Origin of the sequence: Klebsiella sp. GB_Kp047 (assembly GCF_040065235.1) — a bacterium.
Taxonomy (GTDB): Bacteria; Pseudomonadota; Gammaproteobacteria; order Enterobacterales; family Enterobacteriaceae; genus Klebsiella; species Klebsiella quasipneumoniae.
This window is the reverse complement of the sequence record NZ_JBEAJG010000040.1, coordinates 115,089-331,796: the sequence shown is the minus strand read 5'-3', so window position 1 is coordinate 331,796 and position 216,708 is coordinate 115,089. Positions and strand designations below refer to the sequence as shown.

176 protein-coding genes, 1 tRNA gene, 1 pseudogene, 1 riboswitch and 1 other annotated feature (1 of these 180 cut by a window edge) are annotated in these 216,708 nt (G+C 56.5%); of the genes and pseudogenes, 76 read left to right on the top strand and 102 right to left on the bottom strand.

Annotated features, from left to right (window positions below):
• Window positions 1-406: 406 nt before the first annotated feature.
• From plaP to ABLV76_RS20495, 3 genes are all read right to left on the bottom strand, one after another.
• On the bottom strand, window positions 407-1,765 hold the full coding sequence (plaP, locus tag ABLV76_RS20505) for a putrescine/proton symporter PlaP (RefSeq protein WP_004148994.1): 1,359 nt from the start codon (window positions 1,763-1,765) through the stop codon (window positions 407-409).
• 289 nt (window positions 1,766-2,054) lie between these two features.
• Window positions 2,055-2,945, bottom strand: a complete 891-nt coding sequence (locus ABLV76_RS20500) for a LysR substrate-binding domain-containing protein (protein WP_017899703.1) — start codon at window positions 2,943-2,945, stop codon at window positions 2,055-2,057.
• 38 nt (window positions 2,946-2,983) lie between these two features.
• On the bottom strand, window positions 2,984-3,808 hold the full coding sequence (locus ABLV76_RS20495) for an SDR family oxidoreductase (RefSeq protein ID WP_004203585.1): 825 nt from the start codon (window positions 3,806-3,808) through the stop codon (window positions 2,984-2,986).
• A gap of 175 nt (window positions 3,809-3,983) precedes the next feature.
• On the opposite strand from ABLV76_RS20495, the gene hisL reads away from it, so the two are divergent.
• The 9 genes from hisL to hisIE all read left to right on the top strand — a co-directional run bounded on the left by hisL (window position 3,984) and on the right by hisIE (window position 11,220).
• A complete protein-coding gene (hisL, locus tag ABLV76_RS20490; protein WP_004899375.1) occupies window positions 3,984-4,034 on the top strand; it encodes a his operon leader peptide in 51 nt (16 codons plus the stop codon).
• Window positions 4,010-4,132 (top strand) — a sequence feature (His leader region). Its footprint overlaps the gene before it by 25 nt.
• Window positions 4,133-4,179: 47 nt before the next feature.
• A complete protein-coding gene (hisG, locus tag ABLV76_RS20485; RefSeq protein ID WP_002912152.1) occupies window positions 4,180-5,079 on the top strand; it encodes an ATP phosphoribosyltransferase in 900 nt (299 codons plus the stop codon).
• A gap of 39 nt (window positions 5,080-5,118) precedes the next feature.
• Window positions 5,119-6,423 carry a histidinol dehydrogenase gene (gene hisD, locus ABLV76_RS20480; RefSeq protein ID WP_049004244.1) on the top strand — a complete coding sequence of 435 codons (1,305 nt, stop codon included), beginning with the start codon at window positions 5,119-5,121 and terminating at the stop codon, window positions 6,421-6,423.
• A complete protein-coding gene (hisC, locus tag ABLV76_RS20475) occupies window positions 6,420-7,481 on the top strand; it encodes a histidinol-phosphate transaminase (protein ID WP_348878445.1) in 1,062 nt (353 codons plus the stop codon). Before hisD ends, hisC begins: the two co-directional genes overlap by 4 nt.
• Window positions 7,478-8,545: a bifunctional histidinol-phosphatase/imidazoleglycerol-phosphate dehydratase HisB gene (gene hisB, locus ABLV76_RS20470; RefSeq protein ID WP_017899706.1), complete on the top strand. Its 1,068-nt coding sequence runs from the start codon at window positions 7,478-7,480 to the stop codon at window positions 8,543-8,545. The genes hisC and hisB overlap by 4 nt, the downstream gene beginning before the upstream one ends.
• Window positions 8,545-9,135 carry an imidazole glycerol phosphate synthase subunit HisH gene (gene hisH, locus ABLV76_RS20465; RefSeq protein ID WP_277448760.1) on the top strand — a complete coding sequence of 197 codons (591 nt, stop codon included), beginning with the start codon at window positions 8,545-8,547 and terminating at the stop codon, window positions 9,133-9,135. Before hisB ends, hisH begins: the two co-directional genes overlap by 1 nt.
• Complete coding sequence (gene hisA, locus ABLV76_RS20460) at window positions 9,135-9,872, top strand: 1-(5-phosphoribosyl)-5-[(5-phosphoribosylamino)methylideneamino]imidazole-4-carboxamide isomerase (protein WP_004200373.1); 738 nt, start codon at window positions 9,135-9,137, stop codon at window positions 9,870-9,872. Before hisH ends, hisA begins: the two co-directional genes overlap by 1 nt.
• The gene (gene hisF / locus ABLV76_RS20455; protein ID WP_017899707.1) at window positions 9,854-10,630 is read left to right on the top strand and encodes an imidazole glycerol phosphate synthase subunit HisF; all 777 of its coding nucleotides are present in this window, start codon (window positions 9,854-9,856) and stop codon (window positions 10,628-10,630) included. The genes hisA and hisF overlap by 19 nt, the downstream gene beginning before the upstream one ends.
• Window positions 10,624-11,220: a bifunctional phosphoribosyl-AMP cyclohydrolase/phosphoribosyl-ATP diphosphatase HisIE gene (gene hisIE, locus ABLV76_RS20450; protein WP_004203593.1), complete on the top strand. Its 597-nt coding sequence runs from the start codon at window positions 10,624-10,626 to the stop codon at window positions 11,218-11,220. The genes hisF and hisIE overlap by 7 nt, the downstream gene beginning before the upstream one ends.
• Before the next feature lie 38 nt (window positions 11,221-11,258).
• Here hisIE and wbdC read toward each other — a convergent pair whose 3' ends face one another.
• From wbdC to ABLV76_RS20410, 8 genes are all read right to left on the bottom strand, one after another.
• Window positions 11,259-12,374: an N-acetyl-alpha-D-glucosaminyl-diphospho-ditrans,octacis-undecaprenol 3-alpha-mannosyltransferase WbdC gene (gene wbdC / locus ABLV76_RS20445; protein ID WP_004203594.1), complete on the bottom strand. Its 1,116-nt coding sequence runs from the start codon at window positions 12,372-12,374 to the stop codon at window positions 11,259-11,261.
• Window positions 12,375-12,383: 9 nt separating this feature from the next.
• Entirely contained in the window at window positions 12,384-13,529 is a 1,146-nt protein-coding gene (locus tag ABLV76_RS20440) for a glycosyltransferase family 1 protein (protein ID WP_004203596.1), read from the bottom strand.
• A 67-nt stretch (window positions 13,530-13,596) separates the two neighbouring features.
• Complete coding sequence (locus ABLV76_RS20435) at window positions 13,597-17,238, bottom strand: glycosyltransferase (protein WP_348878444.1); 3,642 nt, start codon at window positions 17,236-17,238, stop codon at window positions 13,597-13,599.
• 2 nt (window positions 17,239-17,240) lie between these two features.
• The gene (locus tag ABLV76_RS20430; RefSeq protein ID WP_180234737.1) at window positions 17,241-18,518 is read right to left on the bottom strand and encodes a class I SAM-dependent methyltransferase; all 1,278 of its coding nucleotides are present in this window, start codon (window positions 18,516-18,518) and stop codon (window positions 17,241-17,243) included.
• On the bottom strand, window positions 18,518-19,732 hold the full coding sequence (gene wzt / locus ABLV76_RS20425) for an O8 family O-antigen export ABC transporter ATP-binding subunit (protein ID WP_023322961.1): 1,215 nt from the start codon (window positions 19,730-19,732) through the stop codon (window positions 18,518-18,520). The genes ABLV76_RS20430 and wzt overlap by 1 nt, the downstream gene beginning before the upstream one ends.
• The gene (gene wzm / locus ABLV76_RS20420) at window positions 19,732-20,526 is read right to left on the bottom strand and encodes an O8 family O-antigen export ABC transporter permease subunit (protein WP_008804106.1); all 795 of its coding nucleotides are present in this window, start codon (window positions 20,524-20,526) and stop codon (window positions 19,732-19,734) included. Before wzm ends, wzt begins: the two co-directional genes overlap by 1 nt.
• Before the next feature lies 1 nt (window position 20,527).
• Entirely contained in the window at window positions 20,528-21,904 is a 1,377-nt protein-coding gene (rfbK, locus tag ABLV76_RS20415; RefSeq protein WP_348878443.1) for an O9 family phosphomannomutase RfbK, read from the bottom strand.
• Between the two features lie 22 nt (window positions 21,905-21,926).
• Window positions 21,927-23,342, bottom strand: a complete 1,416-nt coding sequence (locus ABLV76_RS20410) for a mannose-1-phosphate guanylyltransferase/mannose-6-phosphate isomerase (RefSeq protein WP_348878442.1) — start codon at window positions 23,340-23,342, stop codon at window positions 21,927-21,929.
• Window positions 23,343-24,419: 1,077 nt separating this feature from the next.
• Here ABLV76_RS20410 and ABLV76_RS20405 point away from each other — a divergent pair.
• Complete coding sequence (locus ABLV76_RS20405) at window positions 24,420-25,424, top strand: NAD-dependent epimerase (protein WP_348878441.1); 1,005 nt, start codon at window positions 24,420-24,422, stop codon at window positions 25,422-25,424.
• Between the two features lie 399 nt (window positions 25,425-25,823).
• A complete protein-coding gene (locus ABLV76_RS20400; RefSeq protein ID WP_004144151.1) occupies window positions 25,824-25,946 on the top strand; it encodes a small membrane protein in 123 nt (40 codons plus the stop codon).
• 509 nt (window positions 25,947-26,455) lie between these two features.
• Here the strand turns inward: ABLV76_RS20400 and ABLV76_RS20395 are convergent.
• From ABLV76_RS20395 to gndA, 5 genes are all read right to left on the bottom strand, one after another.
• A complete protein-coding gene (locus ABLV76_RS20395; RefSeq protein ID WP_074384510.1) occupies window positions 26,456-27,463 on the bottom strand; it encodes a glycosyltransferase in 1,008 nt (335 codons plus the stop codon).
• Window positions 27,463-28,695 carry an oligosaccharide flippase family protein gene (locus ABLV76_RS20390; protein WP_069136152.1) on the bottom strand — a complete coding sequence of 411 codons (1,233 nt, stop codon included), beginning with the start codon at window positions 28,693-28,695 and terminating at the stop codon, window positions 27,463-27,465. The genes ABLV76_RS20395 and ABLV76_RS20390 overlap by 1 nt, the downstream gene beginning before the upstream one ends.
• 193 nt (window positions 28,696-28,888) lie before the next feature.
• On the bottom strand, window positions 28,889-29,893 hold the full coding sequence (locus ABLV76_RS20385; protein WP_069136150.1) for an NAD-dependent epimerase: 1,005 nt from the start codon (window positions 29,891-29,893) through the stop codon (window positions 28,889-28,891).
• Between the two features lie 192 nt (window positions 29,894-30,085).
• On the bottom strand, window positions 30,086-31,252 hold the full coding sequence (ugd, locus tag ABLV76_RS20380; RefSeq protein ID WP_069136148.1) for a UDP-glucose 6-dehydrogenase: 1,167 nt from the start codon (window positions 31,250-31,252) through the stop codon (window positions 30,086-30,088).
• Window positions 31,253-31,463: 211 nt separating this feature from the next.
• Window positions 31,464-32,870 (bottom strand): NADP-dependent phosphogluconate dehydrogenase, encoded by a 1,407-nt coding sequence (gndA, locus tag ABLV76_RS20375; RefSeq protein ID WP_348878440.1) that lies wholly within the window; start codon window positions 32,868-32,870, stop codon window positions 31,464-31,466.
• Between the two features lie 234 nt (window positions 32,871-33,104).
• Between gndA and ABLV76_RS20370 the strand changes: the two genes are divergently transcribed.
• Complete coding sequence (locus ABLV76_RS20370; protein WP_139622301.1) at window positions 33,105-34,655, top strand: hypothetical protein; 1,551 nt, start codon at window positions 33,105-33,107, stop codon at window positions 34,653-34,655.
• 85 nt (window positions 34,656-34,740) lie between these two features.
• Here ABLV76_RS20370 and ABLV76_RS20365 read toward each other — a convergent pair whose 3' ends face one another.
• From ABLV76_RS20365 to galF, 15 genes are all read right to left on the bottom strand, one after another.
• Window positions 34,741-35,592 carry a glycosyltransferase gene (locus ABLV76_RS20365; RefSeq protein ID WP_074384511.1) on the bottom strand — a complete coding sequence of 284 codons (852 nt, stop codon included), beginning with the start codon at window positions 35,590-35,592 and terminating at the stop codon, window positions 34,741-34,743.
• Between the two features lie 19 nt (window positions 35,593-35,611).
• A complete protein-coding gene (locus tag ABLV76_RS20360; protein ID WP_258923024.1) occupies window positions 35,612-36,376 on the bottom strand; it encodes a DUF616 domain-containing protein in 765 nt (254 codons plus the stop codon).
• Between the two features lie 28 nt (window positions 36,377-36,404).
• Window positions 36,405-37,427: an EpsG family protein gene (locus ABLV76_RS20355; RefSeq protein ID WP_110235857.1), complete on the bottom strand. Its 1,023-nt coding sequence runs from the start codon at window positions 37,425-37,427 to the stop codon at window positions 36,405-36,407.
• A 61-nt stretch (window positions 37,428-37,488) separates the two neighbouring features.
• Window positions 37,489-38,346, bottom strand: coding sequence for a dTDP-4-dehydrorhamnose reductase (gene rfbD, locus ABLV76_RS20350; RefSeq protein ID WP_069135524.1), 858 nt, complete (start codon window positions 38,344-38,346; stop codon window positions 37,489-37,491).
• Entirely contained in the window at window positions 38,343-38,879 is a 537-nt protein-coding gene (gene rfbC / locus ABLV76_RS20345; RefSeq protein WP_069135523.1) for a dTDP-4-dehydrorhamnose 3,5-epimerase, read from the bottom strand. Before rfbC ends, rfbD begins: the two co-directional genes overlap by 4 nt.
• Before the next feature lie 2 nt (window positions 38,880-38,881).
• Window positions 38,882-39,751 (bottom strand): glucose-1-phosphate thymidylyltransferase RfbA, encoded by an 870-nt coding sequence (rfbA, locus tag ABLV76_RS20340; protein WP_074384513.1) that lies wholly within the window; start codon window positions 39,749-39,751, stop codon window positions 38,882-38,884.
• 19 nt (window positions 39,752-39,770) lie between these two features.
• Window positions 39,771-40,835 (bottom strand): dTDP-glucose 4,6-dehydratase, encoded by a 1,065-nt coding sequence (rfbB, locus tag ABLV76_RS20335; protein WP_074384514.1) that lies wholly within the window; start codon window positions 40,833-40,835, stop codon window positions 39,771-39,773.
• 50 nt (window positions 40,836-40,885) lie between these two features.
• The gene (gene wcaJ / locus ABLV76_RS20330; RefSeq protein WP_069135520.1) at window positions 40,886-42,283 is read right to left on the bottom strand and encodes an undecaprenyl-phosphate glucose phosphotransferase; all 1,398 of its coding nucleotides are present in this window, start codon (window positions 42,281-42,283) and stop codon (window positions 40,886-40,888) included.
• Between the two features lie 76 nt (window positions 42,284-42,359).
• The gene (locus ABLV76_RS20325) at window positions 42,360-43,268 is read right to left on the bottom strand and encodes a glycosyltransferase (protein ID WP_074384515.1); all 909 of its coding nucleotides are present in this window, start codon (window positions 43,266-43,268) and stop codon (window positions 42,360-42,362) included.
• Window positions 43,269-43,313: 45 nt separating this feature from the next.
• Window positions 43,314-45,470, bottom strand: a complete 2,157-nt coding sequence (locus tag ABLV76_RS20320; protein ID WP_069135519.1) for a polysaccharide biosynthesis tyrosine autokinase — start codon at window positions 45,468-45,470, stop codon at window positions 43,314-43,316.
• A 15-nt stretch (window positions 45,471-45,485) separates the two neighbouring features.
• Window positions 45,486-45,920, bottom strand: a complete 435-nt coding sequence (locus tag ABLV76_RS20315; protein WP_074384516.1) for a protein tyrosine phosphatase — start codon at window positions 45,918-45,920, stop codon at window positions 45,486-45,488.
• 2 nt (window positions 45,921-45,922) lie between these two features.
• Window positions 45,923-47,059 (bottom strand): polysaccharide export protein, encoded by a 1,137-nt coding sequence (locus tag ABLV76_RS20310; RefSeq protein WP_069135518.1) that lies wholly within the window; start codon window positions 47,057-47,059, stop codon window positions 45,923-45,925.
• Between the two features lie 144 nt (window positions 47,060-47,203).
• Complete coding sequence (locus tag ABLV76_RS20305) at window positions 47,204-48,637, bottom strand: capsule assembly Wzi family protein (protein ID WP_069135517.1); 1,434 nt, start codon at window positions 48,635-48,637, stop codon at window positions 47,204-47,206.
• A gap of 959 nt (window positions 48,638-49,596) precedes the next feature.
• Entirely contained in the window at window positions 49,597-50,226 is a 630-nt protein-coding gene (locus tag ABLV76_RS20300) for a phosphatase PAP2 family protein (protein WP_096834556.1), read from the bottom strand.
• Window positions 50,227-50,619: 393 nt separating this feature from the next.
• Window positions 50,620-51,516 (bottom strand): GalU regulator GalF, encoded by an 897-nt coding sequence (gene galF / locus ABLV76_RS20295; protein WP_022064671.1) that lies wholly within the window; start codon window positions 51,514-51,516, stop codon window positions 50,620-50,622.
• Window positions 51,517-52,286: 770 nt separating this feature from the next.
• Between galF and ABLV76_RS20290 the strand changes: the two genes are divergently transcribed.
• Window positions 52,287-53,870 (top strand): TerC family protein, encoded by a 1,584-nt coding sequence (locus tag ABLV76_RS20290; protein WP_023318705.1) that lies wholly within the window; start codon window positions 52,287-52,289, stop codon window positions 53,868-53,870.
• A gap of 417 nt (window positions 53,871-54,287) precedes the next feature.
• Here the strand turns inward: ABLV76_RS20290 and asmA are convergent, their stop codons facing one another.
• The 4 genes from asmA to alkA form a co-directional block, all read right to left on the bottom strand.
• Entirely contained in the window at window positions 54,288-56,135 is a 1,848-nt protein-coding gene (asmA, locus tag ABLV76_RS20285) for an outer membrane assembly protein AsmA (RefSeq protein WP_032456373.1), read from the bottom strand.
• Between the two features lie 30 nt (window positions 56,136-56,165).
• Entirely contained in the window at window positions 56,166-56,747 is a 582-nt protein-coding gene (gene dcd / locus ABLV76_RS20280) for a dCTP deaminase (protein WP_004151145.1), read from the bottom strand.
• A 90-nt stretch (window positions 56,748-56,837) separates the two neighbouring features.
• A complete protein-coding gene (gene udk, locus ABLV76_RS20275) occupies window positions 56,838-57,479 on the bottom strand; it encodes a uridine kinase (RefSeq protein WP_002912442.1) in 642 nt (213 codons plus the stop codon).
• 114 nt (window positions 57,480-57,593) lie between these two features.
• A complete protein-coding gene (gene alkA / locus ABLV76_RS20270; protein WP_048295154.1) occupies window positions 57,594-58,442 on the bottom strand; it encodes a DNA-3-methyladenine glycosylase 2 in 849 nt (282 codons plus the stop codon).
• Between the two features lie 137 nt (window positions 58,443-58,579).
• Between alkA and yegD the strand changes: the two genes are divergently transcribed.
• The 5 genes from yegD to ABLV76_RS20245 all read left to right on the top strand — a co-directional run bounded on the left by yegD (window position 58,580) and on the right by ABLV76_RS20245 (window position 63,905).
• On the top strand, window positions 58,580-59,932 hold the full coding sequence (gene yegD / locus ABLV76_RS20265; protein WP_064157328.1) for a molecular chaperone: 1,353 nt from the start codon (window positions 58,580-58,582) through the stop codon (window positions 59,930-59,932).
• Window positions 59,933-60,220: 288 nt separating this feature from the next.
• Complete coding sequence (locus ABLV76_RS20260; RefSeq protein ID WP_062914209.1) at window positions 60,221-62,077, top strand: sensor histidine kinase; 1,857 nt, start codon at window positions 60,221-60,223, stop codon at window positions 62,075-62,077.
• 14 nt (window positions 62,078-62,091) lie between these two features.
• Window positions 62,092-62,799, top strand: coding sequence for a response regulator transcription factor (locus ABLV76_RS20255; RefSeq protein ID WP_017899363.1), 708 nt, complete (start codon window positions 62,092-62,094; stop codon window positions 62,797-62,799).
• Window positions 62,800-63,036: 237 nt separating this feature from the next.
• Window positions 63,037-63,177, top strand: coding sequence for a small membrane protein (locus ABLV76_RS20250; protein ID WP_004146563.1), 141 nt, complete (start codon window positions 63,037-63,039; stop codon window positions 63,175-63,177).
• A gap of 116 nt (window positions 63,178-63,293) precedes the next feature.
• Window positions 63,294-63,905 carry a LuxR C-terminal-related transcriptional regulator gene (locus tag ABLV76_RS20245; RefSeq protein ID WP_004201550.1) on the top strand — a complete coding sequence of 204 codons (612 nt, stop codon included), beginning with the start codon at window positions 63,294-63,296 and terminating at the stop codon, window positions 63,903-63,905.
• A gap of 274 nt (window positions 63,906-64,179) precedes the next feature.
• Here the strand turns inward: ABLV76_RS20245 and ABLV76_RS20240 are convergent, their stop codons facing one another.
• Window positions 64,180-65,454, bottom strand: coding sequence for a dicarboxylate/amino acid:cation symporter (locus tag ABLV76_RS20240; RefSeq protein ID WP_043520386.1), 1,275 nt, complete (start codon window positions 65,452-65,454; stop codon window positions 64,180-64,182).
• A gap of 300 nt (window positions 65,455-65,754) precedes the next feature.
• On the opposite strand from ABLV76_RS20240, the gene ABLV76_RS20235 reads away from it, so the two are divergent.
• The 8 genes from ABLV76_RS20235 (at window position 65,755) to yegS (ending at window position 79,632) form a co-directional block, all read left to right on the top strand.
• Window positions 65,755-66,993 carry an MdtA/MuxA family multidrug efflux RND transporter periplasmic adaptor subunit gene (locus ABLV76_RS20235; RefSeq protein WP_062914145.1) on the top strand — a complete coding sequence of 413 codons (1,239 nt, stop codon included), beginning with the start codon at window positions 65,755-65,757 and terminating at the stop codon, window positions 66,991-66,993.
• Complete coding sequence (locus ABLV76_RS20230) at window positions 66,993-70,115, top strand: MdtB/MuxB family multidrug efflux RND transporter permease subunit (protein ID WP_017899361.1); 3,123 nt, start codon at window positions 66,993-66,995, stop codon at window positions 70,113-70,115. The genes ABLV76_RS20235 and ABLV76_RS20230 overlap by 1 nt, the downstream gene beginning before the upstream one ends.
• Window positions 70,116-73,193, top strand: coding sequence for a multidrug efflux RND transporter permease subunit MdtC (mdtC, locus tag ABLV76_RS20225; RefSeq protein ID WP_004201555.1), 3,078 nt, complete (start codon window positions 70,116-70,118; stop codon window positions 73,191-73,193).
• A 1-nt stretch (window position 73,194) separates the two neighbouring features.
• Entirely contained in the window at window positions 73,195-74,610 is a 1,416-nt protein-coding gene (locus tag ABLV76_RS20220; protein WP_348878439.1) for an MFS transporter, read from the top strand.
• On the top strand, window positions 74,607-76,094 hold the full coding sequence (baeS, locus tag ABLV76_RS20215) for a two-component system sensor histidine kinase BaeS (protein ID WP_048325118.1): 1,488 nt from the start codon (window positions 74,607-74,609) through the stop codon (window positions 76,092-76,094). Before ABLV76_RS20220 ends, baeS begins: the two co-directional genes overlap by 4 nt.
• Entirely contained in the window at window positions 76,091-76,813 is a 723-nt protein-coding gene (gene baeR, locus ABLV76_RS20210) for a two-component system response regulator BaeR (RefSeq protein ID WP_048325120.1), read from the top strand. The genes baeS and baeR overlap by 4 nt, the downstream gene beginning before the upstream one ends.
• A 318-nt stretch (window positions 76,814-77,131) precedes the next feature.
• Window positions 77,132-78,493 carry a tRNA 5-hydroxyuridine modification protein YegQ gene (gene yegQ / locus ABLV76_RS20205; protein WP_004201559.1) on the top strand — a complete coding sequence of 454 codons (1,362 nt, stop codon included), beginning with the start codon at window positions 77,132-77,134 and terminating at the stop codon, window positions 78,491-78,493.
• A gap of 242 nt (window positions 78,494-78,735) precedes the next feature.
• A complete protein-coding gene (gene yegS, locus ABLV76_RS20200; protein ID WP_074384518.1) occupies window positions 78,736-79,632 on the top strand; it encodes a lipid kinase YegS in 897 nt (298 codons plus the stop codon).
• A 240-nt stretch (window positions 79,633-79,872) separates the two neighbouring features.
• Here yegS and ABLV76_RS20195 read toward each other — a convergent pair whose 3' ends face one another.
• From ABLV76_RS20195 to dalD, 10 genes are all read right to left on the bottom strand, one after another.
• The gene (locus ABLV76_RS20195) at window positions 79,873-80,646 is read right to left on the bottom strand and encodes an ABC transporter ATP-binding protein (protein ID WP_004180550.1); all 774 of its coding nucleotides are present in this window, start codon (window positions 80,644-80,646) and stop codon (window positions 79,873-79,875) included.
• 10 nt (window positions 80,647-80,656) lie between these two features.
• A complete protein-coding gene (locus tag ABLV76_RS20190; RefSeq protein ID WP_004175147.1) occupies window positions 80,657-81,520 on the bottom strand; it encodes an ABC transporter ATP-binding protein in 864 nt (287 codons plus the stop codon).
• Complete coding sequence (locus ABLV76_RS20185) at window positions 81,492-82,397, bottom strand: ABC transporter permease (protein ID WP_265782190.1); 906 nt, start codon at window positions 82,395-82,397, stop codon at window positions 81,492-81,494. Before ABLV76_RS20185 ends, ABLV76_RS20190 begins: the two co-directional genes overlap by 29 nt.
• Entirely contained in the window at window positions 82,394-83,431 is a 1,038-nt protein-coding gene (locus tag ABLV76_RS20180) for an ABC transporter permease (protein WP_060656119.1), read from the bottom strand. The genes ABLV76_RS20185 and ABLV76_RS20180 overlap by 4 nt, the downstream gene beginning before the upstream one ends.
• Window positions 83,428-85,050, bottom strand: coding sequence for an ABC transporter substrate-binding protein (locus tag ABLV76_RS20175; RefSeq protein WP_107334210.1), 1,623 nt, complete (start codon window positions 85,048-85,050; stop codon window positions 83,428-83,430). Before ABLV76_RS20175 ends, ABLV76_RS20180 begins: the two co-directional genes overlap by 4 nt.
• Window positions 85,051-85,169: 119 nt before the next feature.
• Window positions 85,170-86,324, bottom strand: a complete 1,155-nt coding sequence (locus ABLV76_RS20170) for a mandelate racemase family protein (protein ID WP_004214749.1) — start codon at window positions 86,322-86,324, stop codon at window positions 85,170-85,172.
• A 297-nt stretch (window positions 86,325-86,621) separates the two neighbouring features.
• The gene (locus ABLV76_RS20165; RefSeq protein WP_348878438.1) at window positions 86,622-87,284 is read right to left on the bottom strand and encodes an HAD-IA family hydrolase; all 663 of its coding nucleotides are present in this window, start codon (window positions 87,282-87,284) and stop codon (window positions 86,622-86,624) included.
• 49 nt (window positions 87,285-87,333) lie between these two features.
• Window positions 87,334-88,611, bottom strand: a complete 1,278-nt coding sequence (gene dalT / locus ABLV76_RS20160) for a D-arabinitol transporter (protein WP_004201568.1) — start codon at window positions 88,609-88,611, stop codon at window positions 87,334-87,336.
• A gap of 69 nt (window positions 88,612-88,680) precedes the next feature.
• Window positions 88,681-90,144 carry a xylulokinase gene (xylB, locus tag ABLV76_RS20155; RefSeq protein WP_064187894.1) on the bottom strand — a complete coding sequence of 488 codons (1,464 nt, stop codon included), beginning with the start codon at window positions 90,142-90,144 and terminating at the stop codon, window positions 88,681-88,683.
• A 9-nt stretch (window positions 90,145-90,153) separates the two neighbouring features.
• Window positions 90,154-91,521: a D-arabinitol 4-dehydrogenase gene (gene dalD, locus ABLV76_RS20150; protein ID WP_348878437.1), complete on the bottom strand. Its 1,368-nt coding sequence runs from the start codon at window positions 91,519-91,521 to the stop codon at window positions 90,154-90,156.
• A 206-nt stretch (window positions 91,522-91,727) separates the two neighbouring features.
• Here dalD and ABLV76_RS20145 point away from each other — a divergent pair, with 206 nt between their 5' ends.
• Window positions 91,728-92,669: a sugar-binding domain-containing protein gene (locus tag ABLV76_RS20145; RefSeq protein WP_004201572.1), complete on the top strand. Its 942-nt coding sequence runs from the start codon at window positions 91,728-91,730 to the stop codon at window positions 92,667-92,669.
• A 21-nt stretch (window positions 92,670-92,690) separates the two neighbouring features.
• Here ABLV76_RS20145 and ABLV76_RS20140 read toward each other — a convergent pair whose 3' ends face one another.
• On the bottom strand, window positions 92,691-93,692 hold the full coding sequence (locus ABLV76_RS20140; protein ID WP_023318719.1) for a LacI family DNA-binding transcriptional regulator: 1,002 nt from the start codon (window positions 93,690-93,692) through the stop codon (window positions 92,691-92,693).
• Between the two features lie 255 nt (window positions 93,693-93,947).
• Here ABLV76_RS20140 and ABLV76_RS20135 point away from each other — a divergent pair, with 255 nt between their 5' ends.
• The 3 genes from ABLV76_RS20135 to ABLV76_RS20125 all read left to right on the top strand — a co-directional run bounded on the left by ABLV76_RS20135 (window position 93,948) and on the right by ABLV76_RS20125 (window position 97,696).
• Window positions 93,948-94,697: an SDR family oxidoreductase gene (locus tag ABLV76_RS20135; protein ID WP_023318720.1), complete on the top strand. Its 750-nt coding sequence runs from the start codon at window positions 93,948-93,950 to the stop codon at window positions 94,695-94,697.
• Window positions 94,698-94,724: 27 nt separating this feature from the next.
• On the top strand, window positions 94,725-96,332 hold the full coding sequence (locus tag ABLV76_RS20130; protein WP_348878436.1) for an FGGY-family carbohydrate kinase: 1,608 nt from the start codon (window positions 94,725-94,727) through the stop codon (window positions 96,330-96,332).
• Window positions 96,333-96,412: 80 nt separating this feature from the next.
• Window positions 96,413-97,696 (top strand): RbtT/DalT/CsbX family MFS transporter, encoded by a 1,284-nt coding sequence (locus tag ABLV76_RS20125; protein WP_004201577.1) that lies wholly within the window; start codon window positions 96,413-96,415, stop codon window positions 97,694-97,696.
• A gap of 60 nt (window positions 97,697-97,756) precedes the next feature.
• Here the strand turns inward: ABLV76_RS20125 and fbaB are convergent, their stop codons facing one another.
• The 3 genes from fbaB to thiM all read right to left on the bottom strand — a co-directional run bounded on the left by fbaB (window position 97,757) and on the right by thiM (window position 100,527).
• Window positions 97,757-98,809, bottom strand: coding sequence for a class I fructose-bisphosphate aldolase (fbaB, locus tag ABLV76_RS20120; RefSeq protein WP_004201578.1), 1,053 nt, complete (start codon window positions 98,807-98,809; stop codon window positions 97,757-97,759).
• A 147-nt stretch (window positions 98,810-98,956) separates the two neighbouring features.
• Window positions 98,957-99,757, bottom strand: coding sequence for a bifunctional hydroxymethylpyrimidine kinase/phosphomethylpyrimidine kinase (thiD, locus tag ABLV76_RS20115; RefSeq protein ID WP_009307429.1), 801 nt, complete (start codon window positions 99,755-99,757; stop codon window positions 98,957-98,959).
• Complete coding sequence (gene thiM, locus ABLV76_RS20110) at window positions 99,754-100,527, bottom strand: hydroxyethylthiazole kinase (protein WP_323108504.1); 774 nt, start codon at window positions 100,525-100,527, stop codon at window positions 99,754-99,756. Before thiM ends, thiD begins: the two co-directional genes overlap by 4 nt.
• Window positions 100,528-100,561: 34 nt before the next feature.
• A riboswitch (TPP riboswitch) is annotated at window positions 100,562-100,659 on the bottom strand.
• A 185-nt stretch (window positions 100,660-100,844) separates the two neighbouring features.
• Between thiM and ABLV76_RS20105 the strand changes: the two genes are divergently transcribed.
• Complete coding sequence (locus tag ABLV76_RS20105; RefSeq protein ID WP_017899346.1) at window positions 100,845-101,267, top strand: universal stress protein; 423 nt, start codon at window positions 100,845-100,847, stop codon at window positions 101,265-101,267.
• On the opposite strand, the gene ABLV76_RS20100 is transcribed toward ABLV76_RS20105, so the two are convergent.
• A complete protein-coding gene (locus ABLV76_RS20100) occupies window positions 101,264-102,178 on the bottom strand; it encodes a LysR family transcriptional regulator (protein ID WP_025999155.1) in 915 nt (304 codons plus the stop codon). The genes ABLV76_RS20105 and ABLV76_RS20100 overlap by 4 nt on opposite strands.
• 120 nt (window positions 102,179-102,298) lie before the next feature.
• On the opposite strand from ABLV76_RS20100, the gene ABLV76_RS20095 reads away from it, so the two are divergent.
• Entirely contained in the window at window positions 102,299-104,110 is a 1,812-nt protein-coding gene (locus tag ABLV76_RS20095; RefSeq protein ID WP_323108505.1) for an adenine deaminase C-terminal domain-containing protein, read from the top strand.
• Window positions 104,111-104,112: 2 nt separating this feature from the next.
• Window positions 104,113-105,456 carry an NCS2 family permease gene (locus tag ABLV76_RS20090; RefSeq protein WP_023318729.1) on the top strand — a complete coding sequence of 448 codons (1,344 nt, stop codon included), beginning with the start codon at window positions 104,113-104,115 and terminating at the stop codon, window positions 105,454-105,456.
• Here the strand turns inward: ABLV76_RS20090 and ABLV76_RS20085 are convergent.
• Complete coding sequence (locus tag ABLV76_RS20085) at window positions 105,446-106,345, bottom strand: LysR family transcriptional regulator (protein WP_004201589.1); 900 nt, start codon at window positions 106,343-106,345, stop codon at window positions 105,446-105,448. The two genes, ABLV76_RS20090 and ABLV76_RS20085, sit on opposite strands and share 11 nt — an antisense overlap.
• 183 nt (window positions 106,346-106,528) lie before the next feature.
• On the opposite strand from ABLV76_RS20085, the gene ABLV76_RS20080 reads away from it, so the two are divergent.
• Window positions 106,529-106,846 (top strand): RcnB family protein, encoded by a 318-nt coding sequence (locus tag ABLV76_RS20080; protein WP_004201590.1) that lies wholly within the window; start codon window positions 106,529-106,531, stop codon window positions 106,844-106,846.
• Window positions 106,836-107,282: a GNAT family N-acetyltransferase gene (locus ABLV76_RS20075; protein ID WP_180234416.1), complete on the top strand. Its 447-nt coding sequence runs from the start codon at window positions 106,836-106,838 to the stop codon at window positions 107,280-107,282. The genes ABLV76_RS20080 and ABLV76_RS20075 overlap by 11 nt, the downstream gene beginning before the upstream one ends.
• Here ABLV76_RS20075 and apbC read toward each other — a convergent pair.
• Window positions 107,279-108,388 (bottom strand): iron-sulfur cluster carrier protein ApbC, encoded by a 1,110-nt coding sequence (apbC, locus tag ABLV76_RS20070; protein ID WP_004201592.1) that lies wholly within the window; start codon window positions 108,386-108,388, stop codon window positions 107,279-107,281. The two genes, ABLV76_RS20075 and apbC, sit on opposite strands and share 4 nt — an antisense overlap.
• 153 nt (window positions 108,389-108,541) lie before the next feature.
• Here apbC and metG point away from each other — a divergent pair, with 153 nt between their 5' ends.
• Complete coding sequence (metG, locus tag ABLV76_RS20065; protein ID WP_064183496.1) at window positions 108,542-110,575, top strand: methionine--tRNA ligase; 2,034 nt, start codon at window positions 108,542-108,544, stop codon at window positions 110,573-110,575.
• Between the two features lie 109 nt (window positions 110,576-110,684).
• Here metG and ABLV76_RS20060 read toward each other — a convergent pair whose 3' ends face one another.
• From ABLV76_RS20060 to ABLV76_RS20050, 3 genes are read right to left on the bottom strand one after another with little or no spacing between them, the layout of a single operon-like run.
• Complete coding sequence (locus tag ABLV76_RS20060; RefSeq protein ID WP_017899341.1) at window positions 110,685-111,155, bottom strand: DUF1456 family protein; 471 nt, start codon at window positions 111,153-111,155, stop codon at window positions 110,685-110,687.
• Window positions 111,156-111,202: 47 nt separating this feature from the next.
• Window positions 111,203-111,922, bottom strand: a complete 720-nt coding sequence (gene btsR / locus ABLV76_RS20055) for a two-component system response regulator BtsR (RefSeq protein ID WP_004144215.1) — start codon at window positions 111,920-111,922, stop codon at window positions 111,203-111,205.
• Entirely contained in the window at window positions 111,916-113,604 is a 1,689-nt protein-coding gene (locus ABLV76_RS20050; protein ID WP_004201596.1) for a sensor histidine kinase, read from the bottom strand. Before ABLV76_RS20050 ends, btsR begins: the two co-directional genes overlap by 7 nt.
• A gap of 229 nt (window positions 113,605-113,833) precedes the next feature.
• Between ABLV76_RS20050 and ABLV76_RS20045 the strand changes: the two genes are divergently transcribed.
• A complete protein-coding gene (locus ABLV76_RS20045) occupies window positions 113,834-113,947 on the top strand; it encodes a protein YohO (RefSeq protein WP_002912762.1) in 114 nt (37 codons plus the stop codon).
• Here ABLV76_RS20045 and ABLV76_RS20040 read toward each other — a convergent pair.
• The 5 genes from ABLV76_RS20040 to bglX form a co-directional block, all read right to left on the bottom strand.
• A complete protein-coding gene (locus ABLV76_RS20040) occupies window positions 113,922-114,659 on the bottom strand; it encodes an ABC transporter permease (RefSeq protein WP_348878435.1) in 738 nt (245 codons plus the stop codon). The two genes, ABLV76_RS20045 and ABLV76_RS20040, sit on opposite strands and share 26 nt — an antisense overlap.
• Complete coding sequence (locus ABLV76_RS20035) at window positions 114,643-115,590, bottom strand: ABC transporter ATP-binding protein (RefSeq protein ID WP_048295203.1); 948 nt, start codon at window positions 115,588-115,590, stop codon at window positions 114,643-114,645. Before ABLV76_RS20035 ends, ABLV76_RS20040 begins: the two co-directional genes overlap by 17 nt.
• On the bottom strand, window positions 115,583-116,740 hold the full coding sequence (locus tag ABLV76_RS20030; protein WP_032456398.1) for an ABC transporter permease: 1,158 nt from the start codon (window positions 116,738-116,740) through the stop codon (window positions 115,583-115,585). The genes ABLV76_RS20035 and ABLV76_RS20030 overlap by 8 nt, the downstream gene beginning before the upstream one ends.
• Window positions 116,741-116,747: 7 nt before the next feature.
• Window positions 116,748-117,665, bottom strand: a complete 918-nt coding sequence (locus ABLV76_RS20025; protein ID WP_004201600.1) for an ABC transporter substrate-binding protein — start codon at window positions 117,663-117,665, stop codon at window positions 116,748-116,750.
• 136 nt (window positions 117,666-117,801) lie between these two features.
• A complete protein-coding gene (gene bglX / locus ABLV76_RS20020) occupies window positions 117,802-120,099 on the bottom strand; it encodes a beta-glucosidase BglX (RefSeq protein ID WP_004201601.1) in 2,298 nt (765 codons plus the stop codon).
• A gap of 194 nt (window positions 120,100-120,293) precedes the next feature.
• Between bglX and dld the strand changes: the two genes are divergently transcribed.
• Window positions 120,294-122,039 (top strand): D-lactate dehydrogenase, encoded by a 1,746-nt coding sequence (gene dld, locus ABLV76_RS20015; protein ID WP_004201602.1) that lies wholly within the window; start codon window positions 120,294-120,296, stop codon window positions 122,037-122,039.
• Between the two features lie 85 nt (window positions 122,040-122,124).
• The gene (locus ABLV76_RS20010) at window positions 122,125-122,679 is read left to right on the top strand and encodes a GNAT family N-acetyltransferase (protein WP_002912829.1); all 555 of its coding nucleotides are present in this window, start codon (window positions 122,125-122,127) and stop codon (window positions 122,677-122,679) included.
• Between the two features lie 218 nt (window positions 122,680-122,897).
• Here the strand turns inward: ABLV76_RS20010 and pbpG are convergent, their stop codons facing one another.
• On the bottom strand, window positions 122,898-123,848 hold the full coding sequence (gene pbpG / locus ABLV76_RS20005; protein ID WP_162994654.1) for a D-alanyl-D-alanine endopeptidase: 951 nt from the start codon (window positions 123,846-123,848) through the stop codon (window positions 122,898-122,900).
• 188 nt (window positions 123,849-124,036) lie between these two features.
• Window positions 124,037-124,624, bottom strand: coding sequence for a Yip1 family protein (locus ABLV76_RS20000; protein ID WP_004201605.1), 588 nt, complete (start codon window positions 124,622-124,624; stop codon window positions 124,037-124,039).
• A 153-nt stretch (window positions 124,625-124,777) separates the two neighbouring features.
• Between ABLV76_RS20000 and ABLV76_RS19995 the strand changes: the two genes are divergently transcribed.
• The gene (locus ABLV76_RS19995) at window positions 124,778-125,347 is read left to right on the top strand and encodes a DedA family protein (protein WP_023318737.1); all 570 of its coding nucleotides are present in this window, start codon (window positions 124,778-124,780) and stop codon (window positions 125,345-125,347) included.
• A 33-nt stretch (window positions 125,348-125,380) separates the two neighbouring features.
• On the opposite strand, the gene mdtQ is transcribed toward ABLV76_RS19995, so the two are convergent.
• Window positions 125,381-126,820, bottom strand: a complete 1,440-nt coding sequence (gene mdtQ, locus ABLV76_RS19990; RefSeq protein ID WP_023318738.1) for a multidrug resistance outer membrane protein MdtQ — start codon at window positions 126,818-126,820, stop codon at window positions 125,381-125,383.
• Window positions 126,821-126,948: 128 nt separating this feature from the next.
• On the opposite strand from mdtQ, the gene ABLV76_RS19985 reads away from it, so the two are divergent.
• A complete protein-coding gene (locus ABLV76_RS19985; protein ID WP_065803060.1) occupies window positions 126,949-127,683 on the top strand; it encodes a class I SAM-dependent methyltransferase in 735 nt (244 codons plus the stop codon).
• Window positions 127,684-127,716: 33 nt separating this feature from the next.
• Here ABLV76_RS19985 and ascB read toward each other — a convergent pair whose 3' ends face one another.
• From ascB to dusC, 5 genes and pseudogenes are all read right to left on the bottom strand, one after another.
• The gene (ascB, locus tag ABLV76_RS19980) at window positions 127,717-129,111 is read right to left on the bottom strand and encodes a 6-phospho-beta-glucosidase (protein ID WP_065803061.1); all 1,395 of its coding nucleotides are present in this window, start codon (window positions 129,109-129,111) and stop codon (window positions 127,717-127,719) included.
• Between the two features lie 15 nt (window positions 129,112-129,126).
• Window positions 129,127-131,101, bottom strand: a pseudogene (bglF, locus tag ABLV76_RS19975) (PTS beta-glucoside transporter subunit IIABC).
• A 28-nt stretch (window positions 131,102-131,129) separates the two neighbouring features.
• Window positions 131,130-131,963, bottom strand: coding sequence for a transcriptional antiterminator BglG (gene bglG / locus ABLV76_RS19970; RefSeq protein WP_048295206.1), 834 nt, complete (start codon window positions 131,961-131,963; stop codon window positions 131,130-131,132).
• A 155-nt stretch (window positions 131,964-132,118) separates the two neighbouring features.
• Window positions 132,119-133,483 carry a carbohydrate porin gene (locus ABLV76_RS19965; RefSeq protein ID WP_243827133.1) on the bottom strand — a complete coding sequence of 455 codons (1,365 nt, stop codon included), beginning with the start codon at window positions 133,481-133,483 and terminating at the stop codon, window positions 132,119-132,121.
• A 356-nt stretch (window positions 133,484-133,839) separates the two neighbouring features.
• Window positions 133,840-134,772: a tRNA dihydrouridine(16) synthase DusC gene (gene dusC / locus ABLV76_RS19960; RefSeq protein WP_043520328.1), complete on the bottom strand. Its 933-nt coding sequence runs from the start codon at window positions 134,770-134,772 to the stop codon at window positions 133,840-133,842.
• A 357-nt stretch (window positions 134,773-135,129) separates the two neighbouring features.
• Here dusC and ABLV76_RS19955 point away from each other — a divergent pair, with 357 nt between their 5' ends.
• The 4 genes from ABLV76_RS19955 (at window position 135,130) to sanA (ending at window position 138,294) form a co-directional block, all read left to right on the top strand.
• Window positions 135,130-135,534 (top strand): CidA/LrgA family protein, encoded by a 405-nt coding sequence (locus ABLV76_RS19955; RefSeq protein WP_004201620.1) that lies wholly within the window; start codon window positions 135,130-135,132, stop codon window positions 135,532-135,534.
• Complete coding sequence (locus ABLV76_RS19950) at window positions 135,524-136,219, top strand: CidB/LrgB family autolysis modulator (protein ID WP_004201621.1); 696 nt, start codon at window positions 135,524-135,526, stop codon at window positions 136,217-136,219. The genes ABLV76_RS19955 and ABLV76_RS19950 overlap by 11 nt, the downstream gene beginning before the upstream one ends.
• A gap of 128 nt (window positions 136,220-136,347) precedes the next feature.
• Window positions 136,348-137,232, top strand: a complete 885-nt coding sequence (cdd, locus tag ABLV76_RS19945; protein WP_180234410.1) for a cytidine deaminase — start codon at window positions 136,348-136,350, stop codon at window positions 137,230-137,232.
• Window positions 137,233-137,577: 345 nt separating this feature from the next.
• The gene (gene sanA / locus ABLV76_RS19940; protein ID WP_004201624.1) at window positions 137,578-138,294 is read left to right on the top strand and encodes an outer membrane permeability protein SanA; all 717 of its coding nucleotides are present in this window, start codon (window positions 137,578-137,580) and stop codon (window positions 138,292-138,294) included.
• Between the two features lie 70 nt (window positions 138,295-138,364).
• Here sanA and mglC read toward each other — a convergent pair whose 3' ends face one another.
• The 6 genes from mglC to folE all read right to left on the bottom strand — a co-directional run bounded on the left by mglC (window position 138,365) and on the right by folE (window position 145,343).
• Window positions 138,365-139,375, bottom strand: coding sequence for a galactose/methyl galactoside ABC transporter permease MglC (gene mglC, locus ABLV76_RS19935; RefSeq protein ID WP_002912871.1), 1,011 nt, complete (start codon window positions 139,373-139,375; stop codon window positions 138,365-138,367).
• A gap of 15 nt (window positions 139,376-139,390) precedes the next feature.
• Window positions 139,391-140,911 carry a galactose/methyl galactoside ABC transporter ATP-binding protein MglA gene (gene mglA / locus ABLV76_RS19930; RefSeq protein WP_004201625.1) on the bottom strand — a complete coding sequence of 507 codons (1,521 nt, stop codon included), beginning with the start codon at window positions 140,909-140,911 and terminating at the stop codon, window positions 139,391-139,393.
• A 118-nt stretch (window positions 140,912-141,029) separates the two neighbouring features.
• A complete protein-coding gene (mglB, locus tag ABLV76_RS19925; RefSeq protein WP_004201626.1) occupies window positions 141,030-142,028 on the bottom strand; it encodes a galactose/glucose ABC transporter substrate-binding protein MglB in 999 nt (332 codons plus the stop codon).
• Window positions 142,029-142,323: 295 nt separating this feature from the next.
• Window positions 142,324-143,346: an HTH-type transcriptional regulator GalS gene (gene galS, locus ABLV76_RS19920; RefSeq protein ID WP_017899327.1), complete on the bottom strand. Its 1,023-nt coding sequence runs from the start codon at window positions 143,344-143,346 to the stop codon at window positions 142,324-142,326.
• A gap of 155 nt (window positions 143,347-143,501) precedes the next feature.
• Window positions 143,502-144,659 carry a DUF418 domain-containing protein YeiB gene (yeiB, locus tag ABLV76_RS19915; protein WP_023318746.1) on the bottom strand — a complete coding sequence of 386 codons (1,158 nt, stop codon included), beginning with the start codon at window positions 144,657-144,659 and terminating at the stop codon, window positions 143,502-143,504.
• Window positions 144,660-144,674: 15 nt separating this feature from the next.
• Window positions 144,675-145,343 (bottom strand): GTP cyclohydrolase I FolE, encoded by a 669-nt coding sequence (folE, locus tag ABLV76_RS19910; protein ID WP_004201633.1) that lies wholly within the window; start codon window positions 145,341-145,343, stop codon window positions 144,675-144,677.
• A gap of 360 nt (window positions 145,344-145,703) precedes the next feature.
• Between folE and fghA the strand changes: the two genes are divergently transcribed.
• On the top strand, window positions 145,704-146,537 hold the full coding sequence (gene fghA, locus ABLV76_RS19905) for an S-formylglutathione hydrolase (protein ID WP_048295210.1): 834 nt from the start codon (window positions 145,704-145,706) through the stop codon (window positions 146,535-146,537).
• A gap of 70 nt (window positions 146,538-146,607) precedes the next feature.
• On the opposite strand, the gene cirA is transcribed toward fghA, so the two are convergent.
• The 3 genes from cirA to yieE form a co-directional block, all read right to left on the bottom strand.
• Window positions 146,608-148,581: a catecholate siderophore receptor CirA gene (cirA, locus tag ABLV76_RS19900; protein WP_064189968.1), complete on the bottom strand. Its 1,974-nt coding sequence runs from the start codon at window positions 148,579-148,581 to the stop codon at window positions 146,608-146,610.
• A 300-nt stretch (window positions 148,582-148,881) separates the two neighbouring features.
• Window positions 148,882-150,351, bottom strand: coding sequence for an amino acid permease (locus ABLV76_RS19895; protein ID WP_004201637.1), 1,470 nt, complete (start codon window positions 150,349-150,351; stop codon window positions 148,882-148,884).
• Between the two features lie 181 nt (window positions 150,352-150,532).
• Window positions 150,533-151,399, bottom strand: coding sequence for a DNA-binding transcriptional regulator YeiE (gene yieE / locus ABLV76_RS19890; RefSeq protein ID WP_348878434.1), 867 nt, complete (start codon window positions 151,397-151,399; stop codon window positions 150,533-150,535).
• Between the two features lie 265 nt (window positions 151,400-151,664).
• Between yieE and ABLV76_RS19885 the strand changes: the two genes are divergently transcribed.
• Together ABLV76_RS19885 and nfo are read left to right on the top strand one after the other, a co-directional pair.
• Entirely contained in the window at window positions 151,665-152,714 is a 1,050-nt protein-coding gene (locus ABLV76_RS19885) for a YeiH family protein (RefSeq protein ID WP_004201639.1), read from the top strand.
• Between the two features lie 71 nt (window positions 152,715-152,785).
• Window positions 152,786-153,640 carry a deoxyribonuclease IV gene (gene nfo, locus ABLV76_RS19880; protein ID WP_108433364.1) on the top strand — a complete coding sequence of 285 codons (855 nt, stop codon included), beginning with the start codon at window positions 152,786-152,788 and terminating at the stop codon, window positions 153,638-153,640.
• A 53-nt stretch (window positions 153,641-153,693) separates the two neighbouring features.
• Here the strand turns inward: nfo and fruA are convergent, their stop codons facing one another.
• The 3 genes from fruA to fruB are packed head-to-tail and all read right to left on the bottom strand — an operon-like array spanning window position 153,694 to window position 157,474.
• The gene (gene fruA, locus ABLV76_RS19875) at window positions 153,694-155,388 is read right to left on the bottom strand and encodes a PTS fructose transporter subunit IIBC (RefSeq protein ID WP_004201641.1); all 1,695 of its coding nucleotides are present in this window, start codon (window positions 155,386-155,388) and stop codon (window positions 153,694-153,696) included.
• A gap of 16 nt (window positions 155,389-155,404) precedes the next feature.
• On the bottom strand, window positions 155,405-156,343 hold the full coding sequence (gene fruK, locus ABLV76_RS19870) for a 1-phosphofructokinase (protein WP_002912941.1): 939 nt from the start codon (window positions 156,341-156,343) through the stop codon (window positions 155,405-155,407).
• On the bottom strand, window positions 156,344-157,474 hold the full coding sequence (gene fruB / locus ABLV76_RS19865; protein WP_004201642.1) for a fused PTS fructose transporter subunit IIA/HPr protein: 1,131 nt from the start codon (window positions 157,472-157,474) through the stop codon (window positions 156,344-156,346).
• A 336-nt stretch (window positions 157,475-157,810) separates the two neighbouring features.
• Here fruB and setB point away from each other — a divergent pair, with 336 nt between their 5' ends.
• Window positions 157,811-158,992 carry a sugar efflux transporter SetB gene (gene setB / locus ABLV76_RS19860; RefSeq protein ID WP_348878433.1) on the top strand — a complete coding sequence of 394 codons (1,182 nt, stop codon included), beginning with the start codon at window positions 157,811-157,813 and terminating at the stop codon, window positions 158,990-158,992.
• A gap of 34 nt (window positions 158,993-159,026) precedes the next feature.
• Here setB and ABLV76_RS19855 read toward each other — a convergent pair whose 3' ends face one another.
• Entirely contained in the window at window positions 159,027-160,163 is a 1,137-nt protein-coding gene (locus ABLV76_RS19855; protein ID WP_004201644.1) for an HlyD family secretion protein, read from the bottom strand.
• Window position 160,164: 1 nt separating this feature from the next.
• A complete protein-coding gene (locus ABLV76_RS19850) occupies window positions 160,165-160,509 on the bottom strand; it encodes a DUF3302 domain-containing protein (RefSeq protein WP_017899321.1) in 345 nt (114 codons plus the stop codon).
• 213 nt (window positions 160,510-160,722) lie between these two features.
• Between ABLV76_RS19850 and ABLV76_RS19845 the strand changes: the two genes are divergently transcribed.
• A complete protein-coding gene (locus tag ABLV76_RS19845) occupies window positions 160,723-161,655 on the top strand; it encodes a LysR family transcriptional regulator (RefSeq protein WP_017899320.1) in 933 nt (310 codons plus the stop codon).
• A 2-nt stretch (window positions 161,656-161,657) separates the two neighbouring features.
• On the opposite strand, the gene ABLV76_RS19840 is transcribed toward ABLV76_RS19845, so the two are convergent.
• On the bottom strand, window positions 161,658-161,912 hold the full coding sequence (locus ABLV76_RS19840; protein ID WP_004201647.1) for a YkgJ family cysteine cluster protein: 255 nt from the start codon (window positions 161,910-161,912) through the stop codon (window positions 161,658-161,660).
• 147 nt (window positions 161,913-162,059) lie between these two features.
• On the opposite strand from ABLV76_RS19840, the gene yeiP reads away from it, so the two are divergent.
• The gene (gene yeiP, locus ABLV76_RS19835) at window positions 162,060-162,632 is read left to right on the top strand and encodes an elongation factor P-like protein YeiP (RefSeq protein ID WP_002912951.1); all 573 of its coding nucleotides are present in this window, start codon (window positions 162,060-162,062) and stop codon (window positions 162,630-162,632) included.
• Between the two features lie 70 nt (window positions 162,633-162,702).
• On the opposite strand, the gene uxuA is transcribed toward yeiP, so the two are convergent.
• Complete coding sequence (uxuA, locus tag ABLV76_RS19830; protein WP_048325164.1) at window positions 162,703-163,893, bottom strand: mannonate dehydratase; 1,191 nt, start codon at window positions 163,891-163,893, stop codon at window positions 162,703-162,705.
• A gap of 207 nt (window positions 163,894-164,100) precedes the next feature.
• On the opposite strand from uxuA, the gene ABLV76_RS19825 reads away from it, so the two are divergent.
• From ABLV76_RS19825 to yejF, 9 genes are all read left to right on the top strand, one after another.
• Window positions 164,101-165,567 (top strand): fructuronate reductase, encoded by a 1,467-nt coding sequence (locus ABLV76_RS19825; protein WP_135683384.1) that lies wholly within the window; start codon window positions 164,101-164,103, stop codon window positions 165,565-165,567.
• Window positions 165,568-165,687: 120 nt separating this feature from the next.
• Complete coding sequence (locus ABLV76_RS19820) at window positions 165,688-166,665, top strand: GTP-binding protein (RefSeq protein WP_108433368.1); 978 nt, start codon at window positions 165,688-165,690, stop codon at window positions 166,663-166,665.
• Between the two features lie 37 nt (window positions 166,666-166,702).
• On the top strand, window positions 166,703-167,416 hold the full coding sequence (locus tag ABLV76_RS19815; RefSeq protein WP_004201651.1) for a phosphatase PAP2 family protein: 714 nt from the start codon (window positions 166,703-166,705) through the stop codon (window positions 167,414-167,416).
• A gap of 426 nt (window positions 167,417-167,842) precedes the next feature.
• Window positions 167,843-168,412 carry a bifunctional murein DD-endopeptidase/murein LD-carboxypeptidase gene (mepS, locus tag ABLV76_RS19810; RefSeq protein ID WP_004201653.1) on the top strand — a complete coding sequence of 190 codons (570 nt, stop codon included), beginning with the start codon at window positions 167,843-167,845 and terminating at the stop codon, window positions 168,410-168,412.
• Window positions 168,413-168,599: 187 nt separating this feature from the next.
• Window positions 168,600-170,162, top strand: a complete 1,563-nt coding sequence (locus tag ABLV76_RS19805; RefSeq protein WP_065878348.1) for a cyclic di-GMP phosphodiesterase — start codon at window positions 168,600-168,602, stop codon at window positions 170,160-170,162.
• Between the two features lie 68 nt (window positions 170,163-170,230).
• Window positions 170,231-172,036, top strand: coding sequence for an extracellular solute-binding protein (locus tag ABLV76_RS19800; protein ID WP_126494208.1), 1,806 nt, complete (start codon window positions 170,231-170,233; stop codon window positions 172,034-172,036).
• Window positions 172,037-172,045: 9 nt separating this feature from the next.
• Window positions 172,046-173,140, top strand: a complete 1,095-nt coding sequence (locus ABLV76_RS19795; RefSeq protein ID WP_004201658.1) for a microcin C ABC transporter permease YejB — start codon at window positions 172,046-172,048, stop codon at window positions 173,138-173,140.
• Window positions 173,140-174,165 carry a microcin C ABC transporter permease gene (locus ABLV76_RS19790; RefSeq protein WP_048325169.1) on the top strand — a complete coding sequence of 342 codons (1,026 nt, stop codon included), beginning with the start codon at window positions 173,140-173,142 and terminating at the stop codon, window positions 174,163-174,165. The genes ABLV76_RS19795 and ABLV76_RS19790 overlap by 1 nt, the downstream gene beginning before the upstream one ends.
• A 1-nt stretch (window position 174,166) precedes the next feature.
• Window positions 174,167-175,756: a microcin C ABC transporter ATP-binding protein YejF gene (gene yejF, locus ABLV76_RS19785; RefSeq protein ID WP_053810127.1), complete on the top strand. Its 1,590-nt coding sequence runs from the start codon at window positions 174,167-174,169 to the stop codon at window positions 175,754-175,756.
• 3 nt (window positions 175,757-175,759) lie between these two features.
• Here yejF and ABLV76_RS19780 read toward each other — a convergent pair whose 3' ends face one another.
• The 3 genes from ABLV76_RS19780 to rsuA all read right to left on the bottom strand — a co-directional run bounded on the left by ABLV76_RS19780 (window position 175,760) and on the right by rsuA (window position 178,347).
• Complete coding sequence (locus tag ABLV76_RS19780; RefSeq protein WP_002912974.1) at window positions 175,760-176,104, bottom strand: YejG family protein; 345 nt, start codon at window positions 176,102-176,104, stop codon at window positions 175,760-175,762.
• A 330-nt stretch (window positions 176,105-176,434) separates the two neighbouring features.
• Entirely contained in the window at window positions 176,435-177,631 is a 1,197-nt protein-coding gene (locus ABLV76_RS19775; protein ID WP_004201661.1) for a Bcr/CflA family multidrug efflux MFS transporter, read from the bottom strand.
• Complete coding sequence (gene rsuA, locus ABLV76_RS19770) at window positions 177,628-178,347, bottom strand: 16S rRNA pseudouridine(516) synthase RsuA (protein ID WP_023290466.1); 720 nt, start codon at window positions 178,345-178,347, stop codon at window positions 177,628-177,630. Before rsuA ends, ABLV76_RS19775 begins: the two co-directional genes overlap by 4 nt.
• A gap of 147 nt (window positions 178,348-178,494) precedes the next feature.
• On the opposite strand from rsuA, the gene ABLV76_RS19765 reads away from it, so the two are divergent.
• Both ABLV76_RS19765 and rplY read left to right on the top strand, forming a co-directional pair.
• Entirely contained in the window at window positions 178,495-180,252 is a 1,758-nt protein-coding gene (locus tag ABLV76_RS19765) for a DEAD/DEAH box helicase (RefSeq protein WP_017899311.1), read from the top strand.
• A 136-nt stretch (window positions 180,253-180,388) separates the two neighbouring features.
• The gene (gene rplY / locus ABLV76_RS19760) at window positions 180,389-180,673 is read left to right on the top strand and encodes a 50S ribosomal protein L25 (RefSeq protein ID WP_004201664.1); all 285 of its coding nucleotides are present in this window, start codon (window positions 180,389-180,391) and stop codon (window positions 180,671-180,673) included.
• Between the two features lie 58 nt (window positions 180,674-180,731).
• On the opposite strand, the gene ABLV76_RS19755 is transcribed toward rplY, so the two are convergent.
• Window positions 180,732-181,619, bottom strand: a complete 888-nt coding sequence (locus ABLV76_RS19755; RefSeq protein ID WP_348878432.1) for a LysR family transcriptional regulator — start codon at window positions 181,617-181,619, stop codon at window positions 180,732-180,734.
• A gap of 103 nt (window positions 181,620-181,722) precedes the next feature.
• Between ABLV76_RS19755 and ABLV76_RS19750 the strand changes: the two genes are divergently transcribed.
• A complete protein-coding gene (locus tag ABLV76_RS19750; RefSeq protein ID WP_064187880.1) occupies window positions 181,723-183,009 on the top strand; it encodes a serine hydrolase in 1,287 nt (428 codons plus the stop codon).
• 19 nt (window positions 183,010-183,028) lie between these two features.
• Here the strand turns inward: ABLV76_RS19750 and ABLV76_RS19745 are convergent, their stop codons facing one another.
• Window positions 183,029-183,625, bottom strand: a complete 597-nt coding sequence (locus ABLV76_RS19745; RefSeq protein ID WP_043520291.1) for an NUDIX domain-containing protein — start codon at window positions 183,623-183,625, stop codon at window positions 183,029-183,031.
• A gap of 81 nt (window positions 183,626-183,706) precedes the next feature.
• Here ABLV76_RS19745 and ABLV76_RS19740 point away from each other — a divergent pair, with 81 nt between their 5' ends.
• Entirely contained in the window at window positions 183,707-184,474 is a 768-nt protein-coding gene (locus ABLV76_RS19740) for a DeoR/GlpR family DNA-binding transcription regulator (RefSeq protein WP_004201668.1), read from the top strand.
• A gap of 14 nt (window positions 184,475-184,488) precedes the next feature.
• On the opposite strand, the gene yejK is transcribed toward ABLV76_RS19740, so the two are convergent.
• Window positions 184,489-185,496: a nucleoid-associated protein YejK gene (gene yejK / locus ABLV76_RS19735; RefSeq protein ID WP_004144267.1), complete on the bottom strand. Its 1,008-nt coding sequence runs from the start codon at window positions 185,494-185,496 to the stop codon at window positions 184,489-184,491.
• 186 nt (window positions 185,497-185,682) lie between these two features.
• Between yejK and ABLV76_RS19730 the strand changes: the two genes are divergently transcribed.
• The 5 genes from ABLV76_RS19730 to eco all read left to right on the top strand — a co-directional run bounded on the left by ABLV76_RS19730 (window position 185,683) and on the right by eco (window position 189,802).
• Window positions 185,683-185,910, top strand: coding sequence for a YejL family protein (locus ABLV76_RS19730; RefSeq protein WP_004195346.1), 228 nt, complete (start codon window positions 185,683-185,685; stop codon window positions 185,908-185,910).
• Between the two features lie 18 nt (window positions 185,911-185,928).
• Window positions 185,929-187,689 (top strand): LPS biosynthesis-modulating metalloenzyme YejM, encoded by a 1,761-nt coding sequence (gene yejM, locus ABLV76_RS19725; RefSeq protein WP_004201669.1) that lies wholly within the window; start codon window positions 185,929-185,931, stop codon window positions 187,687-187,689.
• A gap of 76 nt (window positions 187,690-187,765) precedes the next feature.
• Window positions 187,766-187,842, top strand: a tRNA-Pro gene (locus ABLV76_RS19720).
• A 185-nt stretch (window positions 187,843-188,027) separates the two neighbouring features.
• Window positions 188,028-189,137, top strand: coding sequence for an AI-2E family transporter (locus ABLV76_RS19715; RefSeq protein WP_004201670.1), 1,110 nt, complete (start codon window positions 188,028-188,030; stop codon window positions 189,135-189,137).
• Window positions 189,138-189,310: 173 nt separating this feature from the next.
• Window positions 189,311-189,802: a serine protease inhibitor ecotin gene (gene eco / locus ABLV76_RS19710; protein WP_004201671.1), complete on the top strand. Its 492-nt coding sequence runs from the start codon at window positions 189,311-189,313 to the stop codon at window positions 189,800-189,802.
• 55 nt (window positions 189,803-189,857) lie between these two features.
• On the opposite strand, the gene mqo is transcribed toward eco, so the two are convergent.
• Window positions 189,858-191,492, bottom strand: coding sequence for a malate dehydrogenase (quinone) (gene mqo / locus ABLV76_RS19705; RefSeq protein ID WP_017899305.1), 1,635 nt, complete (start codon window positions 191,490-191,492; stop codon window positions 189,858-189,860).
• A 280-nt stretch (window positions 191,493-191,772) separates the two neighbouring features.
• On the opposite strand from mqo, the gene ABLV76_RS19700 reads away from it, so the two are divergent.
• Window positions 191,773-193,011, top strand: a complete 1,239-nt coding sequence (locus tag ABLV76_RS19700) for a SulP family inorganic anion transporter (protein WP_048295226.1) — start codon at window positions 191,773-191,775, stop codon at window positions 193,009-193,011.
• On the opposite strand, the gene mgtE is transcribed toward ABLV76_RS19700, so the two are convergent.
• The 6 genes from mgtE to ompK36 form a co-directional block, all read right to left on the bottom strand.
• Window positions 192,974-194,410, bottom strand: a complete 1,437-nt coding sequence (gene mgtE / locus ABLV76_RS19695) for a magnesium transporter (protein WP_004201674.1) — start codon at window positions 194,408-194,410, stop codon at window positions 192,974-192,976. The genes ABLV76_RS19700 and mgtE overlap by 38 nt on opposite strands.
• Before the next feature lie 148 nt (window positions 194,411-194,558).
• A complete protein-coding gene (locus tag ABLV76_RS19690; protein WP_049116727.1) occupies window positions 194,559-196,202 on the bottom strand; it encodes a multidrug ABC transporter permease/ATP-binding protein in 1,644 nt (547 codons plus the stop codon).
• Window positions 196,203-196,276: 74 nt separating this feature from the next.
• Window positions 196,277-196,930, bottom strand: coding sequence for a DNA oxidative demethylase AlkB (gene alkB / locus ABLV76_RS19685; RefSeq protein ID WP_065697571.1), 654 nt, complete (start codon window positions 196,928-196,930; stop codon window positions 196,277-196,279).
• Window positions 196,930-197,994, bottom strand: coding sequence for a bifunctional DNA-binding transcriptional regulator/O6-methylguanine-DNA methyltransferase Ada (ada, locus tag ABLV76_RS19680; protein ID WP_135683387.1), 1,065 nt, complete (start codon window positions 197,992-197,994; stop codon window positions 196,930-196,932). Before ada ends, alkB begins: the two co-directional genes overlap by 1 nt.
• 73 nt (window positions 197,995-198,067) lie before the next feature.
• Window positions 198,068-199,120 (bottom strand): FAD:protein FMN transferase ApbE, encoded by a 1,053-nt coding sequence (gene apbE / locus ABLV76_RS19675; RefSeq protein ID WP_043520278.1) that lies wholly within the window; start codon window positions 199,118-199,120, stop codon window positions 198,068-198,070.
• A gap of 103 nt (window positions 199,121-199,223) precedes the next feature.
• Window positions 199,224-200,315 (bottom strand): porin OmpK36, encoded by a 1,092-nt coding sequence (gene ompK36 / locus ABLV76_RS19670; RefSeq protein ID WP_017899299.1) that lies wholly within the window; start codon window positions 200,313-200,315, stop codon window positions 199,224-199,226.
• A 772-nt stretch (window positions 200,316-201,087) separates the two neighbouring features.
• Between ompK36 and rcsD the strand changes: the two genes are divergently transcribed.
• Together rcsD and rcsB are read left to right on the top strand one after the other, a co-directional pair.
• Window positions 201,088-203,745 (top strand): phosphotransferase RcsD, encoded by a 2,658-nt coding sequence (gene rcsD / locus ABLV76_RS19665; protein ID WP_004201683.1) that lies wholly within the window; start codon window positions 201,088-201,090, stop codon window positions 203,743-203,745.
• 15 nt (window positions 203,746-203,760) lie between these two features.
• Complete coding sequence (rcsB, locus tag ABLV76_RS19660; protein WP_004201684.1) at window positions 203,761-204,411, top strand: response regulator transcription factor RcsB; 651 nt, start codon at window positions 203,761-203,763, stop codon at window positions 204,409-204,411.
• Window positions 204,412-204,456: 45 nt separating this feature from the next.
• Here the strand turns inward: rcsB and rcsC are convergent, their stop codons facing one another.
• Both rcsC and gyrA read right to left on the bottom strand, forming a co-directional pair.
• A complete protein-coding gene (gene rcsC, locus ABLV76_RS19655) occupies window positions 204,457-207,297 on the bottom strand; it encodes a two-component system sensor histidine kinase RcsC (protein WP_348878431.1) in 2,841 nt (946 codons plus the stop codon).
• A gap of 131 nt (window positions 207,298-207,428) precedes the next feature.
• The gene (gene gyrA, locus ABLV76_RS19650; protein ID WP_004201688.1) at window positions 207,429-210,062 is read right to left on the bottom strand and encodes a DNA topoisomerase (ATP-hydrolyzing) subunit A; all 2,634 of its coding nucleotides are present in this window, start codon (window positions 210,060-210,062) and stop codon (window positions 207,429-207,431) included.
• Between the two features lie 146 nt (window positions 210,063-210,208).
• Here gyrA and ubiG point away from each other — a divergent pair, with 146 nt between their 5' ends.
• The 4 genes from ubiG (at window position 210,209) to yfaE (ending at window position 215,053) form a co-directional block, all read left to right on the top strand.
• On the top strand, window positions 210,209-210,937 hold the full coding sequence (gene ubiG, locus ABLV76_RS19645) for a bifunctional 2-polyprenyl-6-hydroxyphenol methylase/3-demethylubiquinol 3-O-methyltransferase UbiG (protein WP_004201690.1): 729 nt from the start codon (window positions 210,209-210,211) through the stop codon (window positions 210,935-210,937).
• Window positions 210,938-211,281: 344 nt separating this feature from the next.
• Window positions 211,282-213,567: a class 1a ribonucleoside-diphosphate reductase subunit alpha gene (gene nrdA, locus ABLV76_RS19640; RefSeq protein WP_004201691.1), complete on the top strand. Its 2,286-nt coding sequence runs from the start codon at window positions 211,282-211,284 to the stop codon at window positions 213,565-213,567.
• A gap of 101 nt (window positions 213,568-213,668) precedes the next feature.
• Window positions 213,669-214,799, top strand: coding sequence for a class Ia ribonucleoside-diphosphate reductase subunit beta (nrdB, locus tag ABLV76_RS19635; RefSeq protein WP_004140835.1), 1,131 nt, complete (start codon window positions 213,669-213,671; stop codon window positions 214,797-214,799).
• Window positions 214,799-215,053, top strand: coding sequence for a class I ribonucleotide reductase maintenance protein YfaE (yfaE, locus tag ABLV76_RS19630; protein WP_004201692.1), 255 nt, complete (start codon window positions 214,799-214,801; stop codon window positions 215,051-215,053). The genes nrdB and yfaE overlap by 1 nt, the downstream gene beginning before the upstream one ends.
• 463 nt (window positions 215,054-215,516) lie before the next feature.
• On the opposite strand, the gene glpQ is transcribed toward yfaE, so the two are convergent.
• Together glpQ and glpT are read right to left on the bottom strand one after the other, a co-directional pair.
• Window positions 215,517-216,587, bottom strand: a complete 1,071-nt coding sequence (gene glpQ / locus ABLV76_RS19625) for a glycerophosphodiester phosphodiesterase (protein ID WP_004201693.1) — start codon at window positions 216,585-216,587, stop codon at window positions 215,517-215,519.
• A gap of 9 nt (window positions 216,588-216,596) precedes the next feature.
• On the bottom strand, window positions 216,597-216,708 hold the final stretch of the coding sequence (gene glpT / locus ABLV76_RS19620; RefSeq protein ID WP_004201695.1) for a glycerol-3-phosphate transporter. It continues 1,235 nt past the right edge of the window; 112 of the gene's 1,347 nt are visible here — the last part of the coding sequence; its start codon lies off the right edge, out of view — the gene reads right to left on this strand; the stop codon is at window positions 216,597-216,599.

Below are 216,708 nucleotides of genomic sequence, written 5' to 3'. Positions count from 1 at the left end.
GGGGTACAGGGGGCGGCGGCGACTGGCCGCCCCCTGTGCGCTCCCTGCGCCATGAGAGACATAACGCAGAAGACTTACCGGGAGCGCGATGCCCGCTGAAGCCACAGATAACATAAAAGACTTCCCAGCAGTGCTTTCCCTCACCCTAACCTCTCCCGGAGGGAGAGGGAACCGTCCGGCAGTCGTTTCCGTGGCCAACATATTGCCGGGCAAGGGCAGCGGGCGCGGAGCCGCTTTTGTGCCGGGTGGCGGCTGCGCCTGACCCGGCCTACGGAGGCCTCCCGTCAGCTTATATCCCCCAGGCCCGGCAAGCGCAGCGCCGCCGGGCAAAAGATATAGCACCGGGCCAAACGAAAAAAAGCCGGAGGTTTCCCTCCGGCTTTTCTCATTCAGATCACGCTACGCCTTACGCCACGTCTTCGTACTGCGGCACCGGGTTGCGGAAGCTTTTGGTCACGCAGGCCAGATAGACCAGACCGATACCGGCCCAGATCAGGCCCAGAATCATCGAGCTCTCTTCCAGGTTGACCCACAGCGCGCCGACGGTCAGGGCGCCGCACATCGGCAGGAACAGATACTGGAAGTGGTCTTTCAGCGTCTTGTTGCGTTTCTCACGGATCCAGAACTGCGAAATCACCGACAGGTTAACAAAGGTAAACGCCACCAGCGCACCAAAGTTAATCAGCGCCGTCGCCATCACCAGGTCGAAGTTAATCGCCAGCAGGGCGATAGCGCCGACCAGGATGATGTTCATCGCCGGGGTGCGCCAGGTCGGGTGGACGTAGCCGAAGAAGCTTTTCGGGAATACGCCGTCACGACCCATCACGTACATCAGACGCGCCACGCCAGCGTGCGCCGCCATACCGGAAGCCAGTACGGTGATGGTGGAGAAGATCAGCGCGCCCACCTGGAAGGCTTTACCTGCCACGTAGAGCATAATTTCCGGCTGTGACGCATCCGGATCTTTAAAGCGCGAGATATCCGGGAAGTACAGCTGCAGGAAGTAGGTGGCAAAGATGAAGATCAGGCCGCCGATCAGCGCGGTCAGGAAGATCGCGCGCGGAATGACGCGCTCTGCATCTTTGGTCTCTTCAGACAGGTTGCTGATGCCGTCGAAGCCGGTAAACGAGAAGCACAGGATCGTCGCCCCGGTAATCATCGGGATCACGTGCGCGTCACCGGACCAGAACGGACGGCTGCTGGCCAGCGTACCGGCGCCTTCGCCTTCAAACACGCCATAAATCACCATGCCGAGAATGACGGCAATCAGCACCACCTGCAGCACCACGATCACGGTGTTGAAGTTGGCCACGGATTTAATGCTGCGCAAGTTAAAGGCGGTCATAAAGGCGACCAGCGCGATAACAAACACCCACGACGGAATCGAAGGCACCAGCGCTTCAAAATAGATTTTCGCCAGCAGAATGTTGATCATCGGCGCGAACAGGTAGTCGAGCAGCGAGGACCAACCCACCATAAAGCCAACGGTCGGGCTGATGGATTTCTGCGCATAGGTATACGCCGAGCCGGCGGACGGGTAACGACGTACCAGCTTGCCGTAGCTCAGCGCAGTAAACAGGATAGCGATTAACGCAAAGGCGTAGGCCGTCGGCACGTGACCGTCGGTCATACCAGAGACGATACCAAACGTATCGAACAGCGTCATCGGCTGCATATAGGCCAGGCCCATCATTACAACCGGAACTAGCGTAAGTGTTTTACGTAATTCCACGCGAGAGGTATTTGGAGTAGCGTTATGCGACATAGTTATCCCCTTTTACGGTGAACGCCAGCGCGTAAGCAAAAAATTGCCCCATTTCTTTCTATTCCTCAGCGACAACGACTGTCGGTTTTTAGTAAATATCTATCCGGTACGAAGCCCGGCCTCTTGGTATTGAATGATGTGTCTTTCGACCAAAAAAATAACCGACACTTTAAAAAAAAGCGTCGGCTAGTCTCTGGTTTTCAGGCCGCATATTTTGCAACAAATTCAACGGCGTTGACAAGATGTTATGAAGTTCATTGCGTAAGCATATTTTTTAACGTGCTAATATCTATACGGTTTCCATATGATAAATTGTAAAAATAGCACTATTTGCTAATAGCGTTTCCCGCCACCATTTGCCAGCCAAACCGCAGGTAGCGTCATTCCAGCCGATCCACGCGTGCTGACGAGGCGACTGCCCGCGCACGGTCAAGCTGACCAGTTCGCCGCTCTCCAGCAGCCCCTGCACCTGGTAACGCGGCAGGCAGCCCCACCCCAGTCCCATGCGCAGCAGCGCCAGCTGCGCCGTAACGTCACATACCGTCAGGGTCTCCTGATCGCCGAGCAGCGCCCCGCCCTCGCCGGTGGCGACCGCGCGGTAACGGCGCAGAGTTCGCCAGCTCAACGGGGCGCGACGCTCCGCCAGAGGATGCTGCGGGGAGACCACCAGCTCCAGATCCAGCTCGCCAAGGGGAAGATAATCATAGCCGCTCAGCGGCGGCGGCTCGCCGAGCGCCCCCAGCAGGAGATCGGCCTGCCCTTCAGTCAGCGGCCGCCAGTCCAGCAGCGAGGGGTTCAGCGTGAAGTGCAGCCGGGTCAGCGGCTGCTGTTGATAAAATGCGGCAATCAGCGGCGAGAGTTGCGCCACGGGAAAGGTGCTGTCCACCGCCAGGCGGAGGGTATGCTCCCACCCCTGCTGCAGCTTAACCGCCCGGATCTCCAGTTCGCGGGCGATATGCAGCACTTCCCGTCCTTTCTCCAGCAGCATCTGTCCGGTGGGGGTAAAGCGCGCGCGGTGACCGCTGCGGTCGAGCAGCTGAATATTGAGATCGCTTTCCAGCCGGTGAATGGTGTAGCTCAGCGCCGAGGGCGTTTTAAAGAGCCTTGCCGACGCCGCGGCAAAGCTCCCCTCTTTTTCCAGTGCGTCGAGGATCACGAGGACATCCAGCAGTGGTTTCATCGCTACCCCCTTACGGTATGCGAATCACCGCTGGCGAATCACTCCATCGGCATCACCAGCGGATCGGGGTACTGGTACTCAAATCCCAGCTCATTGCAGATTCGATTGCCATCCACAATCTTGCCCTGGCCGCCGTCCGGGCTGTCACTGAACACCGGCGGCGGCAGCCCCAGCTCGCGGGCCATCTGCGGATAAAAGAGGCCGCGTGCCGGATGGCGGGGCGCACATAGATTATAGATGTGCCCGCCCTTCGGAGCCTGCAGCAGCAGTTCGATGGCGGCCACCACATCCTGCAAATGCACCAGATTGACCACATGCTGGCCATCCGGCGCCGACTTGCCGGCGAAAAAACGTCCCGGATGACGGGACGGCCCCACCAGCCCGGCCAGGCGCAGAATATCCACCGACGTCCCCGGCAGGTTGTGCAGCCAGTCTTCCAGCTCCTTGAGCACCTGCCCGCTGGCGGTCTCCGGCAGGCGCGGGGAGTTCTCTTTCACCGTGCCGTTGACGTTGCCATACACCGAGGTGGAGCTGGTGAAGACGATCCGCGGAATATGGTACGCCAGCGCGGTATCGACGATCTCCTGCACCGCCTGCAGATAAAACCCTTCCCCCGCGCCGGTCCGCCGGGCCGGCAGCGTGATCACCAGCGCATCGACGTTCATCAGCGCGTCGAGGTCCTCGGTATCACAGACCAGCTGCGGCTCCAGGCGCAGCGGATAGCTGTCGATCCCGCACATCCGCGCCGCCTCCACGCCATCCTGCGTGGTTTTACTGCCGGTGACCTGCCAGCCTCGCGCCGTCAACGACAGCGCCAGCGGCATCCCCAGCCATCCCAAACCGACTATCGCGACCTTTTTCATCCCAGGCTCCTGACTCTTTCGCTGTGCTGATTACAGGCTACGCCAGCCAGCGGCAACTGACAATTTCTTCGCTCAATGTGAAATGAATTAATGATAGAAAAAAGCCCTTGCTTTCTGCGGCGGAAGTGGTTTAGGTTAAAGGACATCAAATGCATAGTCATTCACAGAGAATTTTATGAACCGCGTTCAATTTAAACACCACCATCATCACCATCATCCTGACTAGTCTTTCAGGCGATGTGTGCTGGAAGACATTTGGATCTTCCAGTGGTGCATGAACGCGCAGAGAGCCCCCGGAAGATTCACTTCCGGGGGCTTTTTTTTGGACCAAATTCGGACAGATTCAGACAGGTATTCAGAGGAAAAGAACAATGTTAGACAACACCCGTTTACGCATAGCTATTCAGAAATCAGGCCGTTTAAGCGAAGATTCACGCGAATTACTCAGCCGCTGCGGCATTAAAGTCAATTTGCACACCCAGCGTCTGATTGCGCTGGCGGAAAATATGCCAATCGACATTCTGCGCGTGCGTGATGACGATATCCCGGGCCTGGTGATGGACGGTGTTGTCGACCTCGGCATTATCGGCGAAAACGTGCTGGAAGAAGAGCTGCTCAGCCGCCGCGCCCAGGGCGAAGACCCGCGCTACTTCACCCTGCGTCGTCTGGACTTCGGCGGCTGCCGCCTGTCGCTGGCGACCCCGGTGGATGAAGCCTGGAACGGCCCGGCGGCGCTGGACGGCAAACGTATCGCCACCTCTTACCCGCACCTGCTGAAGCGCTACCTCGATCAAAAAGGTATCTCCTTTAAATCCTGTCTGCTGAACGGCTCCGTGGAAGTGGCGCCGCGCGCCGGCCTCGCCGACGCCATTTGCGACCTCGTCTCCACCGGCGCCACCCTGGAAGCCAACGGCCTGCGCGAAGTGGAAGTGATCTACCGCTCCAAAGCCTGCCTGATCCAGCGCGACGGCGAAATGGCCGACGCCAAACAGCAGCTGATTGACCGCCTGCTGACCCGTATTCAGGGCGTGATCCAGGCCCGCGAGTCGAAATACATCATGATGCACGCCCCGACCGAACGCCTTGAGGAAGTGGTTGCCCTGCTGCCGGGCGCCGAGCGTCCGACCATTCTGCCGCTGGCAGGCGACAAGCAGCGCGTGGCGATGCACATGGTCAGCAGCGAAACCCTGTTCTGGGAGACCATGGAAAAACTGAAGGCGCTGGGCGCCAGCTCCATTCTGGTGCTGCCGATTGAGAAGATGATGGAGTAATCGGCCAGCCGGTCACGGGACACACAGGGGAAAACAATCATGAGCTTCAACACAATCATCGACTGGAACGGCTGTAGCGCTGACCAACAGCGACAACTCTTAACGCGCCCGGCGATTTCCGCCTCCGACAGCATCAGTAAAACGGTGGCGGAGATCCTCGATAACGTTAAAGCCAATGGCGATGCGGCGCTGCGCGAATACAGCGCGAAGTTTGATAAAACCACCGTCGCCGCGCTGCAGGTGAGCGAGGCGGAGATCGCCGCCGCCGGCGAGCGCCTCAGCGACGAGCTGAAGCAGGCGATGGCGGTGGCGGTGCAAAACATCGAGACCTTCCACAACGCGCAAAAGCTGCAGGCGGTGGATGTCGAAACGCTGCCGGGGGTGCGCTGCCAGCAGGTCACCCGCCCTATCGCCTCCGTCGGGCTGTATATTCCGGGCGGCTCGGCGCCGCTGTTCTCCACGGTGCTGATGCTGGCGACGCCGGCGCGCATCGCCGGCTGTCAGCAGGTGGTGCTCTGCTCGCCGCCGCCTATCGCCGATGAGATCCTCTACGCCGCGCAGCTGTGCGGCGTGAAAACCATCTTTAACGTCGGCGGCGCGCAGGCCATCGCCGCCCTCGCCCTCGGAACCGAGTCGGTGCCGAAGGTGGATAAAATCTTTGGCCCGGGTAACGCTTACGTCACGGAGGCCAAACGCCAGGTCAGCCAGCGTCTGGACGGCGCGGCCATCGACATGCCGGCCGGCCCGTCGGAAGTGCTGGTGATCGCCGACAGCGGCGCCAATCCGGACTTTGTCGCCTCCGACCTGCTGTCGCAGGCGGAACACGGCCCGGACTCGCAGGTGATCCTCCTGACCCCGGACGCCGGGATGGGCAACCGCGTCGCCGAGGCCGTGGAGCGCCAGCTGGCAGCCCTGCCGCGCGCCGAAACCGCCCGCGTGGCGCTCTCCGCCAGCCGGATCATCGTGGCCCGCGACCTGACGCAGTGCGTGGCCATCTCCAACCAGTACGGTCCGGAGCACCTGATCATTCAGACCCGCCAGGCCCGTGAGCTGGTGGACAGCATCACCAGCGCCGGCTCGGTTTTCCTTGGCGACTGGTCGCCGGAATCCGCGGGCGACTATGCCTCGGGCACCAACCACGTCCTGCCGACCTATGGCTATACCGCCACCTGCTCGAGCCTCGGCCTGGCCGATTTCCAGAAACGGATGACCGTGCAGGAGTTGTCGCGCGACGGCTTTGCCGCCCTCGCCTCGACGATTGAGATTCTGGCCGCCGCCGAGCGCCTTGACGCCCACAAAAACGCCGTAACGCTGCGCGTTGCCGCCCTGAAGGAGCAAGCATGAGCATTGAAGATTTAGCCCGCGCCAACGTTCGCGCGCTGACCCCGTATCAATCCGCTCGCCGCCTGGGCGGGAAAGGCGATGTCTGGCTGAACGCTAACGAATTCCCCACCGCCGTGGCCTTCCAGCTGACCGAGCAGACGCTGAACCGCTATCCGGAGCCGCAGCCGAAGGCGGTGATTGAGAGCTACGCCCGCTACGCCGAGGTTAAACCGGAGCAGGTGCTGGTCAGCCGCGGCGCCGACGAAGGCATTGAGCTGCTGATCCGCGCCTTCTGCGAGCCAGGCGAAGACGCCGTGCTCTACTGCCCGCCGACCTACGGCATGTACAGCGTCAGCGCCGAGACCATCGGCGTCGAGTGCCGCACCGTGCCGACGCTGGCCGACTGGCAGCTCGACCTGCCGGGCATCGAGGCGCAGCTGGGCGGGGTGAAGGTGGTCTTCGTCTGCAGCCCGAACAACCCGACCGGGCAGATTATCGACCCGCAGTCGATGCGCGACCTGCTGGAGATGACCCGCGGCAAAGCTATCGTGGTGGCCGACGAAGCCTATATTGAATTCTGCCCGCAGGCGACGCTCGCCGGCTGGCTCAGCGACTACCCGCACCTGGTGGTGCTGCGCACGCTGTCCAAAGCCTTCGCCCTCGCCGGCCTGCGCTGCGGCTTCACCCTCGCCAATGCCGAGGTGATTAACGTGCTGCTGAAAGTGATCGCCCCGTACCCGCTCTCCACGCCGGTGGCCGATATCGCCGCCCAGGCCCTGAGCCCGGAGGGGATCGCCGCGATGCGTCAGCGCGTGGCGCAGATCCTCGACGAGCGCCGCTACCTGGTGGAACAGCTGCGCGGCATTGCCTGCGTGGAGCAGGTCTTCGATTCCGAAACCAACTACGTCCTGGCGCGGATAACCGCCTCCAGTGCAGTGTTTAAATCTTTGTGGGATCAGGGCATTATCTTACGTGACCAGAATAAACAACCTTCATTGAGCGGCTGTTTGCGTATCACTATCGGTACCCGTGCCGAGAGCCAGCGCGTGATTGACGCCTTGACTGCGGAGAATGTATGACCCAGAAGTATCTCTTTATTGACCGTGACGGCACCCTGATTTCCGAACCGCCGGTGGATTTCCAGGTGGACCGTTTCGACAAGCTGGCGTTTGAGCCGCAGGTGATCCCGGCGCTGCTGAAGCTGCAGCAGGAAGGCTATAAGCTGGTGATGATCACCAACCAGGATGGTCTGGGCACCGACAGCCTGCCGCAGGAGGCGTTTGATGGCCCGCACAACCTGATGATGCAGATCTTCGCCTCGCAGGGCGTTAACTTTGAAGAAGTGCTGATTTGTCCGCACTTCCCGGGCGACAACTGCGCCTGCCGCAAGCCGAAAACCCAGCTGGTGCTGCCGTGGCTGGAAGAGGGCGTACTGGATAAAGCCCACAGCTATGTGATTGGCGACAGGGCCACCGACCTTGAGCTGGCGGATAACATGGGGATTATCGGTCTGCGCTATGACCGCGAGACGCTGAACTGGCCGACCATCTGCGAGCAACTGACCCGCCGTGACCGCTATGCCCACGTCGAGCGCATCACCAAAGAGACCCAGGTGGATGTGAAAGTGTGGCTGGACCGCGAAGGCGGCAGCAAGATCCACACCGGCGTCGGCTTTTTTGACCATATGCTCGACCAAATCGCCACCCATGGCGGCTTCCGCATGGAGGTCAACGTCGGCGGCGATCTGTACATCGACGATCACCACACGGTGGAAGATACCGGCCTGGCCCTCGGCGAAGCCCTGAAGCTGGCGCTTGGCGACAAGCGCGGCATCAACCGCTTCGGCTTCGTGCTGCCAATGGACGAGTGTCTCGCCCGCTGCGCGCTGGATATCTCTGGCCGTCCGCACCTGGAGTATAAGGCGGACTTCACCTATCAGCGCGTCGGCGATCTGAGCACCGAGATGGTGGAACACTTCTTCCGCTCGCTCTCTTACACCATGGCGGTGACGCTGCACCTGAAAACCAAGGGCAAGAACGATCACCACCGCGTGGAAAGCCTGTTCAAAGCCTTTGGCCGTACGCTGCGCCAGGCGATCCGCGTCCAGGGCGATGCCCTGCCGTCTTCCAAAGGGGTGCTGTAATGAATGTGGTGATCCTTGATACCGGGTGCGCCAACCTCAATTCGGTGAAATCGGCGATTGGCCGCCACGGCTATGAGCCGGTGGTCAGCCGCGACCCGGAGGTGGTATTGCGTGCCGATAAACTGTTTCTTCCCGGCGTCGGCACCGCCCAAACGGCGATGGACCAGCTGCGCGACCGCGAGCTGATCGACCTGATCAAAGCCTGTACCCAGCCGGTGCTGGGGATTTGCCTGGGTATGCAGCTGCTCGGCAAGCGCAGTGAAGAGAACAACGGCGTCGATCTGCTGGGCATTATCGAGGAAGAGGTGCCGAAGATGACCGACCACGGCCTGCCGCTGCCGCACATGGGCTGGAACCGGGTGTATGCCAAAGCAGGCGATCGTCTGTTCCGCGGCATTGAAGAAGGGGCTTACTTCTACTTCGTGCACAGCTACGCCATGCCGGTCAACCCGTACACCATCGCCCAGTGCAATTACGGCGAGGCGTTCACCGCCGCGGTGCAGAAAGATAACTTCTTTGGCGTGCAGTTCCATCCGGAGCGCTCCGGGAGCGCCGGGGCGCAGCTGCTGAAAAACTTCCTGGAGATGTGATGATTATTCCTGCTTTAGATTTAATCGACGGCACCGTCGTTCGTCTCCACCAGGGGGATTATGGCCAGCAGCGCGACTATGGCAGCGATCCGCTGCCGCGCCTGCAGTCCTATGCCGCTCAGGGAGCGGAAGTCCTGCACCTGGTCGACCTGACCGGGGCGAAGGATCCGGCGAAGCGCCAGATCCCGCTGCTGAAATCGCTGGTCGCCGGCGTTGACGTCCCGGTGCAGGTCGGCGGCGGCGTGCGGACCGAGGCGGATGTCGCGGCCCTGCTTGAAGCCGGCGTCGCCCGCGTGGTGGTCGGCTCCACTGCGGTGAAATCCCCGGAGGAAGTGAAAGGCTGGTTTAAACGCTTTGGCCCTGAGCGGCTGGTACTGGCCCTCGACGTGCGTATCGACGCCGACGGCAATAAGCAGGTGGCGGTCAGCGGCTGGCAGGAAAACTCCGGCGTGACCCTGGAGGAGCTGGTGGAGAGCTATCTGCCGGTCGGCCTGCAGCATGTGCTGTGCACCGATATCTCCCGCGACGGCACGCTGGCGGGCTCCAACGTCTCGCTGTACGAGGAAGTCTGCGCCCGCTACCCGCAGGTGGCGTTTCAGTCGTCCGGCGGCATCGGCGATCTCAATGATATTGCCGCCCTGCGCGGCACCGGGGTGCGCGGCGTGATTGTCGGTCGCGCGCTGCTGGAAGGCAAATTCAACGTAACGGAGGCCATTCAATGCTGGCAAAACGGATAATCCCCTGCCTCGACGTCCGCGACGGCCAGGTAGTGAAAGGCGTGCAGTTCCGTAATCACGAGATCATCGGCGATATCGTCCCGCTGGCCAAGCGCTATGCCGACGAAGGCGCCGACGAGCTGGTGTTTTATGATATCACCGCCTCCAGCGACGGCCGGGTGGTCGACAAGAGCTGGGTGTCGCGGGTGGCGGAAGTAATCGATATTCCTTTCTGCGTGGCGGGCGGGATCAAGTCGCTGGAAGACGCGGCGCAGATCCTCTCCTTCGGCGCCGATAAGATCTCGATTAACTCCCCTGCTCTCGCCGACCCGACGCTGATCACCCGCCTTGCAGACCGCTTTGGCGTGCAGTGCATCGTGGTGGGGATCGATACCTGGTTTGATGCACAGACCGGCAAGTATCACGTTAATCAGTACACCGGCGACGAGAGCCGCACCCGGGTGACGCAGTGGGAAACCCTCGACTGGGTGGAGGAAGTGCAGAAGCGCGGCGCGGGCGAGATCGTCCTCAATATGATGAACCAGGACGGGGTGCGCAACGGCTACGACCTGCAGCAGCTGGCGAAGGTCCGCGCGGTGTGCCATGTGCCGCTGATCGCCTCCGGCGGCGCAGGCACCATGGAACACTTCCTCGAAGCCTTCCGCGACGCCGACGTTGACGGCGCGCTGGCGGCCTCGGTATTCCACAAACAGATTATTAATATTGGCGAACTGAAAGCGTACCTGGCGGCACAGGGCGTGGAGATAAGGGTATGTTGACTGAACAGCTGGACTGGGAAAAAACGGACGGCATGATGCCGGCCATCGTGCAGCACGCCGTATCCGGCGAAGTGCTGATGCTGGGCTACATGAACAAGGACGCGCTGGAGAAAACCGAAGCCACCGGCAAGGTCACCTTTTACTCACGCACCAAACAGCGGCTGTGGACCAAGGGTGAAACCTCGGGCAATGTCCTCAACGTGGTGAGCATCACACCGGACTGCGACAACGATACGCTGCTGGTGCTGGTGAACCCGATCGGGCCGACCTGCCACAAAGGCACCACCAGCTGCTTCGGCGACGCCGGACACCAGTGGCTGTTCCTCTATCAGCTGGAGCAGCTGCTGGCTGAGCGTAAGCACGCCGACCCGGAGAGCTCCTACACGGCGAAGCTGTATGCCAGCGGCACCAAGCGCATCGCGCAGAAAGTGGGAGAAGAAGGCGTGGAGACCGCGCTGGCCGCCACGGTGAACGACCGCTTCGAGCTGAAGAATGAGGCGTCGGACCTGATGTATCACCTACTGGTGCTGCTGCAGGACCAGGGGCTGGATCTCGGGGAAGTGATTGATAATCTGAAGAGTCGTCACTAACGCGTTGACCCCCGCCGCAACGGCGGGGGTAGCTAGCCTCAGGATTTGCTTTCCAGCAGAGTAGTGTAGAGATTGACGTAAGCGTCAATCATATGGTCGGCAGTAAACATCTCTTCAAAACGACGACGCGAGTTTTCGCCATAGCGGCTGGCGGTTTCATCGTTATGCCAGAGCTCATTCATCGCCTCCACCAGCGCCCGACTGTCATTCGGCGGGATCACGCAACCATTCACTTTGTCCTGGTTAATGAACGAGGTCCCGGTGCCGATCTCACAGGAGATCAGCGGCCTGGCGAAGCGCGCGCCTTCCAGTAACGTAATGCCAAACGCCTCGGAGCGCAGATGCGAGGGGAAGACCACGCCACGGCAGAGCTGGAAGAGAATGTATTTATCTTCGTCGTTGAGCATGCCGGTAAACACCACATTGCTCAGCCCGCGCTGCTGCGCTTCACGACGCACTTCCGCCTCCAGCGGCCCTCCCCCGACGATCACCACCGGCAGCCGGCTACGCTCGGCGGCATCCAGCAGAATGTGCAGCCCTTTGTAGTAGCGGAAAGCGCCGACGAAGAGGAAGAAGTTATCGCCGACGGTTTCCCGCCAGTGCGCCACCCGCTGCGGATCGTGCTGCACGTCATGCTGCTCCAGACCAAACGGGATCACCACCGTTTTATCCTGATATTTTTTCAGGGTCTGGCTGGAGGCCACGTAGTTGGGCGACGAGGCGACGATGCAGTCGACGCTGGCGAGAAATCGCTCCTGCAGCGGCTGGTACAGCTTCATCAACCGTTTTTGTTTCACAATATCAGAATGATAGGTCACCACCGTTCTGGCGTCAGGCCGCGCCGAGAGATGCAACATATCCATGAATGGAAACGGAAAATGGTAGTTGATGATGTCGTAATCATCTTTAATCTGCTTAAAACGCGTTAACGCTTTCAGCGAAAACGGCGTGGAGGCAATTTCAAAAAGCTGCTTATTATAAATGACCCGATGGTCTTCGTAGGCGACAGGTCCTGTCTCTTTGTCCGGGCTAAAAGTAAAAACATCGGCTGCGATTCCCCGGCGGGCGCAGCCCTGACTGAGCTGATAAATGACCTGCTCAATACCGCCGTAGGTATCGGGATAGTAGGTCTTATAGACGTGTAGAACTCTCAACTGACACCCTTAGAGTAATTTATAGGCGTTAATGGTCTGGGTCGTACAGTTCTCCCACGAAAACTGTTTCGCCTGGGCAAGACCGCGCGCGGTGGCGATTTCCCGCCAGCTATCATCCTGCAGGCTCTGCAAAATATGCGCGCTAATCGCGTCTACATCATTAGGATCGGCAACGAGGCCGGCATCGCCAACCACCTCAGGCAAAGAAGTGACATTGGAACATACTACCGGCACACCGCAAGACATCGCTTCAAGAATAGGTAAACCGAATCCCTCGTAGAAGGAGGGATAAACAAAGGTTCTGGCCGCCGCGTACAGATAAGGCAGGTCTTCATCCGGGACATAGCCCAGGTAACGGATCCACCCTTCTCGCGTACCGCGCTCGACTAACTGCCACAGCACATCGTCTTCCCATCCACGATAACCGCTGAGGATCAGCGGGTAGCGCATGCGGGTCTCCATCGGCAGCAGCTGATAGGCCTGCAGCAGACCGCGGATATTTTTACGCGGCTCCATGGTGCCGATATACAACGCATAGCCCTGCCACGCCAGCTGATATTTCTGCAGGACCGGCAGGCACTCCGCCGGGCTGCGCGGAATATAGTCGCTGCTGCAGGCCAGCTTGGTGGTGACGATCCGCTCCGCCGGATAGTTGAACAGGCGGATGATTTCACTGCGCGAGAAGTCAGAGACGGTCAGGATCAGCTTTGCCGAATCCAGGCTCTCGTGCAGGGACTTCTCCATATAGCGAACCCGATCTTTTGGATGATATTCCGGGCAGGTAAATATAGAGATGTCATGAAACGTGGTTACGGCGCGTTCCAGGCGATGCGGCAGATAGAAGTTAGGGCCATGGTAAATGTAGTCTTTGTAATCGCGCAATGCCCACGCCTGGCGCCGCGGATGCAGCAGGCGATACGCCTCAATCAGCAGCGGCTGGCGGCGCAGAAACGCCGACAGACGACCATGATTGCTGGCTTTGGTATCGCTTTTATTCTCAACCTGGGGGATCTGGTCGATAAACGACGCGCCGTGAAACAGCTTCAGCTCTTCGATTTCACGAGCAACCGCCAGTCGCTTAACCAGTTCCAGGGAATACCGACCGATGCCCGTTAACGGGTATTTAATTGGCTCAGTAGCAAAAATAATTTTCATAATAAATGACACATCATCATCTAGCTCCCCTTGTATTCAAAGGCAAAAAATACAAGGGGGAATATTTTTATTTAAAATATTTAGCTTTAGCTAAGCCTTGACACATATTAACCAGGCGGCGTGAAACAGCATAATAATCATGTTGTTCACGCCATGCATCGGCACGTTGTTGAGTCCTGGTAGCCCAGGCGTCCTGTTCACGGATGGCATTCAGGATCCGGTCAATCCCCTGACTGATATCGTCGACGCTGCATCCATCAAATTTAAAGACCGCATCGTCCAGATCATCAAATATCGCCAGGGGTGTTACCGCAACAGGTTTTTGGGTTGCCATGCCATAACGTACCGCTCCGCTAGCTGACTCACCCGTATTCTGGTAAGCAAAAATCAGTAGATCAGCTTCTGAGAGCAGCCGCAAACTTTCCGCATCAGGCAGGAAATCATTATGCATCTCAATGAGATCGTTAACACCTAGCCGCTGAGCTGCCGCTTTAAGTTCTGCCACCAGATCGCGTGATTCTCCAACCGGATACTCCGCGTTAACCAGACGCAAACGAACCGGTTTCCCCGCCTGCTTTAGGCGATGGACGGATTCTACCAGCTCCATCAGGCCCTTATGCGGTAAGCAGAAGCCATAGCTCGCAATTAACGGTAAAGCCTGCTGTTGACGCGCGGCGCTCCCAGCAGCGTAGTTGATAACACCATGCGGAAATAAAGCAACATTATCGGTTAAGCCTAAATCTTTAAGGCGGTTCATATCGGCAATTGAATGCACCAACAATCGGTCACAAAGCGCCAGCGCATCCGCCATTTCGGCAAGGCGGAAATTCCAGGTCGGCTCTTTTTCCAGCGGATCCACAGTTGAATGCATCGTCATGACAACCGCTCGACCGGCGTCATGCTGACGACGAATAAAGGCCGACAGTTCGCGATGATTAAAGAATCCATAGTTAAACTGGATCACGATGACATCAAGTCGCAGAGCATCAATTTGTGGCTGGAGATTTTCAAGATAGTTATTTTCTTTACCCACAATCCAGTTGCGCAGTACAAACTCTTCGTCTGCACACACAAGATCTCCAGCGCTGACCTGGGGAGCAAAAACAACATCCGCGCCATGCGGTGCGCTCTCCAGCAAATGCTGAGAATAGGTTGCGATCCCACATTTCGTGTTCCAGGTCGTCAACCAGCCAATTCGCGCCCGATGCTGAGCAATATCAATATGCGCACGCAGCGTCTTAACTGCCTGACGAGAACGATCAGCCACCGCTTTCCAGGTAAACTGCTGCAGAATAAGCTCGCGACCAGCATCAGCCATGTCACGCAGCACTGATTTATCCGTCGAGGCTGCAGCTTTTAACGCATCCGTTAAGTTGTCAATGTCCACACTGGCCCATGTCGAGGCAAACAGACCAAAGTGTGTTTTTACCCGGGTAAACTGATAGTTAACCAGCCATGAATTTTGTGAATTAACAAAATCTAGTTGACCGCTCCAGTTAGTGACGATGGCTGGAAGCCCACTCAGCATTGCTTCAGCGATAGGTAAACCAAAGCCTTCGGCGCAACCTGGAGCAACCAGAACATCGCAGCTTTCATAAAGCCCTTTAAGCTGGCTGGCTGACATATCCTCTTTGATTATTTCAACTTTGGGGTAGTCCGCGAATTGAGCCTGGGCGTGTGCCAGCCACGCGTCAATTTCATTGTGTGGATTGTTAAAAGTCTTAATGATCAAGATAACATTGTCACGACGAGTGAACGCCCTGCCCCAAGCCTGAAGCATTGCCTGCACCCCTTTTCGTGGGAAGCAGGAAGAGACATGCAGGAAACGGAAGGTTCCCTCATCCACATCTTTTGCCGTTTCAGCTGCTGTGGTGAGCCAATGATCGCAGCCGTTGCCTACAACAAATGCAGGCACATTCAAGCCGTTGTCAATCAATACCTTACGGACATGTTCTGAAGTACAAAGCACGCCGTCAAGTTCCCGGTTAAATTCATTAATCCACGGCTGTGGAAAACCCGTTTCTTCCCAGGCATAGCAATGAAGGAGTTTTACTTTGGCATCCATATCGGCAACCCGCGGTGGATAGATATTTCTGCTAAGAATATCTATCTTTTCGTTACTCTTGCGGGTACGACATTGATTATAAAATGCCAGAAGATCGCTATTTTCCGGCTGTGCCATAAACGAGGCATCCGGCGCAAAATCGCCCGGCCCTTCAGTGGAGTGCAATAGTACTTCTACACTATCGGCTGAGAGTGCCCGGGCAAACTCCCGATTCACCAGCGCCAGACTATATGAGCTATCGAAGGGACCTTCCACACGCCAGGTCAGCGCCTTATCATCAATTTGATACAGCTCAGCCGTCTTCAGATTGTAATCGATGGCCGTTGCGCACAAACGCAGATCGCGCTCATCTGGCTGACAGTGAGAGATAGCAAGGATCCGCTGAATCAGTGCCTCAGGCAAGACCTGCACGGTGCCGGCGTCTTCTGTCGCAATCTTCTCGAAAGCTTCCAGAGCCGTCACGGCAGCGTTGTCCCAGGAGAAATTACGTGCTTGCTGCTGAGCCATTTCCTTCAGGCGCGCCAGGAATGGAGCATCATTCAGACATTGCGCGATCTTTTCCCGAATGGAAGAGACAGAATACGGGTCGAATAATGCCTCAGGATTACCGATGACTTCAGGAATACTGGTGACATTTGAGCCAATGGCCGGTGCGCCGCACGACATTGCTTCCAGAACAGGCAGCCCAAAGCCTTCATGCAGCGAAGCAAAGATGAAAAGCTTACATAGACGATAGAGTTGAATCAGCTCATTTTCCGGCACGTAGCCAGTCAGAACCAGTTCACCCTGCTGCAACCCATTACCTGACGCCAGGGATTCCAGATACTGACGATCCCCAATGGACAGCTTACTAACGATAACCAATTGATGGCTGCGACGTAGAGCATCACTGAGTCCTGCATAGGCCTCAATCAATCGCTTAAAGTTTTTCCTGGAGTCAAATCCACCTGGTGCATACAGCACAAACTCGCGCTGAATACCGTAATGGCCAAGGACGGACTCTTTCTCGCTCGCGGTCACTTCCGCCATACAAAACTGAGGATCGGCTGCAGCTGCAATATTCTGCACATGGTCGCCCTGCAAATGCAGATGCTCAATCGCTTCCTGTGCCGTATAAGCGGAGTTAGTTAGCAGAAGGTCAGCGTTTTTTAACCATTCCACTTTCTGTAAATAATAGGATTTGAATACATCATCCAGCAGATAGGTCTCAGCCTGCACCAGGGGAATAAGATCGTGATGCAGTACGGCTACTTTGTACTGACGACTAAATTTGTGTACCGAAGTGGCCGCATCGTCGACATGACCTTCAAACAAGCTTGTAATGAAAACGACATCCGGACGCAATGATTCAAGAAACGCTTCCCGAATCAGTTCTGCGCTCTCCCGACGCCATTCATTACCTTTATCCATTGCACGTACTGGTCCTGCAGCATGCCAGACGACTATGTTATCTGCTGGCAGGAGATCAGCAAATTGCGCCTTAACATCAGTAATCGACTCACCCAGCATAGCGGATAGCGCGATGAAAACCTCATGTCGATTGTTATTTCTAATAATCGCTCTGGCGATAGCAATACTATAACGACCAATGCCACGAAAGCGGCTTTCCGTCTGCGCGCCTTGTAAATCAATGACAATACGCATCGTTATTTCTCCGTATTTTTATTTTTTAATTCGTTATAAATACTCAACGCGCGACTTGTCATTTCTTCAGTACCCACATCATATCTTCTGGACTGCATCATCATCGTGTCAGATTGCACCAGCATTACGCGCTGGAACAAACGCTGTAGCAATGTGTAGCAGCCGGTTTTTCTTAGAAATTTAAACAGATAAACCTTTGACTTAGGATAACGATGGAAAAAGACCAGCGAGAACGCCATCCCTTTGCGCAATATTTTTTTCGCCGCCCGACGGGCTCGTACTTTAGCCCCTTCCTGACGCAGTAATTGGCGTTGCAAAGACAGCCAGCGTAGAGGTTGAGTGATACGCCATGAACGGCTGTTATGCAAATCTGCCACTTGCTGATGAAGCTGATTGTTCTGACCAATGACATGATTTAGTTCGTCAACCTGGCCTTGCAACGTCTGAATATTCTCTGCCATTTTGCTTAGCTGGCGCGTATATGTCTGGTTTAACGTCTCCAGCTGTGAGGCAAAGGATGAGAACTGTTGGCGTAAAATTGCATCGTAACGGTTGCTCAGGACATCCAGCGTCAGGCCATATTGTTGGGTAAACAGGGTTTCAAAGCGTTCAAGAACATCTGCAGGCGCTGCTTTCTGAGCAATGATGCTGTAATCGGGGCTAACACCTTTAAGCACATCGACCAGATTAACCGCTGCGTCCGGGGATTTGAGAGCCTCTTTTTCCTGTAGACGAACGGTAATTGCCCGGTTAAAACCATAATGAATAGGTAAAAACTCAAGCAATGGCGGCGGCAAAGGGTGATTATGCGTTGGATCCATATAAAATGAACAGGTCCCGACGCTTACATTCTCCGGGTTCGGCGTTTCGAGGATTAGCAAACCGCCAGGTTTCAGCACCCGTAAGGTATGCATGACGAGCTGCTGCAATACCTCAAAGGGCAAATGCTCAGCAATATGGAAACCAGTCAACGCTATCAGACTCTGGTCTGCTTGATTTTGCAGAAACTGCAGACAATCCATTTTCTGCACGTTCAGCCCGGCTTCCTTGGCACGTGCCAGCATGCCATCATCGAGATCGACGCCGATGTTCGCAATACCATTTTCAGTCAGGATTTCCAGCCATTCACCACGTCCACAGCCAATATCCGCAATCACGCCTTCGGGATAAAGATCCTTCAGACGAGACAAGAAAGGTAAATAAAAACTCAGGCGGTTCTTGATATCTTCAACCGAACCTCTGTGTCGTTCTTCAAATGAACGATAAAACGACGAACCCATTAAGAAATCTCCAGTTCAGGTGGCAACCAGGACACGCCGACAAACTCTTGTTGTTCCGTGTTAACGACGTTGAATACCACGGCCAGATCGCGCCATTCATAGTTTTTGCCGAGGTGCGTACTGGAAGTATGCAACGCGACAGCGACAGAATAGGAGCCAACCCCCAACCTCGCATCAAAAGAGAATAAAAACGAACGCTTTTCGCCTTTTTTCAGGCTGGTGAGTGTTTGTTTGAGATGATGCGTATTGGTCCCGAAAATCGGTTGCCCAAGTCGATCCTTGATCATATAACCGACGACGAGCTCAGGGATATCAGCCTTAACCTCAACATTAACCTGCAAGCTGATCCGATGCCCTACCGAGGCAAATTCAGTCACATTGCCCTGTTCATCGAGAAGATGAACCTCAGAGATTGTCACTTCACCAGTGCCTGAAACAGTTTGCGTTTTACCGTTGTGCTCAACTTGTTTAATGGACTGATTTTGCTTATCGGCAAGAAGCGCATTGTAATAATCCATCACCGCTTCAGGCTCGCCTTCCATCTCAATGTGGCCTTTGTTCAACAAAATAGCCCGGTCGCAAATGCTCTGGATCGCCTGTTTATCATGAGATACCAGCAGCAACGTGGTTCCTTCCAGACGGAATTTACGGATACGTTCGAAACTTTTATGCTGGAAATAGGCATCCCCAACGGATAAAGCTTCATCAATAATCAGCACATCAGGACGGATAGCGGTCGCTACGCTAAAAGCTAATCGAACCTGCATACCACTGGAATAGACGCGCACCGGCTGGTCGATATAATCCCCGATCTCCGCAAACTCTTCGATTTGCGGCATCAACTCAGTAATTTTCTCAGAGGATAACCCCAGCAGTTGCCCTGACATATAAACGTTCTGTCGGCCAGTGAAATCAGAATGAAACCCCATACCCAGTTCGAGTAAGGCAGCGACACGGCCTGAGATTTCAATCTCTCCGGTCGTTGGCCTGGACGTACCGGTAATAAGTTTAAGTAGGGTACTCTTGCCCGCACCGTTGATACCGATAATACCAACCGCCTCTCCCGGAGCAACTTCGAAATTAATGTCGCTGAGGATCCATTTAAGATTATGGCGTTTTGTATTCAGAGGGGATAACCATTCGATCAGTCTCCCAGTTTTTGAGTGATACTGGCGATATGCCTTACCGACATTTTTTACTCTGATATAACTCATTATAATTCATCCACCATATCCGCCGCATGCTTGCGGAACATCCTGAAACCGATGACGCAGAAAATAATGGCGAGAGCCAATACTGGCCATAGCGAATACCAGTTGGGCGCCTGATGGTAGGCGAAGATGGACTGATAAGATTGCATGACCCGAGTCATCGGATTATAAAGCAGCAGATTTTTCGCCCATGCTGGTAATGAATTAAGTACGTAAACAATAGGAGTGAACCAAAACCAAAATTGCAGTGCAACCCCAACCAGTTGCCCCACATCCCGGAAAAAGACGTTCATCACACCGAGGATCATACCCAGCCCACCGGCAAAAAGGATCTGCAAAAGCAGAACCGGTATCACCGAGAAAAACAGCCAGCCAGGGAAGTTACCAGTGACAATGATAAAAATCAGAAACAGGCTGAAGATAATCGCGAAATTAAGCACTGCTGATAACGTCACGATGATCGGCAGACAAATTTTCGGAAAACTTAGTTTCTTGATCAGATTAGCATTATTGATGAATACGCTCTGACCTTTATCCAGCATCTCTGTAAACAATCCCCAGGTCAGTACCCCAGAACAGAGATAAATACTGTAGGCAAACGGCCCGGTGTTGTCGGGCATTCTGGCCTTCATCACCTCGGAAAAGACCAGGGTATAGACCAAGATCATAGAGAGCGGTTGTAAAACGAGCCATAACGCGCCCAGCATACTGGTTTGATAGCGTGCCTGAAAATCACGCTTTACACTGCTCCAGATAAATCCCCGATAACGATAAATCGTCGTTAGTAAATCTCTCACCTTATTCCCCGCTTAACCGGTGTAACAGCTCGGTCGTTTTTTCATTCATAAGCGCTACATCCGCTCTGGACTCCACGTTCAGACGCACCACCGGCTCCGTGTTGGACGTGCGCAGGTTAAAGCGCCACTCAGGGTATTCAATACTGATACCGTCCGTTGTGTCGATGTGGGCGGCCGCCGGCTCATACTGCGCCCGGATGCGCGCTATCGCCTCCGCCGCATTACCCAGCTTGCGGTTGATCTCCCCCGACGCCGGGAACGCCGCCTGGCGGTCCGCCACCAGCGATTTCAGCGAGCTGTTCTTCAGGCACAGCAGCTCCGCCACCAGCAGCCACGGGATCATCCCGCTGTCGCAGTAGGCGAAGTCGCGGAAGTAATGGTGCGCGCTCATCTCCCCGCCGTAGATGGCGTCTTCCTGGCGCATCCGCTCCTTGATGAACGCATGCCCCGTCTTCGACATCACCGGCTGGCCGCCGCTGCGGGTCACGATGTCCACCGTGTTCCACGTCAGACGCGGGTCGTGAATGATTTTCGCCCCCGGCTGCTTCTGCAGGAACGCTTCCGCCAGCAGGCCGACAATGTAGTACCCCTCGATAAACGACGCCTCGTCATCGAACAGGAAGCAGCGGTCGAAGTCGCCGTCAAAGGCGATACCCATGTCCGCCTGATGCGCACGCACCGCGTCGGCGGTGTCCTGGCGGCACTCCGGCAGCAGCGGGTTCGGGATACCGTTCGGGAAATGGCCGTCCGGCTGGTGATGCACCTTGATAAAGGTCACCGGCGCCCCGGCCGCCGCGAAGCGTTTCTCCACCTCATCAATCACATGCCCCGCCGCCCCGTTGCCGGAGTTCACCACCAGCTTCAGCGGACGGGTGAAGTTCGCCAGGTCCACGTAGCCCATCAGGTGGTCGACGTACTCCTTCAGCACCGAAATCTGGCGCAGGGTCCCGCGACGCGCCGGGTCCACCGGCGGGAACTGGTTCTCCTCCGCCAGGCGCTGGATATCCCGCAGGCCGGTGTCGCCGCTGATGGGCTTCGCGTTCTCGCGCACCAGCTTCATGCCGTTGTAGTTCATCGGGTTATGGCTCGCCGTCACCTCGATGCCGCCGTCCACCCCGAGGTGGAAAGTGGCGAAGTAAATCTCTTCCGTGCCGCTCAGGCCGATGTCCAGCACGTCGGTGCCGGCGTCCATCAGCCCGCGGGCCAGCGCCAGCTTCAGCGACTCGCTGGTGAGGCGCACATCGCCCCCCACCACTATCTTCCCGGGTTTCAGAAATTCGCCGTAGGCGCGGCCGATACGGTAGGCGATGTTCTCGTTCAGCTCCTCGCCCAGTTCACCACGGATGTCATAAGCCTTAAAGCATGTTAACTGTGTCATTCTGCGTTTTGTCCCGAAAAAATTAGCAACGACCATACTGGTCTTTAATACGAATAATGTCGTCCTCGCCGAGGTACGACCCCGACTGGATCTCCAGCACTTCCAGCGGAATACGGCCCGGGTTTTCCAGGCTGTGCTCGGCTCCAATCGGAATAAAGGTGGACTGGTTCTCGGTCAGCAGGAACTGCTTGCCGTTGACCGTCACCTGGCCGGTGCCGGCGAGAATGACCCAGTGCTCGGCGCGGTGGTGGTGCATCTGCATCGAGAAGGCGCCGCCCGGTTTCACGGTGATACGGTTGACGTTGAAGCGCGGGGTCTGGACCACCACGTCGCAGCGGCCCCAGGGACGGTAAATCTCGCGGTGGCGCTTGTACTCGCTGCGCTGGTTCTGCTTGAGGAACTCGACCGCCTTCTTCACGTCCTGGGAACGCTCGCGGTTCATCACCAGCACGGCGTCCTTGGTGCTGACAATCACCAGGTTCTCCACGCCGATGGCCGCCACCAGCTTCTCGTCGCTGTTGATGTAGCAGTTTTCGCTGTTGTGCACCCAGGCGTCACCGCTGAGGACGTTACCCTGCTCGTCTTTCGGGCTGACCTCCCACAGGGCGGACCAGGAGCCGACGTCGCTCCAGTCGGCATCGAGACCGACCACCACCGCGTCGGCGGTTTTCTCCATCACCGCGTAGTCCACGGACTCGTCCGGGCACTCGCAGAAAATGTCATGCGGAATGCTGATGAAGTCGCTGCCGTTGTCGGCGGCATTGACCGCGGCCTGGCAGGCTTCGAGGATATCCGGGCGGAATTTGGCCAGCTCGGAGAGGTATTTTTTGGCGCGGAACATAAACATGCCGCTGTTCCAGTAGTACTCCCCGGAGGCGAGGTAGGCCTCAGCGCGCTCGCGGTCCGGCTTCTCCACGAAGCGGGCCACCTGGTACGGGGTGTGGGCGCTGTCGGTGAGGGCCACGCCGCGCTGGATGTAACCGTAGCCGGTTTCCGGGGCGTTCGGCACGATACCAAAGGTGACCAGATGGCCTTCATCGGCATACTGCTCGGCGACGCGGATGGCGTCGTGGAAGACCGACTGGTTATTGATGATATGGTCGGCGGCGAGGACCAGCATCAGCGGGTCGTCGCCGTGGCGGGTGGCCTGAAGAGCCGCCAGGGCGATGGCCGGGGCGGTGTTGCGCCCGACCGGCTCAAGAATAATGTTGTTGGACAGCTTGTTGAGCTGGCGCAGCTGTTCGGCCACCAGGAAGCGGTGCTCTTCGTTACAGATGACCATCGGTTCATGGATTTCAAGGCCCGAGAGTCGGGTGATGGTTTCCTGCAGCATGGAGTTCTGCCCGAACAGCCGGAGGAACTGTTTCGGGTAAAGCTCGCGAGACATCGGCCAGAGACGACTGCCGGTACCACCAGCCATAATTACAGGAAGTAACATAATGAAATCCTTAAATAAATAATTGCTTTATTTTACTATCAATCAATCGACCGTCAGGTGGCGTGGCCTTTTTGAGGCACGCTACCGCCATTGGCTGTCGCAACCAAAATGCGTACTGCTCCCGTGCTCCAGGCTAAGCGCCACCCTCTTTCGCTTCAGGCTGTCGGCAGATCGTTCAGTCAGCGGCTACAATGACAGCCTGGCGGAACGCGTGTCCTGAAAACCTAAAAGCAGAGATATACCTTCAGGCATATCTCTGCTTTTAACATGCATCTGTCCTCACCTGGCCGCGAAATGCCCCACACTTTCCGCATTTGCCGCCGGGTTAACCATCAGGACTTTCTCATTTACGCAGGGTATCACGCGTGCGCTTTCCGCCACCGACGAAAGGGAAACAGGCGGCCTGCCGGTGCCAGCAAGCGTCAGAAAGGAGCGTCCACGATGCGGGGAAAGATAAGAAGAGACATCGCTTTCGCCGCCAGGGAGACCACGCGCATTCAGGCTTGATGGCCCTGCGCACACAACAACGGCGCTATGTTCCGATAGGTGGGATAAACGACTCATGCCTCTACACTGCACATTCCACAAAGAAAATCGTGCGCAGATTATAGCGCTGGTCGGCGGGAATAAAAATAAAAAAGCCTACTGATTAATGGATTACTCAAATGACACACATCATAAACATTCATTAAACAAGCAAAAAAAGAGCAATTTGTTGATATCCATGAAGAAAAGAAAGCCATCATTGCGCACTTTTAGCCCGTTTGATAAATAAACCGGGCACAAAAAATATAACTTTAAACAAACTTATGCCGGGCTCAATGGGTATTTGTTGCCTTTGTGTTTAGCCACAAATCGCTAAACCGCTGACAAGTCACAAGGTTATTATTCGGATGCTAACAGTCAAATGAGAAACGTTGTTATTTATCACCTTTTGCCACGGTTATTTTGCCAGAAAAAACGTCCTTCACCTCACGTCTGGCGGAGATGGCGCGGCAAAGCAAGTGATCCCAACCGCAAGCCAGTGTAAAATCGGCACTTATGTAGAACGGGATATCCACACCCCGGAGGAAAAATATGAAGTTTTTGGTCACTGGTGCCGCAGGTTTTATCGGCTTTCATATCGCGCAGCGCCTGCTGAATGAAGGGCATGATGTTGTCGGGATCGACAACATGAACGACTATTATGACGTCAGCCTGAAGCAGGCCCGTCTGGATCGCCTGGCATCTCCGGCATTCCATTTCCAGCAGCTGGATCTGGCCGACCGGGAAGGTATGGCAAAGCTGTTCGCCGCAGAGCAATTTGATCGCGTGATCCACCTGGCCGCCCAGGCCGGTGTGCGTTACTCGCTGGAAAATCCGTATGCCTATGCGGACGCTAACCTGATGGGTTATCTGAACATTCTGGAAGGCTGCCGTCATACCAAAGTGAAACACCTGGTGTACGCCTCCTCCAGCTCGGTTTACGGCCTCAACCGTAAAATGCCGTTCTCCACCGAAGATTCCGTCGATCATCCGGTCTCCCTGTATGCCGCCACCAAGAAAGCCAATGAGTTGATGGCGCATACCTATTCCCATCTGTACAGCATCCCGACCACCGGGCTGCGCTTCTTTACGGTCTATGGCCCCTGGGGCCGCCCGGATATGGCGCTGTTCAAGTTCACGAAAGCGATGCTGGAAGGGAAAAGTATTGACGTCTACAACTACGGCAAAATGAAGCGCGACTTCACCTACATCGACGACATCGTCGAGGCGGTGGCGCGTGTTCAGGATGTGATCCCGCAGGCTAATGCCGACTGGACCGTTGAGAGCGGTTCCCCGGCCACCAGTTCCGCGCCATATCGGGTCTATAACATTGGCAACAGCTCGCCGGTGGAACTGATGGACTACATCACCGCCCTGGAAGAGGCGCTGGGGATGGAAGCGAAGAAGAATATGATGCCGATCCAGCCGGGCGATGTGCTGGACACCAGCGCAGACACCCAACCGCTATATGACCTGGTGGGTTTCAAGCCGCAGACGTCAGTGAAGGAAGGCGTGAAGAACTTTGTCGAGTGGTATAAGGATTACTATCAGATCTAATCCCCTGCCCAGCCGCAATCGTCAGGTTGCGGCAACCTCTTCTATGGAACCTCCGTTATCCTGACTATATGTCGACGGAATGCACATTCATTGTTTTATATATAATATTTTGTGCTATAGACAGATTTTTTGCCTTTTTTCTCGCACGCCTGAAACCAGTTTCATCCAGCCTTTTTCAAAAAAGCAAATATCCGCGCGCCAGGCACTCAAACTTTTCTGTCATCCATCCCAATTTGGTGAGTGGAAACAGCATTATATGCTGATTGAGCAAAAACATTACTCTCTGTAGGAATTTTCCTAAATCCAGGATATGTTAGAGCAAGCCATGCAACAGAACAAAACTGGGGCATTGCTTATCAAACTAATAATTCAATCAACATACGCTCTGTGGTAGATATTATGGAAAACCTATTTTTCTTAGTGGTGGCTGCCATACTACTTGCTGTTTCCGTTTATTTCTTGATTTCTTATTTAAAAGACAGAAAGAAAACGAAACTGACGTTTAATAAACGCAAGTGGTAAGGACAACTCCGTATTGCAATTAGATTAAGATAACATTAAGAGATAAAAAAAATGATATTACAGAATGAGCGTTCATTCTGCGTTTTGGCGTGGCATTAAGGCAAGAAAAAATAGTGTTAATCGCGCCCTGTTCATCATATTTCCATAGGGCATAAATAACAAAAGCCTGCGTTGCAGGCTTTGTTTTACCTCCCGGCGCTTATCTCCGGCATCTACATCACAGTGACGGTAGCTCTTCACAAGGTAAGTTTAACTTATCGGACCTGTTTTCAACCCGCAACGGCTTTTGAGCAGGAATGTTAGATTCATCACAAATTATTTGATACATCACTCATATCTAAATGATAGTAGAAAAGAAAAGCTTGGCAAAGCATAAATTTACAAATTAGATACCGATTCCTATTCGATAATAACCTATCTAACTCTTCAAATAGATTAGAAAAATACAAGAAAAGTACATACATAGTAATATGTACTCTAAAATACGAATGTATTTTATGGAATGATTATTATGAATTATTGTTTCCTTTTTCCTTATAAAAAACGATCCCATTATAAATATAAACATATAAAGGGAAGTACCGTTTAATGTTACCGGACAACAAAGCTTTTACAAAATGAATCATCATAAAAGAAAAAATATTAACCCCATATATCAATTTATTAGTGACTGTATGATTTAACTCAAAAAATATTCTATTTCGTAAAGTATATCTAACTTTATACTCACTCGCTTCAAAAAGAGGAGATGAAAAAATATTGCGGGGTTTTTCATTAGTCCATGAGTTGTCTATATCTATTATGTTATAATAAGGTAGCAACCATAGATGCACCCCACTTCTCTTTAGATCCATTGTATAATTAGTATCATCAAAGTATAAAAACATCTCTCTAAAAGGTCGTACACCTCCTTTTAGTATGCTTTTTGTAGTAAGCATTCCACCATATGGACCACATGGAACAGATATTTTTAATGAGGCATCTGGCTTTAATTTCTGTTTTTTTTCTTTTTTGAAGACTTTATTGATGATTCTTTTAATGAAACTTGAGGTTGTAAAAGTCAAAAATGAATTATCTTCACCTATTAATGTGGCCTCATTATTGGTATTAATGAAATTGATATAATGCTGTCTATCTTTACGCAGAAGAAAATATACATTGCCTGGTCCGTCCTCTTCTGAAAGCTTTAACGCATTTTGAATCGCACCATTTTCAGCCACGTTATCATCATCAAGAAATAATATATGCTCATTGTTATTACGGTCGCTACATACCTCATCCATCGCCTGAGAAAAAGCAAAAGCAGATCCCATATTTTTATCATTCTCAATTATATAAAAATCTGCATGAGCATAATGTACCTGGAGATCATGAATAATATTTTTACTATCATTAGAACTACCATTATCAACGATAAAAAAAGTATTACAACCAGCACTAATACATTCATAGACAACTCTTTTTACAAACGCCCCACGGTTTGCATACGTCACTATTACAGTTGTGAAATTAATCATTATATAATCCCTGCTTTTTTTGAATAAAATAAAACAATAGCTAGAAGGAAAAACTCGCTAGTCACTAAAGCAATTGACGTTCCAATAAACGAGTATTGGTATGAAAGCACAGAAGCAACTATTACATTAAAAAAGCCTGTAATAACAACACACTTTGAAAAATAACCTGAATAACCTGATGATGTCAGACCGAGAATAGCGTATATATAATTCATTCCACCGAAAAAAAATGCAAATGACATTATCTTCATTGAAAGAGAAACATCTGCCCTTGCGCTGTGCGCTAGTATATATGCAATATAATCAGAAAATAAATATATGACTACGGAAACAATCAAATATACACTGACAAGTATTAATTTATACTTTTTAATTTGTATCTTAAAGAAGTCCTTAGAACTCATTGTATTTTTTGAGAAGAAAGGGTATAAAACATCTCCTACGACATTTTGAACCATTTGCATACTACGAAGTATTTTTTCTGCAATTGAATAGACTCCGACTGCAGAAGGAGTCGCACAATAACCTAATATCAGAACATTGAAATTCTTATAAAGCCCTGAAGCAATTCTTGCAATAAATATTGACTTTCCTATCTTAAATTGCTTTCTAATTTCATCATGTGAAAAATAATATTTATAATTAAATCTCGAGATGAGAATGAAAATAGCCATCAACAACGCAAAAAAAGAACCTATAAAGAGAATAAATTGAACCATCCATACGTCAGTAGGTTTTTTAACAAATATTAAAATCAATATTGCCGAAATAATTCGAGGGATACTATTACATAACCCAATGTACTGCATTCTTTCAGCCCCCTGGAAATGCCATACAGGGAAAAAAGATTGAGTAACAATGAGAAGAAAAGAAAAAAATAAAACCCAAAAACACTCTCGAAAGTAAGGAACAAAAACAACCAATAAACATATAAAAACCAGGCTTATAAAACTTAACAATAGTTTAATATTATATACTGCGCTTGTGATTTTAGAGGCAGTAAGATCATTGTAACCATCTTTAGCTATTTCTCTCGTCGCTGTTAAATTAAACCCATAATCTATAAAAAGTTGGATGTACGTTGCTACAGCCATTGATGTTGCTATGATACCAACATTCGCAATTCCTATTTTCATAACCAAAAATGGAGTTAAAAGAATAGGTACAATGTAATTTATCACCTGCATTGTACCTAGAGAAGCAAAATTTCTAACAAACTTAATAGAGACCATTAAAATACTCCAGCCTAACAAGAATGTTTTAATATCACTTCATAGATAAAAGATATTATTTTTATAATTAACATAATTTTATATCTAAACCGAAATATAAAACACGCCCATAAAGCCTGCACATTATAAATAAATTTACTTTAAACCGTATAAACAAACCGATAATATATATATTTGTAAGTTACCTCTAAGTTTATTTAAAGTAGTAATTACGATACCACTCCACAAATTTTTTCACACCAACATTGACCGATGTTTCAGGTTTAAAAGAAATACTTTCATATAATGCTATTGTATCAGCACTAGTCTCCAGCACATCACCCGGCTGGATAGGCATCATATTCTTCTTCGCTTCCAACCCCAATGCCTGCTCCAATGCATTGATATAATCCATCAGTTCCACCGGTGAACTGTTACCAATGTTGTAGACCCGATATGGTGCGGAGCTGGTAGCCGGAGATCCTTCCTCGACTGTCCATTCAGGATCAGGCTGAGGGATTACATCCTGGATACGAACAATAGCTTCGACAATATCATCTATATAGGTAAAATCACGCTTCATTTTACCGTAGTTATAAACATCAATGCTTTTCCCTTCCAGCATCGCTTTCGTGAATTTGAATAACGCCATGTCCGGACGGCCCCAGGGACCATAGACCGTAAAGAAGCGCAGTCCTGTCGTTGGGATGCTGTACAGATGGGAATAAGTATGTGCCATCAGCTCATTAGCTTTTTTTGTGGCAGCATACAACGAAACGGGGTGGTCGACTGAATCATCTGTTGAGAATGGCATTTTACGGTTTAGACCGTAGACAGAACTGGATGAAGCATATAATAGATGTTGCACTTTATTGTGACGGCAACCTTCCAAAATATTCAGGTAGCCCGTCAAATTGGAGTCTGCGTAAGCATATGGATTTTCGAGAGAATAACGTACACCCGCTTGAGCCGCAAGATGGATAACACGTTCAAACTGCTCTGTTTCGAAAAGTTTAGCCATACCATCACGGTCAGCGAGATCTAACTTGTAAAAAGTAAAAGAGGGAGACTCTAATTGTTCAAGACGAGATTCTTTTAACTTTACATCATAATAATCATTAATGTTATCAATCCCAACAACTTGATGCCCATCATTCAAAAGGCGTTTGCTGACATGAAACCCAATAAAACCAGCCGCACCAGTGACTAAAAATTTCATATTTAAACTCCTGAGAAATACTCGATTGGCAGCATTGATGTTTTACAAACTTAGTTTATATCACCAGAAAAAATCACTAACCGTAAATAACTAACTGGATAACCATTTCCACAAGTTAATTAACATCAATGAAATCCAATTTCATATAAAATTTGGCTGGAGATACTCTCATCCAGCCAAAGGTTAAAAATCCTAATCATTACCAAACAGATCGCGGGTGTAAACCTTGTCCGCCACATCCGCCAGCTCTTCCGCCATACGGTTAGAGATGATCACATCCGCCTCTTGTTTGAAGGCATCCAGGTCGCGCACGACGCGTGAGTTGAAGAACTCATCTTCCTGCATCACCGGTTCATAGATAATGACCGGAATACCTTTCGCCTTGATGCGCTTCATGATGCCTTGGATAGAAGAGGCGCGGAAATTGTCCGAACCACTCTTCATGATCAGGCGATATACACCCACCACTTTCGGCTTACGAGCGAGGATGGAATCAGAAATAAAGTCCTTACGGGTACGGTTGGCATCCACAATAGCGGCAATGATATTGTTCGGGACCGATTCGTAGTTCGCCAGCAGCTGCTTGGTATCTTTCGGCAGGCAGTAGCCGCCATAGCCAAAGGACGGGTTGTTATAGTGGTTGCCGATACGCGGATCCAGGCATACCCCTTCGATAATCTGCTTGCTGTTCAGCCCCTGGCTTTCAGCATAGCTGTCGAGCTCGTTGAAATAGGCAACGCGCAGCGCCAGGTAGGTGTTCGCGAACAGTTTGATCGCTTCCGCTTCAGTGGAGTCGGTAAACAGAGTCGGGATATCCTGCTTGATCGCGCCTTCTTTCAGCAGGTCTGCGAAACGTTCGGCACGCGCAGAGCGCTCACCAATGACAATGCGCGATGGGTGCAGGTTGTCATACAGCGCACGGCCTTCACGCAGGAACTCAGGAGAGAAAATAACATTATCAATCCCCAAACGTTCTTTGATGTCGCGGGTGAACCCCACCGGGATGGTCGATTTAATGATCATCACCGCATTCGGGTTGATCTCTGTGACATCGCGAATAACCGCTTCCACTGTAGAGGTGTTGAAGTAGTTGGTTTTGGGATCGTAATCGGTCGGCGTCGCAATGATCACGTAGTCGGTATTACGATAGGCGTCGTGCTTGTCCGTGGTGGCACGGAAATTTAACGGTTTTTCTGCCAGATATTCCTGAATCTCTTTATCCACAATCGGAGAGATCTTCTGGTTAAGCATATCCACTTTGGCCTGTACGATATCCAGAGCAACCACTTCGTGGTTTTGCGCAATCAGGACACCGTTCGATAAACCAACATAACCTGTACCGGAAATAGTAATTTTCATTTTAGATTACACTTTAATCTGTTAATTGGATAACGACTAATAGTCATGGAATGAAATCTGTAGAAAGTTCTACCTTTAAAATATAATAAAGTTAATAAATAGCCAAAAGAAAAAACACCGAATTAATATTTAAAAAAATGAACATGTGCTCAAAATTACAATGATAAGGCCCAGCATGAAGCAGGGCCTTATTATTAATTAATAATATAAATCAATCCATCCACTCAGTATGGAACACACCTTCTTTATCGGTACGCTTATATGTGTGCGCACCAAAGTAATCACGCTGAGCCTGAATCAGGTTAGCTGGCAGAACTGCGGAACGGTAGCTGTCGTAGTAGGCAATTGCGGCAGAGAACGTCGGTACCGGAATACCATTCTGCACGGCATACGCCACGACATCACGCAGCGCTTGCTGATAGTCATCAGCGATCTGTTTGAAGTACGGCGCCAGCAGGAGGTTAGCAATGCCAGCGTTTTGCGCATAAGCATCGGTGATCTTCTGCAGGAACTGCGCACGAATGATACAACCAGCGCGGAAAATCTTAGCGATCTCGCCGTAGTTAAGATCCCAGTTGTATTCATCGGAAGCAGCACGCAGCTGGGAGAAGCCCTGAGCATAGGAGACGATTTTACCGAGGTACAAAGCGCGACGAACTTTTTCGATAAATTCTGCTTTATCGCCCGCCGGTTGAGCCTGCGGACCACTCAGCACTTTCGAAGCGGCTACACGCTGGTCTTTAAGCGAAGAGATGTAACGAGCAAATACAGACTCGGTAATCAGAGACAGAGGTTCGCCGAGATCCAGTGAGCTCTGGCTGGTCCACTTACCGGTACCTTTGTTTGCAGCTTCATCAAGAATGACATCAACGAGGTATTTACCTTCTTCATCCTTCTTGGTGAAGATATCTTTGGTTATGTCGATCAGGTAACTGCTCAGTTCACCTTCGTTCCATTCGGTGAAGGTTTGCGCCAGCTCTTCGTTGGAAAGAGCCAGACCGCCTTTCAACAGCGCATAAGCTTCAGCAATCAGCTGCATGTCACCATACTCGATGCCGTTATGAACCATCTTCACATAATGGCCAGCACCGTCAGCACCGATATAGGTGACACATGGCTCACCGTCTTCTGCAACCGCCGCGATCTGCTTCAGAATTGGAGCAACCAGTTCATAGGCTTCTTTTTGACCACCTGGCATGATGGAAGGCCCTTTCAGAGCCCCCTCTTCACCACCTGAAACACCGGTACCGATAAAGTTAAAACCTTCGGCAGACAGTTCGCGGTTACGACGGATGGTGTCCTGGAAGAAGGTGTTGCCGCCATCAATGATGATGTCGCCTTTATCGAGGTAAGGCTTCAGGGAATCGATGGCGCTGTCGGTGCCAGCCCCAGCCTTCACCATCAACAGGATACGACGTGGTGTTTGGAGGGATTCAACAAACTCTTGTACTGTGTAGTAAGGAACCAGTTTCTTGCCTGGGTTTTCGGCAATCACTTCTTCGGTCTTTTCACGGGAGCGGTTGAAAACGGAGACGGTATAACCACGGCTTTCGATGTTCAGCGCAAGGTTACGCCCCATTACAGCCATACCGACAACCCCAATTTGTTGCTTGGTCATTATAAACTCCTGTCTACTCGAATCATTACAGTAACTGTTAGAATTATACACATTACCTTGCTAGTAAGCACTTTAAAATTCGTGATTATAAATAATACAACTGATCGTCAACGTAAAAAAACAACAAGTATTCCACTCATTATAAATTCATTTCATTGCTAACATAGAATGATATGTTTTACAATATGTTTTAATATGATTATACTGCGATGAGATATAAATAAGGAGGACACAATGATAAAACGAAGAACATTATTAAAAATATCACTAACTTTACCATTATTAGGATTGGGCAAGTCAAGAATATTTGCAAACGAAAGAACTATTGTTTTAAAAAAAGTAAAATCCTTCAATGAATTAAAGAAATATCCTGCAACAGAAATAAACTCATTGATAGAGTTAAGTTCTTATCATGAGGACAGTGGTATAGGAGGTGGTATGTTTATTGCCTTAAAGAACGATGCTATCTTTGATAATGACAAAGCATGCGTGGCAGACATATCATCCAAGTTATCATGGGTTCGCTTAGAAAGTTTAAATGGCATTAAAAAGCCAGAGTGGTATGGATGTGTTGGCGATGGAATTACTGATGATTCCGATGCTTTCAACAGCATGTTAGATTCCTTACATGAAGGTGATACTATCGTTTTAGGAGAAAGTAGACATTATCATAATAAACTTCCTAAAAGAGATTCACGCTGGATAATAAAAAAGAGCAACGTCACTATCATTGGTAATGATTCAATTTTATCGCGGCGTGCCACCAGTCAAGAAACAATGAATATCGACGGAGCAAATCTTGCAACCTTACAGATATCTAATGTAACTAATTTTGAGATTAGGGGAAAACTACTAATCACTTCGTTTGAAAACAAATCACCACTAGCGGATAAAAATGGAAAAATCATTAGTAACCAGACTTATCCACGGGCTTATGTTAGTTCACATGGTCTATTCCTTGAAAAGGTAAATAAAGCAATCCTTCCAACAACACTAACGTGTAGTAATGCAGTCTTTCCATGCTATATAACAGAATCAAGCAATATTAACATTTCAGGGACTTACATTAACTCAGGACAAGTATACCCTGTAAGAGGGGATGACTTACAAATTGGCTCCGGTCTGAAGATCTCAAAATCAGATGGGTTCACAGTTAATGTGCTCTGTAAAGACTGCGCATATTGCGGATGCGAAATTGAGCCTTACAGCAAAAATGGTACAGTTAACATTAATTCAGTAAACACATTCATGCATGGATGTATTATCCATCAAAATGGTGAAAATATTCAAGCAAATATATTATCCAAAAACGCACAGGGTGCAGGATTAAGAATTAGCTCAGGCTCAAATAAGATAAAGGCAATAATTAAAACCATACAATCCAGCTATGGGTGCATTATTGTTTCAGAACATGATAATATATGTGAAGAACTAGACCTGAATCTAACTGTAATTGATGTGACGAAAGATTATATTTCAGCAATAAACATCAATGACAACTACCCTAGCTTCAAGAATTCTAACATATATATAACTGAACAGAAATCTAATAACCCACAACTTTTAATGGCAACCCCCAAACAAGAAACAGCGATTAAAATAAACAACGCCCAAAAATCAAACATTTACCTTACAGTTTCGCAATATACTAAAAATATAGATTTTACAAATAGTTCTAACTGCACACTTAAGATAAATAACAATAAGTCTGGCATGAAAATGAAAGTTAATGTGTCAAATAATTATAATGTAAGAGTCTTACACAATGATGACTCGACTCAATAAATAATAAATAATAAATAATAAATAATTAATAATACAGCATCATGTGAAATTGATGCTGATATTATTGTCCTGTTTGATATAAAAATTACGAAACAGCCCCTAATTTCCCACATACTGCATGAAACAATCCTTTGAGCATATATCTCAATTTTCTTAATTTATCTTTTTCGTACAAGACCACACATAGCAACTCGTGAACTATACGCAAAAAATTCATAAAGAAGTATGAGGGATAATCAATTAAATATTTAAGACTTAAATGTGTTCCGTTACGAACTATATAATATTTTCTTTTATAATTGTGATGGTTAGGTTTTAAAGTCACGCCCAAAAAATTATGCACACTTCGATTGCCAATCTGATGTTCCAAGCATATATCATAATTAACGAATATACTTATATTATTACGCAGGGCTTTTAAACAAATTTCCGTATCAACATGATCAATTATGTAATCCTCAGTAAATGGGCCGATTAACGCCCAGACAGAAGTATCGAACCCCATCCCAGAAGAAATAGCAAAGGCGGTATTCTTATCAGTTCTTGTAACTTTGTATGACCATTTATCTAGATTTATAAAAGAAGCATGAGTTCTAGAATTTGTATCAATAAAATCTGGCACGACCATTTTAGCATTATTCTTTGATATGAAATCCTGCATCGAATCAAAAAAGTTATGAGGTAAAACAGAATCTTGATCGAAAGTAAAAATAAAATCACAACCGTTTTGCAAAAGGAATGTTATACCTTTGTTGAAGGCACCGGCTATCCCGCCTTGATTATTATTATGAATATAATGATAATTTTCAGGTATTACATTATCATTTGCGCTGTTATCAACAGCACAAACTTTTACACCAAGCGTATTGAATTGATCAAGATTATTTATATTTTCTTCATTCGGATCAAATAGCACAACGACAACTCCGAAACGCATGATTATTACTCCTTAAAAATCAAAAGAAATTCCGCAATTTATAGAGCATTTGATAAATAAAATGTCTATCTCTATTTGCCCTAACATATAGATATTTCCTTTTTATAAATGGCAATTTTTCTTCATTCAAATGTAGATGGTAACGGAAATATTTATTCCTATTCCTAGAAGTTTCTCTCATTAAATTTATTGGAATATCCAATTTCCATGCTAAAAACATTAAACTAAGTTGATCTCTTTTTGGTCCATTAGAGAAAAAAAACCACCATTCTTGCATGAGATTGATAACAACAGGATCGTTATGCTCACGAATAATAATATTATTTTCTCCTAATCCATTATTTCGAGGATAGCCTTCCGATATAAACAATTGATTTATATTATTAAGTTCAGTTTTATTAATTTTATTCAAACTATAGCATTCATTTAACTCATCATAAATACATTGGCGTTCAAAATGACGAGGGATATTTATCTTGAAAGACTGTACATAATTAATAATCAGATCATATGGATCATGTATTATCTTTATATTAGAATCAATATAAAGACTATACTTGAAGTCAGATAAAAATTGGTGAGGAAGAAATTTCATCTTCCTGTTTGCCGCTATGGGGTCAACAATCCCATCGACCAGCCTGATCTCCCAAAAGTTAGACTTTAAGTTTTTATCATCGGTGAAACATATAAATTTACATTTTGATGATTTAATAGTAGGTTCTAGTAGCTTGTCATAAGAGCCAAATAGCGCTGTATAAACAACAACTTCATTCTTACTTTCCAATTTACGCCTCATATATTGTTGAGATGCATCATCCCCAATAATGCAATAATGACATTTCACCATAGAACATATTTTTAAGCCCAACCAAAATATAAAGTATACTTAACAGAATCATAATTAATGACTTATTAAAGCATCTTGATAATAGTATTGTATAAAAAAATAAGGTTAGCTCAAACAACCGAAATGATAAAACTGGCACCGCACTAAAAGAGTAGAATAGGAATATACCCAGAACCGACATGCAATATTCATAGGATCTTGAATAAGGTCTCAACTTTTTATCAAAGTATATAGTTAGAACACCTATAATTTGAATAATAGGCTGAGAAGAAAAAATATTTATTTGATAATATTTTTCTTTATTTGAAGCTAACTCTATATAAGTAGTAAGTCTTGCGTTAGAAATTATACCCACTGATAACAAACTAGGGAACAGGATAGAAAACAGTGATAAAAAAATGAATTTCCTTACACCTAAAACCTTATAAACAAAATATGTCAACACTACAAATACAGATGTCAAATGTATGAAAATCGCAAATAGAAATAAGCAATACCGAATATTTCTTGATTTAACAGTGTATATACCAAATGCAATTAGGGCCAGTGCCAAAGAGATTCGAATCTGAACATAATCATGTAAGCAAAGTATGTACGACGAATATAATACAAGTAATACAAAAAAATTTTCAGTACTATTTCGTAGCGCAGAAAGCTTCATAAGAAGCGTAAAGTAAGCGCAAACAATAGTGAAAGTAGAAAACCCATCATCCAAAAATGTAAACGGCTTCATTAAGACTATAAATAAAGGATCCATTCCTTGCTTGAAAACACCAGAAAGAGGAGTTTCAGATGCGAAGTTATAATAATTGAGATAAGTATAATAATCATTCCATTGATATATATTCTTATCCCCAACTAAATATGTCAATAAGGGCACAAGCAGCATAAATATTGCATATTTTACTAACATTTCTTTAGAGGTCATTTCCCTCTTGGGCATTGTAAAGCCATCTTCTTTTATCTGTTCCATATTAATCTCAAACATCTCACAACCTAAAGCATAGGTTGTGAGTATATTTTCCACATTAATAATATTAACGATTAAATTATTTTAATTTTACCATAATCGTTTCTAAAGCGGATTCCCAATCAGAAGGTAGCACACCGATTTTTTCAATCTTAGATGTATTCAATACTGAATACGAAGGGCGTTTAACCGGTGTTGGATATTCGCTAGTACTTATACCTATAACAGTGGGTACATTTATAAGCAGGCCAGACTTTTGGGCACATTCGAATATTTTTGATGCGAACCCACACCATGAAATATTTTTTCCTCCACAAAAGTGGTATATACCACCAACAGAATTGGAATTAATTAGTTCAATTATCGCAAGAGCGATATCTCCTGCATATGTTGGACAGCCTACTTGGTCATTGACAACTTTAATCGTTGAATTATCCTTGGCAATCCGCAACATTGTTTTTACAAAGTTATTCCCATATTCACTAAAGACCCAAGCAGTGCGTAAAATGATTGAATCCTCAAGAGCCTCAAGAACACATTTTTCACCAGCTAACTTCGTTGTTCCATACACACCCAACGGGTTTGTAGGATCAGATTCGACATATGGCTCAGTAGATGTACCATCAAAAACATAATCAGTAGATACATGGATTAATCGGATACTGTTAAGTCTAGCCGCGTAAGCCAAGTTTTGCGGACCAATTTCATTGACTAATCTTGCCAACTCATAATCTTGTTCAGCTTTATCAACAGCAGTATATGCTGCAGCATTCACTATAACATCTGGTTTAAATTTATTAACAATTGAAATTACTGCGTCTTTATTTGTTATATCAAGAGTATCTGAATCTGTGGGTAAAATATCCCAATGTGAGGGCACCCGATCTTTAAAACAGCTTCCCAACTGGCCATTAGATCCAGTTAACAGAATCTTCATACATTGAGCTCCTTCAAAAGTTTACCTGCTTTATCTTTCTCTGAAAGCATTGGGTTCGACAATGGCCACTGTATACCTACTTGAGGATCATTCCAAAGAAGGCAACCTTCACCTGTAGGATTATAATAATCCGTACATTTATATTCGAAATCAGCTATATCAGAAAGCACAATGAAGCCATGAGCAAGTCCGGGAGGAATCCAAAATTGCTTTTTATTTTCCTCTGATAGGATCACACCTTCCCATTTTCCATATGTTGGTGAATTAGGTCGAATGTCTACAGCTACATCAAAAACCTCACCACGAACAACCCTAACTAATTTTCCTTGAGGATGAACAGTTTGATAATGCAAACCTCTCAAAACACCTTTTGTAGATCGAGAATGATTATCCTGAACAAAATCATAATCTATTTCTAACATATCCTGATAACGTTTTTTTTCAAATGTCTCAAGAAAAAAGCCTCGTTCATCTCCAAATACTTTAGGTAATATGATTTTAACATCTTTGATCTGCGTACTGACAACTTGCATACTTATTTCTCCTCAACTAAATTTAGTAAATATTTACCATATTGAGTTTTAGCTAGTAGCTTAGCCTGTGCAAGTACCTCTTCTGTATTAAGCCATCCCTTGCGATAAGCTATCTCTTCTAAGCATGCAACCTTAAAGCCTTGTCTTTGCTCTATCGTATGTATAAATTGAGAAGCTTCAAGCAAACTTTCATGAGTTCCAGTATCAAGCCATGCAAAACCACGACCTAGTTTCTCCACATGCAAATTACCACTCTCTAAATACATTTCATTTAATGTGGTAATTTCCAGCTCGCCCCGGTGTGAAGGTTTGACTTTTTTAGCCATTTCAACGACATGATTATCATAGAAATACAATCCCGTAACGGCCCAGTTACTTTTTGGAATTGTAGGTTTTTCTTCTAGAGAGATAGCTTTATTGGTTTCGTCAAATTCAACAACACCGAATCTTTCTGGATCCATTACTTGGTATCCAAAGACTGTAGCCCCAGTTGTTCTCTGTACAACAGATTCAAGTTTTTTACCAAAACTTTCACCAAAGTAAATATTATCCCCCAAAACTAATGCACACCTATCTCCGTCGATAAATTCCTCACCAATAAGAAAGGCTTGTGCTAGCCCATCAGGGCTTGGCTGAACTTTGTAACTAAATCGAACACCAAATTGAGAACCGTCTCCGAGAAGGCGTTTAAAGCCAGGCATATCTTCAGGCGTAGTAATAATTAAAATATCACGTATGCCAGCGAGCATAAGAACAGAGATAGGATAATATACCATTGGTTTATCATAAATGGGTAGCAGTTGTTTAGATGTTCCTTTTGTAATAGGATATAAACGTGTGCCTGAACCACCAGCTAAAACGATACCTTTCATTATATGTTATCCTTTATGATTAATTTGCCAAACCTAAACGTTCACCAGCATATGAACCATCTTTTACTCTGCGCCACCAATTTTCATTATTGAGATACCACAACACAGTCTTACGAAGACCTGTGTCGAATGTCTCTTCTGGTTTCCAGCCTAATTCATCAAAAATCTTAGTCGCATCAATTGCATATCGCATATCATGTCCAGGACGATCTGTAACATAGGTAATTAGGTCAGAATAATTCGATACACCTTCAGGTTTATGAGGTACTAATTCTTCTAATAACTCACAAATTTTATTAACGACATCGATATTTTTTTGTTCGTTATGACCACCAATATTGTATGTTTCACCAACCAAACCTTCCGTTACAACTTTATATAGAGCGCGAGCATGGTCTTCAACATATAACCAATCTCTAATTTGCCCGCCGTTCCCATAAACCGGAAGCGTTTTTCCTTCTAGTGCATTTAAAATGATAAGTGGTATTAATTTTTCAGGGAAATGATATGGCCCATAGTTATTCGAACAATTTGTTACTATAGTGGGTAAACCATAAGTGCGATGCCAAGCACGAACAAGATGGTCACTAGATGCCTTTGATGCTGAATATGGACTACTTGGGGCATATGGTGTGGTTTCAGTAAATAAATCATTTGTGCCATGTAAGTCACCATAAACCTCGTCAGTTGATATATGATGAAAGCGAAATGAAGATCTCGCCTCATTAGTTAACTGATTCCAAAATTGTCGAACTGACTCTAATAATGTATATGTGCCGACAATATTTGTTTCAATAAATGCAGCAGGGCCATCAATAGAGCGATCAACATGGCTTTCTGCAGCTAAATGCATTATTGAATCTGGTTTGAAATTATTAATAATGCAATCAAGTCCATTTTTATCACATATATTAATTTGTTCAAAGGAAAAACGAGGGTTTTTAGAAACAGATGCCAGTGATTCCAAATTACCAGCATAAGTTAATGAATCAATTACTAAAACCTCATCTTTAGTTTCATTGATTATATGACGTACAACCGCAGATCCAATAAACCCTGCACCACCAGTAACAATAATTTTCATATATTATCTCTCAATTTATCAGTACAAAAGATCTTAATTAAATAATAAAATTAATAGGCCGATTTATTTATAAAACCTTTAAATATTGTTAGAAAGATGATTTTTAAATCCAACCATATGCTCCATTCCCTAATATATTCAAGATCATACTCGACTCTTTTCTGCATTTTATCAACAGTATCCGTCTCTCCTCTCCAACCGTTTATTTGAGCCCAGCCAGTAATACCTGGTTTCACTTTATGTCTCAACATATACCCCTCTATCAGGTTTCGATACTGCTCGTTATGTGCAACGGCATGTGGCCTTGGACCAACAATCGACATTCCACCTGTGAGGACATTAAAAAACTGAGGTAATTCATCAAGTGAAGTTTGCCTTAATATTTTCCCTACTTTTGTCACTCTTACATCATTCTTTGTAGCTTGTTTAATTGATGTATCGTTTTCCATGACAGTCATTGAACGAAATTTCCAGACTTTTATTGGTTTACCGTCCATTCCATAGCGGATTTGTTTGAATATTACGGGTCCAGGTGATGAAATTTTGACAGCTAATGCTATGAAGACTAGCAATGGTGAAATCAGCAATATAATAATGAAAGAAAATATTATATCTTCAAGCCTTTTTAAGACCATATTGATACCATTTATTGGGGTATCAAATAATGGAACAACTGGAACTCCGTTTACTTCTTCTGTCCTAGATTGGAGGATATTGAAAGTAAATATATCAGGAATCAAAATTACAGAGCACGTTGTGTCGGTGAGAGCCTTAATAAGCTGTTTCATTTTCAATTCATCACTCATACTCATTGCTAAGTATATGCGGTCTAACTCCCCATTTTTAGCGTCTTTAATCAACTGGTCCAGATCACCTCTATATTGTATATTACTTTCACTTTCAAACTTTTCATTGTCATATACTCCTACAACTGAAAAACCAAGCCACGGTTCTTCTATGAAACTTTTTGCTAAATTAATACCTGCAGGCATAGACCCGGCAATTGCTATTCTGCGGGTGTTATACCCTAAGTATCTAATTATTCTTGCACCCGTTCTTATTAGCGAGCGACAAATCGTTATTCCTACGCAAACGAAAAAATACCATTCTATCAGTATCTTAAATGGAAGAGCTAATACTTCTGAATAGGAAATAATTCCCATTACACAAATTAAGCTTAATGTCCAATTTTTTAAAACCAATTTTAACTCTATCGATAGTTTTACCCCTCGCCAAGAACGATAGAAATCAGAAATTCCACCTATCATTTGAAATGCAGCCAATACGATTAAACATATCAGAGTTTGATAATATTCAAAAGGACGCTCATTTAACCAACAAACTGCGTATAATCCAACAAAAATTATCAGGATATCAGAGAATCGTTGAACAATTGATATCAATGATGCATTTGGTTTGGAGCGCACGCGATGATACGATTTAGTCATAGCTATTATTCGCTCTTTATTAGAATAATATACAGTTAAGTAATGCAATTAATAAAATTACCTATTTTCTAATTACTTATGACCAAAAATTTTTATGCATACTTAATTTTTTTACAACACTTGGTGGCAAAACTTTATAATTTTGTCCAAGTTTATATCCCAATATTTTTAAAAAATTATGCATTGCAGAACGAGGAATAGTAAAAGGAGCTTTTTTCAACAAGAATTTTAGCTCTGAAAAAATAAATTTTTTCCCTTCACCTCCCGCCCCTCCAAATTTTTGTCGTATCCATGATTCGTCAGCGTGAAACACTCCTATATCAAAATATCTCTTAAACTCATCAATTGCACTATAGTTATGCGAATGGCGTACTTTAGCTTCAGCACTATATACGACCTTATATCCTGCCAATAGACTTTTAGCGGCAAAATACATATCTTCACTAAGAATTGTGTTTTTTGGAAAACCTCCCAATTCAATGAAGGTATTGAGCCTATATGCTGAAAATGAATTTGAAATAAAAGCTGCCTTCAACCCCATACTTCCTACGCTATCTATATTTGCTATATAGCTTTCAGCTCGATAGTTGAATTTTCGGGCGTGATAAGAGATGGGATTAGCATCATCATGAGGAAGCTGTCTACCGTACGCACATGAAACTGTGTTATCAGCAAAAACAGATACTATATTCTTATAAAAGTCTGGCTCAGGTATTGCATCCTGTGTTAGGAATACTACCACATCAAATTCATCTTTATGAATATTCACGAGGTAATTCCTGGTACCTCCATGATTAAATTCTTGTGGGTTAATGATTTTAACGTGAAAGCCATATTTTTTTGCAATTTCAACAGTATTATCTTTGCTGCCTGAATCAATTATTTGTACAAAAGTATCCTGTGGTGAATATTTTTTGATACTTTTAGCACATTTCTCCCATACTTTTCCGCCATTATATGTTGGTATTGCAATATATGCTCTCATTATTTCTGCCATTTTTGATTGAGATGCCGGAATACCGGCATCTGTTTATTTTTTTTCACTATAGGAATATCCATAGTGGTTATAACCATAGCTATAATAGCTACTTGCTTTTTTAACGACGCCATTTAGAATGCAACCTTTCACTGTAACGCCACTTTGCTCGAAACGTTTAATACTAACTTCTATTTCTTTTGCAGTGTTTAATTCAAAGCGCGATACTAATAAGGTTGTACCAACGTAATTACCAATTATAGCAGCATCTGTAACAGCAAGAATTGGAGGTGTATCAATTATAACAAGATCATAATTTTCACCAGCCCATTTTAAAACTTCGCCAAAACGACGATGCATTAATAATTCCGCAGGATTTGGCGGCACCATTCCTCTGGAGATAAAATCAAAACCAATTGTGGTTATTCTTTTCAATGCTGTATTAATGTCTGATTTCCCTGCCAATATATCAGATAATCCATTATCATTATCTGTATTGAAGAGCTTATGGGTATAGCCTTTCCGCATATCAGCATCTATAAATAATACTTTTTTACCTGTTTGAGCAGTTACTGCTGCTAAATTTGTACTTATAAAAGTCTTACCAGCATTAGGACTTGCTCCAGAGATCATTAAAACATTATTTCTTGCTTCCATCATTGCAAAATGGAGACTTGTTCTTAAACCTCTAATAGCTTCGACAGCTAGATCTGCAGGATTATCAACAGCCAAGAAACTAGTATACTCTTGCTCTTTCTGATTTTTTGATTTGGGATTTTTTTGTTTTACAAATGTTTCTGAGACAGGAACACTTGCATAAACATTAATCCCTAATTCTTCTAGTTGTTCTGGTGATTCTATACCTCGACGCAGGAATATTTGCAACAGAACAAGACCAATTGAAACTACTAAGCCTAAAATTAAACCCATCAATACAATCAAGGCTTTCTTAGGTTTGACTGCCTTAGTCTTTGTAACGGCATTATCAATAATTCTAACGTTACCAATTGCACTTGACTTTGCAATATTTAGCTCTTGCTGTCTATTAAGCAATTGCATGTATACTGCTCGTCCTGATTCCACATCTCGACTAAGCCTTAATATCTCCTGTTGAGTTTCAGGCATAGCAGACACACGCTTATTCAGTTTCGATTTTTCATCTTGAAGTGTCTTTCTTTTCTCTAGCAGAGCCTTATAGGTTGGATGCTCTTTTGTATAAAGTTGCGATATTTCTGATTCCCTGAAAGTTAATTCATTTAATTGATTATCTACATTTACAATTTGGTCAAGAACAGCTTTTGCTTCTAACGAAAGGTCAACAGAATCACTTTGCCGACGATAAGCATTTAATCTATCTTCAGACGCATCAAGTTCACTTCTCACTTTGGGCAATTGAAGATTAAGAAATTCTAAACTTTTCTCGTCCTGAGCTGCTTGCCTTGAAATATTTTGCGCAAGATAATTGCTACTTATGCTATCTAATATGTTCTTAATTAAATTTGTGTCTTCTCCTGTTAAAGATAATGTTAATATCCCTGTATCTTTACCCTGATCAGTGATATTCAAAACATCTTGAATATCACTGATTGCTTTCAGTTTTGGAATATATGAGACCATAAATTCGGTCCCTGGCTCCGAGTCAATCTGATCAACTTTAATTGAAAATTTTCCAGTATCAAGTAGAGAACCTACAGTCCCAACTGTCGAATAATTCCCTTTGGTAATTACGTAGTGAGCATTATCCTTGATTGTTAATGAAAATTCAGCATCTTGCTCGGGATCACTTGCAACATACAAGTGTGATATATGTATTCCATTCTTCTTCTTACCCAATAGCCGTGCTAACCCCTTTCCGAATAAAGGAAAATATTTTTGCTCGACTTTAGCTTGTAAATTTAGATCATCAACTGTTTTTCCTAATATCATTCTCGATTGTAACAAAGCTATCTCTGGTGCGGACTGCGGCTGGCTATCAGGTAACATTTGACTTAAATTACCTAAGATTGCATTCGCTTGCTTTTGTTCAACCTGAATCAATGCATCAGCTTGATATATAGGTGTTGCAAATAATGCATAAATTAAAGCAATAACAGTAAAAAAAGCTGTAATTGAAATAATCAGCTTTCTATGATCAATCAACTCACCAATCAAACGACCCAGATCAAAATCATCTGATTCTTTTACTTGAGACTTATTAGTAACTGAGGGCATGCATTAATTCCTAGTTTATGAGCCTAATTTTTCGGCCCAACGCTGGCCAGCCTGAACGATTAGTTTGTATACAGAAGCGAATGCCTCTTCACTTTTTCTGTATGGATCTGGTATTTCCTTGTTTGAAAGCCAATACCCGAATAACATCGTTTTGCCGCGAAGCTCCGGTGCAATTCTACCTATATATTCTATATGTGATTTATCCATTGCTAGTATGAGGTCATATTCTCTACCTAAAGCGCCAGTAAACTGTCTACTTCTATGCCCATCAAGACAAAGACCATTTGCATTCGCAATTTTCAAAGCAGAAATATCTGCTTCATGGTCAATTAAAGCACCTGTTCCAGCAGAGCTTATCCTTTTCTCAGGTAATAATTGTTGAAGATAGCGTTCACCAATTGGTGAACGGCAGATATTACCCGTACAAATAACTAGAATAGAATCAAACATAATCAATCCCAAGTCCGAATATACTTAGCTGTCTCAGTCATATCATGCACCCCGGTGATTGTTGGTACAAGTTGCGATATCACACGGTTCCAACGTACCAATGGTGCCGTAGTAACATAAACAATGTCATAAGGCTGTAATTGGAATTCTGTACCTAACACCATCGCTGACGCATCCTGTGCATTAAGCTGATATATATTAGCAATCTTTCCCTTGCTGTCGCCTTTTAACTGTCGAATTACGAAAACCCCTGTCGCATCGCTAAATGCTTGTGACATCCCTTCAGCATTTCCAAGGGCTTCTGCAAGTGTCATTCCACTTCGATCCATCTTCATAGTGCTTTGCTTGCCGACCTCACCCATGACAAATACTTTAAGGTCATCATTACGTGGCACAAATAAAATATCACCTGGATAGAGCAACTCATTCTGCGTCAAGTCACCTTTTTGCATAAGGGCATATAAAGATATTTTTTTGTCTTTACCATTGTGCGTCAAGACTACATTACGCCAGTCAGCATCCTCTGCCAGCCCTCCTGCTGCATTTATCGCATCCATGACAGTGAGTGGAATGTTAGTTATCGCCTGTTGTCCCGATTTTGCAACCTCACCCGTTACATATGCTTTTTGCGAACGAAATGCAGCAACGCTAACATCTACTTGGGGACTTTCAATATAGGTGGTTAAACGACTAGCTATATCTTGGCGTACCTGGCTAAGCGTTTTGCCCGCCACCTGCACCTTACCAATATATGGATAGAAAATGGTACCGTCAGAGTTAACCCAGTTACCAGTGTCGCTGGCGCTACGGTACTGACCTGCTGGTGTTGTCAGTTCCGGGTGATCCCAAACGGTTACCATTAATACGTCGCCAACCCCAATGCGGTATTCATAACTGCGCAATAAACTATCCAGCTGCGGGTTTGGACGAGCAAGTACAGTCTCTGGACGGAGCTGGTCGATCAGGCTTGGTGTCATCGGATAAACATTAACCAACTTATCCAGATCGTAGTCACTGTCCGGAAGCTCAACCACGTTCTTTCGTAAACTATTCAATCCCTGGCCAGGGATAATCGTACAACCCGATAAAAACCCAATTGCCAACGCTAATGCCGAAAATTTAACAATTTTTTTCTTCATAATGTCACATCATCAGTAAATCAAAATTTGCCAATTCCTGAGCAGCTGTCATAGCCATTGCTTCCCTGCCGGCTTTAGAGAGAAAAGAGCTGACTGCATCCTGCAGCGCTACCACCCTCTCTCCCCTGTTTTCAGCATTCAGCCTTATAAACTAAACGGTATCTCTATCCCTGCACTGGCCCCAACATCATCGCTGTCGCTGTTGTCAGCGTTGGTATACCACAAAGAAGTATTCAGACGAACCGACTGATAAACATCCCCACTCCATCCCAGCTGAACACCTTTCAGGGTATCGGCATGAGGGAATGCTTTATTAATCGATTGATTTTCTGGGTTCACTTTGGCGTACACCAGGCGCGTGCTCCAGCGCTGATTATCCTCAGTAATCAGCTCAACCTTCCCGGCAATGAGTTGACCATCCCCACCCATCGCATCTCCAAGTGGATATCCCTGCTGGTAATAACCATCTCTATAAATATGATGGTTATAGCTGTAGTTCGTCCGGCTCATGTTAGTACGGGTATCATGCGTTTCCAGATACCAGTTCACCGCATTCTTACCCCAGCCGTGATGGCCTTCTATCCCGCCAAGATACATATTAGCCGATGGAAGGAAGCCAGCTTCATCTTCGCCGATCATCTGTGCGTAAAAGCTTATTGGCAAGCCCAAAGTTGGTTCTAGTTTGAACTTAAAGTCAAAACCAGCCAGTTGGTTACCAGGTTCATTATCAGTCCCGGTATTGTCATGGCCAGTGAAGCCATCCCAGAAGCTGCTAAATGACTCAGGCCGCCCTTCCCCACCCCACTGCATAATGCGCGACGCGCCTAATTCCAGTGACTGGAAAGGTGAGAAAGTGAAACGGCCGCCGATGATTTTAGTGTGTGGCACAGCGGAGTACTGATTCATCTGACTGGCAGAAATCTGATACTGCCATGGGCCTACCCAGCGCAGCCACCAGGTTTCAGGTGCCGCTTGCTCGGCTCGTTGCATCAGGAAGCCGGTCATCGGCCGCATCGCATCCCCGCGGATCAAGCTACCTTCATACCCAGGCCCCCACCACTGCGGTACCTGGCCAAAGGAGAGCCACTGGTTCCAGAACTTCACCGCACCGTAGGCGCCGTTGGCGTTGAAACGCGATCCGTTACTGATCCGCTCTCCCCCTTCGACGTTGCCCTGGAGATGGACATCCCACCACTCGCCGCTGTTATTAAACGCCAGGCCTAAGGAGTTATCAGCCGGCTGCGTCTGACCAAACCCCTGCGGAGTGCCCGGCTGGTCGGTTGAGGTATAGCCGGTGACCCGAAAATCGGCTTTTAAGGCAGACAGTCGCTGATTGATACGGGCCAGCACCACTTGCTCAGAAGAATAGGAAGGTTTGGCTTTTTTTAGCGCCCGGGCGATCTCTTCCTGGCTCAGCGGCCAGGTCGACAGGCTCAGATGGATGACCCCGCGATCGGAAAGCCAGGCAAGGTCGTTTCGCAGATCGTTATCATTTACTACTAACCCGGCCGCGTAAGCCTGAGCTCCCAGTGAGGAAAGCAAGCCCAACGTCACGGCAATGCGCGCAATTTTTATCATTGTACAAGATCCATTTTCAGCCCCGCTGTCGTATCTCAATGAGAATGAGGGGAATACCAAGATAGAAAGCGCTCGCGGCACCAGCTGACTTCACTGTGCAACACCGGCGAGGCAAGTACAGTTACCCTAAGCTGCTTGTAACCCTTATCACATCCACCCAGCTCACAATGTAGGCGAATTTTACCGTACAGGCTATCGATGAGACGGGAAAGTTGGTGTACAGGCGATATCAGCAGCCGCGCCTGACCTCTTTATAGGGATACCTGAAGAACATGATAGATATCTTATGGCGTTAATCACCCAGAGTGCATCGATTTTTATAGCCGTTCAGAGAAGGGATTTTGTACAGCAGCAGGTGGTTTCAGCGACGCTACCGCCCCTGGCTTAACAGCTACCAGCGCACTGACTACCTGAACGGCGTATTTAATCGGCCTGTGGGTAACAAATTGGTCAGGCCTTTATTTTTTGCGGCGTTAAGTCTACGGGATTTCGGTCACAATTGGGAGTCTTGCTGCCGAATATCTGCCAATTATTCCCATCCGCTGTTTTATTGGCGAAAAATAAGCGGCCCACCAATAAAGATTATTTATTGCTCTCAACGCTCTAACATCTACCTGACGCCGCCACTTCACCACAGATACAGCTAACCACCTGTTAAGAAAGAGCTTTTCCCTGAGGCTTACTCCATTCAAAAATCAGATAATAACACCATAGTCAACTACAATTTCTAATAGTTACACGTTAAAGGATTATTCATCCAACATTGAACAGGTGCCTTCTGAACGCATTTAAGAAACGTCTAACCACGGCTATATCCACGCAAGTTGACAATAACAATGTAGTAGCACTGCATTATTTCATAAATATGAATTATCAATTGACTGGCATATAGTAGATTATTTTCTTATTTGGCTAATTAACCGGCGAAAACTTAATTTCCCCTGTAAAACAAATGGCGATTACCAGGCCTGCTTATGAAGGTCTTCTCTGGTAAAAGGTTTATCAAGCGGCCCAATTGCGGTAGCGATTTGCCCCAGCAGGGACTGAGTCGGCGCTTTACTGCCGCTATGCAACAGGATAAGCGGGACCATCACCAGGCATGCAACCCCACCCCAAGGTATAGTCTTGTAGTCGGAATTAGAAATTCGTTTTTGCAGCAGCAGGAACAAAGCGCTGCCGGCAGCGCCGAGCAGCAGGCCAGCGATCACTTCCGAAACGGAATGCGCATGGATGACCAGCCGTGAATAACCCACCACAGCGGCCAGAATATAGCCGGTGGCGACGGCTGCTTTTTGCAAACCCGCGGAAAAACGAGCACTAAGCAGCCACAGGAAGATAGGCCAGAAGGCTGCGGAAAGCGCTGAGTGGCCGCTGAAGCCGGTGTAATCCAGCTCGCGAATACCCACACCCCAGCCCATAAAGGCCAGTTTGGAGGCGCAGACGATGGCGCCGGTGATGCCGAACAGCAAACTCCACTGCCACGCCAGCAACCGTGACGTTTTACGCAGCATCAGGACAATAAACAGCGCCGCTGCGCTGGGCAGCAAAACGGTGCTATCGCCAAAAAATGAGATGAGTTGCCAGTTCATATACCTGTGATCCTTCGATGATGTCCACTGCCGTGCTCAGGGATTATCCGTAATGTCTGTACCAGCTCGCATGCCAATTCATTTCACATTTTTATGCATGCAAGTGAGATGTTTAAAGCGGAAACATGATCGCAGTCAAGTTTTATTTTTGGCTGACGTTGACCGCTTTCCCTGCGCTTTAGGAATTGTCGCACTAAGTGACTATTCACAAAGCATTATTGCCGCTACTCTGACCATTGCACCACAGAGGCCAGAGACAAACTACCAGAAGTCTCCGAAGCCATACGTTTCTTTACAATCGTTATAACATTCACGTTATGAATAATTTCTGCATAACATTATGAGCGGCGTGGCAAAATACCCCTGCCCTGCCGCCCCCCCTTTCGCTGGCGCTCAGGCCAGCAGTTTTTTAATGCTTTCGCGGAATTTGGCGCCTTCTTTCAGGTTACGCATTCCGTAGGTGACGAAGGCCTGCATGTAGCCCATTTTCTTACCGCAATCATAGCTTTCGCCGGTCATCAGCATCGCGTCAACGGACTGCTTCTTCGCCAGTTCGGCAATGGCGTCCGTTAGCTGGATACGGCCCCAGGCGCCCGGCTCGGTACGTTCAAGTTCAGCCCAGATATCTGCCGACAGCACGTAGCGGCCCACCGCCATCAGGTCGGAGTCCAGGGTCTGCGGTTCGTCCGGTTTTTCAATGAACTCGACGATACGCGCCACCTGCCCTTCGGCCACCATTGGCTCTTTGGTCTGGATAACGGAGTATTCGGAGAGATCCCCCGGCATGCGTTTCGCCAGCACCTGGCTACGGCCGGTCTCGTTAAAGCGAGCGACCATGGCAGCGAGGTTATAGCGCAGCGGGTCCGCAGTGCCGCCGTCGAGGATGATATCTGGCAGCACCACGACAAACGGATTATCCCCGACGACCGGGCGGGCGCAGAGGATGGAGTGGCCCAGACCCAGCGGCTGTGCCTGGCGCACGTTCATGATGGTTACGCCCGGCGGGCAAATGGCCTGGACTTCCGCCAGCAGCTGGCGCTTCACACGCTGCTCAAGCAGGGCTTCCAGCTCGTAGGAGGTATCAAAGTGGTTTTCCACTGCATTCTTCGAGGAGTGCGTCACCAGGACAATCTCTTTGATCCCGGCGGCGACGATTTCGTCAACAATGTACTGAATCATTGGCTTATCAACGATCGGCAGCATCTCCTTAGGAATTGCCTTTGTGGCCGGCAGCATATGCATGCCTAGTCCTGCGACCGGAATAACCGCTTTCAAATTCGCCATATTCATCTTCACCTGTTTGGTTGCAAAACACGCGGTTTTGCAAAATTGTACATGTCACAAATCCATTGAAACTGATAATACACGGATACTGCCCGGGCATCTGCCCGCCAAATTCTTAAATTCACTGTCACGTAAAAGAATACACATAACTCCCTTTTACCAACAGTTAGAAGTGAGAATAATCTTATTCTCCATCAGGATATTCAGCGGCCCGCTTCCCTGCACAGCGCGATGTCGCCGCGAGGCCCCTACACCGCGGCCTTTGGTACGCAGCCCCTGCCAGCTGCAGGCTGCGGCGCCCATGTGTGCGGAAAGAATAGATATAGATAATTAATTTCGCCAGGTAATATATTTCAGCACAAACAGCCAGATATGGCAGGATAATAACCGTAAACCACGGCAGAGAACTGCGATCGGCACTATTCTGCGCTCACTTCATGATGTGAATTATGCCGATTTTGTGAGCGGGCTTCGCACTTCACGCGGGGATGAGGAAGGGTGCCTACCGTGGCGAACGACGGGACTGCCCGCGCTTTTGCGCCGGGCAAAACGCAGCGGGTTATGGTTCTGATATCAGCAAGCTTATTCCAGCGCGTTCCGCCATATTGTTATTTTTCCGCTGATCTTTTCTGGAACATAATTCTTTTCTGTTCTCTTAATTTGCTGGAAATATATCCACCCCTGGCGGAGTGATATCCGCGTCGTTATTGCATTTTAGACTCATCTTATCCATGATCGTGGTAACACATACCGCAGTCGTACAGGTTTTAATACATATGGAATGGATTGCCGATCCGTCAATCTGGGCAGGTCTCGTCACGCTGGTGGTTATCGAACTGGTGTTGGGCATCGATAACCTGGTCTTTATCGCTATCCTCGCCGAGAAGCTCCCGCCCGCCCAGCGCGACCGCGCGCGGATCACTGGTCTGATGCTGGCGATGGTCATGCGTCTCCTGCTGCTGGCCTCTATCTCCTGGCTGGTCACCCTGACCAAACCGTTAATTGCTTTTCGCGACTTCAGCTTTAGCGCCCGCGATTTAATCATGCTGTTTGGCGGCTTATTCCTGCTGTTCAAAGCGACCGTTGAGCTTAATGAGCGGCTGGAGGGGAAAGACAGCGATAACCCCACCCAGCGCAAAGGGGCGAAATTCTGGGCCGTGGTGGCGCAGATCGTGGTGCTCGACGCCATTTTCTCCCTCGACTCGGTGATCACCGCCGTCGGCATGGTCGACCACCTGGCGGTGATGATGGCCGCCGTGGTTATCGCCATCAGCCTGATGCTGATGGCCAGCAAGGCGCTGACGCGCTTTGTTAACAGCCATCCAACCATCGTGATCCTCTGTCTGAGCTTCCTGCTGATGATCGGCTTCAGCCTGATTGCTGAAGGCTTCAGCTTTATTATTCCGAAAGGCTATTTATATGCAGCAATTGGCTTCTCGGTGATGATTGAAGCCCTTAACCAGCTGGCGCTGTTTAACCGCCGTCGCTTTCTTTCCGCCAATATGACGCTGCGTCAGCGCACCACCGAGGCGGTGATGAGCCTGCTGAGCGGTCAGAAAGAAAAAGCTGAACTGGATGCTGACACAGCGTCACTAGTCGCCGATCAGGATCATCATCCACTGTTTAATCCGCAGGAACGCTTGATGATTGAGCGGGTGCTGAACCTGAATCAGCGCAGCGTCAGCAGTATTATGACCTCCCGCCATGATATCGAGCGCATCAACCTCAGTGCGCCGGAGGAAGAGATCCGCAGCCTGGTGGAAAAAAATCAGCATACCCGCCTGGTGGTGACCGGCGGGAAAGATAATGAAGACCTGCTGGGAGTGGTGCATGTTATCGATCTGCTCCAGCAGTCCCTGCGCCAGGAGCCGCTGGATCTGCAGGCGCTGGTGCGGCAGCCGCTGGTCTTTCCGGAGGGGCTGCCGCTCCTCTCCGCGCTCGAGCAGTTCCGTCAGGCCCGCACCCACTTTGCCTTTGTGGTGGACGAGTTTGGCTCCGTCGAGGGGATTGTGACCCTGAGCGACGTGATGGAGACTATCGCCGGCAATCTGCCCAACGAGGTGGAGGAGATCGACGCCCGACATGATATTCAGCATCATCAGGACGGTTCGTGGACAGTTAACGGCCATATGCCGCTGGAGGATCTGGTACAGTACGTTCCGCTGCCACTGGATGATAAACGTGAGTACCACACCGTTGCCGGTCTGCTGATGGAGTATCTGCAGCATGTGCCGCAGGTGGGGGAAACCATTGAGATTGACGGTTATACCCTGCGCACGCTGCAGGTCGACAGCCATCGGGTGCAAAAGGTGCAGATCGTCCCGCCGGTAAAGCAGGATGAGCTGGATTATGAGGTGTAATCCTAAGGGATAAATAACGGCCCGGGGTATCCCGGGCCGTAAAATTGATAGCCAGGGACCCTGTTTATTGCCTGATGGCGCTTCGCTTATCAGGCCTAAGGAATGGCGACACAAACCGGGGAATTACCCCCTGACGCACAACCCAGGCCGCGTCAGGCGTAGCCGCCGCCCGGCATTAAGGTGACATCACACTTTGACGATATTCTCTCATCACGGGGAATTGATGCTCTACAGCCGCCACACTGCCTGATGGCGCTTCGCTTATCAGGCCTACGGAATGGCGACACAAACCGGGGAATTACCCCCTGCCGCACAACCCAGGCCTAGTCAGGCGTAGCCGCCGCCCGGCATCCACGTGACATCCTACTTTGACGACATGCTCACAGCCCGGTAGTCCCGGGCTGCTGGTCTGGACGATTACAGCTTATCGAGCAGCTTTTTGGCGTCTTTGCTCTCTTTGCTGCCTTTATTACGTTCGACCCAGTCGTTGAGGCGCTGCTTCGCTTCATCCTGCAGCTGTTTGCGCAGGATCTGGTCGACCTGCAGGCTGTAGCTCAGCGACTGCCAGTCGCCATAGATGCGCAGCGGGATGGCGGTCTGTTTCAGGCGGTCGATAAGTTTGCCCTCGCCTTTCCAGCCGCCGAGCACGCGCACGTTAAAGCGCATATCGCAGTTCTCTTTCTGCAAATCAAGCTGACCTTCGCCGGTCATCGCCATCACATCGGACTGCCCCTGCAGGCGGTTCAGCGTCACCAGCCCGTTATCCAGCGTCAGCTGGCTGCTCACGGCATCCAGGCGGGTGGCATTGTCATAGTTTTCCTGCGCCCGCACGTTGGTGCTGCGCTCCACGGCCTGTTGCACCAGCTGCTGGAAGTTAAGTCCTTCGGTTCGGGTATCGGTCATCTGGAGCTGCGCCTGGCCCTGCCAGTGACGGCGGAAATCATCCGCGTCAATGCGCGTTCCGGAAAACTCGCCGGTCAGTGACAGCTTGCCGGTCAGGCTTAATGAATAGTTGAAGGCTTTGATCAGCGAACCAATCTCCACGTTCTGCAGCGCCGGCTGGAACGTCGCCTGCGGCGTGTCGCCGCGGGCATCAAGGGTTCCGGGGAGGGAGAGCTGGCCGCCGTCGAGGTTGCCCTGCATTTTGCTGACCGTCAGCAGCCCCTGCTGATTGCTGATTTCGCTCTGCACCTGGGTGAAGTTCAGGCCGCGCCACTGCAGCTGGTCGGCGCTCAGGGCCATCCGGCCGTTAAAGCCGCGCAGGCTCTGGTAATCTTCGCGCTCATCGCTGTCGGCGATCACCGGACGCAGCGGTCGCGTCTGGCTCTGGCCCTGCGGGCTGGCGCTGCTGTCGGTCGCCGGCGAAGAGGATGCCAGCAGACTGTCAAGATTCAGGGTGGTGGCGTGCAGATCCAATGACCAGTCCGGGCGGTCTCCCAGCACCACGCTGCCGTTGCCGGTGAGGGTGCTGCCGCTGGCCATCAGGTTCAGATTATCAAAGCGCAGGGTCTTGCTATCTTCCTGCCAGCTGGCCTGCAGGCTCCCCTGACCATTGATGCCGTCGGGGGGCAGCTCGGCGCCGCGCAGCTGCCAGCTGAGCTGGCTAAAGTCGGCTTTTAACGAGTGCGGATAGTCGCCACCCTGCACGGTGGCGGAGAAGCTCAGCGCCAGGTCGCGCTGGTCGCGGTTGACGCGGCCGGAGAAATCGACGGTGGCCCGGTGGTTCTCATCCTGCTCCATCTGCAGGCGGATGTCGCGCACGGTCACCTGCTCGCCGTTCTCATGCTGGAAGAAGAGCACGCTGTCGGCCACCTGCAGCTGGCGCACGTCGTAGGACCATCCGCGGTCCTCCGGAGCCAGCGGCAGGGTGTTGTCATGCGGCACCACCGGCGCGGCGCTGTCGCGAACCGCCTCGGTTTTCGGGGTCAGCTGGATCACCGCCCCCTTGAGCATCACCTGCTTCACCTGCAGCTGGTGCGAAAGCAGCGGCAACAGCGCCACGTCGAGGCGCATGTTGTCGGCGCGGATCACCGGCTCCTCGGCGCCTCGGGCGGTCAGCGTCATGCGTCCGCTGAGAATGCTGAGCTGCGGCCAGACGTGCCAGCGCAACGGGCCATCGAGTTCAAGCTGATAACCGCTGCGCTCTGCCACCTGATGCACCATATAGGCGCGAAAATCGTTGGGATTGACCAGCAATACCAACGAGGTAAGCCCGGCGACAATGACCGCCAGCAGGATCATCAGCGTTGTCAGTATTCGTCTCATGGCACCCTCAGCAACACCCCGTTGACGTTATCAATCCTTGTCGATTCGGCTCGCCACCGCGCCCTGTTGGTCGCGATATTTGGCGTCTTCACGGCGATTATATGGCCGCGCCGCCGGGCCCGATAAGGGTTCAAAGCTCAGCGCGCCGATGGGCATCCCCGGGCGCAGCGCCAGCGGCAGTTTGCCGGAGTTGTAGAACTCAAGCACGATGCAGCCGGACCAGCCCGGGTCGATGCGGTGCGCAGTCACGTGCACCATCAGCCCCAGGCGCGCCAGCGAGGAGCGTCCGTCAAGCCAGCCCACCAGGTCGGCAGGCAGGGTGACCGACTCGTAGGTCACCGCCAGCGCCAGTTCGCCCGGATGCAGGAAAAAGGCCTCCCCTTCCGGCAGAACGATCTCTTCGCTCATCACGCGGTCCAGCGCGGCGCTGACCTCGGCCTTCGGGCCGCTTAAATCGATAAACGGCGCCGTGTGGCCGCGGAAGGTGCGGAATTTATTACCCAGCCGTACATCAACCGTCGCGCCATTAATACGCTCAACGGGCGGGCGCGGATTGATGGCCAGTCGCCCTTCATCCAACCAGGCTTCAATATCTCGGTCACACAGACGCATGGGCTTTCTCCTTATAAGGCTGCTTCCCGCACGCTTCGCGGCGGAGAGGGCAACAGGGCTACTCTTTGCACGTTACACAATTCGGCCAGGTTATTCAAAGAACTGACTGATTTTGGCCTTCAGAATATCAATCGCGATGCGGTTTTTGCCGCCGCGCGGCACGATGATGTCGGCATACTGCTTCGACGGCTCAATAAACTGCAGGAACATCGGGCGCACGGTTTTCTGATACTGGGCCATCACCGAGTCCATGGAGCGGCCGCGCTCGTTTACGTCGCGCTTAATGCGGCGCATCAGGCAAATATCGAGCGGGGTGTCGACGAAAATAGAGAAGTTGAGCTCGTTACGCAGACGCGCGTCGGTCAGCAGCAGGATCCCTTCAAGAATAATCACCTTCTTCGGCTCGACGTGAATGGTGTTCGGCGTGCGGGTATGCTCGACGTAGCTGTAGACCGGCAGTTCAATCGGCTGGCCGCTTTTCAGCATCTGCAGGTGCTGGAACAACAGACTGTGGTCCATTGAGCTCGGGTGGTCATAGTTGGTTTTGACGCGCTCTTCCATCGACAGATGACTTTGATCTTTGTAATAGCTGTCTTCCGGAATGACGCCAATATGTTCGTCGCCAACTTGTTCACGCAATTCGCGATAGAGAGTACTGGCAATAAGACTTTTGCCAGAAGCCGATGCGCCGGCGATACCTACAATGACGCACTGATGGGACATATCAGTCATAAATTTTTGCGACCTGATTAACCTGGATAGAGATGGAGGGTGGCGGCGGACCGCCAAACGCGGCAATTATAGGGATTTCAGCGTCCCGATACCAGTGGTATGCGCCCCGGACGGCTATTCCGCCGCCGGCGCCCAGTCATCGGTATACCAGATATGCAACAGCGCATAAGATCGCATCGGCTGCCAGCGGCGGGCATAGCGGGCGATGGCGGCTGGCGTCATTCCCGGAAAGCGCTGTTTAATCAGGTAGTCGTCCGGCAAAAAGATATCCTTCGCCTGCCAGCCGCGCAGGGCAAAGTAGTTTGCCGTCCAGCGGCCAATCCCGGGCAGAGTCTGCAGCTGACGCAGCCCGGCGTCGATGTCCGCTGGCGCCGTCAGGGGCAGCTCGCCGCTGAGCGCCGCCCGGGCGAGGTGGATCAGCGCCTCCGCGCGGCGAAGCGGCATCCCCAGCGCCTTCAGCCCCTGCGGATCGGCCCGGGAGAGCGCCTCCGGCGTCGGGAATAAGACATAGCCGGGGGCGTCCGCCAGCGGTTCGCCCCAGCCGGCCGCCACTTTGGCGGTGAGCCGGGCGGCCATCGCCACGCTCACCAGCTGGCCGAGCACCGCGCGCACCGCCTGTTCGAAAGCGTCCAGCGCCCCGGGCAGGCGCAGCCCCGGTCGCGCCTGCGCCAGGTCGCCCAGCGTGCGAGCGACCTGCTGCGGGTCGCAGGCCAGATCGAACAGCTGGCCAATTCGCGCATAGCAGATCTCAGCCACCGGCTGCAGCCCCGGGGAGAGCGTCACCCGCAGGCCTTGCGCCTCCTCGTCCGGCGCCAGATGAATCAGCCCGCCGTGGCCTGCTACGCGAAAGCTGCGGCTGTAGCCGCCGTCATGAAAACGCTCAACGCCAGCGACTGCACGCGCCTGCAGAAAACCAACCATCCACGCCCAGTCGTAAGGCGGGGTCCAGGGTAACAACACCATAAGCTCTCCTTTATATAGCGTTTCAATGATAGTCGCCCTTCACCGTCAGCGCCTTGCTTTTAAATTCCGGTTGTCGGCATGACGGCGATCCGCTAAAGTCGCCCCCCTTCTTCACCGGCATGGGGATTTTGCAGACGATGTTTATTGGTTTTGACTACGGCACCGCCAACTGTTCGGTGGCCGTGATGCGGGAAAACAAGCCCCAGCTGTTGACGCTGGAAAACGGCAGCGCGCTGCTGCCCTCGATGCTCTGCGCGCCGACGCGCGAAGCGGTCAGCGAGTGGCTCTATCGCCATCACAATGTGCCTACCCACAGCGACGAAAACCAGGCGCTGCTGCGCCGGGCGATTGCCGCCAACCGCGACGAAGACATCGAGGTGCTGCGCAACAGCGTGCAGTTCGGCCTCGCCTCACTGCATCAATATGTTGAAGATCCGCAAGAGGTCTACTTCGTTAAATCGCCAAAGTCCTTCCTCGGCGCCAGCGGCCTCAAGCCGCAGCAGGTGGCCCTGTTTGAAGACCTGGTCTGCGCCATGATGCTGCACATCAAACTGCAGGCGGAAAGCCAGCTGCCCGAGCAGATTGACCAGGCGGTGATTGGCCGACCGATTAACTTCCAGGGCCTCGGCGGCGACGACGCCAACGCCCAGGCGCAGGGGATCCTTGAGCGGGCCGCCCTCCGCGCCGGTTTTCGCGACGTGGTCTTCCAGTTTGAACCGGTGGCCGCCGGCCTGGATTTCGAAGCTACCCTCAATGAAGAGAAGCGGGTGCTGGTCGTCGATATCGGCGGCGGCACCACCGACTGTTCCCTGCTGCTGATGGGCCCGCAGTGGCGGGAGCGCGCCGACCGCCAGCAGAGCCTGCTCGGCCACAGCGGCTGCCGCATCGGCGGTAACGACCTCGACATTGCCCTGGCCTTTAAATGCCTGATGCCCCTTCTCGGCATGGGCGGCGAAACGGAGAAAGGCACCGCGCTGCCGATCCTCCCGTGGTGGAATGCGGTGGCGATCAACGACGTCCCGGCGCAGAGCGATTTCTACAGTACCGCCAATGGCCGACTGCTGAACGACCTGCTGCGCAGCGCCCGGGATGCCGATAAGGTGGCCCTGCTGCTGAAGGTCTGGCGTCAGCGTCTGAGCTATCGCCTGGTGCGCAGCGCCGAAGAGAGCAAAATCGCCCTCTCCAGCGCCGCCCGCGTTGAGACCGCGCTGCCGTTTATTCAGGACGAGCTGGCTACCGATATCGCTCAGCAGGGTCTGGAAGCGGCGCTGGATCAGCCTCTGGCCCGCATTATGGAGCAGGTGCAGCTCGCCCTCGACAGCAGCCAGACCACCCCGGATGTGATCTATCTTACCGGCGGTAGCGCCCGCTCGCCGCTGATCAAAAAGGCGCTGGCGGCCCGGCTGCCCGGTATTCCGCTGGCCGGTGGCGATGATTTTGGCTCGGTAACCGCCGGGCTGGCCCGCTGGGCGCAGGTGGTTTTCCGCTAGTCCCCCCCGGCGCTGCCGCGCAGCAGGTCTGTCCTGATCGTGGCGCTGCAGATTACGCTGGAATATTCCTGGTCTCCCACGCAAAATGGCCTGTTCTTCCGGACAGGCCTGTCCACTTTCCTCCGCTTCCGGGGGCGTATTATCCATACCGTAGCCAGTCGTCTGCGGTCAGTAATCTTTGCATGCCGCAAGGGGGCGTGATTGAAAAGGGTGTCTGCGATTTTCGCGGCGGTCCGGCGTTGCCGGCCGCAGTTCCTGGCAGGCTGGCTGGTCAGCTGCGGATTGCTCTTGCTGCTGGCCGCCCCACAGGCGCAGGCGGCGACGCGCCAGGTGGGCATTGATATTCCGGTCCAGTGGTACGCGGACGACAGCGGTCGGATGACCATCGATGGTTTTACTGCCCTGCCCGCGGACCGGCTCGCCACCACCCGGCAAATCCCCTCTTTTGGCTATTCACGCAAAACCCTGTGGCTGCGCAGCGAGCTGCCGGGTGATTGGTTTGCCGGCGAGTCGCGCTGGCTGCAGATTGGTCCCTCTTTCGTCGACCACCTGACTCTCTATTACCGGCCGTTGGGTAGCGACGCGCCGTGGACAGCGCGTACCTTTGGCGACCGCGACCCGGCCCGCGAGAGCGATCTTCACTATCGGGAAAGCGTGCTGATCCTCCCTCCGCCGCCGACCGCCGCCGGCTATGAGATAGTCTTTCGTCTGCAGAGCACCAGCACTCTGATCCTGCTGGCCTCGCTCTCCTCGCCGCAGACATATGTGCAACGGGCCGCCGCCGACACCGCCTTCTGGAGCTTCTATTTTGGTCTCGCGGCGGTCGCCAGCGGCGTGGCGCTGTGGCTGGCCCTGGCCCTGCGCCGGCGTCTGCTATGGGGCATCTGCTTCTTCTCGCTCAATTATCCGCTGGTGGCTGCCCTGCACGGCTTCCCGGAGTGGTTCTTCGGCCACGCCGCGCTGCCCTTCCAGGATTTTATGATCAGCAGCCTCTCGCTGTTCAGCTATGCCACCGCCCTCTGGCTACACAGTGAGATATTCGATTTAAAGAAAAATATGCCGCGGCTTTACCGGCTGCTGATCGCCGCCGTGGTGCTCAACCTGCTGCTGCAGGTCAGTATTCCGCTGGGTTTTTACGGCCTCGCGATGCAGATTGAAGGAGTGATCTTTATCATTATCACTCCGGTGCTGCTGTTCACCTCCTGGTGGCTGTGGCGCAAAAAAGCTATCGACCGCAACACCCTCCTGCTGGGGCTCCTGCCGCCGTTCTATGTCGCCGCCGCGGTGCTGGTGCAGCTGTCGATCCACGGTATTATCCCGTTTCATATGGCGATCTATTCCCTCTGGCAGTATGCGCTGATCGTCCACATCATTACGGTGCTGATCATTGCCATTCTGCGGGTGCGGGCTGAAAACCGCCAGCTGGAGCAGAAGCAGCGCCTGGCGCGCGAGCTGCAGATTGAGCGCGAGGCCAGCTTCCACCAGCGGCAGTTTATGGGCATGGTGGCGCACGAATTCCGCACCCCGCTGGCGGTGATCCAGGCGGCGCTGGAGAATCTCCGCCTCTCGGCAGCTTCCGCCAGCCAGGAGGCGCGCTTCGATCGCATCGGCCGCGCCGCCACCCGTCTGGTACAGCTCACCGATAACTGCCTCGCCGACGCGCGCCTCGCCTCCCACGATCTGCACGTCGACCGCCAGCAGACCGCCCTGCTGGCGGTGATCAACATGGCCGCCTCGGTGGTGGCCATCTCCCATGATCACTACCTGAACATCCGCCATCACGGCGCGGTGGAAAGCCCCCAGCTGCAGGCCGATGCCGGCCTGCTGTGCATCGCCATCGCTAACCTGCTGGATAACGCGGTCAAGTATTCGCCGCCGGGCGAAATCACCATCGATATTCACGCTGATGCCGGGCAAACAGAGCTGCGCATTCGCGACTACGGCCCTGGGCTCCCCGCCGGACAGGCGGAACTGATCTTTGAGCGCTATCGCCGCGGGGAACATACGTCGCCGGTGCCGGGCGGCACCGGTCTCGGACTGTATGTTGCGCGTCAGATCGTGCAGGCTCATGATGGCAAACTGTGGCTGGCCGAGCATGGCCCGGACGGCTGCACCTTTATTCTCACCCTCCCCACGGTTGCTTAAGAGGAGAACGACGCATGGCTTTACGGCTGGCGATAATTGAAGATAACCCCGATCTGCTGGATGAACTGCTGGCCTGGTTGGGCTATCGCGGCTTCGAGGTATGGGGGACGCGGAGCGCTGAGGCCTTCTGGCGGCAACTGCACAGCCATCCGGTGGACATCGTGCTGATTGATATCGGTCTGCCCGGCGAGGATGGCTTCAGCGTGCTGAGCTACCTGCACGAGCTGGGGCACTACGGTCTGGTGGTGGTCAGCGCCCGCGGCCAACAGCAGGATAAACTGCAGGCGCTGAGCCTCGGGGCCGATGCCTATCTGATCAAGCCGGTTAACTTCGCCCATCTCGCGGAGACCCTGACCGCCCTCGGCGCCCGCCTGCAGCAGGATCGGCCGGCCCCTCAGCAGCCAGAGATGGCCAGCGCCGCCCCCGCTCCCGCTCCCGCTACCGGACTGTGGCGTCTGCATGAGGATAAACTGATCTCCCCAGACGCCCGGACGCTGGAATTAACCCAGCAGGAATATCGCCTGGTGGAACTCTTAATGCGCAATCGCAACGAAGTGTGTAGCAAACTGGATCTTCATGCTTGCCTGTTTGCCCATGAAAGCGAGCCTGACCTGCACCGTATCGACGTGGTGGTTAGCCGCCTGCGCCACAAGGCTCGCCAGCAGGGGATCCACCTGCCCGTACGCGCAATCTTTGGTAAGGGGCTGGCCTTTATCTCCTGAACGACGGGGCATGTCGGCGGCCGCGCGGGATATGAATGACTCGCAAGTGTTAATTTTTCTCATTTTCTGAGAGAAATGAGAGGAATGAGACTGACGATAACCTTAAGAACTTTCTTATAGTGCTACTACATCAGGATGATGTCGTATGATTTTCATCGGACAGAAAAGCATATAACAAAACGTATTAGCCGTTCGCGGCAAATTCTGACACCATGCAACACAAACAAGGTATAAACAATGGCCATGCAAACGTGGTTAGTTTTATTGCTATGCATTTTTTTCTTCAGCATCTCTGTATACAGTTTTATTTCCTATCTGAAAGACAGGAGACGGCAGAAATTTACCTTTAACGATAAGCGTTCAATGCGTCGTAAATAATTCACTGTAGAATAATAAAAACATATTGTAGGTACTTTAATACAGTCAACACACCGCATACGCCCGGAGGATGTGTCACAGCATGGCGTTATGTTTTTGCGTAAGGAAATAACGCCATGAGAAACATTAATGTCACCATCAACACCCGCAATACCTTTGTCCGTGAATCGCTGATGGCTATGGTCAATGACCTCACGCAGGGCGAAATACGGGCGCGTTTTTCCTGGCGTAATAATGACCTGTCAGGGGAAGACATCATCATTTGCGAAGTGATCCCCGGCGAAATCTACCTGTGCAATACGCTGATTAAAAACAGGAAAAAAGGCAGTTCGCTGATTATCCTCCACAGCTACGACCAGTTGCCGGAAGATGATTTCATGATTAACTGCCTGAAAGGGGTTATTTTTGTTTCGCTAAAAACCGCCAGTATTCCGCAACTGCTGACAATCATTAAAAGCGAGCTCCAGCATTGTATGAGCCCGTCAGCCACCGACGCCGCGGGTCGGGAACTCAGCTGCGCCAGCTGCCCGCACCGCGTGCTGTCGCGCTCGCAGACCGCCGTGGTGCACGGTATTCTCGAAGGGATGGATATGAGTAAAATCGCCGCCCTGCAGCGCGTCAGTCCCCGTACCGCCGCCTATCATAAAAATAAGATTATGGAAAAATACAGTCTGAATAATAACCATGACTTTTTCCAGTTTATGAATCTGTTACGAGAGCGCTGGTAGCTAAATAGCGAGCAGAAGAGAATAAGATATTCGCCTGGCGATATTGTCGTAAATCCGAAAATAGCCACAGGATGCTAAAAAAGCGCCAGCGCTGCCAGACATAACGTTAAACTCTGACGCTTCCTCGGTATAAAGACGTTACCGCGCGCCTTTATATAAGAAAAAAGACTATTTACGAGGAAAACTGATACTTCGTCACATTGCCCCTGACGTGCCTGTCAGGGGTCTTTTTTTCGGTGTGGAATGGCGCCCTCTGCGCGAGGGCGCGGCAGGATCAGGCTTCCACTTTCTCCACTTGCCAGTCCGGCTGCGCTTCCTCGTCGGTCATCAGACCTTCGTTTTTCGACAGCATAGCGGTGGCGATGCCGTTACCCAGTACGTTGATGGCGGAGCGCCCCATATCGAGGAAATGGTCGATGCCCATCAGCAGCAGGATCCCGGCAACCGGGATATGGAAGCTGGGGATAGTGGCCGCCAGCACCACCAGCGCCGAGCGCGGTACCCCGGCGATGCCTTTCGAGGCCAGCATCAGGGTCAACATCATGACCGTAATCTCGCTAAAGCTCAGCGGGACGTTATAGGCCTGGGCGATAAACATCGCGGCGAAGGAGCAGTAGACCATCGAGCCGACGAGATTAAACGAGTAGCCAATCGGCAGAACGAACGAGACGATATTGCGCGAACAGCCAAACTTCACCAGCCGTTCGAGGGTCTTCGGATAGGCCGCCTCCGAGCTGCTGGTGGTAAAGGCTACCAGCACCGGATCTTTCAGCATGTTCAGCAGACGGAAGACCTCTTTCTTCAGCACCATATAGCCGACGGCAATCAGCACCGCGCTGGTCAGCAGCACCGCCAGGTAATAACCGCCGATGAACGAAGCGTAGTTGAGTAATATCCCCAACCCCTGCGAGGCAATCACCGACGAGATGGCGGCGAAAATAGCCAGCGGCGCAACGTACATCACATAGCCGGTCACCTTCAGCATAATGTGCGACACCACGTTTAGGGCCGCCACCAGCGGAGCATTAAACTTCTCGCCCAGCGACGCGCCGGCGATGCCAAAGAACATCGAGAACACCACGATCTGCAGGATCTCGTTGTTGGCCATCGCCTCGGTGATGCTGGTAGGGATGGTATGCGACAGGAACCCTTTCAGGGTCATGCCGCTGACCGCCAGGCCGGTATCCACCGCCTCTTTCGGTACCGTCAGGTTCAGCCCGGCGCCCGGGTGCTGGAAGGTGACGATCACCAGCCCGACGAGAATGGATAATACCGATGAAGTGATAAACCACACCATCGCCTTACCGCCCACCCGGCCGATGGTCGCCGTCTCGCCGAGGCGCATGATCCCGACCGTCAGGGTGCTGAACACCAAGGGCGCGATAACCATTTTGATTAAGCGCAGAAACAGATCGGTCAGCAGCGTGATGTTGTCTGCCCAGGCGGAGATAGTAGTCGGCGTCGCGTAGGCATGGATAGCCGCGCCGGAGAGGATCCCCATCAGCATAAAAACGACGATGAAGAGCGTGAGTTTGTTTGCGTTTGCCACAGCAATGACCCCTGATTATTTAACACGTTGATTTTTAAGTGCATATTTTATTATTATGAGAATGCACTGATTTATTCACCGCATAAATCTAATTAAAGCCCCCGCGGATACAACTATTTTTTGCTTTTTTAAACTAAAAGTTGATATCACACCGGAAATCAGCGGCGAGAACGCCCGGCGTCGCGGCCGTTATCCAGACATTTCTCAACCTTCTTTTCATAATTCCTCCATTTTTACGGCCCCTTCCCTCACTAAACTAGTATCATTCAGCGAAACGCTTCAGGATGAGACCGTAAACTAATGAAAGGCAGTAACATACGTCGTTGGGGCGCCGCGCTGGCGGTAGTGATTATCGCCGGGGCCGCCTACTGGTTCTGGCACGATCGTGGAACGAGCGGCAGCGGGACGCCCGCCGCCGGGCAGGGTCCGCAGGGTCCGGGCGGCGCGCGCCATGGCCGCTTTGGCGGCGCGCTGGCGCCGGTGCAGGCCGCCACCGCGACCGAACAAGCGGTCCCGCGCTATCTCACCGGGCTGGGTACCGTGACGGCAGCCAATACCGTCACCGTGCGCAGCCGGGTCGACGGCCAGCTGCTTAGCCTTCACTTCCAGGAGGGTCAGCAGGTCAAAGCCGGCGATCTGCTGGCGCAGATCGATCCCAGCCAGTTTAAAGTCGCCCTCGCCCAGGCGCAGGGTCAGCTGGCGAAAGATAACGCCACTCTGGCGAATGCCCGCCGCGATCTCGCCCGTTACCAGCAGCTGGTGAAAACCAATCTCGTCTCCCGCCAGGAGCTCGACACCCAGCAGTCGCTGGTGGTGGAATCCGCTGGCACCGTAAAAGCCGATGAAGCAGCCGTCGCCAGCGCCCAGCTGCAGCTCGACTGGACGCGCATTACCGCGCCGATCGACGGCCGCGTCGGCTTAAAGCAGGTCGATATCGGCAACCAAATTTCCAGCGGGGATACCACCGGGATTGTGGTTCTCACCCAGACGCATCCGATCGACGTGGTCTTTACCCTGCCGGAAAACAGCATCGCCACGGTGGTGCAGGCGCAGAAAGCGGGTAAAGCGCTCAGCGTCGAAGCCTGGGACCGTACCAATAAGCAGAAAATCAGCGTCGGGGAGCTGCTGAGCCTCGACAACCAGATCGATGCGACCACCGGGACCATCAAGCTGAAGGCGCGCTTCAGCAATCTGGACGACGCCCTGTTCCCCAACCAGTTCGTTAACGCCCGCCTGCTGGTGGACACCCAGCAGAACGCGGTAGTCATCCCTGCCGCCGCTCTGCAGATGGGCAACGAAGGGCATTTTGTATGGGTGCTGAACGATGAGAATAAGGTCAGCAAACACAGCGTCACCCCGGGGATCCAGGACAGCCAGAAAGTGGTCATCAGCGCCGGGCTTTCCGCCGGGGATCGCGTGGTCACCGACGGGATTGACCGCCTGACCGAAGGGGCGAAAGTGGAAGTTGTCACCGCCAGCGGCAGCGAGCAAACGCAGCCCGCCCCGCGCCAGAGCGGTAAACACGGAGCGCGTTCCTGATGCAGGTGTTACCCCCAGGCCGCACCGGCGGCCCGTCCCGGCTGTTTATTATGCGTCCGGTGGCCACCACTCTGCTGATGGTGGCGATCCTGTTAGCCGGGATCATAGGCTACCGCTTTCTGCCGGTCTCCGCGTTACCGGAGGTGGATTACCCGACCATTCAGGTAGTCACCCTCTATCCGGGCGCCAGCCCGGACGTGGTGACCTCCGCCATCACCGCCCCGCTGGAACGCCAGTTCGGCCAGATGTCCGGGCTTAAGCAGATGTCATCGCAAAGTTCCGGCGGCGCCTCGGTCGTCACGCTCCAGTTCCAGCTGACCCTGCCGCTGGACGTTGCCGAGCAGGAAGTGCAGGCGGCCATCAACGCCGCCACCAACCTGCTGCCGAACGATCTGCCCAACCCGCCGGTCTACAGCAAGGTGAACCCGGCGGATCCGCCGATCATGACCCTCGCCGTTACCTCCTCCGCGATCCCGATGACCCAGGTAGAGGATATGGTGGAGACGCGGGTGGCGCAGAAGATCTCTCAGGTTTCCGGCGTCGGTCTGGTGACCCTCGCCGGCGGCCAGCGCCCGGCGGTGCGGGTGAAGCTTAACGCCCAGGCCATCGCCGCCCTCGGCCTGACCAGCGAAACCGTGCGCACCGCCATCACCAGCGCCAACGTTAACTCGGCGAAAGGCAGCCTCGACGGCCCGGCCCGCGCGGTAACGCTTTCCGCTAACGATCAGATGCAGTCCGCTGAGGATTACCGCCGCCTGATTATCGCTTATCAGAACGGGGCGCCGATCCGGCTCGGCGATGTCGCCAGCGTCGAACAAGGGGCCGAAAACAGCTGGCTGGGGGCGTGGGCCAACCAGCAGCGGGCGATCGTGATGAACGTCCAGCGCCAGCCGGGGGCCAACATCATCGACACCGCCGACAGCATTCGCCAGATGCTGCCGCAGCTCACCGAAAGCCTGCCGAAATCGGTGAAGGTGCAGGTTCTCTCCGACCGGACCACCAACATTCGCGCCTCGGTGCGCGACACCCAGTTTGAGCTGATGCTGGCCATCGCCCTGGTGGTGATGATCATCTACCTGTTCCTGCGCAACGTGCCGGCGACCATTATTCCCGGCGTCGCGGTGCCGCTGTCGCTGGTGGGCACCTTCGCGGTGATGGTGTTCCTCGACTTCTCGATCAACAACCTGACGCTGATGGCCCTGACCATCGCCACCGGCTTTGTGGTGGATGACGCCATCGTGGTGATCGAGAACATCTCGCGCTATATCGAGAAAGGCGAGAAGCCGCTGGCCGCTGCGCTGAAAGGCGCGGGAGAAATCGGCTTCACCATCATCTCCCTCACCTTCTCGCTGATCGCGGTGCTGATCCCGCTGCTGTTTATGGGCGATATCGTCGGCCGCCTGTTCCGCGAATTCGCCGTTACCCTTGCCGTCGCCATCCTGATCTCGGCGGTGGTCTCCCTGACCCTGACGCCGATGATGTGCGCCCGCATGTTAAGCCACGAATCGCTGCGTAAGCAGAACCGCTTCTCGCGGGCCAGCGAGCGCTTCTTCGACCGGGTGATCGCCGTCTATGGCCGCTGGCTGAGCCGGGTGCTGAACCATCCTTGGCTGACGCTCGGCGTCGCCCTGAGCACCCTGGCGCTGTCGATTCTGCTGTGGGTCTTTATCCCGAAAGGCTTTTTCCCGATCCAGGATAACGGCATTATCCAGGGCACCCTCCAGGCGCCGCAGTCGGTCTCCTTCGCCAGTATGGCCCAGCGCCAGCAGCAGGTTTCCGACATTATTCTCAAGGATCCGGCGGTGGAGAGCCTGACCTCGTTCGTCGGCGTCGACGGCACCAACCCGGCGCTGAACAGCGCCCGCCTGCAGATCAACCTCAAGCCGCTGGATGAACGCGACGACCGCGTCCAGACGGTGATTAGCCGTCTGCAGCAGGCGGTGGCCGGCGTCCCGGGCGTGGCGCTCTATCTGCAGCCGACCCAGGATCTGACCATCGACACCACGGTGAGCCGCACCCAGTACCAGTTCACTCTGCAGGCGAACTCCCTCGAGGCGTTGAGCACCTGGGTGCCGCCGCTGCTCAGTCGCCTGCAGGCCCAGCCGCAGCTGGCCGACGTCAGCAGCGACTGGCAGGACAAAGGCCTGGCCGCCTATATCAAGGTGGACAGGGACAGCGCCAGCCGCCTCGGCATCTCGATGGCCGATGTCGATAACGCGCTGTACAACGCCTTCGGCCAGCGGCTGATCTCCACCATTTACACCCAGGCGAATCAGTATCGCGTGGTGCTAGAGCAGGATACCGAGGCGACCCCGGGCCTGGCGGCGCTGGATAATATCCGCCTGACCAGCAGCGACGGCGGCATCGTGCCGCTGACCGCCATCGCCACGGTGGAGCAGCGCTTTACCCCGCTGTCGGTGAACCACCTCGATCAGTTCCCGGTGACCACCATCTCGTTTAACGTTCCGGACAACTACTCGCTGGGCGAAGCGGTAGAGGCAATCCTCACCGCCGAACAGTCGCTGGATTTCCCGAGCGATATTCGCACTCAGTTCCAGGGCAGCTCGCTGGCCTTCCAGTCGGCGCTGGGCAGCACCGTCTGGCTGGTCGTGGCCGCGGTGGTGGCGATGTATATCGTGCTGGGGGTGCTATATGAGAGCTTTATCCATCCGATCACCATTCTCTCCACTCTGCCCACGGCCGGGGTCGGGGCGCTGCTGGCGCTGTGGCTGGCGGGCAGCGAGCTGGACGTGATCGCCATCATCGGCATCATTCTGCTGATCGGCATCGTAAAGAAGAACGCCATCATGATGATCGACTTCGCGCTGGCCGCCGAGCGCGAGCAGGGCATGCCGCCGCGGGAGGCGATCTACCAGGCCTGTCTGCTCCGCTTCCGACCGATCCTGATGACCACCCTCGCCGCCCTGCTCGGCGCCCTGCCGCTGATGCTGAGCACCGGCGTCGGCGCGGAGCTGCGGCGTCCGTTGGGGATCGGCATGGTTGGCGGCCTGATGCTCAGCCAGGTGCTGACCCTGTTCACCACCCCGGTGATCTATCTGCTGTTCGACCGCCTGTCGCTGCACCTGAAGCGCCGCTTCCCGCGTCAGGAAGAGGAGGCGTAAGTGAAGTTTTTCGCCCTCTTCATTTACCGCCCGGTGGCGACGATCCTCATCTCGCTGGCCATCACCCTGTGCGGCATTCTCGGCTTCCGGCTGCTGCCGGTGGCCCCGCTGCCGCAGGTCGATTTCCCGGTGATTATGGTCAGCGCCTCGCTGCCGGGGGCCTCGCCGGAGACCATGGCCTCGTCGGTGGCCACCCCGCTGGAGCGCTCCCTGGGGCGGATTGCCGGGGTCAATGAGATGACCTCCTCCAGTTCACTCGGCAGCACCCGCATCATTCTCGAGTTTAACTTCGACCGCGATATCAACGGCGCGGCGCGCGATGTCCAGGCAGCGATCAACGCCGCGCAAAGCCTGCTGCCGAGCGGGATGCCCAGCCGGCCGACCTACCGCAAAGCCAACCCGTCGGATGCGCCGATCATGATCCTGACGCTGACCTCCGACACCTACTCCCAGGGTGAGCTGTATGATTTCGCCTCCACCCAGCTGGCGCAGACCATCGCGCAGATTGACGGCGTCGGCGATGTCGACGTCGGCGGCAGCTCCCTGCCGGCGGTGCGCGTCGACCTCAACCCGCAGGCGCTGTTCAACCAGGGCGTGTCGCTGGACGCGGTGCGCACCGCCATCAGCGACGCCAACGTGCGCAAGCCGCAGGGGGCGCTGGAGGACAGCGCCCACCGCTGGCAGGTGCATACCAACGATGAGCTGAAGACCGCCGCCGACTATCAGCCGCTGATCGTCCACTACCAGAACGGCGCCGCGGTGCGGCTGGGGGATGTTGCCACCGTCTCAGATTCGGTGCAGGACGTGCGCAACGCCGGGATGACCAACGCCAAGCCGGCGATCCTGCTGATGATCCGCAAACTGCCGGAAGCCAATATCATTCAGACGGTGGACAGCATCCGCGCCCGCCTGCCGGAGCTACAGCAGACCATCCCGGCGGCCATCGACCTGCAGATCGCCCAGGATCGCTCGCCGACCATCCGCGCCTCGCTGGAGGAGGTGGAGCAGACGCTGGTGATTTCGGTGGCGCTGGTGATCCTGGTGGTGTTCCTGTTCCTGCGCTCCGGACGCGCCACGCTGATCCCCGCCGTCGCCGTTCCGGTTTCCTTAATCGGCACCTTCGCCGCGATGTACTTATGCGGTTTCAGCCTCAATAACCTGTCGCTGATGGCCCTGACTATCGCCACCGGCTTCGTGGTGGATGACGCCATCGTGGTGCTGGAGAATATCTCCCGCCATCTGGAGGCGGGGATGAAACCGCTGCAGGCGGCGCTGCAGGGAAGCCGCGAGGTCGGCTTTACCGTCCTGTCGATGAGCTTGTCGCTGGTGGCGGTGTTTCTACCGCTGCTGCTGATGGGCGGCCTGCCGGGCCGCCTGCTGCGCGAGTTCGCCGTCACCCTGTCGGTGGCGATCGGCATCTCGCTGGCGGTCTCCCTCACCCTGACGCCGATGATGTGCGGCTGGCTGCTAAAAAGCGGCAAACCCCACCAGCCGACGCGCAACCGCGGCTTTGGCCGCCTGCTGGTGGCCGTACAGGGCGGCTATGGTAAATCGTTAAAATGGGTGCTGAAGCACAGCCGCCTGACCGGCCTGGTGGTGCTGGGCACCATTGCCCTCAGCGTCTGGCTCTATATCTCGATCCCGAAAACCTTCTTCCCGGAGCAGGACACCGGCGTGCTGATGGGCGGCATTCAGGCCGACCAGAGCATCTCCTTCCAGGCGATGCGCGGCAAGCTGCAGGACTTTATGAAAATCATTCGCGAAGATCCGGCAGTGGATAACGTCACCGGATTTACCGGCGGCTCGCGGGTCAACAGCGGGATGATGTTTATCACCCTCAAGCCGCGCGACCAGCGCCACGAGACGGCGCAGCAGGTGATCGACCGGCTGCGCAAAAAGCTGGCCAACGAGCCCGGGGCTAACCTGTTCCTGATGGCGGTGCAGGATATCCGCGTCGGTGGCCGGCAGTCGAACGCCAGCTATCAGTACACCCTGCTGTCCGATGACCTGTCGGCGCTGCGCGAGTGGGAGCCGAAGATCCGCAAAGCGCTGGCGGCGCTGCCTGAGCTGGCGGACGTCAACTCGGATCAGCAGGACAATGGCGCCGAAATGGACCTGGTCTATGACCGGGATACCATGTCGCGCCTCGGCATCAGCGTTCAGGACGCCAACAACCTGCTGAACAACGCCTTCGGCCAGCGGCAGATCTCCACCATCTACCAGCCGCTTAACCAGTACAAGGTGGTGATGGAGGTGGATCCGGCCTACACCCAGGACGTCAGCGCCCTGGATAAGATGTTTGTCATCAACAGCGAGGGCAAGCCGATCCCGCTGGCCTACTTCGCCAAATGGCAGCCGGCCAACGCCCCGCTGTCGGTGAACCACCAGGGGCTGTCGGCGGCGTCCACAATCTCCTTTAACCTGCCCACCGGCCGCTCGCTGTCGGAAGCCAGCGAGGCGATTAACCGCGCGATGACCCAGCTCGGGGTGCCGTCCACCGTACGTGGCTCATTTGCCGGTACCGCTCAGGTGTTCCAGCAGACCATGAACGCGCAGGTGATCCTGATCCTCGCGGCCATTGCCACGGTCTATATCGTGCTGGGGATGCTCTACGAGAGCTATGTACATCCGTTGACCATCCTTTCGACGCTACCCTCCGCCGGGGTGGGCGCGCTGCTGGCGCTGGAGATATTCGATGCCCCGTTCAGCCTAATCGCCCTTATCGGGATCATGTTATTAATTGGCATCGTGAAGAAAAACGCCATCATGATGGTTGATTTTGCCCTTGAGGCGCAGCGCACCGGCAACCTGACGCCGGAAGAGGCGATTTTCCAGGCCTGCCTGCTGCGTTTCCGGCCGATTATGATGACCACCCTCGCCGCGCTGTTCGGCGCCCTGCCGCTGGTGCTCTCCGGCGGCGACGGCTCCGAACTGCGCCAGCCGCTGGGGATCACTATCGTCGGCGGTCTGGTGATGAGCCAGCTGTTAACGCTCTACACCACGCCGGTGGTCTATCTTTTCTTTGACCGTTTGCGGCTGCGTTTTTCGCGTCATTCCACTCAACCGGTAAGCGAATAAGATGACAGACCTCCCGGCCAGCGTGCGCTGGCAGCTATGGATAGTGGCGTTCGGCTTCTTTATGCAGTCGCTGGACACCACCATCGTCAACACCGCCCTCCCCTCGATGGCCAAAAGCCTTGGGGAGAGTCCGCTGCATATGCATATGATCATCGTCTCCTATGTCCTGACGGTGGCGGTGATGCTGCCGGCCAGCGGCTGGCTGGCCGACCGGGTCGGGGTGCGCAATATTTTCTTTACCGCCATCGTGCTGTTTACCGCTGGATCGCTGTTTTGCGCCCAGGCCAGCACCCTTGACCAGCTGGTGATGGCGCGGGTGCTGCAGGGTATCGGCGGCGCGATGATGGTGCCGGTCGGTCGCCTGACGGTGATGAAGATCGTCCCGCGCGATCAGTACATGGCGGCGATGACCTTCGTTACCCTGCCGGGCCAGATCGGCCCGCTGCTCGGCCCGGCGCTGGGCGGGGTGCTGGTGGAGTACGCCTCCTGGCACTGGATCTTCCTCATTAACATCCCGGTGGGGATCGTCGGCGCCATCGCCACCCTCTGCCTGATGCCCAACTACACCATGCAGACCCGACGCTTCGATCTCGCCGGCTTTGTGCTGCTGGCGGCCGGGATGGCGACCCTGACCCTGGCGCTGGATGGCCAGAAAGGGCTCGGCATTTCCCCCACCTGGCTGGCGGGACTGGTGGCCGTCGGCCTCGCCGCCCTGCTGCTCTACCTGTGGCACGCCCGCGGTAACGCCCGGGCGCTGTTCAGCCTTAACCTGTTTCGCAACCGCACCTTCTCCCTTGGCCTCGGCGGCAGCTTCGCCGGGCGCATCGGCAGCGGCATGCTGCCGTTTATGACCCCGGTGTTCCTGCAGATCGGCCTCGGTTTTAGCCCCTTCCACGCCGGGCTGATGATGATCCCGATGGTGCTCGGCAGCATGGGGATGAAGCGGATCGTGGTCCAGGTGGTCAACCGCTTCGGCTACCGTCGGGTGCTGGTCGCCAGCACTCTGGGGCTGGCGGCGGTCAGCCTGCTGTTTATGTTTAGCGCCCTGGCGGGCTGGTATTACGCGCTGCCGCTGATCCTGTTTCTGCAGGGGATGATCAACGCCAGTCGCTTCTCGTCGATGAATACCCTGACCCTGAAAGATCTCCCGGACGATCTGGCCAGCAGCGGCAACAGCCTGCTGTCGATGGTGATGCAGCTGTCGATGAGTATTGGCGTGACCATCGCCGGGCTGCTGCTGGGGCTGTACGGCCAGCAGCATCTGAGCCTCGACGCCGCCGGCACCCATCAGGTCTTTCTCTATACCTATCTGAGCATGGCGGCGATCATCGCCCTGCCGGCGCTCATCTTTTCCCGGGTACCGGATGACGTCGGCAGCAATACCGTCATCCGTCGACGCAACAGGAGTGGATCGTGAAATTTTGGCGCCCGGGCATTACCGGCAAGCTGTTCCTCGCTATTTTCGCCACCTGCATCGTGCTGCTGATCAGCATGCACTGGGCGGTGCGCATCAGTTTCGAACGCGGGTTTATCGATTACATCAAGCGCGGCAATGAGCAGCGGTTAACCATGCTTAGCGACGCGCTGAGCGAGCAGTATGCCCAGCACGGCAGCTGGGCGTTTCTGCGCAACAATGACCGCTTTATCTTCCAGCTGCTGCGCACCTTCGAACGGGATAATGACGACCGCTCGCCGCCGGGGCACGCCATGAAGCCGGGGGCGATGGACGCCGGTCCCGATGGGCCGCCGCCGGATGGTCCCCCTGACGGCCCGCGCCCGAGGCCGGAAATGCCGCCCCACGGCTGGCGCACCATGTTCTGGGTGGTCGATCAGTCTGGCCGGGTGCTGGTGGGCCCCCGCGAGCGTGTGCCGGAGGACGGCAGCCAGCGCAGCATTATGGTCAACGGCGTGGAGGTAGGCAGAGTGATCGCCTCGCCGGTGGAGCGGCTAACCCGCAATACCGACATTAACTTCGACCGGCAGCAGAAGCGCACCAGCTGGCTGATTGTCGCCCTCGCCACCCTGCTTGCCGCGCTGGCCACCTTCCCGCTGGCCCGCGGCCTGCTGGCGCCGGTGAAACGGCTGGTGGAAGGCACCCATAAGCTGGCGGCGGGCGACTTTTCCACCCGCGTGACGGTGACCGGCGGCGATGAGCTCGGCCGCCTGGCGCAGGATTTTAACCAGCTCGCCAGCACCCTGGAGCGCAACCAGCAGATGCGTCGCGACCTGATGGCCGATATCTCCCATGAACTGCGTACCCCGCTGGCGGTGCTGCGCGGCGAGCTGGAGGCGATTCAGGACGGGGTCCGGCGTTTTACCCCTGAATCCATTCCCTCTCTGCAGGCTGAAGTGGCCACCCTCACCAAGCTGGTGGACGATCTCCATCAGCTGTCGATGTCCGATGAGGGAGCGCTGGCCTACCAGAAAACCTCGCTGGATATCATCACCCTGCTGGAGGTAGCTGCAGGCGCTTTTCGCGAGCGCTTCGCCGGCCGGCAGCTGAGCATCCAGGTGTCGCTCCCGGAGCAGGCGATGATCTTCGGCGACCGCGACCGCCTGATGCAGCTCTTTAACAATCTGCTGGAAAACAGCCTGCGCTATACCGACAGCGGCGGCAGCCTGCACATCACCGCCCGCCGCAGCGGACGGATGCTGGTGATCGACTTCGCCGACAGCGCCCCCGGCGTCAGCGATGAGCAGCTGGCCCGCCTGTGCGAGCGCTTTTACCGGGCAGAAGGATCGCGCAACCGCGCCAGCGGCGGCTCCGGCCTTGGGCTGGCGATTTGCCTCAATATCGTAGCGGCCCACGGCGGCACCCTGCGTGCCGACCATTCGCCTTTTGGCGGGGTTAGCATTAAAGTTGAGTTACCTCTGGAACATGATTTACCGAGAGACGTATGACTGAATTGCCTGTAGATGAAAACACCCCGCGCATTCTTATCGTGGAAGATGAACCCAAGCTCGGCCAGCTGCTGATTGATTATCTGCAGGCCGCCGGCTATGCGCCTACGCTGATTAACCATGGCGACAGGGTCCTGCCCTACGTTCGGCAGACTCCGCCGCACCTGATCCTGCTGGATCTGATGCTGCCCGGTACCGACGGCCTGACGCTGTGCCGCGAAATTCGCCGCTTCTCCGACGTTCCGGTGGTGATGGTGACGGCGAAAATCGAAGAGATCGACCGCCTGCTGGGGCTGGAGATTGGCGCCGACGACTATATCTGCAAGCCTTACAGCCCGCGGGAAGTGGTCGCCCGGGTGAAAACCATTCTCCGCCGCTGCAAGCCGCAGCGCGACCTGCAGGCGCTGGACGCGCAGAGTCCGCTGATTGTCGACGAGGGCCGTTTTCAGGCCTCGTGGCGCGACAAGCTGCTGGACCTCACCCCCGCCGAGTTTCGGCTGCTGAAAACCCTCTCCCAGGAGCCGGGGAAGGTCTTCTCCCGCGAACAGTTGCTCAACCATCTGTATGACGACTATCGGGTAGTGACCGACCGCACCATTGACAGCCACATCAAAAATCTGCGGCGCAAGCTGGAGGCGCTGGACGCCGAACAGTCGTTCATCCGCGCCGTGTACGGGGTTGGCTACCGCTGGGAAGCCGACGCCTGTCGGCTGGCGTAGTGAGCCTTTTCCCGGCTCGCGCTGCGCTTAGCCGGGCTACAAGTCCACCGCCCTCTGCAATCCGTAGCCCGGGTAAGGCGTTTACCCCGCAACCCGGGATACTCCGTAGCGTCTATCCCACCAGGCGTTATGAGCGCTGTCAGTGTGAGCACTGCCCAGGTTCAAAATGGCAAACAAATTAGCCATACTGAAAGATACCCATCTGATATTTACTCCCCTTCGCCGCGGCGCTACAATGCCCGCCCTTAATGTGGGGACACTCCCCAACTCGCCGCACCGGGTGCGGCGAATCTGACCTGTCATCAGAACGAGAACACCATGTTTAAACCAGAACTCCTTTCCCCGGCGGGAACGCTGAAGAATATGCGTTACGCTTTCGCCTATGGCGCCGATGCCGTTTATGCCGGCCAGCCGCGCTACTCGCTGCGCGTGCGTAACAACGAATTCAATCACGAAAATCTGCAGCTCGGCATCAATGAAGCCCACGCGTTGGGTAAAAAATTCTATGTGGTGGTCAACATCGCCCCGCATAACGCCAAGCTGAAAACGTTTATTCGCGATCTGAAGCCGGTGGTGGAGATGGGTCCGGACGCGCTGATCATGTCCGATCCGGGTTTAATCATGCTGGTGCGGGAAAACTTTCCGGATATGCCGATCCATCTTTCGGTGCAGGCCAACGCCGTCAACTGGGCGACGGTCAAATTCTGGCAGCAGATGGGCCTCACCCGCGTGATCCTGTCGCGTGAACTGTCGCTGGATGAAATCGAAGAGATCCGCCGCCAGGTGCCGGAGATGGAAATTGAGATTTTCGTCCACGGCGCGCTGTGCATGGCCTACTCCGGCCGCTGCCTGCTCTCCGGGTATATCAACAAGCGCGACCCGAATCAGGGAACCTGCACCAACGCCTGCCGCTGGGAATACAACGTGGCGGAAGGTAAAGAGGACGACGTCGGCAACATCGTTCACAAATATGAGCCGATTCCGGTGCAGACCGTGGAGCCAACCCTCGGCATTGGCGCGCCGACCGATAAAGTCTTTATGATCGAGGAAGCCAAACGTCCGGGCGAGTACATGACCGCCTTCGAAGATGAGCACGGCACCTACATCATGAACTCGAAAGATCTGCGGGCTATCGCCCACGTTGAGCGTCTGACCCAGATGGGCGTTCACTCGCTGAAGATCGAAGGCCGCACCAAGTCCTTCTACTACTGCGCGCGCACCGCCCAGGTTTACCGCAAGGCGATCGATGATGCCGCCGCCGGCAAACCGTTCGATACCAGCCTGCTGGAAACCCTTGAGGGGCTGGCCCATCGCGGGTACACCGAAGGCTTCCTGCGCCGCCATACCCATGACGATTACCAGAACTACGAATATGGCTACTCCCTCTCCGAACGCCAGCAGTTTGTCGGCGAATTCACCGGGGAGCGGAACGGCCCGCTGGCGGCAGTGGCGGTCAAAAATAAGTTCAGCGTTGGCGACAGCCTTGAACTGATGACTCCGCAGGGTAACGTCAACTTCACCCTCGAGCACATGGAAAATGGCAAAGGCGAAGCCATGCCGGTGGCCCCGGGCGACGGCTATACCGTATGGTTGCCTGTGCCGGACGACCTGCCCCTGCAGTATGCGCTGCTGATGCGCAACTTTACTGGTCAGACAACCAGAAACCCGCACGGTAACTAGTTAATTTGCGTTATTTTTTCACGATGTAAGGATATTAGAATCGGATCACATACCGTTTCGATCGAAACAGGTATCATCCATTTCGCTGAAAAACATAACCCATAAATGCTAGTTGTACCAGGAACCACCTCCTTAGCCTGCGTAATCTCCCTTACGCGGGCTTATTTTTTTGCCTCTCTTCCGGCCTTCGCTTGCGTCATGCGGTACACTTTATGCAACATTGAGCAATAAAGGTTCCCTTGATGATGTCTACGTTTCCTGCCAGCTTACTGATCCTTAACGGCAAAGGTGCCAATGAACCGCAGCTACGCGAAGCGGTTAACCTGTTACGCGATGAAGGGATTGATATTCACGTCCGCGTGACCTGGGAAAAGGGCGATGCCGCGCGGTTTATCGATGAAGCCCTGCAGCTGAACGTTGAAACGGTGATCGCCGGCGGCGGCGACGGCACGATTAATGAAGTGGCGACCGGGCTGGTGGAGCGCGGCAGCAACATGGCGCTGGGGATTTTACCGCTGGGCACGGCCAACGACTTCGCCACCAGCGTCGGTATTCCACAGGATCTGGCCAGCGCCCTCAAGCTGGCGATCGTCGGTCGCGATGTGCCGATAGATATCGCCCGGGTTAATGATAAGACCGGCTTTATTAATATGGCGACCGGCGGGTTCGGCACCCGGATCACCACCGAAACGCCGGAAAAGCTCAAAGCCGCGCTCGGCGGTGTCTCTTATTTAATCCACGGCCTGATGCGCATGGATACCCTGAAGCCGGACCGCTGCGAGATCCGCGGGGAGAACTTTCACTGGCAGGGCGATGCGCTGGTCATCGGCATCGGCAACGGCCGCCAGGCAGGCGGCGGCCAGCAGCTATGTCCGGAGGCGTTGATTAACGATGGTCTGCTGCATCTGCGCATTTTCACCGGCGAAGAGCTGATCCCTGCCCTCTTCAGCACCCTGGCGAATCCGGAAAACTCGCCGAATATTGTCGACGGCGTCTCCTCGTGGTTTGAGATCACCGCCCCCCATGAGATGACGTTTAACCTCGACGGCGAGCCGCTCAGCGGCAAAACCTTCCGTATGGAGCTGTTACCGGCGGCCCTGCGCTGCCGGCTGCCGCCCGACTGCCCGCTGCTACGCTGATCAGGCTTCGCAAAGCAAAGACGGTGCCCGGCTGGTATACAGCAGCCGGGTTCGTTGATTGAGCCTCTGAATGTTAAGGTAAAACGGCACCTGCGGCTGCAGGAAAAACCTAGGCAGGATATCGATCCAAACAACGCGCTTACATTAATAGACGATACACACAACCACAAAAAACCTATAACATCAAATAGTTACCTATTAGAATGGGCGCATCTGCCGTGAGACAATGCGCCATAAAGCTTAGTATTCCGCCACCTCACGCGCCATTTCGCGCGTATATTGCCGACTGGCGTTAACCAGCATCTGCGTATAGGCCGTCTGCGCCTGGCCGCTGACCAGCGCATCGACCGTCAGGGTTTCGAGGATCTTCCCGTACTGCATCACCGCCACTTTCTGGCATAAGTGGGCAATAACCCCAAGATCGTGGGTGACCATCAGGTAAGTGAGCTTAGCCTCCCGCTGCAATTCTGCCAGCAGGTTAAGGATCTCAGCCTGCACCGACACATCCAGCGCCGACGTCGGCTCATCCAGCAGCAGCACCTGAGGCTCAAGAATCAGCGCTCTGGCTATCGCCACGCGCTGCCGCTGCCCGCCGGAGAGCTGATGCGGATAGCGCTCGCGAAAGGCGCGGTTGAGGCCAACTTTATCCAGCAGCACATTGATCCGCCGGTCGCGGTCGTTGATACGATGGATCTGCAGCGGCTCTTCGAGGATATCGCCAATGGTGTGACGGGGATGCAGCGATCCGTAGGGGTCCTGAAATACCATCTGCACCTGACGGCAGCGCTCGCGGCTAATTTCATGCCCTAAGGGCTGAGCATCGATGGTCAGTTCCCCCTGCCAGTGGGTAAACAGCCCCGCCAGGCACTTGAGCACCGTCGTTTTACCGGAACCGGACTCTCCTACCAGACCGTAGATCTCGCCGGGCTTAACGTGGAAACTGACGTCATACAGCACCTGGTTACGCTTCTCCCCCTCGCCAAACGCGAGGTTGAGATGTTGAACTTCAATCATTATCCGCTCCTTAATCCGTTAACCAGCTGGCCTGACGCTGCAGCACCGGCAGTATCGGGCGACGATGCTGCATATCCGGCAGCGAGTTAATCAATCCCTGAGTGTAGGGGTGACGGGCGTGATCGAGATCTTTAGCGGCGATGGACTCCACTACCCGTCCGGCGTACATCACCAGCACCCGGTCGCAGAAGCTGCGCACCAGGTTGATATCGTGGCTGATAAAAATCAGCCCCAGCCCGCGCGACTGGACCAGGTCATCCAGCAGGCCCAGCACCTGCAGGCGCACCGACACGTCCAGCGCGGAGGTGGGCTCATCGGCAATGATCAGCTCCGGGTCGGTAATCAGCATCATGGCGATCATGATGCGCTGCCCCTGTCCGCCGGATATTTCATGCGGATAAAGCTGATAAACGCGCTCCGGCTGGCGAATACGCACCACCTCCAGCATCTCCAGCGCCCTGGCTTTCGCCTCATCTTTGCGCCCGGGATGATGAGTAAGCCAGGCCTCGGCGATTTGCTTACCCACGCAGACCACCGGATTAAGCGAATATTTCGGGTCCTGCATAATCATAGAGATACGTTTGCCGCGTACGCCGCGCATCTGCGCTTCGCTAAGATGCTGCAGATCGAGGTCGGCAAACTGCATCCGGCTGGCGCTGACGCGGGCCTTTTTCGGATGCAGCTGCAGCAGCGCGCGCCCAACGGTGGACTTACCCGAACCGGACTCGCCGACAATAGCCAGCTTCTCATGCCCCAGCTGGAAGGAGACGCCGCGCACGGCGTGGGTCACCGCGCTACCGTTAACAAAGTCGACGCACAAATCGCGCACGTCGAGCAGCGGTGCATTATTCACTACGGGGATCGAGGATGTCACGTAGGCCATCTCCTAAGAAGTTGAACGCTAAGCTATTGATCAAAATCGCCAGCCCCGGAATGGTTACGACCCACCAGCACTCCATCATATAAGTGCGCCCGCTGGAGATCATCGCTCCCCACTCCGGCTCTGGCGGCTGCGCGCCGAGGCCGAGAAAGCCTAGGCCGGCCGCGGTCAGAATGATCCCGGCCATATTCATGGTGATACGGATAATGACCGAGGGCAGACACAGCGGCACGATATGGCGCCAGAGGACGCGGGACGATGAAGCGCCCTGCAGACGCACGGCGGAGATAAAATCGGCCTGGCGCAGAGAGAGCGTTTCGGCGCGCGCCAGACGGGCTATCGGCGGCCAGGCGGTAAGCGTGATGGCGATAACCACATGCTCCAGCCCCGGCCCTAAGGCGGCGACAAACGCCAGCGCCAGAACCAGACTCGGGAAGGAGATGAAAATATCGGTGACGCGCATCAGCACCATATCGACTTTACCGCCGAAATAGCCGGCGCTGACGCCCAGCAGCAGCCCGAGCGGACCGACGGTCACCGAGACCAGCAGCACGATATAGAGCGTGATGCGGGAGCCGTACACCAGGCGACTAAAGATATCTCGGCCAAACTCATCGGTGCCGAACCAGTGCTGCGCATTCGGCGCGACCAGCGCACTATTCAGGTCCTGTACCAGCGGGTTATAAGGCGCAATCAGCGGCGCGAAAATAGCCACCACCAGCAGCATAAAGATAATTCCTCCGCCGATGGCCGTGAGCGGATTGCGCGCCATTTTGCCGATAAACCCGACGGCCCGCGCCGCCGCGCGTTGCAGCCGCTGACGGCCTTCGCCCGCACCACCCGAAAGCGGCGAATCCAGAGAAACGGTCATGATTTTGTCCTCGGGTCAAAGAATTGATACAGCATGTCGGAGAGCAGGTTGAGCATCACGAAGATCACCCCCACCAGCAGCACGCAGCCCATCACCGCATTCATATCGCCCAGCAGCAAGCTTCCGGTAAGGTAGGAGCCAAACCCCGGCCATGAGAAGACGGTTTCAATCAGCACCGCGCCTTCCAGCAGCGCGCCGTAGGCCAGCGCCACCACCGTCAGCAGTTGCACGAGGATGTTACGAAACGCATGGTTCCAGATAACCTGGCGCTCGGTCAGCCCTTTCACCCGGGCGGTAATAATGAACTCCTGCGACAGCTGGGCCAGCATAAAGCTGCGGGTCATACGGCTGATATAAGCCAGCGAGTGAAAACCCAGCAGCGAGGCGGGAAGAATCAGATGATTAATGGCGTTCCAGAACACCTGGCCGTTGCCGGCCAGCAGCGCATCAACGGTCATCAGCCCGGTGCGGCGCGGCACCACACCATCCAGCCCGAGATCTACCCTCCCGGCGCCGCCTACCCAGCCAAGCCAGGCATAGAACACCAGCAGCCCCATCATCCCGACCCAAAAGATCGGCATCGAGTAGCCCGCCAGGCTGATAATGCGTACCACATAATCGGAGACGCTATTGCGCCGCGCCGCCGCCAACACGCCCAGCGGAATACCAAGACCCGCGCCGACAATAATCGCCATCGTTGCCAGCTCCATGGTGGCCGGGAAGACGCGGATAATATCGTCCACCACCGGTTTCCCGGTCAGCAGCGCGTTGCCCAGATCGCCGTGCAACAGGTTGACGAAATAGATGCCAAACTGGGTGGTCAGCGATTTATCAAACCCCAGCTGCTGGTAAACCTGCTGATAGGTACTCTGGTCAGCATCCGGGCCGACAATCGCCAGCACCGGGTCGATGGGCATGACGCGGCCAATGGTAAAGGTCAGCAGCAGCAGGCCGAACAGTGTAATCACCACCTGCAGTAGCCGTTTTGATAAGCGCCGGCCGCGTGAGCCGGGCGCAAGGATTGCGGTACTCATCCTTTCTCTCCTTCGCGGACTTTATAGACGTCACGCAGAAAAGTGGTGGCGGAGGGGTGCGGCTGATACTCCCGTACCTCGTTGCGCACGACGACCGAATCAACCATCTGCGAAAGCGGAATTAAAGCCGGAACCAGCTGGTCGTAGCGTGTCTGGATGGCCTGGTAGTCAGCCACCTGTTTTTGCGGATCGCGTTCCAGCAGGGCCTGGTCAATCATCGTATTCAGTTGCGGGTCGTAAAAACCGGTACGCCAGCCCTGGAAGTTGGTCAGGCGCGCCTTATCGCTGTTATCCGGGTTATAGACCAGCGCGCGCAGGCTGGAGTGCGGATGCGGCTCCATCCCGCTGCCGCCGCGACCTACCAGCAGGTCAAATTTACGCTCGCGCATTGCGCCGTAGATCTGGTTACCAGTGCCGGTGATGATTTTGGCGTTAATCCCCGCCTGCATCAGCGTCGACTGCACGGCGATAGCGATGTTAAGAAATGGCTGATCGGAGAGTACCCGCAGCGTGGTATCAAAGCCGTTGGGATATCCCGCTTCCGCCAGCAGCTTTTTCGCCCGCGCCACATCCAGCCTGTAGCCGGGATCGGGTAGCGTGGACGGCATTCCCGCTTTGATAGGCCGCTGGTGCAGCACGCCGTAGCCCGGCATCAGCGCTTTATTGATACCCAGGTAATCAATCAGATAGCGCACCGCCTCGCGCACTTTCGGATTGGCGAAGTGCGCCTCTTTCATGCTCATCGCCACGTAGTACATGGTGCCGCGCTGCACCGCATCGACGGTCAGCTGCGGATCGCTGCGCAGGGCGTTGATATCGGAAACCGCCATATTGTTGGCAATATCAAGGTCGCCTTTTTCGATCATCAGGCGCAGAGTTTGCGACTCCTGGAAATGACGCAGTACCACGCGGCTCATTTTCGCCTCGCCGCGCCAGTAGTCAGGGTTGCGCTTCATGCGCAGCACATCTTTCGCCTGCCAGGTTTCGAGGATAAACGGCCCGGAACCGGCTTCATGGGTGGTTAGCCAGCGGTTACCCCAGTCGTTATCCTGCTGGTGGCTTTGCACCGTTTTACTGTCCAGCACTCCGAGGTTGCCCAGCGCCGCCAGCGAGTAAATCACCAGCTGCGGATCGTTATCTTTGGGTAATACGATTTGCACCGTGAAGCGGTCCGGCGCGCTGACCTGGCTGTCGATATTTTTCTTACTGAAGCCATAGGATTTCCATACTGAGGCCTGGGCCAGGTTGAGGTGCAGGATGCGCCGCATTGACCACACGACGTCGGCGGCGGTCAGCGGGTTGCCGGAGTGAAACTTAACGTCATCGCGCAGATGAAAGGTCAGGGTTTTGCCGTCGGGGCTGATATCCCAGGATTTCGCCAGCGCGGGCCTGACGGTGGTGAGCTGCTCAGGGTCAAGCTCCACCAGCGAGTCGTAGAGGTTGACCACGATCCCCACCACTTCGTTACCGGTCATCGCCGCCGGGTCAAGGGTGAGCAGGTTATTCATATTCATGCCGATGATCAGCTGGTCGGGCGGCGTTTTCGCCACCGCCTCCCCGCTCCCCATCGACATGGCGAGCGCGAGAATACACGCTCCCAGTAAGGAGGTTTTTTTCATATCTCTGTTTGCCTGTACTGTAGGGTACATGTTGCCGGATGGCGGCATTTTCGGCTTATCCGGTCTACCGGGCCGCAGGCTCGATAAGCGCAGCGCCATCGGGTATTTATTTTTTTAAATCAGTCGTGGCTAACGGTATTGGCTTCGATATACGCAAAATTAATGTCTTCACCGAGACCCGGACGTTGTGACAAATGCACAAATCCCTGGTCATCCATCGGGTCGACAATGCTGTTGAGATAGGCCGCCGGTTCATCGTAGTCGAGGAACGGATGCAGCAGGCCGCGCTCGTACCAGCGGCAGTTGCGGATCGCGCCCACCACCGCCAGGCTTGCCGCTCCGTTGCCGTGGACTTCGCAATCCATGCCGAAAGATTCCGCCAGCGCCGCCACCTTCATGGTCGGTGTAATCCCCCCCACGCCGTTAGCGCCGGCGCGCAGAATGTCGCAGGCCCCGGCTTTCACCCATTCGGCGCGCATGTGGTGCTTGCCGCCGAAGCTCTCCGGCCCGACGATGGGAATCGACAGGTTTTCCGCCAGCCACGCATAGGAGGACATCGAATCCTCCTCCATCGGCTCTTCAAACCAGGCGAAATTGAGTTTTTCCAGCTCTTTGCCGATCCACAGCGCCTCGGCGCGGCTGTACCAGTGATAGCCATCAATCATCAGGTCAATATCCGGCCCTACGGCTTCGCGCACCGCCGCGCAGGCTTTAATGTCCATTTTGGGATTGGGCGCAAAAGAGATTGGCGGCATCCAGGTGTGCAGCTTGATGGCCTTGTAGCCGCGGGCGACCAGCTTCTCAGCAAAAGCGGCATACTCTTCCGGGGTCGACAGGCCGCCCGGCAGATCGTCGCCGCACATGGTGCTACCGTAAGCCGGGACAGTGTCGCGATAGCCGCCGAGCAGCTTATAAACCGGCATCTTAAGGCTGCGGCCGATCAGGTCCCACAGCGCCTGTTCAACAAACGACAGCGCGCGCTCCGTTAGCTGATGTGCGCTGCCGCGCTGCCAGTGGTTAAGATCCTGCCAGATACGCTCACGGTTAAACGGGTCCTGTCCCACCAGCACTTTGCGAAAAAAAGTATTCACCACGAACGGGCGCACGACTTCCGGAGGCGCAAACGAAAAGCCCTGCGCCCCATCATCAGCGGTGATGGTCAGCATCGCCATTTTGGCCATGCTTTCACCCCCCGGATGGGAGTGCCCGGCGCTGTCGGAAACCCGACGAGTGGGATATTGGAAAACGGTGACATTCACAGATTCAATTTTCATGCTCGGTCCTTATCACGGCCAAATCCGATCGACATAATCAAATCGGCAAAGCGGTTTCACATTATTGAAAATACGTTTCAATATATAATCTAAGCACAACTTCGTAGTAGTGCCTCGGACAAACACCGCTAAGCAAGGCCATAAATTTGGGCATTGGCACAACAAGACGTGACTGTTTTCACAAAAGATGAGCGAAATGTGAGGCAGATCGACCAGGAGAAAAAAGGGCGTGAGCGCAGAGAAGAGATTAACCGACCAGCTACATCCCGGGAATGTCTGCGCCCACAAATGGCTGACTTAAACCGCCGCCGCTAGCTCCGCGCTAAGCGCTTCCAGCAGTTCAGGTAAGGTTTGATAGCGGCCAGCGGCGGCCTGAAAACGCGCGTGCTGGCTATCTTCTGCAATCACTATCGTGGCAATCCCCGCCGACTGGGCCGCGCAAAAGCCGGTAAAGCTATCCTCAATCACCAGACACTGGCTGGCGTTGAGATTGAGCTTCCGCAGCGTCGTGAGGTACACCGCCGGGTGCGGTTTGCCGCGTGGTTCATCATCTGCGCTGGAGATCGCGTCAAAAAAGTGCCAGAGCGAGAGCTTGTTCAGCACGGCGGCGATAACCTGGCGGGATGATGACGTGGCGAGCGCAATTTTATAGCCGGCAGCGCGAAAATAGCCTAACGCCTCCTGCACCCCACGCATCGGCTCGCCATCGGCGGCAATCAGGCCGGTGATGCGCTGCAATATGGCCTCTTCCAGCAGCGATGGGGCAAGGTTAAGCTGAAAATAGCGGCACCAGGTGTCGGCGATTTCGTCGAGACGCTTGCCCTTGGTCAGGGTTTCACACTCAGCCACGCTCGCCGTTGTTCCCCACTGCGCAAGGGCGTCAATCTGCGCCTGGCGCCACAGCGCCTCGGAATCAATAATCACGCCATCCATGTCAAAAATAACCGCCTGCATACTCATTCGTTCACCTCATTAAGGCTGGCATGGAGCCCATGCCCGCCGCATCACCTTAAGAGAATTCAACCTGCTCACGGGCAGTCGCTTCCTTGTGGGAAAATCCCGGCTGCTCCACGCGGATAAAGGCGCAGAGGAAAAAGGCCACCACGTACAATGCGGTGTAGGCGATCACCACCCCGATGGTGCTGAAGAACGGCAGCAGCACCACGGCAATCGCCGGCGCGAGAAAGTTCGACATCCCCGCCGACAGGTTATAGACCGAAATCGCCGCGCCTTTGTGCTTCGGCTCCAGCGCCGGGAACACGGCGGCCAGCGGCACGAAGGCGGCGACAAAGATCCCGAGGGCGATGGCGGGGATCAGCGCCATCGCAAAGCTATGGCCAAAGTGCTGAGGGATGTAGTAAAACGCCAGGCTGGAGAGCGCCATCCCAATGCAGCCGAACCAGCGCACCACCTTCATCCAGCCCAGTTTTTCCCCCAGGATCCCCCACAGCACGTTAGAGAAAATGGTGGTGAAGAAGAAGACCGCCCACACCTGAAGCCATTCTGAAGTGGTAAAGCCCAGCTCATCAACGAACATCATCGGCATAATCACCGCAAACCCGAACAGCGAGAGGGTATTGATGATCCTGACCATGCTCGACAGCAGAATATTGCGGTTGGTATAGAGCAGCGTCGCGGCGCGTCCCAGCTCGGCAAACTTCTCACGGGTGGTGAGATTCTGCATATGCTGCGGCGTTTGAATATGGCGCAGGGAAGCCAGAGCAATCCCCCCCCCGGTAAGGCAGAAGGCCAGCGCCAGCCACAGGGTGCCCATTTCGCCAATATGCGGAATGGTGAAACTCGGAATATAGCTGCCGAAGACCCCGATGCCGATGGAATAGACCGCCCAGAACCAACCGATGGCCGAGCTGGCGTTGTCGCTTTTGACGTTATGGACAATCGCCACGATAAACGAGTAGAGGAACAGCGGATAGGCGAAGCCGCGGATGCCGTAGAAAAGCAGGATCAGCGCATAGTTGGCGTGACCGAGGCCGAAAACGAGGAACAGCACGTGGAACACGCACCACAGTACGAAGCCAATCATCATCGTTTTCAGCGGGGTGATAATTTCCGCCACCACGCCGGAAATCCACGCCGACAGCGCGGCGGCCAGGCCGTAGAGGGTAAAGGCAAAGGAGGCCTCCGCCGGAGAGAAGCCGAGCGCTTTGATATAGTGCGAGAGAAAAGCTAATTCGAAACCGTCGCCGGTCATAAATACGGCAATGGCGATGTATCCCCAGAGCAGGTTCAGGGGTAAACCGAGCCACTGTTTATTATTGATAGACATAATGACCTCGTTTTCAGGGTACAGGGTGGCCGCTCCGCGACGTTCAACGAAGCGGCTGTGGTGGTAAAATCAGTGCTGCCGATAGTGCAGATCGTTTAAATACAGGGCCTTAAACTGCGCGTAGCGTTGCATCAGGGTGTGGTGGCGAACAGGATCCGCACGCCAGGTCTGCCAGACTTCCGGTTTTTCACACACCGCGTCAATGGGTTTGCCCGTCGCCAGGCAGGCCAGCCGCGCCGCGCCCAGCGCGCCGCCGGTCTCTCCGCCTTTGTGGGTCACCACCGGCATAGCGAGAATATCGGCCAGCAGCTGGGCCCAGAACGGACTGCGGGCGCCCCCGCCCACCAGCGAGCACTGCGCGATCGGCGTCCCGCTCTCTTTCAATGCCTGCAGACCGTCATTGATGCCAAAGCTCACCCCTTCCAGCACCGCGTAGCCGAGCTGGGCACGCAGGCTGGAGTGGGTCATGCCCCAGAAGATGCCGCGGGCGTCAGGATCGTTATGCGGGGTTCTTTCCCCGGAGAGATAAGGCAGGAAGAACGGCGCGTTGGCTTTATCCTCCTCGCTTAGCTCGGCAATCTCCGCCAGCAGCGCCACTTCCGTGGTACCGGTGAGGCGGCAGAACCACTGCAAACAGCTGGCGGCGCTAAGCATCACGCTCATCTGATGCCACAGGTTCGGCAGAACGTGACAAAACGCATGGACCGCCGACTGCGGCGCCGGACGATAGGCGTCGGTCACCACAAACAGCACCCCGGAGGTACCGAGCGAAATAAACGCGTCCCCCGGCGAGACCGCGCCGACGCCAATGGCGCTGACTGCGTTATCGCCGCCGCCCCCGGCCACCACCACCGAGGCGTTCAGCCCCCAGCGCGCAGCCACCTGCGGGTCAAGGGTGGCGGAAACCTCACAGCCTTCCACCAGCATCGGCATCTGGCTGCGCGACAGGCCGCATTTATCCAGCAGCGAGTCGGACCAGTCGCGCTTCGCCACGTCCAGCCACAGCGTTCCGGCGGCGTCCGACATATCGGAGACTTTCTTCCCGGTCATCCGGTAGCGCAGATAATCTTTCGGCAGCAGCACCGTGGCGGTGCGCTGAAAGTTTTGCGGCTCGTGACGACGCACCCACAGCAGCTTCGGCGCGGTAAAGCCCGGCATCGCCAGGTTGCCCGCCACCTGATGCAGCTCCGGCGCCATCTCCTCCAGCTCTGCGCACTCTGCGGCGCAGCGGGTGTCGTTCCACAGAATGGCCGGACGGATCGTCTCCCCCTTTTCATCCAGCAGCACCGCGCCGTGCATCTGTCCGGAGAGGCCAATCGCCTTGACGGCCGACCAGTGCTGAGCGCATTTTTCCCGTAGGGTGGCCATCAGGTACTCCGTCGCCTCCCACCATAACTCCGGCGATTGTTCTGACCAGTGCGGATGAGGCCGCTGAATGCTCAGCGGCGCGCTATGGCTGGCGATAACCTGATTGTTCTCATCAATGATCAGCGCTTTGACTTCCGATGTGCCAAGATCGATACCCAGATACATAGCCACCTCTTATTTAATCAGCGTGTAAACAGCGGCGACTTTCTCGCGCATTAGCGCCAGGAAATCCGCGTTGTCGGCCAGGTCGCCAAACAGGGCTTTATCACAAGCGAAGACAGCCACCGGATCCTGAGCCTCATACATCTCATGCACCGCCTGCTCATCCAGGATGCCGTCCTGGTACTGATACGGCAGGGTTCCCTTATGCCACTGCTCCATAAAGACGAAGAACAGCGCTGGCAGCATGGCGGTCGCTTCCGGACGGACGCCGCGCTGATAGCACTCCTGCAAGGTTGGCGCGATCATCGCCGGAATCTTTGAGAAACCATCGGCGGCAACGCGCTGGTTGGTGTCCTGGATATGCGGGTTGGTAAAGCGCTTGAGCACCACATCGCGGTAGGTCGGCAGATCAATGCCGTTATCGCCGAGGCAAGGAATGACATCCTCCGTGACGTAGCGGTCGGCAATGGCGTAGATAGCATCGGTGAGCGTGCTTTCGTGAATATACTGCTGGCCGATTAAGGTCCCCGCCCAGGCAATGCAGCTGTGGGACGCGTTCAGGATGCGGATTTTCGCCTCTTCATAGGGGATAACCGACTCGACCATCTCCACGCCGACCGCTTCCAGATTTGGGCGGGCATCGCGGAAGTTGTTCTCCACCACCCACTGGATAAAGGTCTCGCCCATTACCGGCGCCTTATCGTCAATGCCGGTTTGCGCTTTGATACGGGCCGGCAGATCGGCCGCCGGACGCGGGGTGATGCGGTCCACCATGGTATTCGGACAGGTGGTATTCGCGGCCATCCAGTCAATCACCGCCTGTTTGCCGGTAAGCTGCAGGAACTCCACCATCCCGTCGTGGAAGCGCTCACCGTTATGCCGCACGTTGTCGCAGTTGAGCAGGGTCAGCGGCCCGGCGTTGTCCGCCATGCGCTTTTCCAGAATTCGTGCGAGGGTGCCGTAAATGGTTTTGCATTCGCCTTTCAGGTCGGCCTGCAGATCGGGGTTGCTGGTTTCCAGCTGATGGCGGGTGTTCAGGTAGTACCCCCCTTCCGTCACGGTAAAGGCGATAACTTTTGTTTGCGGATTGGCCCCTTCGTTAATCAGCGGCTGCAGCCCTGCCTGCCACGGCAGCAGTTTCTGAATAGAGGTGATTTCTTCATATTCGCGCTCCCCTTCCGGGCTGACGGTCTCCAGCACGTAACGTCCTCCCTGCGCCGCCAGCGCCTGCACCACCTGCTCGGCGTCGTTGCGGATATTGCCCGCCGCGATGCGCCAGCGCTTATCCCCGGAAGCCATCAGACGATGCAGATACCACGCCTGATGCGCGCGATGAAAAGAACCCAGACCAATGTGAAGCCATGTGAATTGATTGTTCATGTTCTGCTCTCCTTGAGTTGATGGCGCCACTGTAATTGATCATTTGACCAAAATAAGAGCCACAGATCACAAAAGAACAATTACCCAATTAAATTACAAATGACCAGTCGAGAGCAAAAGCTTGCCAGTTATGCCAACCACGGCGAGAATGCGGGTATTCGCCGGGCCAATTGCGTGCCCAGGCCAGCAACTTAGGGCGGGAAACCATGAGTAAAGAAGACGATATCCGGTTGGATCAGAAGGTGCGTGCCGCATGGATGTACTACATCGCCGGCCAGAATCAGAGCGAGATTGCCAGCCAGCTGGGCACCTCCAGACCGGTGGTGCAACGGCTGATCGCCGCCGCGAAAGAAGAAGGGATTGTGTCGATTAATCTGCACCATCCAGTGGCGAACTGCCTCGATTATGCGCAGTTGTTGCAGGAAAAGTATCGGCTTCTCGAGTGCAATGTGGTCCCCGCCTTTAGCGAAGAAAGCACCCTCGACAGCGTATCGTTTGGCTGCTATCAGCTGATGGCTCGCTACCTGCAGGATGATAAAGAGAAAATCATCGGTCTGGGCTCGGGCCTGACCCTGAAAAAAGCGCTGCAGCGCATCGATTTCGACAGCCTGAATACCCGCTGCGTGGCGCTGATCAGCGCCATGGACGCCGACGGGCAGTGCAACTATTACGATGACGTGCCCCTGCTGCTGACGAGCAAAATAAAAGCCAAGTACTATCAGTGGCCGGCGCCGCGCTACGCCCAGACCGCGGATGAGTATGAGATGTGGTGCACCAATCGCTTATTCCGCAGCGTCTCTGGCGTCGCCCGGGAGGCGGACGTGATTTTTGTCGGTATTGGTCCGCTGGGCACGCAAAGCCCGATCTTTAAAGACGGATTTATCAATCAGGCGCAGATGGATGAGCTGACCGCCCGCGGCGGCATCGGGGAGATCCTCGGGCGGTTTATTGATGCAGAAGGCGAGGTGGTCGACAGCGAGATCAACCGCATGATCACCAGCTATGATATCCGCCAGAACCACTGCCCGCGGATTGCCGCGGCCTGTGGAGAATACAAACGACCGGCGATCCTGGCCGCCCTTAAAGGCGGCTGGATCAACGGCCTGGTGACCGATGAACATACCGCTCGCTGGCTGCTGACGCGCTAACGGCAAACAGCAGACAGCGACTCAACTGCTGCTCATCAGTCGCGGCGGAATTTCAATCCGCTGCTGGCTGGCTTCGCCGGCGTCAATAATCGAAAAAACAGCGTCCAGCATCGCCGGCACGTCCTGCTGCACCATGTCGATATCGTGCCCCAGCAGATAGACAAACGGATCCCAGTCGAAGCAGCCCATCGGCGGCTGCTCGCTGCCGGTCAGCCCCACCTGCGACAGCCAGCGCACAACCCCTTCAAGGGATATCGTCGAGTTAACAAATATCCCCTGCAATAGCGTCTTCGCGCTGCCAAACCGCTCCTGCAGGCAGTCCTCGACGTGACCTTTCGAATAGCCGGGAGCCAGAATATTCGCCTGCGGCACGCTCAGCCCCTGCTCGTGATGCGCATCGTGGAAACCGCGTAAACGCTCGCTGGTGTTATGGTCGCTGCTGCGCCCGCCGATGAAGGTCAGCGGCGCCAGCGATCCCCGACGGCGGGCGCTGTTAGCGAGGATCTTGTGGGTCAGCGCTTTCGCACCGCCGTAGTTATCCGAAATCACCGACGGAGAGAGAGACCCCGGCAGGTCGAGATTGACCGTAGGCACGCCCGCCTGCTGGCAGAGCGCGGAAATTTTATCCGGATTGGTCGCCCCGGTCGCGATCACCCAGTCAACCTGCCAGGAGAGCATCGCTTTTACCGCTTCGAGCTCCAGCTCCGGGCTTCGGCGCGTACAGGTGATAATCGGCAGCAGGCCACGCTCGCGGGCCATCTCCTCAAAGCGTTCAGCGACGGAACCGAAGTAGCGGTTATCGTATTTGGGGATAATCATGCCAATGACGTGTGATTTTTTACTGCGCAGCATGCTGGCCTGGCGGTTAATCGCATAGCCCTGCTCCTCAGCAATCCGGGTCACCTTCTCGGCAAGCTTTGCGCTGATGCGGCGCTTTTTCCAGTTACCGTTGAGGATAGCGCTCACCGCGCTCGCCGAAACGCCGGAAAGCTCCGCCAGGTCGTAAATCGTTATCTTCTTCATTTTTCCAACTTGCGTCACAAAATCATGTCGCTGTTAATTTCCCCACTTGCTCAATCGATGAAGCGAGCGCAACATAGCTTCATCGATTGAGCATCCATTTCACGCCAGAAAGTACGCGCGCATACTGCCTTAACATGCCAGCAAGCCTGAATAATGATGCTGATATTCAATATGTTACCAGGTTTTTGTCCATAACCTCGAACGCGATGCCCTCGGGTTCGATAGTTTTAACCAGACACGGCAAAGGATTATAAAATGAACCACTCCGTCTCCTCTATGAATACTTCCCTCAGCGGTAAAGTCGCCGCGATCACTGGCGCGGCGTCCGGTATCGGCCTCGAGTGCGCGAAGACCCTGCTGGGGGCTGGCGCAAAAGTAGTGCTAATCGACCGCGAAGGCGAAAAGCTCAACAAACTGGTCGCCGAACTTGGCGAAAACGCCTTCGCTCTGCAGGTGGATCTGATGCAGGCGGACCAGGTCGATAATCTTCTGCAGGGCATTTTGCAGCTTACCGGGCGTCTCGATATCTTCCACGCCAACGCCGGCGCCTATATCGGCGGGCCGGTGGCCGAGGGCGACCCGGACGTCTGGGACCGCGTGCTGCACCTCAACATCAACGCCGCCTTCCGCTGCGTGCGCAGCGTCCTGCCGCATCTGATCGCGCAACAATCCGGGGATATTATTTTCACCAGCTCCATCGCGGGCGTGGTGCCGGTGATCTGGGAGCCTGTCTATACCGCGTCGAAATTCGCTGTGCAGGCGTTTGTCCACACCACTCGTCGTCAGGTGGCGCAGTATGGCGTGCGCGTCGGCGCCGTACTACCGGGCCCGGTGGTGACCGCGCTGCTGGACGACTGGCCAAAAGCCAAAATGGATGAAGCGCTGGCCAACGGCAGTCTGATGCAGCCGATTGAAGTGGCGGAGTCAGTGCTGTTTATGGTGACGCGTTCGAAAAACGTCACCGTACGCGACATTGTGATCCTGCCGAACAGCGTGGATCTCTGACCCGTAACCAGCCTGTGAGAGGATGTGATGCAAAACGATACGCAAAACATGATTGGTGTGGATGTCGGTTCGGGCAGCGTGCGCGCCGGAGTCTTCAATCTGCGGGGCGAGCTTCTTGCCCACGCGACCCAGGACATTACCCTGTTTCGCAGCGCCGGGAATAGGGTTGAGCAGTCGAGCCGTGAAATCTGGCAGGCGGTGTGCTACTGCATTAAAACCGCGGTGGCCAGCGCCGGCGTCCCGCCGTCGTCGATCGCCGGGCTAGGCTTCGATGCCACCTGCTCGCTGGTGGTGATTGGCGATAACGACGCGCCGCTGGCGGTCGGGCCTTCGGACGATCCGGACCGCAATATTATTGTCTGGATGGATCATCGCGCCACCGCGCAGGCGGAAAAGATCAACGCGACGGGCCACCCGGTACTGCAGTACGTTGGCGGCAAAATCTCGCCGGAGATGGAAACGCCGAAAATTCTGTGGCTGAAGGAGAATCGCCCGCACATCTATCAGCAGGCGCGCCACTTCTTCGACCTCGCCGATTACCTTACCTGGCGCTCAACCGGCGATGACGCCCGCTCGGTCTGCACTGTGACCTGTAAATGGACCTACCTGGCGCATGAACAACGCTGGGATGCCGGCTACTTCCGCCAGATTGGCCTCGACGAGCTGGCGGATGAAGATTTTGTCCGCATCGGCCAGCGGATTGTCGACCCTGGAACCCCCTGCGGCGACGGTCTTTGCGCCACGGCGGCAAAAGAGATGGGCCTGCCGACCGGCACGCCGGTGGCGGTGGGGATGATTGACGCCCACGCGGGCGGCATCGGCACCGTTGGGGTGCTTAACGGCGCGGTCAACAATATGGCCTACGTCTTCGGCACTTCTTCCTGCACCATGACCACCACTGAGGAAGCGGTGTTCGTCCCCGGCGTCTGGGGCCCCTACTATTCGGCGATGGTCCCGGGCTACTGGCTGATTGAAGGCGGACAAAGCGCCGCCGGCGCAGCAATCGACCAGCTGCTGAGCTTCCATCCGGCGGCGGCGGCGGCTCGCGAGCAGGCTAAAGCCGCGGGCGTCCCTCTGCCGGTCTGGCTGGCAGATCGCGTACTGGCGCAGGCTGCCTCGCCTTCTGAGGCGGTCAAGCTGGCCGCCGGTCTGCACGTGGTGCCGGAGTTTCTCGGTAACCGCGCGCCGCTTGCCGACCCCCACGCGAAAGCGCTGATTGCCGGGCTGGGGATGGAGCGGGACCTGGATAACCTGACCGCGCTGTACGTTGCCGGGTTATGCGGGATTGGCTATGGCCTGCGACAGATCCTCGACGCCCAGCGCGCCTGCGGAATTGAGAGTGAAAATATCGTCATCAGCGGCGGGGCCGGACAGCATCCGCTGGTGCGGCAGCTGCTGGCCGACGCCTGCGGCGTTAGCGTCGTGAGCACCGCCTGCAGCGAGCCGGTGCTGTTAGGCTCCGCCATCCTCGGCGCCGTCGCGGGCGGAATCGCGGCTTCACTGCCGGAAGCCATGAAGCAATTTACTCAGGTGGATGCCACCTATCACAGCGAGACTGCGTTTAGCTCGCTACATCAGCGCAGGTATGAGGCCTATAAGGCGCTACAACAGGCCGGCAGGCTGATTCGCGAATAACATCCCTCTTTTTTAATAACAATAATGCTCCGCTGCTGTGCAGCGGAGACACTCATCTGCACTCTGAAATCGAGGTCAACATGTCCGTTAATAACAAACAGTGGTACGGTCTACCGCTCAACCTCATCTGGGGATATGTCGCCATCGCCGTGTTTATGACCGGCGACGGCTTTGAGCTGGCTTTTCTGTCGCACTACATCAAAGCACTCGGATTCACCCCGGCGCAGGCTTCCTTTGCCTTTACGCTATACGGTCTGGCCGCCGCCCTGTCGGCGTGGGTCTCCGGCGTGGTAGCGGAGATCATCACCCCACGCAAGGCCATGATGATCGGTTTCGTACTGTGGTGCGTATTCCATGTACTGTTCCTCGTCTTCGGCCTCGGTCGCGCCAACTATGCGCTGATCCTGCTGTTTTATGGCATCCGCGGCCTGGCCTACCCGCTGTTCCTCTACTCATTTATCGTCGCCATTATCCACAACGTTCGCAGCGACAGTTCCAGCTCTGCGCTGGGCTGGTTCTGGGCGGTCTACTCCGTGGGCATCGGCGTGTTCGGCAGCTATATTCCGAGCTTCACCATTCCCCACATTGGCGAAATGGGCACCCTGTGGCTGGCGCTGGTCTTTTGCGCCACCGGCGGCATCATTGCGCTGGTGTCGATGCGTCATACCGAAACGCCGCGCCATATGCAGAACCTGACCACTCGCGAAAAACTCGCCGAACTGGGGCGCGCCGCGACGCTGCTCTATACCAACCGCAGCATCCTGTTCTCGAGCATTGTGCGCATTATTAACACCCTGTCGCTGTTTGGTTTTGCGGTGATTATGCCGATGATGTTCGTTGATGAGCTGGGCTTTACCACCTCGGAGTGGCTCCAGGTGTGGGCGGCCTTCTTCTTCACCACTATCTTTTCGAACGTTTTCTGGGGGATCGTGGCGGAGAAAATGGGCTGGATGAAGGTGATTCGCTGGTTCGGCTGCATCGGGATGGCGTTCTCCAGCCTGGCGTTTTACTACATCCCTCAGCACTTTGGCCACAGCTTTGCGATGGCGCTGGTGCCGGCTATTGCCCTGGGTATTTTCGTCGCCGCATTCGTGCCGATGGCGGCGGTGTTCCCGGCGCTGGAGCCGAACCATAAAGGCGCGGCGATTTCGGTCTATAACCTGTCAGCCGGGCTGTCGAACTTTCTGGCGCCGGCGATCGCCGTGGTGCTGCTGCCCTATTTCAGCACCATCGGGGTGGTGATTGCCTATACCGCCTTATATATTCTGGCCTTCTTCCTGTGCCCGTTAATCCGCGTTGAACAGCCTGGCTTTACCAGTGCTCAGAGTGCAAAACCGTTTACCGCCAACGCCGCGGAGTCTTAATAAACCCGACATCGGGTAGGAACAACGAGCAATCCGGGCGGTGACGCCCGGATTTTCGCCTTAGGCGATGGTGACTTTGCCGTCGAGGTAGACATCCTGCACGGCATTGATCAGCTTCACGCCGTCGGCCATCGATTTCTTAAACGCTTTACGGCCAAGGATCAGCCCCATGCCGCCGGCGCGTTTATTGATCACCGCCGTGCGCACCGCGTCGGCAAGGTCGGTCTCCCCGCCCGCCGCGCCGCCGGAGTTAATCAGCCCGGCGCGGCCCATATAGCAGTTGGCCAGCTGGTAGCGCACCAGATCGATAGGGTTATCGCTGGTCAGTTTGCTGTACACCCGGTCGTCGGTATAGCCGAAGTTAACCGCTTTGTAGCCGCCGTTATTCTCCGCCATTTTCTGCTTAACGATATCGGCGCCGATGGTGGCCGCCAGGTGGTTGGCCTGACCGGTCAGGTCAGCGGAAACATGATAGTCGACACCGTCTTTCTTGAAAGCCGAATTGCGCAGATAGGCCCACAGCACGGTGACCAGGCCCAGCTCATGCGCCCGCTCAAAGGCAGCGGAAATCTCTTCTATCTGACGACGCGATTGTTCCGAGCCGAAATAGATCGTCGCGCCCACGGCCACCGCCCCCATATTGAACGCCTGCTCAACGCTGGCGTAGAGGGTCTGGTCGTACTCGGTGGGGTAGCTCAGCGTTTCGTTATGGTTGAGCTTCACCAGGAAAGGAATGCGATGCGCGTAACGGCGCGACACCGAGGCCAGCACGCCGTAGGTCGACGCCACGCAGTTACAGCCGGCTTCGATCGCCAGCTCGACGATATTTTTCGGATCGAAGTACAGCGGGTTGGCGGCGAAGGAGGCCCCCGCCGAGTGCTCCACGCCCTGGTCGACCGGCAGAATGGAAAGGTAGCCGGTCCCCCCCAGACGTCCGGTGTTGTACAGGGTTTGCATATTGCGTAGCACCGCCGGTGGCCGGTTGTTATCCACCATCACCCGATCAACATAATCTGCGCCAGGCAGATACAGCTGGTCGGCCGGAATGGTTATACAACGGTGCTGCAAAAGGCTCTCGGCATCTTTGCCCAGCAACTGCGTAATATCAGTCATAGCAATCTCCCGTAAGGCCGGCCGGAGCCGGCATGCATTATCCCAACCCAATTATTTTGGGCAGGTTAAGCCTGGTACCGACTTAGCCTATTTTCCAGCCGGGAGGGCATTTTTTCAGGAGATTCTGCTGTCCCGTTACGCTGCCATTTACCACCAGGCGTGGAAATGGTGTACCGGTCCGATGCCGTGGCCCACCTCCAGGGAGTCGGCCTGGGCCAGGGCCGCCGACAGCCAGGCCTTGGCCTCGGTAACGGTGGCCGCCCAGTCAGCGTGACGCGGGCGCAGCGCCGCCAGCGCGGCGGAGAGTGTGCAGCCGGTGCCGTGGGTGTTTTTGGTCTGCACTCGCGGCGCGGTAAATCGCTGTTCCCCTTCGCGGGTGAAGAGCCAGTCCGGGCTTTCGGCATCGTCGAGATGGCCGCCTTTCATTAATACTGCGCCGCAGCCCAGCGCCAGCAACGCCCGCCCCTGCTCCAGCATTTCGCGCTCGTTGCGCGCATGGGGGGCGTCAAGCAGAGCGGCCGCTTCCGGCAGGTTTGGAGTGATCAGCGACACCTGCGGCAACAATCGTTGACGCAGGGTCTCCACCGCCGAGGCCGACAGCAGCGGATCGCCGCTTTTCGCCAGCATGACGGTATCCAGCACCACATTGGCCACCCGGTAGCGCGCCAGCCGCTCGGCCACGGCTTCCACAATATCGGTCTCCGCCAGCATGCCGATTTTGGTGGTATCGATGCGCACATCGCTGAATACCGAATCGAGCTGCGCCGCCACAAAGTCCGGTTCAATACGATAGACCGACTGCACGCCGCGGGTATTCTGCGCCACCAGGGCGGTGATCGCCGAGCAGCCATAGGCTCCCAGCGCGGAGAAGGTTTTCAGATCGGCCTGGATACCGGCCCCGCCGCTGGGATCGGTGCCGGCGATGGTCAGGGCGTTGATGCGTTTCATCCCTGCACCTCCTGATACAGCGCGTCGAGAAACGCCGGAATAAAGCTGCCTGGGCCTCCCTGACGGGCGGCGATTTCCCCGGCCTGCTTCATTAGCCCGCAGGCGGCGGCCACGTTTTCCAGCCGGTCGCCCGGCAGCGCCGCGCTCGCCGCCACCACCGCCGACAGCGCGCAGCCGGTGCCCACCACCCGGGTCATCAGCGCACTGCCGCCCGCCACGCTGAGCACCCGCTCGCCGTCGGTGACGTAGTCCACCTCGCCGGTGACCGCCACTACGGTACTCAGCTGACGAGCCAGCGCCTGGGCCGCCGGCAGCGCTGCGGCGGCCGTATCGGTGGTATCCACCCCGCGCCCGCCACCGCTCATCCCGGCCAGCGCCAGAATTTCAGAGGCATTGCTGCGAATGGCCGCCGGCTGCAGGGCCAGCAGCTCGTGACAAAAGGCCGTGCGCACGGTCAGGGCGCCGACCGCTACCGGATCCAGCGTCCAGGGCTTGCCGGCCTGGCGGGCCTGCTCCACTGCGGCGCGCATGGCCACGGCGCGGTCTGCGGTCAGGGTGCCGACGTTGATTAACAGCGCATCGGCGATGGCGGCGAACTGCGCCGCTTCGCGGGGATCGATCACCATCGCCGGCGAGGCGCCGACGGCCAGCAGAACATTGGCGGTAAAGGTCTGCACCACGTCATTGGTCATGCAGTGCACAAGGGGGGAATGGGCGCGCAGCAGATGGCGCAGGTGCGCGACAGGCGCGGGATTCAGCAGCTCAGGCATGGTTTGCTCCCGCCAGACGAGGTAGAAGCAATGACCCTGCGGTCTCTGACTTCCCTACGCTGGCATTATCCAGATCAGGTGGTACGGGTATTTCTCAGCCTTCAACGAAGAAGGGCACCCCGAGTCAAAATAGTGAAATTGTTAAGCGTTGTGGAATTTACCGCAACTCACCGGTTCATACAACAAGCCTTTAACCCTGCATACGATACCATCGCGGCCATCATGCTCATCAAGCGACCGGGCAAGATTGCATTCCGCTGCTGGCGGGCGGAAAATGATGACATCATGAGCTAATTAGCCTACTGAGGATATACGCCATGGCCGTTTATCACCATGCGCTGGTACTGATTAACAGCAGTCAGGACGGCGTCCCGCTGCTCGAGCATGCCGCCAGAATGGCAGAAGAGAACGGCATGCGCATCACCATCGCCCACATCAGCACCGACTACCGGGCGCTGAACTATGTTTCCGACAGCCTGCGCGACGATCAGGTCTCGCAGGAGGTAATCCAGGCCAAAGCCCTGCTCAACGAGCTGGCCTGCACCGTCTCCCTGCCGGTGGATACTCTCTCGCTGGTGACCACTCGCCGGTTTGAAGATGTCGAAGCCTGCATTCGACAGCGGCAGATCGATTTAATTATTGCCGGGCACCATAACAGGCTGCTGGGCGTCCTCTCCTCACACTCGCTGGAGTACATCAACCACTTAACCATAGACGTGCTGATCAAGCACCTGCCCTAGCGCAAGGCGGCCTGTAGCAGGGAAAAACAGTCTTCGATAAGCGGCGGCAGCGCCTGCGGCCCGCGCATCAGGGCCACCGTGCGGGTCAACGCCGGCTGCTGCAGCTGGGCGACCTTGAGCGCCGGGTCCTGCAGATGGGTGGTGTACAGCTCCGGCAGAATCGCCACCGCTAAGCGCGAGCGTACCAGGCCATACAAGGTTTCGATATAGTCCACCTGGTAGCGGGTGGTTAGCGTCAGGCGATGGCTCTCCACTAATGCCGCCACCAGCCGCTGGATATTGCCCTTCGAGAACACGGCAATGTCCCGCCCCACCAGCTGTTTCCACGGCAGATGCGCCTGCGCGGCCAGCGGATCGTCGCGGTGCAGCACCGCCACGAAGGGATCGTCGCGCAGCGGATAGACCAGCAATTCCGCGGGCAGTGAGCTGTCGATCGCCCCGATGCCGAAATCAATCTCGCCACGCTGCAGCGCCAGGATAAGCGCATCGTTGGTCTGATCGTGAAATTCAATGCGCAGGCGGGGAAAGGCCTGGGCCAGGGTCTGCGGCAGCAGAGGAAACAGCAGCGAACTGACCGACGGCACCAGGCCGATGCGCACCGTCCCGTCGCCGCCCGCCTCGACGATCTGCTGCATATCGAAAAAGGCCGCCTGCGCCACGCTGAGGATCCGCTGGGCGTGGGGTAAAATCGCCGCCCCCAGCTCAGTCAGGGTGACCGCCGAAGCGGTGCGGTTGACCAGCTTGCCGCCGAGCACCGTTTCAATCTGCCGCAGGGCGCTGCTCAGCGCCGGCTGGCTAATCGCCAGCCGACTGGCGGTATCGGTAAAATGGCGCAGCTGGGCCAGGGTGACGAAATACTGAAGCTGTTTAAGTGAGAGCGCGGGCAGTCGCTGCCAGGGTTCTTTCATTATCGGGTTCGCTACGGTGGTCCTGCACAATAACCCGAACTTATCGGGTGATAAATTTATTCATCTGGGCAAACGTTTGCTGTGCCCCTAGAGTATCCGCATTATCCTTGTGCCGGAGTGGTTATGTCCAGCAATGCTCAAGTCCGCCGTCGCGCCGTGCAGGCCGCGCGCGGCGAATCCCCGTTTGATCTGCTGCTGGTCGATGCGCAGATCGTCGATATGGCCACGGGCGAAATTCGCCCCGCTGACATCGGTATCGTCGGCGAGATGATCGCCAGCGTCCACCCCCGCGGCAGCCGCGCCGACGCCCATGAAGTGCATTCCCTGGCCGGTAGCTACCTGTCGCCCGGCCTGATGGACACCCATGTGCACCTCGAAAGCTCGCATCTGCCACCCGAGCGCTACGCCGAAATCGTCCTCACCCAGGGCACCACCGCGGTGTTCTGGGATCCGCATGAGCTGGCCAATGTCCTCGGCGTCGAGGGTGTGCGCTACGCGGTAGACGCCAGCCGCCACCTGCCGCTGCAGGTGATGGTCGCCGCGCCGTCGAGCGTCCCCTCCACCCCCGGCCTTGAAATGTCCGGCGCCGATTTCGCCGGCGCGGAAATGGAGACCATGCTCGGCTGGCCGGAAGTGCGCGGCGTGGCGGAAGTGATGGATATGCACGGCGTGCTGCACGGCAGCGAGCGGATGCAGGAGATTGTCCAGGCCGGTCTTAACAGCGGTAAACTGATTGAAGGCCATGCCCGCGGCCTGAGCGGCGCCGACCTGCAGGCCTACCTCGCCGCCGGCGTCACCTCCGATCATGAACTGACCTCGGCGGACGACGCGCTGGAAAAACTGCGCGCCGGACTGACGATCGAGATCCGCGGCTCGCACCCCTATCTGCTGCCGGATATCGTCGCGGCGTTGAAAACGCTGCCGCACCTCTCCTCGCAGATCACCGTCTGCACCGATGACGTGCCGCCGGATATGCTGCTGGAGAAAGGCGGGATCATCGCCCTGCTCAACCTGCTGATCGAGCACGGTTTACCGGCGGTCGACGCGCTGCGTTTCGCCACCCTCAACGCCGCTATTCGTCTGCAGCGCCACGATCTCGGGCTGATTGCCGCCGGGCGACGCGCCGACCTGGTGGTGTTTGACTCCCTGGAAAAACTGGCGGCCCGCGAAGTCTATGTTGGCGGGGAACGGCTGGCCCATGCCGGCCGCCTGCTGAAGCAGATCGCCCCGGCGCCGGGCGTGACGCCGCCGCGCGATACCTTACAGATAGCCCCCCTCGCCGCCGATGACTTTATCCTGCGCATCAAGGGCATTCGCCACGGCGTCGCCCGCCTGCGCCATATCCGCGGCGCGCGCTTCACCCAGTGGGGTGAGGTCGAGGTGCAGATCCGCGACGGCCAGGTCCAGCTGCCCGCCGGCTTCAGCCTGATCTGGGTCAAGCACCGCCACGGCCGCCATCAGGCGACGCCGCAAATCGCCCTGCTTGAAGGCTGGGGCGAGCTGCGCGGCGCCATCGCCACCAGCTACTCCCACGACTCACACAATCTGGTGGTGCTCGGGCGCGATGCTGAGGATATGGCGCTGGCGGCCAACCAGCTTATCGCCTCCGGCGGCGGGATGGCGCTGGCGCAACAGGGCGAGATCCTCGCCCATGTGGCGATGCCGATTGCCGGCATGCTGTCGGATCTGCCGGCCGCCGAGCTGGCGCGTCAGTTCCGCGAGCTGCGCGATCTGAGCAGCAGAGTCGCTGACTGGGAGCCGCCGTACCGGGTCTTCAAGGCTATTGAAGGCACCTGTCTTGCCTGTAACGCCGGGCCGCATTTAACCGATTTGGGTCTCACCGACGGCGGCAGCCGCCAGATAGTCGACCCGTTGATAGCCTGCCGGGAGACCCCGGCGCCAACGCCTCACAACAATAATCCTCAGGGAGCCTGAGCATGGCCGATAACACACTTCACTCTTCCGCCCGCGATAACTGGCTGGAGCGCCGCTTTGCGCTGCGCTCGCGCGGCGGCACGCTACGCACTGAATGCCTGGCCGGGATCACCGGTTTCCTCGCCGCCGCCTATTTACTGGTGGTCATCCCGGGACTGCTGGCGATCGGCGGGATGGACAAAGGCGCCGCGACCACCGGCACCATTCTGGTCTTCGTCGTCGGTTCGCTGCTGATGGCGTTTTACGCCAACCTGCCGTTTATCGTCGGCCCGGGCATTGGCGGCTCGGTGCTGGTAGGGGTCACGCTGGCAGGTAGTGAGGGGATTGGCTGGCAGACAGGCCTCGGGATCGCCTGCTGGTCAGGGGTTCTCTTCTTCCTGCTGACCCGCTTTGGCCTGCGCGAAGTGGTCACCCGCTCGGTGCCACAGTCGATCAAGCTGGGGCTGACGGCCTCCATCGGCCTGTTTGTCGCCGTTCTCGGCTTTCGCAACGCCGGGCTGGTGCTCGCCAATGCGAAAACCAACGCCCTGATGCTCGGCGACTTTCTCGCCCCCGGCGCGCTGGTGGCGCTGTGCGGCCTGTTCCTGGCGATAGCCCTGCAGGCGCGTAAGGTGCCGGGCGCCATTTTGTGGGCCATTCTGTGCGCTACCCTGGTGGGGATCCCGTTCGGCGTGACCAAACTGCCGACGCATTTTATCGATGTCCCCCACTCGCTGGCGCCGGTGCTGGGACAGGTCGACCTGCTGGGGGCGTTAAACATCGCCTTCCTGCCGTTCTTGTTCGTCTTTTTCGCTTCTGAGTTTTTCTCCACCATGGGGACGACGCTGGCGGTGGGCGGCGAGGCAGGTCTGCTGGATGAAGAAGGCAACATGCCGCAGATTAATCGCCCGTTTATGGTCGATTCGATTGCTGCGGCGCTCGGCCCGTGGGTGGGGATTCCGGCGGCAACGGCGCTAATCGAGTCATCTGCGGCAGCGGAAGCCGGCGGCAAAACCGGCCTCACCGCGCTGTCGGCAGCGGTGATGTTCCTGCTGATGCTGCTGTTCACGCCGGTGGCGCTGATGATCCCGAAGGAGGCCACCGCCCCGGCGCTGATCCTGATCGGCCTGAACATGTTCAGCGGCCTGCGCAAAGTGGATCTCGGCAACTTCACCGACGGCCTGCCGGTGCTGATGATGGTGATGATCACCCTCATCGCCAACAGCTTCGGCACCGGTATCGCCGGCGGGCTGCTGTTTTACATTGTGATCAAGGCCATCGCCGGCAAGTGGCGGGAAATCCCGATTGGCCTGTGGGTGCTGGCCGTCCCGCTGGTCTACTACTTCGCGACCTTAGTTAGACATTAAGCCCTTCACAATGTGCTTTCACCTCTTCATATAACAAACGCACCGCGGCAGAGAGCTGCTTGCGGTGCGGACAAATCAGGTTCAACGGCACCATATCCCCCTGGTAACGCGGTAGCAGGCGCCGCAGGCGGCCCGCCCGCAGATCGTCGCTGACGTCGAGCATCGATTTATAGGCAATGCCCTCCCCGGCCACCGCCAGCCGCCGGATCACCTCCGCGTCGTCGCTCATCACCGTGCCGGAGACCTTCTGCTGCTGAACTTCTCCGTCGAGGCTCAGTGACCAGCGGTCGAACGGGCGGCCGCGCAAAATGTAGATCAACGCATTGTGCTGGCCGAGCTCCTGAAGGGTCTGCGGCTCGCCGTGGCGGGCGATCCACTCTGGGGAGGCCACCAGCACCCGACGATTTTCCGGCGCCACCGGCAGCGAAATAAACGAGGCGTCATCGTTATTGCCATAGCGAAACGCGACGTCCACCGGATCTTTAAACACGTCGGTCAGCTGGTCGGAAAAGAGCAGCCGCAGGCGCAGCGCCGGATGGCGTTGCCGAAAGTCGCGGAACAAGGTCAGGAGCAGGTTACGCCCGAGGTCTGACGGCACGGCAATCTGCAGCATGCCGCGAATTTCATCATCCGGGGTCTGGATCTTCTGCAGGCCGGCCTCGAGGGTATCGAGCATCTGGGTGGCATACGGCAGCCAGGTCTCCCCCTCCGGCGTCAGGCGCAGGCTGCGGGTCGAGCGGGCGAACAGGCGAATATTGAGGATCGTCTCCAGACGTTTAATCGCCGCGCTCACCTGCGCCGGCTGCTGCCCCGCCTCGCGCGCGGCGTCGCTAAAACTGCCCAGTGCCGCGGCGCGGACAAATAAGGTCAGATCTTCCAGCCTGAACATGCCGATTCTCCCCTGCTTCAGATTGCTCCCAAAATACGCATCACCGTCGCTGCAACGCAAGCGGCGCAGGACTTGCGCCGTGTTTTGCTTACACTTTTTAAAAATCCAGTGCTTGCCATTTCAGCAACGCATCAGGAATGATACGAGGCTGCTATTTTGAGTCCAGGTAATATTGAGGAAATTATGCGTAAAACAAAAATGATGCTTCTGGGCGTACTCCTTGCCACCGCTGGCGCCAGCTGGACGGCTTCTGCCGCGGGGATCGATCAGTATGCGCTGAAAGAGTTCACCGCCGACTTCACCCAGTTTCACATTGGCGACACCGTTCCGGCGATGTACCTCACCCCGGAATACAACATCAAAGGCTGGCAGCAGCGTAATCTGCCCGCGCCGGACGCCGGCAGCCACTGGACCTATATGGGCGGTAACTACGTGCTGATCACCGACACCGAAGGCAAAATCCTCAAGGTGTACGACGGCGAGATCTTCTATCATCGCTGATCCGCTCAATATCCGCATCCGCCCCGGCGAACCAGCGGACTCTCCGGCGCTGCGCCAGCTCTTCCTGCGGGCGCGCAGTGTGTCGTGGACCTGGCTTCCCTCCACGACGTGGCGGCTGGAAGATTTCGATGCCGCCACCGCGGATGAACAGCTGTGGGTCGCGGAATGCGACGGCCTGCCGGTGGGCTTTGCCGCCGTATGGACCGCCGATAATTTCCTTCACCATCTGTTCGTCGACCCGGACTGGCAGGGCAAACATATCGGCAGCGCGCTGCTGGCGCAGGTCGAACAGACCTTTACCGCCAGCGGGACGCTGAAGTGCCTGATGGAAAATAAAAACGCCCTGCGCTTCTACCAGCGTCACGGCTGGACCATCGAAGCACAGGGCGCCTCGCCCGAGGGCGGATACTGGCTGATGCGCTCGCCGCGGCCTTAAACGGCGCGGAAGGCAATCTCACCCGGGATCACTTCTCCCTGCCAGTACATCTGGGCCGCCACCCGGCCCGCCAGCTGGCGGTAAATGTCGGTAAATTCGCTTTCCGGACGCGCCACCACCGTCGGCGTGCCGTTATCCAGATCTTCCCGCAGCGTAATATGCAGCGGCAGCTGGCCCAGCAGCTGGGTGTGGTATTTCTCGGCCAGTTTTTGCGCGCCGCCGGTGCCGAAGATCGGCTCGTGGTGCCCGCAGTTGCTGCAGATATGCATGCTCATGTTTTCCACGATCCCCAGCACTGGCACTTCCACTTTCTCGAACATCACGATGCCCTTTTTGGCGTCGATCAGCGCGATGTCCTGCGGCGTGGTGACCACCACCGCGCCGGTGACCGGAATGTTCTGCGCCAGCGTCAGTTGAATGTCGCCAGTGCCCGGCGGCATATCCAGCACCAGGTAATCCAGATCCGGCCACAGGGTCTCCTGCAGCATCTGCATCAGCGCCTTGCTGGCCATCGGGCCGCGCCAGACCATGGCGTTGTCGTCAGTCACCAGGTAGCCAATGGAATTGGTGGCCAGCCCGTACTTCATGATCGGCGCCATATGGGTGCCGTCCGGCGAGGTCGGGCGGCTGTCTTCCGCGCCAAGCATGGTGGGAATCGACGGGCCGTAGATATCGGCATCCAGAATGCCCACCTTCGCCCCTTCCGCGGCGAGTGCCAGCGCCAGGTTTACCGCCGTGGAGGATTTACCGACGCCGCCTTTCCCGGAGCTGATGGCGATAATGTTCTTCACGCCGTTGATCCCGGGCTGGTTTTTCACGCGCTTGAGGGTGGCGATGCTGTGGGTCAGCTTCCAGTCGATAGCCTTCGCGCCAGTGATGCGCAGCAGCTCGGCGCTGCACTGCTCTTTCAGCGCTTCGAAGGCGCTGCTCCAGACGAACGGCATCTGCAGCTCAATATGAATGGTATCATCCAGCCAGGCGACATGGTGCAGCGCCTTGAGGGTGGTGAGGTTATGCTTCAGGGTTGGGTGCTGGAAATTGGCCAGCGTCCCGGCGACCATCGCACGTAGGCGCTCGGGGGATTTGGCCTGGGATTGCGAATTCATCCCGACTCCTTTGTTGTTTTGAGATGCTTTCAGTAATCACAGAGTTTATCACAGGTAAGGATTATCCATATATGGGCAGCCATTTATGGCGCACCCACAGCCCTTTTGGTAATATCGGAAGCCCTTTTTACAACAGAAGATGTAATGCTCACTATGACTCAAGTCGCGAAGAAAATTCTGGTAACGTGCGCCCTGCCGTACGCCAACGGCTCCATCCACCTCGGCCACATGCTGGAGCACATCCAGGCTGATGTCTGGGTCCGTTACCAGCGAATGCGCGGCCATGAAGTCAACTTCATCTGCGCCGACGACGCCCACGGCACGCCGATTATGCTCAAGGCGCAACAGCTCGGTATCACTCCGGAGCAGATGATTGGCGAGATGAGTCAGGAGCATCAGACCGATTTTGCCGGCTTCGACATCAGCTACGATAACTATCACTCGACGCATAGCGATGAGAACCGCGAGCTGTCGGAGCTGATCTACACTCGTCTGAAAGAGAACGGTTTTATCAAAAACCGTACCATCTCTCAGCTCTACGATCCGGAAAAAGGCATGTTCCTGCCGGACCGTTTTGTGAAAGGCACCTGTCCGAAGTGTAAATCTCCAGACCAGTACGGCGATAACTGCGAAGTGTGCGGCGCGACTTACAGCCCTACCGAGCTTATCGACCCGAAATCGGTGGTCTCCGGCGCCACGCCGGTGATGCGTGACTCCGAACACTTCTTCTTCGACCTGCCGTCATTCAGCGAAATGCTGCAGGCGTGGACCCGCAGCGGCGCGCTGCAGGAGCAGGTGGCGAACAAAATGCAGGAGTGGTTTGAGTCCGGCCTGCAGCAGTGGGACATCTCCCGCGATGCGCCGTACTTCGGCTTCGAAATTCCGAACGCGCCGGGCAAATACTTCTACGTCTGGCTGGACGCGCCGATCGGCTACATGGGCTCCTTCAAGAACCTATGCGACAAGCGCGGCGACACCACCAGCTTCGACGAATACTGGAAGAAAGACTCCACGGCCGAGCTGTATCACTTTATCGGCAAGGACATCGTCTACTTCCACAGCCTGTTCTGGCCGGCGATGCTGGAAGGCAGCCAGTTCCGTAAGCCGACCAACCTGTTCGTGCACGGCTACGTGACGGTCAACGGCGCGAAGATGTCCAAGTCGCGCGGCACCTTCATCAAGGCCAGCACCTGGCTGAAACACTTTGATGCCGACAGCCTGCGCTACTACTACACCGCCAAGCTCTCTTCGCGCATCGATGACATCGACCTTAACCTGGAAGACTTTATCCAGCGCGTGAATGCCGACATCGTCAACAAGGTGGTTAACCTCGCCTCGCGCAACGCCGGCTTTATCAGCAAGCGTTTTGACGGCGTGCTGGCCGCTGAGCTGGCCGACCCGGCGCTGTACAAAACCTTCACCGACGCGGCGGAAAGCATCGGCGAAGCGTGGGACAGCCGCGAGTTCGGTAAGGCCATCCGCGAAATCATGGCGCTCGCCGACGTGGCCAACCGCTATGTCGATGAGCAGGCGCCGTGGGTGGTGGCGAAACAGGAAGGCCGCGACGCCGACCTGCAGGCCATCTGCACCATGGGTCTGAACATGTTCCGCGTGCTGATGACCTGGCTGAAACCGGTCCTGCCGCAGCTGGCCGCGCGTGCGGAAGCGTTCCTCAACAGCGAGCTGAGCTGGGACGCCATTCAGCAGCCGCTGCTGGCGCATAATGTCAATCCGTTTAAGGCGCTGTACAACCGCATCGAGATGAAACAGGTGGAAGCCCTGGTTGAAGCGTCAAAAGAAGAGGTGAAAGCCGCAGCTGCGCCAGTGACCGGCCCGCTGGCGGACGATCCGATTCAGGACACCATCACCTTTGACGATTTCGCCAAAGTCGATCTGCGCGTGGCGCTGATTGAGAACGCGGAATTTGTTGAAGGCTCCGACAAGCTGCTGCGCCTGACGCTGGATCTTGGCGGCGAGAAGCGTAACGTCTTCTCCGGCATCCGCTCCGCTTATCCGGATCCGCAGCCGCTGATTGGCCGCCTGACGGTGATGGTCGCCAACCTGGCGCCGCGCAAAATGCGCTTCGGTATCTCGGAAGGGATGGTGATGGCCGCCGGCCCTGGCGGGAAGGATATCTTCCTGTTAAGCCCTGACGACGGCGCCAGGCCGGGTCAGCAGGTGAAATAATAAAAAAGCCGGATTAACCATCCGGCTTTTTTTTGCCCGGCGGCGCTGCGCTTGCACGGGCCTACGGGTTATGTAGACCGGGTAAGGCGAAACCGCCACCCGGCAAAAATCACGGTTTCGGGTGATGCACCCGCTGGGTCAGCCCGCGCAGGAAATTGCGCAGAAACTGGTCGCCGCACTCGCGGTAGTTTTTGTGGTCAGGCGATCGCATCATGGCGGTCACTTCCGGCACCGACACGCGGTATTTCTGCTCGCTCATGATCGCCACAATATCGTCCGTTTTCAGCGAGAAGGCGATCCGTAGCTTTTTCAGCACCGTGTTGTTATTCACCCGACGCTCCAGCGCTAACTCCGGCGCCGAATCGTCTTTGCCGCGCTTGTCATAGATAAGGCCGTTGAGGAAACCCGACAGGATAATGTCCGGGCAGCGGACAAAGCCCTCTTCATCCTCTTTCGTGGTCCAGGTGTCGAAGCTGGCGGAGGTGGATTCCATAGCGGATAGCGCAAGAATGCGCACCATATCGTTATTATTGACTTTCAGGGTGTAGCGCAGGCTACGAAGAATATCATTACTGAGCATGAGTGCCTTTTACTGTCGATGATGCAATGGGGCGCAGTGTAGCAGCTTTACAGGCCAATCGCCTCTTTCAGGCTTTTTAAATAGCGTCGGCTCACTGGCACCGTTTGCCCGGCGCGCATTAGCAGCTCCGCCTGACCATTCTCCTCCAGGCGAATCTCCTTCAGGTGCGCCATATTCACCAGATACTGGCGATGGCAGCGCAGCAGCGGCGTGCGGCTCTCAAGGGTGCGCAGGGTCAGCTCGGTAAACCCTTCCTTGCCCTCGCGGTCGGTCACGTAGATGCCGCTCATCCGGCTGCTGACGAAGGCTACATCCTCCATCTGCAGCAGCCAGATACGGCTGTGACCGGTACAGGGTATGTATTTCAGCGTCTGCTGAGCATCATCCAGCAGCGACACATCCTGCAGATTACGCTCCTGGCGCAGGCGGGCGAGGGTTTTCTCCAGCCGCGCAGCTTCAATCGGCTTGAGCAGATAGTCAAAAGCATGCTCCTCAAAGGCTTTCACCGCGTATTCATCAAAGGCGGTGAGAAACACAATATAGGGGCGGTGCTCCGGGTCGAGCATCCCGACCATCTCCAGACCGCTGATGCGCGGCATCTGGATGTCGAGAAACAACACGTCGGGACGCAGTTTATGTACCGCGCCAATCGCCTCCACCGCGTTGCCGCACTCGCCGACGATCTCGATATCGCGCTGTGTCTCCAGCAATATACGCAGGTTTTCCCGCGCCAGCGGCTCATCATCGACGATCAATACTCTCAGCATGCATTCTCCTCCAGGGGCAGACGTAGGGTGACACGGGTAAAGCGCTCCGGCTCGCAGGTGACGCTGATGCCGCAGTCGGCGCCAAAACGCGCCCGCAGCCGCCTGTCCACCAGATTCATCCCCAGCCCGCTGGCCTGAGGGTTGGCCTGGTACAGCCCGGCGTTATCTTCGATATCCAGCTGCAGCCAGCGATCGTCCTGGCTGGCGCGAATGGTAATTTCGCCGACGCCTAGATGCTGCGATGTGCCATGCTTAATGGCGTTCTCCACGATCGGCTGCAGGGTAAAGGCCGGCAGCTGGTGGTGCGCCAGCCCTTCCGGCACCGCCATCTGGATCTGCAGGTTAGCCTGAAAGCGGGCCTTCTCAATCTGCAGATAGGCGTTAACATGCTCTATCTCATCGGCGAGGGTGACGATTTCCGTCGGCCGCTTCAGGTTCTTGCGAAAGAAGGTCGACAGATACTGCACTAGCTGGCCGGCCTGCTCGCTGTCGCGACGGATCACCGCCTTCAGGGTGTTGAGCGCGTTAAACAGGAAGTGCGGGTTAACCTGGGCATGCAGGAGCTTGATTTCGGATTGCGTCAGCAGCGCCTTCTGCCGCTCGTACTGCCCGGCGAGGATCTGCGCCGACAGCAGCTGAGCAATACCCTCTCCGAGGGTGCGGTTGATCGAACTGAACAGACGGTTTTTCGCCTCATACAGTTTGATGGTGCCGATCACCCGCTGGTTCTCACCGCGTAAGGGGATCACCAGCGTCGATCCCAGCTTACAGTGCGGATGAATCGAGCAGCGGTAGGGCACCTCGTTGCCGTCGGCATACACCACCTCCCCGGTCTCAATCGCCCGTTGCGTATACGACGAGGAGATAGGTTTGCCCGGCAGATGGTGGTCGTCGCCGATGCCGGTAAACGCCAGCAGCTTGTCGCGATCGGTGATCGCCACCGCGCCGATATCCAGCTCCTGGATAAGCACCTGGGCCACCTTCATGCTGTTCTCTTCGTTGAACCCCTGACGCAGGATCCCCTCGGTGGACGCCGCCACCTTCAGCGCCGTGGCGGAAAAAGCGGAGGTGTACTTCTCGAACATCGCCCGCTTGTCCAGCAGAATGCGCATAAACAGCGCCGCACCGACGGTATTGGTCACCATCATCGGCGCGGCAATGCTCTGCACCAGATGCAGGGCGTCCTGGAACGGGCGGGCAATCAGCAGAATGATCATCATCTGCACCAGCTCGGCCACGAAGGTGATCGCCCCGGCGGTGAGCGGGCTAAAGACTTTGTCCGGCCGGCCGCGTTTGACCAGCACGCTGTGCACCAGACCGCCCAGTAGCCCCTCGACGATGGTGGAGACCATGCAGCTTAAGGCGGTCATCCCCCCCAGCGAGTAGCGGTGCAGGCCGCCGGTCAGCCCCACCAGCCCGCCGACCACCGGGCCGCCGAGCAGGCCGCCCATCACGGCGCCGATGGCGCGGGTATTGGCGATAGAGTCTTCGATATGCAGACCAAAATAGGTCCCCATAATGCAGAAAATGGAGAAGGTGACGTAGCACAGCAGCTTGTGCGGCAGGCGAACGGTGACTTGCATCAGGGGGATAAACAGTCGGGTTTTGCTCATCAACCACGCGATGACCAAAAATACGCACATCTGCTGAAGCAGCAGCAACACCAGATCAAACTCGTACATACCCGCAAACCACACATTTCAGAAAGCGCGTACCATACCCTGACTGGCGAAAACTTTCTTTGAAGCCCTGCATAAAAATGAAAAATGACGGGCAGGATCACACTTTTTTGCGGCGCGTTGCTCAGCCAAAGCGGCAAAAAGCCCGGCGCGGCGCGCTAAACCGCAATTAATGTTTCATTAACACCTGCGCTTCACCGTATAATCCCCCTGTTAACATCAGGAGCCTATTATGAAGCCAGCGAAAATCGCGGTCGTCACTCTCTTCTTACTTATGGCCATCGGCGGGATCAGCGGCGTAATGCTGGCCGGCTATTCCTTTATTGTGCGTGGCGGTGTCGGCTGATCCAGCGGGTCAGACGCTCAAACGCGCGGTCGACAATGAGCGCCGCCAGCGCCACCAGTAGCGCCCCCTGCACAATATAGGCGGTATTAAACCCGCTCAGGCCGATGATGATCGGCGTCCCAAGCGTATTGGCCCCCACCGTCGAGGCTATCGTCGCGGTACCAATATTGACGATGACCGAGGTGCGGATCCCCGCCAGGATCACCGGGGCCGCCAGCGGCAGCTCCACCTTATACAGACGCTGCCAGCCGGTCATTCCCATCCCTTCTGCCACATCTGACACGCCCGACGGTATCGAGCCCAGCCCGGCCAGCGTCCCCTGCAGCACCGGCAGTATGCCATACAGCGCGAGGGCGATCAGCGCCGGCAGCCAGCCAAAGCCCAGCACCGGTACCGCCATCGCCAGCACCGCCACCGGCGGAAAGGTCTGCCCGATAGCGGCGATGGTCTCCGCCAGCGGACGAAACGCGCTGCCCGCGGGCCGGGTAACCGCCACCCCTGCCCCCAGCCCGACGGCGATTGCCGCGAGGCTGGATACCACTACCAGCCAGCCGTGATCGAGAGTGAGCGCCCAGAAGCTCTCCTGCTGGTAAACCGGCCGCGGCAGCTCCGGAAACAGCCGGCTGAACAGCGGCGCGCTGTAGGGTAGCCCCATCAGCAGGCCGATGAACAGCGCGATAAGCCACCACAACGGCTCACGAAGCGCCTTCATGGCTCGCCTCCTGGCGCAGCAGATCGGCAAAATGCAGCGTGCCGCAGGGCTGCCCCTCGGCATCCACCACCGGCAGCGCCTCGCAGCGCCGGGCGACAAACTGCGATAGCGCTTCCCGCAGGGTCATGGTGACGGTCAGCCCCTCGCCCGCCAGCCGCTCGTCGGGGCGCAGATAGTCCCGCACCTCACGCAGCGACAGCAGGCGCACGCCCAGCTCGCTGCGGCCAAAAAAGGTCTGCACAAAGCTATTCTCTGGCCGCAGGAGCATCGCCAGCGGCGCCCCCTGCTGGACCACCTCGCCACCATCCATCAGCACCAGGTGGTCCGCCAGACGTAGCGCTTCGTCAATATCATGGGTCACCAGGACAATCGTCCGCCCCAGCAGGCGGTGAATGCGCAGCATCTCCTGCTGCAGCGCCTCGCGGGTCACCGGGTCGAGGGCGCCGAAGGGTTCATCCATCAGCAGCACCTCCGGGTCTGCCGCCAGCGCCCGCGCCACCCCGACCCGCTGCTGTTGGCCGCCGGAAAGCTGATGGGGGTAGCGGTCGCGCAGCGTCGCCTCCAGCCCCAGCAGCGCCATCAGCTCGTCGACCCGGTCGGCGATCCTCGCCCGCGGCCATTTTTGCAGCTGCGGCACGGTGGCGATATTCTGCGCCACCGTCCAGTGGGGAAACAGGCCGATAGACTGGATGGCATAGCCCATCCGTCGCCGCAGGGTCAGGAGCGGCTGCTGGCGGATGTCTTCGCCGGCAAAGCGAATCATGCCCCGGTCCGGCTCCAGCAGGCGGTTGATCATTTTCAGCGTCGTCGACTTGCCCGAGCCGGAGGTCCCCACCAGCACCGAAAAGGCGCCTTCGCGCAGCTCCAGGGTCAGGTCCTTCACCGCCGGGTGGCCGGCAAACGCTTTGCTGACCCCTTGAAATTCAATCATTGGCCTCTCCTTTTAGCCAGGCGCCCCACAGCGCGAACAGAGCATCCACCACCACCGCCAGGGCAATGGTCGGCACCACGCCCAGCAGCACCAGATCCAGCGCGCTGCTCAGCAGCCCCTGAAATACCAGCGCGCCAAAGCCGCCGGCGCCGATCAGCGCCGCCACCACCGCCATGCCGACGGTTTGCACGCTGACCACCCGCAGGCTGCGCAGCAGCACCGGCATCGCCAGCGGGAGCTGCACCTGACGAAAGCGCTGCCCGGCGCTCATGCCCATCGCCGTCGCGCTCTCCAGCGCATCCTGCGGCACCTGCTGCAGGCCGGTCACCACCCCGCGCACCAGCGGCAACAGCGCATACAACGTCAGGGCAATCAGGGCCGGCGCCACGCCGGTCCCGGAGACGCCCAGCTCGCCCAGCGCCGGAAAATAGCGCGCCACACCGGCAAGCGGGGCAATCAGCAGGCCGAACAGCGCCACCGACGGGATAGTCTGGATCACATTGAGCACGGTGAAGGCCGGCGCCTGCCAGCGCGGACGCCGCCAGAGCCATACCCCCAGCGGCAGGCCGATCAGCAGGCCCGGCAGCAGGGTGCCAAACAGCAGAAGCAGATGCTGGCGCAGAGCGTCGTCAAACACCTCCTGGCGGTTGGCATACTCTTTCAGCAGCGAGAGCTGATCGAGCGCCCCGGCGGCGAGCAGGATGATGGGCAGAAGCCAGACTTGCGCATTGAGCAGCCAGCGCCATAGCGGCCGGGCGGTAAGATGACGAATGGCCTCGCTGGCCAGCAGCAGGCAGAGCGCCAGCGACAGCCACAGGCCGCTGCCGGGCGAGGTGCGCGCCAGCGGCGAGCCGTGCCGGGAGAGCTCAAGCGCCGCCTGGCCGCTGCCCCAGATAAGCAGCGGGAAGAGCAGTTCGGCCAGCAGCAGATGGAGAAGCGGCGCGACCCTGCCCGGCAGCCAGCAGAGCAGGATCCCGGCGAGGGCTGCCGCCAGCTGAACGCCGGCGAGCCAGGGCATCACCTGCCACAGCCCGCGCCCTTCCCCGGAGAGTAAGCGATTCGGCGCGTAAGTGATAAACGGCAGCGCCAGCGTAACCAGCAGCAGGCCTGTCAGCAGCAGGCCGACGCGGTGAGTACAGCGAATGGTCACCGGTGGCTTACTTCAGCAGGCCTTTCTGCTGCAGATAATCTGCCGCCACGCGCTTCGCATCCTGGCCTTCCACCGCGATGCGGGCGTTAAGCTGCTGCAGGGTCTTTTCATCGAGGCTGGCGAAGACCGGCTTCAGCCAGTCGGCGATCTGCGGGTAGGCTTTCAGCACCGTCTCGCGCACCACCGGCGTTGGGGCGTAAATCGGCTGCACGCCCTGCGGGTCGCTCAACGTCTGTAATCCCAGGGCCGCCACCGGGCCGTCGGTGCCGTAGGCCATCGCCGCGTTGACACCGGAGGTCTGCTGCGCCGCCGCTTTGATGGTCACCGCCGTATCGCCCCCGGCCAGCGACAGCAGCTGGTTCTGGTTGAGTTTAAAGTCATACGCTTTTTCAAACGCCGGCAGCGCGTCCGGGCGTTCAATAAACTCCGCCGAGGCCGCCAGCTTAAATTCGCCGCCCTGCTGCAGATAGCGGCTGAGGTCGGCCAGCGAAGTCAGGTGATTTTTCTCCGCCAGCTCCTGACGCACGGCGATGGTCCAGGTGTTGTTAGCCGGCGCCGGGGTAAGCCATACCAGCTGATGTTTCTCCTGATCCAGGCGCTTCACCTTCTCATAGCCCTGCTGGGCATTCTTCCATGCCGGGTCGTTTTCATCTTTAAAGAAAAAAGCGCCATTGCCGGTATATTCCGGGTAGATATCCAGCTCGCCGGCGACAATCGCCCCGCGCACCACCGGCGTGGTGCCGAGCTGGATTTTGTTAATCGTTTTGACGCCGTGGCTTTCCAGCACCTGCTGGATCATATTACCCAGCAGCGCCCCTTCGGTATCAATTTTCGAGCCGACCTTCACCGGCTCCGCCGCCTGCAGCGGCACACTTATCAGGGCGGCCAGCGCCAGCGCGCCGGACCATTTCGTCGCCATCTTCATCCCGCATCCCTCAGTTCTTTTGCGCTTCGCTTACAGAAGCTTAAGAGAAAAGCGTAGTCCATTTGCCAGCGATACGAAAAAGAAAAGGCCGATTAATCGGCCTTTTAAGTGTGACGTTGGGCTTAAGGGCTATGCCTTACAACAGCTCAAACTCGCTCTGCTTCACGCGGGCGGAGTCCACGCCGATAAAGACATTGAATTTGCCCGGCTCAGCGACGTATTTCATCTGCTGGTTCCAGAACTTCAGCGCGTCGACGTCGATCGGGAAGCTGACGGTTTGCGTTTCGCCCGGCTTGAGGTTGACCTTTTTAAAGCCGCGCAGCATTTTCACCGGCCGGCTCATGGAGGCAGTGACGTCCTGCAGATACAGCTGAATGACCGTCGCCCCTTCGCGTTTTCCGGTATTGGTCACCTGCACGCTGGCGGTCACGCTGCCGTCGCGCGGCAGGGTGGCCGACGACATGGTGACATCGGAGACGCTAAAGGTGGTATAGCTCAGGCCGTAGCCAAACGGGTACAGCGGGCCGTTGGCTTCATCGAAGTAGCGCGAGGTGTACTTGTTCGGCTTCTCCGGATTATACGGACGACCGGTATTCAGGTGACTGTAGTAGGTTGGGATCTGCCCCACCGAGCGCGGGAAGGACATCGGCAGCTTGCCCGACGGGTTATAGTCGCCAAACAGCACGTCGGCGATGGCATGCCCGCCTTCGGTGCCGGCAAACCAGGTCTCCAGCAGCGCGTCGGCTTGCTGATCCTCTTTCACCAGCGCCAGCGGACGGCCGTTCATCAGCACCAGCACCAGCGGTTTGCCGGTGGCCTTGAGGGCGGCAATCAGGTTGCGCTGGCTCTGCGGCAGGGTGATGTCGGTCCGGCTGGAGGCCTCATGGGCCATGCCCTGCGCCTCGCCCACTACGGCAACCACCACGTCGGATTGCTTCGCCGCCGCGACGGCTTCGTCGATCATTTCCTGCGGCGAGCGCGGGTCAACCTGCACCGCGTTCTCATACAGGTTAAGGAAATCGACAATGCCTTTGTCGTCGGTAACGTTCGCCCCTTTGGCGTAAATCACTTTGCCGTTATCGCCCAGCGCTTCTTTGATGCCGGTCAGGACGGTCACCGACTGGTCGGCCACGCCCGCTGCCGACCAGCTGCCCATCATGTCGCGTTTGCTGTCCGCCAGCGCGCCCACCACCGCGATAGTGCCGGATTTTTTCAGCGGCAGCGTATCAAGCCGGTTTTTCAGCAGCACCAGGCTCTCGCGGGCGACTTCCCGCGCCTCTTTACGATGCAGACGGCTTTCTGCGTTGGTGTCCTGCGGGTCAGAATCTTTTGGCCCCAGGTGGCTGTACGGATCGTTGAACAGCCCCATATCATATTTGACGTTAAGCACGTGACGGGTGGCGTCATCCAGCTCGGCCATGGTCACTTTGCCGGACTTCACCAGCCCCGGCAGGTACTTGCTGTAATACTCGTCGCTCATGCTCATGTTGATGCCGGACTTGAGCGCCACGCGCACCGCGTCTTCCGGGTCGGAGGCCACGCCGTGCTTGATCAGCTCTTTAATGGCGCCGTGGTCGGAGACCGTGATGCCTTTAAAGCCCCACTGGTCGCGCAGGACATCTTTCAGCAGCCAGGAATCGGCGGTCGCCGGGGTGCCGTTCAGCGAATTCAGAGCCACCATCACCGCGCCGCTGCCGGCATCCAGCCCGGCTTTATACGGCGGCATATAGTCGTTGAACAGGCGCTGCGGGCTCATGTCGACCGTGTTGTACTCTTTCCCGCCCTCCACCGCGCCGTAGGCGGCGAAGTGCTTGACGCTGGTCATCACCGAATAGCGGTCCGCCGGGCTCTTGCCCTGCATCGACTCCACCATCGCCTGGCCCATCATCGTGGTCAGATAGGTGTCTTCCCCGAACCCTTCGGAAGCGCGTCCCCAGCGCGGGTCGCGGGAGACGTCGACCATCGGCGCCCAGGTCATGTTCAGGCCGTCATCGGCGGCTTCATAAGCTGACACCCGGCCCACGGTCTTCACCGCGTCAAGGTTAAACGACGAGGCCAGGCCGAGGCTTATCGGGAAGACGGTGCGCTGGCCGTGCAGCACATCGTAGGCAAAGAACAGCGGGATTTTCAGGCGGCTGAGCTGCATCACCTGATCCTGCATAACGCGGATATCCGGGCGGGTAACGGTATTAAAAATCGCCCCCACCTGACCGTTTTTGATCATTTCACGGATCGCCTCTTTGGGGTTATCCGGGCCGACGCTTATCAGACGCAGCTGGCCGATTTTCTCGTCTACGGTCATTTTTTTCAGCAGGTCGGTGACAAAAGCATCCCGCGCCTGCGGGGTCAGGGGGTGGTTACCAAACAGTTCATCCGCCAGCGCGGGTTGCAGCGCCAGACTCACGGCGACGCCTACAGTGCAGAGCCATTTCATTGTTATCTCGCTTTTTCTCAGACGGGGACTCGGTAAAACATAATAAAAACCGCAGTTTGCCATATATATAAACAACGCGCCCGCAGAATGCTAAGGTTCTTCTCTGATTTTTGCGAAACATTCATGCATCAAATTGTCATACAAAGCGCTATGCTTATCCTCGATATTTCGCGCACCACCACAAGGAGTGGAACATGTCATCTGCACCCACTAACACCAATAAAACGTTTCTGGCTGACCTCGCGCGCCTGGTTGGCCCTTCGCATCTGCTGACCGACCCGGCAAAAACCCAGCGCTACCGCAAAGGCTTCCGCTCCGGTCAGGGCGAGGCGCTGGCGGTTGTCTTTCCCGGCACCCTTTTGGAACTCTGGCGCGTGCTCAACGCCTGCGTCGACGCCGATAAAATCATTCTGATGCAGGCGGCCAACACCGGCCTGACCGAAGGCTCCACCCCCAACGGCAATGATTACGATCGCGAGATCGTGATTATCAGCACTCTGCGCCTGGATAAACTGCATCTGCTGGACAAAGGCGAGCAGGTGCTGGCCTGGCCCGGCACCACGCTCTACTCACTGGAAAAAGCGCTGAAACCGCTGGGGCGCGAGCCGCACTCAGTGATCGGCTCATCGTGCATCGGCGCGTCGGTGATCGGCGGGATCTGCAATAACTCCGGCGGTTCCCTGGTGCAGCGCGGGCCGGCCTACACCGAGATGTCGCTGTTCGCACAGATTGACGCCGACGGCAAGCTGAAGCTGGTCAACCATCTGGGCATCGATCTCGGCAGTACGCCGGAGCAGATCCTCAGCCGACTCGACGACGAGCGGATCAGCGATAGCGATGTGCTGCACGATGGCCGCCACGCCCACGATCACGACTATGTTACCCGCGTGCGCGATGTCGATGCCGACACCCCGGCACGCTACAACGCTGACCCGGACCGCCTGTTCGAATCCTCCGGCTGCGCCGGCAAGCTGGCGGTTTTCGCCGTGCGTCTCGATACCTTCCCGGCGGAAAAGCGCCAGCAGGTGTTTTACATTGGCACGAACCAGCCGCAGGTATTGACCGAGATCCGCCGCCATATCCTCGCCGAGTTCCAGCATCTGCCGGTGGCCGGGGAATATATGCACCGCGATATTTACGATATCGCCGAGAAGTATGGCAAAGACACCTTCCTGATGATCGACAAGCTCGGCACCGACAAAATGCCGTTCTTCTTCACCATGAAGGGGCGCACCGACGCGATGCTGGAGAAAGTGTCGCTGTTTAAACCGCACTTTACCGACCGCTTTATGCAGAAGCTCGGCCACGTCTTCCCGGCGCATTTACCGGAGCGGATGAAAACCTGGCGCGACAAATATGAACACCATCTGCTGCTGAAGATGGCCGGCGACGGCATCGAAGAAGCACAGCGCTGGCTGACGGAATACTTCCAGCAGGCCGAGGGAGATTTCTTCGCCTGTACGCCAGAAGAAGGCAGCAAGGCATTCCTCCACCGCTTTGCCGCCGCCGGCGCGGCGATCCGCTATCAGGCGGTGCATGCCGACGAAGTCGAAGATATTCTGGCGCTGGATATCGCCCTGCGCCGCAACGATACCGAGTGGTTCGAACATCTGCCCCCGGAGATCGACAGCCAGCTGGTGCACAAGCTCTACTATGGCCACTTTATGTGTCATGTGTTCCATCAGGATTACATCGTCAAGAAAGGAGTCGATGCCCATGCGCTGAAGGAGCAGATGCTGGAGTTGCTGAAAGCGCGCGGCGCCCAGTACCCGGCGGAGCATAACGTGGGTCATCTGTATGAAGCGCCGGAGAGCCTGCAGCAGTTCTATCGCCAGAACGATCCGACCAACAGCATGAACCCGGGGATTGGTAAAACCAGCAAGCAAAAATACTGGGGTGAAGCGGCCCCGGCGCCGGTCTCCCCGGCGGATCCGCAATAATCGGCGGCAGGACTATTCAGCCTGGCGCTTCTGTATTACGCTGCACGCCGGAGAATGTCTCTCCGGCAGATTCAGGAGCGCCGCCATGCCCGCAGAGGCCCCGTTACTCGACAGTGATTTAGAAATTCGTGAAGCGCTGCCCGACGATGCGCACGCCATCGCCGCGCTGTATGTCTGGCACGTGCTTAATGGCCGCGCCTCCTTCGAAGAGATCCCCCCCACCGTTGACGAAATGCGTAAACGGATCCAGACCGTGCGCGATAACGGGCTGCCCTGGCTGGTCGCGCTGTGGCGCGGGGCTATCGTCGGCTACTGCTACGCCACTTTCTATCGCCCGCGCCCGGCCTATCGCTATACCCTCGAGGAATCGATCTACGTGGAATCCGGAATGGGCGGGCGCGGCATCGGCAGCGCGCTGCTGTCGCGGCTGATCGCCGAATGCGAGAAAGGCCCGTGGCGGCAGATGCTGGCGATCATCGGCGATGGCCATAACAATGCCGGCTCGCTGGCGATCCATAAAAAGTTCGGTTTTACCGTGGCGGGTCAGCTGCGCAGCGTCGGCTATAAGATGGGCGACTGGCGGGATACGTTGATTATGCAGCGCGCGCTGGGTGACGGCGACTGGACGCTCCCGGAGTAATATTCGGCGTCAAATCCCCGGCTCGCGGCGTAAACGCCTCAGCCGGGCTACCGTTCAGCGCGGTTCCCCAGGCCGGATAAGGCGTCAGCCACCATCCGCCACTCGGCCTGATTGCCCGGCGGCGCTGCGCTTGCCGGGCCTACGAAGGGGGCGAACCCGGCGCCAAATCACGTAGCCCGGATAAGGCGCAATGCGCCGTCATCCGGGGGATGTGCAGATTAATCGTTCTGCGCGGTCTGGGCGCCGCCTTTCAGCATCGCCTCCGCCATCTGCGCTTCGCGCTGCTTCTTATAGCTCAGCGCCGAAGCCGGCACCGGCATCACCTTCCCGGTCTCGATCCACGTGCGCAAACGGCTGGCGTCGGCAAAGTGGGTATATTTGCCGAAGGCATCCATCACCACCAGCGCCACCGGGCGTTGGTTGATCACCGTGCGCATAATCAGGCAGTGGCCGGCGGCGTTGGTGAAGCCGGTTTTGGTCAGCTGGATGTTCCAGTTGTCGCGATACACCAGATGGTTAGTGTTGCGGAACGGCAGGCTGTAGGCCGGATGGGCAAAGGTGGCGGTCTCTTCTTTGGTGGTGCTCAGCTGGCCGATCAGCGGGTACTGCTCGCTGGCGATCAGCAGTTTGGTCAGATCGCGGGCGGTGGAGACGTTATGCACTGACAGTCCGGTGGGCTCCACGTAGCGGGTATGGGTCATCCCCAGCGCCTGCGCTTTGGCGTTCATCGCGCGAATAAAGGCGTCGTAGCCGCCCGGATAGTGATGCGCCAGGCTGGCGGCCGCACGGTTCTCGGAAGACATCAGCGCCAGCAGCAGCATATCGCGGCGGCTGATTTGGCTGTTGAGACGCACGCGCGAGTAAATCCCCTTCATTTCCGGGGTATGGCTGATATCCACCGTCAGCATCTCATCCAGCGGCAGATGGGCATCGAGCACCACCATGGCGGTCATCACCTTGGTGATCGACGCCATCGGGCGCACCAGATCCGGCTGGCTGGAGTAGATGATTTTTTTGGTGGCCAGATCGACGATCATGGCGCTGCCGGAAGCGATGTCCGGCTGCGAGGCGGTCACCGCCGTCGGGGTTTTTGCTAACGCCTGGGGCGCAAAAGGCACAGCCAGCAGCAAGGTCAGGCTGAGCAAAGAGACTCGAAATTTCGGCATCATGGGCATTCTGAAAAGTATTTTTGCACGTTATGCAACGTACGCCGCGAGGTTAAGTGGGCAACTTCGCTGGCAAACGCCATCATACCGCGCTGTAAGGCCCTGTGCCTAATAAGAATCGTGAAGAAATGCTGCATTGCCGACATAAAATACATATTTGCCGGCAATGCATATTGACCCGTTACGTCCGATCAGAAGAGTCGGTAGCCATACCCCCACAGCACCACGGTGATCGCCAGCAGGACTTCCAGCACCAGCACCCCGATGGCCAGGGTTGAGCTGGCGAAACTGAGCCCCTCTTCCCGGTTAATGCTCAGGAAGGTCGGGATCCCGAGATAGAGCAGATAGCCAGTATAGAACAGGGCAATGGTACCGATCAGCGCGCATAGCCAGACCAGCGGATAGAGCGCCACAATCCCGCTCAGGAACAGCGGTGTGGCCACATAGCCGGCAAATACCATGCAGCGTTTCAGGGAAGGCTGCTGTGGATACTGCCTGGCCATCCACCAGATGACCCGCCCCATGATCGCCACCCCGGCGAGCATCACGGCATAAAACAGCACCGCCAGCGCCAGCCCGGTCAACATCGACAGTTTAATAATAGTGCCGTCGCCGAAGTTCCAGCCCAACTGCGTGGTGCCGATAAAGGCGCAAACCACCGGAACCGCCGCCATCAGCAGCACATGGTGCGTATAGTGATGAGAAATGGTTTCATTCTCGCTCTTAATCACGCTCATCTCCCGGTTGGGATGAGCGAAGAGCCCCCAGACATGGTTCATAGCGTCCCCCTTGTCACGGCTTCGTACTGCACTGATCCAAGTATAATTCACCCTGTAGATTATTTTGTGTACAGCGCAAAAAATCTGCCTCGCCGCGTTTTGGTCAGTAGGGTGTATGATTAAGAGGTGATGAGGTAAGGAGAAAAGCTGTTTATGGATATCAATCACCTGATTTCCCAGTATGGCTACGCGGCGCTGATCGTCGGCAGCATGGCGGAAGGTGAGACCATTACCCTGCTGGGCGGCGTCGCAGCGCATCAGGGGCTACTGAAGTTTCCCCTGGTGGTGATCGCCGTCGCCCTCGGCGGGATGATTGGCGATCAGCTGCTCTATCTGCTTGGTCGCCGCTTCGGCGGGCGCATTCTGCGCCGTTTCGCCAGCCAGAAGGCGCGGATCCGGAAAGCGCAGCGCATGATCCAGCACCGGCCGTGGCTGTTTGTCATCGGCACCCGCTTTATGTACGGCTTCCGGGTGATCGGCCCCCTGCTGATCGGCGCCAGCCGCCTGCCGCCGCGCATTTTCCTGCCGCTGAATATTGTCGGAGCGCTGGTGTGGGCCCTGCTGTTTACCACCATAGGCTATCTTGGCGGCGAGGTGGTCGGCCCGTGGCTGCACCATCTGGACGCCCATCTGAAGCATTGGATCTGGCTGATCCTCGCGGTGCTGGTGGTCGTGGCCGCCCACTGGTGGCTCAGGCGGCGCGAGAGTAAGAAGAAAGACTGAGCGGCGCGCCCGCGGGCGCACCGTGGTTGGCGGTTACTTCACCGTCTGGTGGTAGCCGCCGCCAAGGGCCGAGGTCAGCTGAATGCTGGCGTCAATCCACTGGCCGTGCAGGCGCAAGGCGGTGATACGCTCCTGCAGCGCCGGGAGTTTCGCCAGGCTCACCCTGGAGCCGGGCAGGATCCCCGCCGCCATTCGGGCCTGCGCCAGATCCACCACCCGCTGGGCGTCTTTTTCAACCTGCTGCTGCTGTTGGCTTTTGGCCATCAGCGTCTCGACCTGGCTGGCGGTTTTCGCCACCTGGTTGACGGCGTCCACCACCGCTTTGTTGTATTGGGCGATGGACAGGCTGTTCTGCGCGCTGGCGATATCCAGATTAGCATTGAGACGACCGCTGTCGAAGATCGGCAGCGTCAGTCCGGCGGTGACGCCCATCTGCTGCGCCGAATGGCGGAAAAGATCGCTTAAGTGCAGGGCATCCTGCTGCAGGAACGCCATCAGGTTGATGTCCGGATAAAACGCCGCCTTCGCCGCGTCCACTTCGCTCAGCGACGCCTCGATATACCAGTGAGCGACCTGCAGATCCGGGCGGCGCGCCAGCAGCTCATAGCCGAGGGTATCCGGCAGCTGCGCGCTGACCGTCGGCAGGCTGGCGGGTTTGAGGTTTAGCGACTGGCTCTGGCTGTTGGTCAGGGCCATCAGCCGCGCTTCAATCTCTTTCATCGTGCCCGCCACGTCCGCCAGCTGCTGGTCGGTTTTGCTGACGTTAATATCGTTCTCCGCCCCTTCGGCGGAGTTGGTGATCCCGCGCTGATACAGGGCCTTGTCGACCGTCACGATATTATTTTGCTCGTTTTTCACTTGCTGCAGCACCGCTTTGATCGCCGCTTCCGTCTGCCACTGCCAGTACAGGCGCGCCACGCTGCCGGAGAGCAGCTCGCGGGTCTGGGCCTGCTCGGCCACCTGGGCTTTCAGCTCGCCGATGCGCGCTTTCACCAGCGCGCGGTTTTTGCCCCACAGATCGAGATCCCAGCCGGCAGTCAGGCCGAAGGTGCCATTGGTGTACCACGGGCCGGTATTGCCGTCGGTATCGGTGGCGAACGGCCCCATCAGGCCTTCAGCGGACATTTTCTGCCGTTCGATATCGGCGGAGAAATCCATCTCCGGGCCAAGATTCGCCTGCGACATTCGCGCCTGCGCTTCAGCAAGCCTGATGCGCTGTTCGGCAATCTGCATGTCCGGCGCGTTGGCGAGTGCGCGCTGAATCAGATTATCCAGTTGGGCATCGTGGTAGTCTTTCCACCAGTCGGTGTGTGGCCAGCCATTTTTGACGGCGGCGGGAAGATCCATGGAAACGTGGGAAGCCGGAATTTGCTGCTGCGGCGGATTAGCGACCTCATGAGAAGGCGCGCAGCCAGCCAGCGCGATGGCCAGGGGCAACGCCGCCAGCACGCTATTTTTTAATATCAATTTCATTTAACAGGTCAGATAACGTAATCAGGTTGGTTATCATAAATTAATTGAATTAAACGCGTTTAGTAAAGCGTGTGACTAAATTATTAGTTAGCTAAAAATAAACAACCTTATCAATTCAAGGGATGAATATGAGTCAGAATATTTATGACGACCCGCAGTTCTTTGCCGGCTATGCGACCCTCGATCGCTCGGTGAAGGGACTGGAGGGTGCACCAGAGTGGCCATCGCTGCAGGCAATGCTGCCGCCAGTAACCGGTTTGCGGGTGGTGGATCTCGGTTGTGGCTACGGCTGGTTTTGCCGCTGGGCGCTGCAGCAGGGAGCCAGCCAGATAATTGGTTTTGATATCTCCCGACGTATGCTGACGCAGGCGCGAGAGATGACCCGCGGGGATGAGATTGACTACCGCTGCGCCGATCTGCAAACCCTGACGTTGCCCGCCAACAGCTGCGATCTGGTCTATAGCTCACTGGCGCTCCATTACTTACCAGACATCGCCCCGCTCTTCACTGCCCTGCAGCAGGCGCTGGTCCCTGGCGGCATCCTGGTCTTTTCCGCGGAACATCCCATCTATACCGCGCCGCTGCATCAGGGATGGCAGGTGAATGAGCAGGGGCAAAAAAGCTGGCCGGTCAGCCACTATCAGCAGGAGGGCGAGCGCGTAAGCAACTGGTTTGCCGAGGGCGTCATTAAACAGCACCGCAAACTCTCAAGCTGGGTAAACGCGCTTATCGCCGCTGGTTTTGTGCTGGAGCAGCTGGATGAGTGGGGTCCGAGCGCCGAACAGATTGCTCAACAGCCCGCCCTGGATGAAGAGAAAGAGCGTCCGATGATCTTTTTACTGCGCGCGCGTAAACCGGGCTGATCCCTCGCCCGGCGATGGCCGGGCGGGGAAGCATTACGCTTTCAGGCTGGCGCCGCGGCTGGCAATCACCTCTTTATACCAGTCAAAGCTCTTCTTCTTACTGCGTGCCAGGGTGCCGGTGCCGTCATCATGGCGGTCAACATAGATAAAGCCGTAGCGCTTCGACAGCTCCGCCTTCGAGGCGCTCACCAGGTCAATCGGCCCCCAGCTGGTAAAGCCCATCAGCTCAACGCCATCGTCAATGGCTTCCCGCGCCTGCACCAGGTGGTCGTTCAGGTAGCTGATGCGGTAGTCATCATTAATGCTGCCGTCGGCTTCCACCTTATCTTTGGCGCCCAGACCGTTTTCCACGATAAACAGCGGCTTCTGATAGCGATCCCACAGCACGTTCAGCAGCGTACGCAGGCCGAGGGGGTCTATCTGCCAGCCCCACTCCGAGCTCGCCAGGTGCGGGTTCGGCACCATGCTAAGTATATTGCCGCGCGCCTGCTGGTTCAGCGCCTCATCGGCGGTGACGCACCCGGTCATGTAGTAGCTGAAGGAGATAAAATCGACGGTGGTTTTCAGCGTTTCGCGATCGGCCTCGGTGATGTCGAGCGTGATGCCGTTGTCGCGAAAAAAGCGCTGCATATAGCCCGGGTACGCCCCGCGCGCCTGCACGTCGCCGAAGAACTGCCAGCTGCGGTTCTCCTGCAGCGTCTCAAACACATCTTCCGGTTTGCAGCTCAGGGGATACATCAGCCCGCCGAGCAGCATATTGCCGATTTTGCCCTCGGGCACCAGCTCATGACAGGCTTTGACCGCCAGAGCGCTGGCCACCAGCTGGTGATGAATGGCCTGATACACCTCGCCTTTGCTGCTGCCGGCCGGCAGGCCGACGCCGGTCAGCGGGGCATGCAGCGACATATTGATTTCGTTAAAGGTCAGCCACAGTTTGACTTTGTTTTTATAACGGCTGAACACCGTCCGGGCGTAGCGCTCAAAGAAGCCAATCACCTGCCGGCTGCCCCAGCCGCCGTAATTTTTCACCAGCGCCCATGGCATTTCATAATGCGACAGCGTCACCAGCGGAGTGATGTTGTGCTTCGCCATCTCGTCGAACAATTTGTCGTAGAAGGCGAGTCCGGCTTCGTTCGGCTCGGCGTCGTCGCCGTTGGGGTAAATTCGCGTCCAGGCGATGGAGACCCGCAGGCAGTTAAAGCCCATCTCAGCGAACAGGGCGATATCTTCCGGGTAGCGATGGTAAAAATCGATCGCCACATCCTTTATGCCGCTGTCGCCGGGTACGCGCTCGACCACTTCGCCGAAGACGCCGTGCGGCTGCACATCGGAGGTGGATAACCCTTTGCCATCTTCCAGGTACGCCCCTTCCACCTGATTCGCCGCGGTCGCGCCGCCCCATAAAAAATCTGTCGGGAATGTTTTCATCTCTCTCTCCTGTGATTAATGGCTGACTGACAACAACGGCTGACCGGCTTCGACGGCGCTGGGCGCCACCGTGTCGATCTCACGATAGTCATCGCTGTTGCTGATAATAATCGGGGTCGCCAGGTCGTAACCGGCGTCCAGAATCGCCTGACGATCGAACTCAATCAGCAGATCGCCGGCCTGTACCCTGTCGCCCTCTTTCACATGCGCGGTAAACGGCACGCCGTCGAGTTTGACCGTGTCGATGCCAACGTGGATCAGCAGCTCGATGCCGCTGTCGCTCTGCAGGCCGATGGCGTGTTTAGTCTGAAACAGGGAAGCCACTTCGCCCGGGAATGGGGCAATGACTTTGCCCACCGCCGGGATAATGGCGACTCCTTTCCCCAACAGGCCGCTGGCGAAGGTGCTGTCCGGCACCTGATCGAGGGCGATGACGCTGCCGCTCATCGGCGCCAGGATGTCATTTGCCGAGACCGGCGCTACCGCCACGGCGCCCGGCGCGGCGCTGGCGCGCGGCAGGCCGGCGAAGAAAGTTAAACCACAGGAGATAATCAACGCCGCGAAGATACCCACTACGCCGCCCCAAACGGTGCTATCAAGCCCTTGGGGCGGGATCATTTGTGCGACAGTAAAAATGTTCCCGAAGCCGAATGAATAGACGTGAGCGTTACTGAAGCCCACAATCGCGCCGCCAATGGCGCCCGCCACGCAGCCGAAGATAAATGGCCGGCGCAGCGGCAATGTTAAGCCATAGATAGCCGGCTCGGTAATGCCGAAGATGCCCGCTGAAAACGCAGAGCCGGCCAGCACTTTCTGGCGGGCGTCGCGGGTTTTCAGCAAAATACCCAGCACCGCGCCGACCTGCCCCATCACGGCCGGCAACAGCATGGGCAGCATGGAATCATGGCCAAGCACCGTCAGATTGTTAATCATCAGCGGAATCAGCCCCCAATGCAGGCCGAAGATCACACAAACCTGCCACAGCGCGCCCATCGCCGCTCCCGCCAGCCACGGCGCCACCGCGTAGATAATCTGATACCCCTGGGCCAACAGATGACTGAGCCAGGTCGCCAGAGGACCAATCAGCAGAAACGTCAGCGGAACCACAACGGCGAGACAAATCGCCGGGGTAAAAAAGTTTTTCATCGATGACGGCAGCAGCGCGTTGCTCTTGCGCTCCAGCCAGCAGGAGACCCATGAGGCGAGAATAATCGGGATCACTGACGAGCTGTAGTTGATAAAGGTCACCGGAATGCCGAGAAAGTGCTCCACCGCCGCGCCCGGCGCCTGGCTGGCCTCAAAGGCCTGAATCATCAGCGGGTGGGTTAACGCCCCGCCAATCACCATCGAGATAAACGGGTTGCCGCCAAACTTCTTCCCGGCGGTATAGCCAAGAAACAGCGGGAAGAAAAAGAACAGCGCGTCGCTGGCAGCAAACCAGATTTTATAAGTCCCCTGCTCCGGCGTAAGCCAGCCGCAGGTCACCGCCAGCGCCAGCAGGCCTTTCAGCAGACCGGTTGCCGCCATCACGCCGATAAACGGTGTAAAAATGCCGGAGATGATGTCGATAAGCTGGCTTAACACCGATCCTTTGGCCGCTTTTTCCTCGGCAACCGGTTCGCTGTCATCGCTTAACCCCGCCTCCTGGCGCACCGCCAGCCAGACGTCGTGAACGTGGTTGCCAATCACCACCTGAAACTGGCCGCCGCTCTCCACCACCATAATGACGCCCGGATTCGCCTTCAGCCCTTCGGCATCGGCTTTGCCGTTATCTTTCAGTTTAAAACGCAGACGTGTCGCACAGTGAACCAGACTCACAATGTTCTCTTTGCCGCCGACGCGGTTGAGAATATCCTGCGCGAGTGCTTTATATTCCATGCTCTTTTCCTTACTGCCGCTGCCCGCAGACAACCGGCGACTGAGTAGTAAAAATAAAAAAAACCCGAGAACCACGCCGGTAGGCGTCGCGCTCAGGTTTTGCCTGCATCATGCAGTAACAATCCAGTTTGTCGGGAGACTTAGCGTCCCTCTTTTCTTACCCGTTCAATATGAATGGCAAGAAACATAATTTCTTCGGTGGTCAGCGCACGCTGATACTGCTTTTGCAGATGCGTCGCCACCGTTTCCGCACACTTCCACGCTTTGGCGTAGTTGTCTTTCACCGCGCTGTGCAGCGAGACGTCGTCATCTTCCACCACCGTGCGGGTCAGCATCCGCTGAGCGAAAAACTTCAGGTGGGTGACGAAACGCTGATAGCTCAGCGACTCCTCGTCGTAGTTCAGCTGCAGCTGATACTTCACCAGCTGCAGGATCTCCTGCATCACCCGGGTCACGTGCATGACCTCCGGCATTTCGCTGTTGAGCTGCGCCGTCACCAGATGCAGGGCGATAAACCCGGCTTCATCCTCCGCCAGCGCCACGCCTAGCCTTTTGGCAATGATGGCCCTTGCCTCCTGGCCCAGCGCGAACTCCTTCGGATACAGCCGCTTAATCTCCCACAGCAGCACGTTACGCAGTGCGATGCCCTTTTTCTGCCGCTCGATAGCAAAATGACAGTGATCCGTTAACGTGATGTACAAACTTTCCTGTAACTTGCCCAACCGCCCGCGTGCCAGGTCGATAATGCGATCGCAGGTGGTCATCACTTCTAACGGAATCTGACTGAGCAGCTCGCCTAAGCGGCCGACCAGCTCATCGCTTTGTAAGGCGAAAACTTTTTCAATTTTACTGTCGTCCAGCACGTCGCCCGGGCGTTTCTGAAAGGCCAGCCCTCGCCCCATCACCACCTGTTCGCGCCGGTGCTCGTCGAGAACCACCACCACATTGTTATTGAGTACTTTGGCGATTTGCATATAGACCCCAGAAACAAAAAAACCTGACCCCCGACGAAACGCCAGGTGATCAGGTTTTGCCTGCCGCAGCAGTTGCAATCCAACGGCAGCACTGTAACAACTTCTGCTGCGCGCTCAACCTGACAAGTGAAAAAACGTGATAAAGATCGCGACTATCAGAAGGTCACGACGGTTTTCCACTCCACCACCCACGCGTCCTGGGTCTGCGCAACGCCGCCCGGACGGTGCCAGTACTGCAGGCCCGGTTGCAGCTCCAGCCAGGAGACCGGGCGGAAGCGATAATAGAGTTCGCCATTCAGCGAGTGGCCTGCCACCGGCAGCCAGGCCGGATCGTTATAGTCGGTGGCGCCGCTGAGCTGGTTCATATAGCGCTGATTGCGCGCGTAGTGGCTGCTCATGTCGATCCACGTCAGGCCGAAGCCGATCCAGTCCTCCGGACGGGCGTCAAACAGCCCGCGGTAGCGCAGTGAGGCGGCGACGGCGGAGTGGATATAGTTGCTGCGCTGGTCGCTGAGGCTGCCGCTCAGCGAGACGCTCATTCCCCGCAGCGGATCGTCGGCATGGCGGGTAATCTGCTGGTTCAGGCCAGCGTACATAAACCAGGTGCTGTCGTGCTCGGCGTAGCCTTGCGGGTCCGTCGCCCCGGCGCCGCCAGATTTGCCGCTATAGAGGTCGCTTTGCGGCGCGTTAGTCCAGACCACACCGAGGTTATAGGCCCCCGGAAGGCCATTAATCAGCGGGCGGGTTTCGATCTCCATTGGCAGTAAAATGCCTTTGCTGCCCTTCGTCGACCAGCTCCAGGCGTGGCTGCGCGAGGCGGCCTGCGGGTTCTGCTCCATCACCCCGCCTTTGAGGGTGACCGTCGGCGTCAGCTTGTACTCGAGGGTGGTGCCCCAGGTGTGGATATTCCAGTTATTCCACGTCAGCGAGTTGGCCGATTTGCCGCCGCACTGGGTCAGCAGCTGGAAATCGCAGGGAATGATTTGGTCGAAGGTTTGCACCTTGTTCATCATGCCGATACGCCAGGTCAGGCGACGGTCGTCAAAGCTGCGGGCGAAGGTCAGCCAGCCGAGACGGGTGATCGACCCGCCGCCCCAGCTCTCCTGCGACAGATCGTTAAAGCTGACCCGCGGATCCTGCAGCCGTTTCGTGGTGAGGTTATCATCATGGTTGCGGTTGACGATATTACCCTCAAGCCGCGCGTCCGGTATGCCGGTCCAGCGCTCCAGATCCTGGGTAAAGGTCAATGACACCTGGTCAATATAGGCCAGATGTTTATCATGGTTATAGCCGCCGCCGGCGTTGTAGGCCATCTCGTTAAGATAGCCAAGATTATAATGAAAGCCGTTCTCTTCAAGGATGGGACGAATGCCCAGCATATCGCCCAGCAGCCCTGGCTGTCCGGCTTCAAACCCCAGCACGCTGCCGTTCCACGCCGGGGTTTGCGCCGCGTTCACGGCGGGCGCCATAGTCGCCAGCGCCGCGCCGATAAAAAGCTGATTTATTTTTTTGTTATGCATTGTGATCTCCACCGTGACTGAATAAAAACAAAGGGGATCCCCAGGCTATTTATTTACCCGTTTTCTTTTTTTAAAAATGAATGGCAAAAAGCGTCCGTCGGTAATAAAACCGCGACAATGCCAGAGAAATCGTTATTCACATCTCATTGTTTTGCATCATCATTTTATCCACCCTGAATTTTTACCAAAAAAAAACCTAAGCACTTTGCGCCACGAATGACGAAAGTGCTTAGGTTTTGCCTGAGTTCAGTAGCAATCCTGAATTGATTGACCGCACATTATCACTTTATTCAACCCATGCCTATCATCAATAGGCATGCAAGTAATAATATGTGAAGCGAATAACAGTATGGCGGTTAATAGCGGCCGATCGCCACCGCTATTTCAGCAGAGGTTTGCAGGGCGCGAATTTCATTAAACAGCGTCAGCGCCTCGGTATATTCCTTGCGTAAATAGCCTAACCATTGCTTAATTCTCGCTACATGATACAGGCCGGTATCGCCCTGCTTTTCCAGACGGGTATATTTTTGCAACAGCTGAACCACCTGCGGCCACGGCATGCGCGGTTCGTTGTATTTGATCACCCGGCTGAGGTTCGGCACGTTGAGCGCCCCGCGGCCAATCATCACCGAATCGCAGCCGGTGACGGCCATACAGTCCTGCGCGCTTTGCCAGTCCCAGATCTCGCCGTTGGCGACCACCGGAATAGTCAGACGCTGGCGGATCTCGCCGATGGCCTGCCAGTTGATGCGCTCTGCTTTGTAGCCATCTTCTTTGGTGCGGCCATGGACCACCAGCTCGCTGGCCCCTGCCTGCTGCACCGCGTCGGCGATTTCAAAGCGCCTTTCGCCGCTATCCCAGCCGAGACGCACCTTGACGGTCACCGGTAAATCCGCAGGGACCGCTTCGCGCATGGCTTTCGCGCCGCGATAGATCAGCTCTGGATCTTTCAGTAGCGTCGCCCCACCGCCGCTGCCGTTCACCAGCTTCGACGGACAGCCGCAGTTTAAATCAACACCCCACGACCCCAGCGCCACCGCGCGGGCGGCGTTTTCCGCCAGCCACTCGGGATATTGTCCCAGCAGCTGGACGCGCACGCGGGTACCGGACGGGGTGCGGCTTTGATGATGCAGTTCCGGGCACAGCCTGTAGAACGATTTGACCGGCAGCAGTTGGTCCACCACGCGCAGAAATTCGGTGATGCAAAGATCGTAATCGTTAACCTCGGTCAGCAGCTCGCGCACCAGCGAATCGAGCACGCCTTCCATCGGCGCCAGTAGTACACGCATATCGTTACCCGGAAAAAAAAGAGGCGCTATGGTAGCGCCTCCGGGCGTTGGTTGAAAGCGCTCAATGCGTCCGACCCAGCGCACTCCGGTCCCCGGACGCCCGAGGCGGCAAAACGGCGAGATAATCTCTATGCTTTACAGGGGTCTGTGGCGTCTCATTTACCTTTATTTGCCGCGCCTCGTCCAGCAAGGTAGCGTGGGGAGAGAAACCGTCTAAGCCGCAAGGCTTCGGACTCTGACGGGCGAGACGATGGTTCCCGTAAGCTATAAGCGCTATGCATAGAATTCATGATGTGATCGGTAGCACATTTTAGGGATTAATTGTATGATGAATTCACTTCATCAAGGGTTATTACCATGAGTAAATCGCTGACTATTATCTGGCAGTACCTGCGGGCTTTCGTCCTGATTTACGCCTGCTTGTACGCCGGAATATTTATCGCCGGGCTGCTGCCCATCACCATCCCCGGCAGCATCATCGGCATGCTGATCCTCTTCGTGCTGCTGGCGCTGCAAATCATGCCGCCGCAGTGGGTCAACCCCGGCTGCAATATCCTGATCCGCTATATGGCGCTCCTGTTCGTGCCGATCGGCGTCGGCGTGATGCAGTACTGGGATCTGCTACGCGCCCAGCTTGGGCCTGTCGTTATCTCCTGCGCCATCAGCACGCTGGTGGTGTTTGTGGTGGTGAGCTGGAGTTCCCATCTGGTGCATGGCGAACGTAAAGTGATTGGGCAAAAGGAAAAGAAAAATGATGCATGAAATCTGGTGGTCGCTACCGCTTACCCTGATCGTCTTTTTCCTCGCCCGCAAACTGGCGGCCCGCTTCAAATTCCCGCTGCTCAACCCGCTGCTGGTGGCGATGGTGGTGATTATTCCCTTTCTGCTGCTGACTGGGATCTCCTATGAACGTTATTTTGCCGGCAGCAAGATCCTGAACGATCTGCTGCAGCCGGCGGTGGTCGCGCTGGCCTTCCCGCTATATGAACAGCTGCACCAGATCCGCGCGCGCTGGAAATCGATCATCACCATCTGCTTTATCGGCAGCTGTGTGGCGATGATCACCGGCACCACCGTGGCCCTGCTGATGGGCGCCACGCCGCAAATCGCCGCCTCTGTTCTGCCCAAATCGGTGACCACGCCGATTGCGATGGCGGTGAGCGGCAGTATCGGCGGCATCCCGGCCATCAGCGCCGTGTGCGTGATTTTTGTCGGTATCCTTGGCGCGGTATTCGGCCATACGCTGCTCAACCTGATGCGTATTCGCACCAAAGCATCACGTGGCCTGTCGATGGGCACCGCCTCGCACGCCCTCGGTACCGCCCGCTGTGCGGAACTGGACTATCAGGAAGGAGCGTTCAGCTCGCTGGCGCTGGTGCTGTGCGGGATCATCACCTCGTTGATGGCACCATTTTTATTCCCGCTGATCCTCGCGGTGGTGGGATGAATTGTGATTCAAGTCACATTTATTAATGCAACAAAGAAAAGTTGCATTAGTAATGGGATGTAAATCACATTTGAAACCCCTTGACGCCCGTACACTGGTTCCCCATTACATTGTTATGAGGCAACGCTATGCACTCACGTTTTCAAGCTGCTTTGACTACCCTGGCAGCAGACCTGCAGGCGGCCATCTCCCCGATGCTCGCCGACCCGCACTTCCCGGCGCTGCTCGAAGCCGATCAGGTGGCGACGCTGCAACAGGCGACAGGTCTGGACGAAGACGCGCTGGCCTTTGCGCTACTGCCGCTGGCCGCCGCCTGCGCGCGCGCCGACCTTTCTCACTTTAACGTCGGGGCTATCGCCCGCGGCGTCAGCGGCCGCTGGTACTTTGGCGGCAACATGGAGTTTCTCGGCGCCACCATGCAGCAGACCGTCCATGCGGAGCAGAGCGCCATCAGCCACGCCTGGCTGCGCGGTGAAACCTCCCTGCGCGCTATCACGGTGAACTACACGCCGTGCGGCCATTGCCGTCAGTTTATGAACGAACTGAACAGCGGACTGGCGCTGCGCATTCATCTGCCCGGTCGCGAAGCCCATGCTCTGCAGCACTATCTGCCGGATGCCTTCGGCCCGAAAGACCTGGAGATCAAAACCCTGCTGATGGACCACCAGGACCACGGCTTCCCGGTCAGCGGCGATGCCCTGTCCCAGGCGGCGATTGAGGCCGCTAACCGCTGCCACGCGCCGTATAGCCATTCGCCTTCCGGCGTGGCGCTGGAGCTGAAAGATGGCACCCTTTTCAGCGGCAGCTATGCGGAAAACGCGGCGTTCAACCCGACGCTGCCGCCGCTGCAGGGGGCGCTGAATCTTCTCAGCCTCAACGGCTATGATTATCCGGACATCCAGCGGGCGATCCTGGCGGAGAAAGCCGATGCGGCGCTGATTCAGTGGGACGCCACCGTCGCCACCCTGAAGGCGCTGGGCTGCCACAATATCGAGCGCGTGCTGTTAGGTTAATCAGCCTGCGCGCCTGAGCAGATGGCCGGATGACGGTTTCGTCTAATCCGGCCGACCTTTTATGCCGTTATGTTGTCGGGTGGCGCTCCGCTTACCCGACCTACCGTTCGCGCCATTGCGAGCTGAAGATCGCTATGGCTGCTGAAACTGCCGACCTGACAGCCTCAAAGTCGCTGAGACGTTCCCGGAGGGCCGGAGAACAGGTTGCGGCTACGCCTTGCCCGGTCTGGGATCGGCGATCGGCTCATATTGCTGAAAATCCCCGCAATTAAACGCGGGTTTCTTGCGCTTACCCGGCGGGTAAAGTAGCCTGAAGACTCCGTTGTCTATTATTGAGCCAAGTTCATGTTAAAGCGTGTGTTCTACAGCCTGTTAGTCCTGCTCGGCCTGCTGCTGTTGACCGTGCTGGGTCTTGACCGCTGGATGAGCTGGAAAACCGCGCCCTATATCTATGACGAGCTGCAGGACCTCCCCTACCGCCAGGTCGGCGTGGTGCTGGGCACCGCTAAATACTACCGCACCGGGGTGATCAATCAGTATTACCGCTACCGCATCCAGGGCGCGCTGAACGCCTACAACAGCGGCAAGGTCAACTATCTGCTGCTGAGCGGCGATAATGCTCTGCAAAGCTACAATGAACCGATGACCATGCGCCGGGACCTGATTAAAGGCGGCGTCGATCCGGCGGATATCGTGCTGGACTATGCCGGTTTCCGCACGCTTGACTCGATCGTCCGCACCCGCAAAGTGTTCGACACCAACGACTTCATTATCATCACCCAGCGCTTCCACTGCGAACGGGCGCTGTTTATCGCCCTGCATATGGGGATCCAGGCCCAGTGCTACGCGGTGCCGTCGCCGAAGGATATGTGGAGCGTGCGGCTGCGCGAATTCGGCGCCCGCTTCGGCGCGCTGGCGGACCTCTACATTTTCAAACGGGAACCGCGCTTCCTTGGCCCTTTAATCCCGATTCCGGCGCAGCAGCACGACGTGCCGGATGACGCCCAGTCATACCCGGCGGTCACGCCGGAGCAGCTGCTGGAGCTGCAGAAAGAAAAGTAGCCTCCATCATCGCATCCGTTTCAGGTATAAAAAAACCCGCGCCAGGCGCGGGTTTTTACTCAGGCAAAAATTACTTCTTACGGGCGTATTTCAGGGAATCCAGCGCCACGGCGAAGATAATGATCGCCCCCTTAATGATGTACTGCCAGTAAGGGTTGACGCCAATGTAGGTTAGGCCATAGTTGATCACGGTGAAGATAATTACCCCTGTCACCACGCCGAATACGGTCCCTACCCCGCCGCTGAACGATACACCGCCCACCACGCAGGCGGCGATGGCGTCCAGTTCGTACATAAAGCCGAGGTTATTGGTCGCCGAGCCGATACGACCGGCTTCCAGCAGGCCGCCGAAGGCGTAGAACACCCCGGAGAGGGCATAGATCATCAGCAGGTTCAACGCCACGTTAACCCCGGAGACTTTCGCCGCTTCCGGGTTACCGCCGATAGCGAAAATGTTTTTGCCAAAGCGCGTCTTGTTCCACAGGATCCAGACAAAGAAGACGGCAATCAGCGCGTAGAAGGTGATATAGGACAGGCGGAACGAGCCCAGCGCCACAAACCCCTGCGCGAAATGGGAGAAGTGACTGTCGAAGCCGGAGATCGGCGACGCGCCCACGAAATCGTAGTACAGCGAGTTAATGCCGTAGACGATGATCATGGTCCCGAGAGTGGTAATAAACGGCGTTACGTTCAGATAGGCAATGACGATCCCGTTAATCAGGCCGATGACCGCCCCGATGGCGCATACCAGCAGGATGACCAACGGGATCGGCATGGTCGCCATATCCGGGAACACCTTGTTGGCATTATCCACCGCCTGCAGCATGGTGGCGGCAATCACCGCCGCCAGTCCCACCTGACGGCCGGCGGAGAGGTCCGTGCCCTGCGTGACGATCAGTCCGGCCACGCCGAGGGCAATAATAATACGCACCGAGGACTGGGTCAGAATATTACTCAGGTTGAGCAGACTTAAAAATGTCGGATCCTGGAAAATAATAATGGCCAACAGGACCAGAAGGACGACATATATCCCACCCTCTTTCAGGTAAGTGAGAAAACTCTTTTTATTTAACGCACTCATGTGAAGCCCCTGATCTTAAAGGTGCAATGACGCAAGACGCAGTATTTCGTTTTGCGTGGTGGTTTTAGTCTCAACAATGCCCGCGACCAGGCCGTTGCTCATTACCAGAATGCGGTCGGTAATCCCCAGCAGTTCCGGCATTTCGGAAGAAATAATAATGATCCCTTTATCTTTTTTAGCCAGCTCGGCAATCAGCTGATAGATCTCGAATTTGGCACCGACGTCGATACCGCGCGTCGGCTCGTCCAGCATCAGGATCTCCGGCTGGGTCAGCAGCCAGCGGCCAATAATGACCTTTTGCTGGTTACCACCAGAAAGCGAACCAATCTGCGTATGCTGGCCGGGGGTTTTAACGCGCATGGAGTCAATCACCCATTGGGTATCGCTCTTCATCCGCGAGTTATCCAGCAAGCCGACGCTGTTTTTATATTTCTTAATATTGGAGATCAGCGAGTTAAAACCGATGTCCAGATAGGCGTAAATTCCGGTGGAGCGCCGCTCCTCGGTTACCAGCGCAAATCCGTGGTTAATCGCCTCATTGGCGCTGTGGTTGTTGATCTTCTTCCCGTGCAGGGTAATGGTGCCGCTGGCCTTCTCACGGATCCCGAACAGGGTCTCCACGATGTCGGTACGCTTCGCGCCCACCAGACCGGCGATACCGAGAATTTCGCCCTTATGCAGGTCGAAGGAGACATCGCGAATGGAGGGCTGGCGCAGGGAGGTGAGATTGCGCACCTGGAGGATGACTTCCCCCGGGGTGTTTTCACGATCCGGGAAGCGCTGATTGAGCGAACGCCCGACCATCATGGCGATGATCTTGTCCATATCCAGCCCTTCCAGCGGCTGGGTAGCGATCCACTGGCCGTCGCGCAGGATGGTAATTTCATCGCACAGCTGGAAAATCTCTTCCATTTTGTGCGAGATATAGACGATACCGCAGCCGCGATCTTTCAGCTTGCGGATGATCTTGAACAGATGGTTGACCTCTTTCTCCGTCAGCGATGACGTCGGCTCGTCCATGATGACGATTTTGGCGTCATAGGAAAACGCCTTCGCGATCTCAATCATCTGCATCTGAGATACCGATAAAGTCCCGACGCGGGCGCGCGGATCGATATCAATATCCAGCTCATCAAAAATAGCCTTGGTATCCCGGTACATTTTGTCCTGATCGACAAACATGCCTTTGGTGGGATAGCGGCCGAGCCACATGTTGTCCATGACCGAACGCTGTAAGACCAGGTTTAATTCCTGATGCACCATCGAAATACCGTTTTCCAGGGCTTCTTTCGCCGAATGGAAATCGATCTCTTTTCCCTGAAAAAGAATGCTGCCGGAATCTTTTTGATAGATCCCAAAAAGGCATTTTAATAATGTCGATTTTCCGGCGCCGTTCTCACCCATTAACGCATGAATGGAGTGCGGACGAACCTTCAGGTTGACATTATCAAGAGCCTTGACGCCAGGAAACGATTTGTTGATGTTGGTCATCTCCAACAAATATTCGCCTGACCGTTCGCTATTATTGCTGACCATAGTTATACCTGGCTGCGTTCATGCACGCCCCGTCCGGCGCAATAACGCCAGCAGGAGTCTGGTTCTGTATCAGGAATAATCGGGCGTGGATAACCCACGCCCGCAACTCACATCACGATTATTTGCCGGTAAACTGGCTCAGGTTGTCTTTATCGACCCCCACGTAGGGGACGCGAACAATCTTGTTGTCAATTTTCCAGTTGGTGCCTGCCGCCGCCTCTTTTCCGTCGGCAAGGTTTTTCGCCAGCTCGAAGGTCGCTTTCGCCTGGTTGTTAGCATCGTTCAGCACGGTACCGGCCATCGCGCCGGATTTCACCAGCGCCAGGGCTTCCGGCAGGGCGTCAACGCCGAACACCGGAATGCTGCTCTTGTTGTGCGCTTTCAGCGCTTCAACCGCACCCATCGCCATGGCGTCATTGTTGGCGATCACCACTTCAATCTTGTTCGCATTCGGGCCGGAGAGCCAGGCGTCCATTTTGTCTTTCGCCTGGGCGGTATCCCACATAGCGGTGTCCATCTGCAGCTGCTGGGTCTTCAGACCTTTATCGTTCAGCTCTTTGATAACGTAGGTGGTACGCGCTTCCGCATCCGGATGGCCCGGCTCGCCTTTCAGCAGGACGTACTGGATCTGGCCGTCTTTATTCAGATCCCAGTTCGGGTTGGCTTTCCAGTGCTTGGCGATCAGATCGCCCTGAATAATCCCGGACTCTTTCGAGTCGGTACCGACGTAGTAAGCCTTGTCATAACTATCCAGCGCTTTACGGGAAGGCTCTTTGTTGAAGAACACCACCGGAATATTCTGCCCGCGCGCTTTTTCGATGACCGTTCCCGCCGCAGCCGGGTCAACCAGGTTGATCGCCAGGGCTTTCACGCCTTTCGCCAGCAGCACGTCAATCTGATCGTTTTGTTTCGACTGGTCGTTCTGCGAGTCATTCATCAGCAGCTGGACGTCAGGCGCGGATTTGCCATCTTTTTCAATCGCCTTACGCACCACCGACATAAAGTTGTCGTCATATTTATAAATCGTCACGCCGATACGGGTATCTGCTGCGTGTGCTGCGGCGCCAAATAACAGACCAGCCATTACAGCAGAGAGGGTAAACACCTTCTTATTCATGGAATCTCCGGTTTTATTATGCAGGGTCATTTTTGTGAAAAGTGCGGGCGGGACTTGTTGCATTAGTGTTACCGCACAACGCATTTCACGACGAAAATTCGGTCTTCCGTGTCGGGTAACGCTCCAGGAAAATACGACTCTAATACTCGTTTAACGCCTTGTTCCTAATAGTAAAAGTGAGGATTTCCCATCACCTTGTGGTTCAGACTGGTAAACGCTGCCATCATAATCAGGCGAATGTTAATATACTGTGAATTTACTCACAAATTGAAAGCGGTTACATCCCGCTGCCGCTTCAGTTAGTGATCGGCCCCACAGTTTGCCGCTGGGCAACGGAGTGACGGCGCACCAGGGTCGGCATAAAGCAGTGCGTCGCCTCGCGATCCAGCTTGCCGGCCGCCCCCAGCAGCGCCAGCTCGGTGGCCAGCTTCGCCATCGACATCACCGGATAGCGCACGGTGGTCAGTTGAGGATCGGTGTAACGGGAAATAGGAATATCATCAAAGCCAATCAGCGATAGATGCTGCGGCACGACAATGCCGTTATCCTTTAGCGTTGTCAGCGCGCCGGCCGCCATGCTGTCGTTATAGGCGAACACGGCGGTGAGGCCGAGATTCCGCCCCAGCAGTTCGACCATCGCCGCTTCGCCGCCCTGCATGTCCGGGGAGCCGGACCCGACCCAGCTGTCCGGGGCGATGATGCCCTGCTCCTGCAGCGCTTTGCTCCACCCTTCCCGGCGCATATCGTCGTCTTCAATGCCGTGATTTGAGGAGAGATAGCCGATGCGCTGGTGGCCGTGATTGAGCAGCATGCGGGTAGCCATTAGCGCGCCGCTGACGTTGTCGAGACCCACGCAGCGATGGGCAAAGCCCGGCACGATGCGGTTGATCAGCACCATCCCCGGGATATGTTGCATAAAGTCGCTCAGTTCAGCATCGCTGAGCGCTTTCGAATGGACGATCAGCGCCGAGCAGCGCTGGCGGATCAGCACCTCGATGGCGTGGCGCTCTTTTTCCGCCTCGTGATAGCTGTTGCCGATCAGCACATACTTCTGATGCTGCTGGGCGACGGTATCCACCGCTTTCACCAGCGCGCCGAAGAAGGCATCGGAGACGTCCATCACCACCACGCCGATGGTATCGCTGACCTGGGTGGCCAGCGCCTGGGCATTGGCGTTTGGCCGGTAGCCCAGCTGGGTCACCGCTTTCATCACGACGTCGCGCGTATCCGGACTCACCAGCGCGCTGTTGTTCAGCACCCGCGACACGGTGGCCACGGATACGCCCGCCTGGCGGGCGACATCACGAATGGTGATCATACTCAGCGACCTTAAGAGAATTACAGCACGTCACATTCACCTCCTGTGCTCAGCAAGGAGGCTATTCTGGCAGCGACCCGCGGTCCGCTACGTGAGTGAGGTCACACGGCTGGAAACGTTTACATCCGTTTTGTTAATGATTGTGATCGAGATCGTTATCTGGATGTGTCTTTCAATGATGTCCCTGACGCACGCAGGGTTAACTGACGCCACAGCCATTCCACCGGCCCCTGGCGGAAGCGGCGCAGCCAGAGTGATGAGACAAGGAGGTTAACGGCCCAGATGGGGGGAACAAAGGCCAGCAGCTGCAGACGATCGAAGCGCATAAACAGCCCGAGATGATAAAACAGGGTGGTGCAGATCAGGGTCTGCAGCAAATAGTTGGTCAGCGCCATGCGTCCAACGCAGGCGATAGCCCCCACCAGGCGGAAACGGCAGAGCTGCGGCCAGTAGCCCCAGGCCAGCGAGGCATAGCCGATAGCCTGCAGCGGGGCGCTAAGTTCACGCGGCGCCTGCAGTAAAAACGCGCACCAGCGATAGTCCCAGGCCAGATACCACTGGGCGACGATGGCCGGCACATTCACCGCCATCCCGGCCGCCACCAGCAGCACGCCGGTGCGCCGATAGTGACGCTGGCTGAACTGCCCTTTCAGCCAGCCGCTGCGCATCAGCGCCGCGCCTATCAGCATCATCCCCGCCAGCTGCCAGCCATACTGCGCGCCGAGCGCCAGCAGATTGTCCGACAGCATATCCGCCCGGTTGCTGACCGCCTCCATGCCGCCGTGCAGCTTCCAGTACTGCTCATACTGCAGATTGGCCGCGTCCGGGACCCAGGAGCGATTGGCTGCGGGTCCGGAGATCATCCCCAGCAGGACCAGCACCGCAATGCCGGTGAGGTAGAGCACCACCCCGGTGTTGAACAGCGATTTGACATGCTGCGCCTCGCGCACCATGCGCCAGCTCACCAGCCCCACCAGGGCGTAGGCCAGCAGAATGTCGCCATCCCAGAAGAAAAGACCGTGAATGAAACCAAGCAGCGCCAGCAGGGTCAGGCGCGACTGGATCCAGCGTTTTCCGCGGGGGAGCAGAAGCTGCAGACCGGCGCCAAACAGCAGCGCGAACAGGGTGAGAAATTTCACCTGCGCCAGCAGGTCGAGAAGCGCCCAGGTCCAGGTATCGCTGAGGGTCGCGCTTCCTGACCAGGCCGGATTGAGGTAAGCGGCCTTCGGCAAGCCGAAGGCGCTGATATTGAGAAGCAGGATACCGAGGATGGCGACGCCGCGGACAAAGTCCAGCGTGACATTTCTCTCCATGTACCCTGCTCCGTTTTAGCTGTGGTGACGTACTGCGCGCAGGAATTCCTGGCGGGTATTCTGGCTGGATTTGAACAGGCCACCGAGGGAGGTGGTGGTAGTGGCGCTGGTCGCATCGCGGATGCCGCGCGCTTTCACGCAGTAATGCACCGCGTCAATGGATACCGCCACGTTGCTGGTGCCGAGCAGCGTCTGCAGCGCGATCAGGATCTGCTGCGTCAGACGCTCCTGGACCTGCGGACGCTGGGCGAAAAACTGCACGATACGGTTGATTTTCGACAGGCCGATCACCGAATCTTTCGGGATATAGGCTACCGTCGCTTTACCATCGATGGTGACGAAATGGTGTTCACAGGTGCTGGTCAGGGTGATATCGCGTACAGTGACCATTTCATCGACCTTCATTTTGTTTTCAATGACGGTGATTTTCGGGAAGCGAGAATAATCCAGTCCGGAGAAGATCTCATCGACATACATTTTGGCGATGCGATGCGGGGTCTCCATCAGACTGTCATCACTCAGATCCAGATTCAGCAGTTGCATAATCTCGGTCATATGACCGGTAATCAAACGCTTGCGTGTTTCGTTATCAATTTCTTGTACTGGCGCACGCATCGGCGTCTCCAGCCCACGAGCGACCAGCGCTTCATGAACGAGGACGGCTTCTTTACTCAGTGATGACATTTGGGTTTCTCCTGCAGGTGTGGCGCTCTTTGCTTTTTCTGGGGGCAAAGTTTGTATTCATTGTGCGTGAGGCGGCGCACAGAATCCAGTAGCCGTAACGATAATTATTGAAATTGGCGCTGCCTTTTATTAAGGCGCGAAGTCTCGCCTCAAGCGCGGCGCCAAATCCCTACCGCCGAATCCGGAATGATCCAACCGCTGTACGCATCCATAAGCGCCATCGCTACACCGGCATGTTGGCTATAAGTTGCATTAATGATGCAGTAAGTTCTCAAAAGGAGAAAGTGAAAGTTGCTCACCGGCTAATGAAATATCTGTATTATGAACGTTTACGCGCACACCCCTTCCGAGGAGCCTTGCATGGAACTGCTTGAAGAGCATCGCTGTTTTGACGGCCGGCAACAACGCTGGCGTCATCACTCCCCTGTCCTGAACTGCGCCATGACGTTCAGCATTTTTTTACCGCCTGAGCGCGAAACGCCGCCGCCGGTGCTGTACTGGCTGTCCGGGCTGACCTGTAACGATGAAAACTTTACCACCAAGGCGGGCGCGCAGCGCATTGCCGCCGAGCTGGGCATCGCGCTGGTGATGCCGGATACCAGCCCGCGTGGTGATGAGGTGGCCAACGACGACAGTTACGATCTGGGGCAAGGCGCCGGCTTCTACCTGAACGCCACCCAGGCGCCCTGGGCGGCGCACTACCGAATGTACGATTACCTGCGCGACGAACTGCCCGCGATTATCCGCAGCGAGTTTAGCATCGGCGACCGCTGCGCCATCAGCGGCCACTCGATGGGCGGTCACGGCGCGCTTATCATGGCGCTCAACAATCCCGGCCGCTACGTCAGCGTCTCCGCCTTCGCGCCGATCGTCAATCCCTCCCAGATGCCGTGGGGTAAGAAAGCGTTTACCGCCTATCTCGGCGCCGATGAATCGACATGGCACGCCTGGGACAGCTGCGCCCTGATGCAGGCCAGCCAGCCGGCGGACGCTGTGCCGACGCTTATCGATCAGGGCGACAGCGATCCATTCCTTGCCGGACAGTTGCAGCCGGCGGTACTGGCGGAGGTCGCGCGGCAGAAGGCCTGGCCGTTAACGCTGCGCATCCAGCCCGGTTACGACCACAGCTACTACTTCATTGCCTCGTTTATTGAAGACCATCTGCGCTTCCATGCGCAGCATCTCTTTGGCTAAACGCAAATGCGCCGCGAAGCTGCTTCGCGGCGCATGTTCAGGCCTACAGGACGCGTTTTAGCGCCGGCAATCAGAAGCGATAATCCACCGCCATAAAGTAGCGACGGCCCTCTTCGGTATAGCTGTAGTCGTCCCGGCTGAGATCTTTATCGCCCACGTTCTGCACCCCGGAGCGCAGTTTCACATTCTTGGTGACCTGCCACGCCGCGCCGACGTCAAACAGGGTATAGCCGCCCGGCGTTTTGCCGGTGGCGCTCACCGCGCGCTGCTGGCCAGTATAGTTGGCCGTCACGTAGAAGGACCAGTCATCCAGCGGTTTCCAGTCGAGCGTGCCGTTGGCGGTATGGAACGGCAGCGTCTGCAGCGGTTTGTCGCCGCCGTTGCTCAGATCGCGACCATCGTTGTAGGTGTAGTTCACCGTCAGCTTCCACTCATCGCCAAACGGGATCTTCACCTCGGTCTCCACCCCTTTGATGCGCGCTTTGTTGACGTTGAAATAGCGGAAGATCGGCACGCGCTTGCCGTTGACGGTTTTCCAGCCGACAAAGTTCGGGTAGCCCGGCGCTTCGCTGGCGCTGGAGGTGCGCAGAACATCGATCATGTCGTCGACATTATTCTGGAAGGTGGTGATGCTGCCTTCGACATTTTCAAGCCAGCCCTCTTCCCCGCGGTAGTAGAGACCGAGCTCGAAGCTTTCGCTGGTTTCCGGTTTTAGATCCGGGTTACCAACGATGCTGCACGAGCCGCGGCAGGAGTTGGTGGTCCAGTCGGGATTAAGCTGCAGCAAGGACGGGGCTTTAAACGCCGTCGCCCAGCCGCCTTTGACGGTGACGGTATCGGTGGCGTTATACACCAGATAGGCGCGCGGGCTCCAGTGATCGCCATAGGTCTGATGGTCGTCCATACGAATGCCGGTGGTCAGCGCCAGCGGCTCGATGATGCGCCATTCGTCTTCAATAAACAGGGCGTACTGGCTGGCCGACGTTGACTGACCGCCGCTGCTCAGGTTGACCGGATCTTTCAGCTTGTCGTGGCGCCATTCGCCGCCGAAGGTCACCAGCTGGTTAATCATGTCCAGCGGCAGAACGTACTTGCCGTCGATGGCATTGCTTTCCGAAGTGATGGTCCCGTTCTGCCCCGGATTTTTGTTATCCACCTTTTCGCCGTAGAACTTGAGCTCGCTGTTGCCCATATCCCAGCGGCCGTTATGGCTCAGGGAGTAGTTCTCACGCTCAAGGCGGTTGCGGTCAAGGGAATCGGAGTCGCGATCCTGGCGGTCAAAGCCATAGCCCGCGGTGAAATCGTGGCTGTCGTTCGGCGTCCAGGCGAATTCAACATTGCCATCGCGGCTGGTGAAGCCCTCGATGCGCGGCGTTTCGCCGGTGGCATTGCTGGAGGACTGCGGATCGTCCTTGGCGCGTTTCGCCAGGCTGCCGTAGGCCTTCATCCCGAGCACGCCGTCGATCAGCGGGCCGCTGGTGAAGAACTGGCCGTTCCAGGTATCCCCGCGTTCGCGGTGCTCCTGGATGGTGGTATCAGCGCTCAGCGTCCCGGTCCATTTCTGGCCGATTTTTTTGGTAATAATGTTGACCACGCCGCCGAGCGCATCGGAGCCGTACAGGGAAGACATCGGGCCGCGCACCACTTCGATACGTTCGATGGCATCCACCGGGATCCAGTTAAGGTCGAAGTCGTTGTGGCGGAAGACGGCGTTCCGCGAGTTGACGCGCTTGCCGTCAACCAGGATCAGGGTATAGCTGCTGCTCAGACCGCGGATGCTGACGCCTTTGCGGTTATCCCCTTCGTTGGTGAGCTGGACCCCGGGCACATCGCGCAGTACGTCTTTCAGGTTCTGGACCGGCTTGCGCTGCAAATCCTGCTGAGTGATGACGCTGATGCTCGCCGGCGCGTCTTTGACGCTCTGTTCAGTCGCCGAGGCGGTCACCACCAGCGTTTCTTCATTCACGTCGGCCAGGGCCGGAAACGCCAACGATACGACGGACGCAGACAATCCCGCCCGGATAAAAGGGTTTAACCTGAACATTCCAAATCTCCATGAGGTGTACAACCAAACAAACAAAAAAGGTGCTGCTCACACGCGCTGGCGGCCTGCCGCTCTGTCGGCGGTAGACTCGCTGTTTTCTTGTCGATGTGGCTGGTCGCCCGATGTCAGTCTGTACACATGGCAGAGACGGGGGAGTGGCTTCATCCGTAATGGTCGGAAATGATAAAGATAATGATTTCTATTATCAATATAATTATGAAGAATTGTGTCAGGCTGTAACTGCGCGGACATAAAAAAAGCCCTCTGTATCAGAGGGCTTATGCTGTATCACCGCCGGGATTAACGCTTAAAGCGGTCCGGGAAGGTCATATCGCTGTAACGAACGAAGCGGGTGCCTTTCGCCAGTTTGTAGCCAAACCAAATGACGAGGAACAGCGGAATACCGATGTAGGTCGCCGCCACACCGCCCCAGTCAATGGTGTCCTTGAGGAACGCTTCATAGTTCTGTCCCAGGGTGATGATGAGGCACAGCACGAAGGCGAAGATCGGCCCCAGCGGGAAGAACCCGGAACGATACGGCAGGTTATTGAGATCGTTACCCTGCAGGACGTAGCCGCGACGGAAACGGTAGTGGCTGATGGCAATCCCCAGCCAGGCGATAAAGCCCGTCATCCCGGAGGTGTTCAGCAGCCACAGGTACACCGTCTGGTTACCGAACATCGAAGTCAGGAAGCACAGCGCCGCGATAACGGTGGTCGCGTACAGGGCGTTGCGCGGCACGCCGCCACGCGACAGCTTCGAGAAGATGCGCGGCGCTTTGCCGTCGCAGGCCAGGGTATACAGCATACGCGTAGAGGCGTACATCCCCGAGTTACCCGCCGACAGAACGGCCGTCAGGATAACGGCGTTCATGATCGCCGCCGCCGACAGCAGACCGGCGTGCTGGAAGACCAGCGTGAACGGGCTGACGGAGATATCTTTAACGTCGTTGCGCAGCAGGCTCGGATCGGTATATGGAATGATCAGGCTGATAATCAGGATCGCGAAGACGTAAAACAGCAGGATACGCCAGAAGACCTGGCGCACCGCGCGCGGAATGTTCTTCTCCGGGTTCTCAGACTCACCGGCGGCAATACCGATAAGCTCGGTGCCCTGGAAGGAGAAGCCGACAATCATCGCCACGCCGATCATCGCCGAGAAGCCGCCGGCAAACGGCGCATCCGCGATCCCCCAGTTGCTCCAGCCGGCAGGCTGCGCCCCTTTGAAGATGCCGACAATCATCATCACGCCGACGATGATAAAGATAATGACGGTGGCCACTTTGATCAGCGAGAACCAGTATTCCGCCTCGCCAAAGCCGCGCACCGAGATCCAGTTCAGCAGGAACATAATGCCGAGGAACAAGGCGCTCCAAATCCAGCCCGGGGTGTCAGGGAACCAGTAGCTCATCACCAGCTGCGAGGCCACCAGATCAACGGCGATCGTTACCGCCCAGTTGTACCAGTAGTTCCAGCCCAGCGCGAAGCCAAAGCCCTCTTCAACATAATTCTGCCCGTAGGTGGCGAAGGAACCGGACACCGGCATAAACGCCGCCAGTTCGCCCAGGCTGGTCATCAGGAAATAGACCATCAGACCGATCAGAATATAAGACAGCAGCGCCCCGCCGGGACCTGCTTGCGAAATCGTTGCGCCAGAGGCAACAAAAAGACCCGTACCGATGGAACCGCCGATGGCGATCATGGTCAAGTGGCGCGCCTTCAGTTCACGACGTAGCGTGGGCGCTTCTGTGGTTTTAGTTTCCGAAACCATGTGATAATGCTATCCATCCAAAAAATGAGGCGCGATTGTAGCAGACGATCGGGGTTCCATCCGGTACAAATGCAAAGTTATAAGAGAGCTTCATGATCGACCGCAAATTATTAGTAAAGCACTAACCTGCGGAATTGCCAGCAAATTCCCCCCACCATTATCAGGCGATAAAGCCGGATCGCTACACCTGGCAATACTGCAGAAAACATTGTAATGCTTTAGAAATATGCTTCTGCCGGTGGTGGATCCGCCATAGCGTGCGCGTCAGCCGGGGCAGCGGCACTTTCAGCTCCGCCAGCGTGCCGGAGGCCAGCTGTTCGGCAATCACCCGCCGCGATAAGCAGCTGATCCCCAGCCCATGGCGTACCGCGTGTTTGATCGCCTCCGAGTTGCCGAGCTCCATCCCCAGATGAAACGCCGGCAGATGCGACAGCAGAACGTAATCGACAATCTCCCGGGTGCCGGATCCATGCTCGCGCAGGATCCACGGCGCCTCGGCCAGTTGCTGCAGGGTCACCTCCCCCGCCAGCAGCGGCGAGTCAGGCGCGGCAAACACCACCAGCTCATCTTCCAGCCACGGCTCGGCAATAATATCAGCGGCATGACACGGCCCCTCGATCAGACCGAAATCCACCCGTAGGTCGGCAACGGCGTTGATCACGTCCAGGCTGTTGCCCACGCTCAGCTCAACCGGCAGATCCGGGAAGTCATGGCGATAGCGGGCGATGATCTCCGGCATAATATAGTTGCCGATGGTGCTGCTGGCGTAGACCCGAATCGCCCCGTTGTCGCCGCGAAACAGCTGCTCGATCTCCAGGGCCCGCTCCAGCAGCGCCAGGGCGCGCGGATAGAGCAACCGTCCATGCTCATTGACCACCAGCCGCTTGCCGACGCGGTCGAACAGCTGTACGCCGAGCTGCCCTTCCAGATCGGTCAGCGCGGCGCTGACCGCAGATTGCGAAAGCGCCAGCATCTGTGACGCCTGAGTGGTCGACCCACTCTTGTGGACTTCGGCGAACACTTCCAGCTGCCGCAGCGTAATATGCATAACCCACCCGTTGAGTAATCCAGTCTGAATAACCTTTCTTACTATGGTGACACAAATCGAGGCGGCTGATGGAAGGAAAATCCCCTTACGTCACAAAATCATCGTCTTGCTGACAAGAACAGCTCGCCTCCGCGCCTCACTCCCCTGCCCCATTGTCACCGGCGAAGCGGTCATTAACCACTTATTACGATTGATTATAAACATATAATCAATTTTATATTTAATCCCGCGCGGCGTAACCTTTAGGCAGACAAAGGAGAAGGTTATGACAGCACTCACTTTACCCACCAAACATCGTTCCCTGTGGCATTTTGTCCCAGGCCTGGCGCTGACCGCCGCCCTGACCGGCGCCGCCCTGTGGGCCGGTAGCTTTCCGGCCATTGCCGGGGCGGGCTTCAGCGCCCTGACCCTCGCTATCCTGTTCGGGATGGTCGTCGGTAACACGGTCTATCCGAAAATCTGGCAACCCTGCGACGGCGGGGTGATCTTCGCCAAACAGCATCTGCTGCGCCTGGGGATCATCCTCTACGGCTTCCGCCTGACGTTCGCCCAGATTGCCGACGTCGGCGTGAGCGGTATTTTGATTGACGTTCTGACGCTCTCCAGCACCTTTTTCATCGCCTGCTTCCTGGGCCAGAAAGTGTTTGGGCTCGATAAGCACACCAGCTGGCTGATCGGCGCCGGCAGCAGCATCTGCGGCGCTGCAGCTGTGCTCGCCAGCGAGCCGGTGGTCAAAGCCGAAGCCAGTAAAGTGACCGTCGCCGTCGCCACGGTGGTGATCTTCGGTACCATCGCCATCTTCCTCTACCCGGCGATGTACCCGCTGCTGGCGCACTGGTTTACCCCGGAGACCTACGGGATCTATATGGGTTCCACCATGCATGAAGTGGCGCAGGTCGTCGCCGCCGGCCATGCGGTCAGCCCGGATGCGGAGAATGCCGCGGTTATCGCTAAAATGCTGCGCGTGATGATGCTGGCCCCGTTCCTGCTGTTCCTGGCGGCGCGTGTTAAACAGCTGACCCCGGCGGGTAACGGCGAGAAAAGCAAAATCACCATTCCGTGGTTTGCCATTATGTTCATCCTGGTGGCAGTGTTTAACTCCTTCCATCTGCTGCCGAAAGCGGTCGTGGATATGCTGGTGACGCTGGATACCGTCCTGCTGGCGATGGCCATGGCCGCTCTTGGGGTGACCACTCACGTCAGCGCGCTGAAAAAAGCCGGGGCGAAACCGCTGCTGATGGCGCTGATGCTGTTCGTCTGGTTGATTGTCGGCGGCGGGGCCATTAACGTCGCGATTCACAGCCTGATGGCATAAAGCACTACATCTTTCTCCAGTTAAGCCGCTATCATTACCCACCCCCCAGCGGCTTTAACTGGAGTTTTTTTATGAAATACGTAGGAGCGCACGTGAGCGCCTCAGGTGGACTGGCCAATGCCGCCATTCGCGCCGCCGAAATCGAAGCAACCGCCTTCGCCCTCTTCACCAAAAACCAGCGCCAGTGGCGCGCCGCGCCGCTCAGCGACGAGACCATCGCCGAATTCAAAGCCGCCTGTGAAAAGTATCACTTTGGCCCCGGGCAGATCCTGCCGCACGACAGCTACCTGATTAACCTCGGCCATCCGGTGGAAGAAGCGCTGGAAAAATCCCGTGATGCCTTCATCGATGAGATGACCCGCTGCCAGCAGCTGGGGCTGACGCTGCTCAACTTCCACCCCGGCAGCCATCTGCAGCAGATCCCGGAGGAGGAGTGCCTGGCGCGCATCGCCGAATCGATCAATATCGCGCTGGCCAAGACCGAAGGCGTCACCGCCGTGATCGAAAACACCGCCGGCCAGGGCAGCAACCTCGGCTTTAAGTTCGATCATCTCGCGGCCATCATCGATGGCGTGGAAGATAAAACCCGCGTCGGCGTCTGCATCGATACCTGCCACGCCTTCGCCGCCGGCTACGACCTGCGCAGCGCCGAAGCCTGCGAGAAGACCTTTGCCGACTTCGAGCGTATCGTCGGCTTTCAGTATCTGCGCGGCATGCACCTCAACGATGCCAAGAGCGCCTTTGGCAGCCGGGTTGACCGTCACCATAGTCTGGGGGAAGGCAACATCGGCCACGACTGCTTCAGCTGGATCATGCAGGACAGCCGCTTCGACGGTATTCCGCTGATTCTGGAAACCATCAACCCGGATATCTGGGCGGAAGAGATAGCCTGGCTGCGGGCGCAGCAGATCGCCGAAGTGGCGTAAACAGAGACATAAAAAAAGGGCCGAACTGTCGGCCCTTTTTTATTGCGGAGAGATTATGCCGCTTTTTCGACTTCCGCTACCTGCGCTTCCGGGCGTTTCAGCACCGCGTAGGACAGGCCCGCCACCAGCGTCCCGGCGACAATCGCCAGCAGGTAGCCCAGCACTGGCGTAATCGCCCCCGGGATCAGCAGAACAAACAGCCCGCCGTGCGGCGCCATCAGTTTTGCGCCAATTGCCATCGAGATAGCGCCGGTTACCGCTCCGCCGACGATACAGCAAGGCAGCACGCGCATCGGGTCACGTGCGGCAAAAGGAATCGCCCCTTCAGAGATAAAGCACAGGCCGAGAACCAGCGCGGCTTTGCCCCCTTCCCGCTGCCCTTTGTCGAACTTATTGCGGGCAACCAGCGTCGCGACACCCATCGCCAGCGGAGGCACCATACCGGCCGCCATGATCGCCGCCATCGGCGCGTAAGTCTGGGTACTCAGCAGGCCAACGCCGAAGGCATAGGCCGCTTTGTTCACCGGGCCGCCCATGTCGGTACACATCATCGCGCCGAGGATCGCGCCCAGCAGAACCGCGTTGGCGGTGCCCATGGTTTGCAGCCAGTGGGTCAGCCAGGCGAGGATACCGGCGACCGGTTTACCGATCAGGTAGATCATCGCCAGGCCCACGATCAGGCTGGAAACCAGCGGAATGATCAGGATTGGCTTCAGCGCTTCCATACTCTGCGGCAGTTTCAGCTTAGTGCTGATGGCTTTCGCCACGTAACCGGCAAGGAAACCGGCGATGATCCCGCCGATAAAGCCGGAGCCGCCGCTGACCGCCAGCATACCGCCGATAAGACCCGGGGTCAGACCCGGACGGTCGGCAATAGAGAAGGCGATAAAGCCCGCCAGCACCGGCACCATCAGCGCGAAGGCCGAGCCGCCGCCGATTTGCATCAGCGCCGCCGCCAGGGTGTCTTTTACTTCAAACGCTTTGATCCCGAAGGCAAAGGAGAGCGCGATACACAGGCCGCCCGCCACCACCATCGGCAGCATGTAGGAGACGCCGGTCAGCAGGTGGCGGTAGGCGCCCGCCGACTCTTTTTTACCTTCGCCAGCAGCCTGAGGTTTCCCGGAAGGCTGGTACGGTTTGGCTTCCACCACCGCTTTGTCCAGCTCCTGGGCGGTTTTCTTCAGCGCCAGACCGGTGGTAGTGCGATACATCGGCTTGCCGGCGAATTTCGCCAGGTCGACTTCGATATCAGCGGCGACGATCACCAGATCCGCCTCGGCCACCTCTTCCGGGGTGATAGCATTGCCCGCGCCGACGGAGCCGCGAGTTTCCACTTTCACCCACCATCCGCGTTTTTTCGCTTCGGTTTCAATGGCTTCAGCGGCCATAAAGGTATGGGCAACGCCGGTCGGACAGGCGGTGACCGCGACAATACGTTTCGGTCCGCTGGTGGCCGCCGGGACTGCCGCGGCGGCAGGCGCCGCGTACGGCGTCGCATGGCCCTTGGCTTCGCTCAGGAACAGCTCCGGGTGCGCCACGGCGCGATTAATATCGCCGAGGAAAACCTGTTTGCCGTTCAGCGCGCTGTCAGTGGGCAGCGCCGACCCTAGAACAATCACCAGTTCGGCGTCGTTGGGGTTATCAATCAGTTCAAGGTGCGCTTTTGGCGCGGCGGCGCCCAGCAGGGTTTTCGCCATATAGGCGCGCGCCTGTCCGAGTCCGGCATCAATAATCAGCAGCGTTTTCATTATGCCTCTCCTGCTGTCAATTAAAGGGTTGTAAGTCGACGCGCGCCATCATCGCGGCCAACTGGGTACGGTCGGTGATCCCTACATTGCTCTGGCTGACGGCCAGGGCAGCGACAGCGGTCGCCAGGCGCAGGGTATGTTCGCTGGATTCACGCATCAGCAGGCCGTAAATCAGGCCGCCGACCATCGAATCGCCGGCGCCAACGGTGCTGACCACTTCGACTGAAGGCGGTTTGGCAATCCACTCGCCGGAGGCGTTCACCCACAGCGCGCCCTCTTCGCCCAGGGAAATCACTACGTGAGCGATCCCCTGCTCGCGCAGCGCATGGGCGGCGTCGATAACGTCTTTCATCTCCGGCAGCTTACGGCCAGCCCAGATTTCCAGCTCGCGACGGTTCGGTTTCACCAGCCACGGCGCCGCTTTCAGTCCGGCAACCAGCGCTTCGCGGCTGCTGTCGAAAATGATGCACGGGCACTGGCTGCGCAAACGGGTCATCCAGTCGGTAAAGGCCTCCGGGCTGACGCCGGACGGCAGACTGCCGCTGACGCAGACCATATCGAACTGCCCGAGCCAGCTCAGGGAGTCGTTGACGAAGCGTTCCCAGTCGCCCGGGGTCACTTCGAAGCCGGAGAAGTTGAAATCGGTCACTTCGCCATCTTTTTCCGTCAGCTTAACGTTGATGCGGGTCCGGCCCTGCACCACCTGGAAACGGTTGGCGATCCCCAGCTCGCTGAACAGCTGCTGAAAGCCATCCTGGTTGTCTTTCCCCAGGAAGCCGCCGACGGTGACGTCAATGCCAAGATCTTTCAGCACTTTCGCCACGTTGATGCCTTTCCCGGCGGCGTGCAGGCCGGTGGTACGCACCAGGTTCACTTCACCGCGCTCGATCTCCGGGGTGAAGCCCACCAGATCGTACGCCGGGTTTAAAGTAATGGTTGCTACACGTCTGCTCATTTATGCGCCCTCCCCAAGGCCTGCGGCGATCGCTTCGCCAATCGCATCCAGCGCTTGTTGCGCATCTTCACCCTGCGCGGTAAAGCGCAGACGGTGACCTTTTTTCACACCCAGCGCCACGACCTTCATCAGGCTACGACCGTTGGCCGGCTTGCCGGAACCGTCGAGGTTAGTGACGGTGACGTCGCTGGAAAATTGTTTAATGGTGTTGACCAGCATGGTGCCCGGACGGGCATGCAGGCCATGCTCATTGCGCACCACAAATTCGGCGCTCAGCACATCTTCGGCAATCGCGTCGTCGCTGGTCAGCAGCGCCAGCACGGTGGCGGCGTCGGCTTTCAGCAGATGGTCAGCTTTCTTGTCCAGCAGCAGCTTGCTAAGGCGGTTCAGCACCGCGGTTGGCTGCTCGTCGGTCATCGCCACCGTGACCAGCAGGGAAACCGGCTGATCGTCGCGGGTGAAGGCGGTGGCGGCGCGGCTGACCGCCACGGCGCTGCGCAGATTGCCTTCAGCGCTGTCGTTCAGCCAGATGCCCTGACCGAGGTTCAGCGGCGTATCGTTAATGACGTGGCTAACGAAGGCGGAATCCACCGCGCCTGCTTCTTTCAGACGCGCGGCGTTCAGCGCCTGCAGGGTCAGCAGATCGCTGGCCGCGACGTCGAGACTGAGGGTCTCGTTATCCAGCTTCAGCGCTTCGCTCTGTTTCTCTCCCATCAGCAGCGCACGCAGCTCTTCCGCGGTGGTGGCGGACTGCAGCTGGGCGGCGACGGCGTCATCGCTCAGCACGTGGGTCAGCTGACGCAGCAGGCCGAGGTGTTCATCTGAGCTGGCGGCAATCCCGATCGCCACATAGGCGGTCTGCCCTTCGCCCCAGGTGACGCCCTGCGGGAACTGAAACACCTGAACGCCGGTCTTCAGCACCTGATCACGCGTATCCGTCGTGCCGTGCGGGATCGCGATCCCGTTGCCGAGGAAGGTCGAGGTCTGCTGCTCGCGGGCCAGCATGCCGTTCACGTAGCCATCGGCCACGTTGCCGGCGCTGACCAGCGCGGCGGCGACCTGCCGGATGGCCTCTTCTTTATTACCGGCCTGCTGGCCGGGATGAATATCCTGCACAGATAACTGGAACATGGTTCTCCTCTCCTGCTGAATTGAATCGTTTCAGCTAACTTGAGAAAAAAGGCGCCATCTGACGGTGAACGATATGTCGAATGACGCTGAAACGTTTCAAGAATTTTGTACCTTTCTTGCTCAATGCGCAAGGTACGTCAGCGACTTGATTGCAGAACTTAGAGGTACTGCACACTTTTGCTGAAGCCCTGGCGCCTGGCTGGGGTAAGCGTCAGCTTTTTGCTGAACCTTGTATTTTGAAACGCCTTTTTAATTATTCGTGCCATACTACTGTTTATTTTCAGCCAGCAGGCGTAAACTCCGCGCCGTCTCCTGAAACTACAGAAAACCAAACACATGGAAAACCGAAGCGCCGCCCTTCCCCGACGCGGGTTCGATGTCACCTCTTCCGCCTTCCTTATCGTCGCCTTTCTGACGGGCATTGCCGGGGCGTTGCAGACGCCGACCCTGAGCCTGTTTCTGACCAATGAAGTACACGTCCGCCCGGCGATGGTGGGTTTCTTTTTTACCGGCAGCGCCGTCATAGGCATTCTGGTCAGCCAGTTCCTCGCCGGACGTTCTGACCGTCAGGGCGACCGCAAGCAGCTGATTGTCGTCTGCTGCCTGCTGGGAGTGCTGGCCTGCGTGCTGTTTGCCTGGAACCGGAACTACTTCATTTTGCTGTTCGTCGGCGTCTTCCTCAGCAGCTTTGGTTCGACCGCCAACCCACAGATGTTCGCCCTCGCGCGCGAGCATGCCGACAAAACCGGCCGCGAAGCGGTAATGTTCAGCTCCATTTTGCGCGCCCAGGTTTCCCTGGCATGGGTGATTGGTCCCCCGCTGGCCTATGCGCTGGCCATGGGGTTTGGCTTTACCGCGATGTACCTCAGCGCCGCGGCGGCGTTTATCGTCTGCGGGATAATGGTCTGGCTGTTCTTGCCCAGCATGCGCAAAGCGAAGGCGGTGGCGACCGGCCGGCTGGAAGCCCCGCGCACGCACCGCCGCGATGCGCTGTTGCTGTTCAGCATCTGCACGCTGATGTGGGGCACGAACAGCCTGTACATCATTAATATGCCGCTGTTTATCATTAACGAGCTGCATCTGCCGGAGAAGCAGGCCGGCCTGATGATGGGTACCGCCGCCGGGCTGGAAATCCCCACCATGCTGATTGCCGGTTACTATGCCCGGCGCTTCGGTAAACGCTTTCTGATGCGCCTCTCCGCGGTGGCTGGGGTGCTGTTTTATGTGGGCATGCTGACGGTGCATACGCCGGGGCTGCTGTTGGCTATGCAGGTGCTGAACTCCATCTATATTGGGATCCTCGCCGGGATTGGCATGCTTTATTTCCAGGATTTGATGCCCGGGCAGGCAGGCGCTGCCACCACCCTCTACACCAATACCACCCGCGTCGGTTGGATCATCGCCGGCTCACTGGCGGGCGTGGTGGCAGAGATCTGGAGCTATCATGCGGTGTTCTGGATTGCGCTGGTCATGGGGATCGCCACGCAGGCCTGCCTGTGGCGGATCAGGGACGTCTAGATAAGGTTGCCCGGCCGGAGCCGGGCAATGGGGATTAATGATCCAGATAGAGATAATGCAGCCAGCTGGTCATGCGCAGCAGCACTTTGCGCATAATCGACACATGGGCAAAATAATCGGTATACACCGCCGCCTGGGCGCTGACCCCGTCCGGTAAATGTTCCACTTCCGGATGGGGATCGAGGTCGATCAGCACGTAAATGCCCTCTTTCCCTGCCCCGGCGTTCAGTCCTTGCAGCGCGCCGCTGGCCTGGTAGCTGCCGTCCGGGACGGTCGGCAACACCCGCGATACCTTACCGCTGTAGACGCTGCCCGGCAGACCGTTAAACACCACCTCCGCGCTATCCCCGGCCGTCAGACGCAGGACCGAATTCTGGCGGAATACCGCCACCACCTGGCGCTTTTGCTGGGGAATAAACACCAGCACCGGCTTGAAGGGCAGACGCACCGCGGTCATCCCCGGCCGCGCCAGAAGCTGGGTGACGTAGCCGTCGCTCGGCGCGCGAATCACGGTTTGCGCCAGATTATACTCCGCTTCAAGGATCTGCGATTTCAGGCTGGCAATATTGGCATCCAGCCCGTGGTAGCGTCCGGATACCTGCTCTCGGGCGTTTTGTAATTGCGCTTTCGCCGCCTGCAGTACCGCCGACTGGATCTGCACCTGCTGCCTGGCATGGGTCACATCCTGTTCCGAAAAAGGATTCACCGGCATGGCCGCTCCTTGGGCATAGCGCTGGTAGTCGCGGGTGACCCGGTCGTACTCCGCCTGCGCCTGCTGTACTCTGGCGCTGGCATCGTCAATGGTTGCCTGCTTCGCCCGCAGCGTGGCCTCCTCGGCCGCCAGATCGGCTTTCAGCTTGTTCAGCCGTGCGCGGTAGCGGGTATCGTCGATGCGAAACAGCAGTTCGCCCTTCTTCATTAACACATTGGTTTTACTGGTCACCTCCACCACCTCGCCTGATACCTGCGGCACCATCGGAATGGAGACGACAATTTTTTGCGCTCGCATCGTATAGGGGTGGTTATAGTTCATCGTTAATATTAGCGCACCGACGATCACTATTCCGCCTAATATAGCGGTGGGGATCGTCCATTTATTTACTGGAATGCGAAATATTTTAAACACGCCCCAGGCAATGGCGACATAGCAAAGGATAATTAACAGATCCATATTATTTCTCGCTATTCTCCACCGACGCCTGCTGGCTGTTTTTTAATGCCGCTTCAAGTAACGCAATGCGTTTCTCCAGCTCCGCTCGCTGCTGATGTCCTTCGGTCTGTGAGGCCATCCCCCAGCCACGATCAGGCCGGTACAACGTGGCCCAGATCCACAGAAAAGGCCAGATAGCATGCAGGGTAAACAGGCTTATCCAGCCTGCTACATGAATCGCGTCCTGATGGGGATGCTGGCGTTTTTGCGCGATGTGATAGGGAATATCGTGGATAATAATAACTCCATAAAACAATATGAGAAATACCAGTATTAATACAAACAAAGCAAAATAATTAAGCAGCATGGTGCATATACACTCAGTAAGCCAGCGGGAAGATCGTTATTTTTAATCACGTCGAGAACCACAAAAGAAGCAATAAAACGCACAGATTTCCTTAAATAAACGACTGTTCAACGCAAAGGCCATCATACGTTCAGCGGATCAATAAATCACATGGCAATTCAGCCAAACTGATATATCATTTTTGATATACCATTAATATCAGGCAGCGATAAGATGTTGAAAGACTTTAAAATGGACGAGCTGAGGATCCTCTGCGCCATCGCCGAAACCGCCAGCGTAAGCCGGGCAGCCCAGCGCCTGAATATGCCCCAGTCTAACGTCTCACGGACGCTGACCAGCGTGGAGCGGAAAGTCGGTCTGGCTATTTTTCTGCGCACCGCCAGGGAACTGGTGCGTACCGAGTTCGGCGAGCAGTTTATTCACGCCAGCAGCGCCGTTCTTGCGCAGCATGAGCAGCTTATCAACCTCGCCGACCGTTATAAGAACACACTGCAGGGCGTTGTCACCCTTGGAGCGCCCATCGGCATCCACCAGTTTCTCGGGCGCTATATTCTGCCAGCGCTAAGAAAAACGCTGCCGGAGCTGCAGATCAATCTGGTCACCCGCAACGCCAGCGAGCGGGAACAGAAATACGGCGCCATTTTCAATAGCGACTGCGATCTGCTGATAAGCCCCTTTAAGCCACAGAATGAAAACCTCATCGCCCGCCCGTTTACCCGCTTTCGTACCGGCGTCTTCGCCTCCCCGGATTACCTCGCGCAACACCCTATCGCCGAACCGGAGGCGCTGGTGGATCATGAGTGCATCACCCTGCGTATGCTGGGCGGCAGCGACAATATCTGGACCTTCAAAAGCAAAAACGGCAAACCGCTTAATCTCACGGTAAAGGGGGGATTCGTGTGCGATAACACGCTGCCGGCGGTGGAGCTGGCGAAGCTGGGGATGGGGATCGTTTATGCGCCCTACTATTCACTCGCCACCGAGCTGGCGGCAGGACAGTTGGTTCCCTGTCTGAAAAAGGAGCGCTGTATCGATCTGCAGGCCTGGCTTATCTACCAGCGACGGGACATTCTTCCGCTGCGCGTCCAGGCGCTGCTGGACGGCCTCAGCGTCCATATCAAAAACCTGTCTCATTTGCTGCTTTAAGCTCAGGGCGCGGTGGCCAGCTCAAGCGCCAGCAGCCAGGTAATGGCTTCATCACGATGAGTCAAGCACATCTCCGGCGAGGGCTGCAGGCTGGCGCACACCTTCGGGCGCAGTGGGGAACCGAAAATGAGGCACAGATTGTGCTCGGAGAGCTGAATACAGCGAGTGTTGGCCGGCTTGCCCTGCGGCATGCCGGGGATCGGCGATGATATAGAGGGGGCGATGCAACATGCGCCACAATCAGTACGACATTCCACAACCCAGCTCCCGAACGCTCATTTTGCGCCACAGCCTAAACGTTTTGCCAGAAGATAGCAAAACTCGCGAATTCCACTTGCCTGAACGCCCGGGCGCGAGTAGTTTTACGCGATATTTTTGACTCGTTAAGTGACAGGATTACTGCAATGCCAAGAGCGAATGAAATTAAAAAAGGTATGGTGCTGAATTACAACGGCAAGCTGCTGATTGTGAAAAATATCGATATTCAGTCACCCAGCGCCCGCGGTGCTGCGACACTGTATAAAATGCGCTTCTCCGATGTGCGTACCGGCCTGAAAGTAGAAGAGCGCTTCAAAGGCGACGATATCGTCGATACCGTGACCCTGACCCGCCGTTTCGTTGACTTCTCTTATGTCGATGGCAACGAATACGTGTTCATGGATAAAGAAGACTACACCCCTTACACCTTCACAAAAGAGCAGATCGAAGAAGAGCTGCAGTTTATTCCGGAAGGCGGCATGCCGGATATGCAGGTGCTGACCTGGGATGGGCAGCTGCTGGCGCTTGAGCTGCCGCAGACCGTGGACCTGGAAATTATCGAAACCGCGCCGGGGATTAAAGGGGCATCCGCCAGCTCCCGCACCAAGCCCGCCACCATGAGCACTGGCCTGGTGATTCAGGTGCCGGAATACCTGACCACCGGTGAGAAAATCCGCATTCATATCGAAGAGTGCCGCTATATGGGCCGCGCGGATTAATCTTCCGTGACGAGTTGACATAAAAAAGGACAGCCGCTGGCTGTCCTTTTTATTATCCCCATTGCCGCGATTACAACAGTTCAGGGTATTTGGTCATCTTCAGCGCCAGCTCCACGCCGCGTACTTCCGCCATCCCCTTGAGACGGCCAATCGCCGAATAGCCTGGGTTGGTTTTCTTGCGCAGATCGTCGAGCATCTGATGACCATGATCCGGACGGAAGGGGATCGGGCGCAGATCGCCGGCCTGCTTACGCCGCTGCTCTTCACGCAGAATCGCATCCACCACCGCCACCATATTAACGTCGCCGCTAAGGTGCGCCGCCTCGTGGAAGGTTTTCGGGTTCGCTTCACGGCAGGTGGAGCGCAGATGGGTAAAGTGAATGCGATCGCCAAAGGTCTCCACCATCTTCACCAGATCGTTATCGGCGCGGACGCCATAGGATCCGGTGCACATGGTAAAGCCATTATTAATGCTGTCCACTGTCTCTTTCAGCCACTGCATATCTTCAATGGTCGAGACGATACGCGGCAGGCCAAGGATCGGCCGCGGCGGATCGTCCGGATGCACAGCCAGACGGATCCCCACCTCTTCGCACACCGGCACGATGGCCCGCAGGAAATAGGCCATATTTTCGCGCAGCTGCGCTTTATCGATGTGGTCATATTCCGCCAGACGCGCGCGGAACTGGTCGAGGGTGTAACCCTCTTCCGCCCCCGGCAGGCCGGCGATGATATTGCGGGTCAGTTTCTCAATGTCCGCTTCGCTCATCGCCTTGTAATACGCCTCGGCCTGGCGCTGCTCTTCTTCGCTGTAATCCGCTTCCGCCCCCGGGCGTTTGAGGATATGCAGTTCAAAGGCGGCGAAGGCGATCTGATCGAAACGCAGCGCCCGGGAGCCGTCCGGCAGCTCATATTCCAGATCGGTGCGCGTCCAGTCGAGGATCGGCATAAAGTTGTAGCATACGGTATCGATGCCGCAGGCCGCGAGGTTGCGGATGCTCTGCTGATAGTTGGCAATCCAGGTCGTATACTGCCCGCTGTGGGTTTTAATATCCTCGTGCACCGGAATGCTTTCGACCACCGACCAGGTCAGCCCTTTCGCCGCTAACAGCGCCTGACGCTCTTTAATCTCGTCGATCGGCCAGACCTGACCGTTTGCAATATGGTGCAGCGCAGTGACGACCCCGGTCGCCCCTGCCTGCCGTACATCATCAAGCGATACCGGATCGTTCGGCCCATACCACCGCCAGGTTTGCTCCATCGCTATGCCCTCACAAAAGTTGTTATACCAATAATGGCGACACTCATGACGACTACCATACATGTTTCTCAGCAGGCTGCAAACAGTGCCGGCGCATTGATTGATCCAGCTCACAGTCAGCGGATAATTTCGGCTTACCAATTTAATTTCCTGTCATATAACTTTAGACTGGTAATGTTAATAAGCAGTTAAACAGGTGTGTAAAGAATGACAACAATTGCAACCGCTACGCTACCGGAAAACGTGCAACGTCCTCAGTACGATCGCAGCCAGCTCCGCTCGCGTATTGTCCATTTCGGCTTTGGCGCGTTTCATCGCGCGCACCAGGCGCTGCTGACCGATCGCGTGCTGAATAACTTCGGCGGCGACTGGGGGATCTGCGAAATCAGTCTGTTCAGCGGCGATACGCTGATGAGCCAGCTTCGCGAACAGGACCACCTGTTTACCGTACTGGAAAAAGGCGCCGACGGTAATCAGCCCATTATTATCGGCGCAGTGCACGAATGCCTGAACGCCAGGCTCGATTCGCTGGCGGCAATTATCGAGAAATTTTGCGAGCCGCAGGTGGCGATTGTCTCGCTGACCATCACGGAAAAAGGCTATTGCATCGATCCGGCGACCGGCAAGCTGGATCCGACGCATCCGCGCATCGTTCACGATCTGGAAAATCCGATGCTCCCGCAGTCGGCTCCCGGTATTTTAGTTGAAGCGCTGGCCCGCCGCCGGGAACGCGGCCTGCCGCCCTTTACCGTGCTCTCCTGCGATAACATTCCCGATAACGGCCACGTGGTGAAAAATGCCGTCCTCGGCATGGCGGAAAAACGCAGTCCGGCGCTGGCGAGCTGGATCGCCGACAACGTTAGCTTCCCGGGCACCATGGTGGATCGCATTGTTCCCGCCGCCACCGCCGAGTCGCTGGCAGAAATCGCCGCCGTGCTGGGAGTGGAAGATCCCTGCGCCATCAGCTGCGAACCCTTCATTCAGTGGGTAGTCGAAGACCACTTTGTCGCCGGGCGCCCCGCCTGGGAGACGGCAGGCGTGCAGATGACCGACGACGTGCTGCCCTGGGAGCAGATGAAGCTGCGGATGCTCAACGGCAGCCACTCTTTCCTCGCCTGGCTTGGCTATCTGGCAGGTCATGCGCACGTCAGCGACTGCATGCAGGATGAGGTCTTCCGCCGCGCCGCCCGCCAGCTGATGCTTGACGAACAGGCCCCGACGCTGACCATTACCGGCGTCGACCTGGCGGCCTATGCCGACAGCTTAATCGCGCGCTTCAGCAACCCGGCGCTCAAACACCGTACCTGGCAAATCGCCATGGACGGCAGCCAGAAGCTACCCCAGCGCATGCTCGATGGTATTCGCGTGCATCTTGAGCGCGGCAGCCGCTGGCCGCTGCTGGCCCTCGGCGTGGCCGGCTGGATGCGCTACGTCAGCGGCACGGACGATGCCGGTCAGGCCATCGACGTGCGCGATCCGCTGGTGGACAAGATCCAGCAGCGGGTGGCGCAGAGCGATGAGCAGCAGCGTGTTGACGCCCTGCTGGGTCTGGAGGAAATATTTGGCCGCGACCTGCCGCGCAACGCCCTGTTTGTCGCCGGGATCCGCGCCGCCTGGCAGCAGCTGGCGATGCACGGCGCCCGCGAGGCAGTTGCCCGCGCGCTCGATTCTTAACAATATTTGCGCTTATGCGGACAGAATTCCCTTCTGTCCGCCTCAGGACTTCTCTTTTCCCTCTTTTTTCGTCAGGATAGGCATAACTGTTACAACATTACATTTATCCTGGAGAAAAGAGTGACCAGAACCAATTTGATCACCGGCTTTCTCGGCAGCGGTAAGACGACCTCGATTCTTCATCTGCTGGCGCAGAAGCCTGCGGATGAAAAATGGGCCGTACTGGTTAACGAGTTTGGCGAAGTCGGGATAGACGGCGCGCTGCTGGCCGACAGCGGCGCCCTGCTCAAAGAGATCCCCGGCGGCTGCATGTGCTGTGTCAATGGCCTGCCGATGCAGGTCGGACTGAACACCCTGCTGCGCCAGGGGAAACCCGATCGTCTGTTGATCGAACCTACCGGACTTGGCCATCCAAAGCAGATCCTCGATATTCTCACCGCGGCGGTGTATGAACCCTGGATCGATCTGCGCGCGACCCTGTGCATCCTCGATCCGCGTCAGCTACTGGACGAGAAAGCGGTCAACAACGACAACTTTCGCGACCAGCTGGCGGCGGCGGATATCATCGTGGCCAATAAAAGCGATCGGGAAACGCCCGAAAGCGCTCAGGCGTTTGCCGACTGGTGGCAACGCTGGGGCGGCGAGCGTCGCCAGGTGTCGGTGACCCAGGGGAATATCGACCTCGCCCTGCTTGATGAGCCACGACGGAACACCGCCCCACTGCCGGCGAGCGGGGAGCACGCCCATCGCCATCCCCCAACAGCCGGTCTCGCCGCCCTTAGCCTGGCGGAACACCAGCGCTGGCGCCGCCACCTTAACAGCGGCCAGGGCTATCAGGCCTGCGGTTGGATCTTCGACGCGGAAACGGTCTTTGACACCATCGCCCTGCTGGAGTGGGCCCGGCTGGCGCCGGTGGCGCGCGTCAAAGGTGTGCTGCGCATTGCCGAAGGGGCGGTGCGGATCAACCGCCAGGGTGAGGATCTGCATATCGAGACCCTCAGCGTTGCACCGCCCGATAGCCGCATCGAGCTTATCTCCGCTAATGAAGCCGACTGGAATGCGCTCCAGACCTCATTGTTGAGGCTTCGTTTAAGTTAAGGCGGCTAAGGTTGCCGCCGACTGTCACAAAATCGCAATGGCTATGATGAAAAACCGAATTCCTTTAATCTTGCTGCTAAACATCGCGGGTGTGGCGCTATTTTGCTCCTGGTATCTGCCAGCCAACCACGGCGCGTGGGCGCCTGTTGACTCCGCGATCTTCCATTTCTTTAACCATGGCGTCAGCGTCAGCCGCGCTTACGCCTGGCTGCTGGCGATCATCAACAATCGCGCCTTCGACGCCTGCTCGCTGCTGGCTATGGGGTGCCTGATGCTTAGCTACTGGCTCAAGGCGCCGGCGGCAGGCCGTCGTCAGATCGCCATTATGGGCCTGGTGATGCTGCTGGCGGCGGTGATCATCAACCAGCTGGCGCAGCACCTGATGCCGGTTCAGCGCGCCAGCCCGTCGCTGTTTTTCAGCGATGTAACCCGCGTCAGCGACGTCGTTAACTTCCCCACTAAGGATGCTTCCAAGGACAGCTTCCCCGGCGATCATGGGATGATGCTGCTGATCTTCGCGAGCTTTATGTGGCGCTATTTTGGTCGCCGCGCGCTGGCCGTGGCGCTGGTGATATTTGTGGTCTTTGCTTTCCCGCGGGTGATGATTGGCGCCCACTGGTTCAGCGATATTGCCGTCGGCTCGCTGACCGCCGTGCTGATTGGCGCGCCCTGGGTATTGATGACTCCCCTGAGCGATAAACTGATCGCCTTTTTCGATCGCTACTTACCCGGTGGAATATCAGCCAAATAATGTCTCCGGCAGTCGCCAGACTCATTATCTATAAGGGGACCTTTTGGGTCCCTTTTTTTCAATTGTCCTTTTTTTCTACATCACGTTCATCTTCTTGTCACATTAATCCCGTGACAAATGAAGGAATTGTCTGTTTTTTGCCCGATATTGTCGCTATTTTGGCCTTTCCCGATGATTCACTTTTTGTCACCAAAATACTTATAAGAAATCGCGCAAAACCGCTCGCCATGCGGCGTTTGATAGGGTAATCTCGTTCTCGTTTTGCCTTTTCCGCAACATTAATTCAAGGCGTGAATAAAATTGTGCGTGACTGCACAAATTTAAGCTTAAGGAATTGTCTCATTGCGGATGGGTATTTAGGCTCTAACACGTTTGGCATTTTTATAACGACATTGTCGTTAAGGACAACAAGGGAAAATAAACAGCATGGTCAAATCTCAGCCGATTTTGAGATACATCTTGCGGGTAGCCCCCGCGATTGCAGTAGCGGTTCTGCTTTCCGCGTGTAGTTCAACAAGTACCGCCAGGAATATGCATTCTGAGACGCATGCTGTGGGTAGTGGCGATTTATCATCACTGCAAGCCTCTCAGGATGAATTTGAAACGATGGTCCGTAACCTGGACGTGAAGTCCCGTTTAATGGATCAGTATGCCAGCTGGAAAGGCGTGCGTTACCGCCTCGGCGGCAGCACCCGCAAAGGTATCGACTGCTCGGCGTTCGTGCAGCGCACCTTCCGCGAACAATTTGGTCTGGAACTGCCGCGTTCAACTTCTGAACAGCAGGAAACCGGAAAATCGATTTCCCGTACCCAGCTGCGTACTGGCGATCTGGTTCTGTTCCGTGCCGGTTCTACCGGCCGCCATGTAGGGATCTACCTCGGCAACAACCAGTTTGTTCACGCCTCTACCAGCAGCGGGGTGACTATCTCCAGCATGGATGAGCCATACTGGAAAAAGCGCTACAACGAAGCGCGTCGAGTCCTGAGCCGCTCGTAAACTGTCCTCTACCGCCGCCGGTTATCCCTTGGCTGGAAGCGGGATAAAAAACACTGCCCCGGCAGTGTTTTTTTTTGCCACCTGATTCTGAACGACGCAAAATAAGCTATGTCTTTTAAGTGGGAATGAGAAAAACGACGACTGACAACCCGTTGCTGCGCATCAATAACACGGAAAGACTATAGCTATGCTGACTCGCTACTTTTCGCCCCAGCGTAAAACCTGGCTAACCAGCCTGTGCGTGGGAATTATCGTCGCGCTACTGGCCGGCAGCATTCAGTTTATGGTGATTTACCATAACCGGGCGGAGCGTTTCGACGCCATTATCAACAACGTTAATACCTATCTGAAGAGCTACTTTCACGACCTGCGGCAGACCATCAACGGCCTGCAGCCGCTGGTGGACCAGCCCTGCGAGAATATTGACTCTGGGCTCACCTCCCATGCCGCTTTCAGCCCTAACGTCCGCGCCTTTCTGCTGGTCAAAAACGGCGTGGCCTTTTGCTCCTCGGCAACCGGCGCCATGGATACCCCCCTCACCCAGCTGATCCCAGCCATTGATATCCGCAAACCCCTTGATATGGCCATTTTGCCGGGCACGCCGATGATGCCGAAGAGCGCGGCGCTGGCGTTGTGGGTAGGAAAACCTGGTGATAAAAACAGCGGCATTTTCGTGTCGATTAACGCCAATCTCACACCGTATATCCTCTATTCTGCACGGCAGAATGATTTCAGCGGCATTGCGCTGGCCATCGATCACACCGCCATCTCCACCTTCAGTAACCGGCTGGTGGATCCGCAAACGCTGCATAACGCGCCGATCCGCCAGACACAGATCGAGGGTTTACCGCTGAAGGTCTACCTGTATGCCAACAGCTGGCTGGCGGAAAATACGCAGTTTGCTCTGCTGCTCGGGGTGGTGTGCGGCCTGCTGGCGGGGCTACTCTGCTATTACGTGCTGACGATCAAATCCGATCCGCGAAAATCCATTCTCCTGGGGATCAAAAACAACCAGTTCTACGTCGTCTATCAGCCGGTGGTGAATGCCCAGACTCTGCATATCAGCGGCGTCGAGGTCCTGATGCGCTGGCGCCATCCGGTGGTGGGCGAAATCCCGCCCGACATCTTTATTAACCTGGCCGAAACCCAGCAGATGATCGTGCCGCTGACCCATCATCTGCTGGCGCTGATCGCCCGCGATGCTGCGGTGTTGAAGCGTATTCTGCCGCGCGGCGTCAAGCTGGGGCTGAATATATCCCCTGCCCATCTGCAGGCCGACAGCTTCCGCGACGATATGCTGCGCTTCGCCGCCGCGCTGCCCGCCGGCCATTTTCACGTGGTGCTGGAGGTGACCGAGCGGGCGATGATTGATAAAGAAAAATCGATGGCTAACTTCGCCTGGCTCCACCGCCAGGGATTCGAAATCGCGATTGATGATTTTGGCACCGGGCATAGCGCGCTGATCTACCTTGAGCGCTATAACTTCGACTATCTGAAGATCGATCGCGGTTTTGTGCAGGCGATCGGCACCGAAACCGTTACCTCGCCGGTGCTGGATGCGGTACTGACCCTCAGCCGCCGGCTGAAATTAATGACCGTCGCCGAAGGGGTGGAGACCCAGGAGCAGGCGGAGTGGCTCCGCGCTCAGGGGGTTCATTTCCTGCAGGGGTACTGGATCAGCCGGCCGCTGTCGCTGGCGGCGCTGGTGGCCGCGCACGATGAACCCGCGAACTATTTCACAACGCGTTAAGTCTCACTTATGATGCGGGAACAGAAGTCGGCCATGGGGGCCGGCTATGACGGGGTATTCTGCCGCCTATGTATGCGCGACTTTTTCTGCTTCTGCTTGCTCTGTTTAGCCTGAGCGCTAACGCGCAATCCATTCAGGAAAGCGTCGCCTTCGCGATTATCGGCGAACCCAAATACGCCGCCGGTTTCAGCCATTTTGATTATGTTAATCCACAGGCGCCGAAAGGCGGCACCCTCACCCTGGCGGCGATTGGCACCTTTGACAACTTCAACCGCTACGCGCTGCGCGGCAATCCCGCGGTACGCACTGAGGCGCTCTACGATCCCCTGTTCACCACCTCGGATGATGAGCCCGGCAGCTACTATCCGCTGATTGCCGAGCGGGCGCGCTACGCCGGGGACTATTCATGGATGGAGATCGCCCTCAACCCGCGCGCCCGTTTTCACGACGGCACGCCGATCACCGCCCGCGATGTCGCTTTTACCTTCAATAAGTTTATGACCGAAGGGGTGCCGCAGTTCCGCCTCTTTTATAAAGGCACCACCGTGAAGGCCATCGCGCCGTTGACCGTGCGTATCGACCTCGGCCAGCCCGGTAAAGAGAACATGCTGAGCCTGCTGAGCCTGCCGGTGATGCCCGAGGCGTTCTGGCGTCATCACAAACTCAGCGACCCGCTGTCAAAGCCGCCGCTGGCCAGCGGGCCCTACCGCATCAGCGCCTGGCGGATGGGACAGTATATTACCTATTCCCGGGTCGCCGACTACTGGGCGGCCGACCTGCCGGTCAACCGCGGTCGCTGGAACTTCGATACGCTGCGCTATGACTATTATCTTGACGACAACGTCGCTTTCGAAGCCTTTAAAGCCGGGGCCGTCGACCGCCGGGAAGAGACGGTCGCCAAAAACTGGGCCACCCGCTACGTCGGCCGCAACTTCAGCCGCGGCTACATCATCAAAGAGGAGTATGCCAACACCTCGGCGCAGGATACCCAGTGGCTGGCGTTCAATATCCAGCGCCCGGTATTCGCCGATCGCCGGGTGCGGGAGGCTATTACCCTGGCGTTTGATTTTGAATGGATGAACAAAGCGCTGTTCTACAGCGCCTATCAGCGCGCCAATAGCTATTTCCAGAACACCGAATATGCCGCCCGCAGCCTGCCCGACGCGGCCGAACTGGCCCTGCTGACGCCGATGAAAAACGAACTGCCCCCCGAGCTCTTCAGTCAGGTTTACCAGCCGCCGGTCTCCCGCGGCGATGGCTTTGACCGCGCCAACTTACTCAAAGCCGACGCCCTGCTCAACGCGGCAGGCTGGACGGTGAAGAACCAGCGCCGGGTTAACGCCGCCACCGGCAAGCCGCTGCGCTTTGAGCTGCTGATGCCGGCCGGAAGCAATGACCGCTGGGTGCTGCCGTTCCAGCACAACCTGCAGCGCCTGGGGATCGTCATGGATATTCGTCAGGTGGATAACTCGCAGTACAGCAACCGCCGCCGCAGCCGCGATTACGACATGATGCCAAGCCTGTGGCGTGCCATGCCCTGGCCGGGGACCGACCTGCAAATCTCCTGGGCGTCAGACTATATTCACTCCAGCTACAACGCGCCGGGGGTGCAGAGTCCGGTGGTAGATAAACTGATTGCGCAGATCCTGCAGTGGCAGGGTAATAAGCAGAAGCTGATCCCGCTCGGCCGGGCGCTGGACCGCGTCCTCACCTGGAACCACTATATGTTGCCGATGTGGTATATGGCGCAGGACCGCACCGCGTGGTGGAATAAATTCTCGTTCCCGAAAACCCGCCCCATTTATTCGTCCGGCCTTGATACCTGGTGGTATGACGCGAACAAAGCGGCCACCCTCCCCGCGGACAGACGCTAAGGACATACCATGGGCAGTTACCTGATCCGCCGTTTGCTGTTAGTGATCCCCACCCTGTGGGCCATCATCACCATTAACTTTTTTATTGTGCAGATCGCCCCCGGCGGCCCGGTCGACCAGGCCATCGCCGCCATCGAATTTGGTCAGCACGGCGGAATGCCAGGCGCCGGCGACGGCGGGATGGGCGCCAGCCATGCCCGTACCGGCGCCGGCAATATCAGCGAGGGTCACTATCGCGGGGGGCGCGGCCTCGATCCGGAAGTCATCGCCGAGATCACCCACCGCTACGGCTTCGACAAACCGCTGCACGAGCGCTACCTGAAGATGCTGGGCGATTATCTGCGCTTTGATTTTGGCGACAGCCTGTTTCGCAGCGCCTCCGTACTGCAGCTGATTAAAGACAGCCTGCCGGTCTCGGTGAGCCTCGGGCTGTGGAGCACGCTGATCATCTATCTGGTCTCCATTCCGCTGGGCATCCGCAAAGCCGTCAGCAACGGCAGCCGCTTTGACATCTGGAGCAGTACGCTGATTATCATTGGCTATGCGATCCCCGCCTTTCTGTTCGCCATCCTGCTGATCGTGATTTTCGCCGGCGGCAGCTATTTCGACCTCTTCCCGCTGCGCGGTCTGGTCTCGCCAAACTTCGACACCCTCCCGTGGTATGAAAAGATCCTCGACTATCTGTGGCACATCACCCTGCCGGTGCTGGCGACGGTGATCGGCGGCTTTGCCGCCCTGACCATGCTGACTAAAAACAGCTTCCTTGACGAGATCCGCAAACAGTATGTAGTCACCGCCCGCGCCAAAGGCGTCGGTGAGAAACAGATCCTCTGGGGACACGTGTTCCGCAACGCCATGCTGCTGGTGATCGCTGGTTTCCCGGCCACCTTTATCAGTATGTTCTTTACCGGCTCGCTGCTGATCGAAGTGATGTTCTCGTTGAATGGTCTGGGGCTGCTGGGCTATGAAGCGACGGTCTCCCGCGACTATCCGGTGATGTTCGGGACGCTCTATATTTTCACCCTGATCGGCCTGCTGCTTAATATCGTCAGCGATATCAGCTATACGCTGGTCGACCCGCGTATTGATTTTGAGGGCCGCTAATGTCGTTCTTCAGTCCCGTTAATCAGGCCCGCTGGGCGCGCTTTCGCCACAACCGTCGCGGTTACTGGTCGCTGTGGCTGTTTTTAATTCTCTTCCTCTGCAGCCTGGGGGCTGAGCTGCTGGCCAACGATCGGCCGCTGCTGGTGCAGTACCGGGGCCAGCTGTACGTCCCGGTATTAAAAAACTACACCGAGCAGACCTTCGGCGGCGCATTCGCCACCGCCGCTGACTATCAGGATCCGTGGCTGCAGCACCAGCTGGCCAGCCACGGCTGGGCGCTTTGGCCGCCGGTGCGCTTCGGCGCGACGACGATCAATTTTGCCAGCACGGTTCCTTTTCCCTCGCCGCCCTCGGCCAGCAACTGGCTCGGCACCGACGCCAACGGCGGCGATGTGCTGGCGCGGATCCTCTATGGGACGCGCATCTCGGTACTCTTTGGCCTGCTGCTGACGCTGTTCTCCAGCGTGCTGGGGGTGCTGGCCGGGGCGATCCAGGGTTATTACGGCGGTAAAATCGACCTCTGGGGGCAGCGTTTTATCGAAGTCTGGTCCGGCATGCCGACGCTGTTTCTGATCATTCTGCTCTCCAGCGTCGTGCAGCCGGGCTTCTGGTGGCTGTTGGCGATCACCGTCCTGTTTGGCTGGATGACACTGGTGGGCGTGGTGCGCGCTGAATTTCTCCGCACCCGCAACTACGACTACATCCGGGCGGCGCAGGCGTTAGGGGTCAGCGACCGGCAGATCATCCTGCGGCATATGCTGCCCAACGCGATGGTGGCGACCCTCACCTTCCTGCCTTTTATTCTCTGCAGCTCTATTACCACCCTGACGTCGCTGGATTTTCTCGGCTTCGGCCTGCCGCTTGGCTCGCCCTCACTCGGCGAGCTGCTCCTGCAGGGCAAAAACAACCTGCAGGCGCCCTGGCTGGGTATTGCCGCGTTTCTTTCCGTCGCCATGCTGCTGACGCTGCTGATTTTCATCGGTGAAGCGGTTCGCGACGCCTTTGACCCCAGTAAGGCGGTGTAATATGACCCACCCGCTGTTAGCTATCGACAACCTCTCTATCGCCTTTCGCCAGCAGGGCGAGACGCAGACCGTCGTGCATAATCTGTCGCTCGAGGTGGCGGTCGGCGAAACGCTGGCCCTGGTGGGTGAATCCGGCTCCGGTAAGAGCATCTCCGCCCTGTCGGTGCTGCGGCTGCTCCCTACCCCGCCGGCCAGCTACCCCAGCGGCGATATCCGTTTTCATGGCCAGTCGCTGCTGCATGCGGATGAGGCGACCCTGCGCGGCGTGCGCGGCAACCGGATCGCGATGATCTTTCAGGAGCCGATGGTGTCGCTCAATCCCCTGCACACCCTGGAAAAACAGCTCTACGAGGTGCTGTCGTTACACCGGGGAATGCGCAAAGAGGCGGCGCGCGGGGAGATCCTCGACTGCCTGGAGCGCGTCGGGATCCGTCAGGCGCCGCGGCGGCTGGCGGACTATCCGCACCAGCTCTCCGGCGGCGAGCGCCAGCGGGTGATGATCGCCATGGCGCTGCTGACGCGCCCTGAGCTGCTGATCGCCGACGAGCCGACCACCGCCCTCGATGTGTCAGTGCAGGCGCAAATTCTGCAGCTGCTGCGCGAGCTGAAGCGGGAGCTGAACATGGGGATGCTGTTTATTACCCATAACCTGAGCATCGTCCGCCAGCTGGCTGACCGGGTGGCGGTAATGCAGAACGGCCGCTGCGTGGAGCACAATCACTGTCGGGCGCTGTTCAGCGCGCCGGCTCATCCCTACACCCAACGCCTGCTGGATAGCGAACCGGACGGTGAGCCGGTGCCGTTGGCCGTCGATGCCCCGGTGCTGCTGCAGGTGGACGATTTAAACGTGGCATTTCCTGTTCGCAAAGGGATCCTGCGCCGGGTTGTCGATCACCATCGGGTGGTCAACAGCCTCAGTTTTCAGCTACGCGCCGGCGAGACGCTGGGGCTGGTGGGCGAATCGGGATCGGGGAAAAGCACCACCGGTCTGGCGCTGCTGCGCCTGATCTCATCCGAGGGCAGGATAACCTTTACCGGTCAGCCGATTCAGGGGCGTAACCGTCGACAGCTGCTGCCGCTGCGCCGACAAATGCAGGTGGTTTTTCAGGATCCGAACTCGTCGCTCAATCCGCGCCTGACGGCGCAGCAGATTATTGAAGAAGGATTGCGCGTCCACCAGCCGACGCTGACGGCAGTCGAACGCGAACAGGCGGTAATCCTTGCCATGCAGGAGGTCGGGCTCGATCCGGCCAGCCGCCAGCGCTACCCGGCGGCATTCTCCGGCGGCCAGCGCCAGCGTATCGCCATCGCCAGAGCGTTAATCGTCAAGCCGCAACTGATCGTCCTCGACGAGCCGACTTCTTCGCTGGATAAAACCGTTCAGGCGCAGATCCTGAATCTGTTGAAAGCATTACAGCTGAAGCATCAGCTGGCCTATATTTTTATCAGCCATGATTTAGGCGTGGTGCGCGCGCTGTGTCACCAGGTGATGGTGCTGCGGCAGGGAATGGTGGTTGAACAGGGCGAGTGCCAGTCCGTCTTCAGCGCGCCCCGGCATGAGTATACCCGCCAGCTGCTGGCGCTAAGCTGACGGTCAGAAAGGGTTATTGCCGGAGAAGGGCTCGGCGATCGCCACGCCAAAATTTTTCAGACGACAGGTGGCGGCAAACTCATCCTGCAGATTAACGAACAGGCAGGGTTCGCCTTCGCACTCAAGAACGGAACAGTCGACTTCGATGTCGCTTAACGCCTGGCTGAGCTTATGCATCACCGGCCAGGCTTTTTCACCGTCCGGACTCAGCAGTTTCAGGGCGACGAGACTGTTTTCGTTCTGCGCGCCGTTTTGCGGAATCGGTTCAACTCTGGAACCCGCAAAACCGGCCAGCCAGCGATAGCTCTGCGGCAGACGGTGTACGATAGAGAGTTGTTGTGTATTCACGTGGTTTCCCCGGAAGCAAAAGGCTTCACAATAAATTTACATCAATATTAACACACTGTTGACAAATAGTCCTGCTCAGACGCAGAAAACGTTTACAGCCGCGTCGGACCAAGGTTAAGCGCTTATATTCCAGCGTGTTATTTTTTAACCCGGCAAGCCGATTGGCGCTATATGTACCCGTTTCTGTGATCCAAAACAACTTTTTTATCGCAACAATGCGACTTTTTACACTAATTGATTTTACATAAAGGAAACAAATCACAGAACCCTGAAGCCCATTGCGGTTGACATGCATCAAGAAAGGGGCGATTTCGCCCCTGAAAATGTGACCTAGCGTGCGATTTTTCGCCGGCGGGAAGCGTAAAGGGAGAAGAAAATAGAGCTGGTGGCGCAGAAGGCAATGGAGATTAACATCGGCCAGGCGGTGGTAAAGGTGGCCATCGACAGCAGCGCGCCGATAATCGCCCCGATACCAAAGCGGAAAGTCCCCGCCAGCGACGAAGCGGTGCCCGCCATATGCGGAAACTCATCGAGGATCACCGCCATAGCGTTCGACGACACCATCGATACGCAGCCAACGAAGGCCGCCACGCCGATCACCAGCGACCAGAAGCCGACGTCGAGCAGCGCGCAAACCACCATCCACACCGCCATGGCAAACTGGATCCACAGCCCGGCGCGGAACATGCGCAACGCCCCTACCCGCCGCACAAACCGGCTGTTGAACATGGTCATCAGGAACAGAAAGACAATGTTCAGCGCAAAATAGTAGCCAAAGTGCTGAGGCGCGACGTGGTTAATATTGATATAGACGAAAGGCCCGGCGCTAAGGAAAGAGAACATGCCCGCGAAGCTGAAGCCGCTCGCCAGCATATAGCTCAGGACCCGCTTATGGCGGAACAGGGTGGCAAAGTTACCCAGCGTGGTGCGCAGGTGGAACGGCTGACGCCTTTCAGCCGGTAGCGTTTCGCGGATAAACAGGCCGATCATCAGCGAGGCCAGCAGGGCCACCAGGGCAAGGATCCAGAAAATGGCATGCCAGCTGAACCAGACCAGCACCGCCCCGCCGACCATCGGCGCCACCAGCGGCGCAATGGTCGTCACCAGCATGACAAACGACATCATCCGCGAAAACTCATCTTTCGGATAGATATCGCGCATCAGGGCGTTGATCACCACGCTGGCCGCCGCGGCCGCCAGACCGTGGAAGAAGCGCATGGCGATCAGCATCTCGATGGTCTGCGACAGGGCGCAGGCCACCGCCGCCGCGGCGAAGACCAGCGTTCCGCCGAGGATCACCGGCTTGCGGCCAAGGCTGTCGGCCATCGGACCGTACAGCAGCTGCCCCAGCGCAAAGCCGAGGATATAGGTGCTGAGGGTCATCTGCGCGCTGCCGTCCGGCACGTGGTACTGGGCAGCGATCACCGGCAGGGCCGGGAGGTACATATCGATCGACAGCGGCATCAGCATGGCCAGCAGGCCAAGGATAAAGACAATCCCCAGAGACGAATTTTGCTTCAGCGTCACGTTTTGCTCCGTGGCTGCGGAGCGCCCACGCTGGCGATTTCCGCTTCCGTCAGCGGACGATATTCACCCGGCGCCAGAGATTCATCCAGCAGGATGTCGCCGATGCGTTCCCGATGCAGGCCAACCACGTGGTTGCCCACGGCGGCGAACATGCGTTTCACCTGATGGTAGCGGCCTTCGCTAATGGTGAGGCGCACTTCGGTCGGAGTGATAACTTCCAGCACCGCCGGTTTGGTGAGATCTTTTTCGTTATGCAGCTGGACGCCTTTTGCAAACAGCTCCGCGGTCCCTTCCGCCAGCGGGCTTTCCAGCGCCACCAGATAGGTTTTTTCACAATGGTGGCGTGGCGAGGTAATGCGGTGCGACCACTGGCCGTCATCGGTCATCAGCACCAGTCCGGTGGTGTCGATATCCAGCCGTCCGGCGGCGTGCAGCTTATGCGCCACCGGCTCGTCGAGGAAATAAAGGATAGTCGGATGATCGGGATCGTCGGTGGAACAGACGTACCCTTGCGGCTTGTTGAGCATAAAATAGCGCGGGCCGTTCTGCTGGGTCAGCGTGTTCCCGTCATACTCCACCTCGTGCTCCGGCTGAAGCTTAAAGGAAGCATCTTTTACAATGTCGCCGTCCACGGTAACGCGGCTGCCGCGGATTTCACGCCCGGCAATAGCCCGGCTGACGCCAAGCTGCTGAGCGATAAACTTATCAAGTCGCATGAGATTTTTTTAGCCTGTCAAAGTGCTGGAGCGGGCAAATCGCCCGAAAAAGAAGAATTTCACTGGCTAGTATAACGGGCTCTTAACACCACTCAAGGGAAAAGATTCATGGCATACTATTCGCGAGTTAATTAGCCCCGTGAATTCATGACTTTTACATTACGTCCTTACCAACAAGAAGCCGTCGATGCCACCCTCGCCTGGTTCCGTCGCCATACCGAGCCGGCGGCGATTGTCCTGCCCACCGGCGCGGGCAAAAGCCTGGTGATCGCCGAGCTTGCCCGCCTGGCCCGCGGCCGCGTGCTGGTGCTGGCCCACGTCAAAGAGCTGGTGGCGCAGAATCATGCCAAATACTGCGCCCTTGGCCTTGAGGCGGATATCTTTGCCGCCGGTCTGCAGCGAAAAGAGAGCCACGGCAAAGTGGTGTTCGGCAGCGTACAGTCGGTGGCGCGCAATCTCGACCAGTTTCGCAGCGAATTTTCGCTACTCATCGTCGATGAATGCCACCGCATCAGCGATGATGACGACAGCCAGTATCAGCAGATCATCGGCCACCTGCGGCAGGTTAATCCGCAGATCCGGCTGCTCGGCCTGACGGCTACTCCGTTCCGCCTTGGCAAGGGCTGGATCTATCAGTTCCACTACCACGGGATGGTGCGCGGCGATGAAAAGGCCCTGTTCCGCGATTGCATCTATGAGCTACCGCTGCGCTATATGATTAAGCACGGCTACCTGACGCCGCCGGAGCGCCTCGATATGCCGGTGGTGCAGTACGATTTCAGTCGCCTGCAGGCGCAAAGCAACGGCCTGTTCAGCGAAGCCGATCTTAACCATGAGCTGAAAAAACAGCAGCGTATCACCCCACATATCGTCAGCCAGATCGTGGAGTTCGCCGAAAGCCGCAAAGGGGTGATGATCTTCGCCGCCACCGTGGAGCACGCCCGGGAAGTGACCGGCCTGCTACCGGCAGGCCAGGCGGCGCTGATCACCGGGGAAACCCCGGGTCCGGAACGGGATCGCATCATCGAGGCGTTTAAAGCGCAGGAGTATCGCTATCTGGTGAACGTCGCGGTGCTGACCACCGGCTTCGACGCCCCGCACGTCGACCTGATCGCCATCCTCCGCCCCACCGAGTCGGTGAGTCTTTACCAACAGATCGTTGGCCGCGGCCTGCGCCTGGCGCCGGGAAAAACCGACTGCCTGATCCTCGACTACGCCGGCAACCCGCACGACCTGTACGCCCCGGAAGTGGGAACGCCGAAGGGTAAAAGCGACAACGTGCCGGTGCAGGTCTTCTGCCCGGCCTGCGGCTTCGCCAATACCTTCTGGGGCAAAACCACCGCCGACGGCACCTTGATTGAACACTTTGGCCGCCGCTGCCAGGGGTGGTTCGAAGATAACGACGGCCACCGCGAACAGTGCGACTTCCGCTTTCGCTTCAAAAACTGTCCGCAGTGCAACGCGGAAAACGATATCGCCGCCCGCCGCTGCCGGGAGTGCGACACCATTCTGGTTGACCCGGACGATATGCTGAAGGCGGCGCTGAAGCTGAAGGACGCGCTGGTGCTACGCTGCAGCGGCATGGCCCTGCAGCACGGCGGCGACGAGAAAGGCCCGTGGCTGAAAATCACCTACTACGATGAAGACGGCGCCGACGTCAGTGAGCGCTTCCGTCTGCAGACGCCCGCCCAGCGTACCGCCTTTGAGCAGTTGTTTATTCGCCCGCATACCCGCACGCCGGGGGTGCCGCTGCGCTGGATAACGCCGGCGGATATCGTGGCCCAGCAGGCGCTGCTGCGCCATCCGGACTTTGTCGTCGCCCGCATGAAAGGCCAGTACTGGCAGGTGCGGGAAAAAGTGTTCGATTATCAGGGGCGTTTTCGCCGCGCCAACGAGCTGCGTTAATCACCCGAAAGCTGAGGTTTTGATTGCCCGGGTGTCGTTTGGCGGCTATAATGCCGCCCGCTTTTGCATTCGCAAAGCAGATAATCCGCCTGTTGCTGGGTCGCCTGTAGCAGGCTTTATATATAGAGAGACATCAATGTTTACTATCAACGCAGAAGTACGTAAAGAGCAGGGTAAGGGTGCGAGCCGCCGCCTGCGCGCAGCTAACAAGTTCCCGGCAATCATCTACGGTGGCGAAGCTGCTCCGGTTGCTATCGAACTGGACCACGACAAAGTTTGGAACATGCAGGACAAAGCTGAGTTTTACGGCGAAGTTCTGACCGTCGTGGTTGATGGCAAAGAAGAAAAAGTCAAAGTTCAGGCTGTTCAGCGCCACGCGTTCAAGCCGAAACTGACTCACATCGACTTCGTTCGCGCGTAATCGCCGATAGCAAGTTGTATGGCAAGCGCCCCGGGGTCTTCGGCTCCGGGGCGTTTTGTTATCCGCGCCGCCAAAGCTCCGGCGCCTTGTCCACGATGTCGCTAAGCATCCGGTGCTTATTCATTCCGGGCAGCCAGAGCATCACCATGGTGACGTTCAGCCCCTGACTGCCGACCTCCGTCGCGATTTCACTGACTCCCTGCCACTCGCCTGGCCGCAAATGGTCCGGTAAAAACCCCCAGCCCCTCCCCTGCTCCAGCGCATGGCGCAGCAGAGTAATTTCGTTCATATACAGCGTATGGCCGGAGATCTGCAGCCGGCGGGCAATCTGATCGTCACTGCGCCGGTGCATCACTAACTGCGGCGTCAACGAAAGATTCAATAGCGTCAGCGGCCGCGGAGCGTCGTGGAACAGGCTGTCCGCCGCGTAGAAACGCAGATCCACGGTGCCGAGCGCCCGCCACTCCATTTCGCTCCCCAGCGTGCGGTTGTTAGCCTGGCACAGCGCCATATCCGCCACGCCATCGCTCAGCGCCTGCTCGGCTTCGCGCCGCGAGGCGCTCCAGCAGCTCAGGCGGATCTGCCGCCGGGCCAGCGTATCGGCCAGCGCGCAGAGAAAATCACGTGGGATAAAGGGATCGAACACCAGACGCAGCGCCTGTCCGGTGGTTTGCGGCAGCGTTTGCGCAAAAGACTCGAAAGCCTGCGCCTGGCGCAACAGCAGATGCGCCTGACGAAAAAGCTGCTCGCCTTCGTCGGTTAAGGTCAGGGTACGCCCTTCCCGGCTGAACAGATGGTAACCCAGCGCGTCTTCCAGATAGTCCAGCAGATCGCGCAGCGTGGTTCGGTCTTTACCTAACCGAATGGCCGCCCGCGACAGGCTGCCGGTCTCGGCGATGGTGGCGAATGCTTCAATCTGCGCGAAAGAATATTGCAGGGTTTTCATCCTTCTCTCCCTTACGGGGGAAAATCCCCCCTGGGCTGATTTTAGCCGGCGCGCGCCGATTTATATACTGCGCAGCGAATCTATGGCAAACGAGGAAAGGAAGATGATAAGAAAACCACTGGCCCTGGCGTTAATCCTGGCGGCGCTGCCGGCGGCGGCAATGGCGCAAAACTGCGGCGGCCTGACGCTGGATGTCTGCCCAACGCCTTACGATCAAACGCTACCCGCGGCCAAAGACATGCTCAGCTGGGATCAGACTTCACGCGTGATTGGCTTTCGCAATGACTATCGCAACTATGCCGGGGATGTCTTCCGCCACGGCGCCTCAGTGCCGCTGGAACGCGCTGAAAAACAATTGACCGATGCCCGCTATACCCTTAACGGCCATACCTGGACCCTGCAGGATTACCTGAAGCGCGAGAACGTCAGCGGTATGCTGGTGCTGAAAGACGGCAAAGTCGCCTGGAAATATCTTGGCGACGGCAACACCGATACCACCCTGTGGACCTCACGCTCGGTGGGAAAATCGGTGGTCTCGACGCTGGTGGGTATCGCCATTCAGCAGGGTAAGATCCACTCCCTCGATGATCTGATTACCGTTTATGAGCCCGAACTGAAAGGCACCGCCTGGGACGGCGTGACGCTGAAGCAGTTAATTCAGCACACCAGCGGTGTGGAATGGAATGAAGACTACACCGACCCGCAGTCGCACTTCGCCCGCCTGACCCAGTGCGAGGCGCAGCCCGGCGCCTATGCCTGCGTGCGCAAGATCGTCACCGGCCTGGCGCGCCAGCATCCGGCGGGGGAGCAGTGGTCCTACTCTTCCGGCGGCGCCTGGCTGTTGGGCGATATCCTGGAGCGCGCCACCGGTATGCCGCTGGCCGCCTGGCTTGAGCAGTCGCTGTGGCAGCCCGCCGGGATGGCCCACGACGGCGTATGGCATGCTTATCAGCAAGGGAAGCACGATGTCGGCGCCCACGGCTTTAACGCCACCCTCGAAGACTGGGGCCGCTTCGGCGAATTCGTCGCCCGCGATGGTCGGTTAAGCAACGGCAAACAGCTGGTGCCTGCGGGCTGGTTCGATCAGGCCGCAAGCTGGACCACAGCGCTGAACTCGGTCTCGGCGGCGCATCCGCAAGGTATCTACGGCTATCAGTGGTGGAATAACGCCATTCCGGCGAATGCGCAAAACGTCCAGCCGACGCCGCAGGAAGGGCTGAAGGACTCGCTGTGGGCGCTGGGTATCTACGGCCAGGTGATCATGGTGAACCGCGCGGAACACCTGGTGATCGTCCAGTGGTCGACCTGGCCGCAGGCGGAACCCTCCTTTAACGCCCAGCCGCTGGAAGCGGCGCTGATGTACAGCGCCATTGCCCGCGAGCTGCGTTAACCCCCCCGCTCCTTGCCGCTCAGCCGGCGAGGATCGTGTCGGCATTCAGCGCCAGGTGCTGCAGCAGGATAATGGTTTTGGCATCCATGATCTCGCCATCGCGAATGGCCTGCAGCGCCCGCGCCAGCGGCCACTCCAGCACTTCAATGTCCTCACCTTCCGCCGCCAGCCCGCCGCCCTCTCCCTGCCGGTCATCGGCCTGATATTCGGCGATAAAAAAGTAGAGTTTTTCGGTGACAGATCCGGGGCTCATAAAGACGGTGAAGACGGGCTCGATGCGCGTCACCCGAAAGCCGGTCTCCTCTTCCGCTTCGGCAACGATCCTCGTCTCCGGCGAGGCGTTATCCAACAGCCCGGCCGCCGCTTCAATGAGATATCCGTCGTGACCGTGAGTAAACACCGGAAAACGGAACTGACGAGTCAGGACCACCGTCCGCTTTTCCCGGTTGTAGAGTAAAATGACCGCGCCGTTGCCGCGATCGTAGGCCTCGCGGCTCTGCTCCTGCCAGCGTCCGTCCCGGCGCTGCAGTTCAAAGGTATATTTTTTCAGCGTGTACCAGTTATCAGAGAGCAGCGTCTCGCGAATGTGGCGGACGTGCGGTGCATGAGTTTGCATGTTATATCCCCTTTAAGATGACAGCAGGCACCATAACATGCATAATCGTGCACAAACAAGATCACTCGTGAAGGAAAACTCATGCTCGCCAGTCAACGAAAACAGCAAATCCTGCAGATTCTTGCGGAGGAAAAACAGGTGATGTCCGGGGAGCTGAGCCAGCGGTTTAACGTCTCAGAGGACTCCATTCGCCGCGACCTGCGCGAGCTGGCGGCGGAAGGAAAACTGCAGCGGGTCCACGGCGGGGCGCTGCCGGTCTCCGCTGCCATCGCCCCTATTGAAACACGCAAAAGCGTGCAAATCGCCTCCAAGCAGGCGGTGGCGCGCGCCGCCGCCGCCCTGATCCAGCCTGGACAGGTGGTGATTGTCGATGGCGGCACCACCACCGCGGCGATGATCGGCTTCTTACCCGCCGACCTCAGCTGCACGGTGGTCACCCACAGCCCCGGCATCGCCGTGGCGCTGGTCGATCACCCGCGAATCGAGGTGATCCTGCTTGGCGGCAAAGTGTTTAAGCATTCAGTTGTCGCCGTCGGCCCCGAAACGCTGGAAGGAATGGCGCGGATCAACGCCGATGTGTTCTTTATGGGGGTGACCGGCGTCCACCCGCGAGCGGGTTTTACCACCGGTGATTATGAAGAGGCAGGCATCAAGCGCGCGCTGGCGGCCAGGGCCGCGGAAACCGTGGTGATGGCCTCCCGGGAAAAGCTCAACGCCGCGTCGGCCTTTGCCATCGGCGAGCTGAACCTCGCCAGTACGCTTATCGTCGATGGGGATCCCGACGCCGCGCTGCGCCAGCAGCTGGTGCAGCGCGGCGTGGAGATCGTCCCCGTTCAGCGGTCGCGCTGAACGGGGCGCGGCGCTTAGTTGCCGCCGGAGGTCCGGCGCTGCAGCTGGTCGCGCAGGTTCGGCGGGGTGCCCTTAATGGTCAGAGTATCGGTGGCGGGATCCCAGAATACGCGTTCGCCCAGCAGCATCGCGTCGAAGTTAATGGTTAAACCGCCGCCGCTGCCGGCAAACTTGGTCAGCTGGCGTAAGGTGCTGCGATCCGCCGGGAAGCTCTCTTCCAGTTCGTAACCCTGTTCGGCGGTGAATTCCTGGAAGCTCTTTTCGCTGACGCCGGCCAGCTCTTTGGACAGCGATTCCAGCTCAATCTCTTCCCCGGCCTGCAGCTGTTCGTTGCAGTACGCATAGACCTGCTGACGCACATTCTGTCGCTCGGATTTATCAAGCTGCGCGTCGGCGGCGAAGTCGTCCACCGCCTGCAGCAGGCCGCGGTTCTGCGCTTTGGCGTTGAGGCCTTCGCTGGCGCCGAGGAAATCCATAAAGAAATCGGCCACTTTGCGCCCCACCCGCCCTTTCAGGAAGGTTAAGTAGCGAGTCGACTCCGGGTTGGTTTCCCACTCGGTCAGATCGATGCGCGCGACGATATCGGCATGGTTAATATCCAGATAATGGGTCGAGCGGATATCCAGCTCTTCGTTGACGCGCATACTGCTCAGGTTATTGAGCACCGCCACCAGCAGATACTCGACCGCCAGGTAACGATACTGGCAGAAGAGGACAATGCCCCCTTCGGCGAACGGGTATTTCGCCAGCTCATCGCGTAGGCGGCCGGTCGCCGCGCGGCTGAACGCCAGAAACTCCTCTTCGCCCTGACGCTGCAGGCGCAGCGCCTGCGCCAGTTCGCTCTCTTCATTGAACAGCCCATAGGCTTTGCTTTTGGCGCTATAAACCCGGTGCAGTTCAGCCATCATCTCGACGACCGTCGCGTTCGGCTCCAGCAGTGACTCGCGCAGCACCAGCTCCAGATTTTGTTCATCACGTTTGATTAACTGATGCAGGGCAATCTGGTCGATATCCAGACTCATGTTAAACTCTCCTTTTAGACCGGGCGGTATTCAACCACCGCCGGGTAGCCGACGCAACTGGCGCCACACATTTCGACGTCATGACTGACAATCGATGCGCTTTTGCGCCGCGGCGAAAAAATGCGGAAAAAAAGCTGCTGCTACGGTAATATGTTGCCCTTTCACGAACAAACAGATTTTGAGTTTATGCCGCAAATTTCCCGCTATAGCGATCAACAGGTCGAACAGTTGCTCAGCGAGCTGACGAACGTCCTGGAATCACACAAAGCCCCGGTTGACCTTTCACTGATGGTGTTAGGCAATATGGTGACCAACCTGATCAACAGTAGCGTCGCGCCGGCGCAGCGTCAGGCCATCGCCCGTTCTTTCGCGCAGGCTTTGCAATCTTCGATTAACGACGATCCAGCGCATTAAGGATAACAGCAACAGTATATGGTGACTCTACGTCAGCCCTACCGAGAAAAAGTCTCCCAGATGGTTAGCTGGGGGCACTGGTTCGCCCTGTTCAACATGTTGTTGGCCATGGTGCTCGGCAGCCGCTACCTTTTTGTCGCCGACTGGCCGACGACGCTTGCCGGACGACTCTTTTCGTACGTCAGTCTCGTCGGGCACTTCAGCTTCCTGGTGTTTACCAGCTATGTGCTGATCCTCTTTCCGTTGACCTTTATCGTGGTCTCGCAGCGCCTGATGCGCTTCCTGTCGGTGATCCTTGCCACCGCCGGGATGACGCTGTTGCTGATAGACAGCGAGGTCTTTACCCGCTTCCATCTTCATTTAAATCCGGTGGTCTGGGAGCTGGTCATCAACCCTGACCAGAATGAGATGGCGCGCGACTGGCAGCTGATGTTTATCAGCGTTCCGGTCATCTTTTTGATTGAAATGCTCTTCGCCACCTGGAGCTGGCAAAAGCTGCGCAGCCTGACGCGTCGCCGCCATTACGCCCGCCCGGTCGCCTGGTTCTTCTTTCTGTCGTTCGTCAGCAGCCACCTGGTCTATATCTGGGCGGATGCCAATTTCTATCGCCCGATCACCATGCAGCGAGCGAATCTACCGCTTTCCTATCCGATGACCGCCCGTCGTTTCCTTGAGAAACATGGCCTGCTCGACGCCCAGGATTATCAGCGTCGCCTGGTGGAACAAGGGGCGCCGGAGGCGGTATCGGTCCAGTATCCGCTCAGTAACCTGCGCTACCGCGACCTCGGCGCGGGCTATAACGTGTTGCTGATCACCGTCGACAACCTGAACTACTCGCGGTTTGAAAAGACGATGCCGGCGCTGGCGGCGTTTGCCAAAGAAAACGTCAACTTTACCCAGCATATGAGCTCGGGCAATACCGCCGACAGCGGCCTGTTTGGCCTGTTCTACGGCATTTCGCCAGCCTATATGGACGGTGTCCTCTCGGCGCGTATTCCCGCAGCGCTGATCACCGCCCTCAACCAGCAGGGCTACCAGCTGGGGCTGTTCTCTTCCGATGGGTTTAGCAGCCCGCTGTATCGCCAGGCGCTGCTCTCCGACTTCTCGCTGCCGAGCGCGAAGACCCAGAGCGACGAGCAGACCGCCAATCAGTGGATCAGTTGGCTGGACCGTTACGCGCAGGATGAGAATCGCTGGTTCTCGTGGATCTCGCTCAATGGCACCACCCTCGACGACACGCAGCAGCAGAACTTTGTCCGCCGTTATAGCAAGGCGGCAGGCGACGTTGATGCCCAGATCGATCGGGTGCTGACCGCGCTGCGCGAAGCCGGCAAGCTCGATAATACGGTGGTGATTATCACCGGCGGCCACGGCAAGCCGCTTAACGTCAAACACGACTCATTCGACTGGTCGCGCGAGCAGCTGCAGGTGCCGCTGGTTATTCACTGGCCGGGCACGCCGGCCCAGGAAATTGCCACCCTGACCGATAACAAAGATGTGATGACCACGCTGATGCAGCGCCTGCTTCACGTTTCGACGCCGGCCAATGAGTATTCGCAGGGTGAAGATCTGTTCAGCGCCGCGCGGCGTCGGAACTGGGTCACCGCGGCCAACGGCGATACGCTGGCCATTACCACCCCGACCATCACCGTGGTCCTCAACCATAACGGCACCTACACCACCTGGAGCCGCGACGGCGAGAAAATCAAAGATCAGAAACCGCAGCTCAGCCTGTTGCTGCAGGTCCTGACCGACGAAAAACGCTTTATCGCTAACTGATTGATTAATTATGAATCAATCGCGCGCGACCCGCTTGCATTCGCCTGGGGAACGGGTAATATTGTTCCCCACGCGTCGGCACGTAGCGCAGCCTGGTAGCGCACCGTCATGGGGTGTCGGGGGTCGGAGGTTCAAATCCTCTCGTGCCGACCAAAAATCCCAGAGAAACCAGCCTTTTAAGGCTGGTTTTTTTATGTCTCTCTTTTACGCCCGTCCCCCACCTCATTGAAATTGTGCCCTTTCCGCGCCACAGCGTATAGAGTACGACTATCCTGATGGTAAATTACGTCGTAGCATCTATTATTCGACCGTATGACTCATAAGCAGGAGCGGATGACATGAGAGTTAATGGACTTACCAAAGGATTTTTCATCCTTATCGTCTTCATTGTAACCCTGGCCTTTTTTGATGTTCTCTCACCCTACTATTCCGCCATTCTCTGGGCCGCGATCCTCGCGGTGATTTTTAATCCGGTCAAAAACAAAATTCGCACCCGCCTCGGCGAGCGTAATGGCCTGGCGGCGCTGATGACCATCGTCATTATCTGCCTTATCGTGTTTACGCCGCTGGCGATTATCCTGTCGTCACTGGCCTACGAGCTGAACGTGGTGTACAGCAAACTGCAGCATAACGATACCCAGTTCCCGACGGTGGTCGCCAGCCTGATTGCCCACCTCCCCGGCTGGGCCAGAAGCTTCCTGGCAGAACATAACCTTGATAGCGCGCAGCAGATCCAGCAGCAGCTCTCCGATGTCGCCCTGAAAGGTGGCCAGTATCTGGCCGGCAGCGCGTTTCTGATTGGCAAAGGGACCTTTGGCTTTACCGTCAGCTTCGGCATCATGCTGTACCTACTGTTTTTCCTGCTGAAGGATGGACCTTACCTGGTGCTGTTGATCCTCGAATCTCTGCCGTTATCCAGCTATGTGAAGCAGCACCTGTTCGCTAAGTTCGCCGCAGTGGCCCGCGCCACGGTAAAAGGCACCGTCGCCGTGGCGCTGGCGCAGGGGGCGCTGGGCGGCTTAGCCTTCTGGATCGCCGGTCTGGACGGCAGCATTCTCTGGGGGGCGCTGATGGCGTTCCTGTCGCTTATCCCGGCGGTGGGCTCGGCTATTATCTGGGTGCCGGCGGCTATTTACCTTTTTGCTACCGGCCAGTTGTGGCAGGGCGCCTTTATCGTGGGCTTCTTTGTCGTTGTGATTGGTCTGGTGGACAATATTCTGCGTCCGCTGTTGGTGGGCAAGGATACCAAGATGCCGGACTACTTGATCCTGATCGCCACTTTAGGCGGCATGGAGATCTACGGTATCAATGGATTCGTGATCGGGCCACTGATCGCCGCCTTGTTTATCGCCTGCTGGAATTTGCTGTCGGGACGGGAACATGCTGGCAACACCGATGAAATCGATGAAGAGTTTATTGAGGAGGCGAAAAATAGCCGTACTGAATAGCTTCTCCGGCAGGCGTCTGGCGGCCCGCCAGCGCCTCTGTTGCGCTCTGAACGCTGCCCTTTTGCCAGTAGATAACACTGTTCACTTTGCAAAAAATGGTAAATAAATCTTAACATTCAGCTAAGTGATGATAGGCTATCCCTGTCAGGAACGAAAATAAAGGATGATCAACCGTGAAAAAAATCACTACGCTAGCCGTTTCTCTGCTCACCGCCGCCTGCATGTCTGCCGGCGCCCTGGCCGCAGACCAGCCGCTGGAAAAAGTCGCGCCGTTCCCGAAAGCGGAAAAAGGCATGAAGCGTCAGGTTATTCAGCTGCCGCAGCAGCAGGATGAGTCGGCGTTGAAGGTTGAGCTGATGATCGGCCAGACGCTGGAAGTCGACTGCAACCACCATCGTTTTGGCGGGCAGCTGGAAAGCAAAACCCTGGAAGGCTGGGGTTATGACTACTATGTCTTTGATAAGCTGAGCGGCCCGGTATCCACCATGATGGCCTGCCCGGACGGCAAGAAAACGAAGAAATTTGTTACTGCCGGCCTCGGCGATGACGCTATGCTGCGCTACAACAGCAAGCTGCCGATCGTTATCTACACGCCGACTAATGTCGATGTAAAATATCGCATCTGGCGCGCCGACGAGACTATCGGCAACGCCGAGATCCGCTAAGGCGCGCAATTGAATCAGCAATAAAACAACGGCAGCCCGCAGGCTGCCGTTTTTGTCAGAGCGCGATGTCCGCCATCGGCTTGCCGCCGCTCAGCGGCTTCAGCTCCGCCTGCGGAGCTTCATCCGCCGCCGCGGCCGGCTCATATTTCAGCTCCAGCACTTCACTGGTCCACGCCAGCGCTTTCTCAATCTCCGCCGGGTTGCCATCAAGGCGAATACCGTAGGTCGGGATGATCGCCTTCAGCCTGGCCTGCCATTCGGGCGAATTCACTTTGTCTTTAAACACTTTTTCCATCAGCTGCAGCATGATAGGCGCCGCGGTGGAGGCGCCTGGCGATGCGCCGAGCAGCGCCGCGACGGTGCCTTCGTCATCGCTGACCACTTCGGTGCCCAGGCGCAGTACCCCGCCCTTCTTCGCATCGCGCTTGATGATCTGCACGCGCTGACCGGCCTGCCACAACCGCCAGTCCTCTTTCCGCGCTTCCGGATAGTATTCGCACAGCGCGGCCAGACGATCTTTATCTTTCTGCATCACCTGGCTAATCAGGTATTTCACCAGATCGAAGTTGTCCAGGCCGACGTTAAGCATCGGCAGGATATTCGAGGTATTGGTCGAGGCCAGCAGATCCCACAGCGAACCGTTCTTCAGGAAGCGGGTCGAGAAGGTCGCGAACGGCCCGAACAGCACCACGCGTTTACCGTCGATAATACGGGTATCGATGTGCGGCACTGACATCGGCGGCGCGCCCACTTCGGCCTGGCCGTAAACCTTCGCCAGATGGTGGTTTACTACCTCCGGATTTTCGCAGACCAGGAACTGGCCGCCGACCGGGAAGCCGGCATACTCTTTGGCCTGCGGAATGCCGGTTTCCTGCAGCAGGGTCAGCGCCGCGCCGCCGGCGCCGATAAAGATAAATTTGGCTTTAATAACCCGCTTCTGACGACGGTTGTCGGCATCCGCGAGGGTCACCGTCCAGCTCTTGTCGGCGTTGCGCTTGAAGCGACGCACCACGGTGCCCAGCTGCAGGGAGAAATTATCATGCTTTTGCAGGCTGGCGATCAGCTGGCGGGTGATTTCGCCATAGTTGACGTCGGTTCCCATTTCCGTACGGGTGGCGGCCACCTTTTGCAGCGGGTCGCGGCCTTCCATCACCAGCGGCGCCCAGGCTTTGATCTGCTGATGGTCTTCAGAATAACGAATGCCGCGGAACAGTTCGCTCTGCTGCAGCGCCGCATAGCGCGCGCGCAGGAAGTTGACGTTATCTTCGCCCCACACAAAGCTCATGTGCGGCACGCTGTTAATGAATGATTTTGGTTTGTTCAGGACGCCGCGCGTCACCTGATGCGCCCAGAACTGACGCGAGATGTGGAAGGCTTCGTTGATGTCGACCGCTTTGTCGATATTGATGCCGTTGGCGGTCTGCGGCGTATAGTTCAGCTCCATCAGCGCCGCGTGGCCGGTACCCGCATTGTTCCACCCGTTTGAGCTCTCTTCCGCCACGCTGGACATCTGCTCAACCATGGTAATAGACCAGTCTGGCTCAAGCTCCTGCAGCCAGGTTCCCAGTGTGGCGCTCATAATGCCGCCGCCAATCAACAATACATCCGTCTCTTGCTCATGGCGGGTGTTGGTCCGAGTGCTGTTGGGACCAACCGCCTGTGAGCGTGGTACGGCCATCTTTTTATTCATCGGATTTGAGCCTTACTTTACTCGCTGTTTTATTTAGCGCAGGTGATACGATTGTCACCCCTCACGTTACCACCGAAGCTCAAAAATTTAAATATTGTTTAAATTTTAAGTTCTGTTTTGAGATCCGTTATAAAAATGTTTAATAAATGTATACACCAAATCACTTTTTGTACTGGTGCCCTGGCAGATTCCGCGCTATCATCCCTGGTTTTGTGACAGACCGCACGGAAGCAGGGCCTGACACCGCTCCTCCTTTTTTTATAATCTGCGAACTTTTTTTATGCCCCCAGTTTCAGACCCCGCCGCTTCCGGCAACCTGCGTCCAATCCTTCGTTCTCCGTCGCTGCTGACGCGCGAAGTCCTGGCCGGCGTGCTCACCGCCCTGGCGTTAATTCCTGAAGTGATTTCGTTTTCGGTTATTGCCGGCGTTGACCCGCAGGTGAGCCTGATTGCTTCCGTCGTGCTCTGTCTGGCGATGTCGCTACTCGGCGGACGCCCGGCGATGGTCACCGCCGCCGCTGGATCAGTGGCGCTGGTCATTGGCCCGATGGTGCATCAGCACGGCGTGGGTTACATTCTGCCAGCCGTCATTCTGGGGGGTATGATTCAAATTTTGTTTGGTCTGTGCGGCATGGCGCGCCTGATGCGCTTTATTCCCCCGGCGGTGATGACCGGGTTCGTCAACGCCCTCGGGATCCTGATTTTCTTCGCCCAGGTGCCGCACTTCTGGAGCCGCCAGCCGCTGATCGTCGGCCTGTTCGTCCTGACGCTGCTTATCGTTCTGTGGGCGCCGCGCTTTATTAAGACTATCCCGGCGCCGCTGATCGCCATCGTCGCGCTCACTCTCTATACCGCGACCACCGGCCAGCTGCTGCCGACCGTGGGTGATGAAGGGTCAATGAGCGGCGGCCTGCCGGGGTTCACCGCCCTGACCGTTCCCCTGAACCTGACCACCCTGCAGATAATCTGGCCGTGCGCCCTCAGCATCGCCTTTGTCGGCCTCATGGAGTCTCTGCTGACGGCTAAGCTGGTGGATGACCTGACCCATACGCCGTCGAATAAATCGCGGGAGAGCGCCGGGCTGGGGATCGCCAACATCCTCGCCGGCTGTTATGGCGGTATCGCGGGCTGCGCGATGATCGGCCAGACTATCGTTAACGTGGAAATGGGCAAAGCCCGTAGCCGTCTCTCAACGGTTATCGCCGGCCTGGTGCTGCTCCTGCTGGTGACAGCGCTCAGCCAGGTGATGGCGAAAATCCCGATGGCGGTCCTGGCCGGGGTGATGGTGATCGTGGCGGTGAAGACCTTTAGCTGGCACAGCATTCTCCCGGGCGAGCTGGCGCGCAATCCGTGGCCGGAAACGCTGGTGATGCTGGTGACCGTCGCCGCGACGGTGGGAACCAGCAATCTGGCGATTGGCGTGCTGGCGGGGATTGTCGCGATGGCGATCATCCCCCGCCGCCTGCGGGCAAAAGCGCAGGCTACATCAGAAACAGCGTCGCCAGACCCAGAAAAATAAAGAAGCCGCCGGTGTCGGTGATAGCGGTGATCATTACGCTGGAGCCGACCGCCGGGTCACGCCCCAGCTTCACCATGACCATCGGGATTATCACGCCCATCATCGCCGCCATCAGCAGGTTGAGCATCATGGCCAGCGTCATCACCCCGCCAAGCTGCGGATCGTCATACAGCCACCAGGTGATGGCCCCCATGATCCCGCCCCACACCAGGCCATTAATCAGTGCAACGCCCATTTCACGCAGGATCAGAAAGGTAAAGCTGCCGGGCTGGATCTGCTGCAGCGCCATCGCCCGAACGATCATGGTGATCGTCTGGTTGCCGGTATTGCCGCCGATCCCGGCGACGATCGGCATCAGCGAGGCCAGCGCCACCAGCTGTGAAATGGTATGTTCGAAGCCGTCGATGACCCTGGAAGCGATAAACGCCGTACACAGGTTCACCGCCAGCCACGCCCAGCGCGTTTTCACCGCTTTGCTGACCGGGGCGAAGACATCTTCTTCATCGCTCAGGCCGCCCATCCGCCGCAGATCGTTGTCGGTCTCTTCATAGACCACATCGACGATCTCATCGATGGTCAGACGGCCGATCAGTTTGCCATCGGCATCGATAACGGCGGCGCTGAGCAAGTCATCACGCTCGAAGGTGCGCGCCACCTTCTCCGCTTCTTCATGCGGCTGAAAGGTGACCGGATCGCCCTCCATCACCTCCCCCACCCGCTTCTGCGCATCGTTGAGCAGAATGGTCTGCAGCTCCAGCTCGCCGAGCAGCAGCTTATTGCGGGTGGTGACGAACAGTTTATCGGTGTTCTCCGGCATTTTCCCGAGACGCCGCAGGTAGCGCTGGACCGCCGCCAGGGTGGCCTCCGGCCGCACCGTAATGACCTCAAACTCCATGATCGACCCGACGCTGTTGTCGGCATAGCGCATAATCTGGCGAATACGGGCGCGCTTCTCAGCCGGCAGGGTCGCCAGCAACCGTCCGGTCAGATTGCGCGGCAGATGCTGCAGCAGGTAAACCTGTTCATCGATATCCAGCGGCTGCATCGCCTGCAGCAGCTCGTGGTCGCTCATCTTATCGATGAGGTCGCCCCAGACGTTTTCTGAAGCTTCCAGCAGCACTTCGCCGCGTTTATCGTCGGGCACCAGGCACCACAGCGCGGTGCGGGCGTCATAGGGGAGCGCTTCCAGCGCATCGGCGAGATCCGGCGGCGGCAGATGCGAGACCAGCATTTCCACTTCAGCCAGGTCATCGGCCAGCGTCCCTTCATCGTAACGTTCGGCCAGCGTCAGTTTGCCCAGCAGCGCGGAGGTCACCGCTTTATCGGTGCTCAAGAGCCAAATCAGACGGGCGCGCTCTTCGTCACGCAAGCGGGCGCTTTTTTTATGCAAAACGGACATCGGTCAGGCAATCCTTTTGAGAATAGTGAGCCGGCCTGCGGGCCGGAAGCCTTAAGCATAGCGCGAGGAGGGGGAAATAATAACCGTCAGCACTGTAGACGCTGAAAATTTCAGCGGCGCCCGGCTTTCCCCGGGCGCGCAGCGTGAATCAGGCCGTGCGGGCCACCGCATCGCGGGAGGCCTGCGCCCGCTCTTCGCCAGTGAGCTCGGATAGCTGCCCGGCACGCATCTCCAGCAGGCGATCGGCGTGCTGGAAGTAGTGATCGTCATGGCTGATGGCAAACACGGTTTTCCCCATCTGCTTCATCAGCGGCAGCAGGACCTGGTAGAACTCGCGGCGGAAATGCGGATCCTGATCCGCCGCCCATTCATCCAGCAGAATGATATCCCGGGACTCGGCCAGAGCCAGCAGGAGCGCCACGCGCTTCTTCTGCCCTTTCGACAGCCGAAGGTCGCCGATCTTACCGTTTTCCAGCTGCAGCTTGTGGGCCATTTGCAGACGCTCCAGCCACGTTGCCACCAGCGCCGGATCGGCCTCCTCGCCCTGCGGCCCGAGCAGACGGTCGAACAACCAGACGTCAGTAAACACCGCGGAGAACAGTTTGCGGTACGCCTCCGGTTTATCCGCCGCCAGCGGCTGGCCGTCCACCAGAATCTGACCGGAAACCGGCTGATACAGGCCGGTCAGGAGCATCGCCAGGGTTGATTTGCCGCTGCCGTTGCCGCCGATGAGAAACACCAGCTCGCCGCGTTTTAGCGTCAGGTTAAGCGGCCCTACCGCAAAGCGATGGTCCGGATAATGGAAAGTGACATCGCGCAGCTCCAGCGTCTGCCAGTCAGCCTGCGGCTGCGGCCGGGGGAAATCCGCCCGGTAAGGGGCGAGCGAGAACTGGCGCAGCTTATTAAACGCCACCTGGGCGCTAAGCAGCGTGGGCAGCGCGCCGACGGCGGAGAGCAGCGGCGTGCGCAAAAACAGCAGCGTCAGGGAGTAGGTCGCCGCCACGGCGGTATCGGCCCAGCCGAGGCTGTTGGCCATCCAGAACACCAGCCCGATGGCGCCAAGCATCATAATATTCGACCAGTTGACCGCGCTGAGATGGAAGGTATCGGCACGAACGATGTGGTGCCGGTAGTCGCGGGCGTCCGGGAGATAGAGCTGATTAAACACATACTCCGCGCGCTCCCGGTTGAGGGTCAGCTCTTTGCGCCCTTCCAGCACCGTCTGGTAGTCGTGATAGAGCTTATCTTCCGTTTCGCGCAGGCTGGCCATGTGTTTGTACACCCGCGACACCAGCACAAAGCCGCCCCAGATGGTGAGCGCCATCCACAGGGCCGTCACCAGCATCATTTTTCCTGACAGCCAGGCCAGATAAGCGGCGGAGCCGAAGGTGAGAATGATCCCCTGCACCAGCTCAGGGAGGCGTACAAAGGCGATGGTAATATTGCGGATATCGCTGGTCAGCCCGGCAAGCAGCGACGCGCTGCCGATCTTCTCCACCTGTTCAATCTGGGTATCGAGGATGCGTTTCACAAACTCGCCGCGCAGGCGATAAACAAAATGGTGGCCGAGGGTGGTCAACGCCAGCTGCGAACCCAGGGTCACCGCCATTAACAGCCCCAGCAGGCCAAGAAATTCCGGCAGCACCCGCAGCGAGGTATCGACAGTGGCGATCAGGCGCATGTTAATAAAAGCGATTAAGCCGATACCCAGCGCGGCGCTGAGCAGGCTAAGGGCAATAACGCCCAGAAACGGCCAGCGATACTGGCGCCAGACGAGAGAAAGAAGTTCCATAACAGGCTATCCGGAAAAGCAAAACAGCCAGCAGTTTAAACGGCTCGCCGGTGACATCAAGAATAATTCTTATTTTAATCGCCGGGACGGCCCGCCTGCCGAAAGGTGAGGTTATATCGACAGTCGCCGGTCTCGGGATGATGGCCCGCTTTCAGCGGCTGAACGCCATGATAAAACAGGCGCGACTCCCCGCCCCAGACCACCACATCGCCATGCTCCAGCAACAGCCGCTGCAGCGGGTCGCTGCGCTGCAACCCGCCAAACTGAAAGATGGCCGGCAGGCCCAGGGAGACCGAGACGATCGGGGCCCGCAGATCCTGTTCATCTTTATCCTGATGCAACGACAGCTTTGCGCCGGGCTGGTAGCGGTTAATCAGACAGGCGTCGGGGGAAAAGCCCGGATAGCCGCCGGCCGCGGCTGCCGCCAGCGCCAGTTCATGGAATACGGCCGGCATCGGCGGCCAGGTATGACGGGTGACCGGATCGACCGGGGCGTAGAGGTAGCCGTGGCGATCGGTGGTCCAGCCCAGCCGGCCGCAGTTGGTCATCGCCACCGACATGGTGTACCCGCCCGGCGTGACCATCTGGCGAAACGGCGACTGGCGGGCGACGTCGGCAATCGCCTGCAGCAGCCCTGGGGCACGCTCGCGGGCAAAGCGGCGAAGCACCACCGCGCCGGGGGCCAGCGGCTCCTGCCACGGTGGGGTATCGCTAAACAGATCGAGCATTACTCCTCCTCTCGTTGCACCTCGCGCGCCAGCAGCTGCGCTTTTCGCGCCGTTCCCCAGCGATAACCGGATAGCGCGCCATCTTCACGCACCACCCGATGGCAGGGAACGATCACCGCCAGTGAATTCGCCGCGCAGGCGCCGGCCACGGCTCTTACCGCCCGCGGCTGGCCAATATGCTCGGCCACCTGGCGGTAGCTTCGGGTCTCCCCCGCCGGGATCTGCCGCAGCGCCTGCCAGACCTGCAGCTGGAACGCGGTGCCCCGCAGATCCAGCGGCAGCGACACCGGCCGCCGGCTGTCGTCGAGGTGGGCGAAAATCTCCGCCATCTGACGACGAAACTCAGGGTCGCCCTGACGCAGCTCGGCGCGGGGAAAGCGCTGACGCAGATCGTCGAGCAACGCAGCATCGTTATCACCCGGCAGCACAGCGCAGACACCGCGTTCACTTTGCGCCACCAGGCAGCGGCCCAGCGCGCAGTCGCCCGTCGTCCAGGTCACCACGGTGGCGGCGCCGCCGCGGCGAAACTGGCTGGCGGTCATCCCTAAGGCGGCATCGGCCTGGCGATAATAGCTGCTGCTGTCGGGAAAGCCGGCCGCCAGCGCGGCGCGGGTCACCGGTTTCCCCTGCTCCAGCGCCTCCCGAAGGCGTCGCGCGCGCCACGCCTGCTGCCAGGCTTTCGGGGTCATGCCGGTGACGGATTTGAATAAACGGTGGAAATGAAACGGGCTGACCGCCAGCTCGCGCGCCAGCGCCTCGAGGGTCAGGGGCGCCTCCTGCTCCAGCAGCCGACAGGCCTGCGCCACCTTGTCGATCCTTTGCTGCTGCGGATAGTCTTTATCCGGCTGGCAGCGTTTGCAGGGGCGGAATCCCGCCGTCACGGCAGCAGCGACGTCGGCAAAAAAGCGCACGTTTTCCCGCCGCGCGCGCCGCGAGCGGCAGGAGGGACGGCAGCAGACGCCGGTGGTCAGTACCGCAAAGACGAACTGACCATCGGCCCGGGTATCACGCTCGCAGACCGCCTGCCAGCGGCGGTCATCGGTATCGGCAACTATCGGTTTCATCACGGGTCTCCTGCTGTAAGTGTATCCTCAGTCTGCGGTAAAGCCCGCAGCAAAAAACCCGCAATCTTGCTTTTTAATTTTTTTCGCCGACGAGAAAGGTACGGAACTGCGGCGACATCCAGGTTTTAAAGCCCTCCCCCTCTTTGACGATCATGTAGACCGCCAGGCCCTGCTCGCGCACCACCTGCTGCGCTTTTTCCGGCCCCAGCACCATCAGCCCGGTATCCCAGCCGTCCGCCTCCAGCGCCGTTGGCGCAATGACGGTCACGGAGACCAGCTTATGGGTTATCGGCTGCCCGGTCTGCGGATCGATGACGTGCGAGATACGTTTGCCATCGAGTTCATAGTAGTTGCGATAGCTGCCGGAGGTGCTGATGCCGTGGCCATTGATGTCGACAATCGCCTGAACGGCGTTTTCCTGGTCGGTCGGTTTCTGGATCGCCACCCGCCAGGGCTTGCCTTCGCCGTTCATCCCGCGGCTCACCAGCGCCCCGCCTACCGACACCAGATAGCGGGAGATCCCCTCCTGCTCCATCAAGCGCGCAAGGTGGTCGGCGGCATAGCCTTCCCCCACGGTGGAGAGGTCGACAAACAGATCGGGAATATCTTTTTGCAGGAACTGCCTGCCGCTCTGATTGATAACCTGCAGATGCTGCAGGCCGGTGCGCGCTTTCGCCGCGGCGATCGCCTGCGCATCCGGAGTGGCGACCGGCTGTTTATCCGGGCCAAAGCCCCACAGATTGACCAGCGGCCCGACGGTGATATCCATCGCGCCATGCGTTTTGGCGCCAATCCGCAGCGACAGGGTCACGATGTCCGCCATCGCTTCGCTCACCGGCCAGGGCCGGGTATCCGCCGCGTGGTTGAAACGCATCAGCGCCGAGTCGTTTTTCCAGGTCGACAGCAGGCGATCGTCGGCGTCCAGCTGGGCCTGAACCTTGGCGCGCAGCGTCTGCGCCTTTGCCTCATCCACGCCGATAACGCTGACCCGCCAGAAGGTGCCCATTGTTTTGCCATCCAGCACGGTGGCCGTTGAGGCGGGTGTCGCGGGAGTGGTGGCTGAATCGCAGCCAGAGAACAGTACGCAGGCGCCCAACAGCGCGGCGCGAAAGAAAGTCATATCCATTAATCGAGGCTCCTCTTACCAGGGCGACAAGAGTATACCAGCGAGGTTAAACCAGACATAAAAAAAGGCGCCGGAGGCGCCTTTTTGTTATGCAGCTTGCGACTTAGAACTGGTAAACCAGGCCCAGTGCAACCACGTCGTCGGTAGAGATACCGGCGTTACGGGTGAAGCTGTTGTCGTCCAGCAGGTTGATTTTGTAGTCAACATAGGTGGACATGTTTTTGTTGAAGTAGTAGGTCGCGCCAACGTCAACATATTTCAGGATGTCCTGGTCGCCGTAGCCTTCCAGATCCTTACCTTTAGACTGCAGGTAAGCCACGGACGGACGCAGACCGAAGTCGAACTGGTACTGAGCAACCACTTCGAAGTTCTGCGCTTTGTTAGCAAAGCCCAGAGAACCAGCGCGGGTCGCGTTGTAGGTCTGGGTGTACTGAGTGGCCAGGTAGATGTTGTTGGCGTCGTATTTCAGACCGCCGGTGTAGGTTTCAGCGTTGTCGCCGTTACCCAGAACCAGGTTGTTCTGATCGTCGGTACGTTTAGAGTGGGAGTACGCGAAACCAGCGCTGATGCCATCAAAGATGTCATAAGTTACAGAGGTACCGAAGCCGTCGCCGTTCTGTTTCTGAGCGCCACGACCGTTGTTGGTCGCGCCTTCGCCGCTGACGCTGCCGTTTTTACCCTGGTACTGCAGAGCAAAGTTCAGGCCGTCAACCAGACCGAAGAAGTCAGAGTTACGATAGGTTGCAACGCCGTTAGCACGGGACTGCAGGAAGTTGTCAGAACCGTAGGTGTCGCCGCCGAATTCCGGCAGAACGTCGGTCCAGGACGTTACGTCGTATACTACGCCGTAGTTACGACCGTAGTCGAAAGAGCCCGCGTCGCCAAATTTCAGACCGGCGAATGCCAGACGAGTCCATGCCTGATCGCTGGAGCTTTCAGTGTTGTTCGCCTGAACGTTGTATTCCCACTGGCCGTAACCGGTCAGCTGGTCGTTGATCTGAGTTTCGCCTTTCACGCCTACACGCATGTAGGTCTGGTCGCCGTCGACGCTCTTGTCGTCAGAGAAGTAGTGCAGACCGTCAATTTTACCGTACAGGTCTAATTTGTTGCCGTCTTTGTTATAAATTTCAGCCGCATTTGCTGCGCCTGCTACCAGCAGAGCCGGTACCAGGAGGGACAGTACTTTAACTTTCATGTTATTAACCCTCTGTTTGTTATATGCCTTTTATTATGCCACTGCTTACTGATTACCCTTCTAATCAGTCGGCTATTTCATTGTGCTGCAAAATGCAGAATAATCCAACAAGAATATGATACTAAAACTTCTAAGATGTTTCAAAGTTCCCACAAGATGTTTCAATTTGTAAATATGGCGGAACTTTTTTTTACCCCAAAATGGCCAGGGAAATACGCACTAATAATCAAAAAAATTATTTAGCCATTTAAAATCAACACGATATACAAAACTAAGCCTATAGCACTGAATGGTAAAACAAAATGATCCTCGGTAACTAAAATAATAGTCGCTATCATCATTAACTTTATTTATTACCGTCATTCAGTTCTGAATGTCTGTTTACCCCTATTTCAACCGGATGCCTCGCATCCGGTTTTTTTTACCCTTCTTTACACAACTTTAATTTATCTGTGCTACAGCCAATGATTCCCTAACGACTATTAATCAATCAATTAGGCCGTCTTTTGCGCTTATTCTGCCAATGTCTTGTTATTTCGTGCGATTCCTGGCTTTTGCTTCTGTCAATATCGTCACTGGTCAGTCTTGCGGACGCGGTTTCATTTACGCTTCGTTTCTAAGATAATTCCTGGGCGGTATCGCGCCGCTGGCACCAATCTGTAGTATGGATTTACGCCATTAGCCTTTATACTGCCTGCAGCATCTGCTTTGTTGCCAGTTACTCTGGCGCTACATCCTGTTTACAAACAATGATGAGTCGTTCAGCCACAAGATGACCCCGAAAAAATTCTCTCTGATCCCCGGCAACATCAGCCGCTTCTTCATTTTGATGGTTATTGTCCTGCTGGCGACGATGGGGGTGATGATTCAAAGCGCCGTCAATGCCTGGCTGAAAGAGAAGAGCTATCAGGTAGTTGATGTCTCCCATGCCCTGCACCAACGCATTGATACCTGGCGCTATGCCACCTGGCAGATCTACGACAATATCGCCGCCACCTCCGCCAACACCGCCAGCGGCGGTCTGCAGGAGACGCGTTTAAAGCAGGACGTGTACTATCTGGAGAAGCCCCGGCGTAAAACCGAAGCCCTGATCTTTGGCTCCCACGACAGTTCGACCCTCGAGATGACGCAGAAAATGTCCGATTATCTCGATATTTTGTGGGGCGCGGAGACCATTCCGTGGTCGATGTACTATCTCAATGGGCTGGACAATAGCCTGATCCTTATCTCCACCCTGCCGTTGAAGGACCTCTCCTCAAGCTTTAAAGAGTCAACGATCAGCAGCGTGGTGGAATCCCGGCGCGCGGAAATGCTGCTGCAGGCCAATACCCTTGATGAGCGCGAGACCTTCTCGCCGCTGCGCCATCTTGCCTGGCAGAACGCGCACTACTTCACGTTACGTACTACCTTCAATCAGCCAGGACACCTGGCAACGGTGGTCGCCTTCGACCTGCCGATTAACGATCTGATCCCGCCGGGCATGGCGCTGGATAGCTTTCGTATCGAGCCTGATCCCACGCAAAATGTGGCCGCCAGCCCCGAGAAAGAGGCTAGCGATCATATCGGGATCACCTTCAACGGCATGCAGATTGACATCGCCACCGACATCAGCACCACCGGTATGCAGTTAGTGTGGACGGTACCGATGAGCACCATGCTGCTGGAATCCCTGCAAAACATTCTTCTGCCGCTGCTGCTTAACATTGGCCTGCTGGCGCTGGCGCTGTTCGGTTTCACGACCTTCCGGAATTATAAAGGTCGCAGCAGCACCTCGGGCGCCGGGCTCCCCTCCGCCGCCAATAGCGAACTGCGTTTACTGCGCGCCCTTAATGAAGAAATTGTTTCTTTGCTGCCGCTGGGGCTGCTGGTCCACGATCAGGAAGCCAACCGAACGGTGATCAGCAACCCGATTGCCGACCATCTGCTTCCGCACCTGAATCTGCAGAACATCACTAACATGGCGGACCAGCATCAGGGGGTGATCCAGGCCACCGTCAACAACGAACAGTATGAGATCCGCCAGTATCGCAGCCAGGTCGCGCCTCGCACGCAGATCCTGATTATCCGAGACCAGGACCGCGAAGTGCTGGTCAATAAAAAGCTCAAACAGGCCCAGCGCTTGTATGAGAAAAACCAGCAGGGCCGGACGACCTTTATGCGGCATATCGGCAGCGCCCTGAAGCAGCCAGCCCTTAACCTGGCGGCTGAGGCAGCGGCGCTCGACGGCGCGGAGAGCCGGACGCTGGCGCAGCATGCCGATGAGCTGGTCAAACTGATCGATGATATTCAGCTCGCCAACCTGCTGGAAAGCGATGCCTGGAAAACCAGCCAGTCGCTGTTCTCGGTGCAGGAGCTGATCGACGACGTCGTACCGGAGGTGCTGCCGGCGATGAAGCGCAAGGGTCTGCAGTTGCTTATCAATAACGCGCTGCCTGCCGGCGAGCAACGCTATGGCGACCGTGAAGCCCTGCGGCGCACGCTGGTACTGCTGATCCAGTATTCCATCACCACCACGCCTATCGGCAAGATCACCCTCGACGTCTGCCAGGAAGAGTCGGCCAGCGATCGCCTGACCTTCCGCATACTGGATACTGGCAACGGGGTCTCGGCAAACGAGATCGACAATATGCACTTCCCGTATCTCAATGAGACTCAGAGCGATCTGTACGGCAAAGCGAACGCCCTTACCTTCTGGTTATGTGACCGTATGACGCGCAAGCTGGGCGGGCAGTTGACCATCAAAGCGCGGGAGTCGCTGGGGACTCGCTATAGCCTGCATCTGAAAATGCCGGCCAGCGAAGAGGCGCCAGAGGCGGGAGAACATCTGCTGGATGACGTTATCGTCCTGCTGGATGTGACCTCCAGCGAAGTACGGCGGATTGTCACCCGCCAGCTGGAGAGCTGGGGGGCGTCCTGCATCACGCCGGACGATCGAGCGACAAGTCAAGCGTTCGATCTGTATTTAACGGATAATCCGTCTAATCTTACTGCTTCGGGCTTGCTTTTAAGCGATGATGAGGTTGGGATACGCAAAATCGGCCCGGGCCAACTGCGGGTCAACTTTAATATTAGCACGGCGATGCAGGAGGCTATCCTGCAGCTTATTGAGCAGCAGCTGGCGGAGGAGGCGGTTCAACCCGCCACCTCAGGAAACGAGAGTAACGCCGAACTCCATGCCAGCGGCTATTACGCACTGTTTGCCGATACGGTACCGGATGATGTTCAGAGATTGTATACTGAAAACGAAGCGGGTGATTTTGCTGCTCTGGCGCAAACCGCCCACCGCCTCAAAGGGGCATTTGCTATGCTTAATCTGATACCCGGCAAGCAGTTATGTGAAACGCTTGAGCATCTGATTCGCGAAAAGGATGCGCAAGGCATAGAAAAATATATCAGCGACATTGACGCTTACGTCAAGAGCTTGCTGTAGAAGGTAGCCTTATACATGAACACTATGAACGTAATTATTGCCGATGACCATCCGATCGTACTGTTCGGTATTCGTAAGTCACTTGAGCAAATTGAGTGGGTGAACGTCGTTGGCGAGTTTGAAGACTCCACGGCCCTTATCAACAATCTTCCGAAGCTGGACGCCCATGTGCTGATCACCGATCTGTCCATGCCCGGTGATAAATACGGCGACGGGATCACGCTGATCAAATACATCAAGCGCCACTTCCCGGATTTGTCGATCATTGTTCTGACCATGAACAATAACCCGGCGATCCTCAGCGCGGTGCTGGATCTGGATATCGAAGGGATCGTCCTCAAGCAGGGGGCGCCGACCGATCTGCCTAAAGCGCTGGCCGCGCTGCAGAAAGGAAAGAAATTCACCCCGGAAAGCGTCTCTCGTCTGCTGGAAAAAATCAGCGCCAGCGGCTATGGCGATAAACGCCTGTCGCCGAAAGAGAGCGAAGTGCTGCGTCTGTTCGCCGAAGGCTTCCTGGTGACCGAGATCGCCAAAAAGCTGAACCGCAGCATCAAAACCATCAGTAGCCAGAAAAAGTCGGCGATGATGAAGCTGGGCGTCGAAAACGACATCGCCCTGCTGAACTACCTCTCCTCCGTCTCGCTGAGCTCGACGGACAAAGAGTAATCCCGACGCGCTCTCCGTCTCGCCCCGGCGAGACGGAGCTCCCGATTATTCCCGCCCTTTACGTACCCGCGCCGCATATACCGTCAGCGTTTGCTTCAGCACGTCAAGCGTCACCGGCTTGGACAGACAGCTGTCCATCCCCGATTCCAGACAGCGCTGCTTCTCTTCCGCCAGGGCATTGGCCGTTACGCCAATCACTGGCAGCGTCAGGCCAAGCTGACGAATGCGCTGCGTCAGGCGATAGCCATCCATATTAGGCATGTTGACGTCGCTGAGCACAATATCGATGTGCTGCTTGCTGAGAACGTTGAGCGCGTCGACCCCGTCGTTGGCGGTCACGCACTTGTAGCCGAGCGATCCCAGCTGATCCGCCAGCAGGCGGCGGTTGATCGGATGATCGTCGACCACGAGAATCATCATGTCGTCGTTATTGCCGACCTGCGCCTCCGGCGCCATCAGCGCCCGGCTATTCTCCGCACTGGCCAGCGCGACGTGGAAAATACGTCCTAACAGCGGCAGCAGTTCATGCGGCGTCGTCACGCTATGCAGCCACTCGCCGGCGGCCCGCTCCTGCGGAATACCGATATGACGACGGCAGAAGATGACCATCGCCCTTCCCTGCCAGCCGCTCAGCGCTTCATCGTCAGTGAGTAAGACATCCTCGGCGTCCGGGGTTTCTCCGGCATGGCGGCGTACCGTCAGGCCGTGATAGCTGAGCAGCGAGGTGACGAACATCGCCAACGAGGTGTTGTGGATGGCCAGCCAGCAGGTCTTGCCAGCGAAACCGTCCGCCGTCACCTGCGGCGTGTTCTGCACGCCATACAGCGGGATGCGGATGGTAAAGCGGCTGCCCATTCCCGGCTCCGTTTCCACGGCGATATCGCCATCCATCATGCTGATCAGTTTTTCGCAGATCGCCAGGCCAAGGCCGGTGCCCTGGAAGTTGCGCTGCACGCCGGTCCCCACCTGGAAGAAAGGGTCGAAGAGGCGCAATACCTCTTTCGCCGGGATCCCCTCCCCGGTGTCGCGGACGCTAATCTGCAGATAATCTCCTGCGCACTGAACGTGCAGGATAATGCAGCCGGTGTCGGTGAACTTGATCGCATTGCTCAGCAGGTTTGAGATCACCTGCTGCAGACGCATCGGGTCGCCTGACATCTGTTCCGGAACGTCCGGTTCGATAAAGCAGTACAGACCCAGCTGCTTGCGCACCACCAGCGGCAGATAGTTGGCGGAGATATGGTTCATGACCTCGCGCGGGGAAAATTCCCGCGGCTCGATCTTCAACTGCTCGGACTCGATTTTGGAGAAATCGAGAATATCACTGATGATTTTCAGCAGCAGGCTCGAGGAGTTGTTCATCGCCGTCACCAGGCGATCGACGCCTTTCGGCAAGGCTTTAGTCTGCAGCAGATCGAGGTTACCGATGATGCCATACAGCGGGGTACGCAGCTCATGGCTGACGGTGGCAAGGAACATCGATTTCGACTGGCTGGCCTGCTCCGCCGCCTGGGCCATCTCCTGCAGCGACTCCTCCATCTTCACGCGGGCGGAAACGTCCACCAGCACGCAAATCGCCACGTTTTCATTGCGATAGCGCGAGTGGACAAAGCTAATCTGCAGGTTGGTATGGTTGCTGGTCAGCACATCGACAAAGTTGACCTGCTGGCCGCAGATAATCTGCGTCAGCCGCTGGCGGTCCTCGTGGGTCAGCATGTTCAGATAGTTGTGCGCCAGCTCGTTACTGAGAATGTTGGTCCCGTCGAGGGTGCGCAGAATACAGATCCCCACCGGGGCGGAGGCCACGATTTTGCGGTTGAACTGCTCATGCTCTTCCAGCCGTTGAGCGTCATTTTCCGCCGGGATAAAAATGCGCCGCTCATACATCCGCGCCAGCGCAAACAGCATCGCACCGCTGAGGATATTGAGAACGATGGCGTTGATGATCAGCATGCGGATCCGCTCCAGCACCTGGTCTACCGAGACGGAATAGACGATGCTCAGGGAGGACGGCGCGAGGCTTTTCTTCAGCACCAGCTCGCGGAAACCCGTGCTGTAGCCAAACCACATTCGCTCCTGCATCCACTTCGCTTCGCTCTGGATTTTGCCTTCCGCGCCGGCCAGCGAGATCAGCGGCTGGCCGTTATCGTCGAAGATCGTCACGCTCATCGGCAGGCTGCCCGGCGTAAAGAAGCTTTCCATGCGGATGGTCTGCTCCACGCCGAGCATCGCCTGCAGGCGATTGGCCATATAGATCGGCGTCAGGGCGTAAAAGTAGCCCACCCCGGGGCGCACGCCCTGGCTTATCCAGAAGAGGTTGTTGCCGCGCTCGTTTTGCGGCGCATTGCGGTATTGCTCAATGCGTTGATGCAGGACTTTCAGCGCCTGATCGCGCTCAATCGGCACGTCCCGCAGGCCAAAGTTGGCCATACAGAGATTATCGCTGCCGATGAGAAAGATGCGGTTAAGGTCGTAGGCGGCGGTAAAATTATCCCGCCAGTAGCGCATAAACCACGCCAGCGATTGGAGCGAATTACGCCAGGCGCTACTCATCGCGCTGCAGTCGGAGTCAGGATACAGGGGTTCAAAGCTGGGGATCGCAATATCGCCGCTTTGCCCTTGCGCTACCGCATCCCCTGCCGACAGCCGGTTACCGGCGACATACTTCAGCTCTTTAATCACGTCCGCCGTACGCTGAATGTAGCGCTGGGCCTGATCGGCATTGAGATTGAGCTCCTGATGGATCTCGGCTTCCCGCTCGTGTAGCGCGTTGACGATATAAAACACAGAGACAAACGCAATCAGCAGCCACAGCAATACCGCCAGCGCTCTGAACAGATAACGTGAAACCTTCAGGGTTGTGTGGAAAGAGGCAAGATATTTCAATGTGGCGATGCTCGGCCGTCAGGGACTCAACAGAATGGGGTTAAAGTAGCGGTAAACCGGCTTTGCCGCAATGTTAATGCAAAAAGGGCCGGGAGAATACCCGGCCCTTTCAGAACATTTACCTGGGACGATTACTCTTCGTCTTCGGCGATGTCGTCATCAGTATCCGCTTCCGGGGCGATATCGTCATCGCCTTCCGCCGCGCTACCGTCGATGGCGTCCAGCTCTTCATCGTCTACCGGCTCAGCGACGCGCTGCAGACCCACCACGTTTTCATCTTCCGCGGTGCGGATGAGGATCACGCCCTGGGTGTTACGGCCCACGATGCTCACTTCGGAAACGCGGGTACGCACCAGCGTCCCGGCGTCGGTGATCATCATGATCTGATCGCAATCATCCACCTGTACGGCGCCGACCACGGAACCGTTACGCTCGGTGACTTTGATCGAGATAACGCCCTGGGTAGCACGCGACTTGGTCGGATACTCAGCCGCGGCGGTACGTTTACCGTAACCGTTTTGCGTCACCGTCAGGATCGCGCCTTCGCCGCGCGGAATAATCAGCGAGACGACGCTGTCGTTTTCCGCCAGCTTAATGCCGCGTACGCCGGTGGCGGTACGGCCCATGGCGCGAACGGCATCTTCTTTGAAGCGCACGACCTTGCCGGCCGCGGAGAACAGCATCACTTCGTCCTGACCAGAGGTCAGATCGACGCCGATCAGCTCATCGCCTTCGTTCAGGTTCACCGCGATGATGCCAGCGGAACGCGGACGGCTGAACTCGGTCAGCGCGGTTTTCTTCACGGTACCGCTGGCGGTGGCCATAAAGACGTTAACGCCCTCTTCGTACTCGCGGACCGGCAGGATAGCGGTGATACGCTCATCGGCTTCCAGCGGCAGCAGGTTGACGATCGGACGACCGCGCGCGCCGCGGCTGGCTTCCGGCAGCTGATAGACCTTCATCCAGTACAGACGACCGCGGCTTGAGAAGCAGAGGATAGTGTCATGGGTGTTGGCCACCAGCAGGCGGTCAATAAAGTCTTCTTCTTTAATGCGCGCTGCCGATTTGCCTTTACCGCCACGACGCTGTGCTTCGTAGTCGGTCAACGGCTGATACTTCACATAGCCCTGATGCGACAGGGTGACCACCACGTCTTCCTGGTTGATCAGATCTTCGATGTTGATATCAGCGCTGTTGGCGGTGATTTCGGTACGACGTTCGTCGCCGAACTGGTCGCGGATCAGCTCCAGCTCTTCGCGAATCACTTCCATCAGACGGTCGGCGCTGCCGAGGATGTGCAGCAGTTCCGCGATCTGTTCCAGCAGCTCTTTATATTCGTCGAGCAGTTTTTCATGCTCAAGGCCGGTCAGTTTCTGCAGACGCAGATCCAGAATCGCCTGAGCCTGCTGCTCGGTCAGGTAGTATTTACCCTCGCGCACGCCGAACTCTGGCTCCAGCCATTCCGGACGCGCGGCGTCATCACCGGCACGTTCCAGCATCGCCGCGACATTACCGAGATCCCACGCCTGGGCAACCAGCGCCGCTTTCGCTTCAGCCGGGGTCGGCGCGCGACGGATCAGTTCGATAATCGGGTCGATGTTGGCCAGCGCCACGGCCAGCGCTTCGAGGATATGCGCCCGGTCGCGCGCTTTGCGCAGTTCGAAAATCGTACGACGGGTCACCACTTCGCGGCGGTGGCGCACGAAGGCGGCGATGATGTCTTTCAGGTTCATGATCTTCGGCTGGCCATGGTGCAGCGCAACCATGTTGATACCGAAGGAGACCTGCAGCTGGGTCTGGGAATAGAGGTTGTTGAGCACCACTTCCCCTACCGCGTCGCGCTTCACTTCAATCACGATGCGCATCCCGTCTTTATCAGACTCATCACGCAGCGCGCTGATGCCTTCCACGCGTTTTTCTTTTACCAGCTCGGCGATTTTCTCAATCAGGCGCGCTTTGTTCACCTGATAAGGAATTTCATGCACGATGATGGTTTCGCGGCCGGATTTGGCGTCCACTTCCACTTCCGCGCGCGCGCGGATGTAGACTTTACCGCGACCGGTGCGGTAGGCCTCTTCAATGCCGCGACGGCCGTTGATAATGGCGGCGGTCGGGAAATCAGGGCCAGGAATATGCGCCATCAGCCCTTCAATGCTGATGTCTTCGTCGTCGACATAGGCCAGACAGCCGTTGATCACTTCCGTCAGGTTATGCGGCGGTATGTTGGTGGCCATCCCGACGGCGATCCCGGAGGCGCCGTTTACCAGCAGGTTAGGAATTTTGGTCGGCATGACGTCCGGAATACGCTCCGTACCGTCATAGTTGTCAACGAAATCGACCGTCTCTTTTTCAAGATCGGCCATCAGCTCATGAGCGATTTTCGCCAGACGAATTTCGGTATAACGCATCGCCGCGGCGGAGTCGCCGTCGATGGAACCAAAGTTACCCTGGCCGTCCACCAGCATGTAACGCAGCGAGAACGGCTGCGCCATACGGACGATGGTGTCGTATACCGCGGAGTCGCCGTGCGGGTGGTATTTACCGATTACGTCACCAACGACACGGGCTGATTTTTTATAGGCTTTGTTCCAGTCATTGCCCAATACGTTCATGGCGTAAAGTACGCGACGGTGTACCGGCTTCAGGCCATCTCGGACATCCGGCAGCGCACGGCCAACAATGACCGACATCGCATAATCCAGATAAGAGTTCTTAAGCTCTTCCTCAATGTTGACCGGTGTAATTTCTCTCGCAAGGTCGCTCATCTAACCGCTATCCCTCTACTGTATCCCGGATTCAAAGGTCGCAAATTATAACACAGCCGCGCTAAGAGAGGTAAAGCAATACGGTTTATTCATGGCGCGCTGCTGATATACTCCCAGGTCTGAACAGAAAAGGAGTAAAAGCGCCCATGAATGCCGAAAAAACGTCGGTAGCCCCTAACGTCGATCATGCTGAAATCGCCAAATTCGAAGCCGTCGCCTCGCGCTGGTGGGATCTGGAGGGCGAGTTCAAACCGCTCCACCGCATTAATCCCCTGCGGCTGGGCTATATCGCCGAACGCTCAGGCGGCCTGTTCGGTAAAAAAGTCCTCGATGTCGGCTGCGGCGGCGGCATTCTCGCCGAGAGTATGGCGCGCGAAGGCGCGACGGTCACCGGACTGGACATGGGCGCCGAACCGCTGCAGGTGGCGAAACTGCACGCCCTGGAGAGCGGTATTCAGGTGGAATATGTTCAGGAAACGGTTGAGGAACATGCCGCGAAGCACGCGCAGCAATACGATGTCGTCACCTGCATGGAAATGCTGGAGCACGTCCCTGACCCACAGTCGGTAGTCCACGCCTGCGCGCGGCTGGTGAAGCCTGGCGGTCAGGTCTTCTTCTCCACCATCAACCGCAACGGTAAAGCGTGGCTGATGGCGGTGGTCGGCGCGGAATATGTCATGAAGATGGTGCCCAAAGGCACCCATGATGTGAAAAAGTTTATCAAGCCGGCCGAACTGCTGGGCTGGGTAGATCAGACTACTCTGAAAGAGCAGCATATCATCGGTCTGCATTACAATCCGTTGACCAACACCTTCAAGTTGGCGCCAGGGGTTGATGTTAACTATATGTTGCATACCAGCGCCAAAAAAGCGTGACGTCAGCAGCTGCGCTTATGATGATTGCGCGGCATCAAGCCGCGTGATTATTTCTTCCGATGAAGAAATCAGCACTCGATCAAATTTTCATTTTTTTTTCTGTTTTATTGACTTCTTCTCCAGGCCTTATGCGACGTGGACTTGCGGATTATTACCCTTCCGCAACCTCAATTTAACGTCAAAATCAACCCTTGTACTCAAAAGATTCCTTACTAAAATACTCACCATATAGCGTTCCTTTTATCGACAACCCCCTACATATAGTATTTATCCACAGAGTTAGTCACAACGGCCTTCTGTGGATAAACGGGGGATATTTTCTTTCACGGACAGGTAAAATCCACATGAATCAGAGTCTGCTGGTGACAAAGCGCGACGGGACCACCGAGCGCATCAATCTCGACAAAATCCATCGCGTACTGGATTGGGCGGCAGAAGGACTGAATAACGTTTCGATTTCCCAGGTAGAGCTGCGCTCGCATATCCAGTTCTATGACGGCATTAAAACCGCGGACATCCACGAAACCATTATTAAAGCCGCTGCGGACCTGATCTCCCGCGAGGCGCCGGATTACCAGTACCTCGCCGCACGTCTGGCGATCTTCCACTTGCGTAAAAAAGCCTTCGGCCAGTTTGAGCCGCCGGCGCTTTACGATCACGTGGTGAAGATGGTCGAGAAGGGTAAATACGATCATCATCTGCTGGAAGACTACACGGAAGAAGAGTTCCAGCAGATGGACGGTTTCCTCGACCACTGGCGCGACATGAACTTCTCCTACGCTGCCGTGAAGCAGCTGGAAGGCAAGTATCTGGTACAGAACCGCGTCACCGGCGAAATTTATGAGAGCGCGCAGTTCCTTTATATTCTGGTGGCTGCCTGCCTGTTCTCTAACTACCCGCGCGAAACGCGTCTGGACTACATCAAGCGTTTCTACGACGCGGTGTCGACCTTTAAAATCTCGCTGCCGACGCCGATCATGTCCGGTGTGCGTACCCCGACCCGTCAGTTCAGCTCCTGCGTGCTGATCGAGTGCGGCGACAGCCTGGATTCCATCAACGCCACCTCCAGCGCGATTGTGAAATACGTTTCCCAGCGCGCCGGCATCGGCATCAACGCCGGCCGTATTCGCGCGCTGGGCAGCCCGATCCGCGGCGGCGAAGCCTTCCACACCGGCTGCATTCCGTTCTACAAACATTTCCAGACTGCGGTGAAGTCCTGCTCGCAGGGCGGCGTTCGCGGCGGCGCGGCGACCCTCTTCTACCCAATGTGGCATCTGGAAGTGGAAAGCCTGTTGGTGCTGAAAAACAACCGCGGTACCGACGCCAACCGCGTTCGTCACATGGACTACGGGGTGCAGATCAATAAGCTGATGTACACCCGTCTGCTGAAGGGCGGCGACATTACCCTGTTCAGCCCTTCCGACGTCCCGGGCCTGTATGACGCCTTCTTCGCCGATCAGGACGAGTTTGAGCGCCTGTACACCCAGTACGAGCAGGACGACAGCATTCGCAAGCAGCGCATTAAAGCGGTTGAGCTGTTCTCGCTGATGATGCAGGAGCGCGCCTCCACCGGCCGCATCTACATCCAGAACGTCGACCACTGCAACACCCACAGCCCGTTCGATCCGGTGGTCGCCCCGGTGCGCCAGTCTAACCTGTGCCTGGAGATCGCTCTGCCGACTAAACCGCTGGAAGACGTCAACGACGAAAACGGCGAAATCGCGCTATGCACCCTGTCGGCCTTCAACCTCGGGGCTATCGACAGCCTCGACGAGCTGGAAGAGCTGGCGGTGCTGGCGGTGCGTGCCCTGGACGCGCTGCTCGACTATCAGGATTACCCCATCCCGGCCGCCAAACGCGGCGCAATGGGCCGCCGTACGCTGGGCATCGGCGTGATCAACTTCGCTTACTATCTGGCGAAGCATGGCAAACGCTACTCCGACGGCAGCGCCAACAACCTGACCCACAAAACGTTCGAAGCGATTCAGTACTACCTGCTGAAGGCCTCCAACGAGCTGGCTATCGAACAGGGCGCCTGCCCGTGGTTCAACGAAACCACCTATGCGCAGGGTATCCTGCCGATCGATACCTACAAAAAAGACCTGGACGGCATCGTCAGCGAATCCCTGCACTACGACTGGGAAGCGCTTCGCGAGTCCATTAAAACCCACGGCCTGCGCAACTCTACGCTCTCCGCGCTAATGCCGTCCGAGACCTCGTCGCAGATCTCCAACGCCACCAATGGCATCGAGCCGCCGCGCGGTCACGTGAGTATCAAAGCCTCGAAGGATGGGATCCTGCGCCAGGTGGTGCCGGATTACGAAAACCTGCAGAACGCCTACGAGCTGCTGTGGGAAATGCCAAACAACGACGGCTACCTGCAGCTGGTGGGTATCATGCAGAAGTTTATCGACCAGTCGATCTCTGCGAATACCAACTACGATCCGACGCGCTTCCCGTCCGGAAAAGTGCCGATGCAGCAGTTGCTGAAAGACCTGCTCAACGCCTATAAATTCGGCGTCAAAACGCTGTACTATCACAACACCCGTGATGGCGCTGAAGACGCTCAGGATGACCTGGCCCCGTCCATTCAGGACGACGGCTGCGAAAGCGGCGCTTGTAAGATCTAAGGTATTTTTGCCGGGTGGCGCTATGCTTACCCGGCCTACGATTTTGTAGGCCCGGCCAACCCATTCCCGCCGGGCAATACAGTTCAACAGGACTCACTTCAATGGCATACACCACTTTTTCACAGACGAAAAACGATCAGCTGCTTGAGCCAATGTTTTTTGGCCAGCCGGTTAACGTGGCCCGCTACGATCAGCAAAAATACGACATCTTTGAAAAGCTGATTGAAAAGCAGCTCTCCTTCTTCTGGCGCCCGGAAGAGGTTGACGTTTCCCGCGATCGCATCGACTACCAGGCGCTGCCGGAACATGAAAAACACATTTTCATCAGCAACCTGAAGTACCAGACGCTGCTCGACTCCATCCAGGGCCGCAGCCCGAACGTCGCTCTGCTGCCGCTGATCTCCATCCCGGAGCTGGAGACCTGGGTGGAAACCTGGGCCTTCTCTGAGACCATTCACTCGCGCTCGTACACCCATATCATCCGCAACATCGTCAACGATCCGGCGACCGTGTTCGACGATATCGTCACCAACGAGCAGATCCAGAAGCGTGCCGAGGGGATCTCCCACTATTACGATTCGCTGATCGAGATGACCAGCTACTGGCACCTGCTGGGCGAAGGCACCCACACCGTCAACGGCAAGACCGTGACCGTCAATCTGCGCGAGCTGAAAAAGAAACTCTATCTGTGCCTGATGAGCGTTAACGCCCTGGAAGCGATCCGCTTCTACGTCAGCTTCGCCTGCTCCTTCGCTTTCGCCGAGCGCAAACTGATGGAAGGCAACGCCAAAATTATCCGCCTGATCGCCCGCGATGAAGCGCTGCACCTGACCGGCACTCAGCATATGCTGAACCTGCTGCGCTCCGGCAGCGACGATCCGGAAATGGCGGAAATCGCCGAAGAGTGCAAACAGGAGTGCTATGATCTGTTCGTGCTGGCGGCCCAGCAGGAGAAAGAGTGGGCGGACTACCTGTTCCGCGACGGCTCGATGATTGGCCTGAACAAAGATATTCTCTGCCAGTACGTCGAGTACATCACCAATATCCGCATGCAGGCGGTGGGCCTTGATCTGCCGTTCCAGACCCGCTCCAACCCGATCCCGTGGATCAACACCTGGCTGGTCTCCGACAACGTTCAGGTGGCGCCGCAGGAAGTAGAGGTCAGCTCTTACCTGGTCGGCCAGATCGACTCTGAAGTCGATGCCGACGATCTGAGCAACTTCCAGCTGTAATGAAGCGGATCTTCTTGAAAATCTCTGACACTCGCCTTGAGTGTCAGGATGAACACCCTTCCCTGTTGGCTGCTCTTGAATCGCATAATATCGACGTCGAGTATCAATGCCGCGCAGGCTATTGCGGCTCCTGCCGCACCCGTCTGGTCTCCGGCCAGGTTGACTGGCTGACCGAGCCGCTGGCCTTTATCCAGCCGGGCGAGATTTTGCCCTGCTGCTGCCGGGCGAAAGGCGATATTGAGATCGAGATGTAGTCTTGTCAGGTGGCGCTACGCTTACCTGAGCTACTGTTCCAGGACCGGCCGTTTACGTACTGCCGCCCTGGGCTGCTGAAACTGACGGTGTTGACGGCCTCAAAATCGCTGAGACGTTCCCGGAAGGCCGGGGCAGCCCGCATGGATGCGGGCTGAGGGCCGTGTTTTGCAGGGACGCTGCCTCGGCCCGACCCGAAGCCTGCAGGGATAAGTCGAAGGGACCGCGCAGCGGCGATTTTGCTGGCCGGAGCCCGGGGGTACAGGGGGAGGCGGCGACTGGCCTCCCCCTGTGCGCTCCCTGCGCTATGAAAGGCATAACGCAGAAGAAATATCGGGAGCGCAATCTTCCAGGAAATATCATAGAACAAACGTTATTCCCGGGTCGAAATCGTTGCACGCCGAGAACCGTGTCAACAAAACCGCAGTTCGTACGCCGGGTAAGGCGCAACCGCCACCCGGCTTTTTAGCGTTTCGCGTCCAGGAACTGCACCGCTTTATCCGGGAAATCGGTAAACAAGCCGTCGACGCCCGCCTGGTTATACAGCAGGTCATAGAGCTGATTAACGTTAGTCGCGTACTCCGGCAACTGATCCGCGCGCACGGTGTACGGATGCACCTGCAGATGGCTGGCGTGCGCCTCTTTCACCATCGCCGTCAACTTCACCGCCCCCGGCTTTGAGCCTTCCGCCACCAGCATATGGTAATCCGGACCAATGCCGTCGGCGTATTGTGCAATCTGCGCCATGGCCCCCGGCTTGAACATCCAGTCATAGCTGTAGTTCACCCATTGGCCATCGGCCTGTTTCTGCTGGGTTTCATTCCAGTCGGTATAGGCGATGAGCTGCACCAGATTAAGATCCATGCCCATCTTCGGCTCCAGCTCATTTTTAATGCGCTTCAGCTCGTTGGCGTCAAAGCACTGCAGATAGACCTTATCCTGCTTGCTGGTGTAGCCATACTCTTTCAGCACTTTCAGGGTGCTGGCGGCAATATCTTTGCCTTCCTGATGGTGGAACCACGGCGCTTTGATTTCCGGGTAAATACCGATGTTTTTGCCGGTGGAATGGTTCAGTCCCTGGACAAACTCAATCTCCTCTTCAAAGGTATGAATGCGGAAATCGGATTTGCCCATCGGGAAACGCCCGGGGTAGGTTTGCACGTTCTTGCCATCTTTCGGCTCAAAGCCTTCGGTAAACTTCAGCGACTTAATCTCGGCCAGGGTAAAGTCGATGGCGTAGAAACGGCCATCTTGACGCGCCCGCTGCGGGAAGCGCTGAGCGACGTCGGTCACCCGGTCGAGATAATGGTCGTGCAACACCACCAGCCGGTCGTCTTTGGTCATCACCAGGTCTTGCTCAAGGTAATCCGCCCCCTGCGCGTAGGCCATCGCTTTCGCCGGCAGGGTATGTTCGGGCAGATAACCGCTGGCGCCCCGGTGGGCGATAACCATTTTATCCGCCGCTGTCGCGCTGAAGCACAGCGCCGAACTGGCCAACATCATGCCGCTCATTAGCGTGGTGAGTTTCATGTTCATCGCCGCTCCTTAGGCTTGTTTCAGCTGTTGATGATGACGGCGTTCACCGAGCATCACGATAACCAGCAGGACGACCGCCAGCACACTGCCGCCGATCATTACCATAAAGCCGCCGTCCCAG

Excerpts from the sequence above, each read along its gene's own strand:
- plaP (WP_004148994.1), bottom strand. The coding sequence starts at position 1,765 with ATGTCGCATAACGCTACTCCAAATACCTCTCGCGTGGAATTACGTAAA.
- ABLV76_RS20500 (WP_017899703.1), bottom strand. The coding sequence starts at position 2,945 with ATGAAACCACTGCTGGATGTCCTCGTGATCCTCGACGCACTGGAAAAA.
- ABLV76_RS20495 (WP_004203585.1), bottom strand. The coding sequence starts at position 3,808 with ATGAAAAAGGTCGCGATAGTCGGTTTGGGATGGCTGGGGATGCCGCTG.
- hisG (WP_002912152.1), top strand. The coding sequence starts at position 4,180 with ATGTTAGACAACACCCGTTTACGCATAGCTATTCAGAAATCAGGCCGT.
- hisD (WP_049004244.1), top strand. The coding sequence starts at position 5,119 with ATGAGCTTCAACACAATCATCGACTGGAACGGCTGTAGCGCTGACCAA.
- hisC (WP_348878445.1), top strand. The coding sequence starts at position 6,420 with ATGAGCATTGAAGATTTAGCCCGCGCCAACGTTCGCGCGCTGACCCCG.
- hisB (WP_017899706.1), top strand. The coding sequence starts at position 7,478 with ATGACCCAGAAGTATCTCTTTATTGACCGTGACGGCACCCTGATTTCC.
- hisH (WP_277448760.1), top strand. The coding sequence starts at position 8,545 with ATGAATGTGGTGATCCTTGATACCGGGTGCGCCAACCTCAATTCGGTG.
- hisA (WP_004200373.1), top strand. The coding sequence starts at position 9,135 with ATGATTATTCCTGCTTTAGATTTAATCGACGGCACCGTCGTTCGTCTC.
- hisF (WP_017899707.1), top strand. The coding sequence starts at position 9,854 with ATGCTGGCAAAACGGATAATCCCCTGCCTCGACGTCCGCGACGGCCAG.
- hisIE (WP_004203593.1), top strand. The coding sequence starts at position 10,624 with ATGTTGACTGAACAGCTGGACTGGGAAAAAACGGACGGCATGATGCCG.
- ABLV76_RS20440 (WP_004203596.1), bottom strand. The coding sequence starts at position 13,529 with ATGAAAATTATTTTTGCTACTGAGCCAATTAAATACCCGTTAACGGGC.
- ABLV76_RS20435 (WP_348878444.1), bottom strand. The coding sequence starts at position 17,238 with ATGCGTATTGTCATTGATTTACAAGGCGCGCAGACGGAAAGCCGCTTT.
- ABLV76_RS20430 (WP_180234737.1), bottom strand. The coding sequence starts at position 18,518 with ATGGGTTCGTCGTTTTATCGTTCATTTGAAGAACGACACAGAGGTTCG.
- wzt (WP_023322961.1), bottom strand. The coding sequence starts at position 19,732 with ATGAGTTATATCAGAGTAAAAAATGTCGGTAAGGCATATCGCCAGTAT.
- rfbK (WP_348878443.1), bottom strand. The coding sequence starts at position 21,904 with ATGACACAGTTAACATGCTTTAAGGCTTATGACATCCGTGGTGAACTG.
- ABLV76_RS20410 (WP_348878442.1), bottom strand. The coding sequence starts at position 23,342 with ATGTTACTTCCTGTAATTATGGCTGGTGGTACCGGCAGTCGTCTCTGG.
- ABLV76_RS20405 (WP_348878441.1), top strand. The coding sequence starts at position 24,420 with ATGAAGTTTTTGGTCACTGGTGCCGCAGGTTTTATCGGCTTTCATATC.
- ABLV76_RS20400 (WP_004144151.1), top strand. The coding sequence starts at position 25,824 with ATGGAAAACCTATTTTTCTTAGTGGTGGCTGCCATACTACTTGCTGTT.
- ABLV76_RS20395 (WP_074384510.1), bottom strand. The coding sequence starts at position 27,463 with ATGATTAATTTCACAACTGTAATAGTGACGTATGCAAACCGTGGGGCG.
- ABLV76_RS20390 (WP_069136152.1), bottom strand. The coding sequence starts at position 28,695 with ATGGTCTCTATTAAGTTTGTTAGAAATTTTGCTTCTCTAGGTACAATG.
- ABLV76_RS20385 (WP_069136150.1), bottom strand. The coding sequence starts at position 29,893 with ATGAAATTTTTAGTCACTGGTGCGGCTGGTTTTATTGGGTTTCATGTC.
- ugd (WP_069136148.1), bottom strand. The coding sequence starts at position 31,252 with ATGAAAATTACTATTTCCGGTACAGGTTATGTTGGTTTATCGAACGGT.
- gndA (WP_348878440.1), bottom strand. The coding sequence starts at position 32,870 with ATGACCAAGCAACAAATTGGGGTTGTCGGTATGGCTGTAATGGGGCGT.
- ABLV76_RS20370 (WP_139622301.1), top strand. The coding sequence starts at position 33,105 with ATGATAAAACGAAGAACATTATTAAAAATATCACTAACTTTACCATTA.
- ABLV76_RS20365 (WP_074384511.1), bottom strand. The coding sequence starts at position 35,592 with ATGCGTTTCGGAGTTGTCGTTGTGCTATTTGATCCGAATGAAGAAAAT.
- ABLV76_RS20355 (WP_110235857.1), bottom strand. The coding sequence starts at position 37,427 with ATGTTTGAGATTAATATGGAACAGATAAAAGAAGATGGCTTTACAATG.
- rfbD (WP_069135524.1), bottom strand. The coding sequence starts at position 38,346 with ATGAAGATTCTGTTAACTGGATCTAATGGCCAGTTGGGAAGCTGTTTT.
- rfbC (WP_069135523.1), bottom strand. The coding sequence starts at position 38,879 with ATGCAAGTTGTCAGTACGCAGATCAAAGATGTTAAAATCATATTACCT.
- rfbA (WP_074384513.1), bottom strand. The coding sequence starts at position 39,751 with ATGAAAGGTATCGTTTTAGCTGGTGGTTCAGGCACACGTTTATATCCT.
- rfbB (WP_074384514.1), bottom strand. The coding sequence starts at position 40,835 with ATGAAAATTATTGTTACTGGTGGTGCAGGGTTTATTGGATCTGCGGTT.
- wcaJ (WP_069135520.1), bottom strand. The coding sequence starts at position 42,283 with ATGACTAAATCGTATCATCGCGTGCGCTCCAAACCAAATGCATCATTG.
- ABLV76_RS20325 (WP_074384515.1), bottom strand. The coding sequence starts at position 43,268 with ATGAGAGCATATATTGCAATACCAACATATAATGGCGGAAAAGTATGG.
- ABLV76_RS20320 (WP_069135519.1), bottom strand. The coding sequence starts at position 45,470 with ATGCCCTCAGTTACTAATAAGTCTCAAGTAAAAGAATCAGATGATTTT.
- ABLV76_RS20315 (WP_074384516.1), bottom strand. The coding sequence starts at position 45,920 with ATGTTTGATTCTATTCTAGTTATTTGTACGGGTAATATCTGCCGTTCA.
- ABLV76_RS20310 (WP_069135518.1), bottom strand. The coding sequence starts at position 47,059 with ATGAAGAAAAAAATTGTTAAATTTTCGGCATTAGCGTTGGCAATTGGG.
- ABLV76_RS20305 (WP_069135517.1), bottom strand. The coding sequence starts at position 48,637 with ATGATAAAAATTGCGCGCATTGCCGTGACGTTGGGCTTGCTTTCCTCA.
- ABLV76_RS20300 (WP_096834556.1), bottom strand. The coding sequence starts at position 50,226 with ATGAACTGGCAACTCATCTCATTTTTTGGCGATAGCACCGTTTTGCTG.
- galF (WP_022064671.1), bottom strand. The coding sequence starts at position 51,516 with ATGAATATGGCGAATTTGAAAGCGGTTATTCCGGTCGCAGGACTAGGC.
- ABLV76_RS20290 (WP_023318705.1), top strand. The coding sequence starts at position 52,287 with ATGGAATGGATTGCCGATCCGTCAATCTGGGCAGGTCTCGTCACGCTG.
- asmA (WP_032456373.1), bottom strand. The coding sequence starts at position 56,135 with ATGAGACGAATACTGACAACGCTGATGATCCTGCTGGCGGTCATTGTC.
- dcd (WP_004151145.1), bottom strand. The coding sequence starts at position 56,747 with ATGCGTCTGTGTGACCGAGATATTGAAGCCTGGTTGGATGAAGGGCGA.
- udk (WP_002912442.1), bottom strand. The coding sequence starts at position 57,479 with ATGACTGATATGTCCCATCAGTGCGTCATTGTAGGTATCGCCGGCGCA.
- alkA (WP_048295154.1), bottom strand. The coding sequence starts at position 58,442 with ATGGTGTTGTTACCCTGGACCCCGCCTTACGACTGGGCGTGGATGGTT.
- yegD (WP_064157328.1), top strand. The coding sequence starts at position 58,580 with ATGTTTATTGGTTTTGACTACGGCACCGCCAACTGTTCGGTGGCCGTG.
- ABLV76_RS20255 (WP_017899363.1), top strand. The coding sequence starts at position 62,092 with ATGGCTTTACGGCTGGCGATAATTGAAGATAACCCCGATCTGCTGGAT.
- ABLV76_RS20250 (WP_004146563.1), top strand. The coding sequence starts at position 63,037 with ATGGCCATGCAAACGTGGTTAGTTTTATTGCTATGCATTTTTTTCTTC.
- ABLV76_RS20245 (WP_004201550.1), top strand. The coding sequence starts at position 63,294 with ATGAGAAACATTAATGTCACCATCAACACCCGCAATACCTTTGTCCGT.
- ABLV76_RS20235 (WP_062914145.1), top strand. The coding sequence starts at position 65,755 with ATGAAAGGCAGTAACATACGTCGTTGGGGCGCCGCGCTGGCGGTAGTG.
- ABLV76_RS20230 (WP_017899361.1), top strand. The coding sequence starts at position 66,993 with ATGCAGGTGTTACCCCCAGGCCGCACCGGCGGCCCGTCCCGGCTGTTT.
- ABLV76_RS20220 (WP_348878439.1), top strand. The coding sequence starts at position 73,195 with ATGACAGACCTCCCGGCCAGCGTGCGCTGGCAGCTATGGATAGTGGCG.
- baeR (WP_048325120.1), top strand. The coding sequence starts at position 76,091 with ATGACTGAATTGCCTGTAGATGAAAACACCCCGCGCATTCTTATCGTG.
- yegQ (WP_004201559.1), top strand. The coding sequence starts at position 77,132 with ATGTTTAAACCAGAACTCCTTTCCCCGGCGGGAACGCTGAAGAATATG.
- yegS (WP_074384518.1), top strand. The coding sequence starts at position 78,736 with ATGATGTCTACGTTTCCTGCCAGCTTACTGATCCTTAACGGCAAAGGT.
- ABLV76_RS20195 (WP_004180550.1), bottom strand. The coding sequence starts at position 80,646 with ATGATTGAAGTTCAACATCTCAACCTCGCGTTTGGCGAGGGGGAGAAG.
- ABLV76_RS20185 (WP_265782190.1), bottom strand. The coding sequence starts at position 82,397 with ATGACCGTTTCTCTGGATTCGCCGCTTTCGGGTGGTGCGGGCGAAGGC.
- ABLV76_RS20180 (WP_060656119.1), bottom strand. The coding sequence starts at position 83,431 with ATGAGTACCGCAATCCTTGCGCCCGGCTCACGCGGCCGGCGCTTATCA.
- ABLV76_RS20175 (WP_107334210.1), bottom strand. The coding sequence starts at position 85,050 with ATGAAAAAAACCTCCTTACTGGGAGCGTGTATTCTCGCGCTCGCCATG.
- ABLV76_RS20170 (WP_004214749.1), bottom strand. The coding sequence starts at position 86,324 with ATGAAAATTGAATCTGTGAATGTCACCGTTTTCCAATATCCCACTCGT.
- ABLV76_RS20165 (WP_348878438.1), bottom strand. The coding sequence starts at position 87,284 with ATGAGTATGCAGGCGGTTATTTTTGACATGGATGGCGTGATTATTGAT.
- dalT (WP_004201568.1), bottom strand. The coding sequence starts at position 88,611 with ATGTCTATCAATAATAAACAGTGGCTCGGTTTACCCCTGAACCTGCTC.
- xylB (WP_064187894.1), bottom strand. The coding sequence starts at position 90,144 with ATGTATCTGGGTATCGATCTTGGCACATCGGAAGTCAAAGCGCTGATC.
- dalD (WP_348878437.1), bottom strand. The coding sequence starts at position 91,521 with ATGAACAATCAATTCACATGGCTTCACATTGGTCTGGGTTCTTTTCAT.
- ABLV76_RS20145 (WP_004201572.1), top strand. The coding sequence starts at position 91,728 with ATGAGTAAAGAAGACGATATCCGGTTGGATCAGAAGGTGCGTGCCGCA.
- ABLV76_RS20140 (WP_023318719.1), bottom strand. The coding sequence starts at position 93,692 with ATGAAGAAGATAACGATTTACGACCTGGCGGAGCTTTCCGGCGTTTCG.
- ABLV76_RS20135 (WP_023318720.1), top strand. The coding sequence starts at position 93,948 with ATGAACCACTCCGTCTCCTCTATGAATACTTCCCTCAGCGGTAAAGTC.
- ABLV76_RS20130 (WP_348878436.1), top strand. The coding sequence starts at position 94,725 with ATGCAAAACGATACGCAAAACATGATTGGTGTGGATGTCGGTTCGGGC.
- ABLV76_RS20125 (WP_004201577.1), top strand. The coding sequence starts at position 96,413 with ATGTCCGTTAATAACAAACAGTGGTACGGTCTACCGCTCAACCTCATC.
- fbaB (WP_004201578.1), bottom strand. The coding sequence starts at position 98,809 with ATGACTGATATTACGCAGTTGCTGGGCAAAGATGCCGAGAGCCTTTTG.
- thiD (WP_009307429.1), bottom strand. The coding sequence starts at position 99,757 with ATGAAACGCATCAACGCCCTGACCATCGCCGGCACCGATCCCAGCGGC.
- thiM (WP_323108504.1), bottom strand. The coding sequence starts at position 100,527 with ATGCCTGAGCTGCTGAATCCCGCGCCTGTCGCGCACCTGCGCCATCTG.
- ABLV76_RS20105 (WP_017899346.1), top strand. The coding sequence starts at position 100,845 with ATGGCCGTTTATCACCATGCGCTGGTACTGATTAACAGCAGTCAGGAC.
- ABLV76_RS20095 (WP_323108505.1), top strand. The coding sequence starts at position 102,299 with ATGTCCAGCAATGCTCAAGTCCGCCGTCGCGCCGTGCAGGCCGCGCGC.
- ABLV76_RS20090 (WP_023318729.1), top strand. The coding sequence starts at position 104,113 with ATGGCCGATAACACACTTCACTCTTCCGCCCGCGATAACTGGCTGGAG.
- ABLV76_RS20085 (WP_004201589.1), bottom strand. The coding sequence starts at position 106,345 with ATGTTCAGGCTGGAAGATCTGACCTTATTTGTCCGCGCCGCGGCACTG.
- ABLV76_RS20080 (WP_004201590.1), top strand. The coding sequence starts at position 106,529 with ATGCGTAAAACAAAAATGATGCTTCTGGGCGTACTCCTTGCCACCGCT.
- apbC (WP_004201592.1), bottom strand. The coding sequence starts at position 108,388 with ATGAATTCGCAATCCCAGGCCAAATCCCCCGAGCGCCTACGTGCGATG.
- metG (WP_064183496.1), top strand. The coding sequence starts at position 108,542 with ATGACTCAAGTCGCGAAGAAAATTCTGGTAACGTGCGCCCTGCCGTAC.
- ABLV76_RS20060 (WP_017899341.1), bottom strand. The coding sequence starts at position 111,155 with ATGCTCAGTAATGATATTCTTCGTAGCCTGCGCTACACCCTGAAAGTC.
- btsR (WP_004144215.1), bottom strand. The coding sequence starts at position 111,922 with ATGCTGAGAGTATTGATCGTCGATGATGAGCCGCTGGCGCGGGAAAAC.
- ABLV76_RS20050 (WP_004201596.1), bottom strand. The coding sequence starts at position 113,604 with ATGTACGAGTTTGATCTGGTGTTGCTGCTGCTTCAGCAGATGTGCGTA.
- ABLV76_RS20045 (WP_002912762.1), top strand. The coding sequence starts at position 113,834 with ATGAAGCCAGCGAAAATCGCGGTCGTCACTCTCTTCTTACTTATGGCC.
- ABLV76_RS20040 (WP_348878435.1), bottom strand. The coding sequence starts at position 114,659 with ATGAAGGCGCTTCGTGAGCCGTTGTGGTGGCTTATCGCGCTGTTCATC.
- ABLV76_RS20035 (WP_048295203.1), bottom strand. The coding sequence starts at position 115,590 with ATGATTGAATTTCAAGGGGTCAGCAAAGCGTTTGCCGGCCACCCGGCG.
- ABLV76_RS20025 (WP_004201600.1), bottom strand. The coding sequence starts at position 117,665 with ATGAAGATGGCGACGAAATGGTCCGGCGCGCTGGCGCTGGCCGCCCTG.
- bglX (WP_004201601.1), bottom strand. The coding sequence starts at position 120,099 with ATGAAATGGCTCTGCACTGTAGGCGTCGCCGTGAGTCTGGCGCTGCAA.
- dld (WP_004201602.1), top strand. The coding sequence starts at position 120,294 with ATGTCATCTGCACCCACTAACACCAATAAAACGTTTCTGGCTGACCTC.
- ABLV76_RS20010 (WP_002912829.1), top strand. The coding sequence starts at position 122,125 with ATGCCCGCAGAGGCCCCGTTACTCGACAGTGATTTAGAAATTCGTGAA.
- pbpG (WP_162994654.1), bottom strand. The coding sequence starts at position 123,848 with ATGATGCCGAAATTTCGAGTCTCTTTGCTCAGCCTGACCTTGCTGCTG.
- ABLV76_RS20000 (WP_004201605.1), bottom strand. The coding sequence starts at position 124,624 with ATGAACCATGTCTGGGGGCTCTTCGCTCATCCCAACCGGGAGATGAGC.
- ABLV76_RS19995 (WP_023318737.1), top strand. The coding sequence starts at position 124,778 with ATGGATATCAATCACCTGATTTCCCAGTATGGCTACGCGGCGCTGATC.
- mdtQ (WP_023318738.1), bottom strand. The coding sequence starts at position 126,820 with ATGAAATTGATATTAAAAAATAGCGTGCTGGCGGCGTTGCCCCTGGCC.
- ABLV76_RS19985 (WP_065803060.1), top strand. The coding sequence starts at position 126,949 with ATGAGTCAGAATATTTATGACGACCCGCAGTTCTTTGCCGGCTATGCG.
- ascB (WP_065803061.1), bottom strand. The coding sequence starts at position 129,111 with ATGAAAACATTCCCGACAGATTTTTTATGGGGCGGCGCGACCGCGGCG.
- bglG (WP_048295206.1), bottom strand. The coding sequence starts at position 131,963 with ATGCAAATCGCCAAAGTACTCAATAACAATGTGGTGGTGGTTCTCGAC.
- ABLV76_RS19965 (WP_243827133.1), bottom strand. The coding sequence starts at position 133,483 with ATGCATAACAAAAAAATAAATCAGCTTTTTATCGGCGCGGCGCTGGCG.
- dusC (WP_043520328.1), bottom strand. The coding sequence starts at position 134,772 with ATGCGTGTACTACTGGCGCCGATGGAAGGCGTGCTCGATTCGCTGGTG.
- ABLV76_RS19955 (WP_004201620.1), top strand. The coding sequence starts at position 135,130 with ATGAGTAAATCGCTGACTATTATCTGGCAGTACCTGCGGGCTTTCGTC.
- ABLV76_RS19950 (WP_004201621.1), top strand. The coding sequence starts at position 135,524 with ATGATGCATGAAATCTGGTGGTCGCTACCGCTTACCCTGATCGTCTTT.
- cdd (WP_180234410.1), top strand. The coding sequence starts at position 136,348 with ATGCACTCACGTTTTCAAGCTGCTTTGACTACCCTGGCAGCAGACCTG.
- sanA (WP_004201624.1), top strand. The coding sequence starts at position 137,578 with ATGTTAAAGCGTGTGTTCTACAGCCTGTTAGTCCTGCTCGGCCTGCTG.
- mglC (WP_002912871.1), bottom strand. The coding sequence starts at position 139,375 with ATGAGTGCGTTAAATAAAAAGAGTTTTCTCACTTACCTGAAAGAGGGT.
- mglA (WP_004201625.1), bottom strand. The coding sequence starts at position 140,911 with ATGGTCAGCAATAATAGCGAACGGTCAGGCGAATATTTGTTGGAGATG.
- mglB (WP_004201626.1), bottom strand. The coding sequence starts at position 142,028 with ATGAATAAGAAGGTGTTTACCCTCTCTGCTGTAATGGCTGGTCTGTTA.
- galS (WP_017899327.1), bottom strand. The coding sequence starts at position 143,346 with ATGATCACCATTCGTGATGTCGCCCGCCAGGCGGGCGTATCCGTGGCC.
- yeiB (WP_023318746.1), bottom strand. The coding sequence starts at position 144,659 with ATGGAGAGAAATGTCACGCTGGACTTTGTCCGCGGCGTCGCCATCCTC.
- folE (WP_004201633.1), bottom strand. The coding sequence starts at position 145,343 with ATGTCATCACTGAGTAAAGAAGCCGTCCTCGTTCATGAAGCGCTGGTC.
- fghA (WP_048295210.1), top strand. The coding sequence starts at position 145,704 with ATGGAACTGCTTGAAGAGCATCGCTGTTTTGACGGCCGGCAACAACGC.
- cirA (WP_064189968.1), bottom strand. The coding sequence starts at position 148,581 with ATGTTCAGGTTAAACCCTTTTATCCGGGCGGGATTGTCTGCGTCCGTC.
- ABLV76_RS19895 (WP_004201637.1), bottom strand. The coding sequence starts at position 150,351 with ATGGTTTCGGAAACTAAAACCACAGAAGCGCCCACGCTACGTCGTGAA.
- yieE (WP_348878434.1), bottom strand. The coding sequence starts at position 151,399 with ATGCATATTACGCTGCGGCAGCTGGAAGTGTTCGCCGAAGTCCACAAG.
- ABLV76_RS19885 (WP_004201639.1), top strand. The coding sequence starts at position 151,665 with ATGACAGCACTCACTTTACCCACCAAACATCGTTCCCTGTGGCATTTT.
- nfo (WP_108433364.1), top strand. The coding sequence starts at position 152,786 with ATGAAATACGTAGGAGCGCACGTGAGCGCCTCAGGTGGACTGGCCAAT.
- fruA (WP_004201641.1), bottom strand. The coding sequence starts at position 155,388 with ATGAAAACGCTGCTGATTATTGATGCCGGACTCGGACAGGCGCGCGCC.
- fruK (WP_002912941.1), bottom strand. The coding sequence starts at position 156,343 with ATGAGCAGACGTGTAGCAACCATTACTTTAAACCCGGCGTACGATCTG.
- fruB (WP_004201642.1), bottom strand. The coding sequence starts at position 157,474 with ATGTTCCAGTTATCTGTGCAGGATATTCATCCCGGCCAGCAGGCCGGT.
- setB (WP_348878433.1), top strand. The coding sequence starts at position 157,811 with ATGGAAAACCGAAGCGCCGCCCTTCCCCGACGCGGGTTCGATGTCACC.
- ABLV76_RS19855 (WP_004201644.1), bottom strand. The coding sequence starts at position 160,163 with ATGGATCTGTTAATTATCCTTTGCTATGTCGCCATTGCCTGGGGCGTG.
- ABLV76_RS19850 (WP_017899321.1), bottom strand. The coding sequence starts at position 160,509 with ATGCTGCTTAATTATTTTGCTTTGTTTGTATTAATACTGGTATTTCTC.
- ABLV76_RS19845 (WP_017899320.1), top strand. The coding sequence starts at position 160,723 with ATGTTGAAAGACTTTAAAATGGACGAGCTGAGGATCCTCTGCGCCATC.
- yeiP (WP_002912951.1), top strand. The coding sequence starts at position 162,060 with ATGCCAAGAGCGAATGAAATTAAAAAAGGTATGGTGCTGAATTACAAC.
- uxuA (WP_048325164.1), bottom strand. The coding sequence starts at position 163,893 with ATGGAGCAAACCTGGCGGTGGTATGGGCCGAACGATCCGGTATCGCTT.
- ABLV76_RS19825 (WP_135683384.1), top strand. The coding sequence starts at position 164,101 with ATGACAACAATTGCAACCGCTACGCTACCGGAAAACGTGCAACGTCCT.
- ABLV76_RS19815 (WP_004201651.1), top strand. The coding sequence starts at position 166,703 with ATGGCTATGATGAAAAACCGAATTCCTTTAATCTTGCTGCTAAACATC.
- mepS (WP_004201653.1), top strand. The coding sequence starts at position 167,843 with ATGGTCAAATCTCAGCCGATTTTGAGATACATCTTGCGGGTAGCCCCC.
- ABLV76_RS19805 (WP_065878348.1), top strand. The coding sequence starts at position 168,600 with ATGCTGACTCGCTACTTTTCGCCCCAGCGTAAAACCTGGCTAACCAGC.
- ABLV76_RS19800 (WP_126494208.1), top strand. The coding sequence starts at position 170,231 with ATGTATGCGCGACTTTTTCTGCTTCTGCTTGCTCTGTTTAGCCTGAGC.
- ABLV76_RS19795 (WP_004201658.1), top strand. The coding sequence starts at position 172,046 with ATGGGCAGTTACCTGATCCGCCGTTTGCTGTTAGTGATCCCCACCCTG.
- ABLV76_RS19790 (WP_048325169.1), top strand. The coding sequence starts at position 173,140 with ATGTCGTTCTTCAGTCCCGTTAATCAGGCCCGCTGGGCGCGCTTTCGC.
- yejF (WP_053810127.1), top strand. The coding sequence starts at position 174,167 with ATGACCCACCCGCTGTTAGCTATCGACAACCTCTCTATCGCCTTTCGC.
- rsuA (WP_023290466.1), bottom strand. The coding sequence starts at position 178,347 with ATGCGACTTGATAAGTTTATCGCTCAGCAGCTTGGCGTCAGCCGGGCT.
- ABLV76_RS19765 (WP_017899311.1), top strand. The coding sequence starts at position 178,495 with ATGACTTTTACATTACGTCCTTACCAACAAGAAGCCGTCGATGCCACC.
- rplY (WP_004201664.1), top strand. The coding sequence starts at position 180,389 with ATGTTTACTATCAACGCAGAAGTACGTAAAGAGCAGGGTAAGGGTGCG.
- ABLV76_RS19755 (WP_348878432.1), bottom strand. The coding sequence starts at position 181,619 with ATGAAAACCCTGCAATATTCTTTCGCGCAGATTGAAGCATTCGCCACC.
- ABLV76_RS19750 (WP_064187880.1), top strand. The coding sequence starts at position 181,723 with ATGATAAGAAAACCACTGGCCCTGGCGTTAATCCTGGCGGCGCTGCCG.
- ABLV76_RS19745 (WP_043520291.1), bottom strand. The coding sequence starts at position 183,625 with ATGCAAACTCATGCACCGCACGTCCGCCACATTCGCGAGACGCTGCTC.
- ABLV76_RS19740 (WP_004201668.1), top strand. The coding sequence starts at position 183,707 with ATGCTCGCCAGTCAACGAAAACAGCAAATCCTGCAGATTCTTGCGGAG.
- yejK (WP_004144267.1), bottom strand. The coding sequence starts at position 185,496 with ATGAGTCTGGATATCGACCAGATTGCCCTGCATCAGTTAATCAAACGT.
- ABLV76_RS19730 (WP_004195346.1), top strand. The coding sequence starts at position 185,683 with ATGCCGCAAATTTCCCGCTATAGCGATCAACAGGTCGAACAGTTGCTC.
- yejM (WP_004201669.1), top strand. The coding sequence starts at position 185,929 with ATGGTGACTCTACGTCAGCCCTACCGAGAAAAAGTCTCCCAGATGGTT.
- ABLV76_RS19715 (WP_004201670.1), top strand. The coding sequence starts at position 188,028 with ATGAGAGTTAATGGACTTACCAAAGGATTTTTCATCCTTATCGTCTTC.
- mqo (WP_017899305.1), bottom strand. The coding sequence starts at position 191,492 with ATGAATAAAAAGATGGCCGTACCACGCTCACAGGCGGTTGGTCCCAAC.
- ABLV76_RS19700 (WP_048295226.1), top strand. The coding sequence starts at position 191,773 with ATGCCCCCAGTTTCAGACCCCGCCGCTTCCGGCAACCTGCGTCCAATC.
- mgtE (WP_004201674.1), bottom strand. The coding sequence starts at position 194,410 with ATGTCCGTTTTGCATAAAAAAAGCGCCCGCTTGCGTGACGAAGAGCGC.
- ABLV76_RS19690 (WP_049116727.1), bottom strand. The coding sequence starts at position 196,202 with ATGGAACTTCTTTCTCTCGTCTGGCGCCAGTATCGCTGGCCGTTTCTG.
- alkB (WP_065697571.1), bottom strand. The coding sequence starts at position 196,930 with ATGCTCGATCTGTTTAGCGATACCCCACCGTGGCAGGAGCCGCTGGCC.
- ada (WP_135683387.1), bottom strand. The coding sequence starts at position 197,994 with ATGAAACCGATAGTTGCCGATACCGATGACCGCCGCTGGCAGGCGGTC.
- apbE (WP_043520278.1), bottom strand. The coding sequence starts at position 199,120 with ATGGATATGACTTTCTTTCGCGCCGCGCTGTTGGGCGCCTGCGTACTG.
- ompK36 (WP_017899299.1), bottom strand. The coding sequence starts at position 200,315 with ATGAAAGTTAAAGTACTGTCCCTCCTGGTACCGGCTCTGCTGGTAGCA.
- rcsD (WP_004201683.1), top strand. The coding sequence starts at position 201,088 with ATGACCCCGAAAAAATTCTCTCTGATCCCCGGCAACATCAGCCGCTTC.
- rcsB (WP_004201684.1), top strand. The coding sequence starts at position 203,761 with ATGAACACTATGAACGTAATTATTGCCGATGACCATCCGATCGTACTG.
- gyrA (WP_004201688.1), bottom strand. The coding sequence starts at position 210,062 with ATGAGCGACCTTGCGAGAGAAATTACACCGGTCAACATTGAGGAAGAG.
- ubiG (WP_004201690.1), top strand. The coding sequence starts at position 210,209 with ATGAATGCCGAAAAAACGTCGGTAGCCCCTAACGTCGATCATGCTGAA.
- nrdA (WP_004201691.1), top strand. The coding sequence starts at position 211,282 with ATGAATCAGAGTCTGCTGGTGACAAAGCGCGACGGGACCACCGAGCGC.
- nrdB (WP_004140835.1), top strand. The coding sequence starts at position 213,669 with ATGGCATACACCACTTTTTCACAGACGAAAAACGATCAGCTGCTTGAG.
- yfaE (WP_004201692.1), top strand. The coding sequence starts at position 214,799 with ATGAAGCGGATCTTCTTGAAAATCTCTGACACTCGCCTTGAGTGTCAG.
- glpQ (WP_004201693.1), bottom strand. The coding sequence starts at position 216,587 with ATGAACATGAAACTCACCACGCTAATGAGCGGCATGATGTTGGCCAGT.